This window comes from Pareuzebyella sediminis, assembly GCF_008367235.1.
Lineage (GTDB): Bacteria > Bacteroidota > Bacteroidia > Flavobacteriales > Flavobacteriaceae > Pareuzebyella > Pareuzebyella sediminis.
Map to the genome: position 1 here is coordinate 807,399 of NZ_VTZS01000002.1, position 175,455 is coordinate 982,853.

The 175,455-nt window shown below is 41.1% G+C and carries 137 protein-coding genes, 2 tRNA genes, 1 other RNA gene and 1 pseudogene (1 of these 141 cut by a window edge); 62 read left to right on the top strand and 79 right to left on the bottom strand.

Annotated elements, in window-relative coordinates; translation table 11 throughout:
* The 13 genes from F2B13_RS20425 to F2B13_RS10155 form a co-directional block, all read left to right on the top strand.
* A protein-coding gene (locus F2B13_RS20425; protein ID WP_198440103.1) for a baseplate J/gp47 family protein crosses the window boundary here: on the top strand, positions 1-2,666 show its 3' portion. The gene continues 1,084 nt to the left of window position 1, outside the view; the window shows 2,666 of its 3,750 coding nt (coding positions 1,085-3,750); its start codon lies off the left edge, out of view; its stop codon occupies positions 2,664-2,666.
* Positions 2,659-5,634: a hypothetical protein gene (locus tag F2B13_RS10100; RefSeq protein ID WP_149304094.1), complete on the top strand. Its 2,976-nt coding sequence runs from the start codon at positions 2,659-2,661 to the stop codon at positions 5,632-5,634. The genes F2B13_RS20425 and F2B13_RS10100 overlap by 8 nt, the downstream gene beginning before the upstream one ends.
* An 11-nt stretch (positions 5,635-5,645) precedes the next feature.
* Positions 5,646-9,065, top strand: coding sequence for a carboxypeptidase-like regulatory domain-containing protein (locus F2B13_RS20635; protein ID WP_232625218.1), 3,420 nt, complete (start codon positions 5,646-5,648; stop codon positions 9,063-9,065).
* 190 nt (positions 9,066-9,255) lie between these two features.
* Positions 9,256-10,668 (top strand): contractile injection system tape measure protein, encoded by a 1,413-nt coding sequence (locus F2B13_RS10110; protein WP_149304095.1) that lies wholly within the window; start codon positions 9,256-9,258, stop codon positions 10,666-10,668.
* A 3-nt stretch (positions 10,669-10,671) separates the two neighbouring features.
* Positions 10,672-15,999, top strand: a complete 5,328-nt coding sequence (locus F2B13_RS10115) for an eCIS core domain-containing protein (protein ID WP_198440104.1) — start codon at positions 10,672-10,674, stop codon at positions 15,997-15,999.
* Positions 16,000-16,011: 12 nt separating this feature from the next.
* A complete protein-coding gene (locus F2B13_RS10120) occupies positions 16,012-16,617 on the top strand; it encodes a hypothetical protein (RefSeq protein WP_149304096.1) in 606 nt (201 codons plus the stop codon).
* A gap of 3 nt (positions 16,618-16,620) precedes the next feature.
* Entirely contained in the window at positions 16,621-17,790 is a 1,170-nt protein-coding gene (locus tag F2B13_RS10125; protein ID WP_149304097.1) for an eCIS core domain-containing protein, read from the top strand.
* Positions 17,791-17,892: 102 nt separating this feature from the next.
* Positions 17,893-19,254 carry an ATP-binding protein gene (locus F2B13_RS10130; protein ID WP_149304098.1) on the top strand — a complete coding sequence of 454 codons (1,362 nt, stop codon included), beginning with the start codon at positions 17,893-17,895 and terminating at the stop codon, positions 19,252-19,254.
* Positions 19,255-19,843: 589 nt separating this feature from the next.
* Complete coding sequence (locus F2B13_RS10135; RefSeq protein ID WP_149274964.1) at positions 19,844-20,383, top strand: hypothetical protein; 540 nt, start codon at positions 19,844-19,846, stop codon at positions 20,381-20,383.
* A gap of 94 nt (positions 20,384-20,477) precedes the next feature.
* The gene (locus F2B13_RS10140) at positions 20,478-22,136 is read left to right on the top strand and encodes an ATP-binding protein (RefSeq protein WP_198439737.1); all 1,659 of its coding nucleotides are present in this window, start codon (positions 20,478-20,480) and stop codon (positions 22,134-22,136) included.
* The gene (locus F2B13_RS10145) at positions 22,133-22,750 is read left to right on the top strand and encodes a response regulator transcription factor (RefSeq protein ID WP_149274966.1); all 618 of its coding nucleotides are present in this window, start codon (positions 22,133-22,135) and stop codon (positions 22,748-22,750) included. Before F2B13_RS10140 ends, F2B13_RS10145 begins: the two co-directional genes overlap by 4 nt.
* A 17-nt stretch (positions 22,751-22,767) precedes the next feature.
* Positions 22,768-23,427: a DUF7103 family protein gene (locus F2B13_RS10150; protein WP_149274967.1), complete on the top strand. Its 660-nt coding sequence runs from the start codon at positions 22,768-22,770 to the stop codon at positions 23,425-23,427.
* A 145-nt stretch (positions 23,428-23,572) separates the two neighbouring features.
* Entirely contained in the window at positions 23,573-24,877 is a 1,305-nt protein-coding gene (locus F2B13_RS10155) for a hypothetical protein (protein ID WP_149274968.1), read from the top strand.
* Positions 24,878-25,041: 164 nt separating this feature from the next.
* On the opposite strand, the gene F2B13_RS10160 is transcribed toward F2B13_RS10155, so the two are convergent.
* The 12 genes and pseudogenes from F2B13_RS10160 to F2B13_RS10215 all read right to left on the bottom strand — a co-directional run bounded on the left by F2B13_RS10160 (position 25,042) and on the right by F2B13_RS10215 (position 40,156).
* Positions 25,042-27,915 carry a type I restriction endonuclease subunit R gene (locus F2B13_RS10160; RefSeq protein ID WP_149274969.1) on the bottom strand — a complete coding sequence of 958 codons (2,874 nt, stop codon included), beginning with the start codon at positions 27,913-27,915 and terminating at the stop codon, positions 25,042-25,044.
* 181 nt (positions 27,916-28,096) lie between these two features.
* Positions 28,097-28,831: a DUF3800 domain-containing protein gene (locus F2B13_RS10165; protein WP_149274970.1), complete on the bottom strand. Its 735-nt coding sequence runs from the start codon at positions 28,829-28,831 to the stop codon at positions 28,097-28,099.
* Positions 28,828-29,361, bottom strand: a complete 534-nt coding sequence (locus F2B13_RS10170; RefSeq protein ID WP_149274971.1) for a hypothetical protein — start codon at positions 29,359-29,361, stop codon at positions 28,828-28,830. The genes F2B13_RS10165 and F2B13_RS10170 overlap by 4 nt, the downstream gene beginning before the upstream one ends.
* The gene (locus tag F2B13_RS10175) at positions 29,358-30,677 is read right to left on the bottom strand and encodes a restriction endonuclease subunit S (protein WP_149274972.1); all 1,320 of its coding nucleotides are present in this window, start codon (positions 30,675-30,677) and stop codon (positions 29,358-29,360) included. Before F2B13_RS10175 ends, F2B13_RS10170 begins: the two co-directional genes overlap by 4 nt.
* Positions 30,678-30,756: 79 nt before the next feature.
* A complete protein-coding gene (locus tag F2B13_RS10180) occupies positions 30,757-32,361 on the bottom strand; it encodes a type I restriction-modification system subunit M (RefSeq protein ID WP_149274973.1) in 1,605 nt (534 codons plus the stop codon).
* Positions 32,362-32,536: 175 nt separating this feature from the next.
* Positions 32,537-32,718 (bottom strand): annotated as a pseudogene (locus F2B13_RS20810) (DUF2188 domain-containing protein).
* Between the two features lie 18 nt (positions 32,719-32,736).
* Positions 32,737-34,542 carry a toll/interleukin-1 receptor domain-containing protein gene (locus F2B13_RS10190; protein ID WP_149304099.1) on the bottom strand — a complete coding sequence of 602 codons (1,806 nt, stop codon included), beginning with the start codon at positions 34,540-34,542 and terminating at the stop codon, positions 32,737-32,739.
* Between the two features lie 578 nt (positions 34,543-35,120).
* Positions 35,121-35,621, bottom strand: a complete 501-nt coding sequence (gene tssO, locus F2B13_RS10195) for a type VI secretion system TssO (protein WP_149274975.1) — start codon at positions 35,619-35,621, stop codon at positions 35,121-35,123.
* 52 nt (positions 35,622-35,673) lie between these two features.
* Positions 35,674-36,831 carry a hypothetical protein gene (locus F2B13_RS10200; RefSeq protein ID WP_149274976.1) on the bottom strand — a complete coding sequence of 386 codons (1,158 nt, stop codon included), beginning with the start codon at positions 36,829-36,831 and terminating at the stop codon, positions 35,674-35,676.
* Between the two features lie 14 nt (positions 36,832-36,845).
* Positions 36,846-37,823, bottom strand: a complete 978-nt coding sequence (locus F2B13_RS10205; protein ID WP_149274977.1) for a PKD domain-containing protein — start codon at positions 37,821-37,823, stop codon at positions 36,846-36,848.
* A gap of 37 nt (positions 37,824-37,860) precedes the next feature.
* Complete coding sequence (locus F2B13_RS10210; protein ID WP_149274978.1) at positions 37,861-39,717, bottom strand: type VI secretion system baseplate subunit TssF; 1,857 nt, start codon at positions 39,715-39,717, stop codon at positions 37,861-37,863.
* A 7-nt stretch (positions 39,718-39,724) separates the two neighbouring features.
* Complete coding sequence (locus F2B13_RS10215) at positions 39,725-40,156, bottom strand: GPW/gp25 family protein (RefSeq protein ID WP_149274979.1); 432 nt, start codon at positions 40,154-40,156, stop codon at positions 39,725-39,727.
* A gap of 580 nt (positions 40,157-40,736) precedes the next feature.
* Between F2B13_RS10215 and F2B13_RS10220 the strand changes: the two genes are divergently transcribed.
* From F2B13_RS10220 to F2B13_RS10265, 10 genes are all read left to right on the top strand, one after another.
* Entirely contained in the window at positions 40,737-41,750 is a 1,014-nt protein-coding gene (locus F2B13_RS10220) for an NlpC/P60 family protein (protein ID WP_198439738.1), read from the top strand.
* A 4-nt stretch (positions 41,751-41,754) separates the two neighbouring features.
* Complete coding sequence (locus F2B13_RS10225) at positions 41,755-42,681, top strand: hypothetical protein (RefSeq protein ID WP_149274981.1); 927 nt, start codon at positions 41,755-41,757, stop codon at positions 42,679-42,681.
* Between the two features lie 18 nt (positions 42,682-42,699).
* Positions 42,700-43,569 carry a TssN family type VI secretion system protein gene (locus tag F2B13_RS10230; RefSeq protein ID WP_149274982.1) on the top strand — a complete coding sequence of 290 codons (870 nt, stop codon included), beginning with the start codon at positions 42,700-42,702 and terminating at the stop codon, positions 43,567-43,569.
* Between the two features lie 240 nt (positions 43,570-43,809).
* Positions 43,810-44,196 (top strand): type VI secretion system tube protein TssD, encoded by a 387-nt coding sequence (gene tssD / locus F2B13_RS10235; RefSeq protein WP_149274983.1) that lies wholly within the window; start codon positions 43,810-43,812, stop codon positions 44,194-44,196.
* A gap of 108 nt (positions 44,197-44,304) precedes the next feature.
* On the top strand, positions 44,305-44,700 hold the full coding sequence (gene tssD, locus F2B13_RS10240) for a type VI secretion system tube protein TssD (RefSeq protein WP_149274984.1): 396 nt from the start codon (positions 44,305-44,307) through the stop codon (positions 44,698-44,700).
* Between the two features lie 10 nt (positions 44,701-44,710).
* Complete coding sequence (locus F2B13_RS10245) at positions 44,711-46,477, top strand: type VI secretion system Vgr family protein (protein ID WP_149274985.1); 1,767 nt, start codon at positions 44,711-44,713, stop codon at positions 46,475-46,477.
* A gap of 7 nt (positions 46,478-46,484) precedes the next feature.
* A complete protein-coding gene (locus F2B13_RS10250) occupies positions 46,485-47,846 on the top strand; it encodes a hypothetical protein (protein ID WP_149274986.1) in 1,362 nt (453 codons plus the stop codon).
* Between the two features lie 3 nt (positions 47,847-47,849).
* Complete coding sequence (locus F2B13_RS10255) at positions 47,850-52,031, top strand: DUF6531 domain-containing protein (protein WP_149304100.1); 4,182 nt, start codon at positions 47,850-47,852, stop codon at positions 52,029-52,031.
* A 3-nt stretch (positions 52,032-52,034) separates the two neighbouring features.
* On the top strand, positions 52,035-52,427 hold the full coding sequence (locus F2B13_RS10260; RefSeq protein WP_149274988.1) for an immunity 22 family protein: 393 nt from the start codon (positions 52,035-52,037) through the stop codon (positions 52,425-52,427).
* Between the two features lie 441 nt (positions 52,428-52,868).
* On the top strand, positions 52,869-53,279 hold the full coding sequence (locus F2B13_RS10265; protein WP_149274989.1) for a DUF3592 domain-containing protein: 411 nt from the start codon (positions 52,869-52,871) through the stop codon (positions 53,277-53,279).
* Between the two features lie 120 nt (positions 53,280-53,399).
* Here the strand turns inward: F2B13_RS10265 and F2B13_RS10270 are convergent, their stop codons facing one another.
* The 5 genes from F2B13_RS10270 to F2B13_RS10290 form a co-directional block, all read right to left on the bottom strand.
* Positions 53,400-54,074: a type III secretion system effector protein gene (locus F2B13_RS10270; RefSeq protein WP_149274990.1), complete on the bottom strand. Its 675-nt coding sequence runs from the start codon at positions 54,072-54,074 to the stop codon at positions 53,400-53,402.
* Between the two features lie 42 nt (positions 54,075-54,116).
* Complete coding sequence (locus F2B13_RS10275; RefSeq protein WP_149274991.1) at positions 54,117-55,463, bottom strand: DUF5458 family protein; 1,347 nt, start codon at positions 55,461-55,463, stop codon at positions 54,117-54,119.
* A gap of 6 nt (positions 55,464-55,469) precedes the next feature.
* The gene (locus F2B13_RS10280) at positions 55,470-55,919 is read right to left on the bottom strand and encodes a hypothetical protein (protein ID WP_198439739.1); all 450 of its coding nucleotides are present in this window, start codon (positions 55,917-55,919) and stop codon (positions 55,470-55,472) included.
* 12 nt (positions 55,920-55,931) lie between these two features.
* On the bottom strand, positions 55,932-58,436 hold the full coding sequence (locus F2B13_RS10285; protein ID WP_149274993.1) for an ATP-dependent Clp protease ATP-binding subunit: 2,505 nt from the start codon (positions 58,434-58,436) through the stop codon (positions 55,932-55,934).
* Between the two features lie 530 nt (positions 58,437-58,966).
* Complete coding sequence (locus tag F2B13_RS10290; protein ID WP_149274994.1) at positions 58,967-59,911, bottom strand: Ig-like domain-containing protein; 945 nt, start codon at positions 59,909-59,911, stop codon at positions 58,967-58,969.
* A 375-nt stretch (positions 59,912-60,286) separates the two neighbouring features.
* Here F2B13_RS10290 and F2B13_RS10295 point away from each other — a divergent pair, with 375 nt between their 5' ends.
* On the top strand, positions 60,287-61,855 hold the full coding sequence (locus F2B13_RS10295) for a S8 family serine peptidase (protein WP_198439740.1): 1,569 nt from the start codon (positions 60,287-60,289) through the stop codon (positions 61,853-61,855).
* Positions 61,856-61,884: 29 nt separating this feature from the next.
* Complete coding sequence (locus tag F2B13_RS10300) at positions 61,885-64,650, top strand: CHAT domain-containing protein (protein WP_198439741.1); 2,766 nt, start codon at positions 61,885-61,887, stop codon at positions 64,648-64,650.
* Here the strand turns inward: F2B13_RS10300 and F2B13_RS10305 are convergent.
* Together F2B13_RS10305 and F2B13_RS10310 are read right to left on the bottom strand one after the other, a co-directional pair.
* The gene (locus F2B13_RS10305) at positions 64,625-65,395 is read right to left on the bottom strand and encodes a tetratricopeptide repeat protein (RefSeq protein ID WP_149274997.1); all 771 of its coding nucleotides are present in this window, start codon (positions 65,393-65,395) and stop codon (positions 64,625-64,627) included. The two genes, F2B13_RS10300 and F2B13_RS10305, sit on opposite strands and share 26 nt — an antisense overlap.
* A gap of 4 nt (positions 65,396-65,399) precedes the next feature.
* Entirely contained in the window at positions 65,400-65,942 is a 543-nt protein-coding gene (locus F2B13_RS10310) for an RNA polymerase sigma factor (RefSeq protein ID WP_149274998.1), read from the bottom strand.
* Positions 65,943-67,591: 1,649 nt separating this feature from the next.
* Here F2B13_RS10310 and F2B13_RS10320 point away from each other — a divergent pair.
* The 3 genes from F2B13_RS10320 to F2B13_RS10330 are packed head-to-tail and all read left to right on the top strand — an operon-like array spanning position 67,592 to position 68,404.
* Positions 67,592-67,903 (top strand): hypothetical protein, encoded by a 312-nt coding sequence (locus F2B13_RS10320; RefSeq protein ID WP_149304101.1) that lies wholly within the window; start codon positions 67,592-67,594, stop codon positions 67,901-67,903.
* Complete coding sequence (locus F2B13_RS10325; protein WP_149275000.1) at positions 67,900-68,166, top strand: type II toxin-antitoxin system RelE/ParE family toxin; 267 nt, start codon at positions 67,900-67,902, stop codon at positions 68,164-68,166. Before F2B13_RS10320 ends, F2B13_RS10325 begins: the two co-directional genes overlap by 4 nt.
* Positions 68,167-68,221: 55 nt before the next feature.
* Positions 68,222-68,404, top strand: a complete 183-nt coding sequence (locus F2B13_RS10330) for a hypothetical protein (protein WP_149275001.1) — start codon at positions 68,222-68,224, stop codon at positions 68,402-68,404.
* Between the two features lie 244 nt (positions 68,405-68,648).
* Here F2B13_RS10330 and F2B13_RS20430 read toward each other — a convergent pair whose 3' ends face one another.
* The 4 genes from F2B13_RS20430 to F2B13_RS10360 form a co-directional block, all read right to left on the bottom strand.
* A complete protein-coding gene (locus F2B13_RS20430) occupies positions 68,649-69,197 on the bottom strand; it encodes a collagen-like triple helix repeat-containing protein (protein WP_198439742.1) in 549 nt (182 codons plus the stop codon).
* A gap of 441 nt (positions 69,198-69,638) precedes the next feature.
* On the bottom strand, positions 69,639-70,886 hold the full coding sequence (locus F2B13_RS10345; protein WP_149275002.1) for a site-specific integrase: 1,248 nt from the start codon (positions 70,884-70,886) through the stop codon (positions 69,639-69,641).
* A gap of 237 nt (positions 70,887-71,123) precedes the next feature.
* Positions 71,124-71,522: a transfer-messenger RNA gene (gene ssrA / locus F2B13_RS10350) on the bottom strand.
* 1 nt (position 71,523) lies between these two features.
* Positions 71,524-71,859 carry a hypothetical protein gene (locus tag F2B13_RS10360; protein WP_149275003.1) on the bottom strand — a complete coding sequence of 112 codons (336 nt, stop codon included), beginning with the start codon at positions 71,857-71,859 and terminating at the stop codon, positions 71,524-71,526.
* Between the two features lie 8 nt (positions 71,860-71,867).
* Between F2B13_RS10360 and F2B13_RS10365 the strand changes: the two genes are divergently transcribed.
* The gene (locus tag F2B13_RS10365) at positions 71,868-73,076 is read left to right on the top strand and encodes an NAD(P)-dependent oxidoreductase (protein ID WP_149304102.1); all 1,209 of its coding nucleotides are present in this window, start codon (positions 71,868-71,870) and stop codon (positions 73,074-73,076) included.
* Between the two features lie 740 nt (positions 73,077-73,816).
* On the opposite strand, the gene F2B13_RS10370 is transcribed toward F2B13_RS10365, so the two are convergent.
* The 4 genes from F2B13_RS10370 to F2B13_RS10385 form a co-directional block, all read right to left on the bottom strand.
* Positions 73,817-75,262, bottom strand: coding sequence for a sulfatase (locus F2B13_RS10370; protein WP_232622943.1), 1,446 nt, complete (start codon positions 75,260-75,262; stop codon positions 73,817-73,819).
* A gap of 12 nt (positions 75,263-75,274) precedes the next feature.
* On the bottom strand, positions 75,275-76,396 hold the full coding sequence (locus F2B13_RS10375; RefSeq protein ID WP_149275006.1) for an Sb-PDE family phosphodiesterase: 1,122 nt from the start codon (positions 76,394-76,396) through the stop codon (positions 75,275-75,277).
* Positions 76,397-76,478: 82 nt separating this feature from the next.
* Complete coding sequence (locus F2B13_RS10380; protein WP_149275007.1) at positions 76,479-77,156, bottom strand: DUF1361 domain-containing protein; 678 nt, start codon at positions 77,154-77,156, stop codon at positions 76,479-76,481.
* A 158-nt stretch (positions 77,157-77,314) separates the two neighbouring features.
* On the bottom strand, positions 77,315-78,208 hold the full coding sequence (locus F2B13_RS10385; protein ID WP_232622944.1) for a phospholipase A: 894 nt from the start codon (positions 78,206-78,208) through the stop codon (positions 77,315-77,317).
* Between the two features lie 119 nt (positions 78,209-78,327).
* On the opposite strand from F2B13_RS10385, the gene F2B13_RS10390 reads away from it, so the two are divergent.
* Positions 78,328-78,687: a DUF1801 domain-containing protein gene (locus tag F2B13_RS10390; protein WP_149275009.1), complete on the top strand. Its 360-nt coding sequence runs from the start codon at positions 78,328-78,330 to the stop codon at positions 78,685-78,687.
* Positions 78,688-78,732: 45 nt separating this feature from the next.
* Here F2B13_RS10390 and F2B13_RS10395 read toward each other — a convergent pair whose 3' ends face one another.
* The 4 genes from F2B13_RS10395 to kdsA are packed head-to-tail and all read right to left on the bottom strand — an operon-like array spanning position 78,733 to position 84,576.
* Positions 78,733-80,343 (bottom strand): sulfatase family protein, encoded by a 1,611-nt coding sequence (locus F2B13_RS10395; protein WP_149275010.1) that lies wholly within the window; start codon positions 80,341-80,343, stop codon positions 78,733-78,735.
* Positions 80,340-81,659, bottom strand: coding sequence for a sulfatase-like hydrolase/transferase (locus F2B13_RS10400; protein WP_149275011.1), 1,320 nt, complete (start codon positions 81,657-81,659; stop codon positions 80,340-80,342). The genes F2B13_RS10395 and F2B13_RS10400 overlap by 4 nt, the downstream gene beginning before the upstream one ends.
* A 54-nt stretch (positions 81,660-81,713) precedes the next feature.
* Positions 81,714-83,708 (bottom strand): DUF3857 domain-containing protein, encoded by a 1,995-nt coding sequence (locus tag F2B13_RS10405; RefSeq protein WP_149304103.1) that lies wholly within the window; start codon positions 83,706-83,708, stop codon positions 81,714-81,716.
* Between the two features lie 46 nt (positions 83,709-83,754).
* A complete protein-coding gene (kdsA, locus tag F2B13_RS10410; protein ID WP_149275013.1) occupies positions 83,755-84,576 on the bottom strand; it encodes a 3-deoxy-8-phosphooctulonate synthase in 822 nt (273 codons plus the stop codon).
* Positions 84,577-84,649: 73 nt separating this feature from the next.
* Here kdsA and F2B13_RS10415 point away from each other — a divergent pair, with 73 nt between their 5' ends.
* Complete coding sequence (locus tag F2B13_RS10415; RefSeq protein ID WP_149275014.1) at positions 84,650-85,237, top strand: hypothetical protein; 588 nt, start codon at positions 84,650-84,652, stop codon at positions 85,235-85,237.
* A 17-nt stretch (positions 85,238-85,254) separates the two neighbouring features.
* On the opposite strand, the gene F2B13_RS10420 is transcribed toward F2B13_RS10415, so the two are convergent.
* The gene (locus F2B13_RS10420) at positions 85,255-86,157 is read right to left on the bottom strand and encodes a hypothetical protein (RefSeq protein ID WP_149275015.1); all 903 of its coding nucleotides are present in this window, start codon (positions 86,155-86,157) and stop codon (positions 85,255-85,257) included.
* A gap of 237 nt (positions 86,158-86,394) precedes the next feature.
* Between F2B13_RS10420 and typA the strand changes: the two genes are divergently transcribed.
* Positions 86,395-88,194: a translational GTPase TypA gene (gene typA, locus F2B13_RS10425; protein WP_149275016.1), complete on the top strand. Its 1,800-nt coding sequence runs from the start codon at positions 86,395-86,397 to the stop codon at positions 88,192-88,194.
* A gap of 228 nt (positions 88,195-88,422) precedes the next feature.
* The gene (locus tag F2B13_RS10430; RefSeq protein WP_149275017.1) at positions 88,423-89,211 is read left to right on the top strand and encodes an SDR family NAD(P)-dependent oxidoreductase; all 789 of its coding nucleotides are present in this window, start codon (positions 88,423-88,425) and stop codon (positions 89,209-89,211) included.
* Between the two features lie 68 nt (positions 89,212-89,279).
* Here F2B13_RS10430 and ppgK read toward each other — a convergent pair whose 3' ends face one another.
* The 5 genes from ppgK to F2B13_RS10455 form a co-directional block, all read right to left on the bottom strand.
* Positions 89,280-90,032 carry a polyphosphate--glucose phosphotransferase gene (gene ppgK / locus F2B13_RS10435; protein ID WP_149304104.1) on the bottom strand — a complete coding sequence of 251 codons (753 nt, stop codon included), beginning with the start codon at positions 90,030-90,032 and terminating at the stop codon, positions 89,280-89,282.
* Positions 90,033-90,103: 71 nt separating this feature from the next.
* A complete protein-coding gene (locus F2B13_RS10440) occupies positions 90,104-91,591 on the bottom strand; it encodes a sulfatase (protein ID WP_149275019.1) in 1,488 nt (495 codons plus the stop codon).
* A gap of 481 nt (positions 91,592-92,072) precedes the next feature.
* Entirely contained in the window at positions 92,073-92,870 is a 798-nt protein-coding gene (gene ppk2 / locus F2B13_RS10445; RefSeq protein ID WP_149275020.1) for a polyphosphate kinase 2, read from the bottom strand.
* 20 nt (positions 92,871-92,890) lie between these two features.
* The gene (gene ppk2, locus F2B13_RS10450) at positions 92,891-93,748 is read right to left on the bottom strand and encodes a polyphosphate kinase 2 (RefSeq protein ID WP_149275021.1); all 858 of its coding nucleotides are present in this window, start codon (positions 93,746-93,748) and stop codon (positions 92,891-92,893) included.
* A 314-nt stretch (positions 93,749-94,062) separates the two neighbouring features.
* The gene (locus tag F2B13_RS10455) at positions 94,063-94,758 is read right to left on the bottom strand and encodes a cell division ATP-binding protein FtsE (protein ID WP_149275022.1); all 696 of its coding nucleotides are present in this window, start codon (positions 94,756-94,758) and stop codon (positions 94,063-94,065) included.
* A 268-nt stretch (positions 94,759-95,026) separates the two neighbouring features.
* On the opposite strand from F2B13_RS10455, the gene F2B13_RS10460 reads away from it, so the two are divergent.
* The 4 genes from F2B13_RS10460 to F2B13_RS10475 all read left to right on the top strand — a co-directional run bounded on the left by F2B13_RS10460 (position 95,027) and on the right by F2B13_RS10475 (position 102,671).
* On the top strand, positions 95,027-98,050 hold the full coding sequence (locus F2B13_RS10460; RefSeq protein WP_149275023.1) for a tetratricopeptide repeat protein: 3,024 nt from the start codon (positions 95,027-95,029) through the stop codon (positions 98,048-98,050).
* A 53-nt stretch (positions 98,051-98,103) separates the two neighbouring features.
* Complete coding sequence (locus tag F2B13_RS10465; protein WP_149275024.1) at positions 98,104-99,858, top strand: TonB-dependent receptor; 1,755 nt, start codon at positions 98,104-98,106, stop codon at positions 99,856-99,858.
* Positions 99,859-99,981: 123 nt separating this feature from the next.
* Positions 99,982-101,457, top strand: a complete 1,476-nt coding sequence (locus tag F2B13_RS10470) for a hypothetical protein (protein WP_149275025.1) — start codon at positions 99,982-99,984, stop codon at positions 101,455-101,457.
* Positions 101,458-101,600: 143 nt separating this feature from the next.
* Complete coding sequence (locus F2B13_RS10475) at positions 101,601-102,671, top strand: OmpA family protein (protein WP_149275026.1); 1,071 nt, start codon at positions 101,601-101,603, stop codon at positions 102,669-102,671.
* A 64-nt stretch (positions 102,672-102,735) separates the two neighbouring features.
* Here the strand turns inward: F2B13_RS10475 and F2B13_RS10480 are convergent, their stop codons facing one another.
* From F2B13_RS10480 to F2B13_RS10490, 3 genes are all read right to left on the bottom strand, one after another.
* Complete coding sequence (locus F2B13_RS10480) at positions 102,736-103,524, bottom strand: NIPSNAP family protein (RefSeq protein WP_149275027.1); 789 nt, start codon at positions 103,522-103,524, stop codon at positions 102,736-102,738.
* Between the two features lie 69 nt (positions 103,525-103,593).
* Positions 103,594-103,806 carry a helix-turn-helix domain-containing protein gene (locus F2B13_RS10485; protein WP_149275028.1) on the bottom strand — a complete coding sequence of 71 codons (213 nt, stop codon included), beginning with the start codon at positions 103,804-103,806 and terminating at the stop codon, positions 103,594-103,596.
* 9 nt (positions 103,807-103,815) lie between these two features.
* Entirely contained in the window at positions 103,816-104,460 is a 645-nt protein-coding gene (locus F2B13_RS10490) for a DUF2975 domain-containing protein (RefSeq protein ID WP_149275029.1), read from the bottom strand.
* Positions 104,461-104,605: 145 nt separating this feature from the next.
* Here F2B13_RS10490 and F2B13_RS10495 point away from each other — a divergent pair, with 145 nt between their 5' ends.
* The 3 genes from F2B13_RS10495 (at position 104,606) to F2B13_RS10505 (ending at position 107,571) form a co-directional block, all read left to right on the top strand.
* The gene (locus F2B13_RS10495; protein WP_149275030.1) at positions 104,606-105,367 is read left to right on the top strand and encodes an NYN domain-containing protein; all 762 of its coding nucleotides are present in this window, start codon (positions 104,606-104,608) and stop codon (positions 105,365-105,367) included.
* A gap of 70 nt (positions 105,368-105,437) precedes the next feature.
* A complete protein-coding gene (locus F2B13_RS10500; RefSeq protein ID WP_149275031.1) occupies positions 105,438-105,860 on the top strand; it encodes a hypothetical protein in 423 nt (140 codons plus the stop codon).
* An 85-nt stretch (positions 105,861-105,945) separates the two neighbouring features.
* Positions 105,946-107,571, top strand: a complete 1,626-nt coding sequence (locus tag F2B13_RS10505; RefSeq protein WP_394348968.1) for an amidohydrolase — start codon at positions 105,946-105,948, stop codon at positions 107,569-107,571.
* A 67-nt stretch (positions 107,572-107,638) separates the two neighbouring features.
* Here F2B13_RS10505 and F2B13_RS10510 read toward each other — a convergent pair whose 3' ends face one another.
* Entirely contained in the window at positions 107,639-108,187 is a 549-nt protein-coding gene (locus F2B13_RS10510; RefSeq protein ID WP_149275032.1) for a DUF2911 domain-containing protein, read from the bottom strand.
* A gap of 284 nt (positions 108,188-108,471) precedes the next feature.
* Between F2B13_RS10510 and asnB the strand changes: the two genes are divergently transcribed.
* Together asnB and gyrB are read left to right on the top strand one after the other, a co-directional pair.
* The gene (gene asnB, locus F2B13_RS10515) at positions 108,472-110,142 is read left to right on the top strand and encodes an asparagine synthase B (RefSeq protein ID WP_149275033.1); all 1,671 of its coding nucleotides are present in this window, start codon (positions 108,472-108,474) and stop codon (positions 110,140-110,142) included.
* 477 nt (positions 110,143-110,619) lie between these two features.
* On the top strand, positions 110,620-112,629 hold the full coding sequence (gyrB, locus tag F2B13_RS10520; protein WP_149275034.1) for a DNA topoisomerase (ATP-hydrolyzing) subunit B: 2,010 nt from the start codon (positions 110,620-110,622) through the stop codon (positions 112,627-112,629).
* 207 nt (positions 112,630-112,836) lie between these two features.
* Here the strand turns inward: gyrB and F2B13_RS10525 are convergent, their stop codons facing one another.
* On the bottom strand, positions 112,837-113,211 hold the full coding sequence (locus F2B13_RS10525) for a hypothetical protein (RefSeq protein ID WP_149275035.1): 375 nt from the start codon (positions 113,209-113,211) through the stop codon (positions 112,837-112,839).
* A 342-nt stretch (positions 113,212-113,553) separates the two neighbouring features.
* On the opposite strand from F2B13_RS10525, the gene F2B13_RS10530 reads away from it, so the two are divergent.
* Entirely contained in the window at positions 113,554-114,480 is a 927-nt protein-coding gene (locus F2B13_RS10530; protein WP_149304105.1) for a malate dehydrogenase, read from the top strand.
* A 157-nt stretch (positions 114,481-114,637) separates the two neighbouring features.
* Positions 114,638-117,646 (top strand): protein translocase subunit SecDF, encoded by a 3,009-nt coding sequence (gene secDF, locus F2B13_RS10535; RefSeq protein WP_149275037.1) that lies wholly within the window; start codon positions 114,638-114,640, stop codon positions 117,644-117,646.
* Positions 117,647-117,743: 97 nt separating this feature from the next.
* Here the strand turns inward: secDF and F2B13_RS10540 are convergent, their stop codons facing one another.
* From F2B13_RS10540 to folE, 7 genes are all read right to left on the bottom strand, one after another.
* Positions 117,744-118,985 carry an ATP-binding cassette domain-containing protein gene (locus F2B13_RS10540; RefSeq protein ID WP_149275038.1) on the bottom strand — a complete coding sequence of 414 codons (1,242 nt, stop codon included), beginning with the start codon at positions 118,983-118,985 and terminating at the stop codon, positions 117,744-117,746.
* Complete coding sequence (locus F2B13_RS10545) at positions 118,982-119,500, bottom strand: GNAT family N-acetyltransferase (protein ID WP_149275039.1); 519 nt, start codon at positions 119,498-119,500, stop codon at positions 118,982-118,984. The genes F2B13_RS10540 and F2B13_RS10545 overlap by 4 nt, the downstream gene beginning before the upstream one ends.
* A gap of 6 nt (positions 119,501-119,506) precedes the next feature.
* Positions 119,507-119,995 carry a DUF192 domain-containing protein gene (locus F2B13_RS10550; RefSeq protein ID WP_149275040.1) on the bottom strand — a complete coding sequence of 163 codons (489 nt, stop codon included), beginning with the start codon at positions 119,993-119,995 and terminating at the stop codon, positions 119,507-119,509.
* 81 nt (positions 119,996-120,076) lie between these two features.
* Positions 120,077-121,033, bottom strand: coding sequence for a prolipoprotein diacylglyceryl transferase (lgt, locus tag F2B13_RS10555; protein ID WP_149275041.1), 957 nt, complete (start codon positions 121,031-121,033; stop codon positions 120,077-120,079).
* Positions 121,034-121,157: 124 nt separating this feature from the next.
* The gene (yidD, locus tag F2B13_RS10560) at positions 121,158-121,385 is read right to left on the bottom strand and encodes a membrane protein insertion efficiency factor YidD (RefSeq protein WP_149275042.1); all 228 of its coding nucleotides are present in this window, start codon (positions 121,383-121,385) and stop codon (positions 121,158-121,160) included.
* Between the two features lie 28 nt (positions 121,386-121,413).
* Positions 121,414-122,895, bottom strand: a complete 1,482-nt coding sequence (gene cysS, locus F2B13_RS10565; protein ID WP_149275043.1) for a cysteine--tRNA ligase — start codon at positions 122,893-122,895, stop codon at positions 121,414-121,416.
* A 14-nt stretch (positions 122,896-122,909) separates the two neighbouring features.
* Complete coding sequence (gene folE / locus F2B13_RS10570) at positions 122,910-123,590, bottom strand: GTP cyclohydrolase I FolE (protein ID WP_149275044.1); 681 nt, start codon at positions 123,588-123,590, stop codon at positions 122,910-122,912.
* Between the two features lie 41 nt (positions 123,591-123,631).
* On the opposite strand from folE, the gene F2B13_RS10575 reads away from it, so the two are divergent.
* Both F2B13_RS10575 and F2B13_RS10580 read left to right on the top strand, forming a co-directional pair.
* The gene (locus F2B13_RS10575; protein ID WP_317131624.1) at positions 123,632-125,527 is read left to right on the top strand and encodes a T9SS type B sorting domain-containing protein; all 1,896 of its coding nucleotides are present in this window, start codon (positions 123,632-123,634) and stop codon (positions 125,525-125,527) included.
* 176 nt (positions 125,528-125,703) lie between these two features.
* Positions 125,704-127,125, top strand: a complete 1,422-nt coding sequence (locus F2B13_RS10580; protein ID WP_149275045.1) for a T9SS type B sorting domain-containing protein — start codon at positions 125,704-125,706, stop codon at positions 127,123-127,125.
* Positions 127,126-127,176: 51 nt separating this feature from the next.
* Here F2B13_RS10580 and F2B13_RS10585 read toward each other — a convergent pair whose 3' ends face one another.
* Positions 127,177-128,691, bottom strand: coding sequence for an OmpP1/FadL family transporter (locus tag F2B13_RS10585; protein WP_149275046.1), 1,515 nt, complete (start codon positions 128,689-128,691; stop codon positions 127,177-127,179).
* Between the two features lie 39 nt (positions 128,692-128,730).
* Positions 128,731-130,041, bottom strand: a complete 1,311-nt coding sequence (locus tag F2B13_RS10590; protein WP_149304106.1) for a hypothetical protein — start codon at positions 130,039-130,041, stop codon at positions 128,731-128,733.
* A 95-nt stretch (positions 130,042-130,136) separates the two neighbouring features.
* Here F2B13_RS10590 and proS point away from each other — a divergent pair, with 95 nt between their 5' ends.
* The 4 genes from proS to rpsT all read left to right on the top strand — a co-directional run bounded on the left by proS (position 130,137) and on the right by rpsT (position 132,234).
* Positions 130,137-131,612, top strand: coding sequence for a proline--tRNA ligase (gene proS, locus F2B13_RS10595; RefSeq protein WP_149304107.1), 1,476 nt, complete (start codon positions 130,137-130,139; stop codon positions 131,610-131,612).
* Between the two features lie 111 nt (positions 131,613-131,723).
* Positions 131,724-131,795, top strand: a tRNA-Glu gene (locus tag F2B13_RS10600).
* 62 nt (positions 131,796-131,857) lie between these two features.
* Positions 131,858-131,929 (top strand) — tRNA-Glu (locus F2B13_RS10605).
* Between the two features lie 53 nt (positions 131,930-131,982).
* Positions 131,983-132,234: a 30S ribosomal protein S20 gene (gene rpsT / locus F2B13_RS10610; protein WP_149275049.1), complete on the top strand. Its 252-nt coding sequence runs from the start codon at positions 131,983-131,985 to the stop codon at positions 132,232-132,234.
* Between the two features lie 84 nt (positions 132,235-132,318).
* Here the strand turns inward: rpsT and F2B13_RS10615 are convergent, their stop codons facing one another.
* From F2B13_RS10615 to rho, 3 genes are all read right to left on the bottom strand, one after another.
* Entirely contained in the window at positions 132,319-133,002 is a 684-nt protein-coding gene (locus tag F2B13_RS10615) for a hypothetical protein (RefSeq protein WP_149304108.1), read from the bottom strand.
* A 28-nt stretch (positions 133,003-133,030) separates the two neighbouring features.
* Positions 133,031-133,771, bottom strand: a complete 741-nt coding sequence (locus F2B13_RS10620; protein WP_149275051.1) for a hypothetical protein — start codon at positions 133,769-133,771, stop codon at positions 133,031-133,033.
* A gap of 311 nt (positions 133,772-134,082) precedes the next feature.
* Positions 134,083-135,723: a transcription termination factor Rho gene (gene rho / locus F2B13_RS10625; RefSeq protein WP_149304109.1), complete on the bottom strand. Its 1,641-nt coding sequence runs from the start codon at positions 135,721-135,723 to the stop codon at positions 134,083-134,085.
* 194 nt (positions 135,724-135,917) lie between these two features.
* Between rho and F2B13_RS10630 the strand changes: the two genes are divergently transcribed.
* A complete protein-coding gene (locus tag F2B13_RS10630; protein WP_149275053.1) occupies positions 135,918-136,328 on the top strand; it encodes a DUF4293 domain-containing protein in 411 nt (136 codons plus the stop codon).
* 242 nt (positions 136,329-136,570) lie between these two features.
* Positions 136,571-136,702, top strand: a complete 132-nt coding sequence (locus tag F2B13_RS20730) for a hypothetical protein (protein WP_262713822.1) — start codon at positions 136,571-136,573, stop codon at positions 136,700-136,702.
* Positions 136,703-136,910: 208 nt separating this feature from the next.
* On the opposite strand, the gene F2B13_RS10635 is transcribed toward F2B13_RS20730, so the two are convergent.
* Positions 136,911-137,405, bottom strand: coding sequence for a metallophosphoesterase family protein (locus F2B13_RS10635; RefSeq protein ID WP_149275054.1), 495 nt, complete (start codon positions 137,403-137,405; stop codon positions 136,911-136,913).
* A 120-nt stretch (positions 137,406-137,525) separates the two neighbouring features.
* Here F2B13_RS10635 and truA point away from each other — a divergent pair, with 120 nt between their 5' ends.
* Both truA and F2B13_RS10645 read left to right on the top strand, forming a co-directional pair.
* Positions 137,526-138,278, top strand: a complete 753-nt coding sequence (gene truA, locus F2B13_RS10640; RefSeq protein WP_149275055.1) for a tRNA pseudouridine(38-40) synthase TruA — start codon at positions 137,526-137,528, stop codon at positions 138,276-138,278.
* On the top strand, positions 138,271-140,040 hold the full coding sequence (locus F2B13_RS10645) for an ABC transporter ATP-binding protein (protein ID WP_149275056.1): 1,770 nt from the start codon (positions 138,271-138,273) through the stop codon (positions 140,038-140,040). The genes truA and F2B13_RS10645 overlap by 8 nt, the downstream gene beginning before the upstream one ends.
* Here the strand turns inward: F2B13_RS10645 and cdaA are convergent.
* Positions 140,037-140,825, bottom strand: coding sequence for a diadenylate cyclase CdaA (gene cdaA, locus F2B13_RS10650; protein ID WP_149275057.1), 789 nt, complete (start codon positions 140,823-140,825; stop codon positions 140,037-140,039). The genes F2B13_RS10645 and cdaA overlap by 4 nt on opposite strands.
* 41 nt (positions 140,826-140,866) lie before the next feature.
* A complete protein-coding gene (gene folP / locus F2B13_RS10655; RefSeq protein ID WP_149275058.1) occupies positions 140,867-141,694 on the bottom strand; it encodes a dihydropteroate synthase in 828 nt (275 codons plus the stop codon).
* Positions 141,695-141,805: 111 nt separating this feature from the next.
* Between folP and F2B13_RS10660 the strand changes: the two genes are divergently transcribed.
* From F2B13_RS10660 to F2B13_RS10685, 7 genes are all read left to right on the top strand, one after another.
* Positions 141,806-142,378 (top strand): DUF1599 domain-containing protein, encoded by a 573-nt coding sequence (locus F2B13_RS10660; protein WP_149275059.1) that lies wholly within the window; start codon positions 141,806-141,808, stop codon positions 142,376-142,378.
* Between the two features lie 67 nt (positions 142,379-142,445).
* Positions 142,446-143,543: a BT_3928 family protein gene (locus F2B13_RS10665; RefSeq protein WP_149275060.1), complete on the top strand. Its 1,098-nt coding sequence runs from the start codon at positions 142,446-142,448 to the stop codon at positions 143,541-143,543.
* Between the two features lie 60 nt (positions 143,544-143,603).
* Entirely contained in the window at positions 143,604-144,353 is a 750-nt protein-coding gene (gene tpiA, locus F2B13_RS10670; RefSeq protein ID WP_149275061.1) for a triose-phosphate isomerase, read from the top strand.
* 118 nt (positions 144,354-144,471) lie between these two features.
* Positions 144,472-145,305: a 50S ribosomal protein L11 methyltransferase gene (gene prmA, locus F2B13_RS10675; protein WP_149275062.1), complete on the top strand. Its 834-nt coding sequence runs from the start codon at positions 144,472-144,474 to the stop codon at positions 145,303-145,305.
* 30 nt (positions 145,306-145,335) lie between these two features.
* Positions 145,336-145,611, top strand: a complete 276-nt coding sequence (locus F2B13_RS10680; RefSeq protein ID WP_149275063.1) for an ATP-dependent Clp protease adaptor ClpS — start codon at positions 145,336-145,338, stop codon at positions 145,609-145,611.
* A 252-nt stretch (positions 145,612-145,863) separates the two neighbouring features.
* Positions 145,864-146,016 (top strand): hypothetical protein, encoded by a 153-nt coding sequence (locus tag F2B13_RS20435; RefSeq protein ID WP_198439743.1) that lies wholly within the window; start codon positions 145,864-145,866, stop codon positions 146,014-146,016.
* A gap of 183 nt (positions 146,017-146,199) precedes the next feature.
* Positions 146,200-147,231: an acyl-CoA dehydrogenase family protein gene (locus F2B13_RS10685; protein ID WP_232625219.1), complete on the top strand. Its 1,032-nt coding sequence runs from the start codon at positions 146,200-146,202 to the stop codon at positions 147,229-147,231.
* A 154-nt stretch (positions 147,232-147,385) separates the two neighbouring features.
* On the opposite strand, the gene F2B13_RS10690 is transcribed toward F2B13_RS10685, so the two are convergent.
* The 9 genes from F2B13_RS10690 to F2B13_RS10735 all read right to left on the bottom strand — a co-directional run bounded on the left by F2B13_RS10690 (position 147,386) and on the right by F2B13_RS10735 (position 159,017).
* Positions 147,386-147,724 carry an SRPBCC family protein gene (locus F2B13_RS10690; protein ID WP_149275064.1) on the bottom strand — a complete coding sequence of 113 codons (339 nt, stop codon included), beginning with the start codon at positions 147,722-147,724 and terminating at the stop codon, positions 147,386-147,388.
* 204 nt (positions 147,725-147,928) lie between these two features.
* On the bottom strand, positions 147,929-149,449 hold the full coding sequence (locus F2B13_RS10695; protein WP_149275065.1) for an arylsulfatase: 1,521 nt from the start codon (positions 149,447-149,449) through the stop codon (positions 147,929-147,931).
* A 200-nt stretch (positions 149,450-149,649) separates the two neighbouring features.
* Positions 149,650-151,161, bottom strand: a complete 1,512-nt coding sequence (locus F2B13_RS10700) for a sulfatase family protein (RefSeq protein ID WP_149304110.1) — start codon at positions 151,159-151,161, stop codon at positions 149,650-149,652.
* A gap of 1,035 nt (positions 151,162-152,196) precedes the next feature.
* Entirely contained in the window at positions 152,197-152,835 is a 639-nt protein-coding gene (locus F2B13_RS10705) for a hypothetical protein (protein ID WP_149304111.1), read from the bottom strand.
* Complete coding sequence (locus tag F2B13_RS10710) at positions 152,819-153,334, bottom strand: RNA polymerase sigma factor (RefSeq protein ID WP_232622946.1); 516 nt, start codon at positions 153,332-153,334, stop codon at positions 152,819-152,821. Before F2B13_RS10710 ends, F2B13_RS10705 begins: the two co-directional genes overlap by 17 nt.
* A gap of 733 nt (positions 153,335-154,067) precedes the next feature.
* Positions 154,068-155,363, bottom strand: a complete 1,296-nt coding sequence (locus F2B13_RS10720; protein ID WP_198439744.1) for a DUF3472 domain-containing protein — start codon at positions 155,361-155,363, stop codon at positions 154,068-154,070.
* A gap of 530 nt (positions 155,364-155,893) precedes the next feature.
* Entirely contained in the window at positions 155,894-157,522 is a 1,629-nt protein-coding gene (locus F2B13_RS10725) for a calcineurin-like phosphoesterase C-terminal domain-containing protein (protein ID WP_198440105.1), read from the bottom strand.
* A 164-nt stretch (positions 157,523-157,686) separates the two neighbouring features.
* The gene (locus F2B13_RS10730; RefSeq protein WP_198440106.1) at positions 157,687-158,034 is read right to left on the bottom strand and encodes a hypothetical protein; all 348 of its coding nucleotides are present in this window, start codon (positions 158,032-158,034) and stop codon (positions 157,687-157,689) included.
* A gap of 299 nt (positions 158,035-158,333) precedes the next feature.
* Positions 158,334-159,017 carry a phosphatase PAP2 family protein gene (locus tag F2B13_RS10735; protein WP_149275069.1) on the bottom strand — a complete coding sequence of 228 codons (684 nt, stop codon included), beginning with the start codon at positions 159,015-159,017 and terminating at the stop codon, positions 158,334-158,336.
* A gap of 810 nt (positions 159,018-159,827) precedes the next feature.
* On the opposite strand from F2B13_RS10735, the gene F2B13_RS10740 reads away from it, so the two are divergent.
* Entirely contained in the window at positions 159,828-161,276 is a 1,449-nt protein-coding gene (locus F2B13_RS10740) for a CehA/McbA family metallohydrolase domain-containing protein (protein WP_149275070.1), read from the top strand.
* 348 nt (positions 161,277-161,624) lie between these two features.
* On the opposite strand, the gene F2B13_RS10745 is transcribed toward F2B13_RS10740, so the two are convergent.
* The 13 genes from F2B13_RS10745 to F2B13_RS10805 all read right to left on the bottom strand — a co-directional run bounded on the left by F2B13_RS10745 (position 161,625) and on the right by F2B13_RS10805 (position 175,329).
* Positions 161,625-162,236 (bottom strand): LbetaH domain-containing protein, encoded by a 612-nt coding sequence (locus tag F2B13_RS10745; RefSeq protein WP_149275071.1) that lies wholly within the window; start codon positions 162,234-162,236, stop codon positions 161,625-161,627.
* Positions 162,237-162,418: 182 nt separating this feature from the next.
* On the bottom strand, positions 162,419-163,507 hold the full coding sequence (locus F2B13_RS10750) for an adenylate/guanylate cyclase domain-containing protein (RefSeq protein ID WP_149275072.1): 1,089 nt from the start codon (positions 163,505-163,507) through the stop codon (positions 162,419-162,421).
* A 246-nt stretch (positions 163,508-163,753) separates the two neighbouring features.
* Positions 163,754-164,566 (bottom strand): SDR family oxidoreductase, encoded by an 813-nt coding sequence (locus F2B13_RS10755; protein WP_149304113.1) that lies wholly within the window; start codon positions 164,564-164,566, stop codon positions 163,754-163,756.
* A gap of 1 nt (position 164,567) precedes the next feature.
* A complete protein-coding gene (locus tag F2B13_RS10760) occupies positions 164,568-165,443 on the bottom strand; it encodes an SDR family oxidoreductase (RefSeq protein ID WP_149275074.1) in 876 nt (291 codons plus the stop codon).
* A gap of 128 nt (positions 165,444-165,571) precedes the next feature.
* Positions 165,572-166,480 carry a helix-turn-helix domain-containing protein gene (locus F2B13_RS10765; RefSeq protein ID WP_149275075.1) on the bottom strand — a complete coding sequence of 303 codons (909 nt, stop codon included), beginning with the start codon at positions 166,478-166,480 and terminating at the stop codon, positions 165,572-165,574.
* A gap of 219 nt (positions 166,481-166,699) precedes the next feature.
* Entirely contained in the window at positions 166,700-167,545 is an 846-nt protein-coding gene (locus tag F2B13_RS10770) for a mechanosensitive ion channel family protein (protein WP_149275076.1), read from the bottom strand.
* Positions 167,538-167,891 carry a DUF1622 domain-containing protein gene (locus F2B13_RS10775; RefSeq protein ID WP_149275077.1) on the bottom strand — a complete coding sequence of 118 codons (354 nt, stop codon included), beginning with the start codon at positions 167,889-167,891 and terminating at the stop codon, positions 167,538-167,540. The genes F2B13_RS10770 and F2B13_RS10775 overlap by 8 nt, the downstream gene beginning before the upstream one ends.
* Before the next feature lie 162 nt (positions 167,892-168,053).
* A complete protein-coding gene (locus F2B13_RS10780; RefSeq protein ID WP_149275078.1) occupies positions 168,054-168,611 on the bottom strand; it encodes a helix-turn-helix domain-containing protein in 558 nt (185 codons plus the stop codon).
* A gap of 219 nt (positions 168,612-168,830) precedes the next feature.
* On the bottom strand, positions 168,831-170,159 hold the full coding sequence (locus tag F2B13_RS10785; RefSeq protein WP_232622947.1) for an alpha/beta hydrolase family protein: 1,329 nt from the start codon (positions 170,157-170,159) through the stop codon (positions 168,831-168,833).
* Between the two features lie 791 nt (positions 170,160-170,950).
* On the bottom strand, positions 170,951-171,460 hold the full coding sequence (locus F2B13_RS10790) for a DUF4304 domain-containing protein (RefSeq protein ID WP_149275079.1): 510 nt from the start codon (positions 171,458-171,460) through the stop codon (positions 170,951-170,953).
* 65 nt (positions 171,461-171,525) lie between these two features.
* Positions 171,526-172,026 carry a CPBP family intramembrane glutamic endopeptidase gene (locus F2B13_RS10795; protein ID WP_232622948.1) on the bottom strand — a complete coding sequence of 167 codons (501 nt, stop codon included), beginning with the start codon at positions 172,024-172,026 and terminating at the stop codon, positions 171,526-171,528.
* A gap of 470 nt (positions 172,027-172,496) precedes the next feature.
* On the bottom strand, positions 172,497-173,672 hold the full coding sequence (locus F2B13_RS10800) for a DmpA family aminopeptidase (RefSeq protein ID WP_149304114.1): 1,176 nt from the start codon (positions 173,670-173,672) through the stop codon (positions 172,497-172,499).
* Between the two features lie 154 nt (positions 173,673-173,826).
* Complete coding sequence (locus F2B13_RS10805) at positions 173,827-175,329, bottom strand: hypothetical protein (protein ID WP_149304115.1); 1,503 nt, start codon at positions 175,327-175,329, stop codon at positions 173,827-173,829.
* Positions 175,330-175,455: the final 126 nt, after the last annotated feature.

Sequence of the window (175,455 nt, forward strand, 5' to 3'; positions counted from 1 at the left end):
AGAGTATTCGAGAAACTGTGCTGAACAAGGCAAAAATAAAGCATCTTTTAGGGTTGTATTATGGCGGAGTAGATGATGACATAGCCTCCGAAATGAATAATAGAAGGCTGTTTGCTGCACCCATAATCAATAGTGCCGATGGTATGGGAGTCGAATTCTCTGATGATGTGATTTCTTGGCACCCTTTCCATATTAAAACCTATGCCAACGGTGAATTGGCAAGCATTAACATGCCCAAGGCCGAAGTTGGCTTTGCCATTGCCTCGCACTACCTAAGATTAAAGGAGGGTCTTCGGGAGATCGTGATGACGTTGACCCTGAGCAAGGCGATAACTTTGGGAGAAACCGACTACAAAGCGTATATCACCGTAGAAAAAGAATGGCTGGCTTTAGATACTTCAACTACCCAAACTGCTAACGGCGCATTGAACACGATGCGCTTTACCTTCACAATTCCTGGGGACGAGGATCCTATTGTTGCCTATAACCCAGAGGTGCACATGGGCAGTCTTACCGCCACCGAACCTGTGTTGAAAATCATATTGGAACATAAAGATACTTCGTCATTCCTTTATGATACCTTGAGTGGGGCGCTTGTCTACAATGTTGATTTGAAGGTAGGTGCAGGTGAAATCAACAATGTATATAATGAGAATGGAATCAAAAGTCTGGAATTACATAACGATGCAAGCCCGTTGAACCCTTCCAAGCCCTTTCATCCTTGGGGACCTGAACCTACTATCGGTAATTCATTTATAATCGGAAGTGATGAAATTTTCTATAAAGAAGGAGCCAAAATACAATTGAATTTCAAGTGGAAGGATTATCCCTTAAGTAGTACTGGCAGTGTTGCTCTTGGGTCTATAGATTTTGACAACTATTCGACGGTACCTTACAATTCCTTTAATAGTGTTAATGTGCCTGAAAGTATTCCTAATGTAAAAATACATAAGCTAAGCAAAAATAAATGGGAGTTGCTATCAAATGAGGAGAACGTGTTTATCTCACCGGTAACTTCACAAGTGTCCGAAGAGGTGGCATTCAAAATTGATTTGTCTCAAGCCACTGAAAAAGAAGTATTTCTGTCAAAAGAAAAACCATGGCAAACCTATGGCGCGAACTCTAGTAATGGCTTTATAAAAGTGAGCCTTATTAATGATTTTGGCCATAGGGATTATTACAACGCCCTCATAAATTTTTCTAAGAATGAAACGGCAACGAATGCACCTAGATACCCCTATAAACCTACTTTGGCCTCTTTCTCCATTGGTTATGAGGCGAGTTCTAGCCTTGATCTAACTGACCCTGATAAAACTATTTTTGCCCAAAGGCCCTTGGAGTTTTTTCATATCGGTCCGTTTGGGGATAGCGAACAACACCGCGTACTACAACATGCCACACCACGGTTAGTTAGCAAATTGATAGTTAAAACCGAGGGAAGTTTCAAAGCCCAAGGCAGTTTGTTCATTGGCTTGGAAAATTTGTTGCCCGGAGATACGCAGTCGATGCTATTTCAACTACAGGAAGGGAGCGAAGACCCTCTATTGGAAAAACCGGAGCCCCATTTAAAATGGCAATACTTAAAGGCCCATACTATTTGGGAAGATCTGCCCGATGACAATGTGGGCGATAACACCAGTGGTCTAATCGAGTCGGGACTTATAAATTTCATAATTCCCAAAGATGCGGCTTTGGAACATACTGCCTTTGAGAGCAACCTTATCTGGATTCGTTGCTACGTCACTGAAGCACCAAATGCGGTAGCAAAGGTTATAGGAATCTACCCCAATGCGATTCGGGTAGAGCGTATCATCCCTGACCAAACAGAATACGATACCATGACTACCTCGGCTGGCGAAATTAAAAAACTTTTGATACCCGATGCAAAAGTCAAAAAAGTCGAACAGCCCTATACCAGTTTTAACGGAAAGCCTAGAGAACCGGACGAGGCTTTTTACATAAGAGCCTCAGAGCGTTTGCGCCATAAAGACAGGGCGATTACCATTTGGGATTATGAGCGCTTGGTATTGCAGGCCTTTCCAGAAATTTACAAGGCAAAATGCTTGAACCACACAAAAATAGGAGGATCCCTTAGCGAGGGCAATTTGGTATACAACGAAGTGGCTCCTGGGCATGTTTCGGTAATCACTATACCCAACCTTGCAAATCGAAATGACATTGACCCCTTAAAACCCTATACCAAAAAAAGTACGTTAAAAGACATCGAAAATTTTTTGGCCGAACGAAGCTCATGCCAAGTACAAATTCATACAGCCCAACCTGATTTTGAAGAAGTAAAGGTGAAATGCCTGATTACCCTTCGCGACGCATTTCCTGATACGAATTATTACAAAGAAGTAATACAGAAAGATATCTTGAATTTTTTAAGTCCGTGGGCGTTTACCGCTGACACCGACCTCAATTTTGGAGGCAGGGTGCACCAATCAGTGCTAATCGACTTTATAGAAGAACTTCCCTACGTCGATTTTCTAACCGATTTTGAATTGATACATATAAAGTCTAACGGAGAAGTCGTCAAAGTAGATGAAGTCATCGCATCTACGGGTCGCTCCATATTGGTGTCCGTACCCGCAATAAAACATGACCTAACGGTGCAGCTAAAAGCACCTGAAACCATTCTAGAAGTAGACTGTACCGATGAATGAGCATATTACCATATTAAAGAACCCCAATTTCAGGGAGAGCCAAGATTATCAGGCGCTTCGCAAAAGCGGGATTGAACTAATCGAAAAACTAGGTAGTACCTACTGGACCGATTATAATATTCACGACCCGGGTATTACTTTGCTCGAGCTGCTTTGTTTTGCGCAGACGGAGGTAGGGTTTAAATTGGGTTTTTCAATAGAGGATTTATTAGCGTACCGTACCGATCAGGAGGTGAAATGGGATCATCAGTGTTTCTATACCGCCCGTGAAATACTTACGGTCAATCCGTTCACCAATAACGACTGGCGCAAAGTGGTCGTTGATCAAGTGGGTATTGCGAACGCTTGGATGCAATGCACTCCCTGCCCCTGTCATCCAGATTTTTATGGAGATTGTAAGGACGGCGTGTTGACCTATGAAGAAACAGAACACCCAATTCACATAAAAGGGTTTTGGGATGCGCTCTTAGAGTTGGAAGTAGACTCTCAATACGGGGACCTTAACGGAGGAAAGATATTCCATACCTTTTCATTTGTTGCAAACCAGTACAGGGCCGTTGCGGAAATCAGGTTTAGCCCATGGCACAAGGCACAGCTTAACGCGGCCTTGACGACCATCATAAAGGAGGATGATATTGCCTCCCTAACCATTGAATTGACGGGTTACAATTTAGATGTAGCCGATGCGGTTTTCTATAAGGCACTTCGAAATCCGCTACGGGTAGATGTTACCTATAAAGTAAGTAATTCTGATGCAACGCTAGAAGAAGACATCGTTTTAACCGAGTTGCCCGTAAAAATTTGGTTTAAATCGGACGATGGCCGAGAGTTTATCCAGAAAAGTGATATTAGGGCCGTATTTGACGATGTGGGCGCAACCGGACCCTTTAGTCAGTACCTCTACCAACTAAAAAAGGCAGATGAAGCCGTTCAAAATGCAAAAGCGATATTGAATGCATACCGAAACTTGGCAGAGGATTATTGCACCATCACCACAGTACCGATTGTAGATGTAGGATTATGTGCGGATATCGAGATGACCGCAGATGCCGATATTGAAGCAGTGCTTGGGGAGGCGTATTATCAGATTATCGAATACCTGAATCCTGTGGTGAAGTTTTACACGTTGAGCGAATTACTCACAGATGGGAAATACACCGAGGAAATTTTCCAAGGTCCAAAGTTGACCCATGGATTTGTTTTAGATGAGGAATTGAACGATTCGAACCTAAGAACTACCCTATATACTTCGGATATCATCAATATTTTGATGGATATCGAGGGGATCGAAGCCGTCAAAAATATTGCGATTACCCGGTATGACGAGGCTGGTAATTTGGTGGAATCGCAACCTTGGGAATTGAAAATCCCTTTAGGTCATCAACCAAGGCTCTATATCCATGCTTCAAAAGTATTGGTTTTTAAAGACGATCTCCCTTTTCTTCCCTTTCAAGACGAACTGCACGATACCCTACAATTATGGCGGGGTGTTCGACAGCAGAGCAAAGTAGTTCAAACAGAAAATGACCTAGCGGTACCTGAAGGAACTTATATTGATCAAAATGGCCATTATCCCATGCACTACCATTTACCGGAAACCTATGGTGTGGGACCTCATGGATTAAAGGAGCCATCAACAGTGCAACAAAAGGCCCAAACAAAACAACTGAAAGCATACCTCCTCATATTTGAACATTTGCTGTCCGTTTTTCTAAAGCAACTGGAACAGTTTAAGGATATCCTATCTATTGACCCTACCATATCCAAAAGTTATTTTGCCGGTCTTTTTACGGAGGAAGAAATAAAGGGAGTGTCAGACTTTTATGTAGATATCGATGATGCAGCCTTTCATGGTTTATTAGAAGACCGTAACCAATTTCGCGATCGCAGAAACGGTTTTTTAGATCATTTGTTAGCTCGTTTTGCCGAATCGTTTAGCGATTATGCCTTAATGCTCTACCAAGCATATGGTACCGAAGACAAAGCTGAAGAGGAGCTCATTTTTGACAAGATCAACTTTTTGGAAAAATTTCCCGTTATCTCTGCCAATAGGGCCAAAGCTTTTAATTACAAAGACGAAAGTCATGTATGTCATCCGGACAATAGTCCGGGATTGGCCGAAAGAATCAAAGTGCTGTTGGGCTTGAATGGTGCGAATTCTTTCGTCTACTACGACCTGCAAAAGAACACCGACGGAAAATGGGAGGGCAATTGGCACCTAACCAATGATTTAGACGAGCTTCTATTAAGCGGAATAGAATTAACCGATGTAGATCAAGAATACGATTTGAGAAATCAGCTAAAGAATGCCGTAAAACTGGCTCTGGAACAACTTGCCTTAAAAACACATCTAACCGTGGTTGCCGCTGGAGTTGAATTTGAGGTGCAGCTAGAAAACAACGACGGTGAACTGATTGCCGTTTCCCCGTATACCTATGCCTTACAAGCCGATGCCGATAATGCACATGATGAAATTGAAGATTTTATAGACCGAATAATTCTGAGCGAAAAGGTTTTTGTTGTAGAACATATTTTACTCCGACCCAGAAATGTGGGCGATCCATTTCTTCCTGTCTGTATTCCGAAAGATTGCAATTTGTGTGGGGAGGAAGATCCCTATTCCTTTAGGATTACAGTAGTCCTGAATGGGGAGCAGGGTGTGGCCAACGGCGGTATCGCTTTTAGAAGATTCGCCGAAAAGACAATTCGCTTGGAGACACCCGCCCACCTAGGTGTAAAAATTTGCTGGGTTTCGGAAGAACAACTCTTGGAGTTTGAGACGGCCTACTGTGATTGGTTAGGTGAATTGGCAAAAGAAGAACCAAACGAAATCGATTTGCAGAACAAACTAGTAACGTTAATAGCAATTTTTGAAAACTTAAAAAGTGTATACCCCCAAGCCACCTTGCATGACTGTGAAGACGGGGATGATGAAAACAGGGTTCGGTTGAACAACACTATCATTTAAAAGACAATATTATGGCACAATCTATTGAACATGATCGGTACCCAAAATTTGTAGCAGATCAAGTGCTGACCGAAAAAAGTCTGAATCAAATGTTTGGCTATTTGGAGGAGCGGCAGCGACTTACAAGAACCACACTTATTGGTATTGGGGTGATGTGCGGCATGCGGGTGAGTGTAAATGATACGCGTACCTCCCTGACCATATCACATGGAGTAGGTGTGACTTCAATGGGGTATCTAGTTCCTTTTCCAGAAACTACGTATACACTGTACAACGATGAGTTTTCCGCGGAGGTAGAAATCATGTATCCGCCCTTTATCGATGAAAGTACCCAGACCCAAAAATTTCCCTTGCATCTATTGCATAACGACTTTGCTGCGGAGGTGCAAAAACCACTTAATGCCGACTTTTTGGAAGACAAGGTGGTGGTCATTTTTGTTGAATTATTGAAGGTTGACAATAAAAACTGCGATCCAGATTCTTGCGATGACAAAGGCTGCACTATTGAAGTTACCCACAGACCTCTTTTGGTGGCCCAAGAAGATATTGGCGACCTTATTTTCGGAGATAACGATCTTCCCTTCCTGAATGAGCCTGCATGTATCGAATGGCCAGCATTAAAAATGCCTAAATACAATGTGCCGGCTACATTACTATTGAGTTCCCCGGCGATTCTCAGAAATTTTTTAGAGGTGCTTAACCGTGATTTTATTTCTAATATTGAAACAGTTTTAGGAGCTGCGTATGCCTCTTTTGGGTACTATATTGAGGATGAGTTTCCGAACAATCCCTTTTCAGATTTTAGAAATTCCTTTGCCTTTTTGTTCAATGGCAACATTAACGGCGAGCAACTGTTGCACGTACAGTATTACTATGATTTTTTCTCGGATTTAATTTTGGCTTACGAAGAACTACGTACATTGTGCAATGAGTGCCTTTCCATATGTTGTCCCAATGAGGAACTCTTTCCTAGGCACTTGATTCTTGGTAATGCCGTTCCGTCACCAGATGAATTTAGGCATCACTGGATTCCCTCGCCAGCCTTTTCATGTGGCGGGTGTTCTGAAGGTCGTATACGGTTTCTTTTGAAAAAGATAGCCTTACTCGTTCGAAAATTGAATATCCCTAGAAACACTTTTATAGGTTCCAATCAGCCAGCAAACATAAGAATTACCCCTAGTAGCTATGGTAATATACCACTTTCCGAAAAGGCGATTCCATTTTACTATGATATTGTAAATGCACCGGATGAATTATACAACAACTGGAATTTTAAGAAAACAAAACTCAAAAAAGGGGATACCAATTTATCGTTCGATGCTGCCCAGTATAATTCTTCCCCCTACGTGAACAATCCTCTGAACTATGACTTGGAACCTTATAATTTTTTAAGGGTGGAGGGTCACGTGGGTATGAATTGGAAAAATGCGCTGGCCCAGGTTAAACAAATTAGATATGAAAAGCGCTTGCCTATCGATGTAGTAGCCTTGAACGGCGATATCTTTGCGCTTATTCAAAGTTTGCTTACCAGTGCCAACAGCTTGATCGATATCATTTCGGGCAATAAAGAGATAGTAGGTGAAGTACGTTGCTATTTTGCGGACATTGAGTCGCAATATGACGCTCATGCAGCAGAATTGCGTTGTACCATTACCAAGGTAATGGCCTTTTTCTACAATTTTCCGGTACTTGGTACTGACGGTGGTATCATGGGAACAACCAACATTCCGGAATCGGAGCTCATTCGTATCGGTTTTCCCTCATATCGTACCAAAACGAATACGTACGGAGAGATATTCGATGCACAATACCCAGCACAAAGAAATACACCTTATATAAGTTATGAGGCTTTAGTAAGTATGAACGGGTTTAAAAATCCGGATGGGTCGGTCAACAAAGCGGCGGCTGGCCTCATTCCATATGCCTTGATGTATTATATGGAAAAAATCCATGAAGCTTTACCGGATGGTTTACTTCTCTTGAAACCCAATGTGCTAAATGAACGCCTGGACGATGCTGCTCAACTCGCGGCATTTACAACCTTGGCTTTCGATTTGGCAGGAATCGATTTACCGGCCTCTTTGGAAGGGTCTTTAGATGCTGTTATACGGATATGCAAAGGGGAGGTGTTCAAAGTGCTCTACCGGAATTTCCTTATCAACTATGTGCTTTTTATAGCGAATCAAACCTTTGCGCTTTACGCTTTCAAAAACCCTGGAGTGCAACACAAAGCAGGTGTTACCGTAGGAGGCACACTTATACTGGTATACAACGACAAACCGGAAATAAGAGGGCTCACCAGACGAGTTACCGGAACCGTACGATCGGTGACGGGAGCTCCCCTTCCTGGGGTTAGTGTTGTTGAAAAAGGAACTTCCAATGGCACACAAACTGATTTTGATGGCAATTTTACTATGACCACGACGGGGCAAAACCCGATACTTGTAGTTTCATTCGTTGGGTATAGCACCCAAGAAGTACCCGCGAACGCTTCCAAAACACAGCTAATTGTCTTGTCACCTACGACCCGATCCCGCACCTCCACTAATTTTACAGCCGCCGAAGCGGCCCGTGGAGAACCGCCTCGGGGTTTTACGGCCAACCGGGTCAATATGAACGCCACCAATCCTATTATGGATTTAAGAAAGAGCAATGAATCGGTGAAAGCGGCCGGGCTGAACGATATTTTTGAAATCATCGATAGAGCGGATGACAAAGATGTTTCGGACCAAGAATTGGCAGCATTGATAAACCAGTTTCCCGAAGGTACGGTTATCGCTGATTTCTTTGTGCCGAATATGTGTAGGTCTTCGTGCAATCCTTTGAATTTTATGGTCGTAAATGCCGAAGACCTTCCGGAAACTCCCCCTCCAACACCCCCGACCGAAACGAATTCGGAACCATTACCATTCATTAACCTTAAATGGGGAATGCAAAGAAGACGCTACGACTCCCTGGTGCAATACCCCTCAGATAATGCTATCAGCAGCAGAACACCTCCAAACGAAGTAAATATATCCGGTCAGGTACATTTGATGGAAGTTAATTTTCAGGGTGATAGCGACAAATGGTTGCAACAAAATCCCATTTTACATTTATTCAGATACAAGCCCAAGAAAAGAATCGATGATCCTGCAAATGCAGGTTTTAGGAAAGAAGCGGCCATCACACTTGAGTACTACAAGCGTCAAAATGAATTTAATGTAACGAGCAATCCAATGATGATAGATATTAAACCTGATCGTTATTTTTCAGGAACAGAAAGGAATGCCAGGATTCAACCAATGGGACTCAACTCACCCAACCACAATATGTACTTTTATTTGGTATTATCGATTGAAAAAGATGGAGAGACGATTTTTGGAGAACCCTCCAAGATATTTAAAATAACAGTCAATGAAAGAAACTTATTTAGCTTTCATATAAGCTAAATGATAACGATTGGAGCTTCGTGCTCCTTTTTTGAGAGGGCCTTTACGAAGGCCTGGCCACTTGGGGCTATCCCTTTTGGTATAAGGTGTACAATGAAAATTGTCCCCTAAAAGGGCCTTTACGAAGGCCTAATCCTCAGGGAAGATGTGCAAATGCACATCTTCTCGAGGATATTTAATTCTGCATCAAATGAATGTAACCCACAATTTAAATACGATCAATAATGCCGTTCTAAACTTTGAGCTAGAAACTTTAGAATCAAAAATGGGAGGGAGTTCCGATTTTGTGTCATGGGCCAAATCCAACATTTTGGAGGCCATTGATCATCATGCGGATAACTTGACCGATGCCCATACCTTTGTAGAAATCCCGGATTTGGAAATAGCATTGAACCTCAAAGAAGGGTTGGATTTTTTCAAGGATTCCTTGGCTATACAAGCAAGTATTTGGGACCAAGTATACAATGCCCTTAAAATAGCCATTAAGAAAAAAGAGAGTACCGCTGTTTCTGCACAGCACTATTGGGCCAATGTTATTTTTGACTATCTCAAAACGGGACAAGTACGGGAGTCTTATGAAACAGAAGATTGGAATGCCCTGGTGTCAGCTTTTTTTGAAGAACTTTTGGTCAACGACGAACTGAGGAAACAATGGTTGGCAGCTATTAAAACCCAAAGTGTCTTTGTGCGATTTTTTAGATTGCGAAGTCAAGGGTTGCAAGATGAGTTAATAGCAAGTTTGACCGGTGAAAAAGATGCAGGCAAGCTCACAAAAGACGTTTTAAAATTAGTGTCCGACCATCCCGAATATTTTCGGTCACCCCTTTCCATCATGAATTTTTACCATACCCTTTTTGGATTGGTATCCACCACTGAACAATCTGTAACGGAACTCCTTTCTAAAGTTTTAAGGAAGTATATGATTCCGAATAAAATACAGGGTTTGACTATTGATGTTCCAAAGGAGATTGAATCAGTGGTCGCATTGTTGGTCAAGGATGGTTTGAACCTGAAGGAAATAAAGGGGGCCATACCTGAAAAATCGGCAACCACTTCACAGACGCAGGAGCATGAAACGCATCGGGAATGGGAAGTCTTGGATGAAGGAGCGCACATATCACAAGCCGGATTGGTGTTGCTAGCCCCTTTCCTTACTCCATTTTTAAAAAATATAGGGTATGTAGATGAAAAAGGGGAGCGCGTTAGTCCGCTTAAAATACCGATTATATTACACTATTTGGCGACTGGCGAAACAAAAGCCCCGGAATGGAAATTGACGCTGCCCAAAATACTTGCGGGATTGCGGCCCGGACAGCATTGCGATATCAGTCTAAGACCATCCCCAAAACTAATTGAAAAAATAGAAGAGCTTCTTAACGCTGTCATTGGGCATTGGGAGGCATTAAAAAATACAAGTCCTGATGGACTTAGAACCACATTTTTGAACCGAGGAGGGATGCTAAGGTCTAAGAACGGATTTTACTACCTCACTATCAAAGAGCAAACAGTAGATATTTTGCTCAATTATGTTTCATGGAATTATTCCACGGTGCGATTTAACTGGATGAACCAAATTCTTTTTGTAGAGTGGATTAAAAAATAACGATTGTTTTCATCAGCAGACAAAACGGTAAAACCCGCTGTAAACTTGCAGCGCAAAACAGCGCAAACTTTTTTTAGTCCACAAAAAGAGTCGAGCGAACCTATGTCTGAATCTACCTTTTTTAAACCTGCAATCCAGCCCAAACTTCGAGTAAACAGGCCCGATGACCCTTATGAAAAAGAAGCGGATCTTATTGCCGACCGAGTTGTAAACACGCCGGCATCTGAGCCAGTTTCGGTACCTGCCCCTGCTCCAGAAATACAACGACAGGAAGACGGAAAGGAAGAGGAGGAGGAAACATTACAAGCAGCGGCGATGACAGTGCAGCGCATGACGGATGAAGAGCAAGAAGAAAGCACCACCGTTCAAACCAAACAAATATCTTTTATACAAAGAGATAGAAATGGTCTGCAAGCGGCATCTTCCGAGGAAGAAGAAACGGTACAGACGTATTCCGATCAGCGGCCATCTTCGATGTATCACTCCGACGTGATACAGCTGAGTGGCCGCGGTCCCCCGGCGCAGGCCGCGCAATTTCAAAGTCAATTGCATAATTCAACCTCCGGTGGCCGGCCCATGGCCGCACCTGTCGGAGATATAATGTCGTCCCGTTTCGGGGCAGATTTCAGTACGGTAAGGATTCATACCGATACGAGCGCTCAGCAAATGAGTAAGCAAGTAAATGCGCATGCCTTTACCTACGGAAATCACATCTACTTCAATAGTGGAAAATACGATCCCGCATCTAAAGCGGGGCAAACCCTGCTTGCCCATGAATTAACACACACCATTCAGCAAGGAGCAGTACCTGTGCACTCCAAATTGCAACGAAAGCATAACTTCACGGCCGTACAACGCAAAACCATACTTCAGCGTCAAATAGCCCCTCAACTTACCAAAGCCGTTGAACTGGCCCAAGAAGAGCAAGGTAAGGTCATTGCGAATAAAGAAGGACCTGATGGCTATAGATACGGTTGGGAGCGCCTACTTGAATATTTTGAAACCACCTTCGGTAAGGACAAAATTGTACGTCGGCCTACGGGTGCAAAAGGAGTGGTCTACAAACCTCATATAAAAAAGAAAGCAACTATTCCCGGGCAGGTTCCCAATCAACCGGACACCAATGTAAAAGAAAACAGGGACGCCATGCCCAGCTGGTGCGGCATCTTCGCATTTTGGGCATTGAACAAAGCGGGAATCCCTATGCCCAAATGGAAATTGGGAGAAGAATTCATTCCTCGGGAGGCAGCCTATCCGCCAGGGCATACCCCCAAACCAGGTGATTTGGCCTTTAAGGAAAAAAGGTCGCACTATGGTTTAGTAGTGGGCATGGAAGGAACCAATCGTGTGAAAAGCGTTAATGGAAACACTGCCGGAGATGATAATCTTGGGGGAGAGGTACAAGTACAAACTCATGACCTCAGTAATTGGCAGGCATTCTTTAATCCCTTGGTAGCCAAAACTGGAAGCCTAAGAGATCCGACCTTAGGTGATGAAGATACCGAGCCTAAAACCTTTAAAGAGTTGCGAAAGCTGAAATACAATGTGAGCCGCAAGCCCGAAAGTGAAAACGAGGTGGAAAAGATTCAAACAAAAGAAGAAGAGGAGCAACTCCAGGCCAAGATAGAACAAGGTCAAAAAGAAGAAGAGGAAGAGACCCTTCAAAAGAAATCGAATAGTCCGGAAAAGGAAAAAGAGGAGGAGGGCATACAACGTTCAGAAATAGGAAGCCCAGGCGGATTTGCCTCAAACGGATTCGTCTACGAAACGGAGGATTCCCCTGGTGATATTCAAACCAAAGCAGATACAGCTCCCGCGATGCAAATCAGGAACAAATCACCCGGAGCGATGATACAAGGCGGTTGGTTAGGCGATGCCTGGAATGCGGTTTCTGGCCTAGCTTCTGACGTGGCCGATCTGATAGAAGAAGGTCTCGACGCTGCCAAAAATTGGCTTTTGGATAAGGTACGTGATTTTGTAGTGGAGATTCCTGGCTATACCTTACTGAGCTACATTTTAGGATACGACCCGATCACGGGTAGGGGAGTGGATAAAACCCCATTGACACTATTGGATGCGGTACTTGATATTATCCCCATTGGAGGTAGTATGGTCAAATGGGTATTAGAGTATTTCGAGGCGATCAATCCTGTGGCCATTTGGCTGTTCGATTCGGTGAAACGCTTCTCGGCGCTTATCGCTACGGTAGAAACTCGGTTCGAGAATTTCTGGAATAGGCTAAGCATTGAAGATGCTGGTAATCCTGAACAGGTCATGAGTGATGTGGCCAACCTATTCCAATCTATTGTCACTGATATTGTCGACTTTGTTGCTGAGGTAGGGGGCGATTTCCTTATCATGGTGAAGGACATCGCAATTAGTACTTTGGTGACCTTTGTCAAGGAATACTTTCCCGATGCTTACGATTTACTGGTACTGCTTTTGGGTGAAGATCCCATTTCGGGAGAACAGGTAGCGTTCAACGGTACCAACATTTTGAATGCCTCCTTGAGAGTGCTTGGTGAACGAGGTGCCCAGATTAAGGCCCAGATGGTCGAGAACGGTATTTTCGGAAAATGCGTTGAATGGATAGATCGCAGTATTGGGCTGGTTCAGGATTTAGTCAGTGATGTTGGCCAAATATTCTCGACCATTTGGGAGCTCATTACTTTTGATTCGCTGTTCAGTCCCATAGAAACGTTCACCAGAATCGCTCAAGCTTTTCTTACTCCTATCAATAGAATTGTCACCTTCTTTACCGATGCCATGGTCATATTGGTCGGTATTCTAAGGGAAGCTTTGTTGTCGCGCCTTAGCAATTATGCGAAAGACACAAGGGGGTATTTTTTAATTACGGTGCTCATAGGAAAAGATCCATTCACCGGGGCCGTTGTTCGTAGGAATACAGAAAACATGATTCATGGTTTCTTTAGTTTAATGGAGGGAGGCGAAGCTCAGTTCCAACAACTTAAGGAGAGTGGAAAAATAGATCAAATGACCCAGAAAGTGACCCGGGCGGTGAACCAGCTTAACTTCACTTGGGCCTATGTGATTGGACTCTTCACCAGCTTATGGGAATCATTGGATTGGAACGATTTCTTGAATCCGTTCGGGGTATTTGCAAGAATAGTAGAAACTTTTGGAGATCCGGTAATTCGACTGGTTCGCTTCGTTACGACCATTGTTCAAATCGTGGTGGAGATTCTTTTGATTGCGATGAACTTCCCGTTTGAAACTGTTAATAATATTATTCAACGCTCCTTGGAAGCCTTCGGCAACATTAAGCGAGATCCGATAGGTTTCCTCAAAAATATCTTGAGAGGAATCAAACAGGGCTTTACTCAATTCTTTGATAATATTCTCACACACTTAATGAGCGGCCTAGCGACTTGGTTGTTTGGTTCCTTGGGTGAATTGGGCCTTCAAATGCCTCCTGATTTGAGTTTCAAAAGTATTTTGAACCTTATTATGCAGATTTTGGGAATCAGTGTCGACCGTATTATGGAACGGGTCTGGTTGAAGCTCACCGAACAAATAGGGGCTGAAAAAGTGGCCAAAATTAGAGGGGCCGTGGATAAACTGACAGGAATTTGGTCGTTCATCAAGGATGTCATCGAACGCGGTCCGATAGCTATTTGGGAGTATGTACAAGAGAAGTTGAGCGAGTTATGGAATATGGTGCTAGATGCCGCCAAGAACTGGATCATGACGCGTATCATAGCGTCCGTAACGACCAAACTGTTGAGCATGTTAGACCCTACGGGTATTATGGCCGTAATCAATAGTGTCATTGCAATTTACAAGGCCATTCAGTCCTTTATAGAGCAGTTGCGCGCCATGCTCGAAATTTTAAATTCTTTCGTGAATGGTATTGCCGAAATAGCGGCAGGCAATGTGAGTGCGGCTGCTAATTTCTTAGAAGGTGCCATGGCAAGGGGCATTCCGGTAATGATCGGTTTCTTGGCAAATCAAGTGGGTCTCGGGGGCATCGGTAGGCGATTGGCGGAAATAATAGAAGGCATTCGAGAGAAGATAACCGAGGGCATTGATTGGTTAGTGGCCAAAGCTTTGCGCATGGGAAGACCTATAATTGATGGAGTTTTGCGGGTTATTGAGTTTGGAGAAGGGGTTGTAGAAAGAGGAAGAGAAGCCGTTAGAGGTATTGCTAATCGTATCTTAGAACGTTTGGGTCTCAGAAAATCCTTTAGAACTCAAGATGGCCAGAGTCACAACCTATACTTCCAGATGGCAGGTAATACCGCCAATCTAATGGTGGCATCTACCCCAAAAACCATAGAACAGTTGGTTACAGAAAGAAGGGCTCAAATCGCTCAGCAAAATACATCGGACCCTTCAAAGGTTTCGGAAAACCAACCAAAACTAGACGCGTTGAATTTCATATCAACTACCAAAGGGCAAATCGATCCCTTACTTGTGCAATATCAAGAAGCCGTGGATAGAAGTAGTTCAAGGCAGTCAGAACAAATAAAATCGCAGATAAACACCAAAATGGACAGTATCTTAGAAAAACTGATTATAGCAGGGATAAACGTTGAAGGTACCAACAATATAGAAACAGTAGTTACGCATCAAACAATCAGTGATAATAGGCCTTCACAAGTGCTTGCATTCCCATTAACTTCAATTCCCGGTAATACGGCAGGTTCCACACCACAACAAGCACCACCTGGATGGGATTTGATCGATCCGGCCACAAGGAGTAGAAGTTGGGTGGCAGCCCATTTACTAAATCACAATCTACATGGTCCGGGGCTTTCTTGGAACTTGGTTTCTGGGACAAAGGAAACCAATAATAATATGAAGACCGAAATAGAGAATAGAGCCAAGACCGACGTTTTAGGGAATCCACGAAAACAGTACTACTATCAGGTAGATGTAACTTACTATGAAAATCACCCTAGTGAACCGAATATGAGATTATTTCCATACCAAATCAGGGTAGAATACGGTGAGTTATCAGGTGGACCAGGAGCATACGTAAGGAGTTTGACAAGCGCATCTACTTTCACACAAGATTCACCTGATGTTACCAATATAAGCTCTACTTCCTTTAATGAATCGTCTGCCTCTAGACTTAAAGAAGTTTCAGATGCCGCCGGTCAAAGTATCCCAAGGTCCGTTTTTCAAGAAATCGTATTGGTTAGGCGCACATTACCCTCTCAATCTTTTGGGGATGATATAAGTGACCTTTTAACAAGAATGGATAATCACTATGTGACGAACAAGGGGAAAACCGTCGGATGGTTCCGAGGAAGATATGGCGGTGGACTGGAGTTTTTGGCAGGTCAGCATATATTTATGAACTTTTAATATTCAATTCTCATGAAAGAAAGTTATAGCGGTAAACATGAAGCGTTCATTGATCAACTAATGAATAACAAATTTATTCTTATTAAGTATCATCATTTTATAGTGCAGAAAACAAAAAATCCTATCAAACTAAATCTAGATCCTGAAATCATCAAATTTTACGAAGAAATAGAAAGCTTGAAAATAGCTTGGACGTGTAATTTAAACAATATTGAACTTCATTTTTTAGATGAAGAGTTAGACTTTGTTGAAGGCGAATTTAATGTATTGGATAAAACTGCATTATTGAACGGATTAGATGAAGCGATGCTCGAAAATGAGTTTTGCTTGAAAATAAGCCCAAAGTATGCTGGAAAACTTTTCCCTTTTGAAGAAATCAAAGATGAATTTGTCATTTGTGTAAACATTGAGAACAGGAACGAAGTAATCTATCTTGATTTGGTTGCAGGAGAACAATTCAATATTCCTATAGGTTTTAAAGAATATCTAAAATGTGGGTATGAAAATTACTTTTTCTACGGATGGCAAAAAGGGGTTTTGTTGAAATCGAATGTTCATTTAAAAAGACTACAACATTATCTTCCCCAAATAATACCAAATAAGAACTTAAAAATATAGAATATGAAAAATAAAGCATCGCGAAGACAAAGGTCCAAAAAACAAAAACCTGCCCAAAAGAAAACGCAAAACGAGCACTTCTTTGAAGCCCAGGTACAACGCAAATGTGAAAAATGTGAAGATGAGGAGAAGAAGGGTGTTCAGAAAAAGGCCGATGGGCAGTCCGCCTCAAAAAGTAGTAGCTTTTTTGGGCATTATATGAACACGATTAGTAGCAAGGGAAGTCACTTGTCCAAAAAACAACGAAGCTTCTTCGAACCTAGAATGCAGGACAATTTTGGCGACGTAAAGCTGCATGCCGATAAAGAAGCCGGCAATGCCGCCAAAGAAATCGGGGCAAAGGCATTTACATGGCAGAACCATATTGTTCTCAATAAAGCCAGCATAGCGGGTGATAGCCTAGAAGTGCAACAGGTACTGGCACACGAATTAAAGCACGTACAGCAGCAAAAAAATGGGAAGCATGTGATTCAGATGATGCCCGAAGACGAAGCGGCGGCTTCCATAAAAGAGGAAGAAACCGATCAAGCCACAAAAGAAAATGAAAAGGAACAAGGTACTACCAAAGATTCCGTAGCAATGGAAAAAGAAGCAGAGCTGGAGAAAGATCGCATTATGGCTCCAGAAATTGTACCAGATGTACAGTACTCTGGCCGACCCACTACCAAAACAGTTTTTGGAAATACAGTTTCCTTTCAAGGTGTGACCACGGCCAATTTTAATGGCGGCAACGGACGCTCTACCTCATTGGAACGAACTCCTGTGCCCGAAGGCCCAGGCTGTACGGAAAATGATTGTTGGCATTATACCGGTAATTATGTAATCGACTATAGCGTTTCTACATCGGTTACGCTTCCTAGTGTGCCGTCCGGACTTACCGATTGCCAGCAGGAAAGGGTGCGAGATGCCATTGCCAACGAGCTCGCCCCCCATGAACAAGAGCATGTAGCCGCTTTTAACCAATACAATGGTTCGGTTACCCTGACCATAGATTATACAGGCCCCAGTGCAGGAATCGAGGCCCATGTGCAACACATGCACGACGCGCACGAACAGGCAAGAATGGCGGCTGCAAATGCAGAAAGTGCTGCACTTGATCCTTTTCACGTAGAAGTAGATCTTGAATGTGAAGATTCACCTGCCGTAATTCCTGATTCCGCACCCGAAGAATAATAAGGTAACTGCTTTTAAAAGTATTGAATATGTGGTATCTTAATCAACAGAACGCTCCCCCGGCAACCCGTTCCTAGATATAAATGCTATAAGTGATCAGTTATGAGAGGTAGTGAGCGTAGTTTGAAAATCGTGGCTAAAGACCCTGACCATTTCACCGATGCTGTTAATATACTCAGCGAATTAATTTTGGGTCGAATCGAAGCCGCTTCCGCAGGCCGTAAGTTCATCCTGTCTTCTTATGATACCACGGGCTTTACGGAAGGTCTGGATAGCTTATTGCAATTGCCAGAGACTTTTTCGTTCGAGGAAAAACTGGTACTGCTACTAGCGATAACCCCTAATATACAGCCCGGTTTTTTGGAAGATATTATGGCAAAGGCGCTACCACAAGGAGGAGAGTTCGTTGCATTTGGCGGTATTAAAGGGCAACAGCATCGAGGGATTTTGCCAACGGGGGAAACCGCCCTCTTTATGTTGGCGGGCACCGATATCAAAGAACGCTTGCGCTATCAAAAGATGTTCAATAGCGACGGGCTGTTTGCAATTCATGGAATGTTGCAAATAGAAAGCGCTCCTCATGGCGAACCCGGTATGAGCGGGAGGTTGGTCCCAGATCCAGATTGGCTCGAAAAAATACTTCTTGGAAAGGAAGCCGCTCCTGTTTACAGTATAGCGTTCCCTGCGAGAAAGATTACGACGAACATGAACTGGGCAGATTTGGTACTTCACCCCCAGACCTCGGAGAATATTAGCGATATTGAACTTTGGATGTTGCATCATCAAAAAGTACAGGAAGACCGTAGTTTGGGAAGACGAATAAAACCTGGTTATAGGGTGCTGTTTTATGGGAAAGCCGGTACAGGAAAGACATTGACGGCCTCCCTGCTCGGTAAAAAGTTTGACCTTCCTGTATATCGCATCGACTTGTCACAGGTAGTATCAAAGTATATTGGGGAAACAGAAAAACATATTGAATTGGTATTCAATAGGGCCGAACGTAAAAACTGGATTTTATTCTTTGATGAAGCGGATGCTCTCTTCGGCAAACGTACCAATGTTCAAAGTTCAAACGATAAATTTGCCAATCAAGAGGTTTCTTACCTGCTACAGCGTATCGAAGACTTCCAAGGCCTGCTCATTTTGGCATCTAATTTTAAACATAATATAGATGACGCTTTTTTGAGAAGGTTTCATAACGTGATCCACTTTCCGATGCCAAGCGCTAAGGAACGCTACAAATTATGGACCCAAAGTATTCCTGATAGCATGAAGTCACATGCTGATATCGATTGGCGTAAAATTGCAAGCACCTATGAAATTACGGGGGCTGAAATTGTGAACGTGATGTACTATTCCGCCCTAAAAGCCTGCTCACGCAATGACACTACCCTATGGCAAGATGATATTTATGAGGGTATCAAAAAGGAACTTAAAAAACAAGACAAGACCTTCTCCTATTGATGGACCAAGTGGCACCTTGGATTTTAAACCGCGGTTGGAAGTACCTTTAGACTTCTATTGAAAGCAAAACCTCTGCACATACGATATTCATAGAGATTAAAAGTGGAGCCGGAGACGGCCGGGCTTTAAGAAAAGGTCTGGTAGACCTTTTTAGCGAAGGAGCGGAACTGACGTGCCGGCCTTTGAATTCTGTGGACAAAACGAAAAAAAACACCCGAGGGTGGTTTTGAAGTGGAGCCGGAGGCACCAGAACCTATAGCTTAAACCATCAACAAATAAGGCTTTTTCAACGGGTGGTTAAATTTTGCGCACCGAATGGGTGACTTTTGACAAACTAACAAAGCATATTTTAATTAACTCTTTTATTATTAGAAAGTAATGAATTTGTAATATTTTGGTTTTGTACGGAATTCCGTAATCGTTTTAACAAATTTCTTGTTAAATTGTAGGAGTTTACCCTCCCCAATTCTCTTTTTATCGAATTTTCTTTCTTTGCTGTATCGGAAAAATACCTATGAATGGGGATTTTCGGCAATTGTGTTAAAACCGATATTTCGCTTTAGGAAATTTAATCTAAATATAACTAATTATGGAAATTCCAATTTACAGTTTGAAGGGAAAAGTTAAAGTTAGAAGGAAGTCGTTAATTCCTAGGCTCAATATTTATTTGCCTAAGGGTAAATATTCTGCCGAAGTTACATATAAGTACGATATTTCTGTTCAAGAAAAGAGTATTTTGTTATTGATTGTTGATATCAAAAAGAATGGCGAAGTGTGCGATAAAGATCAACGTGAAATTTGCGGAGTTAACTGTCAAGGTGAGTGGATAAAGTTAAAATGTAAAAAGATTAGAAGAAGAGATATTGGTAGATTAGGAATTGGCTCTATAAAAAAGGAGGAAGTTCATGTTATTTTACTACACGAACAAAACTTTAATTTTAGGGAACGTACAGATTTTTTTAATTGTATGTATTCATACATAGATGAGGGCGATTTTTCAAGGGATATTTATTGCTCTATAAAAGAATGTCTGGAAAATGTTCCAGAAAAAAAAGACCCTCCAGGCCAACCAGGCTCAACAGGTAGTAGTATCATCATCCCCTTTATCGACGATGATAAGAATAATTAGAATATTATGTGGTTGTGCTATTTTTTGCTTTTTAATTTCTCCTTGTTTTGGACAAAAAGCAAACCTTGACAGTTTAGCTGCGCATGTCGAAAATATGACCCTAGATAAAGCGCAAATTTGGCGAGACCGAATAGATAGCATTAACCTTCAGCCTAATGAAAAGGCGAAATTTTATTATCTATCCGCTCGAATTTACCAACTAAATAATCAAGCCGATAGGGCGTATGACTTTTTTCTAAAATCCAAATCTCTTTATACCGATTTGGATAGCCTTGCCCTTGTAGCCGACATTAACCTTAAACTGGCTCAAATGATCAGTGCCCTCAAACAAAGCGACCTAAAGTACCAACCTTTTCTCGACGCCTATTTAGATTATGCAAAAACGCAGAACAATCCCAAATATTTTAGTAAGGCCTATATGACAGCAGGGAGTATTTTGATTGATACATTACCAAATGAAACGCTGAGGTATTACAAACTGGCCTTAAAAGAAAACGCAAAGACAGAAGATGAGCTTTTTAAATCAAAAGTTCATCACAATTTGGCGGTTTTGCATTCGGAGCATCTTGAAGGACCCGATAGTGCTTTTTTCTATTTTGACTGTGCGTATAAAACTTTTTCAGAATTGGGACAATCGGATTATATGGCCTATGTCCATATTGGGCGAGCTTCGCTCTTGCGAAGACTGAATCGATACGACGAGGCGGTTCGCGAATATCAAATTGCTGACACCATACCGCTAAAGAATTTTCGTCGAAATGCTAAAAGTCTGTTGCACGGTTATATGTCCGATGCTTACGCCGAGGGGGAGGACTATGAGAATGCCTACAAATTTTTACAGTCCCATATGCAGCGAAAAGATAGTATCGACCAAGCAGAGCAAAACATTCGGATTTCTGAAATACAGACGAAATACGAAGTTGAGAAGAAGGAAAACGAAAATCTCAAACTCAAACAAAATCGCAACTGGCTTATTGCCGGATTAGCCGTAGCAGTACTTCTCATCGGACTGAGTTATCTGGGCTATTCCAATCAAAAGAAAAGAAAACTCTTAATACAAAAAGAAAATCAGGTACAAACAGAACGTTTGGATGCATTATTGAAGGAGCAGGAGTTGATGAGCTTGGATGCCATGGTGGCCGGGCAGGAAAAGGAACGACAGCGCATTGCCAACGATTTGCATGATAATCTGGGGAGCATTTTGGCCACTATTAAATTGCATTTTCAAAATCTAAAAATTAAAAAAGATCGGTTAAAGGAGCAAGAAGACAAACTCATACAGAAAACGGACGAATTGATAGAGGAAGCCTACCAGAAAGTCCGAAGTATCGCCCATGCGAAAAATGTAGGGTTGCGGGCGAAGGAGGGTTTATTACCAGCGATTAAGAATTTTGCTTCAAAAGTTTCCCTGGCTAATAAGTTGGTCATCGAGGTTGAAGACCACGGGATGGAAGAGCGTTTGGAGAACTCATTGGAGATAACCCTATTCCGAATTATACAAGAATTGATTACGAATGTGGTCAAGCATTCAAAGGCGACAGAAAGTACGATTCATATTACCCATCACGACCAAAATATCAATATTATGGTAGAAGACAACGGGGTAGGGTTTGATACTGATGACATCTCCGAAGAAGATGGAATGGGGATATACTCCATTCAAAAGCGCGTCGAAAATTTAGACGGCTCCTTAACTATAGATTCCATAGTGGATAAAGGTACCTCAGTAATCATTGATATCCCCCTAATATGATACGAGTCGCCCTTGCAGAAGACCATAATGCCCTAATCGATGGGGTGAAATTATTTCTGCAATATGAAGACGATATCGAAGTAGTAGGATTTGCGAACGATGGGGAAGAACTTTTAAAATTAGTTCAACTAAAACGGCCCCATGTGGTTATTACCGATATTCGAATGCCTATCAAAGATGGTATTCAAGCCACGAAAGAAATTTTAAAATTTGACCACCATATTAAAGTAATCGCTTTCACTATGTTCGATCAAGATGAGGCTGTCACTCAAATGCTAGATGCGGGAGCTAGAGGCTATCTTTTAAAGAACTCTAAACTAAAAGATCTTTTGGAATCAATTCGTACCGTCTTCACCGGTGGCACCTACTATGATCCTAACATAGTTATTCCCGATAAAAGCACCCCCAAAAAAAAGAAAGGGTTACTTACCAAGCGACAAATTGAAATATTAAGTCTGGTTGCCAGTGGCAAAACCAACCAAGAAATTGCTGATCTACTCTTTATAGGAAAAACTACGGTTGAAACGCATCGTAAAAATATGATTCGTAAGCTCGGGCTCAGTGGAGTGGGAGAGTTGTTGCGGTACGCAGTGGAGAAAAAATATGAATTCTAACCCATAAACCATCGCTTATGGGCATGCAGAAAATGAAGAAAACGGCTAAAAAGGTGGTCAAGAAAGTGGACCACTTCGCCAAAGCGGAACGTCTTATTGCCGCTGTCCTTACCTTGACACCTTTGGTGTTGTTTTTGACCGACACCTGTCCATCTACCCAAGGCCACTTTAGGACGAGTATCAGCAATTATGTCTTTATGCCCCATAGCTACTGGTTTGGCAGTTTGTTGGCCTTGGCGGGCGCTCTTTTTATTTTTAATGGAGCCCAGCACATGTCTGCACAGCAGGAAGATGAAGCGGATAAAAGACGGGCCAAAAGCCGCTTTGGCAAGGGCTATAATATCTTATTTGGCGTGGCCCTTTTTGGGGTGATCTATTTTGACCATATAAACCATACCTGGTTGCATTATATTTTTGCGGGTATCTTCTTTGTAGGCTGTGGCTTGGCAATGATTCTTACTAGAGAAACCAAATTAAATACCCTAGGGGATGTCTTGGGAATTTTGACCTTATTGGCCTTGGCCGTCTACTTTTTTATCACATGGATATACGGGGAAGACAACCATTGGTATACTCTTCTTTGGGCAGAATGGATCGGATTGTTCTTTATTGCCATCTATTTTATCGTGGAATCCCACCAGCGCGACCTTAAGGAAGAAGCCGCAAACCTGTATTAAGTTCAACTCATTTTTTCAATAATGAATGGAGCCACGGCTCCATTTTTTAGTTTTAACCTCTTTGTTTTCAAAGAACTAAGGTAAAATACCTATTTGTGGGGATGGTTTTGACAAAGAATGGTAAATAGATTTGAAAAAAAACACCATGTCAATAAAATCAACCATTTTTATTTTGCCGTTTCTTGTTTCAACAATTTGCTTTTCTCAGGAAGATTCAAACACTAAAGATAGTGCTGAGGAAAAAAATCAAGAATTAATAGAGAAATTTTCCGAAAAAGTAGTGGCAACCGCAAAACAAAAATTGGAGGAAGAATACGAGGTAGATGAAAAAAAATTATTGGGAACATTTCATTTAAAGGAAACTAAAGTGGAGGTTGATTTAAAAATTACAGAAGAAGGATTTTTGAAAAGGGACAGTACTCTTAAATATGACAAAAAATTTAATATTGAATCAATTAAAATCGACATTCGTGAAGGAGTGGTTTTCGATATTCGAATCAAAGGAAAACTGCAGGACACCTCTGTTTTATTTACAAATCATGCTCCCATAAACATGAGTAGTTTGATTAGGCATGAGGTTTATCTTACCTATCTAAGACAAGGTGTTAAAGAATCCTTTTTAAGTAAATATAGAATAAGGTTGAAGGATTTTTTAGAATACGATTATGAAAATGGTCAAAACTATGTTATTGATAATGAATTGATTGAATTGAATTCTAGTGATAAAAAGGAGGCTAAGGTATATGGTAAAGGAAGTTTGAAGTCATTGATAGATTTTAGAATTTATACTGACTTTTTAGGAATAATAAACGAATCAGCAAATGGTATCGTGAGTTTTGAAGGTAATTCAACATTTTTTTTAAATCCATTTAGTATAAAGGGCTACAACTATATCTTCAAAAAGCTCAATTCGAGTGTCCGTTATTCCAGATTCGATGACAATGACCAGAATATTGCATTACCTATAGTCGATACTTTAGATTTGATTCAAAAATCTTTTCTTAATGTAAGTGGTGAAATAGATTTATTTGAAACTAGATTCAGTAAGAGGTACCCATACAAATTACATTTAAAAACAAAGTTTGGTTTAGATATTGCTAAAACCAAAGAAGATGGTTTGGATGATTCTTCTAATACTACAACGTTAGGTATTGGATTTGGCGCAGGAATACAGGTTCAGCGATATTCAAACTTTGGTTTAAATTCCACGTTTTATTTTAATCGATATGAAAATAATGGATTGTTTGATTCTGGGACAGTAAATTTTAATACCATTGAATTGAATACCGAAGTGTATTTCTATGATAGTAAAGACAAAAACGACAATGACGCTTTTTTCTTACGATTGGCATATGAACAAGGAATTAAAAATTTAAGTTCCAGTTCAAATTTCTTCAATATCCAACTAGGTTATAAAGCGCAGTTAAATTTTAATCCAAAAAAAGATTAGTTGGTTAATCAAATCTCACTCTACCCCCAACTCCCTTAAAAACTGGTTATGCCCTGAGGTTTTGATTTAATAATCATTTGGATATTTTCCAACTTTTCAGGCATCTAATTTGAAAATATTTGAATTCTAATTCTTTAAGTGTCTAGGCGAATTTTCACCTCTTTTTACCCTGTCATACCTTGTACAAAGGTTTGTACAAACTGTTTCATTTTTTCAATGATACGTTCGCCAATTTCTCTTGCTTTTAGTATACTTGGCCGATTATCTAAACATTTGAAAACCTCATCTCTAATGGGTTCTTGACCACTGTAGATATAACTTTCGACCAAAGCATTGAATTGCTGCCTATCAAGATTTTCGTCCTCACAAAGTTTGGACAGCGCTAAAATCTTTTCTTGCTGCCAATATTTTTCAAATTCATCTTGAATAGCATCTATATCATCAATATGCGGCAGATTTTCCTCAATGAATTTCTCAATGAGTTCCCGCTTACTTCGCAGTTCGATTTCTCCACCCAGTAAATCGATAATCGCTTTTTTCTGAGCCTCAACTTCTGATTGTTTTGCATCTTTAAGTTTGGCTAACAACTTTAAAATATAAGCGACATTAATTTGGTCACGATGGATTAATTCGAGCTCAAAATCGATATCATCTAAAATGGATGTTTTGTGTTTTTGCCTATCCATCTTGACCTTATCGTACAAGTCCAGATACTTGCTTTTATAATTTTCAAAGGATTGCTCATCAATATCGAGATCATCCCAATCAAAATCGACATAAGAATCTAAGACATTTTTAGCGCGCAATAACTTTCTGAAAGCCTGCACAAATTCGAGTTCTTTATCCTCGCCCAACAAATCATCTACACTTTGATAAGTTGGTGTGATTTCCAATAGATTCGCTAAGGCTTCATCAAATTTTTTGGCGATAGCCTCGTAGGGTGGAACGAGTATTTCTTCTTTTGCCTCCTTATTTGAAAATAAAGCTATCGCTTCATCAGTAGCAGCTTTTAAGTTTCTAAAGCATAGAATATTACCTTGTGATTTTTTCTCCCCCAAGATTCTGTTGGTTCTGGAGTAGGCTTGTATTAAGCCATGATAACGAAGGTTCTTATCAACGTATAGCGTATTGACTTTTTTAGAATCAAAACCTGTAAGCATCATATTGACTACGATTACCAAATCCAATCGGTCTTTTGAATCGTTAAAAGTGACTTTCTCCCGATCCTTTAATCGCTTACTAATGTCTTTAAAGTAGTTTTCAAATTGTTGGCTATCCTTAGTGGAAAAGCTGGTATTGTACATGGCATTGTAGTCGGAGATGTAGGTGTCTAGCATTTCTCTGGTATGGCTAGTTTTGTATTTTGATGCAGGTTCTGCCGCTAAATCCAAATCATAGTCCGGCAAATAGTCTTGCGCGTCTTTGTCCTCTTCGTTGGCACCATAGGAAAATACTGTAGCTATACGTAAATTGTGTTCACCTGTTTCTTTCTTACGTTTGAAGATATCGTAGTATTTCATCAATGTATCAATACTACTGGTTGCAAACAATGCGGAATATTCTTTGTTGAAAGTCTTTTGACCGTGATAGGCAATGATATAATCTACTATTTTCTCTAATCGTCTTTCATCTGCAAATACTTCAGCCTTATCAATGTCTTCAACCTCAATATCTATAAAAGTTTTGCCATTTTGTTTGTATTTGCCCACATATTCAATTCCAAATTTCAAAACGTTTTGGTCGGCAATGGCATCCGTAATCACATATTTGTGCAAGCATTTGCCAAAAAGGTCTTTGGTGGTGCGCTTGCCCAGATCGTTTTTAGCCGCATTGTCCGCAAAAATGGGCGTACCCGTAAAACCAAAAAGTTGATTGTTGGTAAAGTATTCGATAATACGCTGGTGTGTTTCTCCAAACTGACTGCGATGGCACTCATCAAAAATGATAACGACTTTTTTGTCTTTTAAAGAGGCCAATCTTTTTTTATAATGGTCTTTGCTTATGGCATTGTTCAGTTTCTGAATGGTGGTGAGCACCAATTTAGAATCATCCGTGAGTTGCTTTACCAAATTGTTGGTGTTGTTGGTCACATCAACACTATCTTTTTTAAAGCTGTTGAACTCTTTCATGGTCTGGTAATCCAAATCCTTGCGGTCTACCACAAAAAGTACTTTGTCTACCGTGGGCAAATCCATGATGATTTGGCTGGCTTTGAATGAGGTCAAGGTTTTCCCAGAACCCGTGGTGTGCCAGATATAGCCATTTTCGGTGGAGGATTGTACTTGTTTTACCAACTTTTCCACGGCATAGAATTGATACGGGCGCAGTATCATGAGAATTTTATGCGTCTCATTGCGCACAATGTACTTGGCTAGCATTTTGCCAAGATGGTCGGGATTTAAGAAGGCCTCTGCAAAGGCTGTTAGTTCTTTGATGTTTTTGTTATGCTCGTTGCTCCAAAAGAAGGTTTGTTTTACGGATTGCAAGGCATTGTTTGCCAAATATTTGGTGTTGACGCCGTTACTGATGACGAAGAGTTGTACATATTGAAATAACCCATGATTACTCCAAAACGAATGCCTTTGATAGCGGTTTATTTGGTTAAAAGCCTCTTTTATTTCAAGACCTCGCCTTTTAAGCTCAATTTGTACCAAGGGTAGGCCATTGACCAAAAGGGTAACGTCGTAACGGTTTTTATACGTTCCTTCTTGGGTGATTTGGTGGGTGACCTGAAATAAATTTTTTGTCCAATCTTCACTATTAAAAAAGCGCATGTAGGTTGGCTCACCAGCATCATTGGTAAATTGAAAACGCCCACGAAGCGTTTTGGCTTTGTCAAAAACAGTGCCTTTGGCCAAATGATTAAGAATGGTTTCAAATTCTTTGTCTGAAAAGGATAGTTGATTAAAAACCTCTAATTGGCTTTTTAAATTAGCAACCAAAGCCGAGCCATCAGGAATTAAAACAGATGTATAACCCAAACCACCAAGCTGGTTTATCAAGTTTTGTTCTAATAAAGCTTCAGATTGTTTGGTCATAACTTTTCTAAAATACTGACTTTAAGTCATTTTAGGACTTATTGGCATTTGTTTTGCAATAGAACTACAAAATAAAGCGTTATATTTGTATTCACTTATCAACATAAGTGTTAACAATATTAAGGATTGGGGTGTCCCCGGTCGAGCGAAAGCCAAACAGCAGTGTTTGGCTTTTTCTTTTTTAAGGAAAAATCTTAAGCCCATATCGTTTACTTCCTCTTTTGTAAAATTTTGGTTCTAACAAGTCAAAAGCCGGATTGGCCCTGTTCTTATCAATAACAAACCTTGCAATGGGATACGCCAATAAATCTGCCATTTGCAAACCATTTATGTTCTCTTTTTTGTCAATAAAACTAATGGCGACGTTTAAAGCATTTAGCCTATCTGCGCCAACATAACCAGTACCTCTAGCCAATAAACGCTGAAAATGTTCATCTAGTTTTTTATCTTCTTTTTTTCCTCTCTTTTCTATTATAATTTCCAATTCTTTTTCATTATCCGCTATGCTATCTAAAAAAAATACACAACGCTCTATAATGAAACTTAATGCTAACTCGTATACATCGTTAGATAGCTTACCATAAGTTCTAATATATCTGTCCTTTCTAATAGCTGAAGCAAAAACTGTATAATTACTAGATGTTATAACCTCATTCAATTGCTCATAGAATTGTTGTTTTAATTTTAAATCAAAAAGAATCTGAAACTCCTTTTCACATTTTCTAATATCTCTTGAATGCAGAATAACTGTTTTGTTATTCCAAAAGCCACGCTTAATAACATTTATCTCATCACGTAACGAAACGTAATTTGGTTCGGAAACGAGCATACCACACAATAAAAACACAGGAAAGTTAGGGTCTAGGTTAACTAAACCATGGTCTCCACTTTCATCTATGAATAAAATGTACTTCATTTTTTTCTTTTGGAGGAGGGAACCCTTCTTTCAAAATGGTCAAGCTCAAATTCCGCTAAACTTTTATGGCCCAGCATATTTTTTCTAACAAAATCAATAATTTCTAAGTAGTCTTTTTCGTCTTTGAACTTTGTCCATGAGACAATTTTCGGGTAGTTTATATTCTCTTGAATTCTTCTATCTACAGGAAAATGGGGTGGCTCAACTATTTCATTCAAACACCACTTATATTTCAAGAATAGATTCAATAATTTTTGACTAACTCCAAAGTTGATTTGCCCTTTACTTAGAATTTTTGAGTGGTTTTTGCTTTGCGTACATAAACTGTAAATATTCTCAATGTGGGTTTTGTCCGCAACTTTCTCAGAAACGTATTGAGGCAATAATTTGGTTTCAACAAAATTTCTCAAACTACTTTTGAAGTCACTTTTTTGCCTATTGTCTACATTTTCTCCGTATACATAAGCCCGCTGAAAGGCCGCACTAAATGTTAGTGTCCAGATTTCATTATTTATAAAAGCTTCTTTCATACAAACATTTGCTGCAATAAACCCTTCTTGAAAAGTTGGGTTTGGGTGATTTGTTGGGCGACACTTTCTATTTTGGTATCTAATGCACTTAAATAGTGGGCGATTTTTTGTTGTTCTTCTTTGCATGGAATCTTATCAACAATTTTTAAAAATTCTGATTCGTGAATTCTCCACTGTCCATAAATCACACCTTGCCTAAATCTTATCATTTTATTAATGAACTTTTTACGCACTAAATAGTTACTCATAAATTCAATTTCACAAGATTCACCAATTTTAAATATGCTATAGACTGGTGAAATACTTGCATTACCATATCGATTTAGTCCAATAGAACCTGTTTCTAAATTATTTGAACTATAGATGAAATCGCCATATTCAGTCTGCTTGTACTTCTTATTGTCACCATCGCTAACCAAAAATTCTCTGTTATACCTATCACCTTTCGGCGCAACTCCTTTATTTGCCATAAATGCCATCAAAGGATACTCTTCGCTTTTTGGGTTTTTTATATCTCTTTCAATTAAGACATCTCCAATTCTCTTTTCTTCCCAATCTGGATAGTTGCTTCCATCTTTTTGTTTAAAGCGTATTTGCTGGCTAAAGAGTTGTTGCATCACGCCTTTTTTGTACTGCTCGAGCAGCTCCTTTTTTTGTGTGAGTTGCTGTAGTTTGGTATCTACACTACTTAAAAAACTGGCGATTTTTTGTTGTTCGGGAAGGGTTGGAAGGTCAATCTTAATTTTGGCCAATCTACTCGTTGCCAAACCAAGAACTTTCGTTCCTTGTGCAATTGTCATTACTTGCTTTCTCACTTTCCAAGATTGAACCAGATAACCAGGGAATCCTGTTGAAACCTCGTATTTATTTGGTCTTGCAAGAAATGTGTGTAAACCAGCTAATAGTTTTTCATTATTTAGGTTAACCAATTCAATTGTCTTGCCAATATCACTATAATCTTCGGACGCATCTGCTATTAATAAATCTCCTTCCTTGCAATAACATTCTTCTTTGATTCTGGATAAATCAATGTCTTCATTAATAAACGGGACTTCTTCATTTGTGATATTAAACATCGTTTCAAATTTGGTATGTATATCACCATAATGAATGTTCTTTACCTTTCCGTCTTCATAGTTTAAAGTGTCTCTTGACAAAGAGTTTGTTGAATAAAAAGAGAATACTTCACCATATTTAAGTTCGCTCCATAAATCATCAAATTCAGCAAATCGTAATTGCGGTACTAATAGAGATTGCTTCGTTCGTTCCTCGCTAGCAATGACGTTATTATTGATATGTGGTGTTTCGGTATTCATTTAGTAATAAAGATGGGATTTGGTTAACATGTTCCGTAAACGTGTTAACGAAATGGCACTTTTGTTAACATATTGCATATCAAAATGGCGTATCGATGCCTAATTGCTGGCAATAGTCGGCAATGGTAGCATCCGTTTCCTTAATGTCTTGGGCTAACTGTTGTAACTGCTGTGACACGGCTTGCAGGTCTACGGGTTCTTCTTCTTCAAAGGTGTCTACATAGCGTGGAATGTTGAGGTTGTAATCGTTTTCGCGTACTTCGTCCAGTGTAGCAACGTAACTGTATTTGTCTTCCAACACCCCCCTTACGCCCCCCTCAAGGGGGGAATTCACATAGTTGCGATAGGTGCTGATAATATGTTCTATGTGTTTTGGTAAGAGCACGTTTTGGGTTTTTACCTTCTCAAAATCGTTACTGGCATCAATAAATAAAAGACGGTCGCTGAGCGGAGTCGAAGCGCGGTCTTTTTTAAGCACCAAAATACAGGTTGGGATGCCTGTGCCGTAAAAGATATTGGCTGGTAGACCAATCACGGCATCGAGCTGGTTGGTGTCTTCTATAAGGTATTGGCGTATATGGCCTTCGGCAGCGCCTCTAAACAACACGCCATGTGGTAGTACGCAGGCCATGGTGCCGTTGGTATCTAGCTGGTATATCATGTGTTGTACAAAGGCAAAATCGGCCTTGCTCTTTGGTGCCATTTTACCATAAGGTGAAAAGCGCTCGTCACTAATGATGGCGTCAGGATTCCACTTGGCCGAAAACGGTGGATTGGCAACAATGGCCTCGAATTTCATCTCGCTGTGTTTTGGCGATGGATTCACCAAGGTGTCCTCGTTATAGATATCGAAGCGTTTGTAATGCACATCGTGCATGATCATGTTCATACGTGCCAAGTTATAGGTGGTTGGGTTGCTTTCTTGTCCGTAAAAACCGCCTACTTCGTTGACTTCTTTAGCCACGCGCAAGAGTAAGGAACCCGAACCGCAGGTTGGGTCGTAAACAGATTTGAGTCGGTCTTTACCTGTAGTGACCAACTGCGCCAGTATTTTTGAGACTTGTTGTGGGGTATAGAATTCGCCCGCTTTTTTTCCTGCGCCAGAAGCGAATTGCCCAATGAGGTATTCGTAGGCATCGCCCAATACATCGCTTTCCCGATTTTCTAAATCGAAATTGATACCTTCTAAATGCACAAGCACTTTAACGATGAGTGCATTTTTGGCTTCTTCGGTCTTACCGAGTTTACTTGAGGTTAAATCCAAATCTTCAAACAAGTTACCAAAGTCTTCCTCGCTTTCGCTACCCATAGTGCTTTGCTCAATATTGATGAGCACTTTCTGAAGGTCTTCCAAAATAAATTTGTTCACTCCACCAGAGTTACCACGTTTGGCGAGTTCACTAAAAAGTTCGGTTGGTTTAAGGAAGTAGCCCAAGGCATCGAGGGCATCTAATTTAATTTCATGAATCAGTTCTTTCTCCATCGGGTGACCAATCACTTCGTGATATTCCAGTCCATCGGGTTTTAAAATCTTATTGGCATGAAGCGCCATTTTTCGGCTGAGGTATTTATAGAAAATAAAACCAAGGATATAATCCCTAAAATCATCGGCATCCATATTACCACGGAGGTCGTTGGCGATGTTCCAGAGGGTTTGATGTAGTTGTTGTTGGTCTTCTGACATGTTGTTAATTAGTAGAGAGGTTTATGTTCGCACCAAAATAAACAATCCCAAGAGAAGAAAAAATTAACCTTTATGAATAAAGGAATAAACAAAATGAAAATGGTGAAAAAATAGGATTACATGCTTGGATTAAAATTGGCAAATCTATAACAATCACCCGAATATTAAGAGCTTCTTACTCCCCATAACTAATCCGCTCCCGAATCTCCCCATTTTCGCGGTGAATGATGACATCGGCCCATGTATTTTTTTTGCTAAGCTTTTGGCTTTATATCTGGCAGCACTTTGCTTACGGTGTTTGCTCGTGATACGCTCGTTGCCTTCGCGGCGTACAGCCCAACCGTCTTCGTAGGGCACAGTATGTAAAATATACTGCTATGCCGATTCAGGGGAATTCGACAATTTGCCCAATTCCTTGAGAAGCAGATCAAAATGGTTTTCGCTCAACATTTTTGGAGTTAGCGTATTGATATCCTTTAGAATATTGACTACCTCCCCATAATTATCGAAGATGCGTTTGTAGATTTTATAATCGTCACCAATAACCGTAATGGCATCGACCCCAAAATCGTTAATAGACCGTTCCAATTCCTCTTTTTTATCCTTCCAATATTTCAGATAGCCCAATCGGGGTATGGGTTCAAAAATGTCCGCATCCTCTAATACAATGGGAAATATCCGATCCTTAAAATTGAGGTTGCGGTGAATTTCAAGAAGTTCGAACATGCAATAATGCGACTTCAAGTACTTGTCCGAAATCACGGTCACTACGGCCTGCCCCTTACCGATGCGTTTCATGAATTCGGTAATCTCGCCCTTAAAGCCCAAGTCCCGCTTATCACGTACCAGTGTCATGTTCCTTGTTTTAAAGGCAGCTTCTAGCGCATCGACAAGTGCCTCACTTTTACCGCCCCAGGCATAGGAAACGAAGATTTCCAAGCCCGTTTGCCCCGAAGGTTGACTAGGTTTTGACGGTGAAGGTGCTGAGGGTTTGGGCCCGTGATCCTGATGGATGTCCCCACCCGCCTGGTTGATATTGATATGCTCGCCTCCTGAAATGTTGATTTCATTTTTTGTCATAATTAGTTCCGCCTTTTCGGCTGCCCGAAGGGTCTCCTCTTGTCTAAAATAGTGTTCGACCTTTGACCAGACCTGGGGCCTTACGTTCATGGTAATTTTTAACTTCTCGTAAAGGGCGTTGATTTCCCCGGGAATCAGGGCGTCCTCAACGGACCTAACGAGGTAGGTGAGGCTATCATTATTCAATTCTTGCTCTTTCTTTAGGGTATTTTTGATGGTTTCGATCAAATAGAACTGCACGGAATTCGAAGCTTCCGACCGTGGTTTGGGATTGATACTCCCCTTTTTGATCCATTTCAATATTTGGTTCAACGATTTTTTTGAGGCAATCAGCCGAGATAGTATGATTCGGGTGTCACGGATTTCCTTTTGATGGAGACCTTTGGCATTTTTCTGGCTTCCGTTGTGGGCCTCCAGCGGATTCTGGTTTAAGATCTGCCAGAGCTGAATGCTTCTATTTGAAATTTTGAGCAGATAGCAGGCCAGCTTGGCATTCAGTTCCTTTAGAAAGATAGTTCGGCCCGAAAGCGGATTGACAATTTCCTCTTTATGATGGTTGGAGAGCACCAAGGCCGGGGCGGAACAGACAATCTGGGCGGGGTCAAAGTCGGAGCGCACGGGATTTCTGCTAGAGTTAAAGAAGTATTGTTTGGCCAAGGCCTCTTCGGCATGCCCCAAGGGTACGATTTCTTCTTGGTCCCCACCATAACACACCCGAATGTTCAGGGAGAGTATTTCGCTAATGATTTCTTCTAGGGCCTTGCCTTTGACCCAGCCGGTCTTGATGCGAAAGCCGATCTCGAATTTCCCCGAGGCCTGCCCATCGAAATAAAACCGCCGAAACAAGAGTTTGATCACGTACAGGCGGCTGTTCGCAAAAGTGAGCCACTTGTTGATTTTGATGGCCTTTTTTGCGGAACAGATCAGCGATTCCCCCACCCAATTATTGATACCGCCCTGTTTTCGATATTGCACCGCACCCGTGAATTTTGCAAATTCATTGGTCTGAGGGTAGGGCCAATCGGGGTAGGGGAGAATAGCGTCGGCATGGCCCGTAAACCTTCGGGCGTCCGTAATGGTATATTGAACAATGAACAACATTCAAAACAAGCTCCCCTTGGTTATCGACAAGAGGAGCGGAGCTGAAATACGAATTCCGCGGTAGTGCTAGACTTCCAAAAACTTGGAAGAAGGGGCTTTACTCCCTTAAAAATCCGTATGAACTCTTAGTCAGATAGTCCTATGCTATCTAGTTTAAAGATACGCAATCTTGCCTTATTATGGAATAGGGTGTTTGAACGATATTGGGGGTTAGTAGTCATTCAGTACGTCCCGCTCCTTATGGTAATGGTAGCTCAATATTTCGCGGACGAACTTCATTGCCGAAACTCTTGAACCCCGTTCATTTTTGAAAAAGAATGAACCTATCGTTTTACTTATCAAAAATATACTAGACTTATAACTTTCTTAAAATAGTAAGGACTGACCAATTCAAATGATTGCTGCTTTTTGAATTTCACGACAGAATGTTTTAAAAATGTATAACTCTTGGAAAAAAAGACTAATTACATTCGAGAGAAAGCCGCTTTGCGGAAATGATTTGAGAAAACATATATCGGGTTTAAAAAAAGTGAAGGAAAGGACATTTGGCTATTTTATGACATGTTGGTAATGTTTTATTACCTTCTCTCTATGGCCAATTCCCGTCGTACCTCCTTTAAATCTTCCCTACAGCCTTCAAGGGCTACTTTATATTCGGCTATGGTCTGTTCGGCATCCTTCAGATCGTACAGTTTGTCTTTGGCCATTTGCAACTCTACGTACAATTGCACGACATCCATATACATGTCATATGTGTCGCTCATCTCTTTCGTTGGAATCATATTCTGCAAATCGACAATTTTGGCACTGATCAGCGAATTTTGGTAGGATACATTCTGGCCCTCAATATCCATTGAATCGATCAATCCCTTCGCGCTTTTCATTTCATTAAAGAAATGACTCTGAAATTTCTTGCCCATTTTAAACATGTTTGCTTCTTCCCTTAATAGGGTATTTTCCTTTTCAGGTACTTTGTATTTAAAAAAGGTCGCTGCCAGAATAGTGAATACGGTAACAATAAACATTCCTAGAAATTTAAGAAAGGCTATTCTTCTCTCTTTACTATTTTTTGGTTTCATTTTATTTCTTTTAATGGGTTAATCAATTTTCAACATAGAATTTACAATGGGGTCAATCAAGTAAAAAACTTCTCCTTCCCCTGGCCTCCGCTTTTTCCACGACCTCTTCTTTCACAAAAATGCCCGAGTCTTCTTTTTTGCCAATATAATCCAGCTCACTCAGCTTCTTGAACAAAGACAGCATAAGCTTGGTAAAAGAAGAAACCTTGACCAAAGCCTGGTTGATATCGCCATGTTCATATTTCAAGTCTATGGTTTCGGTCAAAATCTTTTCAAAAGAACCTTGATTCAAATCGCACCAGTTGGTCAAATAATTGAGGAAATTTTCCTTGCCCGCCCCGACAAAGACATCGAGACTGCTTTTAATGACCCTAGCGAGAGTCACCAATCTTGAAATCATATGGATAGGAGCTTTGTGCCTATCAATAAATCTGAACCCGTTGATGTTTTCGGTAAGGTAGCGTAACATCTGTTCGGCAATGTATAATGCCATGCTCGCCAAATCGTTCGTCTGCTTTTTTTGATGAATCTTTTGAATGATATGCAAGGAAAATAGTTCCATCTGGTTCATGAAGGAACCCAATTCGTTATATACCATCATAAGGTCGGGATGGCTTTGAACCGTTCTGCAGGGGGGTACAAAATTGGGATCCACTATTAGATGGCCGTCGCTCATCCGAAGCTTACCGATACTTATATGATTTGGCCCCAATGAACTTTCCGAAATTTCATTTTTCGACAAGACAGCCAGTGAATACTTGGGTGCAACAAAAGGCCTGCGCGGGGGTTCTTCTTCAGGGTCGATTGGGCCGAAAGGAACCCGCTCGTAAGGATTTACGCCCAATACCACATACCATTCATTTTCCCCGTCGCCTTTAAAGTACTTTTCTTTTACGATTTGCCAAGTCTTGCCTTCACCATCAAGCGGATTTTCTGTAATCGCAATTTGAAACCCTCCCAAAGTGACGGCGATGCATGTTTTGACCATAACTTCAATTGTGGATTGTGCATCAATGGAAATCGTGACATCGAACGAACCTTTTCCCGTGATTTGAGACAACAGGCCATAATCAATATCAGTAATGTTTGATTGTTCACAGCTCCTTAAGTTTTCCATGATAGCATGTTCTTGGGCAACAAAATGATTTTTGTCGACCTTCATTCCATCGATCCAGTTGACCCTGTAGTAATTTTTATCTTTCGTTTTCATATTATCTCGTTGGTTTAATATTCAATGTCAAATGTTGTGATACAGTTAGAACCGGCGTTCCGCTTAAGAACAAGGTCCTTGATGTTGATTTTTGTTCCTTTTATTTTTTCGGAAAAATCTAAAAAGGTCGTGCTTCTTCCATTCGCAACGATCAGGGGGTTGTCGTCGTCACAGAAGTATTGGGAGAAAGAATCTGGTGTAAGTTTATTTGTTGCCAAAACCCTGATCTTTGTTTTGAAATTACCTTCGGTAATAAAGGGAACAATAGTAGGTTTGTCGTCGGCTTCTTTTTGAACGAATATACCTTCTGGGGCCCTTCTTAAGTCTTCCCTGACGTCTCTTTTTCGGTACTCGATTTTAGTAACTGGTTCTTCTTTATCCGGTAAGGGAAGTACATTGATTTTCTTCTTTTTGATATAGTTCATATCACCATTGACGATCAAGGATACCGTTTTCAGCCCTGGGTTGCTATAAATATATTCCGCTGATTGGGTGGTAGCATTGGCACTTGCGGTCTCCCCGAATCTCCATTCCCATGTCGTGGCATTGTCCGTTTGGTCCTCGACTTCAAGTATTTGACCGACAACTATAGTCTTTGGTAGTTCGAAAACAGGAAACTTGGTCGAATCGAGCAAGATCTTTTTTTCTTCAATACGTATGGTCTCACTTCTTTCACAGCTATTGTTCACAAATAATTGTACTTCATATTCGCCCTTATCCTGATAAACATGAATAGGATTTTTCTGATTCGATAGGGGTGATCCATCACCAAAATCCCATCTCCATTGTTGTGCCCCAACGGTCCGGTCATCAAACTTAATAAGCTCACCCACCCGATATGCTCGAGCAGAATGCCCGAACAGGGCCACCTCACAGGGTAAATAGTTGGCATATCGAAAGCCCAAGGTGGTCAGGGCAATTACGAATACGCCTATAAATAAATAGACAACAGAATTATCCATCTGCATCGATACGTTTTTTACTTTTTTCATGACTATAGTTTAAATAAAACTCGTTTTTTCCGTTCTCTTAATTCGGGCGCCAAATTGCCCCATCAAGTCCGGATAGTTTAATTGAATAAGGAAGGACACTCATAGAATTTTTCTCCAAATAATACTTCAGGGAGGTGCCGAGCGTAAACCATTCCTCTTTCTTTACATTGTCCCGTGAACTGGGTATCAATAAAATTTCGACGCAACGCACCAGTCCCTTTTTTAGAGCGATACCTTTTTGGTACCCCCTCCGAATCTCTACATCTTCCAGCATATCTCCATATATCTCAAAACATAATGCTTTGATATCTTCTTTACTAACAATTCTATTTCCGGTTAGCGACCTTCGAGCCGAACCTATTAAATTTTGAGAACTAAGCTCGTCCCTGCCACCCATAGTCGTAGTGATGAGACGGCACGATCCTTGATTTATTCCGAAACCTTTGCGAAGTGCCAACGGAGCTCCCTGGGTGATATGGTTGGCTTCACTACCATTTGTGGTCCAATACTCCACTAATAGATGCTCTCCGATTTCGAAAGGTTTTAATGCCACGTAAGTGGTAAGCGTTTCATCACTGGAAGCCTCATCGACTTTCTGTTCCAAACGTGCTATAACTTGGTTTAATTGATCGAGGTTTTTTCGTAGAAAATCATTGTTCAAAAATGAAAAGGAAGCACTCTCGTCTTTCAATAAGTCGATTAAATGGACTATGTATTCTCGTGCCTTTTGGCTATTGAATTTTGATATGTCGCTACTTCTTAGAATGAAGGTTCCCTCACCCAATTCAGAGATATCCTTGTTTCGTGCTCGATACGCCCTTCCTTCGGTATTGACTATGGATTTTATATCAAAAAAATGGTCTTCACAGGTTATGGGTAAAATATTGATATAATCCTTTAAGGAATATGAAAAGCTCTTGAGTTGCCTGTTCAATATCGGGAACGCATTTAAGGAACATCGAATATGCTCTAGGATAGTGTGGTCTATAATGGTCGGAAATTCGACCTTGATCCATCGTAAATTCCCTGAAGGTTCAATATCGTTACTCTTCAAGCAATCATCCAACTCCTGAAAACTTGATTCCCCAAGCCCTTCATCTCCTGCTCCGCACAGGGTTATGTAATTTCTTTCATAGTGATGAAGCACTTTTTCGCAGATAATATTGGTCTTATCCGAAACATTCTCGAAAATAGCATCGATTCGGGAAAACCGATTATTGTCAGCGATTGCCAAGCCATTGACAAAGGGAATATTTTTGTTGTTGACAGACCATCTTGCATTTTTTAAATGATGGTAGAACAAATTTTCTTCACATACCCCTTTGAGTTCAAAAAAGAAAGACAGGTCTTTCATGGGAATTTCTTTCAAATCGCTGGAAATCCCGATGTATAGCGTAGAGGTGTTTAGAGTCTTATCGACTAATTGCTTATTCATGTCTATCTCTTCCTCAGAATTGGGATCGATAAACACATTTCTGGTTACGATTGCACCGATCTTTGCATTGACCAAGTTAAATTCCCGTACGGGTGAAAAATAAATATCCTTGTACTTTAAAGAAGTCTTGTTACGCAGCTGCTCCCTTCTATAGCTAAAAAGATATTCCGGGTTAATCGACACGATGTTCTCCAGTGGTTCGGCGTACAAAATACCGTAGGCTAGGTTGGGCCCTTTGGAGCTTTCTGGGGCTATTAGGTTTACAATACTTTCAACAATCCTTGCCTGTGAACTTTTTGTCTCATTGTTCAACTTTTCAATCTCGGAAGCGCATGCCCCGATCAATAATGCTACAAGGGGATCGAACGAATTTTCTATATCGTTGGCTGGAATTCCCCATAGGGAGGCCGCATTCGTAATCATTCTACTCTTAACCTGTTCCTTGGTACTCGTTTCCATGATTTTTTTAGTAAGAAAGTGGCCCTATGTAGAAATACTCTACATAAGAGAAATTTTCGTTTGTCTTTTTTATTTTTCCCTTTATCTGAATGTCGATTCTCTTCTTGATCTTGTTGAGCTGCTCCGAACCCGTCAATTCTTCTTGTTTGATTCGAACGTTGACCCTTAGGCCGTACAACCTATTCTCATTTTTTTTTAAGGAGTCGTACAAAGATTCCTGAACAATATCCTTCAGTCTGTTAGTATTCTTCAAATTATCGAAATCGACCACCCATATAGCACAACCAAAACTTTCATCAAATGCACATTCCCCGAAATAAGAGGTATTTAGCAAGTGTATATGGTGTGATATGGATTGATTAAGATTACATGAATCAAGCACTTCGCTTCGAATCAGCTTGTTTGTATTCAGCGGTAGTGTATAATAGGTATGTGCCATCTTTTATTGAGATTAATTTTTGGGTTCTACTGTAAATCCATGTACAAGATCATTTGTCATTCACCAAAAAAATGGATTGTAACTATCTAAACAAGCCCCGGTGAATACCACCTTTTACGTTATGGTATCGATTGGTGTCTTGTTCATCCAATAACGGGCGCCATCTGTTTTCACTTTAATAGCTCCATAGCAAAAAAGGTTAACACCGACCCATCGTTTTTCGGAAAATCTATCCTTAGATCGTATTTAACCCGAAAAGACCAAGGGGCTATTAAAACCATTGGCTGCTTCAGGTGCACGGTGTGGAAAAAAATGTTGAAAAAACACTGCTTTGAACGACTCGATCCTTGGTCGATTACCTACAGAATTCCCTTTTGAAAAGATATTGTATCACGTGGGAACCGGCTGTTCTGCCATTCGCTCCAATAAAAAATTTGGACCTAAAATGTTAACCTCGGTCTTTCTTGAAATATTAAATAGTAAAGACAAGTATTAACCCCTAATTCATTTAATCATGTTTGCGTATTCGAAAGTTGAATTTGACACATTGACCTTACTCATCAAAAAGGTACAGTGTACGATGAAAAGAGACCTGCCAATTGTGTTCTTTTTGAGTTTATCGGTGTTCATGTCGGCACAGAGTCCGAGAATAACCGGAACCGTAGTAGAAGAAGAAAGTGCGGCCAAAATTGCAGATGCCATTGTAACCGTCGAAGGAACGGCCTTAGTAGCATCTACCGATGAAAATGGTGAATTTAATTTTAGGGATTCGGTTCCCGTAGGAGAACATGTCGTATCGGTCACCAAAACAGGTTATGAAAATATGTTCTTCTTGTTGACCGTAATTGCCGACAAGCAAATTATAGTTGATGAAGTTATTATGGAATTGACGAAAAAAGAGAAAAAAAGAAGAAAAAAAGCCAGAAAGGAGCGAAAAGCTAAACTTAAAAAAGCTGAAAAAAAAGACGAAAAACAGGAGAAAGAACTTTCCAAAGAGGAAAAAAAACTTAAAAAAGACAAGAAAGGTCTTTTTGGCCTGGGCAAAAAAAAGGAACCCGAGGTTACCGTTTCTTATCAGGAGGTCGACGAAAATTCGGCGGAAGATAATCTGGTCGTTGAAATAATAACCCCTCTACAACGTAAATACGCGGAAATATTAGGAGTCGCTCCAGAGACGATTACCAATATCGAACTGTATTCCTTCATCGATAAATGGATGGGAACTCCATATTTGCTTGGTGGGGAAAAAGAAGATGGCATTGATTGTTCCTCTTTTACACAGCGCCTGTTCATGGATGTTAACGGGTGGTATATTGAGCGAACGGCCCAAAAGCAAATGGATTCGGAAGACACACACACTTGGGCTGACCCAGAATTTTTAGAGGAAGGTGATTTTGTATTCTTCAGGGCGGCAAGGGATATAAGTGATACCATCACCCATGTGGGAATATACCTGGCAAATAACAAATTCATAAACGCCACCTCGAGAAAGGGTAATAGTGGTATTTCAGGGGTCAAAATCAGCGACCTTGCCGACCCCTATTGGAAAAAAAGATTTTTTGCCGCCGGAAGAAGGGTTAATACGAAAAGCTAGTCTGATGAAAAATGCCCCAATTGAAGCTGTTTATAACGAACTCAATTCGGTTTACGAAAACCTGAAAGCTGAAATACTGGTTGCAGAAATCGAGGAAAACACCGAAGTATCCATTGAAGATTTCGTGGTGCACAACAAAGGCACATTTTCAAGAGCCTATCGAAGGGATGTTATTCGTTTTGATGATGTACAACATGAGAACAAAATCACCTTAAATCTGTCGCGTAACGGGCTATACGATATTTTGCCAGAAGGGCTTTTCCATAGACCCTATGTTGGGCAAGGAAGGGAAGCGTACGGTTCGAGAAGAAAAATGCTGAAAAAAGAAGAACAGGATGCAAGATTATTTTTTGCGCCCTTGGAAAACGAGTTCTTTTACCAACGCGTGGAAATCGAACAAAAAGAGAGGGCATTGATCCATCAGTTCTATAGTCCGGGAAACGATTTTTTAATCAATTTTTGGAGGTTGGACAAGGCCATGCCAAACAGATATTTGCTGAAGCTATTGAAATTGCTTCCACACAGTGACAAAATTACCGGCGACCTTGAAATGGCAAGGGGATGTTTAGAAAAGACCTTAGAAGAGAAGGTAGTATTCAGAAAAAAATATGTTGAAAGACATGGTCATAAACCGGAGGAATTCCAAACAAGGTTAACCACTGGTTTTAGATTAGGGGTGGACAGTGTATTGTCCGGTGTCCAAACAAAGATACTTGAACCGCTGCTTGAAATCACTATAGGACCGATTCCTGAAAATAAAATCGCCAACTATTTTAAAAAGAACGGCGTGATGAAGTTCATTAAAACATTTTGCGATTTTTTTCTGCCGCTTGAATTCGAAATAGATACCAAAATTATCGTCCAAAAAGAATTTGGGTTCGTTCTGAGCAATACGTCGGAAACCCGGATCGGCCTTTCAACTTATTTATAATTATAAACCATAGAAAAGATGGGCACAGTATTAAATAACGACATCGTTAAAATTAACCTAGGATTGTTCGTCTTTGGCACCTTACTGATGGCCCTGGTCTCCAAGCTGCGCAAGCTTTTTACCAAAAACAAAAAACTCGCCATTGGGTATGCACTTTTCATTATCGTAACCTTCGGTCTGACTGGTCTTTTGTGTTATGATAAAGTATTCGACATGTCACCGTTATACAGTTTTTATGCCTTTGCCTTGATCTTCTTAGGATTAGGTACTTTACATCTTTATTTCTTAAGAAGGTACTTTCCAGGCCTATCGGAAGACAGATCGACATTTCTTCCTGAATTTTTATTTACCCTCGTCTATATATGTTTTGGACTGATCGCCTTCACGCAGATAACAAGTAGGCTTCGCATCGATTACACCTATATTTTTACCGCTTCGGTACTGTTTTTTGTATTGCCTCTTTTGTTCTACAAAATGTACGAGTTTGCTGTTCAAATTCCCAAACCCCATTATGAAGGTTGGGTATATCCATTGGGAAAAGAAATAAAAAACCCGACCAAGGAGGAACTGTCTGACCCCAAGATTATCAGTTTTGAATTTCGCAAGAAAGAGAGTGAACCCGATATCACCCATTTTAGGCTAAGGGCACCTAGGGGCATGGAATTTGGCAAACTCTTTTATTTTTTCTTGACCGATTATAATGAGAGACATCCTGAAAGTGAGGTCGAGGTTTTAGACGAAAATACACAAATGCCAAGTTCATGGGTATTTTATTTCAAGCCCGAATGGTGGCGCCCGGTAAGACGTATAAATTTCCATCGTTCCGTCGAGGCAAATGGTATCAACGAAAATAGCGTCATTATCTGTGATCGCATAACGAAAAAATGATGGGAGCCAAGGTTATTTTATAGTTTTTTTCACCAAAAAATAGTTCTCATGTTAACCTTTTACCTCCAGTAGCCTATTAAAGATAAAGCGAAATTGTTATACGGTCGTATAACAACGGAGGGAGTGGCACAATTAAATCGTCACTCCTTTAGCTAACGCCCCTTTCAAGACCCTCGCAATAGGGTTCTGAACATCTAAAAATTAATTTTAAAACTGAGTATTAACTAAAATTCCAAGATTATGGCTTTTAAAGCAAAATTGAAAGTGGGCGGCAATGAATATAACGTTCTCAATTGCAGCTACGAACTACATCAAGAAACAGATGCAACAGGAAGACCATCTTCCGTAACTCGCGGGGGGACCGTGCACATTACTACGGAATCTACTTCAGATACCGTTTTTTCGGATTGGATGTTCAACAATTTCGAGCGAAAGGATGGTTCCATCGTGTTTCTAAAAAGAGATACGGACGCCACCTCCAAAGAATTGAAATTCACTGAAGCGTATATGATCAAGTACCGTGAAAATTTTGATTCTACGGGTGACAACCCCATGTCGGAGTCTTTCACCATTTCGGCTAAAACAATCGGTATAGGTAACGGTGAACATGTAAACGAGTGGGTATGATGGGGGCAACCCACCCGATATTCGATCAAAGGGGTATAAAATTTACCCCTTTATCGAATAGTCATTACTTCCCTAAATAACTGAAGCTCAAAGATAAAAACAAACAATATGTCATTTCTCGCCACATTAACCATAGAGGATGAAGTGACCAATGTACTCGAATGTTCCTTCGACTTTACCCAAAGCATTGGCCATGACGGGCGCCCCGAGGGCATGCCCCGGGCCGGCCTCATACACCTGCTCTTAGAAGCTACGGGCAACACCGATATCCTCGCTTGGATGGTTATGCCGAACACCTTTAAAGACGGTGAAATTGTATTCTATAATAGGGATAGCATGTCAAGCAACAAAACCTTGACTTTTAACGACGGAATATGCGTCAGCTACCATGAGGAATTCAATGCCAACGACACCCATCCGATGAAGACCCGAATTTCCATTTCGGCACGTGCCATGGATATTAACGATGTGAGTTACGAAAACCAATGGGATCCGTTCCAGTAATAAAAAAATTATGGCTCTGCTTTCGAGAACATCTATTTATATTGACGGGGAGGAAGTTCCTTCCTTTAAACACCTACACCTCGACCAACCTCTTGGCGACCATCATATCCTTGAAGTTGCCTTTCGTATGGATACCCTCGAAAACGGTACAAGCGAATTTGGGGAAAGAAGCAGGTCTTTCTTGGGCAAGTCAATTTCCGTAGAGATCAATTCGGTCTCCAACAGGTCCAGCGCTGGCACTCTAGAATTCGTTGGGGTAATTACCGACCTAAGGCTCGTGAAAGGGAACCATACTGGAAACGGCGACGAAATTGTGCTTCGGGCAAAAAGTACATCCTGTCTTTCGGACAATGGCGCTCATTATAACTCATACAATGACGTGACACTCGCCGATATCGCACACGAAATCCTGCAAAATTTTCAATTGGATTGTGATATATCCCCAAGGTTCGACGAAACCATAGCATATTGTGTGCAACATCATGAAAGTTGCTTTGCTTTCCTTAGGCGTCTTGCCGCGTTATATGGTGAATGGTTCTATTACAATGGGGAGCGTTTGGTGTTTGGCACGCCCGAAATGAATGATACCGAACTACGGTACGCCATAGACCTCGATGCCTTCGAGCTAGGATTCATACCGTTGCCTCAGAAGCAGACCCTATTCACCAATGACTACCTTACCGACACCATTGCGCAAACCGAACCGCACATTAAACCTGATGGGGTGACCGCAACCAATGGATTTCTATACGATAAATCTTCAGAAATCTTTGGGCAGCGAACCTCTGTGTGGAACAACCATAACAATGGCTCGCAAGCGTTTGAAAGGTTACAATCAAAAGCCCGTTCCGCCCATGATGCTATTGTCATTAACGAATTGGTGGCAAGGGCTTCAAGCAGCAATCCGGGTGTCAAACTAGGTAATCTGGTCACTATTGAAAATGAAAAATACAGGGTGGTCGGTATACGCCATTCCGCTGATGGTTCAGGGCATTACCATAACCATTTTGAGGCGGTTTCCGGCAGTTTTGAAGCCTATCCAAAAACGGATATACATGCTTTCCCAAGAAGTGAGGCCCAAGTAGCCAAGGTGATGGAAAACCACGATCCCGAGGGTTTGGCAAGGGTAAAGGTTCAATTTGCCTGGCAGCAGGCAGAAAACAAGATGACGCCTTGGATTCGAATTGTTAGCCCCAGTGCCTCCAGCGGGCAGGGATTTTTCTTTATACCAGAGGTTGGTGATGAGGTCTTTGTACAATTTGAAGGAGGCAACGCCGAATGCCCATACGTAGTAGGTAGTTTGTTCAATGCCAACGCAGAACCCCCATCAGGCAGTTCTAATGAAAGTAACCATATTAAAATGCTTCAAAGCAGAAGTGGGTCTATTGTAAAATTGAACGATGAGGATGGCAGTGTAAAACTCCAAGATGCCGCGGGAAGTTTCATTCTATTGGATGGAACTGGCAACATTGTTATAAATGCTGTTGAGAACTTTAATATCGACTGTAAAGTTGGTGCTTTTGATGCGAGGGAAACCCTTAACGTTGGATCTCCGGATACTACTGTTGCCGGAGATGACTACTTATGGCTAACCTCAGATACTGAAGTCAAGACCGATGGACCAACGATAACACTGTCAGGTACTGCAAATATTGACGTGAATGCCCCAGATATCGTCATCAGCGGCGAGACCTCGACTACTGTAACAGGTGGAACAGTGGACATTAACGGCACAGGAATGACGAATGTTAAGGGTGGCACAGTTAATCTAAATTAATATAAAAATGAGTGACGAGCATAATCCTATAGCGCAACTGATAGCCCAACTACAGCAGAAATGGATTAAAGAGGTCAGTCCGCATGACCATATCAATCTTGTTCGTTGGCTCGTGAGGCCCGAACATGCAAAGTTGTATACCGGTTTTTTGCAGGTAGAATCTTCAAATACTGGCCGTCTTCCTGAAATGGTTTTGGTTTTGTTGACCATATTCAAGGATGCAAAAGAACATAGTAAGAATTTAATACTAGAATGGATTAATTCCTATCGTGGCAATGCGGAACTCATAGAGAAATATAAAAAGAACAACAAAGATTTCCATTGGGACGCGGATTATTTTGAAAAACGAGTATCCGATGATCACCAAGCGAATAACCTCCTATTAATAGAGTTGCTATCTTCCTTCCAAGGTGCCCACTCTAGAGGTGAAATCCCCCTGGTTTTATGCCTCTATCCCTATGGAACCGAAGATATGAAGGCCTATAACAAATGGCTAGACACAATTTTGAAACTGGGCCTGCCACCGAAAATTCGTCTAATGATTTTTGATAATGCCGATGACCGTTATTTCGATAAGTTATGTGACGCGCACGCGGGTATCTCTAAAACTTTGGCGGTACCTTTTGATTTAAGCGAAGCCATTTCAAAACTAGCCAAGGCCGGTGACCCAAATGACCCCGTGGTCCAATTTAGGGAATGTATGTTGAAGATGGGTAAGGCTGTTAGAAATCAGAATCTTCTTGAACTGAATAAATGGGGTGAAAAAGGTATTGAAATTATGCAAAAAACGGGGGATGTCGGTATGTTTTCGAATTCACACATCGTCTATGCCGGAATGCTATTTAATTTTAAGGAATACGATGCAATAGACGAGCTTCTGTCCAAAGGTTTACTACTAGCAAAAAAAGGATTGAAAGCAAAAAATGTTATTTGTAAAACCTTGATTATTCAATACTACGCATTCCAGGCAAGTTCAAAACAACTACAGAAAAAATTTGAAGAAGCTACGGATCTTTTTTGTATGCAAGCAGACACCGCCATAGAAATTGGCTTCCCCCAGCAATCATTGAATGCTTGGTGGATGGCCTATAATGCCATTAAAAAACTAGATAGAGACCGCTATTCAAAAATTGTGAGGAAAGCCTATGAGAAAGGGGTAGAACAGGACAAGGAAACACTAAAATCAACAACTATGTCTTTTATAGCGGCGGATTACTATAACATTTTGGACAAACGCCGCAGACGAGAAGACTGTCAAGAGGTAGATGCATTTATGGTAGAGGTGGAAGGCGAGAAATGGCGTGAAGATGTCGAATCACGTCGTAAGGCCATGGAAAAAAGAAAATACACAATTTCAAACTGGTTTTAAGTTATGATGTTGGCCAACGCACATTTTACCCCCGTTCTAGGAATCGATATCCATTTCGTATTGGTGCCCACTCCGGCCGGACCCGTGCCTACACCCTTACCCCATCCTTTTATAGGAATGGTGTTAGATCCCATGGATTACATTCCGCCTTTTAACCTTCCCGTGCCATTTATAGGGCCTGTTCCCATAGGTTCAAGAACGAAAGTAAACGGTCTGCACAAAGGTAATGCCGGAACTGCTGGAATCTTGAATGCACTAATTCACCTCCCAATCGGAGGTCCAACGTTTGCGACACCTCCCCTGATTAACCATGACTCATCAAATTTCTTTGGTAGTACGAGGGTAAATGCCGAGGGTTCCTACATGACACCAGCGGGGTTTATGGTAATGACCTGCAACGATATCGGGATGCCACTTACGCTAAAACCTGGAGAAACTTGTAGGACGCCTATTCCGGGTAGATACCTTCCCTTATCCGCATCCATACCATTACCGGCGGGAAGACCGGTGATGGTCGGAGGGCCTTACGCCCCTGATCTAATGACCATAATAATGAGTTTGGCGATGTCGTTCGGTTTTGGCTGCCTGATGAGGGGGGCGAGTCGAGCATTAACGAGGTTCAACCATATGTTGCCCTCTACATCAGGTTTAAGACGGGCCTTGTGCCGTTTGGGCTTTGAACCTGTCGATTTGGTCACCGGACGTATGCTGTATGATGGTGAAGATTTCGAAATTCCGGGAGTAATACCCATTAAATGGAAGCGCAGTTGGTATTCCGATTCCGCTTATAAAGGGCCAATGGGCCATGGCTTTCATTGCAATTACGACCTTGCCTTGCACATTTTGGAAGATGAATGTACTATCGCAATGCGATTACCCGACGGAAGAATTACAAGTTTCCCTTGTCTGATTGGTGAAGGGGAGAGTTTTTATAACCGTTTCGAAAAACTGACACTTACCTATCTTGATATAGATACGTATACGGTTAGAGACCACACATCAAATCTCACCAATACTTTCAAACGAATTTCCGGTGATTTGTTCAAACCAGAGTCATTAGGCAATGATGATGGATTTTCCATCAAGTTTTTCTATGATGCACAGGGTGCTTTGGAACAAATAATAGACACCGCGGGCCGAAGAATCAATATTGGTCTTGACAACGAGGGGCGCATTGCCGAAATAACGGCGGCACACGAGGGAGAACATCGGTATCTGGTGGGCTACTCCTATAATGAAGAGGGCGATTTAATTGGAATTACCGATGCATTGGGCCAAACCACTTCTATGGAATATGAAAATCATTTAATGATCAAAAAAACCGATCGCAACGGGCAAGCCTTTTATTGGGAATACGATGGGAAGAGTACAGGTTCAAAATGTGTGAGGACCTGGGGCGACGGGGGTATTCTTTCGGGAACCATTCAATACGGAGACGGTCAAAACTGGGTGACCAACTCGCTGGGCGAAACCACCATTTATTATTTTGATGAAAATAAGCTATGTAATAGGGTAACCAACCCTGAGGGAGGTGACACCTATCATGAGTTTACAGATTTCATGGAGCCTTATCGCGACATCGATGAAGAGGGCAATACGACGGGCTACACCTATGACGCCCGAGGAAACTTAACAGGCATCCATCATCCGGATGGTGCGGTAACGACTTTCATGTACGACAAATCGGACCGACTTGTGCTGACAAAAACACCGGGCGGAAAAAAGAGTATCAGGACCTATAAAAAAGGAAAGCTTCATGCTACCAGTAATGCTGATGGCTCAGTAACCATCTTTGGGTATAACGAAATGGGGCTGGTCAATAGCATAAGGGATAACTCAAAAAGTAAAACTAGGCTTGAATACGACACCGACCACAACTTGGTTCGGATGCTTCTACCGAATGGCGGAACATCTTCTTGGGACTATGATGCCTGGGGCAACTGTATAAAAATCACAAATTCGGAAAAACATCGGCAGCAATTTAGCTATGATGCTTTAGGAAGGGTATTAAAAGTACAACTTGCCGATGACAATACCATAACCATGACCTACAATGCCTATGATGAGGTAGTCGAGACTATCGATTCCAAAAAAAGGAAAGTGGCCTTTGAATATACCCCTATGGGCAGTCTCAAAATGCACAAGGAGAACGATACCAAGGTACATTTTAAGTACAATACGGAAGAACAGTTAATGGCCATTATCAATGAGCATGAAGATTACTATAGGTTCGGTCGGAATAAAAAGGGGGAAATCATCAACGAAACGGGCTTTGACGGCCTGCGCCGTGATTTTTTGCGAGACCGTGCCGGGAAAGTACTGAAGGTACTTAGACCCGACAACAGGTTCACCGAATATGAATACGACCTCAACGGCCGTATCATTCGAAGCGAACATAGCGACGGTACCTGGGAAACGTTTTCCTATAACCCCGATGGGCTGTTAGTCGAGGCCGTCAATCAAAATAGCAAGGTATTGATGAACCGTGATCAGGCCGGTAAAATTCTATCGGAAGATCAAGATGGTCATTTGGTTGAAAGCAGTTATGACAAACAAGGGAATCGCATTCATATACAAAGTAGCCTTGGCGCCGATATTCAAATCGAAAGAACTAAGATGGGCCTTGTACAAGAAGTGCAGGCGAGCAATTCACTCGCCCAAGAACAAAATGAAGCTTGGTCCGCTCGAATAAGTTACAATTCGGTAGGGCAGGAACTGGAACGGCTGCTGCCCGGAGGTATCTGTAATCGAATGAACTATGACAAGGCCGGTAGGCCCATGGAGCATTCGGTCAGTAGGTCGAATAGGGAACTACGGCATAGAACGTATAGCTGGAACGTCAATGACCAGTTACGGACCATGGTTGACAATTTGACCAAAGGTGCAGTCAACTATACCTATGATGCCTTTGGGAATTTGGCCACCGCTCGCTATGAAAATGGCCAATTCGATTATAAACTCCCCGATGAAGTAGGCAACTTATATCGGAACAAAGATCAGAGTGACCGCAAATATGGCCCTGGCGGACAATTGTTGGAAGCCAATGGCAATACCTACTCCTACGACAAGGAGGGCAACCTTATTGAAAAAAGTACATCGAGCGGAGTCGAGGTATATGAATGGTACGGCAACGGCATGTTGCAAGCGGTAACCAAACCAAATGGAGACAAAATCTCTTTTGAATATGATGCCTTGGGCAGAAGAACCGCCAAGATCGTAGTTCCCAGAATGCCGCATAAAAAAAGAGTCATCACACGATTTGTCTGGGATGGCAATGTACCCCTGCATGAATGGAAATATGATTTGAGGGATCGCCCTGAATGGGTGGTCGATGAATTTGGTTTTTTAATAAAGGACAAAGAAGAACCGATAACCTTCACTCGTACTGAAGCAAACCAAGATGGGGTACTTATTACATGGGTCTTTGATGAAGGTACTTTCAGGCCCGCCGCCAAAATGGTCGATGGGGAACATTTCTCAATAATTACCGATTATTTGGGTACCCCTGTGGAAATGTATAATACCAAAGGTGAAAAAACCTGGGCCGCTGAATATGATATGTATGGTAAAATACGTACATTATTCCAAGGTTCTTTAATGGACTGTCCGTTTAGGTTCCAAGGGCAGTACGAGGATGTTGAGACAGGTTTATATTACAATAGGTTTAGATACTATTCAGCAAATGGAGGGTCTTATTTATCAAAAGATTTTATTGGTTTTATAGGTGATAATTCAAATCTCTATTCTTATATCCACGACAGTAACATATTGATAGATCCTCTTGGGTTAGCACCTTGGGAAAATGGAGGGTTTAATGAGTGGTTTAACAACGCCTCAGTTCAAGATATTATAGACAATAAGCAGTCAGTAGAATCCGCTTTAAGGGGAAATGGGGGAATGCACGAAATGTTTCCTGTTTCCGAAGCAGCAAGAGCAAAAGAGCTAGGTTTCACTGCAGAAGAACTTAGAAACATGACTGTTGAAACCGATAGAATCACCTTTACTGGAGTAAAAGACAGTCGTGGCCATCCAGTTCCCGATGGAGGCCATCACAACACAAGGGCCGGCAGGCATTTTCATAACAAGTTAATAAGAGCCCTTAGACGTGCTAAGACGAAGATAGGAGCATTAAGAATTATTAATAGAATACATAACGAACATATGCGTTTAAAATGTAAATCATAGAGTATGGATTATTTAGACAAGGTATTTATATGGCTTGGTGAAACAGACAAAAGTCAACAGCAGTTAGAGGACTATTTTCGGCTGGATTATTCCGTCGAAGGTAATTTTGATGACCCAACTTATAAAATTTGTGGGTTTTGTAAAGATATTGGTGAAAAATGGTATAATGAAGATTTCGTAGGGTATTTAAAATTCAAAAATTCTTTGAGTATTCAAGAAATATTAAAACACATTCCAGTGGCATTGCATGAAAGTAAAAAAATAATGAGTATTTGCAGGGAAATGGGTATTGTTAAAGTTAATTGCTCTTACTGGTACTCTGGTGAAATTAAGATTCCTTCAAGACATAAAAGTTATAATGGTATAAATTTTATTGGAGAATTTGATTTGGATTAAATGTGGATTGTTTTTCCTTTAGTATATTTCCTGCTTGTAAATCTTGTAACTTCATAAGTTCTAGAGATAGTAAATTATATAAGAACGTGCTTTTTTTCATCCGGTGGACCAAGTGCCAAAAAAGAATTAGTATTGTAAAACTTTTATCCTCGCTTGCGCGAGTTTGTAACTCGTGCCATACGCAACCGGCTTTCCGAAGTTTGCATCTTCGGACTTAAAAAATGACGCGGCCGTGATCGGACGGAAATACAAATTGCTGCGATGTTAAAAACTTCCCGCGCTGGCGCGCACATCCCGTTCGAGCCGGTTCTCGTGAGGATCTCCACTACAGTGACTTCCTTGCTGTCCGTTCGGCATGAAAAATTTCAAACGGTTTTGGTGTTTGTTCGGTGTAATACATTCAGCCAGAAAGTAGTCCATGCCCAATGTAAAATCTAAAAAATGAATCTTCAGGGCAACATAAAACTTTTATTCTTAAGTATCTCGATCAACTGCTCTGCTTTCTATGGCCCAACTCAAGATTCAGAACCACAATTTATTCAAACAGAGGCCAAAATTACCGCGCTTGATTCCAAAATAAGCGGCAGAACCTCTACAGTTATGGCCACGGTCTTGTACGTTACCGAAAGTGGAGATACGCTTAAAGGCCGAACACGCTTAATGCACGTACCCATGATTGGCTCTTTTAGAGAAGTAGGTGATACGGTCAGTGTACTATATCAAAAAGACAATCCGTATTTGGTGAAGGCCAGAGAAGAATCGTTTTGGCAGACCTATGGTGTTTACATACTAATTGCCTTGGGAATCGTGATTTCGGGCTATCAATTTGTTAAAGCTAAAAGGACGAATTAACCCGAACTATACGAATTTTTCAACTTTACAGCTTTTAAATCAAAGAAGTTTTGGCGTGGGCATGTAAAATACCTCCGCTTCGCGTACTTATAACGCTAGGGATTGAAAATTGTGCTCTTCTCATATCGGAACCCCGTTGACCACATTTCGAAATGGGTTAAACGGTGCGACCGTTTCTGAAATCCGCGCCATATCCCCAGCAAAATTGGGCATTCGGGCCACAATCTGTCTTAGGCGTGTAGAATACGGCGGGCGGTTCAATACATCAGGGTTACGAAGGGGCCAGCTACCGTGGTTGCCCAAAATACGTCTTCCCAGTTCAGAGGAATGTACCGAGGCGACCATGGCCGCAAAAAATTCTTCCACACTTTCAAAACTCGCCATCTGTAAAAGTTCAATACGACCGCCCCGCCTGACCAGTCGCTCGACCCCATTTATTTGTCGTAAGGCATGAGCCATTTCATGAAGCAATACTTCGTCTGCCCTACCTTGCGGCACATTCGCGGGAAGTACACTACGTGCTACGCTGAACGCAATAAAGGAACCTGTTCCCAAAGCGGTACGGTCTGCACTAAAAGTGCCTCCGGAAAGCTCACTGCCCGGGGTGGCCGAGGCGTTGGGGGCACCACCCTCAAGATAGGGGGATATCACCACACGGTGTCGGTCACGTTCGATATGCCCTATCACGATTCTACCTGTATTCGTTCTTCGGATATCACGTAACACCTGCTCGATCGAAGCACGATACCTCGCTTGTACATTTGCCGCTCCCCGACTCCGTATTAGCAATGACATGGTTCCCTGGGTTCTTGAATTAAATCATTTAATGAAAAGCAATTATTGTTGTTCATACTCCGAATCCCACTCATTCCCATCGTCGCCTTTTTGGCCTTCCATTTTGATCATAAAATTCTTGGCCGGGAAATAGGGTTTCATATGAATATCGAGATGAACCTTATCTTTTTGCACCGCATCCTGCTCAAAACGTTTGATGGAGAAATCTTCGATCAGCTTATCCGGGCCGGTAATGCCGTCGAGAAATTTTACGATCTGCCCCATCAACTCTTTACGGGTTCTGGCATTAAAGTTTTCGAAGGCCCTTCGGTTTAAGAAGTCCATCAACACTTTGGTCACGTAATCGAACACCCGAACCACGGAATAAGTCTGCAGACCCAGGTTATCGCCATTGAACAGGGTCTTGGCGGAAAAGGCCATGACCTTGCCATATTCGTTGACCATGGGGATCAAACCTAACTTTTCCAATTGGGCAATATCGCTTTTCTTCAGGTCAAAACGTACCCCGTCTACCTCGTTCATACCCCCGAACTTTTTACCGGCGGTCACCTGTGACATCAAGGTCTTGTAGACCTTACCGGCCAAAGCACCCGAGGGGGGTACGAAAAGGTCGTCTTGTTCCCCGACTTCATCGTGTTTGCCCCGACCGACCAACCAATTGCAGGCCATCATCACGTTGGAACGGTATTTGTCACCCCCGGTCAGGTTGGCCGCCTCGAACATTTCCATGACATCGTCAGGCTCGTCCAAATGCTCAAAATCGGTTACGAGCATGACCTTGTTCTCATGGGCGATCTTAGCCCATTTCTCCAATACCTTATTGGATCCCAAATATCCAGGAATGACCAGAAGACTATAGTTTTCCCGCAGATCTAATCGATCGAAATTATCGGTAAGCTCCGCATTGATGGCGTCAATAAAGCGGGTATTGTCCAAATCCTTCATTTGTTCCAATTCCGCATTAACAATAGAAATGTTCTTTACCTTCTCAGACTCCGAGTTCTTGTAGAACAGGGCCACCGATCGGTACGAACGTTCCAAATTGCGCGTGGCATCAATGGCCCGGCCTAAATTTTTATTCAAGGACTCGTGGGCGGCTTGGGCACTTTGTTCACATTCTTCGACCATCGCCGCCACATCGTCTGAGGCCGATAACACTTTGGACCAAATCTGCATCGTCTTTTTCAGTGTTTCACGTTCTTCCCTTTTACTCATTTCGGTCAAGAAAATCCGTTTTCTTGCCTTCCGTTCCGGGTTCATATTCTGCACTCCTTCCACACAGGCTTCCAAAAGGTCAAAACCTCCGAATTTGATCAGTTTATCACTGCTTTCCTGTAAAAATGCCGCCGGATTTTCTACCGGGGAAAATTCTTGTACTGTAGTTGCCATAACGTATTATTTATTTTCTTCTATCTCGGTTAATAATGCACGAATAGCATCCAACAACGCCTTTTTGGCCTCTGGATCGGCAATAGCCGTCTTTAGGATCTTATTCGTTTTCAATTGTTTTATAATCTTTACATATTGATCTTTTTCGGTAGCAAGGTCTTTTAAAAAATCACTCTGTCGCGTAATTCCCTTAGCCCCGAAGTCGCCCAAATTTCCAAATTTGAGCAGCTCTTTTTTCCCGACCCCATCGGCGTCTTCGAACTCCACTTCGACCTGTGGCCCGAAGTGTTCGAATACCTCCTCTATGGTTTTTAATCCCGTTTGGACTACCGGTTTAATTGCCGGATCGTGGGTCAGTTGTTCTACTAAAAGGGTTCTGTTTCTCGGGATGTCGGCAAATGCCTCATTGGCATCTATTTTTACTTCCGTACCTCCGATTCCATATGTATCGCTCATAATGTTAGGGTTTTAGATTAGTATTTCAGTGGTCGCTTCGTTTTCGAAGTGCCATTCTATTTTGTTCTCTTTACCTAAGGTTAGTTTTATCCGTGTTCCTTTTTCAATCTTGCCAGAAATGATCATTTTTGATAAGGGAGACCGCAAATCACCGCGGATGACTCCCCTAATAGGCCGCGCTCCATATTGGGGTGAAAAACCCTTTTTCGCCAACATGGCGAGAGCGGCAGCGTCAATATCAAGGGAAATGCCTTGTTTATCAAGGGCACACATCAAATCTCCCAATTGTATCTTGAAAATCTTTCCGATGTTTTCTTCGGTAATGGGGGAAAAGGGAACGATTTCGGTAAGCCTACCTAGAAATTCAGGCCTAAAGTGTGCGCCCATTATTTCGAGCAAGTCGCCCGATTGTGGGAGCGCTCCCTGACTAAAGGAATCCACGATGTGTCGACTGCCAATATTAGAGGTAAACAGCACCAAGGCATTTGAGAAATCACCTTCCTTTCCTAAACGGTCATGTAATTTACCCTCGTCCAGAATCTGCAAAAAAATGTCGAACACAGAGGGATGTGCTTTTTCAATTTCGTCAAAGAGGACAATGGAATAGGGTTTCTGTCGAATCTTGTTGACCAACAGTCCCCCCTCTTCATACCCGACATACCCAGGAGGTGCGCCATAGAGCAGGGCTGCGGAATGTTCCTCCTTGAATTCCGACATGTCGAAACGGATTATGGCCCGTTCGTCTTGAAATAAAAATTCTGCCAGGGCCTTTGCCAATTCCGTTTTTCCGGTTCCGGTAGGTCCCGAGAAGAAAAAAGATCCAATGGGCAGGCCTGGCTTGCTCAACCCGGCGCGTGATTCCAGAACGGCTTCGGTTATGGTCTTTATCGCATGGTCTTGACCAATGACCCTTTTTCTTAGTTCATCTTCCATATGGAGCAAACGTTCTTGCTCATCGGCCTCTAATTTTCCGGTCGGGATACCCGTTTTTTTGGAAATGGTAGCCGCGATATCGTTTTTGGTCACACTTTTCTTTCCTTTTTTTGCGATTGCCTCCAATTCGTTTAAGATCTCGTGCAGTACCATAAAACCTTCTTCGGGACGCTCAATCTTATTTAACCGGTTTTCATCGCCCAATTCCTTAAACAAGAGATAGCTCAGCTTGTTTTGCATTTGGGTATACATCCATCGTTGTTCAGACAACATCGAAGTGGCACTCAACTTTTCTTTTTGCAACATCTCGATATGGCCCTTTAGGGCCGTTATTTCCGGCAACGAAGTTTCTAGCATAAACTTTGCAGCCGACATGGTCCGATCGATAAGATCAATGGCGGAATCGGGTAGACATCGTTCTTTATGATATCGCTTGGCCAAACGAATCGCTTCCAAAATGGTTTCGTCCTCAATGGCCAAACGATGATGGTTCGTATAGTAGGCCACGGCATTTTTGATCATTCTATGGGCCAACTGCTCATTCGGTTCGGGCAGGCCTAGCACTTCAAATTGCCGGGTCAAACCTGTATCGATTTCAATATGTTTTCTAAAGGAAGCATTGGTAGCCGTTGCAATCACGGTAAGCTGACCTTTGGCCAATTCAGACTTCAATATGTTGACCAACCCGGAATTATTGGACTTTTGATCGGTAAGGTGATTCAACTCATCAATGAATAATATAGGTCTTTCGAACTGCCCCATTTCTTCCAGCACCTTTTGCAGACGATCTTCGATTTCCCCTTTGTAGGCTGCCCCAGAAACCAGGCGAATAAAATCGAGTTCAAAAATCCGTGCATTTCGAAAAGATTCGGGCACATTCCCCTCGATGGTCGCATAGGAAAATCCGTTCATCAATACCGTCTTCCCAACTCCGGGATCGCCCAGGATCAACACATTAGGTTTCGAGCGTCTTCCCAAGATTTCCATGATCATTTTGATTTCAGCATCCCTTCCGGAGATATTCTCCATCTCCGTATTTTTTGCCTTTGCGGTTTTGTCTATACAGTATTTTAAAATGTTAGAGCCTATTTTCTTAAGATTGGGCTCATTGGAAGACTGGCCAAAACCATCGGTTGTATTGGAAGGTGTTCTGTTACCTTGATCTAAGAACGCCATGATTTCATTTGGGGTTAGGGGAAACGTTTTCAACTGGTCATATGAAAATCCTACACCCGGGGTGGTAAGGGCAATCAAAAGACAGCATGCATCCACCTCATCGGCCCCTAATTTTAATTTTATATTTTCCGCCTCATAGAAGATTGCTTCGATAAGGGAATCTCCCGAGGGATTTTCAGGAATTTTGACGGTTTTGGGTAAGGCCTCCAAGCGCACTTCGGCCCACTCCTCGACGTAATACCCGTCTTTGCCCATACCCTCTATAAAAGAGAATAGTCCAATATCTTTATGCAATAGTGCCTTTAGCAAGTGAGCCGCAGAATAATGGGCATGTGCATGGTCTTTGGCCACGGCCTGTGCGATATGCACAACTTGTTTTATCGTATCGGAAAGTATATAATCAATCATTAGTGACAATTTATATATTGAGTTTTCTAGTTGCCATAGTTGGCCTTCGTTTTAAGGGGGCATGCTTTACATTTGAAGGCACTTTATCTTTAATGTGTAGTTTTTTGGAAAGGTTAACAAAATTGTCTCTAGACGGAGGATTATTATCGTGAATAGTGAAGTCTACGTGCAGAGAAGCGCTTCTAGAGCAAGCACCAGTTCTTTAAAACACTGGATGTTAAGGCAGTGGTTTGCTTACCATCTCCGACCCATAGGTCCATGAGGTTTTGTTTACTAAACGGAAAAAACCGGAGAGGACCCCGGTTTTTTTATATTTCTGAACTTTTTAAGACTTGCAATTGCGCAACTATAACTACTACATTGATAGTACACAAAAATGGCGGGGTCCAAAGCAGTTTTAGTTCCATCGGTCAAGCTAAATACCGTTTCACCTTAACCGTAATTGAAACCCTTTCCTTCTATTTCGATGATATAATATTGCCTATATAGATGGCGCTATACTATGAACAGAAGTGGCTAAAATGAATCGATTATAACCCTGGGCTCAAAGGAATTGGATCAACTATTATGCCTGGATCGATTGGAATTGGATCGACTATTGTGCCTGGATCGAAAGGAATTGGATCGACTATTATGCCTGGATCGATTATTATGCCTGGATCAAATACAAATGGTTCCCTAACTGTAACCACGCATTCAGCACTGATACCCTCCACTGTGGCAGAAATAGTAACCTCACCCACTGTGTGTGCGATTACAACCCCGTTATTAACTGTGGCAATAGCATGGTCTGAACTGTTCCAAACAACCGGTGCATTACCTATATCGGTAGCAATGGTCAAGTTTTTATTACTGCCCTCAACGAGAGAAAGCTCTATTTGGTCAAAATGAAGTTCTAACAAGATGACCTCTACATCACAGGTGGTAGTTTTATCACCGGCAGCGGCGCTAATCTCGGCCGTTCCAAAGTTTATGGCCGTTACTGTACCGTTATCCGCAACCTCAGCTACTAACGGATCCGAGCTTTCCCAAATAACTTCTGTATTGCCTATTTCAGAGGTAAAGGCCAAGGCCACTGTATCTTTTAGAGCAAGTGAGACTTCCGTTTGGTTTAAAGCAAGTTCAGGAAGCGTAATCTCCACATCACATGTCGTGGACATCTCTCCTGCGGTAGCCGTAATTATTGCGGTGCCAAAACCCACGGCGGCAACTGTACCACTTTCATCAATATTGGCCACTAAAGGGTCGGTACTTGTCCAAGATACCGTCTGATCTCCGATATCCGATGTAATTGCCAAGGATTCGCTGTTTCCCAGCTCCATTTGTAATTGGTTCTTGTTCAAGCTCAAGGTCTTGACGGTCTGAATTCCATCATCATCCTTTTTGCAGCTTACGACTAAAAAAGACATTAAAAAAAGTAATATGCCAACACGTAGCACCATCTTAGTTCGATACTTTACTAACACTAGTTTCATAATCAATAGATTTAATTAATAAACGTTTTTATTGTTCGCTATTTGGTCTGGGAGATTGGAAAGAGGTTAACAGATGTGATGTAAAAACAAGATGCCACAATGAAGAATCGATTGAACAGGTAAATGGCCCATAATTATACATGGAGTATAGAATAGGAAATCACGGAGTGTTTAGAACACAAATCCTATTGAATTTCAAAGAGAAAACTTACGATTATGTACTAAAAATATTATCTTTAAAATGCACGCAGTATACCTTTCCCCCAAATATGAGTAGTTCAAATGCCTAATTTGGCAGGAATACTCATATTAAATAATATGGTTTTAACTCCGGTACTTAGATACATTGCGTTTAAACTACTAAAATCCAATCCTATGAAAATAGCTCAGATCTTAAACTATCTAATCTTATTTTTATTAATCGCGGCAGTATCTTGCGATGATAAAATAAAAATAGAAGACGACGACGGAGATGGTATATCGAATGAAAAGGACCAGTGCCCGAATACCTTGGTGGGAGCAACAGTAAACGAATTTGGTTGTAATCTGAACCCTCAAACCGGGGATACAGACCAAGATGGTATTCCTGATGAAAGGGACGAATGTCCCAATACGCCCCTCTTAACGGAAGGTTTATCGGTCAATAACACGGGATGTTTAGAGAATACACAAATATCGCAGGATGAGCCGGCTGAACTAGTGGAAGTAGACAATCAAATGATCATTAGTGGCTTCTCTAAATACAATGAAGAACAAAAAAATGAAATAATAGAAGAACTAAAATCAGAATTTGGGGATAATCTCCAAACATGTTCCTGTGATGAAGACATTCTCCTATGGACCTTGGATAGTAATATTGATCTGGACAAAGCTATTGCCACAGCCAAGAGTAAAGGAGACGAAGGTCTAGATGGTGATAAAAACTATACATTTGGGCTGTATCAAGAGATATTCAACCGTGGTGTTGTACCTAATGATGTAATACAGCCCATCCTCGTTGAAGGTATGAGCGATTTGCCTGTAGTAGCCATTTTAGATTCGGGTCTTGACATTGAGCAACTTGGTTACGCTGGATTACAGCTAATGAATACAGAAAATATAAATGAGATAATCAATTGCACCGAAATTACTGATGCCTCCACAACCTCTGGCTTCGGATGGAACTTTGCGGATGGTAATGCAGACATGAGCACTGATGAAATTGCTCATGGTACCAATGTCACAAAGACTTTCATAAGTAGTCTTCAAGGTGCAGCACTAGATGAGTTCCAAATACTGCCCTTAAAGCTTTTCGACGAAAATGGTCGAAGTTCTTATTGGCACATGGTCTGTGCGTTCAGTTATTTGAGCAAAATATATGGGTTGGGTTACGATATTGCCCTCATAAACACCAGTTTTGGTGGTGCTTTGAGCACCCTTACTGATGATGACACAGAAGAGAGTGATGACTTATTAGTTCTAAAAGCCCTTATAGATTCACTTGACGAATCGCTAATTGTCTCATCTGCCGGAAATAATAAGAGCAACAACGACAATATTCCACACTTTCCTGGTAGCTATAATTCGAATATATGGTTTGATTCTCCATCCACTAATATCGTAGTGGTGGCCGGGCATGACAATAAAATTGAACCCAGCCTCTTCTCCGACGCTGATATTGGATCGAATTTTGGGGTCTCAACAGTAGATATTGCAGGTCAGTGGCATCATACAATACTTGAAATGGGGGAAACCCCTTGGGGAGACCCAGTTGACGGATTGATTTTAAAAGGAACCTCATTTAGTACTCCGATAATTGGAGCTCATCTATTACAACACTATTTAGAATTGGGTAAATCTGAAAAAGGGGTAGGTCTAAAGGATAATTTTATTTCTAATTATAGCCCGATTATATCTGCCACACCACTACAATCTCAGATAAAAGATGGGAATCTTATTAGGTAGGATTACTAAAAGTTAAGCAAATGATTTCTATGAGAGACATAGAGGCACTTCTTGTTTATAGAACGTATTTTGTATTTCTTTTTATGATTTTAACCTTCATGCCGGTGGGGCAAGCCCAATGTAACTCCTTAAGAAACTTAATTAATTCCAATCTAACCTCCTCCGAAAAAGGCAGTGCAATAGATTCCCTAATTAACAATTTAATCGATCAAAAAAGCGATAGTTTGGCAGATTGCTATCATGACTTAGGATATAGGTGGTATTATAAAAATTGGGTTGCCAATAAATCCACTTCAGATATTGAAAATGCAGTAAAATATACTAAAATGGCGATTAAGGTCAGAAAAGAAGCGGATAATTTTGACACCTTATCGTTGCGCCAATCAATGTACAACCTAGCTTTCTTCTTCAAGGCTGCCGGTGACATTTATAAATCAAAGCATGCTTACCGTGATATCATATCACTTTCATTGAATGATGAAAAAGAAAATTATGCCAAGAACCATCTCGGTCTAATATTGATAGGCATGGGCGATTTTAGTGAAGCACTAAATCTTTTTAAGGACGTAGTTCGGTTTTCAATCAAGAAAGAAGATATGTCAGAGCTTCTTTTACTAGCTTATATAAATATATCGGATTGCTATGCAGCTATGGGCTATATTGAAAATAAAGATAGCCTGGATCACTATGTCAAACTCGGCCAAAACCTTATTATGAAAAGAGGTATGGAAAGTACTTATAAAAGTGTACAATTAAAAATTCTCGAGGGCAACTTGAATTTAGAATTAGAGAGATATGATGAAGGCATTAAACTATATCAACAATTAATAAAATCAGAGTATGATGAAGAACAAATTCCTGAAATTGTATACAATAACCTAGGGTTTTGCCAATTAAGGGCCGGAGATACTTTAAATTCTAAAATTAGTTTGTTGAAATCCATTGAGTTAAATTCCAAATTCTCGTATCCCTATGAAAATCTTGGCGACCTTTCACTTAAAAGAAGGGAATTCAGAAAGGGAATGGCCTATTACCAAAAAGCTATTGACCTTGTTATCGGCCGTGAGGGAAATAAGACCCAAGGCCTACCTTCACCGGAAGAGTTGGAGTTTACCCAAGACAAGCTGTCATTACTCAACCACATGACTACGATGGCTAAAGGGTGGATTGAGTACTACAAAGCCGAAACCAAGAAGGATTACCTTATTAATGCCCTAGCCACATTTGAGAAGGCCGATCAACTGATTGATATCATCAAAAGTGAAAACACGGAGTTTAAATCAAAACTCTATTGGCGGGAACAAAGTGCAAAATTATATGTAAGGGCCATTGAGGTCAGCTATTTACTAAACAGGCCCGAAGAAGCCTATTATTTTATGGAACGTAATAAAGCGTTACTGCTATTGGAGGACCTGACCAACGAAGAGGCCAAGGAAATTGCCCGAATACCTGAACAAGAAGCCCAAAAGGAGTTTGAGCTAAAACGGGCCATTTTCTTATCAGAAAATAACCTGCAACAGCTATCCAATGAAATACCTCATGATTCTTTAACGGCAATCAAACATACTATTCGCTCTCAAAAATATGCCTATGAAAGGTTTTTGGACTCCCTTGAAAAAAATTATCCCCAATATGCCAAGTTTAAAAAAAAGATAGATTTTCTCGCCCTTGACGATTATAGAACTGAATACCTTACCGATAACAAGGCGTCGCTACATTATATTCTCAATGAGAAGGACGGTTATGGCCTATTGACCACCACGGACACTTTAGCCTTATTTCAGCTAGATTATATAAATCAACTCCATAAAGACCTTAAACAACTCAGAACGTATTTATCTTCGGGAATTTCGGATATTCATACGTTGAACACTATATCCAATAGGCTATTCAATATACTGATGCCTAAGGAGCTTTTTGATCATGTTAAGGGGAAACAACTCACCATTATCCCTGATTATACCCTGCAGCAGATTCCTTTCGAAACTTTGGTCACCAATAGCACTAATTTAGACTATCTTTTTAAACAGGTAGAAATCGGTTACGCCTATTCCATATCCTTAAATCATTTTAACCAAAATAATCGAAAGGAAACGTCGGCAAATTTGTTGGGGATTGCACCTATACATTTCACCCTTCTAAACCTGCCCGAATTATATTTCAGTAAGGATGAGGTTAGGAGTGTAGCCAGTATATTTCCTGGTCAAACCTTATTTAACGAAAAGGCATCCAAGTCAAATTTTATGGCTAATGCAGACCACCATAATATTCTTCATTTGGCCACACATGCCGATATCGGAGATGGCGAAAATCCTTGGGTAGCCTTCAGTGATTCAAAAATGTACCTAAAGGAGATTTATGCCATAAAGAACCATGCTGATATGGTCGTGCTTAGCGGATGCAATACTTCAAGTGGTGAAGTTATGAATGGCGAAGGTGTTATGAGTTTGGCCCGTGGTTTCTTTTATGCCGGCGCTAAAAGTGTTGTCTCTACGTTATGGCCTATAGCAGATGAGGCCGGTAAGGACATTCTTGTCAATTTTTACAATAATCTTAATCAGGGCCTCACCAAATCAACGGCCTTGCAAAAAGCCAAACTGGATTATTTGGCAAATACAAAGGAGGAAGAACTAAAACACCCCTACTACTGGGCCGGTTTTATAGTTTTAGGGGATAACTCGCCTGTCTCGAACAAACCCATTTCACCTTGGCTATTTACCGGGCTTGGACTATTAGGCATAGGAATTTTAGCATTCGGCTTTAAGAAAATTAGAGCTCTTCGAGCAGTTGCTTAGCTTCTTTGGCTTTATAAGTGTTCATTTCTACCACCTTTTTGAGAGCTTCTTTGGCCTTTTTGGTATCTTCTAACTGCAAATAGGCCATGGCCAAATACCAAGTGGATTTATCGGTAAGGGAATCATCGGTTTGCAAATGCTCTTGTAGTAAAGGAATTGCCTCTTCAGCCCTATTCAGTTGAATCAAGGCGTTAGCTTTGTAAAAAAGATAATAAGGTTCTTTGGCGGAGGTGTACAACGCTGTAAAAAGGGGTAAAGCTTCTTGATAATTGCCTTTAGAGTAGGCCAAAAAGGCCTGATTCTTTGCATCGTTCGTTTCTTCTCCGCGTGTTATGGGGTGGGTCACGTTCCGATAAGGAACAAAGTTTTCGGTAAACAAATCATGCGGGTTCGCAGTTTGGTTCGCCGTAAAGAAATAGGTTAGGCCGGCCAAAAGCGCGATAGAGGCGGCAACTAACCATTTTTTTGGGAAACTCTTCGTTTTTGGGGCTTCGCGATGGGCCTCGGTTTGTTCTTCGGTAGATGCGGTTCTTTGTTCCGCAACCCGCGCTTCGGTTTCAAAATCAGCTAGAATGTTCATAAAATTTTCGTCCTCCTCCGTGGTTATGGCCCGTCTAACATCCATTTGAAATTCAGCTTCGGCCCTGAAATCGGGATCACTTTTTAATAAGTCGTTGAATTCTTGCCATTCCGGTTCGTTCAGCTTGTCTTGTAGGTATTTTTCCAGCAACGTTTCTTTGTCCATAGTCCTATCTATTACATAGTTGTCTGAGAGTTTTTAAGCATCGGGACTTCTGGGCCTTTACAGTATTTTCATTCTTGTATTCGGCGTGCTTTGCAATCTCTTCGATACTTAGTCCGCGATAATAGAACATTGTTAACACCTGTCGACATTTTTCACCTAATTCTTTAAGGTACGTTCTAAGCAATAGTTGTTTTTCGGTCAGTGGTTGTTCGGTATCGATTTCAACTTCGGGAAGTTCTGCCTCCACAATGTGCAGTTGAGTCTCGTAGGGTATTTCCCTCTTTTTTGACTTCAATGCATCATAAATCTTAAATTTCCCGATAGCGAAAAGATAAGTTTTCATACTGCTGTCAATAGCGTTCAACTTTCCCTGGATCGCTCGCTTTCGAAGTGCCAAGAATGCTTCTTGATATACGTCCGCCAAGTCATCTTTATCGAGATTATACCTCCTGCCAAAATTCAGAAACTCAGCCCTATATCGATTATAAAGCGCTTTCAATTTCAACCTATCGTCCGATTGCAAGTCTTTTAGCGCAGTTTTATCCATACAAAGGCTTTTCGATGCTATGCTTATGCTAAATATATATTTAAAAAAGAGAATAAAAAAGTACTGGGACTTTCACGCTGTAGATTTATTTGTAATTGCGTAGCGCCTAGTCCATTTTCCCGAAACGGGAAAAGAAAGATTTAAAATACCCTAACTACTCAATTAGTTTCAGTCGTTATTATCGAGAAACTTCCAAAGGTTTCAGCGTATGGCCGAACATTAATGGTACTTGATTAGCCTTATCAAGTTTAATTGGTCTTGCCTTGTTCTATTATCCAAACAACCGTGAGGGCTACACCAGCTCTGTTTGCAAATTTTGTTTGTGTAACATTTACTTCTTTTCTTCGTGTCTTTACAAATTCGGATAATGATAAATATATCTAGGTATAAATTTTTATTTAATGTAGATGAATGCATAAAAACAAACTCCGCCCATGGGCCTACATTGTATTCCGGCCAAAGCGCATCTTTAAAAAAACTCTTGAACCCCATTCATTTTCTCCACTAAAAATGAATGAAGTTCGCTTGGCCCGTCTTGGGAGTATCCGTTACTAATATGATGTAGAGAGGTACCAAAACAGTGTAAAACAGTATGGATTTTACCTAGGAGATTGAATATCAATCCACTAACTGTTTTAAGCTTTCTTTTTGCATGAAAATGAATGAAGATATACACTATTATTCCTTACGTCTAAAACGGGCTTATATCATATTGAAAACGCGAAATAAAGGGATTTGCTAGATAGCTTGACTCCTGCCGATCTAGAGCAGTGCAATGCCTGAGATGCAAAAATTTTTAAACCTTCTCTTTTATTTTTATAGAGATATTTTAAATATGTTTTGAATGTTTAATATAATAGGTAACAAGTCCATTTTTGGGACAGTAGCGTTTCATAGATGTACCAACATGTCCCATTACTGTACTGGTGTTGTCCCAAAACTGTACTAGTGGGCCAATATGGCAAAACGGTTCTTTTTCTACCAAATCTTATTTTTTTTTCATAAAGGGTCTTTGTTGACTATGACTTTGTTGGAAGCAGAATTTTTTACTATGTCAGTAGTACTGTTTAAAACCTCTTTTGTCCTGGTAATTTTCGAATTGTAAAGTAGAAGGTTTCCTTTCATACTATTGTTTTTAGGAGTAGGAAGAAAAAGAAGAGCAAGAGGGTAACACGCTGACGCGGTGTTACGTTTACTATGTGTCTGGTAATCAGAAAATTAATTAGTGTTTGGGATTTTTACAGGAAGCAAATTTGCGTCAAATGGCCTGGGAACCCCTATAAAATGGGAAAAATTTGCGGCAAATCCATTTGGAGGAACTTTTTTAAGGAAGATTTTTCACGCATTTTTTAGGTAAGGCCTTAGTTGAAAAATACAAAATAATCGGACTCAAAAAAAAGGCCTAACACGTATTTGCCATAGCCCGTGCGCCCTATTTCGATTTTACTTGACGCTTATCTGCCGGAACGCTATAAAATCGAAACAGGATCCATGCGCAGGTTAGTTCTGGTGGATTTGGGACCTATAATTCGACGGATAATTCAACGGAACAGCCTTGGTAGGAAGAAAAGATATATTCCAACATGCTATTTTTAATAAATCCAATTCTTCTAATATTAGTCTAATGGTATTAGATAATATTTATAAAAATGTTGGATATCGTATCTAAATATCGGAATCTTTTGGCCAATATAGGTGCGTATATCGAAGACAGTAAATTCAAGAAAGAATATCTCATAGAGCGGTTGGGAATTTCAAGGGCCACATTTTACAATAAGGTAAAAAAGAAAAGTTTCACTACTGATGAAATGGTGGTGTTGAGTCCTATTCTTTTTCCCGAGGAAGCAAAGGCTTTCGAAATCAAGGAAGCACTTCGGGCCTGTAGAGAAGATAGCAAGGCCGGAAAAACCAGAAGTCATAAGGATGTCATGGCAGATGTTGGGAGCAAATTGAGATCATGAAGGTTGTTTGGACCCAGAAAGCCGAAAAGTCGTTCAATGGTATTGTTGACTACCTATTGGATGCATGGACCGCTGAAATCGCAATCAGTTTCTCTGATCTAGTGGACCATACGGAAAAACAAATAGTGAAAAACCCTAAAAGGTTCAAGGTATCGGAATATGACAAAATGAGTAGGGAGGCCTTGATTACAAAACACACAACAGTATTTTATAGAATTTTAAATAATTGCATTGAGATTGAATACTTTTGGGGGCAACTTTGATAATCCTTAGAAAATAAATGAATAGCTAAAGTTTGAATAAACAATTACCAAATTGATGAAGAATAAATTTGCCTATTGCTTTTTAGGTCTAATACTAGTGTTGATGGTAGGTTGCTCAAAGGATGAAGAATGCACCCGAATCGATAGAATTGGCGGCGGATTATTGCCCGAACAGGAAATTGAAGTTCCCTGCGATTTTCCGGAGCCGAAACCCTTAGGAACTATATTTAACCGATAAGGGCAATAAAACGATGGACTCGTACAAATCACACCATGGGCAAAGAGTTTGTTGTGAATTAGGAACTACCTAAATTGTCAATAAAGGATGTAAAAGTTCTCAACTTCTTCCTATCGACCTTATGCTCGATTCCGGCTAACCTGTCCTTCAAAACTACCATTTCCTTAATCGCCCTGTCCATGTTCCATATCAAAAAACCGGGGCTTTTGCCCCGGATTTCTGGCGTGGTGATTTTCCGCCTTTATTAGTCAAGCCCAAAGAGGTCCATTACCTCTTGATAGGACATTTTGTAGTAGTCCAGACTTTTCGCTGTGCTGCTCACCGAAGACGAAGGTATCACAATATACCTTGCTCGCCCTGCTGGCGGCACAGAACTTGTCTCCGCCCTGAAGTAAAGTCTAATTTGCCCAGGTTGAAAAGCGAAGTTTACCGTTGAGGTCGCTGTCCAAGACACAGGAAGCGGGTAAACATAGGTTCCAGATTCAAAATATACTAGAATGACCGAATCTTCCAAATCTTGGGCTGTTATATCTGTGACGGTTTCGTCGTGAGTGGCAAAAACTGAGGGGCTCGTCGACCAAGAAACATCAAACCAATCGGATGCAATGACATTGGCATTTCCGTCTTCCCCTGGCTCACCTTGAAGTCCTTGTTCGCCTTGGGGGCCTGCCACTCCTTGTTCACCTTGGGGTCCTTCAGGCCCCATGGGCCCCTCCGGACCTTCCTTATCACAGGAAATCAGGACAGTTGCAAGAGCAAAAAATAACAGCGTACATAATTTCATAGTTTTCATAATTAAAAGAATTTAATAGTTTAAGGATTCTGGCTCCTAGCGTGATTTACTAAGTTGGTTAACCAAGAACCGCCCGAGCACCAATTTTGGCTAGGTGTTTCGCTCGAAGCGACTGCTACAACATAAGGGCCGGGAATCCATTTTTTTATGACCTTTAAGTCGTAATTCCTGTTAAAAGTAAGATGCTACTTCTTTCGAAAGGTGTTTAAATGTATGAATTACAGTGTTCTGTGTGTGGTAGGATAAAAAGAGATTAAAATCAGGCTATATAGCACTTTTACATGCCAATCGTAAATGAATAAAAGTGTGAATGATTTAGGGATTTCTCTGAGTTCCTTTATCACCAATGATTTTTCTGTTTTACGTATGGTTTTTAAGGCTGAAAATAGTAAGTATGGGCTCCCAATTTTATCGAAGTAAATAGAGATTTAAGTTGTCATTCTAGCGAATGCCTTTTTTTGTCATTTTATTTTTCCCATGGGCTAGCACCTCCTTCAAAACCGCCATATCCTCGCTCACCTTCTTGCTCACAATCTTGGCATAGTGCTGGGTAGTCCGCAAATTTTTATGTCCTAACAGCTTGCCTACCGTTTCGATGGGCATTCCGTTGGAAAGCGTTACCGTAGTCGCAAAGGTATGGCGGGCCAGATGCGTGGTCAGGTTTTTGGTAATGCCGCAACGATCGGCGATTTCCTTGAGGTAGGCGTTGGATTTCTGGTTGCTCAAAACCGGAATGACGCATTCACCGTTTTGCACCTTGGGGTGGGTTTGGTACTTCTCCAAGATGTCCATAGCGGTTGGGAGTAGGGGAATGCCCAGTTTCGACCGCGTTTTTTGTCGCGCACTTTGTATCCACTGGCTGCCATCGATGTGGGGCACAATATTGTTGGGCGTCAACTTTTTTACATCGATATAGGCCAGACCGGTAAAGCAACAGAACACGAACATATCCCGCACGATATCCAACCGCGGCATACGGATGTCAAGGTTGACCATGGACTCTAGTTCCGCTTTGGTGAGGTATTCCCGTTCGACTGTTTTGAATTGTACTTTATAATTGTAAAATGGGTCCTTAGAAATCCATTCATGGGCAACGGCAAGTCGAATTATTTTCTTGAAGTTGTTGATATATTTTAAGGCGGAGTTATGATTACAATTCTTGGTCACCTTCAGAAAATATTCGAATCCTTTGATGAACTTGAGGTTCACATCTCGAACAGGAATATCAGAACGTCTATATTCACTTTTGACATATTCTTGAACATGTTTCTTGGTAGTATTGTAGCGTTTCCAAGTTCCCAAGGCAAAATCCTTTCCGATTAGCTTTTCCATTTCTGCATTGTGTTCTTCAAAAAGAACTACCAACATTTTAAGCTTGTCGCCATCATCAGCATAGGCACTTTTTAGGTCCAAAGCCGTAAAGGGTTTTTCCTCATCGATAAAGCGTTGGTGAATGCGATTGATCTTGCTTCGAACGGTGTCCAAATATTGATTCAACTGCACGGCCTTTGCGTCCGAACCTTTCATTTTTCCCAATCGGGCATGCCATTTTTCGGGCTCTATTTTACGTGAAATGCTCAATTCGCTTCGTTTGCCATTTACCGTCAATCGCAAGTATATCGGGACTTTCACCGATTTTTCAAGATGTTTACCTTTAATGTAAAAAAGCATTGAGAAAGAAGGGTTCATTTTGCTCACCGAATTGGTCACTTTTAAAGGTAAGAAAAACTGCGTAAACCTATTTGTTAATTAACATAATATCAGTTAATTACATGCCATTCGGTGAGTATTTTTTTGGGGTTAAAAATGCTCACCGAATAGGTCACCTAAAATACAGTTTCAAAACGATTCTTTTGGGTATGAAAAAAATAAAAACCCCTGATAATCATAAGATTAAGGGGTTTTTGAATCGTTTTGGTACTGTTTTAGTGGAGCCGGAGGGATTCGAACCCTCGTCCAAACAAGCAATTACAATGCTTTCTACATGCGTAGTTTCCGCTTGATTTTCGATGCACGCCTGACCGGAAACGGCCTAACGTACACTTAGCTTCTTAAGGTTTTGGTGGCAGCGCCGAAGCTACGCTGCCCTTGTGTTGACTTTTATGGTGCCCCATAATGAACCGCCGTCAACAAGGGCTGTTCAGGGACATCTCGCTTCTCCGTCTTACGGAGACGAGGCATAACCTTACTATAATTCGGGTTACGCGGCAAGAGCGTAATTAGATTCGCCAATTAAAAGTGTGAAGTATGATATTAACGAGCTGTACCCCAGCGCTCGGCATGCTTACATTGCCATTGGTCTCGCTGTCAAAACCAGTCGGCCCCTTCAATGAGGTTGAATCTCCCCAATGATTTTTTTCAAAGAACAATTTTTTGGGCGTTTCCCCCTATATGCCAAAGGCATATAGGGGGCCGGGCTATCCGCTTTTACGCCGACCCACCTTCGCGGGCCGGGGTAATCGCTACCATCCCTAACGCGGGCCTCCCGTCGTTGTAATGGAAGGAGGGCAAAGCTAATGAAAAGTTTGCTTACCCCCACAAAACCCAGTACATTTAGCACAAAGAGTGTGCCATGTCCCTTTCTATGCTGATAGGGTGCAATTGTGGCACCTCGAGTGTTAAAATCCTGTTCAACCACCGAGTATCCTCGGAATAAATTCATAAAGCAGCATGAAGTTTGGAATCATTCGCGAGCGCAAAAACCCGCCTGATCGACGGGTCGTACTATCCCCAGAAGCCTGCCATAAAGTTTTGCGCAAATTCAAAAAGGCCGAAATCATCGTCGAGTCCTCTCCTATACGTGTTTTTTCAGCTGCCGAGTACGAGGCGATAGGCGTTCCCGTATCCGACAATATGGAAACGTGTGATGTGTTACTGGGGGTCAAAGAAGTACCCATAGCGGCCTTGATACCTAACAAAAAGTATTTTTTCTTTTCCCATACCATTAAAAAACAACCATACAATCGCGATTTGTTGCAGGCCATTTTAGATAAAAACATCGAACTCTATGACCATGAGGTCATCACCGACCCCAATGGAGTACGTTTGGTCGCTTTCGGGCGGTACGCGGGTATCGTTGGGGCGTATAACGGGTTTCGGGCATATGGACTCAAATACAACCTTTTCACCCTGCCCAAAGCGGAAGAACTGCCCGATCAGCAGGCCCTGATCGATGCACTAAAGCGCATTCCGCTGCCCCACATCAAAATACTCCTGACCGGTAAGGGTAGGGTGGGCAACGGCGCCAAGGAAATGCTCGATGCCATGGCACTCAAAAAAGTGACAGTAGCCGATTATCTGGCCAAAGATTTTAACGAGCCCGTGTACTGCCAAACCGATATCGCCGAATACAACCTGCGCAAAGATGGGGTACGTGGTAATAAAGCGGATTTTTTTGCACACCCCGAGGAATACAAGTCCAATTTTTTTCGTTTTGCCAAGGTGACCGACTTTTATATTGCCGGCCATTTTTACGGACAAGGCGCTCCGTATCTGTATACCCGTGATGATGCCAAACACCCCGATTTTAAGATTCGCGTGGTCGCCGACGTGAGCTGTGATATTGACGGCCCTATAGGCTCTACGATCCGACCGTCAACCGTGGCCGATCCCATCTATGGGTATGACCCCGAGACCGAGACCGAAACCGATTTTAAAAAGGAAGATGCCATCGCCGTGATGGCGGTAGACAACCTCCCCTGTGAACTGCCACGCGATGCCAGTGAAGGCTTCGGAGAGGCCTTTGTCAGAAACGTAATTCCGGCATTCTTCAATGGGGATAAGGATGGTGTGCTCGAACGGGCGCAGATGACCAAAGACGGTCGCCTGACCGAACGTTATGCCTACTTACAGGACTACGTAGACGGTAAGGAGAATTAGCAAGTAGTGTCATTCCCGCGTAAGCGGGAATCCACTTATAGGAACTGAAGTAACGCTATTGTTGGATTCCGTATCCTTTACGGAAGGACACCGGCGATTTCATCTTGTTAGGCGATTATTGTCCTTCCTGCGGAAGCAGGAATCCACATGCAGGCACTATAACGATGAAACGACTGGATCCCGCATCAAGTGCGGGATGACATAAGCGGGTCCTCTCTCATTCCCGCGCAGGCGAGAATCCACTTGCAGGTGCGGAAGCGAAGTAATCACTGTATCCCGTATCAAGTGCGGGATGACAGCCTTAAAAGTAATGTTAGGTCTGGGAGTACTTTGTCATTCCTGCGGAAGCAGGAATCCACATACAGGCATTGGAACGATGAAACGACTGGATCCCGCATCGAGTGCGGGATGACACAAGTGGGTCCTCTCTCATTCCCGCGCAGGCGAGAATCCACTTGCAGGTGCGGAAGCGAAGTAATCACTGTATCCCGCATCAAGTGCGGGATGACAGCCTTAAAAGTAATGTGAGGTCTGGGAGTACTTTGTCCTTCCTGCGGAAGCAGGAATCCACATGCAGGCACTGGAACGATGAAACGACTGTATTCCGCATCAAGTGCGGGATGACAGAATCGTTTGTGAATGTCATTCCTGCGAAAGCGGGAGCCCACAATGGGGTAGGGCGGTGAATACAATGATCCTATTCCCATACAACATGCGATGACCCAAATATTACTTGAATATTACTTGGTTATGCTGTAATCGATGCCCAAGTCATTATTCCGAACTTCTGCTAATTTTCCCGCCAATGCCTTTTGAAAACGCTCGACTACCGCGGCATAATTCGAATCATGGGCCAAGTTGGTGAACTGCAACGAATCGTGGCGCATATCGAAAAGTTCCATGCCCGCACCGGCATCTTCGTCATACTGAATGTAGGCCCATTGGTCGGTGCGCAAGAGAAATGTTTTTCCACCTTGGGAAACCGAAAAGGCGGTATCCCGCACGGAATGAGACGGGTCTTCCAAGGTCTTGACTAGAGATTTTCCTTGAATATGTTTAGAATAGGGTAATCCTGCCAACTCCGCTACGGTCGGATAGAGATCGATCAGTTCGGCAAACGAGTGGCATACCGCCGGCTTTTCCCCAGGTACTTTGATCAACAAGGGTACTTTTGCCGATTCTTCGTGCAAACTGACCTTCATCCAAAAATCATGTTCATCAAGATGGAATCCATGGTCTGAAGTAAAAATAACGATGGTATTATCCTCTAATCCTTCCGTTTTTAAAGCGTTGAGTACCTTCCCTACCTGCGCATCCATATAGGAGACCGAGGCATAATACCCGGCCAGAGCCTTTTTCTGCTGCGCAATGCTCATTTGGCCGTTTCGCGAAGTGACGTAATTGATACCCCTTTCTGGAATATCGTCCCAGTCCCACGATAGTTTGGGGGGCAATTGCATGTGTTCAAAAGGGTAGGGCTCGAAATAGCGTTTTGGAGCAACAAAGGGTACATGAGGTCGTACAAAACCTACGGCCAAAAAGAAGGGTTCATTTTTGTGCTTTTGTAACAACTCCACAGCTTTTTGAGCCGTCTTGCCATCGGAATGCACCAAGTCATCGCCATCGGCCTTTACGATGGTCATCACATTGCCTCCCTTGATCGGAAGGTCACCATTGGGGTTGCCCTGCACGAGTTCTCCTTCCCCTGGAGCCTTCCATTCAGGCCCCTGACTGTTAAAACGCTCTGTCCACGAAGCGGCATCATCGGTGCCGTTGGAGCCCGTTTCGATATCAATGGGCACGCCCATATGGAAGATCTTGCTGACACGCGCCGTATAGTACCCGCTTTCTTTGAAGAGCTGAGGCCAAGTCTTACGATCGGGCCCAATATTTTCACGACCGCTGACATAGCCATACGTAGTGGTAGCATTAGGATAATACCCCGACAAAAAAGAAGCCCGAGATGGTCCACAAACAGGATACTGGCAATAGGCTCTCGTAAAACGGACTGCTTCGGAGGCCAGTTCATCTATATTCGGGGTCGTACCTGCGACCTTACCATAGCAAGAAACCGCAGTAGAGGTGAGGTCATCGGCAATGATGAAAAGTACGTTGGGTCGCTCTGCAGACTGTGCACAAAGTCCAAAGGCAGATGCCCATATCACGAGTACCGTTAGAAGTTTCATACTGTACTGCATTTAATCAACGGTAATGTCCCAAGTAATGATGGGTTGGGTTTTGGGGGCCATGAAACAGCCGATGGCTTTTAATTGAAGGGCAATGCTTGGTTTGACCTCGTCAGTCTTTATTTTTAGGGTCTTGGTTGTTCCGGCAGGTATGTCGAAGACCGGCGAACTGCTGTAGAAAGTATACTTCATTTCATTTTCAAAAAGCAGGTCACTGCTCGATATGTTTTTGAGTTCGATTTCAAGTATTTGTGTCTTTCCGATGTATTCGGCCTTTACGACCTCGACACTCGCCTTAAGCAACGGTTTCAGAAATTCTTCCTTGCCGACCAACAAATCGTTGAAGACGGCCACGGTACGGCCTGCAAATAGAGCTTCTTGAAGGCTTTCTATACTTTTCTCCTTAGCAAAGACCAAGGTAATAGGCCGGTTATGGCCTTTTTCGGTATAATCCCAATCGATAAGGCCGTGTATATCACTAGTGCCCATAATAGTAAGGTTTTGTTCCAAGGCGAGTGCAAGCGATTCTTCTGCATAATCCCCGGTATTAATGACTTCGATACCGTGAAGCTCCCCATTTTTAATCCTTGCCTTTTGAAAATCACTTAATATTGGTTTTCCTTGTGGGTTTTGGGCATACCAGGCGGGGTGGTTCCAAAACACGAAGGCATTTTGTTTCTTGGCTTCGGAAAAGGCCGTTTCGGGCTTGTCCGCTACAAGTTTGTTCGCGTCGGATATAAATACGGCATTATTGTGGCCGACAGGGGCGGATCTGGTGATTTCGGAACCATGTACAATCATGAGTCCGTGTTCTTCCGCTTCTTTCATGGCCTTTACCAACTCGAACGAGCGGTTACGATCGGGGTGTGGTATATCTTCGGCATGGGGCTGGTATTCCAAATGCTCTGTCAATGAAATGGCATCAAGGTTTTCGCGAAGAGCTTCTTGCACCCTAATAGTGGGCCATACGTTACCATCGGAAAATACGGTGTGCATATGTAGATCGACTTTTAAGGTCTTATACCCCTCGATGTCGGGGAAGGTCATGGGTTGAGCCCCCATATGGGAGTGGTCTTGAGCCTGAATTAAGCTCGTTGCGAAAAGGGCGATACCGAGTACATGTACTAACTTCATTATAAATAGTTTTTCGGATGTAGGAATTAGGTCATCCGAAAAATACGCATTTTAGAGAAGTTATGGGTGTCAAAAAGTTAAATCATTTTTTGAAACGCCGAAGAGTAACTGCCGGTCGGTGCCTTTGGTTGGATTGAAAGAACAGGAATAAAATCCACATAAACCCACCGAAAGCAAAGGTCATCGCCCATACGTTCGGTTCGAATAGGCTCAGTGTAATTTTTTCGAAAAGTGCCAAAGGTTTCGTCAATACGTCCCAAGAATTAAACCGGAGGAAACGGCCCAAATAGATGCCATAGCCGCTTAACAAACAGGATAGAAAGATAATCAAGGCCGTAGCCTGTCTTGAAAAGTGACGTCTAAGCAGTTGTTTCATATCCATAAGGGAGAGCAGTCCGAGCAGTAGTCCGTTGGCGGCAAAGACAAATACCATAAAAAGATCTAACCATACCAAGTGCGAGTATTCACTATGAAGATGGATCAGGTCGGTGATGATATACGGACTGTTCGGCAAGAATAGTAGCCAAGTGGCAAAGTAGGCTGCAAAACGGAACCTCTTTTTTGTGGATAACGGATAGGTGCGTAACATGATTTGGGTGATCATGTAGGGTAGTGCCGCCAGAAAAAGGTTCCAGGCCAAAAACCAGTAAAAGATACTATGGGCAATTTTACTTCGAAGAATCAATAGTAGTACTGCAAAACCAATGGAAAGCATCAGGTTCAGATGCCGGTTGTCTAATTTGAACAACATTGTTTTCATCTGTATATCATTTTATGGCGTTCGGTGTAGGGGTAGGACATTGCCAAGACGGCTTGAAATGTCTTGGTCCTCATCACGCCAAGATGGAGTAAAACTACAACGATTTTAGTTTTGGGATGTTGTTTCCCAAAAGCACAATATCAATATACTTCGTTCGCCTAATTGATCAAGGATACACCTAGACCCACAGTGGTCTGGCGATGGTTGTAATCGATCAGACTTTCTCCATAGCCTTCAAAGACTTGAACGTGTCCGCTAAAGTTTTTGACGATCGGAAAGGACCAACTGAACAGCAAACTGCCCCTGCTTTTGTCTCCAAAACGCAATGAATGCCTGCCGATGGCAGAAAAACGTTGCTGGCCCCAATCATAGGTGAGCGAGAGTTCACCTCGACCTACAAAATCCGATATGTCAGGATTATCGTCTATCTTGTTGCCCAACCGGAACCAAGGTTTAAACATCACTTGCCAGTCGTTTCGTTCGAAGCCTACATGAAAGACCATACGGTTCCAACTTCTGGAAACGGGATCCGATTGTCCGTTCGATTCGTGAACCAATGCCACTCCGACCATCTTTCCCGTGAAACCCAAAATCGAAAAGTCCACCGGAAAATTAAGAATGAGCTCGGGCTCATAGTTCAATTCCCGAAAAGGCCTCGATTCTTTTTTATTATAGATTTGCCAAAACGCTTTTTGTGTATAGGCCGCCCAAAGATCGCCTTTGCCCCAAAATACGTTATGGAAAATCTTGGTTTTAAGACTTACTTGAAATTTGGCCTCAATAGGGTCAAGATCCATGGGTTCGGGTAGGCTGTTCTCCAAATTTTCACTTTGGGGATCTTTATTGGTATCCGTGGAAAATTTGCCCAACGTAAAATAAATGGGTTTGTACGAAGAAATCAGAAACGTACCCCGATGATGTTCGTCGTCTAGTTCCCATAATTCCGAAAGGCTTTTACTGTTCTTGAACACCCAATCTTTTTCAATATTGTTCTGTCCTGACACGCGGGTAAGGCATAACATGGCCATTAACAAAACAATGACTAGGGACATAATCGATAAGGACCGCAAATGCATCATGCAAAATTCATTTTCCCCATTCAGCGCAAAAATATACATTTGAAAAGCGCGAGGCCGCCCCTTATAGAGATTTAGGATAACTTTATTACTCCATGAATCCTGCAGAAGACTACATACTTTCAAGAGAAGAACCCTTCCGAGGAATTCTACTTCATTTGCAATCGGTCATTGAGCGTACCGTTCCCTTGGTGGAATTGAAGTTCAAATACCGTATTCCGTTCTATTATGTGGAAGGAAGGCCTTTTTGTTACCTGAACCAAAGTAAGGGCTACGTCGATGTCGGTTTTTGGAATGCCGCCCATCTTCCTCGCCATTTACAACTTATGGTGACAACGGGTAGAAAGGCGATGCGTTCCCTGCGCTATTCTCATCTGGAGGAAATCGATGATACTGTTCTAAGGGAGGTGCTCGAAGACGCCTTTAGCGTGCGACATGAAAAATTCTACAAGTAGTACACAAGCCACTGGCGATCTTAAAAAGGTACAGCGCTGAACGTTCTATTCGATCCATCCGTTTTCTTTGTAGAGTCTTATATAGCTGTTGCTCAGGTCATCACTGTCTTTATATTGCTCTCGAAGCCTTTCTAATTTGTCTTTCAAAGTAGCTACTGTCTCGGCATATGCCGGATCATTGTAAACGTTATTGATTTCCTGTGGATCGTTTTGTAGGTCATATAATTCCCATTCATCCACATCATAATAAAAATGAATCAGTTTATATCCTTTGGTGGCAATGCCATAGTGTCGCTTTACCGCATGTTCCCCCGGATACTCGTAATAGTGATAATACACGGCATCGCGATCCCATTTTTCCTTTTCACCTTTCAAAAGGGGCACAAGGCTTTCGCCTTGCATATCGTCGGGGGATACGATACCGGCCACCTCTAAAAACGTTTGGGCAAAATCGAGGTTTTGTACCATTTCGTCTTCGGTCGTATGTGGCGTAATCACATTGGGCCATTTGATCAGAAGGGGTGTTTTGAACGATTCGTTGTACATAAACCGTTTATCGAACCAGCCGTGCTCCCCGAGATAAAATCCTTGGTCGGAGGTGTAGACCACCATGGTATTGTCGGCGAGGTTATGGTCTTCTAAATAATCGAGCAATCGGCCCACATTTTCGTCCACGGCGGCGATACTGGCCAAATAGTCTTGCATGTAGCGCTGGTATTTCCAAACGGTCAGGGTAGAGTCGTTCATAGATGGGAAGCGCTTGGCAAAATCTTCGGCTATCGGGTCGTAAATACTATCCCAAACGGCCCGTTGTTCTGGGGTGAGCCTACCAATGCGATTGCCTATTTGGTTCCAGTTTTTGATCTCCAAGAGGGCGGCTATGCTATCGGGTATTTTTAGGTCGTATGAAAGTTGCATGTGTTTGAGAATGCCCATTTCAGCAGTTTTAGCGGCTGTTCCCCTATTGTCGTACTCATCGAAGAGTGTTTCCGGTAAAGGATATGATTTTTTAGTGAACTCCTTAAAATGTCGGGGTGCTGGCATCCAAGTACGATGGGGTGCTTTGTGCAAGTACATCAACATAAAAGGCTTCGCGGTATCACGTCGTTTTTCCATCCAATCCAAGGTAAGATCGGTAATGATGTCCGTCGTATAGCCTGTAATGGTGGTGTCTCCCGTATTGGTATAAAAGAAGGGGTTATAATAGGTGCCCTGCCCTCTTAGTATCTTGAATTCGTCCACCCCTTTAGGATTGTTCCCAAAGTGTAATTTTCCGAACATGGCGGTCTGGTACCCCGCTTTTTGCAGCAGTTGCGGAAAGGTAACATTGGTGGTATCGAAGGGCATACGGTTGTCGATTTTGCCATTGAGGTGCGAATGCTTCCCGGTCAGGATGACGGCCCTTGAAGGGGCGCAAATCGAGTTGGTCACGCTGGCATTTGTAAATAGCATGCCCTCATTGGCAATGCGGTCGATATTTGGGGTCTTGATCAATTTATCGCTATACGCACTGATGGCCTGATAGGCATGGTCATCCGACATGATGAACACAATGTTCGGTTTTTTGGTATTGGTCGGCTTCTTCGATTTTTCGGAACACGAGACTAACAGTATGCCTGCAATGAAAAGACCGAGCAAAGTTGTTTTTGTTCTCATTTGTTTAGCGTATAATTAAGTAGAACTTCATTGAATTTTCGAAGGGTAGGTTGTACAGGTTCGGGAACGGCATGGAGGCTCAAGGGGTTATTTTCCAGTGGATCTTGCGTAAGGTTATAAATTTCTCCGTTCCCGTACAATTTCCATTCGGTGTTTTGCACATAGTCCCGGGCTTTGAATTTTCCCCATCGGGGTGCGTAATGGCAGTAGATCCATTCTCGAACGTCCGCTGCCTTTCCTAAAAGCTGCGGATAGAAGCTTCTGCCATCCGTTAAAAAATTAGATGGCAATGGGGTTCGGGCGATTTCCAAGAGACTAGGTAGAAAATCGGTAAAGTCGATTAGGTTATTATTGACGCTTTGGGGTCGTATGGTCCCTGGCCAATTGGCTATAAAGGGTACTTGGGTTCCTGCCGTGGTCGTATGCCCCTTGTCTCCACGAAGGGGTCGACCGTTTACTAATGAAGTGACGTCCCTGTCCGTGCCGTTATCCCCGATAAACAGGATCAGGGTATTTTCACGAATCCCTAAAGCTTCCGTTTTTTTTACGATACGTCCTACCAATTGATCCATATAATGTACCATTTCGCCAAAATACTTGGGATCGTTGGTTTTCGATTCGGCCTCAAAAGCTTTAAATTCGGGGTTGTTCGGGGTGGGCACAAAAGGATCATGGGTCAACACCATAGGGTAATAGATGAACATCGGCTCATCGACATGTGACTCCATAAAATTCTCGATATACTCCGTAAAGATATCCGGACCGTATTCTCCAGGGAACTTGACCGTACCTTTTTCCGCAATCCGTAGTAGGGGATCTTTATAGCGCTTTCCCCGTTGATCGACCTGCCATAGGCAATATGAATCAAAACCGTGTTGCTCGGGCCTTGAACCTATCTTGCCCCCAGCCAATTCTTGTTGACGCGCGTTGCCCAATAACTGCCATTTTCCAGCAATACAGGTTTGGTATTCAGAGGCTTTCATCAAATGTCCGAAGGTGGTCTCTTGAGGGTCTAGCAGACCGAAGCCTATATAATTACGTTGATTGTACTTTCCGGTCATTAATTGTACCCTTGATGGGGTACATAGGGGGGTGGAATAGCACTGATTAAATCGCATACCCTCTCGGGCCAAGGCATCGAGGTTTGGGGTGCTATAGCTGTTGCTGCCATAAATGCTTAAGGCTTCTTGCCCAAGATCGTCGGCCATAATAAGGATGATATTGGGTTGTCTTTGAAGGGGTGTCCCAGTTCTCTGGGTTTCGAGACCTATTAAAAAGAAAGAGAGAATTGAGAATATAACAACGGGCGTATTCATACGGATCCAAGGTTTAGTCGAATCCAATGATACTAAAAATATAGGTAATATCTTTTATTTCCTAGACCGTTCGCCATCTTTTTCTAGTACGACCAAAGAATTCCGCTGAATGTCGGTCACGTGTTCGAATACTTTTTTAAGCGGTTCGTAATCATCCGCCAAAATATGGCTTTTGTTCAAAGCCAGTTTAAAAAGAATACTAATTTGACCGGGCATTTGTTGGTTATAAAATTCTAAGGTGACTATTTTATCGCCCATATGAACTACTTGTTTCTCTGGTAGTTCGGCCACGTTGTAGCCCTCTGGAATTACCATTGACAGCTGGTATTTATACATTCTACCGTAACCAAGATCTACTGGATAATTTCGCTTTTCTAGCTTAAAGGGGTTTTCCTTAAAAAATAGCACAAAGAATGGATTGATATATACCCTGTTTCCTTGAAGTATATTGTCAACTTCAAAGCTGAAACGCTCAGAAGCCCTACGTTCATCGCTTCTCTCTTCATAAAACTCATGGGAAATGATGGTATAGTCATCGCCAATGGATTGTTCCATTTGTTCAATATAGGCCTGGGGGCTGAGGCTTTTCAAATTTTTATGGGTTTCAATGGCTTCATAGCCTTGAGTAACGACATCAAGTACGCCTAAGGCCTTGCCTTTTTCCACATCGAACTTAACATTGGCGCGTACGAAATAGCTATTCTCGTTTTCCGGTTGAATATTGAACCAATAACTATCCTCTTTAAAGTCCATCACTCGGCCATAATGGTTCAACGCACGAAAGGGGAGCATACCGAACGGCATAAATTTGTCGGTGGCATCAAGAAGGTAGGTTTTTCCATCGATCTCTACTTTTGCAATGGCATAATTGAAATCGGACATTACGGGATGGTTCCTTTTTGGAAGACCGGATTCCCTAGTGGAAATCAGCATCAGATTGGTTTTAATGTCACCGGCGTTCAACAGATTGATCAATGACATATTAATTTCACTGGCGCTTCCTTTTCGTTCTTCAAATGCCTCTTTTACTCGGGCTTTTCCGTAGACTCCATACTGCCCGTCCCAAGTGTAATGATTGCGAATAAATGAATAGATGTTCTTCGCACGGATCAAGGGATCTTGATGAACCAATAGGCTGCCACGGACATTTTTCTCAAAAAAAACGTTTTTGGTAAGCTGCCTCCCGATATCCTGGTCTGTTCTGAATTCTTCATCGACATCTTTCCAGCTTTTGGTGTATTTGTCGGTAACACCGTCTAGACGATGGTGCTCGGAGAGTTCGAAGTCAAGGCGCGAAATGTAGTTTTTCTCCGAAAGCATAAATTGTTTTGCCGCCTTGAAAGCCGGAATGCCCCTCATGGCGTATTTGAGTACTTCACAATCGGCGTCCTTTGGATAACCGGCTATATGAAAACATTGCTTTTGAATCTTTGCCTCATTGAGGTCTAGTTTGAGGTTTCCGGTCAATGTTCTGTTATATCGATAATTCCCGGGAATCTTGGCATTGAACTCACTATATATTTTAGGAATTTCCGACTGAAAGGCCCATCCGTTAAAATTGAAAACAAACGGTGAGATCATCTTGTAGTTATATTCAAGAATACTTCCTTGTGTTGCCTTTGGAAAGGTAAACGATTCTATAGATTTGTAATCGCTAACGTCCTTAGTAAAGATTTCCGATGGTAATACCCTATACTGTGTGCCGTCAACATGGGTAATTGCTTGTAGTTTTTTTATTTTCTCTACAGAAGAACCATTTTTATAGAGGGGTATTGAAATCGTTGCATAATCTAGGCCCAGTTCGTCTAGAACCTTAATCTTCGTATGATATTCTTTAACTAAATATATGCGACGATTGATTACCTCGAAATAATTGTCGCCTCGTTCATAAAGCACTACCGCATGCGCCAAGGTATCTTGTTCATAGGTGGACAGGTTTTTTTCAGCTGTGGTGAGCGTTCCAAATGCCACTTTCTGCTGTGAATAACCCATCATGTTGGTAAGAACCAATACTACAGCAAAAAGGAAATCGATAGTTCGGAAAGACATGGGCGAAAATTAATAATTGCCCTATACTAACAATTTTTCCTTGCTTTTATTGCAAATTATTCACCGTTTCCCTTAGGGCGGTGAGGTGGGTCAAAAGGCGTTCCAAATGGTCGAGGTGTAACATATTGGCACCATCACTTTTAGCTTGGGCCGGATCGAAATGGGTTTCCATAAAAATACCGTCGACTCCGGCCGCTATACCTGCACGGGCCATGGTATTGATCAGTTCAGGGCGGCCACCGGTAACTCCGGAAGCCTGATTCGGTTGCTGCAAGGAATGAGTGACATCAAGCACCACCGGGGCATATTGTTTCATGGTAGGTATCCCCCGAAAATCGACAACCATATCTTGATAGCCGAACATCGTGCCACGGTCGGTAATCCAAACCCGATCATTACCCGAATCGGTGACCTTGGTCACGGCATGTTTCATACTTTCCGGTGACATGAACTGTCCCTTTTTGAGATTGACGACTTTTCCAGTTTTGGCCGCTGCCACGATCAAGTCGGTCTGTCGTACCAAAAAAGCCGGAATTTGGAGTACATCGACATATTCCGCGGCCATATCGGCATCCGATTCTTGATGAATATCGGTGATGGTAGGCACTTTAAAGGTTTCCGATACCTTTCGAAGTATTTTCAAAGCCTTTATATCGCCGATTCCTGTAAACGAATCCACTCGGCTACGGTTCGCCTTTTTAAAGCTACCCTTAAATACATAGGGGATTTTTAACCTATCGGTGACATTAACTATTTTCTCCGCGATACGAAGGGCCATTTCTTCACCTTCGATAGCGCAAGGTCCTGAGAGTAAAAAGAAATTCTTGCTATCCGTATGTTTGATTTGAGGTATGACAGTTACATCCATTTCTTAAAATTTTTACAAAGATAGCACTTAAGCGCGGCATACTTTTTAGATTTAAAATGATTAAGCGAGCATTATGCACAAAAAGTTTTTAAGCCTGACCCTACTGGCACTTTGCTGTAGCTTGTATGTGCTGCGGGCACAGCGAACGGAAAAGGGCAACACCTTCGATCTGATCGACCTTGAACGGCATCAGGTTTCTTTCAACCTTTTAATGCCGAGTCTTCAGTACGAAATTGGTATCGCGCGCAATGTAAGTGCCTCGGCCATTGTGGGACTAGGTTTGGCAACCCCACAGGAAGGCTATTCGCTAGCGCCAATATACAATGTGAAAGCCCGATTTTATCACAATTTTGAACGCAGGAAGGCACTGAACAAAAACGTAGCCGGCAATTCCGGTAATTATATTGCGGCTTCGTACACCCATTTTTTTACCGAATGGGAGCTCTTGGGAAATATGAATACCGGGGACAGTTCCCTCGATTTTATTGGAGCGGCCTATGGCTTACAACGCACTTTTGGGAACGGTATAAATTTTTCTGTGGAAGCAGGTGGCGGTTGGTACAGACGCCATGACTTCAACTTGGGTATGGGACCCGTCATCGGTTTTTCATTAGGATGGACGCCCACCAAGCGAAAATCCCGGAAACCAAGATTTGATTGAACCAAAAGGGGGCCGAACTAGTTTTGAAATGTGAGCCAAGCCTCGGCACAAGTGGCGTCAGGCAACCAGCTTGCCCTACTCATGTTTCCGGGATAATCGGAATAGGGAAAAACCTCAGTACCCGTAAAATTGCCCAACCAGCCCGAATCTTCGGAAATGGGGAGTAGTCCGTTTTGGCCGGTCGAAATCCTTTTCTTTAAAATGGCCGAGAAAAAAACTTTGGCCAATGCGTCGGAGTTTTCCAGACTACTGAAATGCGTAGCCTGGGGTTCGATGGCAAAACTCCATAATCCACCTTCGCTTCTTTTGTCCAGAGCTATTTCCCTGAGGTATTCATTTCTTTGGTCGCCTTCCATCTCCCCGGAAAGAATAAGTCCGGGAACTGCCAAATTCTTAGGGGTTGCTTCTAATTGGCCCCCTCTGATACTGACAACGCCTACCACTTTGTTGGGCATGAAAACAGAAAAATTGTAGCTAAAATTCCCTCCGGCCGAATAGCCCCTCATGAGCAGAGGTAATTTGGAAATTGGGAGGATTCCTTGTGCTTCGGCAATCTTTTTGAGGGCATCGATCAATGCCTGTCCGCTCCCGCTCCCGGCAAGGGCATAGTTACTGGTTCCATTGAGTGATTTTAAATTGACACCCAAAAGTGCCAACCTCTCTTTTTGTGCAAACGCCTGCCATTCCGACGATTTCGTCAAACCAAGAGCGCTGCCATTATGATTGGTCAAAAGAACCAAAGTGGCACGTAGATCGTTGGTTTCTTTAGGAACCCATAGTCTAAATTCTGCGATATCGAAATTATTGTAAGGTGCTTCTGGAAATACGCGAAAAGTCCAATCGTCGATAAACTCACCGATGGGCCTTTCCGATTCCCCATGCGGTTCTTCATCCGAACAACCAATGCATAAGACTAGCAAGGGTAAAGCCAGTAAGAACCTATATTTATTCTTTTTTTCGATAAAAGGCTGTTTTACTCAAAGATACCTTGTTTATTTTATCCCGCAATTTTGACACTAGAGCAGATCAATGATAACGCTTTTGGCTGAATGTGCTCAAAATCAGTATGATAAAAATAACATAAGTTTGTGTTTCGGTGCAGAAATAAGCAGTATCTTTGCGCGCTCAAAAGGGAAGGCCTGCATAAAATAAGGAATATGAACACCACAAAGAATATTGCGATCATCGCTCACGTAGACCATGGTAAGACTACCTTGGTCGATAAGATCATGTACTATTGCCAATTGTTTCGTGACAACGAAAACACGGGAGACCTCATATTGGATAATAATGATTTGGAACGCGAGCGGGGTATCACGATTACTTCAAAGAATGTTTCCGTAGTCTATAAAGACACCAAGATCAATATCATCGATACCCCGGGTCACGCCGATTTTGGGGGCGAGGTCGAACGTGTGCTGAACATGGCCGATGGGGTTCTCTTGCTTGTCGACGCTTTTGAAGGTCCGATGCCCCAAACTCGGTTTGTACTGCAAAAGGCCATTGACCTCGGATTAAAACCTTGCGTGGTTATCAATAAGGTCGATAAGGAAAATTGTACTCCCGAAGAAGTACATGAAAAGGTTTTCGACCTGATGTTCGAATTGGGGGCGGAAGAGTGGCAACTCGATTTCCCTGTCGTGTATGGCTCTGCGAAACACAATTGGATGAGCGAAGATTGGCAGAAGCAAACCGATTCTATCGAACCATTATTGGATATGGTTATTGATCATATTCCCACCTTCAAACCTGAGGAGGGCAATACCCAAATGTTGATTACTTCATTGGATTATTCTTCGTTTACAGGAAGAATTGCCATAGGTAGATTGCAACGGGGTAGTCTTAAGGAGGGGCAGCAGATTTCATTGGTCAAACGCGATGGAACGGTAGTAAAATCAAAAATCAAGGAGCTTTTTACTTTCGAAGGTCTTGGCCGAATCAAAGTTAAGGAAGTGGTAACGGGAGACATCTGTGCCATCGTTGGCTTGGAAGGCTTTGAAATCGGGGATACCATTGCCGATTATGAAAATCCGCAGGGGTTGAAGACTATAGCCATCGACGAGCCTACGATGAGTATGTTGTTTACGATCAATGATAGTCCGTTTTTCGGTCAGGATGGTAAGTTCGTGACCTCGCGACATATTAAGGAACGTCTGGAACGTGAACTTGAAAAGAATCTGGCCCTGCGTGTGAACGAAACCGATAGTGCGGATAAATTTCTGGTTTTTGGCCGTGGGGTTCTACATCTCTCGGTATTGATCGAAACTATGCGTAGAGAAGGATACGAACTACAAATAGGACAGCCTCAGGTCATTATCAAAGAAATTGACGGTGTGAAATGTGAGCCGATCGAATCTTTGACCATCGATTTGCCCGAGGAAGTTTCCGGTAAGGCAGTTGAGATGGTTTCTATCCGTAAGGGAGAAATGACGAGTATGGAGGCTAAAGGGGATCGCATGGTTTGTGAATTTTTGATTCCATCCAGGGGTATTATAGGCTTGCGAAATCAATTGTTGACCGCGACTGCAGGGGAGGCAATCATGGCGCACCGCTTTTTGGAGTATCAACCGATGAAAGGTGATATTCCCCAGCGTCAGAACGGATCGCTGGTTTCCATGGAGAACGGTAAAGCCATACCTTATTCTATCGATAAACTTCAGGATCGCGGTAAATTTTTCGTAGATCCGGGAGAGGATATCTATGAGGGTCAGGTCATCGGTGAGAATTCACGAGGAGATGATATGACCATCAATATTACCAAGACCAAAAAGCTTTCCAATGTACGTTCGGCCGGGGCCGATGACAAGGCAAAGATTGTACCGGCGATCAAATTCTCTCTGGAAGAGGCATTGGAGTACATTCAGAAAGATGAATATGTCGAGGTAACCCCGAAACATCTACGCTTACGAAAGATTTATTTGAAGGAAGTAGACCGCAAAAGGAATAAGATTGCTTGACCTTGCCATCCCTTTTTCATACTGTACTTCATAAAGGTAATAAGTTAGGAGCGGTCTACCGTAAATTTTCTCGCTTCCTCTTATCTGTTTCTTGGTAAATCCTCAAAATTGAGCCGCAAATATTACTGCTTTTGTAATTCTTGGTTTCTTATCATTTTTTTAGTTTTTGGAACACAGGAATAATCATACCTTAACGTCAAAAGATCTATCTCTTAATTTATTTTGGATATGCGACTAGCAGGTAAAAAAGTACTTATTACAGGAGGTTCGCGGGGTATTGGAAAATGTATGATCGCCGAACTGATACAACATGGAGTGAAACACTTTGGCGTTATCGCAAGGGACAAGTCAAACCTCAAAGAATTGCGCACCACTTTTGAAGGGGTGGAATTTGTTCTCGTTCGTGGAGATGTAGCTGATATCAACGTTTTACGTGAAGCGGCCTCTAAAGTTGAAGATAAATGGGGCAGTTTGGATATTTTGATCAACAACGCCGGAATCGTATCCGCAGGTGCGATTGAGGATACTTCCGACGAAGAAATTTATGATCAAGTGGCAGTAAACCTAACAGCCGTTCTTTTCCTTACCAAATACTGCCTTCCTTTATTAAAGGCTTCTGAGGAGGCCTATATTTTGAACGTTTCATCCGGCCTAGGTTTGATAGGTATGCCTTTCTATGCGGTGTATGCGAGTACCAAAGCGGGAATTCGCCAGTTCTCTGATTCGCTGAGGCGCGAGCTAGAGCCCTTTCCTATTTCGGTAACCTGTGTGTACCCTACGGCTACCGATACCGATATGATGAAAACTTCAACTGCCCAAAATATGGATTCTCCGGAGTATGTCGCCGAACGATCGATTCAAGGAATGATCGACAAAGAATTGCACGTGATTTTTGGGGGCGAGGAGCGATTGGAAGATAATGTTCTGAACTTTGAATCCCCAGAGGAGTTCGACAAAAAAATTGCGGGAAATTACGAAGCCTGGAAAGAGGCTACCCAAAATCACAAGGCACTTTAATTTGCACAATTTCACCAATCGACGATTTGTGCTTTAAGCTTTCCGTTGTATAGAATAATGGATAACTTCTAAGAATTGGCTGGTATTTTATGAAAAGCCGCGGCCGCAGCACCAATAATACCAGCGTGATTTTGTAATTGCGCGGGCATTACGGGAGTTTCAATAGTAATGTAATCTTTAAACTGATCGAAATCTTTTGAGGCCCCGCCTCCTAACAAAATGAGGTCCGGAGCAATGATGAGGTCTACATACTTAAGAAACTTGTTAAAACGCTTTCCCCATTTCTTATAGCTCAATCCTTCGCGTTCTTTAGCGGAACCGGCAGCCCATAACTCAATTTTCTTGTACTTTTTGTAAGGAATTTGGCCAAGCTCAAAATTGGGTATCAGCTCTCCGTTGTAAAAGGCACCACTTCCTAATCCGGTGCCGATGGTAATCATCACTACAAGCCCTTCCTTGCCTTTACCAATTCCGTATTCCATGGCGGCGTAACCGGCAATGTCAGCGTCGTTGACTACTGTAAAATCGAGTCCCGTTTTATCTTCAAAAAGTTGTTCGACATTGACACCCAACCAACTGGGGTCAAGGTTGCCCGGTGATTTGCAAATACCTTTTTTGATTACCGTTGGAAACCCGCAACCTACTTTTCCCTTATAGTGGAAATGCGCGACAATTTGGGCGATCACATCGGCCATCTCCTCGGGGGTCCTTGATTTTGGAGTCGGGATTCGATGGCGCTCACTGATCATTTTTCCAGTTTCAATGTTTACAATACCGCCCTTCATTCCGGAGCCGCCTACGTCAATACCAAGAACTTCCATTATCGTTTTTTATGATTAGGATGACAAAGTAAGCAAAACTTTCGCTAGTTCTAAAATTGTGTTCGTCTTAATCAATTTTCTTTTTGATGGGCATATAGCCCTGTGTTTCCTTTTTCTAATAAAGGCATTAATTTTGCTACAATTTCAGGATGCTCATTGGCAATGTTCCTCTGTTCTTGAAAAGAGTCTTTGGTATGGTCGTAAAGTTCGATGACCGGTTTTTCTTTTCTATAGTATTTTGTGAGTCTATAGTCGGGCGTGCGAACCGAAATACCATTTCGAAAATAACTATAAGCGGCCTGATCTTTCCCATTTTTGCCTGTTTTCATGGCCGCAACTAGGCTTTCGCCGTCGAGTTCATAGTCGAGGCCGATTCCACAGAGCTCCATAAGCGTGGGATAAATATCAATGGTTTCGACAATAGTGGTTACTTTGTTTGTTTTAGGTTTTAAAAATGGCGATTTGATAATTAACGGACTTCTAACAGCATTTTCAAATATGGTGTGTTTGCCCCATACCCGTTGATCTCCAAGGTGCCATCCATGGTCTCCCCAAATGACGATAATGGTATTTTTATCTAAGTCAAGGTCTTGAAGTGTTTTCAAAAGCAAACCGATTTGTGCATCTGTATAACTTACGGCAGCATAATAAGCATGCCTTAATTTACGGGCATAATCGTCAGACAGTTGGTTTGATAGGGTAGCCTTTTCTTCTCCAAGGGCATATTGATTAAATTCCCCACTTTGGTGAAGACTTTTAAGACTGATATTTTCCGGAACGTCGGGATTGGTAGACAGTGGTATTTCTTCACGTTTGTATAGGTCCCAATACTTTTGAGGGGCGTTGAAGGGCAGATGGGGTTTGAAAAACCCGACTCCCATAAAGAAAGGTTTTTTATTTTGTTTAAGTTCTTTGAGCTTGGCTATGGCCAGTTTAGTAGTCAGCCCGTCAGGGTAGCCATCATCATCTACTTGACCTGCTTCATAAGGCTTCACCTGCTTTTGAAGACTTTGTCGATTTTCTCCATTGGCGTAGGCAAAGAAGGCGTTCCATCCGGTTTTCCATTTTCCGGGGTCGAAAAGCAATTCGCTCCAGCTATGGGGAAGCTCTTTTTTCGTTGATGGTTTTTCTTCATATCCGTAGACCAATCCATCGGCAGAATGGCTTATTTTACCAATACCAACGGTGTGGTACCCCTCTTGTTTGAATCGGTGAATGAAGGTTTCCGGGGAGGAGGTTTCGGGACGACCAGAAATTTCTTCTTCAATGGCCCGGTTGCTCAAATGGATCGGCTTTCTTGGAAGCATGCCTGTAAGAAGCGCATGTCTTGAAGCTCCACAGGTAGGCACCTGCACATAATGATGAGTGAAGAAAGACCCTGTATTCGCGAGCGCATCAATATTTGGCGAATGAATAACCTTGTTGCCATAGGCACCCAATTCAGGTCGTAGATCATCCACTGCAATAAAAAGAATATTGGGTTTGTCGTTGGGTTTATCGGTTGTTCTATAGCTTGTTAAACCAACGAGCAATAGAAAGATAAGAAGGTATCGGTACATTCAATTATATTTTGTAAGCAAGTGTTGAATATACTAAAAATGTCAGAGGTTCATTTAACAATCCTTTGTCCTGTATACAGGCGACAGTCAAAGGGTCGATTCGAGAAAACATATTTTGGTTCGAATAGTTTAACCAGACCACTTCAATGAGTTCGGATTTAGGTGTGAATCTCGGCTAAATGTAGCGCTATGAAAGGTAAGTACTCGGTGATAATAGGCTTAAAAACTTCGGGACGTGTTTCAGAGCACCAATGAACCGTATAGAGGGAAGCTACAGTAAAAAGCCTGAAAATTAGGGTATCTCCGGCAGATTTTTTTGAAAAATAGTTTCTTATTGGAGCCCTCTTCAATCAAAAACAAGAGATTGAATAGGTATGTCTAACCTTAATCTTGTAATAGTCTTTCGAATCGTAAAGATTTCATTGCCCTATACCACCTTTTGATATACATTTACCATAGCTGCCCTTCACCTTTCTTCTTTCTAGACATGGCGGTGTTTTAACACTTTCTCGTCTTTAGTTTCGTAGGGTAGTGTCTTTAAAACATGCTCTACGGCGGCTATACGTGCGTTCATTTTGCGGTTGGCCTTAATGATTTTCCATTTTACATACATATTCGTTTGATCGAACATTCTTTCTTTATACTTGGTGTATTCGTCCCATAATTCAAGAGCTTTTGCATCGACGGCGCTGTATTTCCATCTTTTCAAAGGGTTGTCGATGATATCATTAAATCGATTCTCCTGTTCTTCCTTGGTTATGGAAAAATAAAATTTGATTAGATAAATATTTGAATGGACCATCATTTTTTCAAATTCGTTGACTTGCGACATGAACCTTTCGTATTCTATGGTCGAGCAAAAACCATTGACGGGCTCTACAACGGCACGGTTGTACCAGCTACGGTCGAAAAGTACAATTTCACCGCTTTTGGGCAAGTGGTTCACGTAGCGTTGAAAGTACCACTGTCCTTTTTCTATCTCGTCAGGTTTGGGAAGGGCTACCACTCGGTATTCCCTAGGGTTGAGGTGTTCAGTAATTCTTCGAATTGCCCCGCCCTTTCCCGCGGCGTCACGCCCTTCAAATAATATAACTACTTTTTTGTCATTTGCAACGACCCACTTTTGTAATTTTAAAAGTTCTTCCTGTAATTTTTCAAGACGTTTTTCGTACTTGACAACTTTAATTGCCCTTTTGGGTGTGGGTTTACTATCACTCAACAAGGCTGTTATACCCTTTATTGAGTTCAATATTTTTAAATCTTTCTTTGATAGTTCCATTCTTTCCTTATGATAACCGGTTATATGTCCAGTTGTTTGAGCATCCTGAAATAGCGCTGAACGATATTGGGGTCGGGTAGTATTTGACCAGCATTGTTACCTCTTTCGCTATAATCGAACTGTGACAATAAATATTTTATACTTTCCAATCTAGCCAGCCTCTTATTATCCGATTTTACAATAATCCAAGGGCTAAAGGTATGATGGGTACGAGAAAACATTTGGGTTTTGTAATTCGTTATGGTATCCCATAATTCTTGCCCTTTTTGATCGACCGGACTAAATTTCCACTTTTTGAGCGGGTTTTCCAGGCGGTTGTTGAAACGCTTAAGCTGCTGGTCTTTCGATACGGAAAACCAGAATTTAATAATTCTCGTTCCCGATTCGTACAACATATGTTCGAATTCCGAAACTTGAACCATGAACCTATCGTATTGCTGTTGATCACAAAAACCCATTACCGGTTCTACTACCGCACGGTTGTACCAACTTCTGTCGAAAAAAACCAATTCACCTGCATTCGGCAATTCTTTGATATAACGGTTAAAGTACCATTGTCTTTTTTCAACTTCCGTAGGTTTGTTGAGGGCCACGATACGCATGGCCCTAGGGTTTAAATGTTCTGTAAAACGGCGTATGGTACCTCCTTTGCCCGAGGCATCTCGGCCCTCGAATATAACCGCCACCTTTTTATTGTGGTCCTGTATCCATTTTTGTAGGCCTACCAATTCCGCCTGCAAACACCGTAATTCGGTTTCATATTCATAACTGGTCAATACTTTTTTAAATAAAGGATTTTCATTTTGATATTTCCTCAAAAAGTCAAGTAATTCCTTCCTGGAATCAAGGGTTTTTAGAACAGCTGGGGTTATATTCATACGGCATGGGTTTAGCGGCAGTTTGTTTCAACAAACCGTTTCAATGTTACAAGGTAGACCCTTATTAACAAAATATAAGAGAGATTTTTACCATTTTTATGAAAGCCGACCCTGATTTTATGCAATGTAGAGGTTGAATTCCATCCTATCGGAAAATTCGCAATAGTCGCTCCGGAGCCTTCAAGTCAAAATAGGAAGAATTTTATTCTTTAAAAGATACGGTGAAATGAATGCGTTTGGATAATACCCTTATACAATGAACGATCGGGAAAATTTATTCTCTGCTCGAAAGGGCTGGCCCGTTATGGGTAGGGTCAAACCGCCCTTTGTACTACTTCAAAGATACGATTGCCGTCGCATTTAAGCGTTTTTGAGGGATACTTTAAAATCAGGGCATAATCATGGGTCGCCATAAGAATAGTGCGTCCCGATTTATGAATTTCCTGAAGAACCTTCATCACTTCAACACTGGTTTGTGGATCAAGGTTTCCGGTGGGTTCGTCTGCTAATATTAAGTCGGGATCGTTCAATAATGCCCTTGCTATGGCTACGCGTTGCTGCTCTCCGCCGGAAAGTTGGTGCGGGAACTTAAACCCCTTTGTTTTCATCCCCACCTTACTCAACACCTCCTCGATTTTTAGGTTCATTTTGTGGGTATCCCGCCATCCCGTAGCTTTAAGTACGAACGACAAATTGTTATTGATATTACGGTCAGGAAGCAATTTGAAATCTTGAAAAACGATTCCGAGTTTTCTGCGCAAGTAGGGAATATCTTTTTCCCTTAATTTGGTAAGGTCGAAATCGACAATGTGCCCCGTTCCTTTACGCAAGGGCAGGTCGCCATATAAGGTTTTCATAAAACTGCTCTTTCCACTCCCGGTCTTTCCGATAAGATAGACGAATTCACCTTCAATAACATCTAGATTCACTTGGTTGAGTACGAGGCTTTCCTTTTGAAAAATGGAGGCATCCTTAAGTTCTAAAATAGTCTTAGGCGTAATATCCGACATGATGGCAACTATATTTCATGGGTATTATAGAGAAGTTGTGAAAGCCAGTCCAAAGCTTGTCCCGATTTCTACAAAAATGGGGTGCGACCGAAACTTTTCTCGTTTAGTTAATATAAAAGTAATAAGTTCTGAGGGAAAGGGATGGTGACTTTTTCAAAATCTTTTTTCTTTGTACTCCGAGAATTTCATGAAGTGAATATACTTTGGTATGATATTTAACGTTATTAAAATTAATAAATAGGAAGAGTTCAAGGTTAGTCAGAACACTATGCTAAAAAAAATCACCGCTTTGTTCCCTATTCTTTTGGGAACGGTTTTTTTGGGAATTTCCCAAGAGACAAAAATTTATACCCACGCACAGAAGGATTATCAAGATGCATTGGCCCTGTACAATAATGAACAATATCAGGCTGCCCAAAGCATTTTTGCCAAGGTAAAGCAAACCACGAAAGATATTGAAACCAAAGCCAATAGTGCCTATTACGAGGCCAATGCTGCCGTGCGTTTGAACCAGTTGGGCGCGGATCGTCTCATGGAAGACTTCGTGGAGAACTACCCTACGTCAACAAAACGCAATTCGGCCTTTGTAGATGTAGCCGAGTATTATTTCGAGACCGGTAAATATCCGTATGCCCTTAAATGGTATAACAAGGTCGATCAAAAGGCCCTTTCGCCTAAAGAGCGCAATAAGTTTGATTTCAATTATGGCTATTCCCTTTTCACATCTGGTAAGGGAAAAGAGGCGGAACGCTACCTTCAAAAAGTAGAGAACTCACCGGTGTACGGTTCACAGGCCAAATATTATTTAGGGTATATGGCTTACCAACAAGACGATTACGATGCCGCCAACCAGCGCTTTGACCAAATTAAAGATCCGGAGATTCTAGAGGAGAAAATGGATTACTACCAAGCCGACATGAATTTCAAACTAGGCAAGTTCGATGAGGCTATCGCACTTGCCAAAAAGCAAATGGCCAAGGGCGACCGTAAAGAGAGGTCGGAACTTAGCAAGATTATTGGGGAGAGCTATTTTAATTTGGAGCAGTACGCAGATGCCATTCCCTATTTGGAAGATTATAAGGGAAAACAGGGGAGGTGGAGCAACACCGATTACTATTTGCTTGGTTATTCCTACTATAAGCAAGACGATTTTGCCAATGCCATTCAACAGTTTAACAAAATCATTGACGGTACCAATAGTGTTTCTCAAAATGCATACTATCATTTGGCGGAATGCTATTTGAAGCTCGACAAAAAACAGGAGGCATTGAATGCTTTTCGCAATGCATCCCAAATGGATTTTTCTCCTGAAATAGCAAAAGATGCCTATCTCAACTATGCGCGCCTTAGCTATGAAATCGGGAATCCATATGAACCCGTTCCTCAAGTTATTTCGGAATATTTGCAGCAATATCCTGACGATTCCCATACCCAAGAAATGCAAGAATTGTTGGTGGATTCCTATATTACATCGAAGAACTTTGAGGGCGCCCTGGAGCTTTTGGAAAGAAACCGGAATTATGCGAGTAAGGCCACGTACCAAAAGGTGGCCTATTATCGGGGTATCGAACTTTTTATGAACGGTGAGTACCTTGAAGCGGCCGAGAACTTCGAAAAATCTTTAGATAATGCCGAAGACGCTACATTCAAGGCCCGTGCAAGTTATTGGAAGGCCGAATCTGAATATCTCCTCAACCGTTTTAGTGAGGCACTTGTCAATTATATCCAGTTTCAGCAGAACCCCATGGCAAGGGCTACCGAAGAATATGCCGACTTGGATTATAATTTGGCCTACACCTATTTCAAATTAAAGGACTACGTTAATGCCATTGCTTATTTTACCAATTTTACGGAAACCCGACCAGAGGATAACCAAAAACTATATGACGGTTATTTGCGCTTGGGAGACAGCTATTTCGTAACCAGTAAGTATTGGCCCGCCATTGAAACCTATAATAAGGCTTTGGCTTTGACCGGGCCCGAAAAAGATTATGCCGCATATCAGAAAGCATTGAGCTATGGCTTTGTCGACCGTCGCGATACCAAAATGGAAGAGTTGCGCACTTTTATATCTGCCTATCCAAAATCGACTTTGAAAGATGATGCCCTTTTTGAATTGGCGAACACGCTGGTCGCTTCGGGTCAAGAACAGCAGGGCATACAGATGTACGATCGCATGATAGGGGAGTTTCGGGGAAGCTCTTTGGTGCCTCAAGCGATGATGAGACAGGGACTAGTTCACTATAATGCCAGTAGAAACGAGCAGGCCTTGGAACGGTTCAAGACTGTGGTACGAGATTTTCCGAATACCCAAGAGGCGATACAGGCAGTAGCTACGGCGAAGCTTATTTATGTGGATATGGGTAGGGTGGACGAATACGCACAATGGGTAAAAAACGTCGATTTTGTGGAAGTGACCGATGCCGAACTGGATAATGCCACCTTTGAATCTGCCGATAAACAAAATCTTGAGGGGAAGAAGGAGGCTGCTATCAGAGGATATGAAAATTATATCAAGCAGTTCCCCAATGGCCTTAATGCAGTAAGGGCCAACTTCAATCTGGCACAACTTTATTTTCTGAAATCAGAAAAAGACAAGGCATTGCCCCACTACAAATTCGTTGCTGATAAAGCGGGCAGTGAATATGCCGAACAGGCCTTGACCAGGGTCTGTGAAATATACATCGGCAACAAAGATTATGAAAGTGCCCTACCATATCTAGAACGTCTGGAGAATCAGGCAGATATACAACAAAATAGAACTTTTGCCCAATCAAACCTCATGAAGGGCTATTACGAGCAAAAAAATTATGACCAGACACTGGCCTATGCAGAGAAGGTCTTGGCAACGCCCACCATTGATAACCGAATCAAAAGTGACGCACAGATTATGATTGCCCGTTCTGCCATCGCTACCGGAAATGAGGTCAAGGCTGAACAGGCTTATAGAGAAGTACTGCAAATCGCTTCAGGGGCTACTGCCGCAGAAGCACTCTATTATGATGCTTATTTCAAGAACAAAGCAGAAAACTATGAGGACTCGAACACAGCGGTGCAAAAGTTGGCCAAAGATTATGCGAGTTATAAAGAATGGGGCGGTAGGGGCCTTATCATTATGGCCAAAAACTTTTACGCGTTAGGCGATGCCTACCAAGCTACTTACATTTTAGATAGTGTAATAGCCAATTTCACTCAATATCCTGAGTTGGTATCGGAGGCGAAAGGGGAGTTGTTGATCATTAAGGCCAAAGAGGCCGAGAGCAATTCATCGGTACGCACTGATGGAAATTAAAAAACCAAGGAAAAAAAGTGAGTCAGAACAACGGTAGACCAAAGGAACAATATATGCATACCTACATAAAAATTTTAATAATTCTATTTCTGGGTTCCACTCAGGTAATCGTGGCACAAGAAGAGGATACCGATGACATCGGAACCGAAACCGTTACAGTGACCAAGGCTTACACTCCTACGATTTCCGATGCTTTCAAGATCAAATCCGTACCTGACCTTAACGATTCGATCGTACTGCAAAAAAAATCTATCGAGTATAATATATTCTCTGTTCCTGTAGCTTCTACTTTTACCCCTGCCAAAGGTAAAGCTACGTCCGTGAAGAAAACACCCCCCCCTATACTCTACAACTCATATGCATCGGCCGGAGGGGGAAACCCCGCCAATCTTATGGCAAAATTTTATACCAGCCGAACTATAGATCGTGAGTCCGGGTATACAGTGGGCTTGGAGCATAACTCGTCCCGTGGTGACATCAAAGGAACCGCATTGGATAATATTTATTCCAATACCGAGCTTGATGCTGCTTATAAGAAAAGAGATAGGGACTTTGATTGGGGAGTCGATATCGGTGCCAAACATCAGTTGTACAATTGGTACGGAATACCCAATGGGGTATTTACCGAGCAGACGGTCAATTCAATTGACGAACGGCAAAATTATTTTATGGCGGAGGCCGCTGGCCACATTAATGTGGAGGATGCTTACTTTGAGAATGCGAGTTTACAATATAGGCGTTTCTGGGATGTCGTAAAATCGGGAGAGAATAGGGCAATTTTCAATACGGGCTTTGCCTTTCCGGTTGCCGATGAATCTTTTGGAATAAAGGCCAAAGTAGACTACGTAAATGGGAGCTTTGAGAACGCCGACTTAAATAACCCGACAAATACCCTTGGTATAGAGTACAGTCAACTACAAGTTGGCTTGAATCCCAGTTTGACCTTAATGGCAGATGATCTGGCGCTTGTTCTTGGGGTTAATCTAGTTTATGGATTGGACGCAGAGAATAAAGAGAACAACTTTTATATTTATCCCGCAGTTACCGCATCGTACCGTTTACTTGACGAATTGGCTATCGCATATGGCGGTATAGAAGGGGAGCTCGAACAGAATTCATATTACGATTTCGTACAAGCTAATCCTTTCGTTTCACCCACATTGACAATTACCCCTACAGATAGGAAATACGACGGCTATCTGGGGCTGAGGGGGCAGTTGTTACCGAATCTCAGCTATAACGTCAAGGCCTCGTACACCGCTGAGAACAGGAAGCCTCTTTTTAAATTGAACCCCCAAAATACCTTTAGGGATGATGAAAAAGGTTATTATTATGGCAATTCTTTCGAAGTATTTTACGACGACCTAAAGACCATCGGTGTACTTGGCGAACTGAATGTCGATGTCAACCGTAATTTTACCTTGGGAGTCAATGTTCAGTATTTTAATTATACGACGGAAACCGATAATCCTGCTTGGAATTTGCCTGATATCACAGGGTCGTTGTTCATGGATTATCAAATTGGCGAAAAGTGGTATGCAGGTGCTAATTTATTTTACGTGGGCACTCGGGAAGATGTTGCCACCATAGCGGATCAAAGTGGAATTCCCACCAACTTTACACCAACCCTTATAGAGCTTGATTCTTATTTTGATGCCAATGCACATGTTGGTTACCGGTGGAACGAACAATTATCTATTTTCCTCAAAGCCGCTAATATTGCCAATAACAACTATCAACGTTGGGCCAATTACCCTGTGCAAGGCCTCCAAATATTAGGCGGACTCACCTATAAGTTTGACTTTTAATATTTGAAAAGGAATGCCTTTGTGTATGAACCGATTTTTAGGTGCGTTCATCCATGGTGGTCCTTATAATTTTCTAACAATGATTATTTTCGTTGAACTTTTGTAGAAAAAATAATCTTAGTAATGCCTCAATCAATGGCCGTTCATTTGAAAATCCGCTTTTGCTTTCTAGGGCTTTTAGGGCCGGAGTTTTATAGAAAGGCCTTGGGAACGGTTTTTTTGGCGCTCCTATTTTTGGTCTCGTGTAAGTCTGACGATACGGTAATCTCCGCTGAGAATGATACCGACGGTGATGGTATTTATGATGAACAGGAATCGTTGAACGGTACGAACAAGGGTAACCCTTGTGATCCCAAGCAAAATCCCGATTACACGGGTTACGATTCAAATAATCCGATTTGGATGGGTGCCGATTGCGATGTTGATGGCATAACCAATGGGCAAGAGCTGGCCGACAATACGAACCCTTATGTCAACGAGAAAAAAGATACGGATGGCGATGGAGTTCCAGATTTTGAAGAAGTGGCCAATGGTACGGATAGCAATGACCCTTGTGACCCCTTACAGGATGAGGAATATCAAAATTACAATACTACAAATACCCTATGGTCAAGCTCTGATTGCGACGGAGATGGTATTAGCAATGGCGATGAGGTCTCCAGTAATACCAACCCTTACTTGGATGAAACAATTTTCGCCATTCCCGAATTTTTACCCACCTTATCAGAATTGCGATTATTCAAAGGTAGTCTTGAAGATTTGATAACCAATGGAGCTACATATGAGTATACCTTGTCAACACCTCTTTACAGTGATTACGCCCATAAGCTTCGTACAATATCACTTCCTCAAGACAGTCAAATAATTTATCAGGGGGAAGGTTTGTTGGAATTTCCCGATAATACCGTAATCAGTAAAACTTTCTATTACTTTATTGATGAACGCAATCCATCCTTGGGAAAAAAATTAATAGAAACCCGCATACTGATTAAAATGAACGGTGTTTGGGAGTTGGGAAATTATCTTTGGAATGAAGAACAGACCGAGGCAGTTTTAAGTAATGATGCTCCTACGGTTAGGGTCGATTGGATCGATAGTCAAGGGGTAGGTAATACGGTAGATTATAAAGTGCCCTTTGCTATCAATTGCACCCAATGCCATAACGTAAACGATGTTTCAAAACCCATTGGTCCAAAGGCCAGAAATTTGAATACGGTTTTGAACGGAAAAAATCAGTTACAGTATTTTATTGACGAGGGATTATTGGTCAATGCCCCTGCCGTATCTGAAATAGCAGGCTTACCGGATTGGTCTAACCAGTCTGAATTTTCCTTGGAAGAAAGGGCCCGAGCCTATATGGATATCAATTGTGCCCATTGTCATCAACCCGGCGGTTATCGCACTTCAAGTGAGCCCAATAGGCCGGATTTTCGGTATGAGACCACTTTTGAAAACAGTCTCATCTATGATTTTAGGGCCGATATTCGAGATAGGGTCAAAACTTCCCCCGATTTCGGGGCCTCAATGCCCTTATTGGGAGTAACAGAGCTTCATTCGGAAGGGGTACAGCTCATTCAGGAGTATATCGATTCGTTGTAGTCCGTTAGAATTGGAGCTTTAGAATCTTCATATAGGGTAGCTTTAAGTGTGCAAGATTCAGAGCCTTCCCATAATTCCTTATTTTTAATACGTTATTTAAATGATTCGATGTGATACCAAAATGCGGGAGATATTTTCTTACAATGCTTTTTTTATTTCAAGGTTTGGGTATTGTTGTCTCCCAGAATTTGGTAAGAAACCCAAGTTTTGAGTATTACAAAGATTGCCCGAAAAGGTTGGGAAATTTCACAGCTGACGTGATATCTTGGTCTACCCCAACCGAGGGTACTACCGATTATTTTAACTCCTGTAGTGTAGTCATGGGTGCCCCTGAAAATTTCAATGGCAATCAACAAGCCGAATTCGGAAAAGGATACTGTGGACTGTATGTTTACGCTCCCGATGATTATCGTGAATACCTGCAGGCAGAACTCACCGACACGCTCAAAAAGGGTAAGGAATACCGTGTGTCATTCTATGTGAGTCTTGCCGAGCGGTCCGACTTCGCTGTGAATGAATTTGGGTTATTGTTCGCTCAAGACAGTTTGAAAATATCGACGACCAAATCGCTGTCCAAAGGATTATTATACCAAAAAAAGGGGAACATCTATACCGCTTTGGAAATCAATTATCCGAAGTTTTTTTCCGATACCAAGAATTGGACCTTGGTTACTACACAATTTATCGCAAAGGGTACGGAAAAATATTTGGTACTGGGCAATTTTAAGAATAACGACCGTACACGACTTTTGAAGACAAAGCGGAACGCAGAACGAGGTGCTTATTATTATATAGATATGGTTGCTGTAACAGGCATTGAGAATAGGCTATCACAGGAGCAAAGCATTGAGGAGACCGACTTTACAATAAATGAGCCCTTTATTTTTAAAAATGTCTTGTTTGATTTTGATGAGTTTCGATTGCACGAACCCGCAAAAAAGGAGCTGGAAGGTATTAGAGCCTATCTTATAGACCATCCAGAACTTTTTATTACCATCAATGGGCATTGTGATGCTACGGGAGACCAAAGCTATAATCAGAAACTGTCAGAACTACGGGCCAAGGCCGTTGCTCAATATTTAATGTTAATCGGTGTTTCGGGACAACAAATAACTTGGGCCGGTGCTGGGGGTAATCATCCTATTGCTCCCAATACCACTCGTGAAGGTAGAAGAAAGAATAGAAGGGTAGAATTTGTTATTGCGCGCAGGTAGAACCATTATTAAAAAGGCCCGCTAAAGCAGCGGGCCTTTTTTTTGACATTTTCGTTGAACGGTATTAATAATCGGAATATTCGGTGGGATACAATAGCAGGATATCGGCCTTACTCACGTTATTCTGGTAATGGGTATCCGATTTCAACTCTTTCCATTTGTCGGAGGTAAAGAAGGTCTCCCAAATCTCATCACGTTTTTCCATATTGGGGTAGGTGGTCATATACATCAAATTGGGCATGCTATCTCCCGAAATCACTTCTGCATAAAAAACGGCGTTGGCATCAATTGCCTCGAATAGCTCGACCTCTCCTCCCGTATTAAACATATCTACCTTGTTCTTGTACAGCGCCTCGGTGGATGATTCGTAGCTGCGAAGTTCGTATACCCGGTCTTTTCTCGGACCTGATAAAGGTGAAGGTTTCATCTTTGGCATATCTACAAAAGCACGCATAAGGGTCGAATTTATACGTTCATAAGGGGGATCGTCATACGACGCCTCAATATAGCTTTTACCGGAAGAAAGATAACTTTTATCCTGAGCCAAAGCGTCTTCCAGAGTTGCGAATTGTTCCAAAGATTGAAAAGGAATTAGAACGAATATTTTATTGGCTATTAGAAAATTATTGGGCCTATATTTGAAAACACCGACATTTTCAATACCGGCACGTTTTAAAGCAGGCAAGTAGGCCTCTTTTAAAAAGCTATCCATTCGGGTCTCTTGCTTTTCATTTTTTAGGGTGTAGGTCTTTAACTGATAAAATTCACGGTTTTGTTCTTGTGCGAAGGCCGTAATTACCACCGCAAAGGTCAAGAAGAATAAAAAAAGGTCTTTTGTTATTGATTTTTTCATAAGAAAGTAAATTAGTGTGTATAAACTTAAGGAAGATTGAAATGATAACCTAAACGACGATTACTTTTGTCAAACATCGCTTGTCCTGAATTCTAAAATATCTCCCGGTTGACAATCTAAAGCTTCGCAAATCGCCTCCAAAGTGCTAAAACGTATGGCTTTTGCCTTACCTTGTTTTAGAATGGAAAGATTCGAAAGTGTAATTCCTACCTTTTCAGAGAGTTCGGTCAATGACATTTTACGTTGTGCCAAAACGACATCAAGGTTCACTATTATAGCCATAAATCAAATTTAAATGGTCAGGTCATTTTCATTCTTCAATTGGGCACCTATTCGAAAGGCTTCTGCAATAACTAAAAGAAAAAGGAAAAACAGAATATATTCCCATTGTGCAAAAGTGTAAAAACTAATTTTAGTAAAGTGGACGCCAGGAAAAACTAGCTTGTCCGCCAAATATGAAGCGGATATAAGAAAGTATATTTTTTCAACCATAAAAGCCAATATGAACAATAGCGCCATATTGCGCATGCGAACCGCATTGCGAGCTACTAAAAACCGACCGGTTTTGGCAGCCTCAAGTATTTGACAGACAAGTTTAATGATGAATAGTATACAAAGGGATACTGCAACGGTAACCAGTTTAGAAAGAATTACGCTTGTCAGGGAAAATGATGTGCTATTGATGAATCCCTTACCATTGTAAAGTGTGAAGCGTGTTGAAGTGGTATCGCCATTATTCACAAAATTTCCGGTTTCACTGAATGTAAAGGTGACGGGGAGATTGGCGTAATTCGTCGGTTCTTTTGAAAATAGTTGAATGATTCCTATTGCAATATAGATAATCAGTGCTATAGTAACGAGCAAAAAAAGACCTCTAAATGCGACGAGTAGAAAATTGATAAGAGGTGAGGTGGGAGTCGAAAGGGTTTGTTTCATTTTAAATAATTTTTTCTTTCCGTAAAGAAACAAAAAATTATTGATAAACAATAAATATTAATTGATTAACAGCTAATATTGGAATTGTCATAGATTGCATGCACCTCTTTGTTCAAAACCGTTACCTTTACCGAAATTGAAACGAATGGATCTTAATCTAGCCGTACTTATAGACGGAGACAATATTCCCTCGGCCTACGTGAAGGAAATGATGGAGGAAATCGCAAAATACGGTAATCCAACCATTAAGCGTATTTATGGGGATTGGACAAATCCACGCTTGGGCAAATGGAAAAATATTTTGTTAGAGAACGCGATTACCCCGATTCAGCAATATGGATACACCCAAGGAAAAAACGCTACGGATTCTGCCATGATAATCGATGCAATGGATATCTTGTATTCGGGCAAGGTGAATGGTTTTTGTATCGTGAGCAGCGATAGTGATTTTACGCGTCTGGCGACCCGTCTTCGAGAAGCGGGTATGCAGGTTTTTGGTATAGGCGAAAAGAAAACACCTAATCCTTTTATAGTCGCTTGCGACAAATTTATATATATCGAAATTTTAAAGGCCGAGGCCGAAGAAGACGCTCCTAGTGATACAAAGGGGAAGTCTGCGGTCAAAAGTAGCGTTGATAAAGTAACCCCAAAGGTTATTAAGTTAATAGCCTCGACCATCGATGATGTCGCAGATGACGATGGCTGGGCATTTCTAGGTGATGTAGGTAGTCTTTTACAGAAGAAACAGCCCAATTTCGATTCCCGAAACTATGGTTTTCAAAAACTGACACCCTTGATCAATTCGATAAGTTCGATTGAGGTTGAGCGCCGAGAGGATGCCAAAGGCCGTAAGAAACTGATATATGTACGTATAAAGGAAAAACCAACAAGGGCGTCAAGAAGATAGTATGGTTTTTATACTTCTAAATGTCTATATTTAGAGAAATATTTACATTTTACAAATAGCAATTATAATTATGAAGAATACTAATACCGTGAGAGGTTTTTTATCCCTGGCCGTAGCGATTTTATGCTTACATACGGCCTTTTGTAATATCACGATACAGAATTATATGTTGGAATATGATGAAGTAATGGCCGAGAGCGATGTAATAGGTACTTGGCGGTATACAGTTGACAATGTTCCACCCGAATACCGCACGGGTGTACTTTCTATTTTGAATGAAAATGGAGCATATGTCGTTCAGGTGCAATTGAAAGCTGGCACCTTGAAAGCAGAGAATATTTCTGTAGAAGGAAATAAAATTAGGTTCAAAATCTATCTAGAAGGTAGTCCCGTTTCGGTCGAGCTTATGGCCTCCGAAGATAAAATAAAGGGAAGTAGCTCCTCTTCCGAAGGAACTTACACTATCAAGGGAGAGCGGGTGAAACCACAGTAAGACTACATATTCTTACCTCAAAGCTTTCTTTTGGGTAGACGGGTCAAATACCATATGTTTTTAACTCCATATATTTCTTGTTTTGATAAAAAGTCTTTTAATAGGAACAGTCTTTTTGATTGTCACAGGTTGTGATAACCCTAAAGACACGGTAGATCTAGTCGTTGTGAATGCGAATGTCTATACAGTAGACCAAGATTTCTCAAAGGCTCAAGCCTTTGCCGTGCATGAGGGTAGATTTGTGGGCATTGGTACTGACGAAGAAATTCAGAAAGCGTTTGAATCAGATCAAGTGATCGATGCTAAAGGGCGAACAATAACCCCAGGGCTAATCGATGCCCATTGCCATTTCTACGGACTAGGGCTGAATCAACAGTCGGTAGATCTTACTGGCACTACGAGTTTTGAAGAGGTGCTCGAGCGTGTGCAAAAGTTTCAAAAAGAAAAAAGAAAGGATTTCATTCTAGGTCAAGGTTGGGACCAGAATGATTGGGAGAATCAAGAATTTCCTACTAGGAAAGAACTCGACCAACTATTTCCAGATATCCCAGTTGTATTGCGTCGAATTGATGGTCATGCTCTTCTAGCCAACAAAGCTGCCTTAGACAGGGCCGGCATCGACTCTAGCACCAAAGTTGATGGAGGTGAAATTGTAAAAGGAGCAATGGGCCTTACAGGGGTTCTCATAGATAATCCAATGTCTTTAATTGATGCTATAACCCCGCAACCTGATTTGAATACACGGATAAATGCTTTAAAAGATGCAGAGCGCATTTGTTTGAGTTATGGCCTCACAACCGTAAATGACGCAGGTATAGGCCGGCCCGTTATTGAACTTATTGATAGTCTACAACAGGCCGGTGAGCTGTCGATACGGGTGTATGCCATGGTTAGTGCCACTCCCAATAATTTAGATTACTATCTAAATAAGGGCTCGATAATTTCAGATCGTTTAAATGTGCGCTCGGTCAAGGCCTATGCAGACGGGGCATTAGGCTCTCGCGGAGCTGCCCTAAAAAGCCCTTATTCCGATAAGGCAGGGCATTTTGGGGCCATGGTGACGCCTGTTGAATCGATTGAGGCTTTGGCCGATCGAATTGCCAATTCCGAATATCAACTGAATACCCATGCCATTGGAGATTCTGCCAATGCCGTAGTTCTAAGGGCCTATGATAAGGTGTTGAAAGGCAAATCAGATCGACGTTGGAAAATAGAACATGCACAGGTTATCGATCCGCATGATTTTCATTATTTTGAGAAGGGTATAATTCCTTCGGTACAACCTACACATGCTACAAGTGATATGTATTGGGCCGAGCACCGGCTCGGTAGTGAAAGGATAAGAGGTGCCTATGCATTTAAGACATTATTGGATAGGGCCGGTATAGTCGCCTTGGGAACCGATTTTCCAGTAGAACAGGTAAGTCCGTTTCTAACCTTTTATGCGGCAGTGGCACGTCAGGATTTGGAAGATTTCCCAAAAGACGGATTTCAAATGAAAGATGCCCTTTCAAGGGAAGAAGCTTTGAAAGGAATGACCATTTGGGCGGCCTATTCTAATTTTGAAGAAAGTAAAAAAGGGAGTATTGAAACGGGTAAGTACGCCGATTTTGTTATTTATGACAAAGATATGATGAAAGTGCCTCTTGACGAGATTCCAAGTATTCAAGTTGAGCAGACCTTCTTGAACGGTCAGAGAATGGTTCGATAGACCACTGATAATATACTAAAAAACCGAAGCAGAAGCTTCGGTTTTTTAGTTTCATGGGAAATGATTCTTACATTTTTTGCATCTCAATGGGTACGGCAACCCTTGTTTTGTCCCAGCCCATCACCATCTCAATACCGCCATCAACTTCTTTGAAAGCTATAGAAAATGGTTCCAAAGCTTCGCTATCCGAACCAGTGGGAATCGTAACGCGGGCAACGTCTCCAGCTTCATCATACGAATAAGAGCCCCATTGATTCAAGTTTTTGTTCAAAATCACCGTCCATTCATCCGTGCCAGGTATCGTAAACAAAGAATAAGTTCCAGCAGGGATACTTTTGCCACCAAAATTCACATCAGAGTAAAAGGTAATTTCAGTCGCTTCATTTGCGCCAGTTCTCCATACTTTCCCATTGGGTGCCAATTTAGAAAGTGACCTTCCTTTTAATTGCGGCCTACTGTAAATAACACGTACTGTTTTGTTACTATTTTGACTTTCGTTGGGATAGTAGGCAATATCAGCTGGACTTTTGTCGAGACCGCTAAATTTTTGGGCAACAGCTTCTGTAGTAAAGACCATCGCTAAGGCTAAAAAGGCCAGAGTACATACTTTTTTCATAATTAAGTGTTTTGTTTTTGATTTTGTTTGAAAATAGATTTTGTTATACCGATTGAGTTCTGGTTAAAACTAACCCGAATTCCTTGTAATCTTTACTAAAAAGTCGTTAAAATTCTTGATGCTTACAGAATGTACTATTTTTTAATATTATGAATTGAAAAAATTTCATTTAGGTTTAAAATGTCATTTAATTATTTCATTTAGTTATTAAAATGTAAATATTGTTTTATTAATGAAAGAATAAATCAATATTTGCCTTTTAAAATGATATAAACAAAAGTGATATGTGTGGAATTGTATGTGCATTTGACCTAAAGGAAAGTCCTGATACTTTACGGCCTCAATTATTGGAGATGTCTAAAAAAGTGAGGCACAGAGGTCCTGATTGGAGTGGTATTTATGCTGGTGATAAGGCGATTTTGGCCCACGAACGTTTGTCGATCGTGGATCCCGCTTCCGGAAAACAACCGCTTTACAGTCCTGATAGAAAACTGGTTTTGGCAGCGAATGGGGAGATCTACAATCATAGGGAGCTCCGCAGACAGTTCGAGGGTACATATGAGTTTCAAACAGAATCAGACTGTGAGGTTATTTTGGCTTTGTATAAAGAAAAAGGCCCTGGTTTCATCGATGAGATGAACGGTATTTTCGGTTTCGCCATATATGACGAAGAAAATGACAGCTATTTTATTGCTAGGGACCATATGGGCATTATACCATTGTACATTGGTTGGGATCAGAACGGAACATTCTATGTAGCTTCCGAACTAAAAGCATTAGAGGGAACATGTTCAAAAATCGAACTCTTCCCTCCAGGACATTACATGCATAGCGACGATGGGGAATTCAAGCGATGGTATACGAGGGATTGGATGGAATACGATGCCGTAAAGGACAATGAAACGAGCATCGAGGCCATACGCGAGGCCCTTGAAGCCGCGGTACACCGTCAATTGATGTCTGATGTGCCATATGGTGTATTGCTTTCTGGAGGGTTGGACTCTTCGGTGACCTCGGCAGTTGCTAAAAAATATGCACAAAAAAGAATTGAATCAGACGACACTACGGAAGCTTGGTGGCCCCAATTACACTCTTTTTCGGTCGGGTTAAAAGGTTCGCCAGACTTAGCGGCTGCGCGCAAAGTGGCCGACCATATAGGTACGGTACACCATGAGATTGTTTTCACGATTCAAGAAGGTCTTGATGCCATAAAAGATGTCATCTACAATTTGGAAACCTATGACATTACCACTATACGTGCTTCTACCCCTATGTACCTTATGGCACGGGTTATTAAATCCATGGGTATAAAAATGGTACTTTCAGGCGAAGGAGCCGATGAACTATTCGGGGGGTATCTCTATTTTCACAAGGCACCCAATGACAAGGAGTTTCATGAAGAAACTGTTCGAAAGTTGAGTAAACTGCACATGTACGATTGTTTGCGGGCCAATAAGTCTTTAGCAGCTTGGGGTATCGAGGGGCGTGTTCCGTTTTTGGATAAAGAATTTATGGATGTAGCGATGAGCATCAACCCTAAAGATAAAATGATCAACGGGGAACGTATGGAAAAATGGGTCGTTCGCAAAGCTTTTGAAGATTATTTGCCAGAAAGTGTGGCTTGGAGACAAAAGGAGCAATTTTCCGACGGAGTAGGCTATAGCTGGATCGATACGTTAAAGGAAATGGTGAATGAAGAAGTGAGCGATGAGCAATTGGCCAATGCCAAATTCCGCTTTCCTATTCAGACCCCGACGACCAAAGAAGAGTTTTACTATCGCTCCATATTCGAATCGCATTTTCCTTCCGATGCAGCGGCACTTTCCGTACCTCAGGAACCTTCTGTGGCCTGTAGTACAAAAATTGCCCTTGAATGGGACGAAGCATTTAAAAACATGAACGATCCTTCCGGTAGGGCAGTGGCAAAAGTACATACAGATGCCTATGTGAAGTAAATTTGCCCTACCGAAAGATGTAGAAAATTAAAGTAGGATTGTAAAAAAAAAGCGGGTACAAGGGAGTTCGAACTCCCTTGTACCCGCTTTTTTTGAACTATTTTTCAAATTAAGACTACGAAAGGTAGATAGGTTTAGTGAAAACTTCACCAACCGACTTTATGGACTTCTTTAGAAGCTTGACCTTTTGTAGTGAATGATACCGAACAGACCTAATAAAACTGATTATAAGTTTTTCTAATAGTAAACGCATCAAAATTCTTGGGGTTGTTCCAGTTCCTCCACACATCAGACTGGTATGTAGGTAGTTTGTCTGCGTTGGTAACCCCTTGCCTCGACTTCGCTATCGCCTATTGAATTTTCCACAATTTTTGTTGATAACTTGATAGGGGGCAAAGTACACAAAGCTTATATTTCATGGGGTATTGCGTATATTTGTAGGATTGGAATTTTTGAAGTAAAAACAACCTTTAATTTATGAGCGAAGAAGCAAATAACGAGGAAGAATCAAAAAAAAGGACAGGAGCTGATAAAGTACCTGAAAAGCACCTAACAGGAGAGAATAAAAGAGCATATTCTGCAGACAGTATTCAGGCTCTGGAGGGGATGGAACACGTGCGTATGCGACCTTCCATGTACATTGGGGATGTGGGTGTACGAGGGCTGCATCATTTGGTCTATGAAGTTGTAGACAATTCCATCGATGAAGCGATGGGCGGCCATTGCGATTTCATTAGCGTAATTATCAATGAAGATAATTCTATATCTACAAAAGATAATGGCCGTGGTATTCCTGTTGATTTACATAAGAAGGAGGGTATTTCTGCTTTAGAGGTAGTAATGACGAAGATTGGGGCCGGAGGTAAGTTTGATAAAGATTCCTATAAGGTTTCAGGGGGGCTTCATGGTGTAGGGGTTTCTGTGGTAAATGCCCTTTCTGATCGGTTAAAGGCGACCGTCTATCGCGATGGTAAGATTTGGGAGCAGGAGTATGAAAGGGGCAAGGCCCTGTACCCGGTGAAAAGTATCGGTGAAACCGAAGAAAGGGGTACTATGGTTACGTTTCACCCCGATGACCAAATTTTTCAACAATCCATAGAGTATAGTTACGAAACGTTATCGAAGCGAATGAGAGAGCTCTCCTTTCTCAACAAAGGTGTGACGATTTCCATTACTGATAGACGGCAGAAAGACGAGAATGGTGAATTTCTTTCCGAAACCTTCTACTCGGATCAAGGGCTTCCAGAATTTGTAAAATTTTTAGATGGTACGCGTGAGCCATTGATTCAGGGTGTGATCGCAATGGAGGGCGAGAAAAACGATATCCCGGTAGAGGTGGCTATGGTATACAATACGAGCTATACCGAAAACCTTCACTCGTATGTGAATAATATTAATACACATGAAGGGGGTACGCACCTTTCCGGTTTTAGAAGGGGTCTGACCACTACACTTAAGAAGTATGCGGATGCCTCTGGTATGCTCGACAAATTGAAATTTGAAGTGCAGGGGGATGATTTTAGGGAAGGGCTTACCGCCATTGTTTCCGTAAAGGTAGCCGAACCTCAGTTTGAGGGCCAGACAAAAACAAAATTGGGTAACCGTGAAGTCTCTTCAGCGGTTTCACAAGCGGTCTCTGAAATGCTCACCAATTATCTGGAAGAGCATCCCGATGATGCCAAAGTTATCGTTCAGAAAGTGATTTTGGCCGCCCAAGCGAGACATGCAGCGACCAAAGCACGGGAGATGGTGCAGCGGAAGACCGTGATGAGCATTGGAGGATTGCCAGGTAAATTATCCGATTGTTCCGAGCAAGACCCTACCCGATGTGAGGTCTTTTTGGTAGAGGGTGATTCTGCGGGTGGAACGGCCAAAATGGGACGTGACCGTAATTTTCAAGCTATATTGCCATTGCGGGGTAAAATTTTGAACGTTGAAAAGGCCATGCAGCACAAGGTCTTTGAAAACGAGGAGATCAAGAATATCTATACGGCCTTGGGCGTGACCATAGGTACTGAAGAAGATAGTAAGGCACTTAATTTGGAGAAATTACGATATCATAAGGTGGTCATTATGTGTGATGCCGACGTTGATGGTAGCCATATCGAAACCTTGATTTTGACATTTTTCTTCCGGTATATGCGAGAACTTATCGAAGGCGGGCACGTTTATATTGCGACACCACCTCTTTATTTGGTTAAAAAGGGAAGTAAAAAGAGGTATGCTTGGTCAGACAAAGAGCGAGACGAAATCGCCGACACCTATAGCGGGGGTGTAAGTATTCAGCGATATAAGGGTCTTGGGGAAATGAATGCCGAGCAGTTATGGGATACTACAATGAACCCTGAGTTTAGAACCTTACGACAGATTACCATCGACAATGCTACTGAATCAGATCGTATTTTTTCTATGCTGATGGGAGATGAAGTACCGCCGCGTCGTGAATTTATTGAACGCAACGCTGTCTACGCAAATATCGATGCATAGCAAAGCCAATTGCAGTATAACTATTAGTCTTTTTGAGAGAGATAGAAAGAGAGTATAAAAGACACGTTTTAATTCGTCATTTATTATACCGGGTCAACCCTGCATGGCCGCCAAGTTTATAGCACATAAGGTGCTTTGATGCAATTAAAAAGCCGTAGTCACAGAATCGACCACGGCTTTTTGCGTATTTGAAACCTAGTAAAAACGTTATTCGCGAACAGCAAGAACATTACCATGGGCATCGGCTAGAGCAATACCTTCTTTGGAATCTTGCATAGAAACAATTTGATTGTTCATATCCGTACCCGGATAGGATATGATGTAATTTTCACCCTCTCGGCTCCACCTAAAATCGGTTTTGAAGATAATTTTGCCGTTGCTCTTTTGATGATACCTTCCTAAATAGGCATCATTGAAAATCCATTCTTGCCTAAATGTTTCCTGCTTAGCAGTTAGACTTGTCGATTCCATCTCGATATCCGACCAAATGCCTATAACTTCATCATTATTCTCAGGTATTCGTGAACAGTTGCTGACCAAGATGATACCGACTATGGCCAGCAATGATAAAAGTCTTTTCATTTCGAAGGTTTTTAGGCCTGCCCATCGGCAGATTGATTTGGGTACTTTAGTGTTCTTTTAACGATAAAGAGGTTTTTACTATTGCTAAAATTCGATGTATGGTCGTAAAAGGTAATTTTCTTCGTTAAAGCGCATTTTTTTTTAACAGAAACGTATTTCATCGATGAATGTTTTTAAGGTAATTATGAGTTTGGTACGCTTTTCGGTGCCATTTTCTGTATAGATTGTGTATTTTTGAAATCTTTAAAAATGCAAGGAAAAAAAGAGGTGCTTTTTCTTTATGGTTTTTCCTAATGAAGGGCTACAATAGATGAACGCTAATCTCAATAAATATAAATTCACATGAAAGTAACCGTAGTAGGGGCAGGTGCAGTAGGCGCGAGTTGTGCCGAGTATATTGCCATTAAAAATTTCGCATCAGAGGTCGTTTTGTTAGATATTAAAGAAGGTTATGCTGAAGGAAAGGCCATGGATTTGATGCAAACCGCATCATTGAATGGTTTTGATACGAAGATAACAGGAGTTACCAACGATTATTCAAAAACAGCGAATAGTGACATAGCAGTCATTACTTCGGGAATTCCTAGGAAGCCCGGTATGACCCGCGAAGAACTCATTGGTATTAACGCAGGAATAGTTAAAACAGTTTCTTCCAGTCTTATTGAGCATTCCCCGAATGTTACCGTTATAGTGGTCAGTAATCCAATGGATACCATGACCTACTTGGTTCACAAGACTACGAATCTTCCGAAGAACAAAATCATTGGCATGGGCGGAGCCCTAGATAGTGCCCGTTTTAAATATAGGTTGGCCGAGGCGCTAGAAGCACCAATTTCCGATGTTGACGGTATGGTTATCGGCGGTCATAGTGATACGGGCATGGTACCTTTGACCTCCCACGCCACCAGAAATAGTATCAAAGTGTCCGAATTTTTGTCGGAAGACCGATTGCAGCAAGTAGCGGAAGATACCAAAGTTGGAGGCGCTACACTCACTAAGTTGTTGGGTACTAGTGCCTGGTATGCACCTGGGGCGGCAGTTTCCGGTTTGGTTCAGGCCATAGCCTGCGACCAAAAGAAAATATTTCCATGTTCGACCCTACTGAAAGGAGAGTATGATTTAAACGACATATGCATCGGAGTACCGGTCGTGTTGGGCAAAGATGGTATCGAAAAAATAGTTGATATTCCGCTAAGCGAAGCTGAAAAGGCAAAAATGCAGGAGAGTGCAGAGGGTGTTAAAAAGACGAACGGACTTTTAGAAGTGTAGTCGCGATTTTCCCTGAAACTTATACATCCGCTATTGGAGAGCTCCATTAGTGGATGTTTTGCTTTTGCAATAACTCATAAATATGTTGTCAAATCCTACTGGAAAATCATATATTTGCACGCTGTTAGAAAAGGCACCTACAAAATACTCATAATCAATGCAAAACAAAGGACTTATTAAGCTTTTCGCCCTATTATTCGGGCTGGTAAGTATCTACCAATTATCCTATACATTTATCACCAATAAAGTAGAGGATGATGCGAAAGCCTTCGCTGAAAAACGTATTTCGACCACTGATGATAATTACGTCTCTGAAAGAGACAAGCTGGAAGCCAGTTACTTAGACAGTATCGGAGACAATACGATTCTAGGGTATACGACCTACAATGATGCCAAGAAAAAGGAACTCAACAAGGGACTTGACCTCAAAGGAGGAATCAATGTAACGCTGCAGATTTCAGTAAAGGATATTTTAAAAGGCCTTGCAAACAACACGAAAAATCCAGTTTTTAATAAGGCATTGGCCGATGCAGATGCCGCATCTAAAAGTAGTGACGATACCTATCTCGAACTTTTCTTTGATGCCTTTGATAATATCAAAGGAGATACAAAGCTAGCGTCGCCCGATATCTTCGCTAATAAAGGGTTGAGTGAAGAGATTAATTTTCAAATGACCGACGATGAGGTAAAGCCCATTATCAGAAGAAAGATCGATGAGTCGGTTATTTCGGCCTTCGAAGTTCTCCGGGAGCGAATCGATGGTTTTGGGGTTACCCAACCCAATATTCAACGAGAAGGTAATTCAGGTCGTATTTTAGTTGAACTTCCTGGAGCACGTGATATTGCCAGGGCGCAAGATTTACTGTCGAGTACGGCACAGTTGGAGTTTTGGGAAACGTATCAGCCCAATAATCCTGAATTGCAAGGCTTCTTTTTTCAGGCCAACGAAAAGTTGAAAACACTTATCAAAGTCGATGATGAGGAACAGCAACCGGTAAAAGAGGAATCGGAAATAGACTCATTACTTTCAGATGTGTCGCAAGACTCTTTGGATATTGCAGCGCAACGGAATCCGCTATTCGATAAATTTCAATTGGGCGCGCCCAGTTATGCAGTAGGCGTAGCGGCAATTAAGGACACCGCAGTGATAGGATCGTATCTAAGAATGAATGAGATTCGTAGACTATTGCCGGCAGATATGCAATTTGTAAAGTTTCTTTGGGAGAGACCTTCGGAAGATTCAGAAATCGTCGAACTTTTCGCATTGAAATCTAATCGTGATGGCGAGCCGAGAATAAGTGGAGATGTGGTTAGTGATGCACGAGCGGATTTCGATCAGGTGGGAAAACCTGCGGTATCGATGACCATGAATACGCAAGGTGCCAAGGAATGGGAAAAGTTGACGGGAGATGCATATAATAATCAAACGGGTATTGCTATCGTGTTGGATAACAAGGTCTATACGGCCCCCGGCGTTTCCACTGGCCCAATTTCCGGCGGACGTTCCGAGATTACGGGAAGCTTTACGGTAAATGAAACTAAAGATATTGCGAATGTACTTCGGGCCGGTAAACTTCCCGCTTCGGCCGAGATCATACAATCGGAAATCGTAGGACCTTCTTTGGGTCAGGAAGCCATAGATAGTGGTTTCACGTCTTTTATGATAGCCATGGCGATTGTTTTACTGTGGATGATATTCTATTATGGTAGGGCAGGTGTTTTCGCCGATATTGCGCTACTCTTGAACATTCTGTTGATTTTCGGGGTATTGACCAGTTTAAGTGCGGTACTTACCTTACCGGGTATTGCGGGTATCGTTTTGACCATTGGTATGTCGGTCGATGCAAACGTGCTTATTTTTGAAAGAATCAAGGAAGAAATCGATAAAGGTAAGGGCAAGTCCCAGGCAGTGGCCGATGGTTTTAGCAATGCCCTGTCGTCTATTTTAGATGCGAATATTACGACAGGTCTGACGGCAATTATCCTATTTGTATTTGGTTCAGGACCCATTAAGGGTTTCGCCACCACGCTACTTATCGGTATCGTCACCTCTTTGTTTACAGCGATTTTCATAACTCGCTTACTTGTTGATTGGTATATCGGAGGGAAAACGAGACGATTGGATTTCTGTACAGGTCTGACAAAGAATTTGTTCAAGAACATCAATGTCGATTTCTTGGCCAAGCGTAAGATTGCCTATATATTTTCGGCTATTTTAGTCGGTATCGGTGTTTTTTCACTGATGACGAACGGACTTCAGGAAGGGGTTGATTTTGTGGGCGGGCGTACCTATCAGGTTCGTTTTGAACATCCGGTAAGTTCTTCGGAAATTGCTTCCGAATTGAACGATGTCTTCGGTAGTGGCACCAACGTAAAGACCTTTGGGGAAGAAAACCAAATAAAAATAACCACGCCCTATAAGGTAGATGTAGAGGGTATAGAGGTCGATAACGAAATTCAGGATAAGTTGTACACTTCTTTGCAGAAGTATCTTCCAGATGGCACCAGTAAGGAGGATTTTATTTTAGGTAGTGGTGACGCATCCATTGGAATTCTACAATCTATTAAAGTAGGCCCTACTATTGCGGATGACATCAAGAACAACGCATTTTTGGCCATTATCGGATCCTTGGCCGTGGTATTCCTTTATATCTTGTTCCGTTTCCGAAAATGGCAGTTCTCGTTGGGAGCTGTGGTGGCCGTTTTCCACGACGTGATGATCGTATTGGGTATTTTCTCCTTATTTGGAACCGTAATGCCTTTTAACATGGAAATCGATCAGGCCTTTATAGCTGCTATACTAACCGTAATCGGATATTCATTGAACGATACGGTGGTGGTATTCGACCGTATTCGCGAAATTCTCGGAGAGAAAGGTTGGCGTGGTGGCGAGAATGTCAACTTGGCCCTGAACAGCACCTTGAGCCGTACGTTAAATACGTCTATGACTACCTTAGTGGTATTACTGGCAATCTTCGTTTTCGGAGGTGAATCACTAAGAGGCTTCATGTTCGCCATGATCGTAGGAATCTTGGTCGGTACCTATTCCTCTTTGTTCATAGCTACACCAGTTATGTACGATACTATGAGCAAAAGCATTCGCTCCGGGGTAAAGGCTAAGAAAGACGAGACAAAACCTCAGGGCAAGAAAAAGGTCAAGATGTAATTGAATTATATGATTTACACCAAATCAGAAAAACCTTTTGCATTTGCAAAAGGTTTTTTTAATACAAGTTCTAAAGGTTTTTGGTCTGTCTTCCGGTTTAAAGCCCGATGATTTTTCCTGTAGAGCCTTCTCTCGTCATCCGTAGCTCATATATATGCTGGGGCTCTAGGCCTGGTTCTTTTCGATGTGAAACAAAGAGTACCGTGGTTTGACTTTCGCTGGCAAATTTATTGACCAGGGCTACAAATAGCGCTGCACTTGCATCATCCAATCCTGCTGTTGGCTCGTCCAAAATGAGTAGTGGTGGATGCTTGATCATGGCCCTGGCACACATAATTAGCCGCTTTTGACCCATGGAGAGATCATGAAACAGGGTGTCTTTGATTTCCCAGAGGCCTAAGAGTTGCAACCATGCCTTTGCCGTGCGTGATTGTATTTCGGTAGGTTTCACATATAGGCCTATTGAATCGGTCAAACCGGAAATGAGCATATGCAACACAGAATGGTAGCCCGTGAATTTATCGGTCATTGATGGTGTGAAATAACCGATTTTCTTTTTGATTTCCCAGACACTTTCACCCGTTCCTTTTTTGCGCCCAAAAATATAGAGATCTTGACCATAACCCTTAGGATTTTCCCCGGTAATCATGGAAAGAATCGTTGTTTTTCCACTACCATTTTTTCCGCGAAGCTCCCAGAACTCCCCTTTTCTTATGGTCCAATCGATTTGGTGGAGTATGGGTTTGCTGCCGTAGCGAACATCAACTTTTTTTAGATCGATCAAAATATTGTTTTCCGTCGAAAAAGAAACGGGAGAGGGGGGTATATTTCCGTTAAAAGCCTTAGACTCCTCTATCGCCAAAGCCTCTTTTTTAGTATTGAAAAATGATAAACTATGGCCGTCGAGCCGACCAAATATATTGATGAAGGGCAGTAGGTCAATCCTTCTGCTTATAAACTGGACCATCGCAATTTGATTCGAGACGCTCAAGAGCTGAATCTTTAATTCCGCTTGGGTGTCAATATCTAAATTGTCAAAGGGGTTGTCCAGAACCAAAAAATCCGGCCGCTTCTCCATTATATGTTTTAACAATGCCTTTTTTTGTTCGCCACTCGACATTGATTTTAAGGACTGTCGGGTATGTGAAGTGATAGTTTTGGTGCCGTGCCTGTCTTCATTATCTATAAGGCGTTCGACGGCTATTTTAGAAAATAGTGCACCTTGCCTATCCTTAAGCTCTTGGAAGTCATCAGGTGGCTGCCCTCCCAACAACCTATCGATCAAATCATTCTTGCGGGAAGTGTTATCGATGAATATTGCCCAGTGTTTTTGCCTCATATATTTACTCTATAAATATGGACTATGTTGTCATGGTACATAGTGGTTTTATCGAGCTCCATACCAGTTTTCAAGGCGACACTTTGCGAAGCTATATTGTCTACTTGAATTATGGAGATCAATGAATTGGCTAATTGATTTTTTCCTGCAAATATCCTACATTTTTTAGCCGCTTCGGTGGCAAATCCTCTTCCCCAATACAACGGCAAAATAGAGTAGCCCATTTCCAATTCCTGAATGGTATCAACAGTTTGAGGAAGCAGTCCACAAAGTCCAATTAACTTGTCCGTACTTTTCAGGATTAACGCATTCATGCCTCCTCGACCTTCTTTATATCGTCTAAAGGTACTCTCAAACTGTTGTTGACAAGCAGTTACCGGTTCCTCCGGCAATCCTTTCCAATGGACGGAAGTACGTTTGTCTTGATGAAAGGGTAACCATGTTTCGAAATCGGAAACTTGAAGTTTTCTGAACCGAAGTCTTTCCGTTTGTTGGCCGACTAATAAAAGGTTCATCGAGAGTTATAGTTTTTCGAAGGCGATACTATCCCCTACCTCTACTCCCCATTTTTCGACCAAGCCAGCATTGACTTCCAAAACGTATTGAACAGGTACTTTTGAAGAGACACTTGATTCATCGTAAGGTTGGGCGTTCTCTTGAATATTGGCGATGCTATGATTTTTTTTTATAAAAATGAGATCTAAGGGAATTTCGGTATTTTTCATGTAGAAAGAATGCATGGCCTCATCGGGGAAAATGAACAGCATACCCTCAGAAAGCTTCATAGCGCTTCGATACATAAGGCCTGTTTGCGTTTCATAATCAGAATCGGCAATCTCAATATCAATAGTGGCAAGCAAAGAATCCTTTTTTGAGTCAAAAATTTGTAGTGCACCTTCCTTCTTGAAGATAATCGGCTCGGTTTTGATTATTTTTTTCGGACTGTCTTTGCAAGACAGCAGACCGATAAAGCCGATTAGCAAATAATGGATAACTTTTAAGTTCCTCATTCTTCAAATAATTTTACGGGAAACTCTGTAGTACAGGTAGTAAGAGATAAGCAAAAGAAACCCGTTTTACTGAAATATTTTCTAGTTAGCTTTTGGTCTGAACATGAAATAAAGTCCTATCAAAATGAACGGAATGCTAAGCCATTGACCTGTAGATAAAAGCCCTAGAGATTCTTCAAAGCCTCCTTGACTTTTCTTGACAAATTCTACAAAAAATCTTATAGTCCAGAGTAAGACAAGAAATAGGCCGAATAAAAATCCTTTTTGATTCTTTTTATCTGTTTTCCAGTACAGAAAGTAGAGTGCAATAAATACAAAAATATAGGCAAATCCTTCGTACAATTGTGTTGGATGACGGTAGGGTATCTGGGCAAGATATTCAGAAAACTGCGGATTGTTTTCCAAGGCATCGTATGCCGCATTGACCGTTTTTTCTTTGGTTATTCCAAGAGCCTTCGAGGGGTGCATATCGTCGGAATCACGAATGAATTTAGTTGCGAAAACGAAAGATTCGTCCGTTACCTTTCCGTTGATTTCTGAATTGAAGAAGTTGCCCAAACGAACGCAAAAGGCACCAATTGCAAACGGAATGACCATTCTATCTAGCAACCATAGGGTATCCATATCAGGGTATTTGCGCGAGTAAAGGTACGTGCCGATCAAGACCCCTATAATTGCACCGTGGCTTGCCAAACCTGTAAAGCCGGTAAATTCATATCCGTTTATTATTCCAAAAAGAGCACTGCCGGAACTCTCGCGTATGGGTAATAATATTTCGATCAGATGGTTTTGATAATAAGGCCAATCATAAAAAAAAACGTGCCCCAAACGTGCCCCTAACATAGTGGCTAGAACAGTGTAGATAAATAATGAATCGAGTTGTTCTACCGTTTTCTTTTCACTTAGAAAAATGCGTTTCATTAAAAACCAACCTAGGGCAAAGGCAGTAATCCATAGTAAGTTATAATACTTGATCTGTAATGGGCCGAGGGTGAAAAGCGTCTCGTGCGGATTCCAGATAAAACTTAAGAAGTGCATGTAGTATATTTTTGAGAGGACTAAGATAAGGAAATCGAATTGGGATTCTGAATTTTAAATGGTCATAAGCTTTAATTTCATATACGACCTTTATCTAAAATGAAGACGTCTGACCCTGCTTTGCTCAAGGTACCGGGTCATATCCTTTGCCGCCCCAAGGGTTGCAACTGAAAATGCGCCTTATCGATAACCACCCGCCTTTGAACAAGCCATGTTTTTTAAGGGCTTCAAGCGTGTATTGCGAGCATGTAGGCGAGTATCTACAAGTTGCGGGCGTATAGGGCGATATGGCTAGTTGATAGAACCTTACCAACATAACGAATGGTGCTATCAGTACTTTTTTCAAATTCATTTTCCGTGCAAAAAACATGGCCTATACCTTAGGAAAGACTAAATGTTGTTCCTTCTTTCCCGTCCTTTAACTGAATGCCCAATTCGGCCAATTGGTCCCTAATTTTATCGGAAGTTTCAAAGTCTTTGTTTTCCCGGGCCTCTTTTCTGAGGCCGATCAGAATTTCTACTACTGATGAGAGTTTATTCGAATCTTCGGTGCTTCCTGTTTTCTTTTCGAGGCCTAAAATGTCAAAAATAAAAGCGTTCATGGCCTGAACCAATAGTTCTTTGTCGGACGCAGTAATAGTTTCATGACCCTCTTTAATAAGGTTGATATGTCTTACGGCATCGAACAGTTTCGCAATGAGAATAGGCGTGTTAAAATCATCGTTCATGGCATCGTAGCACTGTTGTTTCCAATCTAAAACGTCGAAGTCCGAGCTATTGCCACTTTGAATAATTGGTAGCAGGTCAAGTGCCTCCATAAGTCGATTGAATCCTTTTTCCGAGGCCGAAAGTGCGTCGTTGCTAAGATCGAGTATACTGGCGTAATGGGCCTGCATCATAAAAAAACGAACTACGGTGGGTGCAAAAGGTTTACTCAGAATATTATTTTCTCCTGTAAAAATTTCCCCGGGCAAAATATTGTTTCCTGTTGATTTTGCCATTTTTCTACCATTCATGGTAAGCATGTTGGCATGTAACCAATAATTGACCGGTGAATGCCCATAACTGGCTTCTGCCTGTGCAATTTCACATTCGTGGTGAGGAAATTTTAAGTCCATACCACCACCATGAATGTCAAAGGTTTCTCCAAGATATTTCGTGCTCATGGCAGTACATTCTAAGTGCCAACCAGGAAAACCATCTCCCCAAGGAGAGGGCCATCGCATGATGTGCTGTGGTTCGGCTTTTTTCCAGAGTGCGAAGTCTTGTGGGCTCTTCTTGTCATCTTGGGCCGTTAGCTCGCGGGTATTGGCAATCATGTCTTCCAACTTTCGACCACTTAGCTTGCCATACTCATTGGTTTTACTAAATTGGACGACGTCGAAATAGACCGACCCATTTATTTCGTACGCATAGCCCTTTTCTATAATATCCTTTATGATTTCTATCTGTTCGATAATATGTCCGGTAGCTGTTGGTTCAATGCTTGGAGGCAATAAGTTGAACTTCTCAAGAATGTTATGAAAATCGATGGTATACCGTTGAACCACCTCCATAGGTTCTAACTGTTCCAATCGCGCTTTTTTTGCGATTTTATCCTCTCCATCCTCGGCATCGTCGACCAAATGTCCGGCATCGGTAATATTTCGCACATAGCGTACCTTATAGCCTAAGTGGCGTAAATACCTAAAAATCATATCGAAAGACATAAAGGTGCGGCAGTTGCCCAAATGCACATTGCTATATACGGTCGGGCCGCAGACATACATTCCGATATGTCCTTCGTTTAAGGGTTCGAGCACTTCTTTTTTTCCGGTGAGGGAATTGTGGACTTTTAGCTTTTGGCTTTGATACAGTTGCATGCGATAATCAACGATTAGAAGTTGGTATCAAGATTTAGGTAATCCAAGAACTCGCGACGTGAGGCTTCTTCTTTGAATTTCCCCCCATACTCGGCGGTTACCGTACTGCTCTCAATATCGCGTATGCCCCGGGAATTAACACATAGATGTTTGGCATCAATAACACAGGCTACATCTTCGGTTTTCAAAACCTGTTGCAATTCCCTGACAATTTGAATGGTTAAACGTTCTTGTACCTGAGGTCTTTTCGCAAAATAGTCAACGATACGGTTCATTTTCGAAAGCCCCACCACGCTACCGCTTGAAATATAGGCAATGTGTGCCTTGCCCACTATAGGCAGTAAATGGTGCTCGCAAGTGGAATAAAGGGTTATGTTCTTTTCCACCAACATTTCACCATACTTGTATTTATTTTTAAAGGTTGACGATTTTGGTTTCCGGTCTGGGTGTAGTCCTCCAAATACTTCACTTACGAACATTTTGGCCACTCTATTTGGCGTACCCTTGAGGCTGTCATCGTCGAGATCAAGACCTAAAGTGAGCATGACCTCACGAATGTTTTCAGTGATACGGACAATCTTTTCTGCGTCGTTCAAGACAAAAGCATCTTTTCTCATAGGGGTCTCCTCTGATGTTGAAAAATGATCGCTGCCGGTCTCTTCAAATTGTTTTTCCAATGTGCTGTCGATTTTCATACTAACTATGGGCTAAAACGGAGTGCAAAGATATACATAATATGACACTTTACGCCCGATATATTGTGATACACAACATAAAATTGGAGGATGGAAGAGCTATCCACTATTTTTACCTTGCCCCAGAGTTGAACCTACTTATGAAGTATTCCCAAATATTTTTATATCTAGTATTATTTCTCAGTATTGGCGCTAAGGCTCAAGTATCTGCAGATTGTAGTAATGCAGTACCTATCTGTAATGATACTCCGGTTAATGGCGGTACGATGGGGTTCGGTGTTGACGATTTTGGGGGTGCTGCCACAAGCGGCTGTCTTGAAGTTACCCTCAGTGGTTCTATAGAGTCAAATTCGGCCTGGTATCGTTTTCGAACAGGTGCGTCGGGTCAGTTGGGTTTTAACATAGGTATTGATACTACCGAAGACTGGGATTTTGCGCTGTATATGGCCAATGATTGTAATAATCTGGGAGAACCGGTACGCTGTAATTTTTTCGATAATCAAGATGAAAATAGGTTTATCGGGGTAGGGGAAGATCCCTCAGGTGAATCTATGAATGTACAGTATGAAGATTGGTTACAAGTAAGCCCAGGAGAGGAATACTATCTGCTCATCAATAATTTCAGTAATAGCAATTCGGGTTTTTCTATTCAGTTCTCAGGTCAGATTTTTGTTACCAACCCCTATGATGCTCTTGATTGTTCTATTATTAGCAATTTATTGGGGCCACCGGTGTCAGCCTGTGAAGGCAGTGCCGTGATACTCGATGCAACCACTTCCAACGCAACTACATATAACTGGTTCGTAGACCAAGGTAGTGGTTTTACTCAAATTGTGGGCTCACATAATGAAACGCTTCAGGCATTGTCTGCAGGCCAATACCGTGTTGAGGTGGTTAGACCATCGGGTAATATTATTAGCGAGGTTCAAGTGGCTTTTTCCCCAATGCCAATTGCCCATTCGGTTGCCGATGATTTTTCGTGCTCCGGGGAGGGCGAATATGACTTGGCACAGAAAGATATCGAAGTATTGGGGAGTCAAGCGGCCAGTGAATATATAGTCAGCTATTACGGTTCTTTAATCGATGCTAATAGCGGCATCAATTTTCTTTCAAAGCAATTTATGCCGGAACCTGGAACCCAAACTATCTTTGTTAGGCTTACCTCTGTAAACAACCCAAAATGTTACGATACATCACAAAGCTTTCAACTCATAAATTTAGACACCCCTGTTATTAATTTTCCCATAGAGGAGTTTCTCTGTCAATCGAGCTCGGTCACTATCGGTGATACTAGCCCTAATCTGAATTATTCGTATTCGTGGGATACTGGCGATACCACTCCAAGCATAGAAGTTTCCCAAGCTGGTAGTTATTCTGTTACGGTTACCCATACCCAATCGGGGTTTAGCTGTTCTACTACACAGGTTATTACCGTGTTGGTTTCACTGCCTCTAAATATTATGGATATTGAAATAGATGACCTAAAAAACAACAATACCGTTACGGTAATTACCGAATCACCAGAAAGATTCGAATATCAGCTCGATGGAGGTGCGTTTCAGAAAGGAAACAGGTTTTATGGAGTTGAACCCGGTGCCCATCGTATCACAGTAAATGACCTCATAGGCTGTGGTGCGGTCAGTGAAGATATTGTAGTAGTTGGGTTTCCAAGATTTTTTACTCCAAACGGTGACGGATCCAATGACTTTTGGAATATCACGGGGATCGATAATTTGGTCTCACCGACAATTTTAATCTATGATCGCTTTGGAAAGCTCTTGGCCCAACTCGGTCAAGGAAGTTCAGGTTGGGATGGAACCTTGAACGGTAAACCACTTCCCGAAACCGATTATTGGTTTAAATTGACCTACACAAACGACAACGGACAAACTAACGTAGCTAAATATGTCAATAATCATTTTGCCCTAAAGCGCTAAAAAATAGAGATTTAGGGTCTGCCGTCATCCCATTCTTGAATTTGGGTACCGTTGAGATGTTTTTAGACAGGATTAATCCGATGATATAGTCGATAAACTGTCTTTTTTTATCGCTGAACATACTAAAAAAACGATGTGGGAGTTATACCTAAGTAGTATAATATACCCCAAATCTTATGCGCCCCATACGCTACGCCGTATATTTAGTATTTTTTTGTTGCCTAGGGATATATGCACAGAACTCTCCGGATTGTCGTACCGCTATTCCAGTATGTGCCGACGCTCCTATAATGGGTCTCGCTGACGGCAGTGGGGATATCGATGATTTCGATCCAGAGGTTATTAGAGAGTCAGGATGCTTGGAAAAGGGTAGTGTAAGCAACGCTAATATCGAACACAATACTTCTTGGTTTGTCTTTAGGGCCGGAACTGGTGGGCAATTAGGCTTTGATATTGAGGCATTGCCAGCAAGTGGATCGGGAACTCCTACCGCTGAATGGGATTTTGCCGTCTACGGACCTGATGTAGATTGCGCTGATATTTCCAATGGCACTGCCCAACCTATTCGGTGTAATTATGAAGTTAACGAAACACGGTTTACGGGGTTGGGAATAAACCCTGAAAGTGGTCAGGTCGGGACAACTTCAACCACCCAAAATCTAAATACGTACGACGAGTGGCTCGATGTTCAGCCTGGAGAAATCTACTATATACTTATTAATAACTTCAACACCAACTTTGATGGTGACCCTGAGCCGTTTATGTTGACTTTTACAGGAAGTTCTGTGAATGCGGATCAAAACAATGCTTTAGACTGTACCTTACGCGATGAATTTCTAGGATTGGATATTGTAGCTTGCGAGGGTGACCCGGATATTCCATTAAGTGTTTTGAACTCTCCGGCAGGTCCTGATATTGTGAATGTTACATGGTCGGTCGACTATGAAGATGATGGCACTATAGACCAGCAACTGGCCGCTGCTCCCTCGGCAACCGAATTCATGGTTTCTAGCCCCAATTCCGGACGATATTTTGTTGATATTGAAACGAGCTTCGGACATATTACGGATGATATTTTGATTACTTATTACGGCATTCCGGTATTGGACAGGGTCGATCTTCTAAACACAAATTTGTCGCTGAATCCAGATAGGAACAATATTGAAATTTTTGTTCAGGGAGATGGTGACTATGAGTATGCTATTAATGATGGGGAATTTCAAGATGATCCTGTTTTTAACGATGTGCCTCCTGGTACGAATACCGTGGTTATCAATGATAAAAATGGCTGTGGTATTACCGAACCGATAGAGTTTTTGGTGCTTGGCTATCCGAAGTTCTTTACACCTAATAATGATGGAGCCAATGATACTTGGAATATTAAGGGAATAGAGATTTTGACGGATCCTGTGGTGTTCGTTTTTGACCGATATGGAAAGCTTCTAGCTCAATTGAACGTAGGTCTTGACTGGGATGGGATGTATAATGGCCGCCCCTTACCTTCGACGGACTATTGGTTCCGATTGGAATATGGCGAGCAAGAAAACGGAATCATAGTGGCCAGGAATACCAAAACACACTTCTCCCTAAAAAGATAAAGGCCCGGTAAGCTACCGGACCTTTTTAAGCCTATTTTCTTTTTCATAGAGTTAGAAGTTCAAGGTATACCCTAGGCTCAGATTTGTATTCACATTATTCAATACAGCGGGGGTGCCGATTCCAGAATCAAAAAAATATTGCAGTACATCCCTTTCGGTTCGATTGATCGCGAGGTCTAGCCGGCTACCACCAAAGGCGAAACCTATACCCGCTGAGATACCAGTAAGATCACCTACAATGTTTCCATCTTCGTAGGGACTTTGTTCATAACGGTATCCGCCCCTTAAGCTAATTCGTTTGATTCGGTACTCCCCACCGACCCTAAAAGAGGAAACGCCTCCCAAATTATCGGATATAAAATCATTCTCGGAAGCGAATCCTAAATCGCTTGTCGGTCTCAATTGTGCTTGTGACATATCTTGGTACCCGTAGTCGAAACTCAAAAGCCCGCTTTTACCGAATACAGCCGCCACGCTACCCGTAAGTTTCCCAGGTGTTTTTATCTGATAGTCAAAAATTGTAGTCAGACCGAAATCGATATCACGTATATCGGGATTTTTATCGGGAAAATCAGAATTTACGGACTGCGAAAAGTTATCGGTCAATCGATACCATGTAGGCGATTGATAACTACCTCCTATACGCAAAACCTCGTTGAGTTGGGCAATAGCTCCCACACTGAATGAAAATCCAGTACCTTCGGTGTTCAATAGATTGTCAAAGACTATATTTTGAATTGCGGAACCTGAATCGAAACTATTCTCATCGTATTCATTGACCCTAGTATACGAGATAGTGTGAAAATTCATAGAAGCCCCGAAATTGAATATTCCTGCATACTCCGTAGCGCCATTTACAGTGAACTTACTGTTGTATCCAGAGACAATTTGGTTAAAACGCTGATCGAGTTGCGTGTAGTTTGCATTGGAGAAGTAAGCCGTGTTGTCTTGGGCATCTTCCACAGGTTCAATGATACCGGACTGAAATCCTAAAAATGCCTGTTGAGCGGTATAACCTAGTCCTGCGGTGGCCCCAATATCGAGATATGCATCACGAATACTTTCTCCTTGTTGAAGCTTTAAAGGTTCTAATCTAACCCCATCGGCAAAATTCAAGAAATAATTATCTACACCTTCGCTACCCCTTCCCATTATTAAAGTTTCGTTGTCAAAGTCTTGAACCACATCGTAATTAATGGCCAAGGCGATCTTCCCCCAGTTCGAATTGGGGTCGGTGGTCTTGAATACCAAAGCACCCCCGACTTGATTTATATCAAGATAATTTGAAGTGCTCTGAGTATTCGTTCCCGAGTAATCTGCCTGATTATTGCGATTATAATGGCTTCCTGAAACCGTAAAAAGGCTGTTGTTGAATACCGCACTTCCAGCGGGATTGATGTTCAGGGCCGATAGGTCTCCCCCCAACGCTCCAAAAGCACCTCCCATTCCCTGAAAACGGGCAGTACCCTGCAAGTTTTCGGTGCTGTATCTTAGTACATCATCAATATTTTGTGCATTTGCCAATGCGCATGCCAATAGCATGATGAAAGTAAAATAACTTTTCATTGTTGATACTTTTAAGGTAAATTAATGATGATTTCAGATTTAGTTTCTTCGTCCACTTGAAGAAGAACTTGACCTTGATCCAGCGGAAGACCTTCCTGAGCTACCGGAACTTCTATAACTTCCTGAACTTCTTGAAACACTACTACTGCGTCCAGAACTTCTATAGGTACTGCCACTGCTTCTAGAGCTGCTTGATGATCTATAGTTGCTCGTTCTTGGTGTAGCGCTTCTACTACTTCGGCTATAGGTATTGCTGCTTCTGCTTCCAGAACTTCTATACGTGCTTGTTCTAGGTGAAGAACTTCTGTAGGTACTTGTTCTTGGAGAAGAACTCCTATAAGTACTTGTTCTTGGAGAAGAGCTTCTATAGGTCTGGCCGCTTCGCGATGATCTATTGTATTGAGGGGTGGCCCGAGTACTTCTACTGGTTCTGTAGGCCTGATTGCGGTCAACGCCCACTGTTCTTCTTGATGCAGTGCTTCCGCTTGTATAATCACGTGCACTTCGCGTGGCATTGCTTCTGCTCGCCGCCGACCTGGACGTACGCGTTGTGTATCGGGATACAGCCCTGTCGAGGTTTCGGTTTGACCTTCCCCTTAAAGCAGCAACATTTGAATTATTTCCAGCAATTGTATTCGTGTTTCTATAGTAGCCTCTTCGACTGGAATTATAGGCAAACCCTCGATTTCGATAGGTATAGTTATTATACCCTCTGTAGTATCCGTAAGGGGGGCACCAAGTGCCGTAGTATCCTCCCCAAGCTCCCCAGCCAAATCCGTAGTATCCGGCATAGCCGTAACCATAGGGGCTTCCCCAGCCCCACCATGGATTGTAGCGGTACCTCCAAGGACTGTTCCATCCCCATCCGTAACCATAATATCCTCCCCAGCCCCAATTGTTCCATAGCCAAGGCGAAGCCCAACCATACCCCCAATTGTTATCGTAAATATTGATATTAACGTTTGTGGCATTATCGCCCCATGCCGCATAACCGGCATAGTCATTATTGTTTTTGTAATAATCCGTTAACTGGCCCTCTGTGATACTATCGTTTTCCACACCGTTGGAGCTTGAATAGGAGTCTATATCGGTGAAGATTTCACCCTCCAAAAGTTGGTCATACTGCTCGGCCTGTTCTCCAAAATAAGTAGCATAGGTATTATCCTTTGAATCTTCGACCTGACTTTGCTGGGGTGCTCTTTCAACGGAAACCCGAGGGTCACCACCATAAATCCCATCGTTATCATAGTATGAAGCCGATTGGTAAGAACCACAGGAAGCCAATAAGATACCCGTTAGGGCAGCTAAGGCCGTCAAGCGAATTTTAGGAAGGGGTAGCGAATATATCATGGTTGTAAATTTTATTGTTGAACATTTTAAAAATAAGTAGTTTTACCCAATCATTTTGATTACATAATCACAAGATTTGTGCCAAACTACAGGTAATGGGTAAAAATTTGACGAAGCGCAGTGAAGACTATTCCAAATGGTATAATGAACTCGTAGTGAAAGCCGATTTGGCTGAAAATTCAGGAGTTCGGGGATGTATGGTGATTAAACCCTACGGTTATGCCATATGGGAGAAGATGCAGGCAGGGCTTGACAAGATGTTTAAGGAAACGGGCCATGAAAATGCCTACTTTCCTCTTTTCATTCCTAAATCATATTTGAGCAAAGAGGCTAGCCATGTGGAAGGTTTTGCCAAAGAATGTGCAGTGGTTACCCATTATCGTCTGAAAAATTCGGAAGATGGATCTGGTATCGTGGTAGACCCGGAAGCTAAGCTTGAAGAAGAACTCATAGTGAGGCCTACCTCCGAAACTATTATATGGGACACCTATAGGAGATGGATTCAATCATATAGAGATCTACCCTTGTTGATCAACCAATGGGCCAACGTTGTACGATGGGAAATGCGTACACGACTTTTTCTCAGAACGGCGGAGTTTTTATGGCAAGAAGGGCATACGGCGCACGCCACCGAAAATGAGGCGATCGAAGAGGCCGAAAGAATGATGAACGTATATGCTGATTTCGCGGAGAATCATATGGCTATGCCCGTAATAAAAGGATTGAAAACCGAGAGTGAACGTTTTGCGGGTGCCATAGAGACCTATTGTATCGAGGCTTTAATGCAAGACGGAAAAGCACTTCAGGCAGGTACATCGCATTTTCTAGGTCAAAATTTTGCCAAGGCTTTTGATGTGAAGTTCGCTTCAAAAGAAGGAAAACAAGAATATGTTTGGGCCACTTCTTGGGGAGTGTCTACAAGGCTGATGGGGGCATTGATCATGACCCATAGCGATGATAACGGTCTGGTTTTACCGCCAAAATTAGCTCCTATTCAAGTGGTAATCGTACCGATATATAAAGGTGTTGAGCAACTTGATGAAATTTCGGAGAAAGTGGGCCCCTTGGTCAAGGAGCTACGGAGTAAAGGTATATCGGTGAAATTTGATGATCGAGACACCCATAAGCCCGGATTTAAATTCAACGAGTATGAATTAAAAGGGGTGCCCGTACGTTTGGCAATCGGACAGCGCGACCTGGCCAACGGAACTTATGAGGTGGCTCGTAGGGATACGTTGAAAAAAGAAACAATACCTTCGGAAGAGGTGGTCGCCAAAATTGAATTTCTTTTAGAAGATATTCAGCAAAATATTTATAAGAAAGCGAACGACTATAGGGTCGCTCATATGACCGAAGTGGATACATACGATGAGTTCAAGCAGATCATCGAGAAAAAAGGAGGGTTTGTTGCTGCGCATTGGGATGGAACCATGGAGACGGAAGATCGTATAAAGGAAGAGACAAAGGCTACGATACGTTGTATTCCTTTTGGGTTCAAAACGGAAGAAGGAAAGTGCATGGTTACAGGAAAACCATCAAAGGAAAGGGTGCTGTTTGCCAAAGCATATTAAAAAAAAATATGTAGGTGTTGCGATAGTAAAAAATAATTGTATTTTTGCACCCGCGCTGAAAGGTATTGATTTCCAATTGATAGCTTCGTGATGGCGTTTTGATAATATAATGGCCCGTTCGTCTAGGGGTTAGGACGCCAGGTTTTCATCCTGGTAACAGGGGTTCGATTCCCCTACGGGCTACTTTTAAGTTTGGAGTTCATTGTTCTTGGTTAGTGGTTGAATACAATCATTGACCAATTTACGGCCCGTTCGTCTAGGGGTTAGGACGCCAGGTTTTCATCCTGGTAACAGGGGTTCGATTCCCCTACGGGCTACAAAAGTTCGAGAAGGATCGGTGCAGAAGTATTTAATTAATTTGTAATAAGAAATGGCAAATCACAAGTCGGCATTAAAGAGAATCAGAAGAAACGAAGCGGTACGTCTTCGCAATCGTTACCAACATAAAACAGCCCGTAATGCAATCAAGAAATTAAGGTCTGAAGAAAACAAGAAGGATGCTGAGGCTTTGTTGCCTAGTGTTATCAGCATGGTCGATCGTTTGGCCAAGCGAAATATCATTCATGCAAATAAGGCCGCTAACCTGAAAAGTAAATTGGCGAAGCACGTCAACGCTTTATAGAAAATATAATTGTAAAAAAAAGGCCCCGCTAGTTTAACTTACTATCGGGGCCTTTTTTATTTAGGCCAGGGTAACCTAAATGGCCTACCGTGGCAGTCTTCTTCTCATTCTTAGGAACCCTATGATGATCAAGAGATACATGATCACGATCAAACTCAAATGGGTCAGGCGTACATGTGTACCTTCTGTGATGTTATATATGGAGTGGTAAAACCTCAATATTTTGATGGGAAGGTATCCAGCATAGAAAACGAAGAGTCCTAAGCTAATCCAGAATAAAAGATCGTTTTTCCAGGGTATTTCGTTTTTAGTGGTGAAAATTTGCCTTAAATACAAAGTCGAACAAACCAAAATAATAAGCCCTCCCACTACATAGGTTGCGGTTTGAGAAGAGGTTACAAAGTCCTCATAAAAAGGGTTTAAAGTGGCGACAATCAGAAAGGCAATACTGGCATATTGGATACCTATCTTTATCTTTTCATTGTCGAGATAAAATGTATAAATACGAAAAAAGTAAAGACAAAAAATAACGTTATAAATGTTATAGATGACCATGTTGTAAAATGCCAAGGCATCGCTACCAAAAAAACGGTATTCAGGATATTCAAAAATAAGACTTCCCAACATCTCATTTAAAAAAGTGTAAATGAAAATGATGGGGAGGTACTTTAGTTTGGTGTCGAAATATTTCGAATAACGATATAGTGACAATAGAAAAGTGATACCGTAAAGGGGTACATAAGCATTTTCCAAGAAATACCTTAGCATAAGTCGATGTATCTATGGCCGTTAACTTTTAGTATGGCGGCGGTGCAGAACTTCCTTCGTTCTTTGTAGTACTTCTATCGGCGAATACAGGTGCCGGAGATGCGAAACTGGGGGCTAAAGAGGCTTCGCTTTTCGATTCGGCCTGGCTTTTTTCATTTGTGCCTTCTCCTTTTCTTCTTTGAAAGTCATTCGCCAGCAATACAGCTCTGCGCTTACCATCTTGCGCATCTTCCGTATAGAATATATATTCTTTACCATCACGTTGAATGGTGGGAGACATCATAATCGAATTCTGACGGGGATGTACCACAGCCTTGCCGTCAGGAAATTTCTCATCATTAGGATAATTTGCAAAATAAAAGCGAAGAGTAGTCAGTTTCTCCCCAGATAGTTTCGCCTCGTTCTCGATGTAGGCCATGTATTTTTTCAAATCTTCATAGTCATAGTACACATATCGTGCGACATCGAATTTGGAGCCATTGGAATCGGCGGTATTGGATTCTTGACCATTTTGCATCTTACCTTGTTCTTTCTCATCCAAACTATCTTCATATTCTTGAATAAGATTAACCCTACGTTTTTCGTAGTTGACATAAAGCTGGCGGGCTTCTTCAGGAAAAATAATACCTTGGTCATAGGTTTCATCTGCTTCAACACAGGGGCATTCAGGGCAAGGTGTAGTTTGTTTGGTGTCTACCCCACAACTAGAAATCAAGAGTAAAAAAAGAACGATAGTACCGAGGCATGTGATTTTCTTTGCATTTTTCATGAAATAAGTTTTACTGGTTGTATAGAAATGTTCTTGCAAAGTTTTGGGGGGACGTTAACTTTTGCGCTATAAAGATATTAAAATACCGATACTACGTAATTAATTCTTAAGAATTCGGTTACATTTTTTGAATGGGCTGTCTGTTAGCTATTATAGGAATAGGTCGAGGGTTATGAAAAAAAGTACCGTTAAATAGCGGTCTTTTTTTCTGGCTCAATAGAAATAGCACAAAAAAATCCCGAATAATACTCATTGAAGTACTATTCAGGATTTTTGTTATTTAATCATTGGCATTCTATGCCATTACATGGTTATTGATTCATGGTCATCAAGAACTCTTCGTTGTTTTTCGTTTGTTTGATACGCTGTTCTATGAATTCCATGGCTTCAACAGGGTTCATGTCGGCCAAGTATTTGCGTAGTATCCACATACGTTGAACGGTATTTTCATCATGCAATAGATCGTCCCTACGCGTACTTGAGGAGGTGAGGTCGATAGCGGGAAAAATCCTTCTGTTCGATATTTTGCGGTCCAGTTGCAGTTCCATATTACCTGTTCCTTTAAATTCCTCGAAAATAACCTCATCCATTTTTGATCCGGTCTCGGTCAATGCAGTGGCTATTATAGAAAGTGAACCGCCACCCTCAATATTCCTTGCGGCACCGAAAAAGCGTTTCGGCTTATGCAGTGCATTGGCGTCGACACCACCACTCAGTACCTTACCAGATGCCGGTTGTACCGTATTGTAAGCCCGAGCAAGGCGTGTAATCGAATCTAGAAGTATGACGACGTCGTGCCCGCATTCGACTAGTCTTTTTGCTTTTTCCAATACAATGTTGGCCACACGAACATGTTCGGTAGCCTCTTTGTCGAAAGTAGAAGCAACGACTTCACCACGCACATTGCGCTGCATATCGGTAACCTCTTCCGGACGCTCATCGATCAAAAGTATGATTTGGTAAACTTCGGGATGGTTGGCGGCTATGGCATTCGCAATAGCTTTCAATAACATCGTTTTTCCCGTTTTAGGTTGTGATACGATCATACCCCTTTGCCCTTTTCCAATGGGCGAGAACAAATCCATGATTCGGGTAGAGATGTTGCTCTGGCGGTCAGCAATGCTAAACTTCTCTTGCGGGAACAACGGTGTAAGGTGCTCAAAAGACACCCTATCGCGTACGACTTGTGGGTCTATGCCGTTGATTTTATTGACTTTAATGAGTGGAAAGTACTTTTCACCTTCCTTTGGGGGCCGCACATTACCTAAGACAGTATCTCCCGTCTTTAGGCCAAATAGCCGTATTTGTGATTGGGAGACGTAGATATCATCGGGAGACGAAAGGTAATTATAGTCCGATGATCTCAAAAAGCCATATCCGTCCTGCATAATGTCGAGAACACCCTCACTTTCAATAATGCTATCGAATTCGAACTCAGGTTCTTTATATCGGTTCTTGAGATCTTTATCAAAATTGCTTTTGTCGTGATTGTTTTTTTGATGGCGATGGCCCTTATTCGTATTGGTCGAATTTTGGTTTTTGTGGCCTTGATTACTCTTTTGGTCTTTTGTGGGCTGATTTGAATTTTTCGACTTCGTTCTGGTCTTTTTCGCTTCAGGACTTTGACCTTGAGTATTGGTATTTTGACTTTTCGTGTTGGAGCTCGACTTTTTGCTATCAGAACCGGAATTATCAGATGCAGCTTCAGTCGAGTTGTTCGGTTTTTTACTTTCCTTGCTTGCTCTTGCCCTAGAAGTTCTTGGCTTGGGCTTTTCTTCTGTTTTTGGGACAATAACTTCGGCTACTACCTTTGGATTGGAGGCCTGTACATCAAGGATTTGATACACCAAGTCCAATTTCTTTTGGGTCTTGTATTTAGGTACATTGAGGCCTTTTGCAATTTCCTGAAGTTCAGGCAGCTTTTTTGCTTTTAAATCTGAAATTTCAAACATTAAGTGTGTGGTATAAATTATAAGTCTTTGTAAATTGTAAGAAGTGTATTGTTATTCGGGTATTACTAGGGAAAGATTTCCCACTGGGTAAGTGCTATAACTAATAACGTAGCAATAATACAAATTATTTTCAGTATTACACCTATTTTTTTGAAAAAGACCCTATTTTTGCACACCGAAATGCCTTTTAAGCAATGATTCAGAGAATACAGACCATTTATTTACTTATCGTCATACTGATTTCGGGAATTCTCCCTTTCTGGGTGAATCTTTGGTCCAATGCGGAAGGTACAGAGATTTATGCCCAAAACGAGATTCTGGTATCCGTTGTTTTTTATATCTCGGCAATATTGGCCCTAGTAGCCATGTTGCTTTTTAAGAATCGAAAAAATCAATTTGTGCTGAACAGATTGAATCTCATATTGAATCTTTTTTTACTAGGATTTTTCGTTTATCGATCACTAAATTTATCTGGAGAGACAGCTGTCTCTGAGAAGGGTATTGGGATGTTGATTCCTGTAGTTTCTATCGTTTTTCTGGTCCTGGCCAACAGGGCCATCAAAAAGGATGAAGATCTCGTAAAATCTGTAGATCGTCTTCGTTAAACCTTATATCTTAGTAGTATTAGTGCGTAGAAACCCGGAAGCTACTTCCGGGTTTTTTATGTTTGTTTTTATCTTGAATCAGAAAATTATAATCCAAAAGAAGGGACTTTTAATTCGATAAGCGTTTTTTAGTAATCGTTTGCGCTTTTGAATTACATTTAAAACAAGAAATTTTTTAGTAGGTACAGAAAGATGATCCCAGTTGCCTAAATCAATGAGGTTTTTAATAAAAGAGAATAAGTATGAAAAAAATAGTAAGAGCCCTTTTAGCAGGTTGGGGCGCTAAAAAAATTGGTGGTGGAAAATGTGGCTGTTTCGGTGCCGTAATCGTTTTCATACTATTGTATTGGTTATTGGGGTACGTGATAAATTAAAAATGAGGTTGAGGGTCGGCCATCTACGATTGTATTTATCGATTAGATTATTTTTTATGTGAATCGCGCTATTTTTAGATGTGGTTATTATCGAAATTGCGGTCTCATAAGTAGGTTAATTGTTCTGTTTGAACTAAACGACAGAACAAAGCAAATTAAAAGGGGATGTCGTGGGGACGTCCCCTTTTTCATATTAAATTAGGCGCTATTAGCGCTTTCCTAATTCGACAACTTCAAGGTTTTTAATATCCTTATCATCGATAGTGAATCGTAACATGGTCCGTACTTGATGAAAACCATTCTTTCCGCACGCCCCGGGATTCATATGTAGCACATCTCTTTTTTGATCCATCATAACCTTTAGGATATGGGAGTGCCCACATATGAAAAGCTTCGGCGGATTTTCATCGATAAGGGTTTTGGTCCTTGAGTTATATTTAGGGGGGTAGCCTCCAATATGTGTCATCAGCACGTCAACCCCTTCACAAAAAAAACGCTGGTTTAGGGGAAATTCTTTTTGAATGATATGATCATCGATATTTCCGAAAACGGCTCTTACGGGGCCTATTTTCTGTAAACTATCAATTACCGACAAATTTCCTATATCACCGGCATGCCATATTTCATCTGCTTGACGGGCATATTTAAGAATGGTACTATCCATAAATGAATGGGTATCTGAAAGCAGAAGAATCTTGGTCATTGTATAGCGTATTTACGAGTTTTATTGCGCACGACTTGACCATCCAAAACAACATCAAATACATTCGATTTGGTTTCCTGAGAACCCTTATCTTTGCGCACTACAAAACTACTAGATTCATTGAGATATTTTGTTGAATTTGCATACGTCGGTAAAGCGTACCATGGGTGGCAAAACCAGCCTAATGCTTTAACTGTTCAGCAGGTGTTGGAGAATTCTTTTTCGACCCTATTAAGACAGTCAGTCTCGCTCACCGGAGCCGGCCGTACTGATGCAGGGGTACATGCGCGTCAGATGTTCGCACATTTTGAGGCCGAAGGGCTGCAACAAAAAGACGATATGGTGTATCGGTTGAACTCCTTTCTCCCCTCCGATATTTCAGTGAAGACTATTTTTGAAGTAAACGAAAACGCCCATGCCCGTTTTGATGCTGTTTCCCGAACTTATGAGTATTGGATTACACAGGAAAAGAATCCCTTTTATGTCGATTATGCTTATGAAGTGAAGTCTCCGTTGCATGTCGAAAAAATGAACCAAGCAGCTAAGCTTTTATTGGAGCATACTGATTTTGAATGTTTTTCAAAATCAAAAACCGATGTGAAGACGTACGACTGCCACCTTCGAAAAGCCACGTGGGAGAAACGAGATGATGTGCTGGTTTTTACGATAACAGCAGATCGATTCTTGCGCAATATGGTGCGTGCGATCGTAGGTACTCTTATAGAGGTCGGTCAAGAAAAATATGTGCCCGAGCATGTTAAAACGGTCTTAAATAGTAAAGACCGAGGCAAGGCGGGACCATCGGTACCGGCAAAAGGGCTATATTTGATTTCAGTTGTATACCCCGAAAAGATTAGGATAAGGAATGGATAAAAACTCTGGCAAAGCTTTCGATGTAGGGTTGTTCAAGCGATTAATGCGGCATACAAGGCCTTATCGAATTACATTTTACGGCGTCGCCTTGGCGGCCATTCTTTTGTCGGCCTTTGCTGCAATTGGTCCTTATATAGTCAGTGCAATTATCGACGATGCAATCATCACCCCTGATGCCGAAAAGTTGCTCAATCTTTCATTGCTTATGTTCGGCGTGTTGGTAGCTCAGGTCATCAGTCAACTTTTGTTCAATTACTATGCAAATTGGTTGGGCGAGTCGGTGATACGTGATATCCGAATCAAACTTTTCGAGCATATGCTCAGTTTTCGAATGAAATATTTCGATACCTCTTCACTAGGCGTATTGGTCACACGGGCCGTAGCGGACATGCAGCGCATAGGAGAGATTTTCAGTCAAGGTTTCTTCGTTATTGTCGGTGACCTACTAAAAATGATCGCTGCCGCCGGCATGATGATCTACTTGAACTGGAAACTAGCCCTTATTGTTTTTGCCTTGCTACCTATTATACTTTATGCCACCCGACTATTTCAAAAGGCAATGAAGGTTGCCTTTATCGATGTCCGTGCCCAAGTATCGAATCTAAATTCGTTCGTTCAAGAACGTATAACTGGCATGAAAATAGTTCATCTCTTTACTCGTGAAAAAATAGAAAGCGATAACTTCAGGGGTATTAATGAAAAACATCAAAATGCCTGGTTGAAGACCGTGTGGTATAACTCCATATTTTTTCCCGTGGCTGAAATCGTCACTTCTGTTGCTATAGGTCTGGTGGTGTGGTATGGAGGTCTTCAGAACGTGGCCAATATAACCGTTGATATTTCGGGTACTATTTTCGCCTTCATCATGTATATCGAAATACTATTTCGGCCTTTACGACAGATTGCTGATAAATTCAATACGTTGCAAATGGGAATGGTCGCCGCGAACAGGGTATTTAAAATTTTAGATACTCAAAGCAATATTCAAGATGTCGGCACCATCGAAAAAGTAGATGTAGAGGGAAGCATAAAGTTTTCCGACGTACGATTTGGATATTTGGAAGATGAAGAGGTACTTCATGGAATAAATTTTGAGGTTAAGGTAGGTGAAACTGTGGCTATTGTGGGGGCTACGGGTGCGGGTAAGTCTACTATTGTCAATTTGCTCAACCGGTTTTATGAAATCAATTCAGGAAGTATTCAAGTCGACGGCATAGACATCAAAGATTTTAAACTTGCCTCATTGCGTTCCCAAATAGCCGTTGTACTCCAAGATGTTTTTCTCTTTGCCGATACCATTGCGAACAATATTTCATTGAAAGATCCCTCGATAACGTTAGAGACCATTACCGAAGCGGCAAGACAAATCGGGGTCGATGAATTCATCTCTAGTCTTCCGGGGGGGTACCAATACAATGTGAAAGAGCGCGGTACTATGCTTTCGAGCGGCCAGCGGCAATTGATCGCCTTTTTGAGGGCCTATGTAAGTAATCCTAGTATTCTTGTGCTCGATGAGGCCACTTCATCGGTAGATACCTATTCTGAGCAACTGATACAAAAGGCCACGGAAAAAATCACTGCGGGTAGAACCTCTATAATCATAGCTCATCGATTGGCAACCATTAAAAAAGCCGATAAAATTATTGTTATGGATTCCGGTCAGATTGTTGAGATCGGCACGCATAAAGACCTATTGAAAAACGGAGGGTATTATCGTAATCTTTACGAAGCTCAATTTTTGGCCGAAGAGGAGGTCGCCTAGTTGATTAAGTCGTTCTTAATGATATTGCCGAGTTCGTTCAGGTCACCGTAGTCAATAAACTCTCCATTTTTAATAAAGGAAATATTACCGGTTTCTTCACTGACCACTAGGGTAAGCGCATCGGTTTTTTCGGTGATGCCCACAGCCGCTCTATGTCTAAGACCAAAACGAAGTGGAATATTTCGTTTGTTCGATACAGGAAGGATAACCCTAGTCGCTACGATATGGTTGTTCTCGATGACCGCTGCTCCGTCGTGCAACGGACTATTTTTGTAGAAGATACTTTCAATAATTGGTTGGTTGACCTCTATATACATTTTGTCACCCGATGATTTTATGAAATCTAGGGAATTACTCCTCTCGATTACAATAATGGCACCCGTTCGAGTCGCGCTCATTTTCTTGCAGGCCGCTAGAATAGAGTCGATATCGGTACTGCTACTGAGGCCGTCTTGTTTTAAAAACTTGAAGTGTTTGATGAACTTTTTCTTATTGGCGAAGTTGGTCGAACCGATCATCAGCAGAAATTTGCGGATCTCTTGTTGAAAAACGATGATCAAGGCAATAAGACCAACTTGCATGAAAGCCCCCACCATGCTACTGATCATTTCCATTCCTAGAAGTTCGGTAAGCTTCCAGAACCCCCATACGATTACGATTCCAATGAAGATGTTGATGGCAACTGACCCCCTTACCAGTTTATAGATATAGTATAGTAGTACCGCTACCAGAATGATATCGAGAACATCGGTAACCTTAAAATCTAAAAAATTAAGAAAATTCAATGTGGAGGTGTTTTTGTAAATTTAGAAAAAACCATAAACATTCATTCGGCTTTCAACTGTTCTGCAAGTTTAATACATTCCACTGCTTCTTTAACGTCGTGCACACGTAAAATATTGGCTCCTTTCATCAGAGCGACCATATGAAGTGCCGTTGTACCGTTCAGGGCCTCTTCGGCAGTAATGTTCAGGGTTTTATATATCATTGATTTTCTACTGAGTCCAGTCAATATAGGGAGTTTTAGATTCTGAAAGAGCGCTAAACCGTTCAATAGTTCAAAATTTTGTGAGGCCGTTTTGGCGAAGCCGAAACCTGGGTCGATAATCAAATCGATCAAACCCAATGATCTAGCAACCGCAATTCGGCCCGAAAAATATTTAATAATATCGATTAAAAGATTTTCATAGTTCGTGTGTTGCTGCATGGTATTCGGATTTCCCCGCATATGCATTAAGATGTAGGGCGCATTGTACTTGGCGACCGTAGGCATCATTTCCTGGTCGCGTTCTCCAGCAGATATATCATTGATCACAGTAGCTCCGGCTTGTAGACATTCCTCTGCCACTTTACTTCGAAAGGTGTCTATAGACAAAATGATTCCTGGAAAGTTTTGAAGTAATAATCCAACCACGGGAACGATTCGTTGTAATTCCTCGCTTTCAGAAATATCTTTGGCCCCAGGCCGCGAACTGTAGGCGCCTACGTCGATGAAGGTAGCACCATCTTTCAACATTTTTTCAGTATGGTCTAAGATAGAACGCTCGTTTTGATAGGTCCCTCCATCGTAAAAAGAATCGGGTGTAATATTTAAGATGCCCATTACTTGTGTACGGGCTAAATCGATAAGTTGGCCTCTGCAGTTTAGGGTCATAATTTTCTTTAAAAGAAGTTGTAGCGGTACCTTGATAAACCAAGTTTAAAATACGAACTTTGGGCGATTCAAGATTTTGGTGGAAATTTAAGCAAATTATAAAGTATAACCATGCAGCGTACTTCCGAGCAATATGACGCGATAATTCGCTTGTGCCGTGACCTTTTTCAAAATAAGATGAAGGATTATGGGAGTGCTTGGCGCATTTTGCGCCTTCCGTCCTTGACGGACCAGATTTTTATTAAGGCACAGCGCATTCGAGGTCTTCAAGAAAATAGTACGAGAAAGATAGACGAAGATGAACGTTCGGAGTTTATAGGAATTATAAATTATTCGATTATGGCCTTGATTCAATTGGAGAAAGGTGTCGCTGTGCAGCCAGACCTTTCGGTAGAACAAGCTTTAAAACTCTTTGACAAGCACGCTTCGACGACGAAGACCTTGATGCAAAACAAAAATCATGATTATGGAGAGGCATGGCGCGATATGAGAGTCAGTTCTTTAACCGACCTTATTTTGCAAAAAATATTGCGGGTCAAGCAGATTGAAGATAATAAAGGAAAGACCCTCGTAAGCGAAGGCATTGACGCCAATTACCAAGACATGGTCAACTATGCTGTTTTTGCCCTGATTCATCTTAAAGCTGATGATAATCCATCAAAACAAGAAAAGCCTAGAACCTAAATTCGTACACCTGCTGATGAACCTATTAGGGCAATGCGCCGACCTCGGAAATAATAAATAGCCATAGATGAAATATCTTGTTGATTTTAGTAGAATAATCGTTGGGGTCCTTTTTATCATAAGCGGCTTTATTAAACTGAACGATCCTGTAGGTTTTTCGTTCAAACTGGAAGAGTACTTCAGTCAAGGGGTCTTGAATTTACCTTTTTTAGAGCCCTACGCTCTTGGAATTTCAATATTCGTTGTGATTTTCGAGGTCCTTTTAGGGGTAATGCTCTTGGTGGGCTTTCGGGTAAAGTTCACGGTATGGAGCCTGTTGCTCATGATAATCGGTTTTACGTTTTTAACTTTTTATTCCGCTTATTTCAATAAGGTTACCGATTGCGGTTGCTTTGGCGATGCCATTAAACTTACGCCTTGGGAATCATTCACGAAAGATATCATATTGCTGGTTCTTATTGTGATCCTTTTCAGAGGGCAACGATTTATCAAACCAATTTTTGGTTCCAATTCCAAAAGGCTTGTTACTTTGGTAGCCCTGTTATTTTCCATAGCCTATTGTTGGTATGTGTTGAACCATTTACCGGTTATAGATTTTAGACCCTATAAGATCGGCGCCAATATAGAGGAAGGAATGAGTGTGCCCGAAGACGCCCCTAAACCTATCTATGACTATGCTTGGAAGTTCAAGGTAGACGGACAGGAAAAGATTATTGTCACTCAAGGGGACTATCCACAGGTCGATGGTGAGTTCATTGATGTAGAAACAACAGAGGTACAAGAGGGGTACGAGCCTCCCATACACGACTTTACCATTGAGAAAGAAGGGGTAGACGTAGCAGATTCGCTATTGCAGGAACCCAAGTTGGTCATGGTAATCGCTTATGACTTACGAAAGACGAATGAAGATGTATATTCCGAAGTTGCGAGAATTACTGAAAATGCAATGAAAAAGGGCTATACGGTAATCGGCATGTCGGCTTCTAACGAAACACAAACCCAAAAATTAATCAATAGTCACCATCTTGATTTTGACTTTTATTTTACGGACGAGACTACCTTGAAAACCATCGTAAGGTCTAACCCTGGATTTTTGGTCTTAGAGAAAGGAACGATTCGACAAAAAGTACATTACAATGATTTGGACGAGCTAAAATTTGAGTAAAGCCTTATTTAACAAGATGTTACCCTATAACGCCTAAAAGAGAACCTAAAAATAAAAACAATGAGAAGCAAAATAGTTGCAGGAAACTGGAAAATGAATAAAAATCTTGAGGAAACGGAGATTCTACTCAATGAGTTGGCCGCCAAATTGCCCGATACCCAAGCCGAAGTCATGGTCGCTCCGACTTTTGTGAACCTCACAGGAGCTGTACGGGCTTTGGAATCGTCGGTAATCGAGGTAATTGCCCAAAATATGCATTTTGCCGAGAGTGGGGCTTATACCGGAGAAATTTCTGCCGATATGCTTCTGAATATTGACATTGATACCGTAATTCTTGGCCACTCTGAAAGGCGGGCCTACTTCGGTGAGACCGATGAAATTCTGGCAAAGAAGGTTGCTACGGCATTGAATAAAGATATGAGAGTGATGTTTTGTTTCGGGGAAGAGCTGAATGATCGAAAGTCCGAAAATCACTTTAAGGTCGTCGAAAGCCAATTGAAAAATGCACTCTTTTCGCTTGACGGCAGTGCCTGGAAAAATATCATTTTGGCCTATGAACCTGTATGGGCTATCGGAACGGGCGAAACAGCCTCACCTGAACAGGCACAAGAGATGCATGCCTTTATTCGCAAGACGATTACCGAAGCCTATGATGCAAACATAGCGGATAATGTTTCCATTCTCTATGGAGGTAGCGTGAAACCGGCGAATGCTCAAGATATTTTTGGGAAACCCGATGTAGATGGTGGGCTCATAGGAGGCGCCTCTTTGGTTGCCGATGACTTTGTTGCCATCATCAGCGCGTTTTAATCGAGTTTCTGATATTTAATACGTCAGGCATCAGGAGACGGTGCTTGAACTGGTTGCACGGTTTTTCTTAATGGGCACGTGGAGCGCACCGTTCCCCTGGCTGTCATACATACTTACCATGTCTATACTATATTTGGAATATGCGTTTAAGGTAGCCCCGTTGCAGCCGGCTTCCGATATATTGATTGCCGAACTCGGAGAAGCCGGTTTCGAAAGTTTTGTTGAAAATGACGAAGGCATTTTGGCCTACATCAATAAAGAAGACTGGGACGAGAGCGTAGTAGAAAACATCGATATTCTACAAAATCCCAAGTTCACCATCGATTATTCCTTTAAGGAAATCGAACAAGAGAACTGGAACGCCACTTGGGAACGGAATTTCGAACCGATAAAAGTGGGGGATGATTGTGTGGTTCGAGCACCTTTTCACGAAAAACCTAACGTCAAGTTCGATATCATAATTGAACCGAAAATGAGTTTTGGTACGGGCCATCACGAAACCACCTATATGATGTTGCACTTCCTTCTTGAAATGGATGTTAGGGGAAAAACAGTGCTTGATATGGGAAGTGGTACGGGTGTATTGGCGATTTTGGCCGCAATGAAAGGTGCCGAGCGTATCGATGCCATCGATATAGATAATTGGTGCTATCTAAATGCCCTTGAAAATGTGGGGCGAAACGATTGTCACCATATTTCCGTTCATGAAGGGGATGCAAGTTTATTGGGCCATACGAGTTATGATCTAATAATCGCTAATATCAACCGAAATATCCTGATTTCCGATATTCCGGTGTATAGCGAACATCTGAAGAAAAACGGACAGCTTTTGTTAAGTGGATTTTATGAAAAGGACATCCCGAGCATTACCGAAATCTGTGCGCAATCTGGTCTGAAATTCGAAAAAAACATCGAAAAGAACCATTGGGCTGCGGTAAAATATGTATTTTAGAACGTATTTAGTCATTAAAACGATGTTGAAATGAGTGGAAAAGAGAAAGTATCGGAAGAGCTGCTTTTAGAGAAGGAAGTCGTTAAACAAAATGAAATCGTTCTCTTTAACGACGATGTAAATACGTTCGATCATGTCATTGAGACTTTGATCGATGTATGTGAGCATACCCCGGAACAAGCGGAACAGTGTTCACTTATTGTGCACTATAACGGAAAGTGTACGGTAAAAACCGGGGAGTATAATGATTTGGAACCTCGTTGTAGTCGTCTTTTGCTAGCCGGGCTAAATGCCGAAATCGTCTAGCAATTGTGGGCCGATGAAGAATGAAAAAACGGGCTTGATGGTCCCGGAAGTTAAACTTGCCTGAATCCTACCTTCCTTGATTCTTAGCGTACTTACACGATATTTTTACTTCACTTTATATACCTTTGCAATACGATTAAAGAGGTACCAGTTCAAGCAATGGGCCGAGATGATACCTTGATGTAATCTGCTCCGCACCTGATTTGGATAATACCGACACAGCGATTTTTTTAATTATCTAACCCTTTTACTATGGATGGCGACCCCATTTCGCAGGGTGTGGGTACCATTGAGACGACAAAACAAGATCCCCAATTATCTTTATGGCATTATATTACTCTAATGACCGGCCTTCGGGTGCTCTATCGCTCGGGGATATATGCAGATATGTTCTTACATCTATAGTATCTTGGAATGCGTATCTAGGGCGGGTTCTATTGGAAAAATAAGAACGCGGTGTGCCCTAACATCGGTGATTTGAGGTCAGATGCCTTACTGATATATAAGGGACTCTGCACTTAAACTGGGGTAATGACATTTTTGTTTCTTGTGGCGCTGTCGGGGTATATTTAATGGAAGAAAATCTGTATGAAAAGATCGAAATATGATATGCATAAACTGGCGGACCTTAATTTTAAACCACAGGTATTTTCGGAGGAAATAATACGGGAGATAGATCGATACAACCTTTGGAACCTATGGGTCCCGAAGTCTCACGGGGGACTCGAAATGTCATTGTCGGAAGGCTTGAAAAAACTATTTTCTTTAGCAGAAATCGATGGAAGTTTGGGGTGGACGGTCACCCTTTGCAGCGGCGCCAATTTTTTCTTTGGAAATCTAACAAAAGATGTGGTCGAATCTATTTTCATTAGCCAAGAATCCCCAATTCGTTTTGGGGGCAGTGGTGGCGTATCGGGCTATGCGGAAAAGAAGAACGAAGGATATAGTATTACCGGAAAATGGAAATATGCTACCGGGGCGACCTATTTGACGCATTTCACGCTCAACGCTGAGGTTAGGGTGGGAGGTAAGGCGGTATGTGATGAAAACGGAGCCCCTATGGTACGCTCTTTTTTGATGGGCAGGGAAGATGTTGAAATTATTCACGATTGGAATGCCATGGGACTCAAGGCTACAGCGACCCATTCTTTTGAGATAAAAGAAAAGTATGTGCCCGAATCACATAGTTTTATATATGATCGCTATTTTCATGACCATCCTATTTTTAAGGTTCCTTTCTCCAGTTTCGCTGATTTAACGCTATGGGTGAACTATCTGGGGATGGCCTCCCATTTTTTGGAGGAGGCTAACAAAGTGCTGTCCCAGCAAGAGCTTTTAAAACTATTAACTACTTCGATCGATCAATCGATAGATAGTGTAGAGGACCATGCGGCGACTATAGAAAGGAAAATTTTAGACGGGGAAAAGCTTTCTGAAAAAGACATGAGAACAATTCATCAAGACGCGGCATCATCCGTAGCTCGACTTTCCCAAGCCATTCTTAAGGTGTACCCTCAATTGGGAATTATGGCGTGCAGCGAAGACCATGTCTTAAACCATATTTTTAGGGATTATTTTACGGCTATACAACACCATATCTTTAGTAGAGACCTTGAATAGAGCAGGAACGCCAGTGCTGTTTTTCTCGAGGAGGTCAAAGGCAGATTTGTACTTTGGGCGGAAAGCCCGTTTTCAAAAAGAGAGCTGTCCATTCGCGATGGTGGAAAGTTTAGGGCTGTAGAGACGGAGTGAAAAAGAGATGCTTGCCTTTCTTTTAATAATCGATTATGGGGCATTCCAAATATAAAGCCTGTATGTAGCCACCAGGTATTTTCTTCCATGGACCCGTTTCGGCAAGGTTTTTTACGATTCTATTCCGTTCTTTTAGTTGGTTCGCCAAATAGTTTAGCAAGAATAATTTATCTGCTGACTTGCCCCATAGTCCAAATGGGGATTCATAGGTAAAATAATCCGTCAACAAAGTCCGGCTAGTTACGTTCGTAAAATAATGCTCATGTCTGAAACCTTTAAAAGTTCCCTTAACCCTGTCAGCGACCAACAGATTCGGGCCTTCAAATTTCTTGATTTTAGATTTTAGTTCAATTCTAGGCAAGGTTTAATAATTCCTAACAATTAAATTTACACCCCAAAGCAATACTATAACAGCAATGGCTAAAATATTTACAAAGGTTTTCCACGGGAAAAGCATGTGTTCCTTTATTTTGAAGAAGTCGTTTTATCGCATCTGAAAAGGCAGATTGGGATTCCTAGTAGTAAGAATAATATTCTCCTATCGATGGGCAGGTGTTAATCATGTTTACTGTTGCCCCAATGGGGTATTGGCATAATGATTTGATAATTCAATGACCTTCTCCGGTAATGAATCAGCCAAGTTCACAAGTTCTGTGGGATCCTCGATGATGTTGTATAATTCCCAATCCTCACCATTGAGTCTAACAATTTTGTAATCACCACTTCGGAACATTCTGAATTTTTCCATTCCCGAAACGAAATAGTCAGGTTGTTTACGCTCCTTTCCCATAAAAACGGGTACTAACGAACTTCCATGAAGGGGTAAGGTAGGATATCCCTCAATGGAGTCCGGATATTGAATGTTTAAAATATCCAAAAAAGTTGGTGCTATGTCTACTACGTGTCCAGGTTGATGGGTAATCGTGTTAGGAGCTATTTTACCGGGCCAATAGGCTACAAAAGGGGTATGACTTCCTCCTTCATGACCACATTGTTTATATTGTCGATAGGGCGTGTTCCCGAGGTTTGCCCAAGTAGCCCGTAAACTCCAGTAGGAGTTGGCAGGACCTGGCCCAACATCAGTGATCTTGTTGGTGTAAAACGGACAGGACCCGTTATCGTTTAGATATAAGATCAATGTATTTTCAAGCTTACCATGTTTCTCAAGCTTTTTCAAAACACGCCCGATATTTTGATCCATTCGGTCAATAATAGCGGCATATACGGCCATTTCAAGATCTAAAGAATCTTTTTGAGCTTTAGATAAACTATTCCACGCGTAATACTCTGTATATTCCGGTATCAAAGGTCCTCGAAACTTATTTAAATTATCCTCAGGCTGACTCAGCTTTGCAGCCTTTGGAAGCACTCCTAATTTTTGCATTTTCGCAAAACGGTCCTGTCTAATCTCATCCCAACCTTTTAGATATTTCCCCCTATATTTCTTAATATCCTCTGGTCTGGCCTGAAGTGGGTAGTGAGCCGCGTGATAGGGTAGATATAGAAAAAAAGGATTTTTTTCTTCAAATGCTTCATCCAACCAATTCAAGGCGTAGTCCGTGATGAAGTCAGTCTTGTACATCGGTGATTTGTCATATTCGATTTCGTTTGCATTTAATTCTCTCCCTTCAAGAAAAAAGGGTCGTTCGAACTTACCGGATGGAGGTAGGAAGTATTCTGTTGTTGCCCAAAAATAAAAAGAGTGGTCAAACACATTTTCTGCCTTACAATATTCAGGCACCCATGGATCAAAGTGTTCCTTTCCGCTCATGATAGTAAAGTAACCTGCCTGCTTTGTCAGGTTCGCTAAGTGTACAGCTCCGTTTCCCCCTGTATACAAACCCGTAAGCAGTGATGACCTAGTAGGATTGCATTTAGCCATATTGTAAAATGTAGTAAATCGTAAACCTTCATTAGCCAATTGATCAATATTTGGAGTTTCAATTTCACTACCGTAAGCACCGATATCCGATATCCCAATATCATCTCCCATGATCAAGATAATATTTGGTCGTTCCTCTTTTTTTTCAGCACAGGAGTAGATGAAAAAGTAGAATGGTAGAATCAACAAGATTTTTTGAATCATAGTATGCTTAATTAATACCCCACAAAACGGTTTCGACAATGCATAGTTGCGTAGCGCCGCCGACGAGCAAAGCTAGAAGTAGTCGAGTGCCATTACTTATTGCCATTGTTGATCTTATTTCGTGTTTAAATACAATTTCCCTATCCGTCTTTCTGTACAGTCTACTTTATAGTTCAAAGGCCGCCGAGCGCAGCATGACTTCAATGGGAGGTTTTGCAGTATTCTTTTAATAATTTGTCAAGTTCTTCAATTTTTTCCGGATATTTTTCATAGAGGTTCACACGTTGCTCAGAATCATCCTTCATATTAAAAAGTAAACCTGGTTCATCGAAATCTGTATAGCCTGTGAGCTCTTTAAATGAATCTGGTGGCTCCCTATGCCCGCCAGAAGGACTATTAATATAAAGCCAATCCCCTTTTCTTATCCCCCACTTTGATGCATACGTATTGTGGATCGTAGTCTCCCGGAGAGGCGAATGATAGGGCTCGCCTTTCAATACTGGCTCGAAATTATAACTATCGGGAGCAGCATTTTCAGGTAAGTCTATTCCAATGAGGTTTGCTACGGTTGCCATAATATCAATCTGAGAAATTAGCTCATTCGAAATTGATCCCGCCTTAATTTGATTCGGCCACTTTATGACGAGAGGAACATGATGCCCTCCTTCCCATACATCACGTTTTAAACCGCGAAAGTTTCCCATACTAAAATGGCCGTACTTTTCCGCACGCTTCCAAGCGTAAGCTTCCGTACCATTGTCAGCACTAAATATTATGATTGTGTTGTCTTCCAGGCCTTTTTCTTTCAGTGCTTTTAAAACCTGTCCTGCTACCCAATCGGTCTGAACCATAAAATCACCATAACCACCCGCCTGTGATTTTCCGTCAAATTCATCGTTCGGAATAATGGGTGCATGCGGTGAGGGTAACGCAAAATAAAGAAAGAAAGGCTGTTCTTTTTCTTGTGTATTAATCCAATCAACCGTTTTTTTTGTTAGCGTAGGCAACACCTTATAAGGGTTCCAACCTTTTACCTTAGGACCAGGTCGAAATTCCCATTCTCCTTCTTTGGTTTCAAAGCCAATAGTATGGATGTCCATTTCTTCGGTTGGAGCTTTGATTAGCTGATCATTTTCAACCCACGCATAAGGGGGGAAGTTAATGGTTCCGTCACCGAAATAATAGTCAAACCCTCGATCCAGTGGGCCTCCTGTTATAGGTTTACTCCAATCGATATCCTCCAGGCGATAGAATTTTTGCATTGAACCCCACTGCATTACTTCACCTGAAGGGGCGTTTTTAAATTCCCAATTCCACCCTAAGTGCCATTTGCCCATACAGGCAGTATTGTACCCTTTTGATTTTAAGACCTGCGGTAAGGTAATGTCCGAGTCCTTGAAAAATGGTTTGCCAAAAGCACCAACAATACCATGTTGCCTACGCCAATGATATGTGCCCGTAAGCAAAGCATATCGACTTGGAGAACAGATGCCTGATGAGCTGTGTGCATCGGTAAATCGCATACCTTCTGAAGCAAGTTTGTCGAGATTTGGAGTCGGAATTTTTGAATTAGGATTCTGACAATTAAGATCGCCATAGCCCATATCATCTGCATAGATAATTACAATATTTGGCGGATTGCGTTCTACTTTCGAACAATTGGTTAATGCTACTATGGTCAGTAGTAAAAATGTGATTGTTAATGGTTTCATTGGAATCCTTTTTACACATTATTTAATTGTACAGAATTATAATATTCATATAGTGTAGTCACCATATTTGCCAATGATCTGCTACATACAGTTCGGTTATTTCTACGGAAATATAGGGAAATCCCGCAACAATAATGTGGATATCTGTCTCCTTATTAGAGCCACTTCATAGTTCGCCGGCCGCAGCGCGAAGTGCGTCATCGGTGGAGGATTTTGCACTATTGGGAGTATATATTGCCCTAGTAATGAGCGATGAACACTTGTAAAATAAAAACGAATGGTGAATACATTGCTTTTGGTACCATGTTAGGGCACCTAACAGCAAAGTTCAGTTTCAGCATAATATGCCTGAGGGGTTTGTGTATGATTGGTCGTGATGCCTATCGGGTTTTCAGAAAAAAAGCTAGTGAGTTTTGTGTATGAAGTTTTATTCGTTTCACCCAATGACCATGAACTATATCCGTTTTTTGCCATAGTTAAATTTGGTAGGTACTTTAAATATCTTCATTTATTTTCATTCTGAAGCCATAAAAAATGGTTTCAGTAATATAGTTATCTAAATCAATCATTAGTAAAATTACTGCTGATGGAATAGGCAACTTAATTTCCCTTTTTTAAATATTTGAGGAATTATTTTTATATCTCATTACTAATATAGAAAGATTGGTGGTGGCCTGTCGTAAAGGAATTGTTTCCTTACTTATAAAAACCAATTTGGTTTGATTTGTCAACAATACTTCAATTTCCGACCTAGTAAATAGTTCGTCATTTGAGTCTTCAACAAGAATGTCTACAACCTCTATGCCATTGGATTCGGGAATTAGGGTTATATATTGTTGCAAAACTTTCTACGAGAAAGCTTGTGTTTATTCAGATGGAAGGACTCGTTTTTTAATCCGATAAGCTCAGATCAGACTCCTGAAATTGTAATATTCTTGTCGGGATAGTTGGTAATCGCGGTTGCTATTTTCCCAATTGAATAGGGGCGTAGTGATTTGATAATTTAATGCGAATTCTACTTTATTGATAGTAGCGTTACTTTCTCAACTCCTCCATTTCATCGAGCATACTTTCAAGTTTTCTAAATATTCGGCCGTAGACCAAATTTACATCCCATTCATAAATTTTACCACCATAACTATATATCAGAACAGCGATTAAGAGGGCTATACACCATGCAAATGTTGGAATTCCATAGAATAGATGAAATCCAGAATTCAAAATCGCCGTATTTGTACCTTCAACTGCTTTCAATGCGTGTACTATTGGCATCAAAGATGCCAAGAACGCCAGGGGATAAAAAAAACGCATTACTTTTTTATTATTTGAAATGGCCATTTTGAGCCAGTTGTTGAATGACTTGAGATAATCATAACTACTCAAACTGGTATCGATATTTATCATGGTCCTTCCTTGTCTCATACTAATCCAACACACCCCCATGAACAGAATAAATAGAAATACTCCAGTATATGGAGTCCCAAGAGCTGCATACAGCCCCAAATTCAAGAATGCAAAAACCACAATGGCATAAATATTAACTTTCATCATTCGTTTTAATTTATCGATGATAGTTTTCGATTTTTGATCGTACAAGTTATTTAGTTTAGGAGCAACGAGGGCATCACTGTCTAAAAATCCTTTTTTCCAAATAGTTTCAATTGACTTTTCCATCCAATACTTTTTTTAAACGTTCCTTTATTCTGTTAATACGTACACCGATGTTATTAGCATTAGTGCCAATAATATCTGCGATTTCCTGATATGACTTTTCTTCCAGATAAAGTAAAATCACTCCCCTGTCCACTTCAGATAATTGTTTAATGGCATCATATAACTGATTAAGGGATTCATCGCTAAACGCATGGCTTTCTTCTGTAGCTTCTTCAGGCAAGGCATCAGAAGCGAAATACTGGTGATTGTTTTTTCTTTTCTTTAGTAGCGTCAGGCATACATTCAATGAAATTCGATATACCCAGGTAGACCATTTAGACTGCTTTTTGAAGTTGTCTTTGCTCTTCCATATTTGTAAACACACCTCCTGATAATAATCTTCGAAATCCACTTGGCTATTGGTATATGCCCTGCATATCTTGATGATAATGGCCGCATAGGGTAAAATCGATGATGTATAAAAATCGCTGCTCACTGTTTTTTCTTGGTTAGTGGCCAAAGTCAAAAATTATTACACCCTATCGACTATTTTTAATTGAAATGGAGTAACCGAAGTAATGAATTCAATAGGCTTCGAGAGGGGTTGATGGTTCGATATCGGCCTGCGGACTAAACCTACTACCTATGCGCGGAATTTCGAAGGTCAAATACGCTTGCGATGAATTATACATTTGGTTGTGCTTAGTTTTTATTTTCCAACACTTAAAATGAATTCTTTTTGAAAATCCTGAATAGTTCTAACGCCATATATTCGTGACGATTTTCTTTGAAGTTGGAGTACTATTATTCCATCATTCCAGTTTTCCGATCTTTTGAAGGCATTGCAGTACATTCAACTGCAGCATTTTTAGTTTGATAGGGATTCGTAGTGCTTTACTATTTTTTCTAAGTCTGAATAACAGTTTTTCATTTGTTGTTCTATGTATCCAATTGAGGTGGGGTTTCCCTCATCGTCCATACTTACGGATCCGGAGATTTTAATGCTATTTCCGATTTTTACAATATGGGAATAACCGTATGCTTTTTCCACTTCAGGTCGCAACCGAAAATATTCAGGTTTTTCGAATTTAATTCGTACTTGTTTTTAACTTCTTTGGTTTTTTCCTTTTCATTCTGCCCACGACTTTGGAATCAAAAAGCCAAAGTAAAAGTGTTACGAATAGTGTCAGTTGGTTGGTGGTGTTTTCATAATTCAGATTGCTTCATGCTCTTTAATTCCTGTTGTCGATTCACTATTCTAACAAGGTAAAATTTATCTCTGGTTCTTGGTTTAATTTCTTTCTTTGAAATACGGTTCCGATAGGAGTATGGTCATTTGTTAAACCACAATTCTTCAGATAGAAACCAAGGCCTTCAATTCCGCCCGAATAGTCTAACCTATGGCCTTTTTTGGCTGTATTGTCCGCTGTGAACATAGCTTCATCAATTTCATGCCATCCCAAGGAATCGTAGACCCATTGATTTTGATATAGACCCCGTCTGGCAATTGCTCCCTGATCTGGAATGAAATTTTCGAGAAAGGAGTATAATCGCTTCAGGTAGGTTGTTGTTTTGGGTCTTCTAAATTGTGCAATTAAATTCCACCTATTCGACTCCGGGTCAAAGAAATACGCCACATAATCCGTATAGCCCTCATTTGAAGGCTTTGCGCCAACTAGAAACCCATAATTAATATTCGTTTTCCAATCAAAGACTTTGAAGCTTTGGCCTCCGGAGCCCTCGTTTCCAAAGGTATTCGTAATTACGTTTTCACCTTTTTTCAATAATTTAATTTGGTCTTCTTCCGGTACTTCATCCGGATTGTCTGTGGAATAGGGGCTCCAAATTGAAAAAAGTATTCTTCGTTCCGTTGGAGAATTTACTTGTATTCCAAAATATCCCTCGGCAAAACCATTCGCCATAAAATAGGAGCCTTCAACGTCTTGATGGTCGGGAATACGTAATTCACTATAAAACCATTCAACATTGGTAACGCCATGGGGTAGTGTATAATTTAAATGATCGGAAGGACCTCTTCTTCCAAAATAATACCCATCTTTTACGTATGTAATAGATTCAGGTTCTGGGGTCTGTACTAGAACCGCACGAATATCGGCATATGTACTCCCCTCTCTTTTCAAGCCCCTTATATCTATATAATGATAGCCAACTTCCGTTACGGTGAATTTTCCGATTAAGACATCATTAAACTTAGTACCGGAAAGGGTTAATCTTTTTGATTGATTCTTAAAAAGAATTTCAATCTCTGAATTTAAGGCACTTACTTTTGATGTAATGCCTAGTACGATTTCTCCAGGGGTATCCATGTGAAAAAATTTTCGAATGATTTCATTTTGGTCCGTCCAATTACTAATACCATCTGCGGTGAGGATATCAGACGATGTATACGCCTTGTCACTCATGATCCATGAATTTCCAGCTGTTGGAATGGAAATATCAAATGCAATTGGTTTTTCTTGTGCAAATACTGAAAAAAGCAGGGTATTTGCTAGAACAACTACTAAGATTATAACTGGCTTATTCATCATGTTTTTGTTGTCGAAAATGACCTGCTACACGCAGTTCGGTGCTTGCAACGGAAATATAGGGAAATCCCGCAACAATAGAGTGGATATCCGCCTTCCTATAAGATTCTCTTTATACTTCCTCGACCACAGCTCGGCATTGGACTGAGATTTTGTGGTGTTGGGAGTAAAAATTGCTTTTAGGACGGCAGTGCCCTAGGCACAAAAGACAGCCTCCGCTGAAGGTGCCCTAATTATGCGGCATATGTCCAGTGGTGAAGCCGTTTCTGGATTAATTCGGTTTGTTTATATGGTCTTTGGTTGAAATTTTTATCGTCTTATCGCTCTTGGCCATGGATTATATATTCCTAAAACATTGTCTATAACTTGATAGATCAAAAATACATGGCCTCAGACTAAAATTAGGATACTAATCCAAAATGATATTTTCCAACCTGCTTTCATTTATTAATGCACGCAAAGTCAATGGTATGACTCGTAGCTTGGCTGGGTTTTGTGCTTAGTGGGATTGTGATTTTATACAAATAGTTGCGCTATTTGATTATTTCAAACGTAAGTACTTCCTCCTCTTCAAAACCAAATTCGTCTATTGCCCAAATAATGGCACTATGCAAACCAGGTTCTAACCTTGGAAGCTCGAATTGCCAGATATGTGAGGAGGTAGCTGCGGGAGGTAAAGAATCGTCGGTACCTTTGTATTTCGTGTACTGTTTAACATAAAATGGATCGGTACGCTCCGTATATTCCAAAGGTATGGGTGCTTGCCCGTCAAGAGATATGGTGACTTGGTCGCGTTCACCTCCATCAAAGAAATTGACGACCACAAACATAGGGTCAGGCTGCACCCCACGATCAAGCACAGATGGTTGCATCGGTTCTGTTCCATTCGAAACGATTAATGGTGGATCCAGAACAATTCTCAAACGACCCTTTGATTCATTCGGGGCTGGAATGAATTGTGGTTTTACTTTATTGCCTTCGAAATGAAACAAATAATATCCGTTTGGATTACCGTCCGCCATGGTTGCAGATCGAACCCCTCGACCATCCCTGGGTCCTTGCCACCCACTCCCTCGAACTTCGGCCATAGTGTGTGCAATAAATGGGCGACCATACCAGCCATGCGAATGATCAACTTTTACCTTCCAACTGTTGCTGGTATCGTGTCCTGAAATGGTATAAACGTATTGAAAGCGCTTTAAAATGCGCAGCAATTCTTTGAAATTTACTGTATTTATAATTTTGGGAAATGTTCTTTCATTGGCGTAGGTAATCAGGGGAATATGAGTGATGATCATAATTAACTTGTCCGATGGTACATCTTTTAGGTCATTTATGATCCACTGCATTTGCTTGGTATCAATATGGCCTTCATATCCCAGACCTTTTCCCTTGAATCCTACATTGTTAAGTGCAAGAAAATGTACCTGACCGTAGTCAAACGAGTAATAGTCAGGTCCGAATACTTTTTTGAATGTTTGGGTAGCGTATTGATAGTTCGGAGATTCTAGGTTTAGGTCATGATTACCCGGTACGTTCCATATAGGAATGCCTATTTGTGACATGAGCCTATTATGACGTTCGTAAAGTCCAAGATTTTCATGGACAATATCTCCTGCAACAAGCCCGAATTTAGCTTCATAAGGATTTCCAAAAAGTTCATCAACGATATCCTTACGCATCATGTCGAGTTCCTCATTTGTCTTTGTTTGTGGATCTGCAAAGCCCATACCTCTAAATGACCTTGGTACTTTTCCTTCCAGAAGCGCAAAATTGATGGTTTCGGGTAATTGACCTGTGGGTTGAATGACCGGCCACTTCCATGCCGCTATAGAGGGTGTGCCATTCGGGTAATGGAGATAATAAAATTGGGGTAGCTGTACATCACTTAGTGGAACACTATAGCCAGCAGGCTTGGATATAGATAATATACTTTCAGGTGGAAGTTTGATTTCGTATTGCCCCTGTGCATTGGTTTTTACCACGTCTAAACCATTGGTAACCTTGACCCCTTCAATACCCTTTTCACCGGTATCGTATACGCCATTTTCATTGTTGTCAAGATAAACGACACCCTTGGCCGTACTAACTTGACCATACAAATTTGGCTGAATGGCGACTGCCATGTAAAGGAAGAGCATTAGTAGTAGGTGATTTTTCATTTTCCCAGAGGTATGGTTTTGTATTCTACTCTTATAAACAATCTTGATCGTATCGCCCATGTTTCGTATATGGGATAAGATACGTTTTTCAGCAACTAAATTAGCAATTACAAAACGCATAGAAAATGCGTACGTAATTTCATAAGTAGGCAAGAACAGGGCCATTACCTATAGTCAATATTATATGCTGGCTTTTCTACGTTCAGTTTATCAAAATATTCATTCATTTTATCGCAAATGGCATAGTATTCTAATTCTTTTGCTCGTTCATCATTCCCCATATCTGTATTGATTACTATGTATCTGCCTGTTTTTTTCTCTTTGTCAAAATACATCCAAGTTCCGACTCCTGCATCTCCTCCTGAATGTCCTATGTAACCCAATGCGCTATGACCAATGGATAGGGCAGGACTATAATCTCCATTATATGGGTTCCCAGAATTTCGCGATTCGAAGTTTTGTTCTTCTAATTGTCCGTGAAGAATTCTTTGTAGCTTTCTGTTGAAATCCATTTTCATTTATCGCTCTCGGCTTAACTCCATCAAATAGAATACCCAACAAATAGGAAGGCAATGATTCCAACCCGAAAAATATATTTTCATTTTAATAGGCAGTTGCTAGCGGTTCGTGCACGAAAAAGTGCGGGTTTACACCTAAAGATTTATCGCGGCAAAATCAGACGTAGTCAACTTACCACTACCCTGGTCAAGCCTAAAATAGCAATTAATTTGTCACCTTTTATGGCAATCGCATTTATTCCCATGGCAATATCTCCCTGAAGAAATGCACTAAAACCTCTATCAAGAGCGTATTAAAAGATGCCGTCAATCATGTAACTGATCAATCTACGACTATCTCTGAATAATGTGGCCATTTGATAACTGAGAATAAAAAAGAATACATAAAATATACCGGGGAATTTTTCAGAAAACAGGATTACTTTCTTTGATAATCTTTTGGTAATTGGTAGGCCCGAAATTAGTAATGTGATCATAATTCCGATTATAGCACCAGCGAAAATATCCGTGAAATAATGAAACCCTAGGTAAATTCTCGGAAAACAGATAATAAAAAAAACATATGCGTACGAAAGCATCCCCCATTTCTTTGAAATAAGAAAAATACCAGTGGCTAATGAAAAGAAAAGAATGGCATGGTCACTGGGAAAAGAGGTCAAGGTGTTAAGCCAAGAAATTTTATCAATTTGATAGGTAAAATCGAATTCTGGATCAAGAATAGGCCTTGCTCTATACGGAAGGAAATTATCTAAAGACCTACCGATAACTATGGCAATTATACTGCTAAACAAGGTAATAATGATTTTTTCATAATTCTGTGGACTTTTGTTTTTATCACTAAACCAAAAGTACCATAGTCCAGCTACTACGACACCTCCCTTTACGAGGCTGTTATTGACTATCAAAAACATAATTGCCGTAAAATCATCTGAACTTTGAGCGAAAGTATTTAATGTGCTAGTAATAAAATCATCCATTATTTTTCTGTTGTTTTGGGTAGTTGTTCTTCAAAAGAATGATTTCAAACGGAAAAGGGTTTAATGATAGATTCTCCCATTCTAATTTTTGTGGCATACGTATCTTTTAATAAGGCTTTGACGGCTTGTACCGTTCTTACATGCTGTGGCATCCTTAGTGCATTTAAATGTTTGCCAACGTTTCGTTTTCTTCTTCCAGCATACGTGTACTTGTCGTTCCTTGTGTCCGTTTCATTATTTGGAATACATCATTATTGCTTTTTCAACTTTCTTCTTGCCATTGTTTATTTGAAAAACATTTGGAGAGTTGTTAACTAGTGATGTTTCAATACACGCTGTTCTTCCTTCTTTTTATTTTTCCGCTTAAAAGGTATAGGTTTTTCAAGATGATGTACCGTCGCTAATACAACTATTTTTGAACCCTTTACATCGGCGTAACAAAATTTTACTTCTATTTCGTTTGAAACCATATCCTTCTTTCGACATTATCCAATGCTTTCATCATAGCCATGGGCACCTACCTTTCCTGTTAGTCCTTGGCCAAAGCCTTTGCATTTTGTTTTTACTTTTTAATACCTAAAAGCCATTCGAATTGTCGATGATGTCAAAATTCCTGGCTTCGTGCGCGTATCGGTTAGAAATCAGATCATTGTATACTTTCAGCAGCAAAGAAGTACACACGGTCTTTCAATGGTATCGGTATCCGTTCACACTATGATCTTAAGGGGATAATGGTTTAATAAAATATCTCTCTCCACAAAATACTATCTTTATGGCCTAATTTAAATTCAAGGTTAACCTGTCCATCCTATGCGTCTCCTTTTCTCAACTCCGTTTCAATCATCCTTTGTTTTTCAATCCCTTCTGTTTCTGATGCTTGTATTTCAGCATCCAGCTTTAGCACAGGATAATTCCGACCGTACATGGTTGGCAGGAGATCATCATATTCATTCCAGATATAGTGTAGGCTGGGATCGAAAGGAAAATCCCCCTGCCCCTATTAAAGGAGGCGATGCCATTTATCCAACTCCCATGAATGCCTTAAATGCCAAGTATTATGGACTTTCGTGGATGGTCACTACCGATCATGGTGGCCCAAATCACAGTAAAGTTAACCTGGAAATGGCGTATCCCGAATTGGTGTATTCCAGAAAAGTGGTGCCCGAGGTGATTCAATTTTATGGGATGGAATTTGATACTCCCGGCGCCGATCACTCCAGTTTAATTATACCGCATTCGCACGATGAATCTACCCACTTACACAGCATAGAATCTCAATTCAATAAAAGAGAACCTTATCCGTCTGATTCCACTTGGGATACCGAACCAAGAATGCTTGAAGCATTGGCCTTTATGGATAAAATGATCACAAAACCGGTGGTTATTGCCAATCACCCTTCCCGATCCGCATCAGATTTGGGCGTGTATGGAAAAGATGATCCTGCCGAACTTCGGGACTGGAATGATACGGCCCCTGACATTGCCGTAGGTATGGCCGGAGCACCGGGTCACCAAGCGGCTACCTTAAATCCTGACCGTACTTTTCGGGAACGTTCCCGGGGCGGATATGGCCAATTTCCTACTATGGGAGGTTTTGATCAGATGACTGCTAAAGTAGGCGGATTTTGGGATTCCATGTTGGGCGAAGGTCGCCATTGGTGGATCACCGCCAACTCCGACTCCCATGTGAACTGGCGCGAAGGCGGAAGCGATTTCTGGCCGGGCGAATATTCCAAAACCTATGTTTTTGCCCATAAAACGCACGACGATATTATGGATGGCATTCGAAATGGCCGCGTTTTTGTAACGCTGGGAGATTTGATCTCAGAGCTCTATGTTAGGGCAGAAGGAGGCCATCATACGGCTGATATCGGGGGTACAATTCATGTGGCCAAGGGCGAAGATGTAACGGTTACCATTCGTTTTAAAGACCCCGACACCTTGAATTCATGGCAACAAAACCCTGAAGTTGCCCGTGTTGATTTGATTATGGGAGAAGTAAGAGGGCCGGTTAACGATCGAAATGGTGACAACAATCCTACCACAAAGGTTATGGCACGCTTTACCGCGTCTGATTGGGCGGTCAATGGTGCGTATAGGGAGATAACATACACGATTTCGGAGCTGGATAAAGCAAGCTATATCCGTATCAGAGGTACCAATAGTAAGGAACTCGAACCTCAAGAAGATGAAAGAGGAGAAAGTCCGTGGGATGAATTATGGTTCTACTCAAACCCAATATTTATTGATATAGAATGATCCGCACAGGATGATATAATCTGGCAGGGAAGTTTTAAATAGTAAGTACAGGAGCATTGATATACTGTCCTCCAACGTATATCGCTTCTATAGCCGGTAAGGTCAGAATACCTAGACTAAAACGATTAAACGAGGGTACTCGAAAGTTCACACAGGGTGGCAAAATCTCTGGCCGGTACCATGGCACGGGCGACTACGAGTAAATTGCGGTTTTAAATCGTTAGGCCACGTTTTTTATTACGTTCTCTAGTCGGTTCACATTTTCGAAGTTTTTATGAAGCCATTACTTTTAATATATCACTTTATGCCCTATTTGTTATAGGTGTTGTTGTAGCCAGTTTTTTTCCGTTATAGTTGCTCAATTAATTCCAATCGTTTCACAATCGACTTTTTTTCAAGAATTGTTCCTGGGGACAAAACTGCATTCGCACCTATTCTCGAACTATCACCGACCAACGCTCCGAATTTTTCGACTCCGGTATCGATTACGGTATTGTTGTATTTTACTAGAATCCTTTTGTCCGCTCTTTCATTGTAATGGTTCGCTGCTATTGAACCTCCTTCGAAATTAACTTTTTGTCCAATTATACTATTCCCTATATAGTTTAAATGTGCAATGGCCGTTTCCGCACAAATTATGCTGCTTTTAATCTCAGAACTTGGTCCAATATTCACGGATTTATCTAAGAATACTCCTTCTCTAAAATATGCGTTTGCTCCGATGCGACAATTTTCCATTGCTATAAAGGGTTTTTTAAATGTAACTCCTTTTTCTACAATTACAGATTTATGGATTGCTATTCCGTCAGAAACCTTAAATTCCGTTCCGAGTAAGGGAAGTATTTTCTCAATGATTTTTTTCAGATTAATTGTCAATTCCCACGGTGCTAAGTTTTGCTCCGTTTTCAGAAATTCCGGAAGGTTTGATATGAAATTCTTAATGTCCACTTTCTGTTGCATTTGACACTATTTATAACGTAAAAAAATTCAACAATTTAAGTCTAGTTTTGATTTTTGTACATGTGTTACAACCGGCCTGTATATGACGCATTTCAATGCGCTATATACCTTTGTTCAAATTCGTTTTATATCTTATTGTATTTATTCTGGATTTTCTGATTCAAAAAATAACGCTTATTTTATCACGAAAGAATGGTAAACAATTCCATACTCTCCTTTCTTCCTCTCAATTCATTTTTCCCTAATGATTTAATCTGACTATCAGAATTAAGATCTAACTTTTTTATCAAATCAGCTGAAATTAATAAATCGACCTTATAATCGTTACAAAGTCCCTGAATTCGAGCAGTCGTGTTGAGCACGTCCCCTGTGAAAATAATGTCTTTTTTTATAACTCCAATTTCCCCTGTGGTGACCTCTCCCAGATGAAACCCTACTTTGAATGTCGGCACTAGGTCAAATTTTTTATGGTACTTTTCAGCTTGATTTTTGAGGTTTTTTTTCATGTCAGAATAGCATTGTATGCAATTGTTCCTTCGTATTCCGTTATCCAATGTCCATGACACAATAATTTCATCTCCAACATACTGATATATTTCTCCTGAGTATTTAATTACAGATTCAGATAAATCTGAATAATATTCGCTAAGCATTTCGAAATACTTGACATGACCAAGCTTCTCAGCTATGGTGGTAGAAGATTTCATATCCAAAAACATAAATATTCTCTCTTCTATGGTTGGCCTATGATATTTTCCGGTAAAAAAATTTTTCAGAACCCCTTGTCCGATGTTTTCACTTATTTCAAAGTAGAAGAGGGATACCCCAAGTGTAAGAGCTGTGTAAATTTCTACACTTAAATAGGCAAAACTGGTTAAAAATATACCCAACCTGTCCCAAACAATTGGGTCAAAAAGGTTTTTCTGAAGCTCCAGGGCGGTACCAGATGAAAAAGCAATCACAGTGAAAGTGAAGTTCATCAAGACATATATTAGTGTTTTGTACAATATCTTTTGCCCGAAACTTTTATTTATGAATTGATTATTTAAATAGAGTATTTCAATAGCTCCTATAAATAGACCTACAGCAGCAAAAGACAGACTGAATAACAAGCTAATTTCAAACTCATATGGGATGCCTGTTGAGGGGTGGTAATCTAGTTCACCAAGTATTCCTTTCTCGATAAGCGCATAGACCAAACCAAAAACAAACCAGATTAATCCAAAAGGAATGATTCGCGAAATGTTTCTCTGGTTTTTTGGTGATAGCATTTTTTGAATTGAAATATAGGTTTAGAAATATTCTAACTAAAAAGAATAATATTTTACCTTTTATGCTCTACTTTGTCATCAAAATATTTCATTTTCATCAAAATTATATACAGCGGTTCGTATATGATTAGTTGCAGACTTTTCCAACGGAAAATGTCCGTCTGACCTTAAAGATAATTTATTGCAGGAAATTGACCAGTTGAATTTTCGACCACAATTAAATATACACCGTGTTTGCTACCCTTTTTAGTTCCCTAATTGGCTGTTCATCATTTTGAAAAATTCATCATCTGTCATCTTTTTTCTACTGTCTAGTAAGAAGTTTGCGTCATCACCTGCTCTATATCTTAGTTGTTCACTATCATCGGTTACTGCTTTAAAAATAACTTCTGCAACCAAACTTGGTGGTGTAACGGTGTTATTAGGATTCTGCCATTGTTGCATTAAGGCATTGATGAGGGGTTTGTATTCTTCAATTTCTCCAGCTTGAAAATCAAAGGAACGACCACCAAAATCCGTTGCAATAAACCCAGGTTCCACAATCTTCACTTTTACCCCAATTGCTGCCATTTCGTAATGCAATGATTCGGAAATACCTTCAACTGCAAATTTGGTTCCGTGATAGAGCGAACCTAATGCAAAAGTCATTTGTCCGCCTATTGACGATATATTGACAATAACTCCATCTTTATTTGCTCTGAAATGTGGGATAATGGCTTTGGTTACGTCCATTAAACCAATAACGTTAGTATTGAATTGCTTTATGATGTTTTCTCTAGGGAATGATTCCAAAGGTCCATAAGCTCCATAGCCTGCATTGTTGACAATTGCGTCTATTCTTCCAAATCTTGAAATACCATTATTAATAGCATGGTCTATGGATTCTAAATCGAGAACATCCAATTTTTCCAATTGTACATTCTCTAGCTCATTGAGTTCGGTTTCTTTTTCGGGAGTTCGCATGGTGGCTATTACGTTCCATCCTTGTTTTTGAAAATGAATGGCTGTGGCTTTGCCAATTCCGCTGCTTGCTCCTGTTATTAATATCGTCTTGCTCATTTTAATCTTTGTTTAGTGTTAGTAGATTGTCCACACCGTTGGCCGTGTAGATGGTCTTGGTGGTTTCGTTCAATGCTTTGTTGTAATTCTCGATGGTTTCTTTTAGACCAGAAAAATCAACCACCGTTCTAAATGGTTTTTCGCCAAAAGGGGTGTTTACCAAATTGACAATTGCTTCTGCCACTCGTTCAGGTCGTTGTTCCGGTATGGATTCGAGATAAGCCACATAGCCATTTATAGAGGTTTCAGGAAGGCTTGCCATTTCGCCGTACTGATTCATTCGTTCTGTATCGCTTGGTGGTATCATTCCGCCCATAAAACCTGTTGGGAACCCGCCAGGCTCTACAATGCATGATTCTATTCCAAAGCCTGAAAGTTCTGCCCGGTATCCTTCTGCCAAAGATTCCAATGCATATTTTGAAGCCGAGTAAGAAGCTAAAAAAGGTGTTGTTACCCTGCCTATGCAGCTTGAAGTATGAATGATAGTTCCTTTGCCCTGTTGTCTCAAATGAGGTAGTACCGCTCTCATGAGTCGTTGCACGCCAAAGACATTTACGTCAAACATTCTTTGAATATCATCAGGTGTAAAACATTCAAGGATGCCATTTGCTCCGATTCCTGCATTGTTGAATACAGTATCCAAACCTCCCATTGTTTCGATGGCAGATTTTATACCTGTTTCGACGCTTTCCTCCTGGGTTACGTCCATTTCAACCAATACGACACCTTTAGATTTTAATTCATTGGCGATGGATTCATTTTTTCCTTTAAGGGAACGCATAGTGCCCACGACCTGATGGCCATTTTCCGCTAATTGGATACACGCTAAACTTCCAAAAGCTCCGCTTGCTCCCGTAACTAAAATTTTATGTTTCATCTTTTTTGTTTTTAATGAGTTGATGAAACAAATATCAGTTCAATTTAAAAGACCCATTAACACGAAAAGTGGAAGGTTAAACACAAATCGCAGAAACAAAAAATGGAGCTGTTTAGGCTTCATTGCTGCTAATTGAGTTGCCTGAATTCTTGGGGTGTTTTCCCTGTTTTTTGTTTGAACAACCTCCCGAAATAGTGAGGGTAATTAAAACCTAACGTATAGGCAATTCCGCTAACGGAATCGGTGGAGCTGAGTAGCAAATGCTTTGCCTTGTCCACCAAAAAGTCATTAATATGGTCTTTTGCGGAACGCCCTGTTTCCTTGGTAAGGAGGTCACTCAAATAGCTGGGCGATAAATGACAATGTTCCGCTAAATACTGAATGCTTGGCTGTCCTTTTTGTATAAGCTGATTTTCTGAATAGTACTCTTTCAGTAACACCTCCACCTTTGAGACAACATCAATGTTACTTGCTGCACGCGTATTGAATTGCCTTTCGTAAAATCGTTTACTGTAATTGAGCAATAATTCAATATTTGAAACCAACACGTGCTGGCTATGGTTGTCAATACGCTCTTTAATTTCATCTTGTATCAGCTGAACGATTTGATTGAGGGTATTTTGTTCGTTTTCTGAAAGATGCAAGGCTTCGTGAACCTCATAATTAAAGAAGTTGTAAGTGTCAATTTTTGAACCAAGTGATGTATTTCTGATAAGGTCTGGATGAAAGTAGAGCATCCAACCCTTTATTTCGTTTAATGCTTGCGGCTTTTTAACGGTAATCACTTGTTTTGGTGCGGTAAAAATTAAAACACCATCATCAAAATCATAGGAATTTCGCCCGTAATCAATTCCGCAACTTGCATCTTTTAGGGCAATGCAGTATAAATCTGCAGAAAAACGTTTTCCTACGGTTTCCTCTCCATACGCAAGTTTCTGAGTATCCAATATGGTGATTAATGGGTGTGTTGGCTTATCCAGGCCAAATACAGCTCGAATTTCAGTGATTGATTTTGAATGGATAATAGTCGCGCCCATTTTATTTTTTTTCAAAATTACGATTGCGTCATGAAGTTTCTTAACACAAATCGCTGAATGAACAACACGTTTTGGTTTTAATTGTAGCTAGGGGTTCGGCTGGTAGAAGTCCCGTGGTTTAGCACTTAACTTTATAAAAACACACCAAACTGGAAATCCTTGCGGATTTTCAGAAGTAGGCGAGAACGGGCAATTACTTATAGCCACTGTTGTGCGTGGTTATTTTTCATTTTTGATAATCACATTTTGATATTTAAACGGAATTTCAATATCCTCTTTATCAAACCTCTCTTTTATACTTCTAATAGTGTCACAATATAAAATGAAACCATTGGAATTATTTTCCGCGTAAGCCCAAGCTTTTAAAGAAACAGATGAATCGTCCAATGAAATAACCCTTGAAGTAACTAGTGGCACATTATTATTTTTGTCCTCCTCATTACGTATATCTATAAATAATGGATGTTTTGATATTTCTTCTTCCATTATTTTAAGTGCTTTTCCGATATCAGAACTATAACCTATTCCAATTTGTATGTTTTTACATACTCTAGTATCCTTAAGATTGGTGTTAACAATGACTTGTGAGCTTATTACCGAATTGGGAACTATTACACGATTATTTTCTAAGTCTTTAAGAACGACTTGTCTTAAATTTATTTCTTCAACTGTTCCTGTGTAATTATTAAAAGTAATTCTATCATTTATTCTAAAAGGTTTAAAAAGCACGATTAAGAAGCCACTCATAATATTACTTAATGCTTGTTGTGAAGCTAAACCTGCTACTAATGATAAAATTCCTGCACCGGCTAGTAGAGAATGACCTATTATTTTTAATTCAGGAATTTGCACTAACGCAAATGAAATTCCAACAATATAGATTACTGCAATTATAAATTTCTTAGCAAAAAGAAAACTTGTTGGATCTAAATGTTTTGTAGCGGTATTTTTCTTAATGTACCTATTGGTTATATAATTAAAAGTAAATGCAATTAAAACTGTAAGTGCAACTATTACAGTAATGTGTATTGCAATTCCTGATTCGGAAACTAGGTTCTTAAACATTTATTTTGTCCTTTTTCTGCCAAGGAAATTTTCCTTCTAATTCAACCTGTAATGATAGACTTAAAAAAGTTCTAATGATGACTATTAAACCCAAAATTGAAACTGATTTTAACGAGGGCTCGGTTACTACGGTCGCAATTATATCTGCTGCAATTAATATTTCTAGACCTAAAAGTATTGACTTTCCGACTGCTTGTCTAAGTTCTACATAACTAATAGGTTCTTTGCTTTTTATTAAAAGTATAAATTTTCCAATTGAATAAATCGAACCTAAAAAAATAGTTAAAACGCCAATAGCTTCAATTATTGTTGCTACGTAATCAATGTATATTTTGACATTTTCCATTTACTTATGAAGTTTCTGTTTACTTGCCCGCAACGGACGGGAATGATTCGTTGTGGACTCTTCCAAAGGAAAATGTCCGCCTGACGTTAAAGATAATTGATTGTTGGAATTTTAAGGTGGAAATTCCGCCGCAATGGATTAAAGGTTTTGTGGTAAAACGTTTTATTCCCGATTTATCAATCTAGAACCAAAATAAAGTACAGATAGACTTATCAAGAGGCAGGGAAACAAGCCAGTTTCAAATCCAAGTTGAAAACCTTGCGATATCATGACTAAGATGAAATATGAGATATATCCAAAGCCAAATTTCAGCATGCGCTCCAATCCGCTCATTTTGGGAGTCGAAGCTACTATGAAAAATGGAAGGAAAATACTTAATAATAATCCACCGAATTCACTGTTTATGTTAGCCCCTGAGTCCAATGTCAAATACCCTATTATTCCCATTAATACCAAGTTTAGGGCAACAAGAAAAAGTCCGTTTGCGATTTTTGTCCCAACATTCATTTTATTCTGGGCATTGGCGTGAGCTAATACTTTTCTAATATCTATTTGCAAAACTTCACAAATGAGAATTAGTGTTTTGCCTCGGGGTTCATTTTTGTTATTCTCGATCCTTTGAATTGTCCTCAAGTTTATTTGAGACTTTTCAGCTAATTCTTCTTGGGTTAAGCCCTGAATCTTTCTAGTTTCACTAATTTTTTTCGCAATTAAATTCATTTGCCATATGATTTTGAACCTGTTCTAAAATAAATATTTATTTGAAAGATGATACCGTCTTGGGTCGGATTTATAGAAGACATTTGAACTGTCGTTAAACTTATTCTAAATGTGTTACAACGCTGATTCTGTTCATAGTAGGTGATTGCTGGCTTCCAACTTGTCAAACTGTTACGAATTTGAAGCGGGCTACAACTCTTAAATTTACTACTATATCGCTTATTTTGTATATTCTTTGTCAAAAACAGTATTTATCCAATCTTCTATCGTTCCCAAATAATCAGGATGCAATTTAGACCAATAAGGAAAATCGTTTTCTTCAATTTTATACATTGAATGAGAGGCTCCTTCCAATAACACGGTTTTATAATTATCATTACTTGATTTTGCTAGTGCCTCTGAAATGATTGCATGACTATTCACAGGTATTATTTCATCCCTCGTTCCTTGCAGAATTAAGATTGGTTGCTTTGTTCTTTGAAAGTAAGGAATGGGACTGTAGCAAAGTTTTTTATCTATTTGCACTTCATCCAGATTTGGCACCCATACATTGGCAAACCACGAATAAGATTTTGCATTATCTATAGCCTTTTCTACATCTGTTCTAGATAGTTTACCTGCTATAAATTCAAAAACCTTTCGTTGAAATTTGGTAGCGGCTTCAATATCATTTTCGATTATTTCTGCATTTCTATTTTTCCAATAATTTAAATCGCTTTCGAGCAATGAAACTCCGGGACAACTTACGGCAACACCATATTCCAGACTTTCCAATTCATTTAAGACATACGGTATTTTAGTAGCACCTTGGCTACTACCTTTAATTCCAATGTTCGTAAGAGAAATACCTGTCCTTTCAGAAAAGAACTTGATTGCATGGATATCATCCATCACAAGTTCTTCAATCGTTGCTATTTGCCAATCGCCTTCCGAATTTCCAGTTCCTCTTTTGTCATAATGAAATGTTGTATATCCCCTTTGTGCAAATAGCTTAACCTCTGCTCTTGAGGCACTTCGGTCTGCATTACCAGATGAAGTCAGAATTACTATTGCCTTATTTCCTTCATGCTTTGGATACCAAATAGTTCCATTTATTTTTAATTCATTGGATTCAAAACTAACATCTTCATTTTTGGGGTATTGGTCGTTACTTGGCAACTCCTTTTCTAAAGTGTAAGGAACTGTAATTGAGTCTACAGTGAGAGCTCCCTGAAGTTTGTTGTTATTTTCAATCCATTTGTTTCTGAAAGAGTAAGTGTAAAAATCGCTTTGTAACTTAAAATTTATTGAATCTCCCTTTATTTCAACATTTTGAAATGGAATTCGATGGGCATTTTGTTCTAAACTTGTGAAGAAAACCTTGAAACTGGTTGAATCTTGCTCAATTTCAAAGCTTATCTGATCTAAAAAATTTCCGTGACTGAAAACACCGCTATAACTTCCTGTCTTATCTCCATTATTAATATCCTTGTTTGAATTACGAGAAAATATTCCAAATGCTATAAAGATTATTGTTATCCTTTTCAAACGTTGAATATTCAGTTTCATGTTATTTTGTTTCTAACGGCGGTCTGACGGTTTGTGTATAATTAGTTGCGTGGCTAAGCACTAATGTAATAAACAAACACGGACCCGATAAAATTCCGTAGGAATTTTACAATCAGGCACTTGCCATAGCAATAAATATAAACGTAGTTGGCGAGTGAATTTTTTCTGCTATTTTCATTTGGTCAGGAATTGAATTTCGACTTGGTCGAAGAATCTTTAATGTAAAATATTCCTAAAAATAATGGAGCCTAGAAGCACGCAATGGCAAATACTGCGAAGAATACAACTCCTAGAAATGCCGATATAAAAGAGCTAATCATTATTAATAAGGTGACAATAGCATACATAGGAGATACAATACCCCCTTTGTTACATCCTTGTTGAAAATAGATTATTAAAATACGCATCTGAAATAATGCACCAACTTTAAATAGATATAAAGGCGTTCCGCGGATCGTCTTAAACACATATAGTTGTTCATCTATAACACTGAGAGCATTGTAATAGCTTCCAAGACTTATGATTAATGATACAATTGGCAATAGACGACCTATTATGAGATATATTGATCAAAAAAGACTTCATAGGATGCCGACATAACGGATTTCAGAATTAATTTGATTTTCCATATTTAAAGGTGGTTATTAATATACTTGCCAACCGTCTACGTATGATTAGTTGCGATTTTTAGAACGGGCATTGTCTCGTTGTATTCCCGATAATCGATTGCAGGATTTTCCGGCAGGGAAATCTGCTAGCAAGTGAGTCTACATTTTGTAGGCAGGCTTTTCTTATTTTTCCTCAGTTATTCCAAGTTCCTTTATTTGTCTCTTTAGATGTTCACCCCAAAATGTGAATTTTCCGTAGAATTCGATGCAGTCATGAATTGTTTTGGGCTTGTCAAGCTCGGTCAATATATATTCTTCAAGATCAAAAACTAAAGAATCGTTGAATTCGTCCAAGTTGGTATTGTCAGTGATGGAGTAACCTTGATTGTCTCCAAATTTTCGTTGCTTTCTGTCTGGTAGAAAAGCTCCTTCGTCAAGGTGCACAGTCAGGTCATTGTAAGTTGCTTTCATCTTTTTCTCGTCCTTCAATGTTGCCTTTAATGCTATTCCGATGTTAAACCGAAAGTTTAAACTGTCTATTGAGTTCCATGAATAATTCTGAAGGTTAATCACATTGAAAAATTCTCCTTTATCTTGCCACCAGGTTTGTCCAGAAGTCTGATAGCCCCATTCCTTTAGCTTCGGTTTGAGGACGGCCTTGATGAATTCCCTCTGTTTGTCTTTCGCAGTCATTTTTTTTAGCTCGCCTACGACGTGTTTGTATAAGATGAGTTACGTTGTTAGGCGCTGTGTTTTATTTATAATTTTTCTTTGATCGCTTTTCTCCAAAAGTAAATTCCAAAAACAGAAGTTACAATTGCAAACATAATTCCGTTTTCGCCAAGCCAATGTTCGGGTCCTTCGGTTTTCATTGTTAGAGGTGGTAATATTTTTTGAATATACACATTGCTTACTGCGTGAAAAATTACTGCTGGCCATAGACTTTTAGATTTAAAAGTATAGTAGCTCATAATGAATGACATAGAGATAATTACTGTAAAGAATGTTATAAATTCCAATAGCATATTATTACTATAATAAACAAGCAGTGGCCAATGCCAAGCAGCCCAAATAAATCCGCTAAAAATTGATACACCGGTAAATGAAAGAACCTTTCTCAATTCATAGATAAAAAAACCTCGCCACCCAATTTCTTCTCCCAAAGTTGTTGCAGAGGCTCTTATCACTTCTATAGTACCCAATAAGATAATTGCTATTATTGTTATTGCTGTTGGATCTAATGTACCTATTCCAAACAAACCAAGTTCTTTTCCCCAATTTGTCAGTGCTTCTCCATTGACTAAACTTCCAAATCCGAAAATCCAAATTAATATTTAAGTTGTTATACCGTAAAATGCAGGAATGAAATAAGACAATCGAATATATTTCCAATCCCCCCAATTCCAATTTAGTGATGAAATTTTACGCCCTTTTATTTTTAAGGTAAAAATTGTAGCAATTGCAGGACACCACATGATAGCGCCAACATAGATTCGTGAAGGATATAAATTTACTATGGCATAATGGAAAGGTGATGTAATAAGAATGACGATGGCAAGAAACAGAAAGATTGTTTTCCACGTTTCTTTTCGTTCCAATGAATTTTCTAGTATTAGGTTTTAATAATTGGTTTGTTTATGGAAGACGAAGCGGTCGTGGCTTTGTTACATTGCGCCTAACGTTTGGTATATGACGCGTTTCAATGCGCTATATACATTGTCGTACCAGATTATTCTTTGATCTTATTATACTTTTTTAATGTCTTTATGAGTAAATCGTGAGGCAAGGCGTACGCTTTATTTCCATTGATTCCTTCCATGGTTTCAGCAGCTACCATCGCATTGATAATCGCCTCCTCAACGGCCTGAACGGTTGCTTCAAAAACCGGCATTAGTTGATCATTAGGCATTGATTCAACTGTTGCAGTTTCATCTCGATTAAATGCATTTTCATTGGCAGTTGAGAAGGCTAAAAAAATATCACCAGAACCATTACTTCCTCTTCCGCCCACAATGCCAACACCTAATGGAATTCTTTGGGCAATTCTTTTTAACTGGTGTGGCAAAAGAGGTACATCTGTCGCGACTATTACTATAATAGAACCATCGCCTTCTTTTCTCCTTGATTTCGGTGGCGCATTGAATATATAATTTAAAGTGTCTTTTAATTCAATACCGACCGGAGCACCTGCGATTGATAGGTTTCTTTTAGCTCCAAAATTGGATTGGACAATTGCGCCAACTGTATATGTTGAATCCTTAATTTTAAAAACTCTTGAAGACGTTCCTGTTCCTCCCTTAAAGCCCAAGCACATCATTCCTGTTCCTCCACCAACATTTCCTTCTAAAATTTTTCCGCTCGATGAATTTTTTATTGCTTCCAATACATTTTCTTCTTTGACGTGAAAACCATAAATGTCATTGAGGAATCCATCATAAGTTTCAGCTACTACTGGATAGGTGTACCACCAATCTTCTCCACTATACCAATCCGTATCTACATACCATTTCAATACTGCGTCTCGAACAACTCCAACACTATTGGTATTGGTTATCATAATTGGTGTTTCTAAAAATCCTGATTCGGTAACCCAAGTTGTACCCGTCATTTCTCCATTTCCATTAAGACTGTACCAATTGGCGTAAACTGGACTAAACTTTTTAGCCTTGCCTCTCGGAAATATGGCAGTAACTCCAGTTCTTATAGGTCCCTTGCCAATAATATTTTCCCCCTCTCCAGAAATTATAGTGCTATATCCTACTTCAACACCTTCAACATCTGTAATAGCATTGAATTCTCCTGTTGTACCAACAAATGGAACCCCTAAATCTCTTGCTCTTGGTTTTTGTCCATAAGAATGCGAACAAATTATTATTACTAAAAAAACTGTACATATTCTTTTCATATGGGTGGGTTTATAATGTGGTACAACGTCAAGGGTACGTCCCGTTGCTTTTAAAGCCCAGGCCAGACTTGGGATGATTTATAAAAACCTAAGATAGGAAATTAGTACAAGTGATTGGAAGCAATGGGTTATAGGCGTTGTTGTACGCAGTTTATTATTCGTTATAAATTGTTAGTTCGACATGTCTTTTCCTGTATTCCAAAACAACTGTTATATCTCCTTTAGTCCATTGAAGTTCAATTACATTTTTGTCGGTTTTATAGTCGTTCGGTTCTCCTAATTTTTCTTTCAGATACTCTGAAATCCAATCAATTTTTTGTTTGTAAATAGTTTCTGTTTTCTCTTTACTGGACATTGAATAAATAACGTCAGAAATACTTTGATTTTGGTTTCTGTTTTTTATCCACTCAAAATTTACTAAATGAATTTTCTTGTCATTTTCCGAATAGTAATACATCGTTATAAGTCTCAAATTTTCATTTTCGCTTTTTCGGTATATTCTAGGTGTCCCAACATCTCGACCATCCAGGCGATAAGTTGATATTTTGTGCTTTTGGGTAATGTCTGTTGCAGACATCTCAAGCTCAATTTTGTCAATTTGTTCTAAAGACAATGAACTAAAGTCTGAATAATACTTTTCAAAAGTATTTTCAAACCACATATTCATTTTTTCCTCTCCAAATTCGGGTTCTTTATATGTATTATTGAAATAGGTTACTTTAATATTTTTTCTGTTAATTTCTATGATTCCATACTTAGGATCTTTGGCCGTTCGAAATTGAATTGACTGAAAGTTGTTGTTTTGAACTGGGTTTCTTGTGTCGTAATACCATCGGAATGGACTGATTTTAGATTCAAATTCGTAAATAGGAACTAACTTTTTGTTTTCGACAACCCCAATCTTGGTAGAAACACTGTCTTTGTATAAATGGTAGAGTTTGTCATTGGAAATGAATGAAGTTGCTATCGAAAAAGTTGGATTGAAAAAGTCCTTATCCTCGTATTCAAATATTATTTCAGCACCATTTGTAGAGTAATTGCCATTTCTATGAAATCTTTCTTCAAGTACTGCTTTTTGATAGATGTAAGGTTCGTTGCTTTTATCTAACATTTCCGGATTATCAATTTTCAGGACTGAATTTCTTGTAGTTAAATAGTACGATTCTTTTAATTTGTTCACCACTGGTGTTGTTGCTCCAATCTCAAATTGATTATTAGTCTGCTTGTTTTCAAACCAAGTAACTCCACCCCATTCTCCAAAATCGAGAGAATAAACAGAATAATTTTTATCCTCAAAATAAAGGTCAATTCCTTTATTAGTTTCTATCCAAGTTTTGCGGGGCTTGTCAAGGTAATAGGTGTTGTGGTCATAATATTCTGTCGTAAAAATGGTGTCATTTTTCAAATAAAGGTCGTAATAAGTTTTCTGTAGTTTTCTTGGAACTTCAATTTGGTTTTCGATTTTGCCGTTTTCGTTAAGTATGTAAAAGTGATGATTTGATGCAGAACTAAATCTGTCATTGTCCGTTTCGAAATAGCAATAGAATTTATTGTCATATTTTAACCAAGGACCGGGTCTTCCCGGGATATTAATCTCAACATTTTGACTTCTTACATTTAGTTCTTGCGGTTGGCAAGAAGTTGTTATAAATGTCAATATTAATATTTGGAAGGCGCTTCTCATAAATGTCACGTCCTAAAATACGGCTACAGATTAATAATTTGTTTTAGGCGGCATTTTGGTGCACGTAATTAGGTGTTCCGTAATTTAAAGATAAATGCA

What these genes read in the sequence shown, in the direction of transcription:
- F2B13_RS10440 (WP_149275019.1), bottom strand. Translation starts at nt 91,591, where the DNA reads ATGTACCGATACCTTCTTATCTTTCTATTGCTCGTTGGTTTAACAAGC.
- F2B13_RS10360 (WP_149275003.1), bottom strand. Translation starts at nt 71,859, where the DNA reads ATGAATTTATTCCGAGGATACTCGGTGGTTGAACAGGATTTTAACACT.
- F2B13_RS10395 (WP_149275010.1), bottom strand. Translation starts at nt 80,343, where the DNA reads ATGAGAACAAAAACAACTTTGCTCGGTCTTTTCATTGCAGGCATACTG.
- F2B13_RS10190 (WP_149304099.1), bottom strand. Translation starts at nt 34,542, where the DNA reads ATGTTGTTCATTGTTCAATATACCATTACGGACGCCCGAAGGTTTACG.
- F2B13_RS20430 (WP_198439742.1), bottom strand. Translation starts at nt 69,197, where the DNA reads ATGAAAACTATGAAATTATGTACGCTGTTATTTTTTGCTCTTGCAACT.
- F2B13_RS10110 (WP_149304095.1), top strand. Translation starts at nt 9,256, where the DNA reads ATGAATGTAACCCACAATTTAAATACGATCAATAATGCCGTTCTAAAC.
- F2B13_RS10530 (WP_149304105.1), top strand. Translation starts at nt 113,554, where the DNA reads ATGAAAGTAACCGTAGTAGGGGCAGGTGCAGTAGGCGCGAGTTGTGCC.
- F2B13_RS10295 (WP_198439740.1), top strand. Translation starts at nt 60,287, where the DNA reads ATGAAAATAGCTCAGATCTTAAACTATCTAATCTTATTTTTATTAATC.
- F2B13_RS20730 (WP_262713822.1), top strand. Translation starts at nt 136,571, where the DNA reads ATGAAAAAAATAGTAAGAGCCCTTTTAGCAGGTTGGGGCGCTAAAAAA.
- F2B13_RS10375 (WP_149275006.1), bottom strand. Translation starts at nt 76,396, where the DNA reads ATGAAGTTAGTACATGTACTCGGTATCGCCCTTTTCGCAACGAGCTTA.
- F2B13_RS10250 (WP_149274986.1), top strand. Translation starts at nt 46,485, where the DNA reads ATGAGTGACGAGCATAATCCTATAGCGCAACTGATAGCCCAACTACAG.
- F2B13_RS10700 (WP_149304110.1), bottom strand. Translation starts at nt 151,161, where the DNA reads ATGAAACCATTAACAATCACATTTTTACTACTGACCATAGTAGCATTA.
- F2B13_RS10145 (WP_149274966.1), top strand. Translation starts at nt 22,133, where the DNA reads ATGATACGAGTCGCCCTTGCAGAAGACCATAATGCCCTAATCGATGGG.
- F2B13_RS10790 (WP_149275079.1), bottom strand. Translation starts at nt 171,460, where the DNA reads ATGACTGCGAAAGACAAACAGAGGGAATTCATCAAGGCCGTCCTCAAA.
- F2B13_RS10370 (WP_232622943.1), bottom strand. Translation starts at nt 75,262, where the DNA reads ATGAAACTTCTAACGGTACTCGTGATATGGGCATCTGCCTTTGGACTT.
- tssD (WP_149274983.1), top strand. Translation starts at nt 43,810, where the DNA reads ATGGCTTTTAAAGCAAAATTGAAAGTGGGCGGCAATGAATATAACGTT.
- F2B13_RS10720 (WP_198439744.1), bottom strand. Translation starts at nt 155,363, where the DNA reads ATGATGAATAAGCCAGTTATAATCTTAGTAGTTGTTCTAGCAAATACC.
- F2B13_RS10730 (WP_198440106.1), bottom strand. Translation starts at nt 158,034, where the DNA reads ATGGATTTCAACAGAAAGCTACAAAGAATTCTTCACGGACAATTAGAA.
- F2B13_RS10475 (WP_149275026.1), top strand. Translation starts at nt 101,601, where the DNA reads ATGCTTTTTTTATTTCAAGGTTTGGGTATTGTTGTCTCCCAGAATTTG.
- F2B13_RS10750 (WP_149275072.1), bottom strand. Translation starts at nt 163,507, where the DNA reads ATGCTATCACCAAAAAACCAGAGAAACATTTCGCGAATCATTCCTTTT.
- F2B13_RS10500 (WP_149275031.1), top strand. Translation starts at nt 105,438, where the DNA reads ATGAAGAATACTAATACCGTGAGAGGTTTTTTATCCCTGGCCGTAGCG.
- F2B13_RS10380 (WP_149275007.1), bottom strand. Translation starts at nt 77,156, where the DNA reads ATGAAAACAATGTTGTTCAAATTAGACAACCGGCATCTGAACCTGATG.
- F2B13_RS10660 (WP_149275059.1), top strand. Translation starts at nt 141,806, where the DNA reads ATGCAGCGTACTTCCGAGCAATATGACGCGATAATTCGCTTGTGCCGT.
- F2B13_RS10300 (WP_198439741.1), top strand. Translation starts at nt 61,885, where the DNA reads ATGAGAGACATAGAGGCACTTCTTGTTTATAGAACGTATTTTGTATTT.
- F2B13_RS10680 (WP_149275063.1), top strand. Translation starts at nt 145,336, where the DNA reads ATGAGTGGAAAAGAGAAAGTATCGGAAGAGCTGCTTTTAGAGAAGGAA.
- F2B13_RS10755 (WP_149304113.1), bottom strand. Translation starts at nt 164,566, where the DNA reads ATGAGCAAGACGATATTAATAACAGGAGCAAGCAGCGGAATTGGCAAA.
- F2B13_RS10695 (WP_149275065.1), bottom strand. Translation starts at nt 149,449, where the DNA reads ATGATTCAAAAAATCTTGTTGATTCTACCATTCTACTTTTTCATCTAC.
- F2B13_RS10770 (WP_149275076.1), bottom strand. Translation starts at nt 167,545, where the DNA reads ATGTTTAAGAACCTAGTTTCCGAATCAGGAATTGCAATACACATTACT.
- F2B13_RS10465 (WP_149275024.1), top strand. Translation starts at nt 98,104, where the DNA reads ATGCATACCTACATAAAAATTTTAATAATTCTATTTCTGGGTTCCACT.
- F2B13_RS10780 (WP_149275078.1), bottom strand. Translation starts at nt 168,611, where the DNA reads ATGAATTTAATTGCGAAAAAAATTAGTGAAACTAGAAAGATTCAGGGC.
- ppk2 (WP_149275020.1), bottom strand. Translation starts at nt 92,870, where the DNA reads ATGGAACTATCAAAGAAAGATTTAAAAATATTGAACTCAATAAAGGGT.
- secDF (WP_149275037.1), top strand. Translation starts at nt 114,638, where the DNA reads ATGCAAAACAAAGGACTTATTAAGCTTTTCGCCCTATTATTCGGGCTG.
- F2B13_RS10575 (WP_317131624.1), top strand. Translation starts at nt 123,632, where the DNA reads ATGACACTTTACGCCCGATATATTGTGATACACAACATAAAATTGGAG.
- F2B13_RS10470 (WP_149275025.1), top strand. Translation starts at nt 99,982, where the DNA reads ATGCCTCAATCAATGGCCGTTCATTTGAAAATCCGCTTTTGCTTTCTA.
- F2B13_RS10365 (WP_149304102.1), top strand. Translation starts at nt 71,868, where the DNA reads ATGAAGTTTGGAATCATTCGCGAGCGCAAAAACCCGCCTGATCGACGG.
- F2B13_RS10275 (WP_149274991.1), bottom strand. Translation starts at nt 55,463, where the DNA reads ATGGCAACTACAGTACAAGAATTTTCCCCGGTAGAAAATCCGGCGGCA.
- F2B13_RS10135 (WP_149274964.1), top strand. Translation starts at nt 19,844, where the DNA reads ATGGAAATTCCAATTTACAGTTTGAAGGGAAAAGTTAAAGTTAGAAGG.
- proS (WP_149304107.1), top strand. Translation starts at nt 130,137, where the DNA reads ATGGGTAAAAATTTGACGAAGCGCAGTGAAGACTATTCCAAATGGTAT.
- F2B13_RS10225 (WP_149274981.1), top strand. Translation starts at nt 41,755, where the DNA reads ATGAAAAATGCCCCAATTGAAGCTGTTTATAACGAACTCAATTCGGTT.
- cysS (WP_149275043.1), bottom strand. Translation starts at nt 122,895, where the DNA reads ATGCAACTGTATCAAAGCCAAAAGCTAAAAGTCCACAATTCCCTCACC.
- F2B13_RS10620 (WP_149275051.1), bottom strand. Translation starts at nt 133,771, where the DNA reads ATGAAAAATGCAAAGAAAATCACATGCCTCGGTACTATCGTTCTTTTT.
- F2B13_RS10230 (WP_149274982.1), top strand. Translation starts at nt 42,700, where the DNA reads ATGGGCACAGTATTAAATAACGACATCGTTAAAATTAACCTAGGATTG.
- F2B13_RS10580 (WP_149275045.1), top strand. Translation starts at nt 125,704, where the DNA reads ATGCGCCCCATACGCTACGCCGTATATTTAGTATTTTTTTGTTGCCTA.
- F2B13_RS10485 (WP_149275028.1), bottom strand. Translation starts at nt 103,806, where the DNA reads ATGGCTATAATAGTGAACCTTGATGTCGTTTTGGCACAACGTAAAATG.
- F2B13_RS10180 (WP_149274973.1), bottom strand. Translation starts at nt 32,361, where the DNA reads ATGTCAGAAGACCAACAACAACTACATCAAACCCTCTGGAACATCGCC.
- F2B13_RS10635 (WP_149275054.1), bottom strand. Translation starts at nt 137,405, where the DNA reads ATGACCAAGATTCTTCTGCTTTCAGATACCCATTCATTTATGGATAGT.
- rho (WP_149304109.1), bottom strand. Translation starts at nt 135,723, where the DNA reads ATGTTTGAAATTTCAGATTTAAAAGCAAAAAAGCTGCCTGAACTTCAG.
- ppgK (WP_149304104.1), bottom strand. Translation starts at nt 90,032, where the DNA reads ATGGAAGTTCTTGGTATTGACGTAGGCGGCTCCGGAATGAAGGGCGGT.
- rpsT (WP_149275049.1), top strand. Translation starts at nt 131,983, where the DNA reads ATGGCAAATCACAAGTCGGCATTAAAGAGAATCAGAAGAAACGAAGCG.
- F2B13_RS10430 (WP_149275017.1), top strand. Translation starts at nt 88,423, where the DNA reads ATGCGACTAGCAGGTAAAAAAGTACTTATTACAGGAGGTTCGCGGGGT.
- F2B13_RS10245 (WP_149274985.1), top strand. Translation starts at nt 44,711, where the DNA reads ATGGCTCTGCTTTCGAGAACATCTATTTATATTGACGGGGAGGAAGTT.
- F2B13_RS10800 (WP_149304114.1), bottom strand. Translation starts at nt 173,672, where the DNA reads ATGAAAAGAATATGTACAGTTTTTTTAGTAATAATAATTTGTTCGCAT.
- F2B13_RS10140 (WP_198439737.1), top strand. Translation starts at nt 20,478, where the DNA reads ATGACCCTAGATAAAGCGCAAATTTGGCGAGACCGAATAGATAGCATT.
- F2B13_RS10165 (WP_149274970.1), bottom strand. Translation starts at nt 28,831, where the DNA reads ATGAAGTACATTTTATTCATAGATGAAAGTGGAGACCATGGTTTAGTT.
- F2B13_RS10330 (WP_149275001.1), top strand. Translation starts at nt 68,222, where the DNA reads ATGAAGAATAAATTTGCCTATTGCTTTTTAGGTCTAATACTAGTGTTG.
- F2B13_RS10120 (WP_149304096.1), top strand. Translation starts at nt 16,012, where the DNA reads ATGAAAGAAAGTTATAGCGGTAAACATGAAGCGTTCATTGATCAACTA.
- F2B13_RS10740 (WP_149275070.1), top strand. Translation starts at nt 159,828, where the DNA reads ATGCGTCTCCTTTTCTCAACTCCGTTTCAATCATCCTTTGTTTTTCAA.
- F2B13_RS10175 (WP_149274972.1), bottom strand. Translation starts at nt 30,677, where the DNA reads ATGAATACCGAAACACCACATATCAATAATAACGTCATTGCTAGCGAG.
- F2B13_RS10545 (WP_149275039.1), bottom strand. Translation starts at nt 119,500, where the DNA reads ATGAACCTTTTATTAGTCGGCCAACAAACGGAAAGACTTCGGTTCAGA.
- tpiA (WP_149275061.1), top strand. Translation starts at nt 143,604, where the DNA reads ATGAGAAGCAAAATAGTTGCAGGAAACTGGAAAATGAATAAAAATCTT.
- F2B13_RS10155 (WP_149274968.1), top strand. Translation starts at nt 23,573, where the DNA reads ATGTCAATAAAATCAACCATTTTTATTTTGCCGTTTCTTGTTTCAACA.
- tssD (WP_149274984.1), top strand. Translation starts at nt 44,305, where the DNA reads ATGTCATTTCTCGCCACATTAACCATAGAGGATGAAGTGACCAATGTA.
- F2B13_RS10280 (WP_198439739.1), bottom strand. Translation starts at nt 55,919, where the DNA reads ATGAGCGATACATATGGAATCGGAGGTACGGAAGTAAAAATAGATGCC.
- F2B13_RS10685 (WP_232625219.1), top strand. Translation starts at nt 146,200, where the DNA reads ATGAAAAGATCGAAATATGATATGCATAAACTGGCGGACCTTAATTTT.
- yidD (WP_149275042.1), bottom strand. Translation starts at nt 121,385, where the DNA reads ATGAATTTGAAAAAAGTACTGATAGCACCATTCGTTATGTTGGTAAGG.
- F2B13_RS10630 (WP_149275053.1), top strand. Translation starts at nt 135,918, where the DNA reads ATGATTCAGAGAATACAGACCATTTATTTACTTATCGTCATACTGATT.
- F2B13_RS10265 (WP_149274989.1), top strand. Translation starts at nt 52,869, where the DNA reads ATGAATCTTCAGGGCAACATAAAACTTTTATTCTTAAGTATCTCGATC.
- F2B13_RS10160 (WP_149274969.1), bottom strand. Translation starts at nt 27,915, where the DNA reads ATGACCAAACAATCTGAAGCTTTATTAGAACAAAACTTGATAAACCAG.
- asnB (WP_149275033.1), top strand. Translation starts at nt 108,472, where the DNA reads ATGTGTGGAATTGTATGTGCATTTGACCTAAAGGAAAGTCCTGATACT.
- folP (WP_149275058.1), bottom strand. Translation starts at nt 141,694, where the DNA reads ATGACCCTAAACTGCAGAGGCCAACTTATCGATTTAGCCCGTACACAA.
- F2B13_RS10705 (WP_149304111.1), bottom strand. Translation starts at nt 152,835, where the DNA reads ATGGAAAAGTCAATTGAAACTATTTGGAAAAAAGGATTTTTAGACAGT.
- F2B13_RS10665 (WP_149275060.1), top strand. Translation starts at nt 142,446, where the DNA reads ATGAAATATCTTGTTGATTTTAGTAGAATAATCGTTGGGGTCCTTTTT.
- F2B13_RS10415 (WP_149275014.1), top strand. Translation starts at nt 84,650, where the DNA reads ATGCACAAAAAGTTTTTAAGCCTGACCCTACTGGCACTTTGCTGTAGC.
- lgt (WP_149275041.1), bottom strand. Translation starts at nt 121,033, where the DNA reads ATGCACTTCTTAAGTTTTATCTGGAATCCGCACGAGACGCTTTTCACC.
- F2B13_RS10645 (WP_149275056.1), top strand. Translation starts at nt 138,271, where the DNA reads ATGGATAAAAACTCTGGCAAAGCTTTCGATGTAGGGTTGTTCAAGCGA.
- F2B13_RS10480 (WP_149275027.1), bottom strand. Translation starts at nt 103,524, where the DNA reads ATGAAAAAATCAATAACAAAAGACCTTTTTTTATTCTTCTTGACCTTT.
- folE (WP_149275044.1), bottom strand. Translation starts at nt 123,590, where the DNA reads ATGAAAATCGACAGCACATTGGAAAAACAATTTGAAGAGACCGGCAGC.
- F2B13_RS10220 (WP_198439738.1), top strand. Translation starts at nt 40,737, where the DNA reads ATGAAAAGAGACCTGCCAATTGTGTTCTTTTTGAGTTTATCGGTGTTC.
- F2B13_RS10725 (WP_198440105.1), bottom strand. Translation starts at nt 157,522, where the DNA reads ATGAAAAATCACCTACTACTAATGCTCTTCCTTTACATGGCAGTCGCC.
- F2B13_RS10305 (WP_149274997.1), bottom strand. Translation starts at nt 65,395, where the DNA reads ATGGACAAAGAAACGTTGCTGGAAAAATACCTACAAGACAAGCTGAAC.
- kdsA (WP_149275013.1), bottom strand. Translation starts at nt 84,576, where the DNA reads ATGGATGTAACTGTCATACCTCAAATCAAACATACGGATAGCAAGAAT.
- F2B13_RS10775 (WP_149275077.1), bottom strand. Translation starts at nt 167,891, where the DNA reads ATGGAAAATGTCAAAATATACATTGATTACGTAGCAACAATAATTGAA.
- F2B13_RS10590 (WP_149304106.1), bottom strand. Translation starts at nt 130,041, where the DNA reads ATGATATATTCGCTACCCCTTCCTAAAATTCGCTTGACGGCCTTAGCT.
- F2B13_RS10385 (WP_232622944.1), bottom strand. Translation starts at nt 78,208, where the DNA reads ATGTCCCTAGTCATTGTTTTGTTAATGGCCATGTTATGCCTTACCCGC.
- F2B13_RS10310 (WP_149274998.1), bottom strand. Translation starts at nt 65,942, where the DNA reads ATGGATAAAACTGCGCTAAAAGACTTGCAATCGGACGATAGGTTGAAA.
- F2B13_RS10615 (WP_149304108.1), bottom strand. Translation starts at nt 133,002, where the DNA reads ATGCTAAGGTATTTCTTGGAAAATGCTTATGTACCCCTTTACGGTATC.
- F2B13_RS10490 (WP_149275029.1), bottom strand. Translation starts at nt 104,460, where the DNA reads ATGAAACAAACCCTTTCGACTCCCACCTCACCTCTTATCAATTTTCTA.
- F2B13_RS10200 (WP_149274976.1), bottom strand. Translation starts at nt 36,831, where the DNA reads ATGAAAACGAAAGATAAAAATTACTACAGGGTCAACTGGATCGATGGA.
- F2B13_RS10495 (WP_149275030.1), top strand. Translation starts at nt 104,606, where the DNA reads ATGGATCTTAATCTAGCCGTACTTATAGACGGAGACAATATTCCCTCG.
- F2B13_RS20435 (WP_198439743.1), top strand. Translation starts at nt 145,864, where the DNA reads ATGGATGGCGACCCCATTTCGCAGGGTGTGGGTACCATTGAGACGACA.
- F2B13_RS10205 (WP_149274977.1), bottom strand. Translation starts at nt 37,823, where the DNA reads ATGAAAAAAGTAAAAAACGTATCGATGCAGATGGATAATTCTGTTGTC.
- F2B13_RS10540 (WP_149275038.1), bottom strand. Translation starts at nt 118,985, where the DNA reads ATGAGGCAAAAACACTGGGCAATATTCATCGATAACACTTCCCGCAAG.
- F2B13_RS10210 (WP_149274978.1), bottom strand. Translation starts at nt 39,717, where the DNA reads ATGGAAACGAGTACCAAGGAACAGGTTAAGAGTAGAATGATTACGAAT.
- F2B13_RS10345 (WP_149275002.1), bottom strand. Translation starts at nt 70,886, where the DNA reads ATGAACCCTTCTTTCTCAATGCTTTTTTACATTAAAGGTAAACATCTT.
- F2B13_RS10525 (WP_149275035.1), bottom strand. Translation starts at nt 113,211, where the DNA reads ATGAAAAGACTTTTATCATTGCTGGCCATAGTCGGTATCATCTTGGTC.
- F2B13_RS10270 (WP_149274990.1), bottom strand. Translation starts at nt 54,074, where the DNA reads ATGTCATTGCTAATACGGAGTCGGGGAGCGGCAAATGTACAAGCGAGG.
- F2B13_RS10130 (WP_149304098.1), top strand. Translation starts at nt 17,893, where the DNA reads ATGAGAGGTAGTGAGCGTAGTTTGAAAATCGTGGCTAAAGACCCTGAC.
- F2B13_RS10150 (WP_149274967.1), top strand. Translation starts at nt 22,768, where the DNA reads ATGGGCATGCAGAAAATGAAGAAAACGGCTAAAAAGGTGGTCAAGAAA.
- F2B13_RS10455 (WP_149275022.1), bottom strand. Translation starts at nt 94,758, where the DNA reads ATGTCGGATATTACGCCTAAGACTATTTTAGAACTTAAGGATGCCTCC.
- ppk2 (WP_149275021.1), bottom strand. Translation starts at nt 93,748, where the DNA reads ATGAATATAACCCCAGCTGTTCTAAAAACCCTTGATTCCAGGAAGGAA.
- F2B13_RS10125 (WP_149304097.1), top strand. Translation starts at nt 16,621, where the DNA reads ATGAAAAATAAAGCATCGCGAAGACAAAGGTCCAAAAAACAAAAACCT.
- F2B13_RS10285 (WP_149274993.1), bottom strand. Translation starts at nt 58,436, where the DNA reads ATGATTGATTATATACTTTCCGATACGATAAAACAAGTTGTGCATATC.
- prmA (WP_149275062.1), top strand. Translation starts at nt 144,472, where the DNA reads ATGTCTATACTATATTTGGAATATGCGTTTAAGGTAGCCCCGTTGCAG.
- gyrB (WP_149275034.1), top strand. Translation starts at nt 110,620, where the DNA reads ATGAGCGAAGAAGCAAATAACGAGGAAGAATCAAAAAAAAGGACAGGA.
- F2B13_RS10510 (WP_149275032.1), bottom strand. Translation starts at nt 108,187, where the DNA reads ATGAAAAAAGTATGTACTCTGGCCTTTTTAGCCTTAGCGATGGTCTTT.
- F2B13_RS10320 (WP_149304101.1), top strand. Translation starts at nt 67,592, where the DNA reads ATGTTGGATATCGTATCTAAATATCGGAATCTTTTGGCCAATATAGGT.
- F2B13_RS10290 (WP_149274994.1), bottom strand. Translation starts at nt 59,911, where the DNA reads ATGAAACTAGTGTTAGTAAAGTATCGAACTAAGATGGTGCTACGTGTT.
- F2B13_RS20635 (WP_232625218.1), top strand. Translation starts at nt 5,646, where the DNA reads ATGGCACAATCTATTGAACATGATCGGTACCCAAAATTTGTAGCAGAT.
- F2B13_RS10735 (WP_149275069.1), bottom strand. Translation starts at nt 159,017, where the DNA reads ATGGATGATTTTATTACTAGCACATTAAATACTTTCGCTCAAAGTTCA.
- F2B13_RS10765 (WP_149275075.1), bottom strand. Translation starts at nt 166,480, where the DNA reads ATGGGCGCGACTATTATCCATTCAAAATCAATCACTGAAATTCGAGCT.
- F2B13_RS10785 (WP_232622947.1), bottom strand. Translation starts at nt 170,159, where the DNA reads ATGAAACTGAATATTCAACGTTTGAAAAGGATAACAATAATCTTTATA.
- F2B13_RS10760 (WP_149275074.1), bottom strand. Translation starts at nt 165,443, where the DNA reads ATGAAACATAAAATTTTAGTTACGGGAGCAAGCGGAGCTTTTGGAAGT.
- F2B13_RS10100 (WP_149304094.1), top strand. Translation starts at nt 2,659, where the DNA reads ATGAATGAGCATATTACCATATTAAAGAACCCCAATTTCAGGGAGAGC.
- F2B13_RS10260 (WP_149274988.1), top strand. Translation starts at nt 52,035, where the DNA reads ATGGATTATTTAGACAAGGTATTTATATGGCTTGGTGAAACAGACAAA.
- F2B13_RS10325 (WP_149275000.1), top strand. Translation starts at nt 67,900, where the DNA reads ATGAAGGTTGTTTGGACCCAGAAAGCCGAAAAGTCGTTCAATGGTATT.
- F2B13_RS10405 (WP_149304103.1), bottom strand. Translation starts at nt 83,708, where the DNA reads ATGTCTTTCCGAACTATCGATTTCCTTTTTGCTGTAGTATTGGTTCTT.
- F2B13_RS10170 (WP_149274971.1), bottom strand. Translation starts at nt 29,361, where the DNA reads ATGAAAGAAGCTTTTATAAATAATGAAATCTGGACACTAACATTTAGT.
- F2B13_RS10460 (WP_149275023.1), top strand. Translation starts at nt 95,027, where the DNA reads ATGCTAAAAAAAATCACCGCTTTGTTCCCTATTCTTTTGGGAACGGTT.
- F2B13_RS10585 (WP_149275046.1), bottom strand. Translation starts at nt 128,691, where the DNA reads ATGAAAAGTTATTTTACTTTCATCATGCTATTGGCATGCGCATTGGCA.
- F2B13_RS10390 (WP_149275009.1), top strand. Translation starts at nt 78,328, where the DNA reads ATGAATCCTGCAGAAGACTACATACTTTCAAGAGAAGAACCCTTCCGA.
- F2B13_RS10745 (WP_149275071.1), bottom strand. Translation starts at nt 162,236, where the DNA reads ATGCAACAGAAAGTGGACATTAAGAATTTCATATCAAACCTTCCGGAA.
- F2B13_RS10400 (WP_149275011.1), bottom strand. Translation starts at nt 81,659, where the DNA reads ATGAATACGCCCGTTGTTATATTCTCAATTCTCTCTTTCTTTTTAATA.
- F2B13_RS10550 (WP_149275040.1), bottom strand. Translation starts at nt 119,995, where the DNA reads ATGAGGAACTTAAAAGTTATCCATTATTTGCTAATCGGCTTTATCGGT.
- F2B13_RS10255 (WP_149304100.1), top strand. Translation starts at nt 47,850, where the DNA reads ATGATGTTGGCCAACGCACATTTTACCCCCGTTCTAGGAATCGATATC.
- tssO (WP_149274975.1), bottom strand. Translation starts at nt 35,621, where the DNA reads ATGAAACCAAAAAATAGTAAAGAGAGAAGAATAGCCTTTCTTAAATTT.
- typA (WP_149275016.1), top strand. Translation starts at nt 86,395, where the DNA reads ATGAACACCACAAAGAATATTGCGATCATCGCTCACGTAGACCATGGT.
- F2B13_RS10215 (WP_149274979.1), bottom strand. Translation starts at nt 40,156, where the DNA reads ATGGCACATACCTATTATACACTACCGCTGAATACAAACAAGCTGATT.